Source organism: Rhodococcus sp. MH15 (assembly GCF_019266045.1).
GTDB lineage: Bacteria > Actinomycetota > Actinomycetes > Mycobacteriales > Mycobacteriaceae > Rhodococcus_F > Rhodococcus_F qingshengii.
Genome location: NZ_LPNP01000061.1, coordinates 115,344 through 346,029 on the forward strand (window position 1 = coordinate 115,344; position 230,686 = coordinate 346,029).

A 230,686-nucleotide genomic window follows, 5' to 3' on the forward strand; every position below is an offset into this window, starting at 1 on the left:
GACGACAACGGCACGTACGAGGTCAGCCGCCCGAGCTGACGCCCTTATTGGTCGGAACGGCCTGCCGCCGCAGCCTCGAGCGCGGCGGCAAGCCGGCCGGCCGAGCGCTCGATGTTGAGCGAGGCCGCCACTTCCTCGAGGCGTGCGGGATCGACGGGGGTCGCCGGGAGTCGGTCGTCCTTCGAGAACTGAACGTCCGCGTCGCGAACCACTCGTACGACCGGCAACGCAGCATCAAGGTAAGCCATTGCCTCAGGTGAGGTCAGTTTTGCGCGAATCCCCTTGGCCATATCCGATTCAGGATCAGCTGCGGCCGCCCGAAGTCCGGCCAACGAGCCGTAACGGAGCATCAGTGTCGACGCAGTCTTCTCACCGACACCTTTGATGCCGGGTAGACCGTCGGAGGCGTCTCCGCGCAGTACCGCGAGTTCGGCGTAAGCCTCGCCCGCACGGTCACCGGGTACTCCGTACTTCTCCGCAACCTCGACCGGTCCGAAGAGTTCCGCCTTGGACAGGCCACGGCCCACGTACAGGACACGGACGGGCACGTACTCGTCGGTGACGACCTGCAGTAGGTCTCGGTCACCACTGACGACGACGGTGAGATCTTCGCGCTCGGTGGCGGCAAGCGTTCCCAGTACGTCGTCGGCTTCGAGTCCGACGGCTCCCGCTGTCGCGATTCCTGCTGCTGCGAGCACGTCCATGATCATGTCGACCTGAGGCGTCAACGTGTCCGGAACTTCTTCGGACGCACCGTCAGAGCCTTCCTCGACGCGATGTGCTTTGTACGTCGGGACTGCATCGACGCGGAACTGCGGTCGCCAGTCCAAGTCCAGGCACACGGCGAGACGACTCGGCTGGTGTTTGGTGATCAGGGAAGCAACCATGTCGGTGAAACCGCGCACCGCGTTGACAGGTCTGCCGTCGGGGTCGACGAATGACTCGGGCAGCGCGTAGAACGCACGAAACCACAGGCTGGCACCGTCGAGGAGAAGCAATGGCCCACTCATGGTCACCATCCTGCCAGTCGGCACTAACCTGTAAGCCATGACGTCTCCAGCCGAACAGGATTCCCGATTCTCCAGCGCCGTATACGGCGCACGTATCGCTCGCGCCGCGGAGTTGGCTCGATCAGCAGGACTCGACGGTCTGGTGGTGACTCCAGGTCCGGATCTTCGGTACCTGACAGGTTCTCGGGCTGACTCGTTCGAGCGCTTGACCGCGTTGGTCATCGCCGCAGACACGGCGAAGGCGTCCGTCGTACTTCCTCGGTTGGAGTTGGCGTCGCTGAAGGAATCGGCAGTGGGCGATCTCGGGTTGACCGTCCTCGACTGGGTCGACGGTGTCGACCCGTATGCGATTGTGGCGGCGCAACTCCCGACCGGCGCGAAGGTTGCGGTGACGGATGCGATGCCTGCGCTGCATCTGATCCCGCTCGCAGACACCTTGGGCGCGTTGCCGATTCTCGCCACCGGCGTCTTGCGCGAATTGCGGATGGTCAAGGACGGCGCCGAGATCGAGGCGTTGCGGCGAGCCGGTGCGGCCATCGACCGTGTTCACGCCCGCATGGCCGAGTTCTTGGTCGTCGGACGTACGGAAGCTGAAGTAGGCGAAGCGATTTCGGCGGCGATTCTCGAAGAGGGGCACACCGAGGCCGCGTTCGTGATTGTCGGTTCGGGCCCGCACGGCGCCGATCCGCATCACGAGGTTTCGGACCGGGTGATCGAGAGCGGCGATATCGTGGTCATCGACATCGGCGGACCGGTCGAGCCCGGATACAACTCGGACTCCACTCGCACGTACAGCATGGGGCAGCCGTCCGCGGAGGTTGCCGCACAGTTCGCGGTACTCGAGGCGGCGCAGCAGGCTGCGGTCGATTCGGTGCGGCCAGGAATCTCCGCAGAATCCGTGGACGTTGCAGCTCGCGAAGTGCTTGCCGCACAAGGGCTTGCAGAGGTATTCGTTCACCGCACCGGTCACGGTATCGGGCTGTCCGTACACGAGGAGCCGTACATCGTCGAGGGCAACGCCATCGAACTCGTCGAAGGTATGGCCTTCAGCATCGAACCGGGAATCTACTTCCGCGGCAGTTGGGGTGCCCGTATCGAGGACATCGTCGTCGTGACCGCCGACGGTTGCGAGTCGTTCAACAACCGTCCGCACGGCCTGACTGTCCTCGCCTGATCAGCTTTCCTTGAACGCAGCGGACCCGAGTATGCGTGTGACGTCGATTTCGATGACCACGCGCGCGGGATTGACCCGTGGCTGGCGGTACCGCTCGGCATAGCGCCGAACGGCGTCGGCCACGGAGTCCGCGTCGGTGAGCACGCGTGCCGGCCCCTCGAGCGTGAGCCAACGGCCACCGTCGACCGAACTGACGGCGGCGTATCCGCCACGCGCTGCGTTGATCGCCTTCTGTGAGCCACCGCTGGTGATCACGCGCGCCTTTCCGGCTTCCTGGTCCCAGGTGAACCCGACGGCAACGACGTGTGGGGTGCCGTTCGGACGCAACGTCGTGAGTGTCGCGAGGTGGTATTCACCGACGAACTTCAGCCCGTCTTCGGTGAGAGTCTGCTGTGACGATGGCGTGGTGGAGGGGGTGAGCGTCATGCCACGACGGTAATCCAGGACACTGGAGCGGTGACTGCGGGTGCGAACGTGAATGACATCGAGACGGTACTGCTCCTCGGCGGACGAAGTGAGATCGGCCTCGAGATCGCGGTCAGGCTCGCGCCGGGCCGCAACATCGTTCTGGCTGCCAGACGCAGCGGAGAGCTGTCGGAGCAGGAGCAGATGCTCAAAAACGCCGGCGCTGTCGACGTCTCCACCGTCGAGTTCGACGCCGACGCCGTGGACACTCACGGAGAGCTCCTGGGCGCCGTCGTCGCCGAGCACGGTCGGATTTCGGTTGCAGTGCTGGCCTTCGGAATTCTCGGCGATCAGGCGCGTGCCGAAACCGACTCGGCGCACGCGGTCGCGGTGGTGCACACCGACTACGTGGCACAGGTCAGCATCCTCACCCACCTCGCAGAGATCATGCGCCGACAGGGAACCGGAAAGATCGTGGTGTTCTCGTCCGTCGCCGGCGTCCGGGTTCGCCGCGCCAACTACGTCTACGGGAGCGCAAAGGCCGGCTTGGACGGTTTTGCCAGCGGTCTCGGCGACGCGCTGCACGGTTCGGGCGTCCAGTTGATGCTGGTACGGCCAGGGTTCGTCATCGGGAAGATGACCGAGGGAATGTCGCCTGCCCCGATGTCGAGCACTCCGTCGCAGGTCGCCGACGCCGTCGTACGGGGACTGAAATCCGGGGCGACGCGTGTGTGGGTTCCGCGAATTCTGCAGCCGGTGTTCTTCGTCATGCGGCTTCTGCCTCAGACGATCTGGCGCCGGATGCCGCGATGACCACACACCCGGTGGTGATCGTCGGCATCGGCGCCGACGGCTGGGACGGGCTGTCCGAGAGCGCAAAGGGCGCAATCCTCGGTGCGGAGGTCCTGATGGGGTCGCCGCGCCAATTGGACTTGGTCCCGGCGACACATCTCGGGGCACGGCGTGCGCCCACCAGGCTCACCTGGCCGTCTCCGATGATTCCGGCGTTGCCGTCGATGTTCGCCGAGAACGCGGACCGCAGAGTATGCGTGCTCGCCAGCGGTGACCCGATGTTCCACGGTCTCGGTGTCACATTGGTCAGGCTGCTCGGCGCGGACAACGTGCGAGTGATCTCCCACCCGTCGTCGGCGGCGTTGGCGAGCGCGCGAATGGGATGGGCATCGGCCGAGATCGACGTCGTGAGCCTGGTCAACCGAGACTCGGCGACAGTATTGGCTTCCGTGACTGACGGTGCGCGACTGCTGGTGTTGAGCAACGGGCGCTCGACACCGGGGGAGGTGGCACGTCTGTTGTCCGGCGCGGGCTTCGGTCGATCGATCGTGACCGTGCTGGCCCAGCTGGGCGGGGCCGGGGAATCGCGGACCGTCATGGTCGCAGACGAGTGGGATCACGCGGACGAGGACGTGGACGCGTTGAACGTTCTGGCCGTCGAGTGCATCGCGGCCGATCCTCTCTTGCGGCTGACTCGAATCCCGGGGCTACCGGATGCTGCTTTTGTCGGCGACGGTCAGATGACGAAGCAGGAGATCCGTGCGTTGACGTTGTGCGCGCTTGCCCCGGCGCCGGGAGAACACCTCTGGGACGTGGGCGGTGGGTCGGGAACCGTCGCCATCGAGTGGATGCGAACTCACCCACGTTGCACTGCAACAACATTCGAGAAGGTGGCGAGCCGCGTGTCGCAGATCGGTGCCAATGCACTCAATCTCGGCGTGCCCGCGTTGAACGTGAAAGGGGCCGCGCCGGAGGCGTTTGCGGACGAAACTCGACGTCCCGATGCGGTGTTCGTCGGCGGCGGCGTCACGCAACCGGGAATGCTCGAAGCGTGCTGGGAGCAGTTGAGCGTGGGTGGTCGTCTGGTCGCGAACGCCGTGACCGCCGAGTCCGAATCGTTGCTGCTCGGCTGGATGAGTCGCCATGGTGGGACGCTTCGACGCTTTCAGGTGCAGCGCGCCGAGTCGTTGGGAACGTTCAACGTTTGGCGACCGCAACTTCCGGTGGTCCAATGGTCCGTCACAAAACGTCAGCCGTCTGCAGGCGCAGACACAGATACGCCGGAGGAATCCACACAATGACCGTTCATTTCATCGGTGCGGGTCCCGGTGCGGCAGATTTGATCACTGTCCGCGCGCAACGGATCATCGCTGCGAGCCCTGTGTGCTTGTACGCAGGCAGCCTTGTTCCAGCGGAGTTGCTCGAGTGGTGCCCGGTCGGAGCTCAGGTCGTGGACACTGCTCGGCTGAGCCTGGACGAGATCACCGCGATTCTTGTCGAAGCGGATTCCGCTGGGCTGGACGTCGCGCGTTTGCATTCCGGTGATCCGTCGATCTTCAGTGCAGTGGCAGAGCAAGCTCGTCGCCTGGACGCCGCAGGAGTCGATTTCGACATGATTCCCGGTGTTCCTGCATTTACCGCGGCTGCAGCCGCGCTGGGGCGCGAGCTGACTGTCCCAGGCGTCTCGCAGACCATTGTTCTCACCCGAGTCTCCACCTTGTCGACGGCGATGCCGGAGGGCGAGGATCTGCGGTCCCTCGGCCGCAGCGGCGCGACGATGGTGATTCACCTCGGCGCTCATCGCATCGAACAGATCGCATCCGAGTTGGCCGACAATTACGGCGAGGACTGCCCGGTCGCGGTGGTCGCCTTCGCCTCACGGCCCGAGGAGATCGTTGTTCGAGGCACTTTGAAGACGATCGTCGAACTTGTTCATGCGGCCGGCATCACGAAGACGGCCGTCGTGATCGTCGGCCGAGTGTTGACTGCGGAGGGGTTTCCGGACAGCTACCTCTACTCGGCAGCGCGCGAGAGAAGCACACACTGACCTCGACAGGTACTCGTCGCCGCGTACTCCTGCTCGGCGGCACAGGCGAAGGTCGAGTGATCGCTTCTCGCTTGGCCGGTTCAGCCGACCTCGAGGTTGTCACATCGCTGGCCGGCCGGGTTCGTGATCCTCGATGGCCGGAGGGGGAAGTGCGTATCGGCGGGTTCGGGGGAGCCGAAGGGCTGTCGGAGTGGTTGTCGGCCAATGATATTCGTGCAGTGCTCGACGCCACGCATCCGTTTGCCGCTCGCATCACCCAGAATGCGTTCGAAGCGTGCCTTGCGAATTCCGTGCCGTACGCCATGTACCGACGCCCGCCCTGGCGCGAGCAACTCGGTGACACTTGGCTTCCGGCACACGATCTCGATCACGCCGCAGAGTTGGTGCCGACGGTCGGCTCACGCGCTTTTCTGACGATCGGGAGGCAAGGAGTTTCGGCGTTCGACCGCGTGAAGAGCGTCTCGTTTCTCGTGCGCTCGATCGATCCGCCTTCGGGGACATTGCCGCCTCACTCGCAATTGCTGCTCGCACGTGGTCCATTCGACATCGAAGCGGAGGTCGATCTGATGCGAACTCACAGCATCGACGTCGTGATCACCAAGAACAGTGGCGGCGAGCAGACGTACGCAAAGATCGCCGCAGCCAGGCAATTGTCGATCCCGGTGATCGTCGTCGAACGACCACCGATCCCGGCGACCGTCCCGGCATTCGATACCGAAGCCGAGGCGATGGACTGGCTCACGGCTTTCGGTCGTGGAACGGCGCTGTGAGGCCGACATCGCGTTCGCTTCAGGTTCGTCTAAGGTTCCGTGACCATACTGGAGGGATGTTGGGATTTTTCGACGCCGCACTGCGGGACCGCGCATGAGAGTGTCGGTTCCCGGAATGAGCCGTCGAAAACCATCGGGAATTCACGTGCGGACGCTCCATGCTCGCGTGAAATTGCTGACTGCAGGCCTGGTGGCGATCGCGGTGATCGTGTCGGCGTCGGCGGTGTACATAGTGTTCAACGCGTATTTGCAAGGCAACGTCGATCGACAACTCGAGCGCACGAGTGACGCGATCACCGACACCGTCAATTTCGGCGGTGTCACACCGGTTCTGGGATTGACGGCCGGCGCGGATACAGCGGTCATCCAGGCGGTGGGGCTTCTTACTGCCGACGGCGCCTTGGTGACGGCGACTCCCGGTCTGCCGCCGTTCAGCACGAGCGCAGACGCCATCAGGTCGATCGCAGACGGCAATTCGTCGCAGACAATCGCGACGGTTGATGCGTATCGAATTCTTGTCGAGCCCTCGGTTGCGGGCCAGACTTTGGTTGTCGCGCAATCCCTGGGGCCGACGCGTTCGGTACTCAAGCGACTGGCAGTGGTGTTGGCGGCACTCGGGGCGGCCGGAATCGCCCTAGCTTACGCGGCCGGAGATGCTGTGGCACGCACAGGATTACGGCCGATTGCGCGACTTACTGCGGCGACGCGGCGGGTCGCCGAAACGGATGATCTTGCGCCGATCCCGGTGACCGGTGACGACGAGTTGGCGTCGTTGACAGTCAGTTTCAATCGGATGCTCGGGACGTTGTCGGAATCGCGGGCACGCCAGAGAAGTCTGATCACCGAAGCGGGCCAGGACCTTCTGGCTCCTTTGACTGCACTTCGCACCAATATCGAGTTGTTGATGTCTTTCGATACCAAGTCCGGCGCGATTTCCGAGGCGGATGCAACGCAGCTGCGTGAGGAAATCACCGACCAGATGATGGAGTTGACGCTCCTCGTCGGAGAGTTGGTGGACCGTGCGCGGGTTGACGAAAGCACGTTGGGGAGAGGAGATTCCCTCTAAATCGGACGTCTGACCAGCGACTTTGTTGCATTCGTAATTGAAGCAATGGAAGGAGCGCTGGTAATGTGGGGCAATTGTGAAGTTTTTGGGTATAGCTGGAATGTGGCGCGAACCGTGGGGTTTGCTGGGCGGGGGCCTTTGGAGGACGAGAGGGATTCAGTGGTCAAGCAAGCACGCGCCGAGCTGACTCGGCAGCAAATCGTTGCCGGCGCGGCCGCGCAGTTCGAGAAGACTGGTTACGGCAGCACCAGCATGGCCGACATAGTCTCGGGGGCCGGTACTACCAAGGGCGCGTTGTATTTCCATTTCGCGTCGAAGGACGAGCTCGCGCAATTCATCATTGCCGAACAGCATCGGCTCTCGATCGAGTCGGTGCAGGCGATTTCCGCGACGGGCAAGGACCCGTTGGAACAGATGATCATGCTCACGCACGAAATGGCACGCCAGATTGTCGACGAGCCGATCGTTCGCGCGGGCATTCGGCTCACGCTGGAACTGAGCACGTACGAGGGGCCGGTGGAACCGTACGCCGAATGGATCTCGGCAATCACCGATCTCACCGCCAGGGCTCAGGCGGAAGGTGAAATCCGAAAATCGGTCAGCGCAGAATCGTTCGGCAGGTTCATGCCCTCGGCATTCACGGGGGTACAGCTGGTTTCGAATGTTCTCACCCGACGCTCGGATCTTCCGGATCGTGTCGACGAGATGTGGCAGATCCTGCTTCCGGGGATCGTCAGCGACGAACTTTCCGGTGACATCGAGCGCCTCGTCAAGTCGCGGTGGACTCCGGCGGCGGCGTAACCTGCGGACATGGCCGTCACGCGGATAGTTTCGGATCTGTCGAGTAGTTCGCTCGAGGCCGCGCAGCGCTTCTACACCGAAGTGCTGGGCCTCGAAGTTGTCATGGATCACGGGTGGATCGTGACGTTGGCTTCGCCGACGGATCCGTCATTGCAGATCAGCGTCATGACGCACGACGCTCATGCGCCCGTAGTACCGGACGTCTCCGTCGAGGTGGATGATCTCGACGCGGCGTACGAGGCCGCGGTGCAGCGCGGCGACACCATCGTCTATCCCGTCACCGAGGAGCCGTGGGGGGTCCGCAGGTTCTTCGCTGCCGACCCCGACGGCCACGTGATCAACATCCTCAGCCACCGACGCGAGCAATGATGGCGTCCCGCCCGGGCGGGCTGACGTACCTCGAGGTGGGCGCAACGTCAGGCGTTCTCCCCGCCGGCTATCACCACGTTCACGAGAGCGCGACGGTCGGATCCGGACGGGAGGATTTCGAGGTTGCCGCTCGAACCGTCGCGAATTGGGGAATGCACCGCGGAGCCGGACTGGCCGTACGGACGGCAGCCCCGACCGCCGTGGCAGGTCAGGATGCGACCTTCGGACTCGGTCCGGTAACTATCCCCGTTCGGATCGTCTATGTCGTAGACGAACCCACTCGCAAGGGCTTCGCGTACGGAACCCGCGCGGGCCACCCCGAATGCGGGGAGGAATTGTTTGTCGTCCAGTTCGACGAGAGCAGCAATGAGGTTCGCATCGAGATCGTGGCGTTCTCCAAGCCCGGAACGTGGTGGGTGCGTCTCGGTGCTCCGATCGGACGTCGAGTACAGGCGTTTGTCACGCGCCGCTACATCCGTGCCGTCCGCCAGAGCGTCGCCCGATCGCGGGTATGACCGCTGCCGGGCGCGCTGGAAAAATGATTGGACGAGCTTCGGTTCGGGTTGATAGCTTGTGCGAGACCGTGACAACACGCCAGGAGGTGAGACCCATGAACGCTGTAACCATGTGGGTGCTCCCACTCGTGTTCACGGATCGGCGATTGACGTAGGTGTCGCCGGGAGCGCCTCGAGTAGGCAATCCCGAAAGGTAACACCATGCAATCCAATTCTCAGACCATCGAATTCACCTCCGAGACAACGTCGAACGGTGCCATCGAACGCCATTTCGTTGTAGACGACATCACCGGCGTGCTCTGGTCACCGCCATCCGGATCCGTCGGATCACCACTTCTGCTGTCCGGGCACTCCGGCGGCATGCACAAGAAGGCGCCGGGACTGGTTGCCAGCGCACTCCACAGTGTGAGCTCCCACGGGTTCGCAGTCGCCGCGATCGACGCGCCCGGACATGGCGATCGGCCGCGGAACACACAGGACGAACAGTGGGTCGAGGCGATCCACCAGGCTAGGGCGGCCCACGAGTCGATCGCTCCGATCGTCGTCGAGTACAACCGATCGCTGGCGGAGCGTGCAGTGCCGGAATGGCAGCGGACAATCGACGCTCTGCAAACGCTGCCCGACGTCGACGCCGACGCTCCGATCGGCTTTGGCGGCGTGTCGCTAGGGGTCGTGACCGGGCTGATGTTGGCCCCGGTCGAATCCAGGATCGCTGCCGTGAGCTTCGGTGGAGTTTTTGTGGACGACTCCCTCATCGAAGCGGCACGAAAGCTCACGGTCCCAGCCGAGTACCGGATCCCATGGGACGACAAGGATTACGACCGCACGTCAGGGGTAGCGTTGTTCGATGCCTTCGGCTCGACGGAGAAGACGCTGCACGCCTACTCGGGCAGGCACTATCCGGTGCCCGACTACGAGCGCGACAGTTCGGCTCAGTTCTTCGTCCGCCACCTCGGCGGGAGCGGTGGCGCTCCTGTGAGCTGACGTGAACACGTATCGGCGTCCGGCCTGTGTCGGACGCCGATACGATTTTGATCCTTCGCTCGCTAGTAGCCGTCCAGCTTGGCCATTTTTGTTGAGGCGCGCGAGGGCGCGCGCAAGCATGGCCCTCGACCGGGGGTGCTTACAGCTCGAGGTGCAGTGCCCGTGGAATAGGGGGCCAGAGTGTTCGATAGCGACGAGTGGTCCTTACGGTCCGCCGGGCGGAACGAACTTGTTCGTGATCCAGTTCGATGCTTCGATCTCGTTGAGGATTGTCCGGAGAACTTCGGTGGCTAATGCTCGTGCTGTGCCGAGTGTCCGGTCAATACCGAACATCGAGCATGACTGGAAACTCTTCTCGCGTCCGAGTTGAGGCGACGACATGTCTTTCAACCGCGCATGTCCAGCCATGCGTCGACTAACCGTCCGATACCTGACCTGGGGGCGGTACTTGAGTGGGCCGATATCGCACGGCGACTGCACCCGACTGGAACTCGTGGCGATCGACGAGTTCGAGTTGGATGCGCTTGCGCAGACCGGCGAGCAACGTCGGTCCCTGTCCGGCGAGGACCGGTTGCACAACGAACTCGTACTCGTCGATCAGTCCCAGGTCTGCCAATGCCAGGGGGAGTGTTACGCCGCCAACCCACAGGCCTTCGCCGGGCTGCTCCTTGAGCCGTAGAATCACTGGCCCCAAGTCGCCTTGCACGAGTTCGGCATTCCAATCGACCCCGCTCAGCGTGTTCGACACGACGTACTTCTTCGCCCGGTCCATGGCCTGGGCGAACGGGATCTCCCACTCGTCCATCCAGTCAGGCCATGTGCCCGTTGCGGGCCGCCGCCACGCCGACTCCATCATCTCGTAGGTCACCCGGCCGAACAGCAAGGCATCGGCTCGTTCCATCTGAGCGGTCCAGTAGCGCATCGACTCCTCGTCGGGTGGGAGCCCCGCCTCGTGATGGCAGCAGCCGTCGAGTGTGACGTTGATCGAGTATCGAAGTGGTCTCATCTCGTTGTTCTCCCCTGATAGGCGCAGAGTGACAGCACCGGACCGTACTCAGACTACTGCCGGGCCGTCGGTGTAGATCAGGTTCGGGACCTGGAGTCACGCGGGGGTCGACCGAACAGTAACCAGACGAGCGCACCGAGTACAGGCACCGCGATCACCAGTGCCGACCACCAGAATTTGCCGCCCGAGCGTTCGAAGTCGGTGCGCACGATCGCCACGAGCGCGCTAATCGTGATGAAGATCCAGGCAAGAACGAAGACGGTGAAGGTGATGTCCATCCAAAGCGGAATGGTGGGGTTGGGGGTCGATTCGTTCACGCTTCCAGACCACTTTCGACGACTGTGCCTTGATGAAACAACACGCTCCATCGATTCTCGGTGAACCGCCAGATGGATGATCGCTCGGTAACTCGTTGCGCTTGCGCCAGCCGGTACGTCACCAGATACGTGTCAGGTGCAATCCGGCTCAGCGCTGGCCGGTCAGCCGTCCACCCGAGTTCGGCGGCGTCGTTCACCTCGCCGCGGAGGCGTCGGCGCTCAACTACCGACTGCACGTAGTCGCGGGTGTATCGAGCGCCGGAGGCTCCGATCTCCCGGAACTGCGGGTCGACGACCGCATCGAACTCGTCTCGTGACATCGCTACTCGAGTTCGGTGAAACAGAGGTTCGAACTCCATCAACTCGTCGAGGATCGGGCGAAACTCGTGTGGGGTCGTCACGACTGCTCCGAGAACTGCGCCCTCATCTCGATCCCTATCTCCGCGTGTCGCAGGAGGAAGGCCTTCTCGTCATACCCCTTGCGCCGCAACCAGAGAGTGACCTCGCTGTTGCATTTGCTTGCATTGCACGAGCGGCACGCCGGTGCGATGTTGTCGAGTGGGTAGCGCCCACCGCGGGAGATCGCCAGCACGCAGTCACGCTGCGGCGACTCGTCCGGCTCGCCGCAGTACGCGCAGCCACCCCAGGCCGCTTTGAGCGCGGACCACTGCTCGACGGACAGGTCGTGCTCCATCAGATCCATTCGGCGTTTGCGCCTACGCGCGTATCTGGCTTTCCGGGTCCGGTTGACGGGCATGAGGCCATGCTATCGCTGTGCGATGTTCACTCCGGGTAGCGCCGCGGGGTGAACACCTGACGGCCCGAACCGGTTTCGACGACCGTCGTCATCGAGGAGCCGACGATCAGCAGAGTTCGCATGTCGATCTCGGAAGGCTCGAGCTCGCCGAGGGTCACGACGCGAACTGATTCCTCGGCACCGGCAACATCGCGGCCGATGACGACGGGAGTCTCGGGGGAGCGGTGCTCGAGCACGAGGTCCTTCATGGCTTGGACCTGCCACGTCCGGGACTTCGACGCCGGGTTGTAGACCGCAAATGCCATGTCTGCGGCTGCAACTGCCGAGATACGGCGCGCGACGACATCCCACGGCTTGAGGCGATCAGACAACGAGAGCACCGCGTAGTCGTGCCCGAGGGGAGCGCCGACGCGACTGGCGACAGCGTTTGCCGCCGTCATGCCGGGAAGGATGCGGACCGGCACCCCGCGCCACTGGTCTTCGGCGGCAACTTCGAGAACTGCTGCAGCCATGGCGAATACGCCGGGATCACCCGAGGAGACGACAGCTACACGGGCGCCGTTCTTCGCCAGGTCCAACGCCATCGCGGCGCGTTCCGCTTCGACGCGGTTGTCGCTGGAATGGCGACGCTGGCCCGGACGCGTCGGCACGCGATCGACGTACGGGCCGTAGCCGACGAGGTCGGTTGCCAACGAAAGCTCATGCGCCACTTCGGGTGTGGTCCAGGCGGTGTCGCCCGGCCCGAGTCCGACCACGACCACCTCGCCGCGAGACTCGGTCGCAGGTCGAGGGTTGTTCGACGGGCTCGGAACGATGGCGATCGAGAAGTACGGAACTCCGTCCGGGTCGACCTCCGCAGCGGATTCGACGCGTTGACGTGTGGTGCTCGCGCGCTCGACGTAGTGGGCCTCGCCGAGGCGACCGGAATCCTCGAGCGATTGGAGGACCGGTGGGAAGGTACGTCCGAGCTTGAGGATGGCCGCGGCGTCGGTTTCCTTGAGCCGCCTGGTCAGCTCGGCCTGCGGCAACGTTCCGGGCAGGATCGTGAGGATCTCTTCACCCTCGACCAGCGGCTTTCCGAGTGCAGCAGATGCCGCGCTGACGGAGGTGACGCCGGGAATCACTTCGGCGTCGAAGCGATCGGCCAGTCTCTTGTGCATGTGCATGTAGGAGCTGTAGAAGAGCGGATCGCCGGCGGCGAGCAACGCGACGGTTCGACCGGCCGCGAGGTGAACTGCCAGCCGTTCGGCAGCTGCTTCGTAGAACTCGTCCATCGCGCCCTGGTATCCGCCGGGATGATCAACGGTCTCGGTGGTCACGGGGTAGACGAGGTGTTCTTCGATCTGTCCTTCGCGCATGTACGGCGCTGCAACTCCGCGGGAGATGCTCTTGCCGTGCCGCGCGGAGTGGAACGCAACCACATCGGCCTCGCCGATGACGCGGGCAGCCTTGACGGTCACCAATTCGGGATCGCCGGGGCCGATACCGACACCCCAGAGCTTGCCTGCACTCATTCGACTTCGCTCGCAATCGCATTGACGACGGCGGCGGTGATCGCGCTGCCGCCGCGTCGGCCGCGGAGAACGAGATGATCGATCCCGCTGGCGTGTTCGATGAGGGCTTCCTTCGACTCGGCAGCGCCGATGAAGCCGACCGGACCTCCGACGATGGCGGCCGGACGGGGTGCGCCGGCTTCGATGAGGTTCAGGAGATGGAACAGTGCGGTGGGTGCGTTTCCGATCGCGACAACAGCGCCCTCGAGCTTGGCTCCCCACAGTTCGAGAGCAGCCGCCGAGCGAGTGTTGTCGATGGTCGACGCCAGCACGGGAACCCGCGGATCGCCGAGGGTGCAGATGACGTCGTTGCCGGCGGGCAGACGCTTGCGCGTGATGCCGGCAGCCACCATCTGGGCGTCGCAGAAAATCGGCGCGCCGTCGCGCAGAGCTGCGCGCGCAGCCGAGACGACACCGGGTGTGAAGGCGACGTCGTCGACGAGATCGACCTGGCCACTTGCATGAATCATGCGCACTACAGCTTGCGAGACATCCGCCGGGAAACGGCTCAGGTCGGCTTCGGCCCGAATGGTGGCAAAGGACTGGCGATAGATTTCCGCGCCGTCACGGATGTACTCGATCATGTGCCACACGATAGAGGCATCACCGATCGGGCGGATTCACCCGGTAACCGTCACCCGTCGCGATCACATCCGCTACGTCCCCGCGGGGACGTCCACAACTGCGGTCGCACCCGGCCCAGTGCTGGCGCCCGACAACGGGAAGTTCTGCCTGCTCGACGGCGGTGATCGCGTCGGCGCGCACATCGGCGAGCGACTTCTCGCATCCCGGACTTCCGGTGCAGGCGGTGACCTCGAGCCACGGTGAGTTCTCGTCGAAGATCAACCCCATGGGTGCCAGCACCCGGACTACCTGCTCGGCTGCCCATTCGTCGAGGTCGAAGATATGCACCGATCGCCACGGCGTCACGACGACGGGCTTGTCGACGGCGGCGAGGAACTCGGCCAGCCGAGCGTCGAGCAGCCCGAATCGCAGGCCGCCGCCCAGAGCTACGGTCCCGTCGCGCTGCTCGAGCCAGCCGATAGTGGGCCGTGCATCCGGCGTGAGGTCCGCCGCAACGGTGGACTCGGCGCTCAGACCCAGCTGCTCGAGGGTGCGTTCGATTCCGTCCGGAACCTCGGCCAGGCGCCAGTGCTTGTCGCGGACGTCGAGGAATGATCGGGCCGCCTCGAGGAGCAATTCGACGGCGTCGTCCGCCTGGACGAGATGAGTGGTGTGGTGACCGGCGAGCACCAGTGAATGCTCGGTGGCGCTGCGCGCATGGAGTCCGAAATCGCCCCGTAGCCCGGTGATGTCTCCGCGCCCGTCGTCGAGGGTGAACAGGGTTCGCCCTGGCAGATCCGCCAATGCTTGATCTGATTGGATCGCCGAATCGAGACGGTGGACCAGTTCACGAATGTCGGCTACGCCCCCGATACGGCCGGACAGTGGGGACGCGAGGATGTTGCGCACTCGCTCGTGCGTCGCGGACGGCAGCAGGCCGGCCGACGCGATTCGCGCTGCGAAGGCTTCGGGATCCGAGACCGAGCGCAGTTGTACGTTGCCCCTCGAGGTGAGTTCCATCTGCCCGTTGCCGAGATCGCGCGCCGCGTCGGCGAGCGTCTGCAACTGGGTGGGGGTGAGGAGTCCGCCGGGTAGGCGCACGCGTGCCAATGCGCCGTCGGCGGCGTGGTGAACTTGCAGTGCACCCGGGCACGCGTCTGGCTGTGAACGGTCCGTGGGCATGGCTCCAGGGTACGACCTGTCATGAGTGCCTTCTGCGGACCGGTAGCATCACCACCACCAGTGACGGCAGTTGAGGAAACCGGTGAAAGTCCGGTGCGGTCGCGCCACTGTGAGTGTTGCTCGAGCGGGACGTGTTTCCGCTCGGAAACACGAGTCAGACCCTCAACCGCCGTCGATGACAGATCTGTGCCACGGGGCGCGAAACCCCAGGAAGGCTTCACCCGTGATTCTTCTGCTCTCCACGTCCGACACCGATCTGCTGAGCGCCCGCGCCAGCCAGGAAGCCGGCGACGGAGTTTCCTACCGCTGGGCCAACCCCTCACGCTTGCTGGTCTCGGAGGACTTGCCGCCCTTGCTCGACGGCGTCGACCTCGTGATCGTTCGTATCCTCGGCAGCCGTCGCAGCTGGGAAGACGGCCTGGACATGGTCCTCGCCTCCGGACTCCCCGTAGTCGTTCTCGGCGGCGAGCACGCGCCGGACGCCGACCTCATGGAGTGCTCGACGGTTTCCGCCGGTGTTGCTGCCGAGGCGCACAACTACCTGGCCGAGGGTGGCGCACAGAATCTGGCACAGCTGCACCACTTCCTGTCCGACACCGTCCTGCTCACCGGCCACGGGTTCGAACCGCCGGCCCACCTGCCTTCCTGGGGCATCGCTGATTTCGCGCCCGATCTCGACTCGGCGAGCGGTCCGGTCATCGCAGTTCTGTACTACCGCGCCCAGCATTTGGCCGGAAACACCCGGTACATCCAGGCGTTGTGCGACGCGGTCGCCGAGGCCGGTGGCACCGCGCTGCCGATCTACTGCGCATCTCTGCGAACCGCAGAAGCCGAACTTCTGAGCACGCTCCGCCGCGCCGACGCCATGGTCGTGACAGTTCTTGCTGCCGGTGGCACGAAGCCCGCGACCGCGTCCGCCGGTGGCGACGACGAAGCCTGGGATGTCGCCGCACTGGCTGCGCTCGACGTCCCCATCCTGCAGGGCCTGTGCCTGACCAGTAGCCGCGCCACCTGGGACGAGAACGACGACGGACTGTCGCCTCTCGACGTCGCGACCCAGGTCGCGGTGCCGGAATTCGACGGCCGCATCATTACCGTCCCGTTCTCCTTCAAGGAAATCGACTCCGACGGACTGTCCACGTACGTCCCCGACGTCGAGCGCGCTGCCCGTGTCGCCGGGATCGCGGTCCGTCACGGCAAGCTGCGCCACATTCCCACCACCGAGCGTCGCGTTGCTCTGATGCTCTCGGCGTACCCGACCAAGCACGCCCGCATCGGCAACGCCGTCGGTCTCGATACTCCGGCGAGCGCAATCGACCTGCTCACCGAAATGCGTTCTGCCGGTTACGATCTCGGTCCGGTCGACGGTCCGGACGCAGTTCCCGGCCTGGCGGCGAAGGACGGCGACGCGCTGATCCATGCCCTGATCGCGGCCGGCGGACAGGATCCCGACTGGCTCACTGCCGAGCAGCTCGAGGGCAATCCGATCCGCATCTCGGCAGCGAAGTACCGCGAATGGTTCGCCACCCTGCCCGAGGAACTGCGCAGCGGTGTCGAAGAGCACTGGGGCGCAGCGCCCGGAGAGCTGTACGTCGACCGCTCGCAGGATCCCGACGGCGAAATCGTCATCGCGGCACTGCGATTCAACAACATCGTCCTCATGGTCCAGCCGCCGCGGGGATTCGGTGAAAAGCCCGTCGCGATCTACCACGACCCGGATCTGCCGCCGAGCCACCACTACCTCGCGGCCTACCGCTGGATCGCTGCAACACCGGACAACGGCGGATTCGGCGCCGACGCCGTTGTGCACCTCGGCAAGCACGGCAACCTCGAATGGTTGCCCGGCAAGACACTCGGCATGTCGAGCAACTGTGGCACCGACGCAGCCCTCGGCGACCTGCCGCTGATCTACCCGTTCCTCGTCAACGACCCGGGTGAAGGAACACAGGCAAAGCGTCGCGCCCACGCGACACTCGTCGATCACCTGATCCCACCGATGGCCCGCGCCGAAAGCTACGGCGACATCTCCCGCCTCGAGCAACTGCTCGACGAGCACTCCAACATCTCCGCACTCGACCCGTCCAAGCTGCCGGCCATTCGCCAGCAGATCTGGACGCTGATGCGGGCAGCCAAGATGGACCACGACCTCGGCCTCGCGGAGCGTCCCGAAGAAGACGTGTTCGACGACATGCTCCTGCACGTCGACGGTTGGCTGTGTGAGATCAAGGACGTCCAGATCCGCGACGGCCTGCACATTCTCGGCCGCGCACCCGAGGGCGACGCCGAAATCGAACTGGTCCTGGCCATGCTCCGTGCCCGTCAGATGTGGGGCGGCGAACAGAGCGTCCCTGGTCTGCGCGAAGCTCTCGGGCTCAGCGAAGACGGCGACGAGTCCCGCAACCGAGTCGACGACGTCGAGGAAAAGGCGCACGCTCTGGTTCGCGGCATGTACGACGCCGACTGGAACCCCGCTGCGGCAGAACAACTCAGCGACGACGAGACCGTCGTGAAGATCCTTCAGTTCGCGGCCACCGAAGTGGTTCCACGCCTCCGACAGACGAACAACGAGATCAAGCAGGTCCTGCACGCGCTCGACGGCGGCTTCATCGCCGCCGGACCGAGCGGGTCACCGCTGCGCGGCCTGATCAACGTGCTTCCCACCGGTCGTAACTTCTACTCCGTCGATCCCAAGGCAGTTCCCTCACGACTGGCGTGGGAGACCGGTCAGGCGATGGCCGAGTCGCTCGCCGCTCGATATCTCGCCGATCACGGCGAGTACCCGCGCTCGGTGGGTCTGTCCGTGTGGGGTACCGCCGCCATGCGTACCTCCGGCGACGACATCGCCGAAGTGTTCGCGCTCCTCGGTGTTCGCCCTGTCTGGGACGAAGCAAGCCGACGCGTGGTCAACCTCGAGGTCATCGATCTCGAAGAGCTCGGCCGCCCGCGCATCGACGTCACCGTCCGCATCTCCGGATTCTTCCGTGATGCGTTCCCGCACGTGCTCGCACTGCTCGACGACGCCGTTCAGTTGGTCGCCGCATTGGACGAGACGGACGAGCAGAACTACGTGCGCGCCCACGCGCAGGCCGACCTTGCCGAGCACGGCGATGCCAGGCGTGCGACCACTCGCATCTTCGGTTCGAAGCCCGGAACCTACGGCGCCGGCCTGCTGCAACTCATCGACTCCAAGACCTGGCGCGGTGACGACGACCTCGCCGAGGTGTACACCAACTGGGGCGGCTTCGCGTACGGCCGTGGGCTCGACGGAATCCCGGCAGCCGACGACATGCGCAGTGCATACCGTCGAATCAACGTGGCGGCCAAGAACACCGACACGCGTGAGCACGACATCGCCGATTCGGACGACTACTTCCAGTACCACGGCGGCATGGTTGCCACCGTGCGCGCGCTGACCGGAAAGTCGCCCGAGGCATATATCGGCGACAGCACTCGACCGGAATCGGTTCGCACACGCACACTTTCGGAAGAGACCGCACGTGTCTTCCGGGCGCGCGTGGTCAATCCCCGCTGGCTCGACGCGATGCGCCGTCACGGGTACAAGGGTGCGTTCGAGATGGCGGCCACGGTCGACTACCTCTTCGGGTACGACGCCACCACAAACGTGGTCGCGGACTGGATGTACGAAAAGCTCGCCGAGACCTACGTTCTGGACGAGCAGAACCAGAAGTTCATGACGCAGTCCAACCCGTGGGCCTTGCACGGAATCGCCGAGCGGCTCCTCGAAGCCGCCGAGCGCAACATGTGGGAGCACCCCGAGCAGAAGACACTCGACGGCTTGCGTCAGGTGTACCTCGAAACCGAAGGCGAACTCGAGGGGGAGTAAACCTCGAGAATCACCGGCAGGTCCGGGCGCTGAAGTGTGTCAGCGTCCGGACTTGATGATCTGAGCGATGTTCCGCTCCGCCAGAGCAGTGATGGTCAGTGACGGATTGACGGTGCCGGTGCTGCCCGGAATGGCAGCGCCGTCCATCACGTACAGGCCGTCGTAGCCCTTGACTCGCCCGTAACCGTCGGTGGCCTTGCCCAGAACCGCACCGCCGAGGGGATGCGCGGTGAACGAGGAATTGACGTCCTTCGCGAACGGCAATGCCGACGGCAGCGTGGTGCCGGCGAAGGCCATCTTGTTCTGGACGGCGCGTAGTGCCTCGACGGTGGCGTCGTTGCCGTTCTTCGGCCAGTTCAGCACCACCCGATCGGAGCCGCCGTCGTAGGCGAAGTCGGCGCGCTGCGAGTCGAGGGTCATCCCCAAGGTTCCGAGCATGCCGATGTTGACGGGTAGGCCGGGGACGTACCAATTTTCCAGGGAGAGTGGCATTCCCGACTCGTCGACGATGCGTGATGCCGACGGTGCGGCTTGCGCAGTGCCGTCACTGAAGCCGAACGAGCGCACCATCCCGGCGTCGCCGTTCGTTCCCCAGCCCTTACCGACGTGTTCGTTGAGGTTGGGCAGCGCGCCCGTCGCCTGGGCGCGTACCAGCAGTTCGGAGGTGCCGATCGAGCCGGCGCCGAGGAACAGACGGTCACAGGTAAGAGTCTTCCGGGCCAGAACGCCACCCGTCGGATCCGTCGATTCGACGTCGACGACGTAGCGTCCATCACGTTCGCGACTGATCGCGAGCACCTGATGTCCGTAACAGACGGTGGCTCGTCCGGTGGCTTCGGCGGCGGGAATGTAGTTCTGTGTGAGGTCGAACTTCGCGCCGTTGGAGTTACCCATGTTGCTGTCACCGACAGTGGCCGAGGCTCGGGTTCGGCCGTCGAGTTCTGAGCGCACCACGTCCCAGTTCCAGATCCCGTCGATCCGCTGCGGATCGAATCCGGCACGACGAGCGTCCTGATCCCAACGACGCGAGTGACCGAAGTTCGGGGTTTGGTAAATGTCTTCGGGCAACGGGCTCAGACGCAGCATCTGGCGCACTTTGGGGTACCAGGTGGACGCCATCTCGTCGTAGTCGAGGGAGTTGCCGAAGACTGCGTCGAAGAATCGGCGCTCGGGCGCGATCATCACGCCGGTGAAGATGATGGAACCACCGCCGACTGCAGCGCCGCGCCAGACCGAGATGTGTTGGTAGTCGGTGGCATCGAGGACGCCGCTGAAGTAGTCGCACGCCACGGGGAGTCCGGTGAGGTTGGTGAACGATGTTCGCCGGAAGACTCCGCGGCCGTCGGCCAGCATGTCGGAGGTGTGAATCTCCCGTTGCGGATCATGCGGCCACCGAAGTCCGCGTTCGAGGATGGTGATCTGGGTGCCGCTCTGCGCCAACCGGAGGGCGGTGGCGCTTGCGCCGAATCCGGACCCGATGACGATGGCTTCGGAATGCTCCGGGGGAGTAGGAGATGGTGCGAACAACTCGGGGACGAGCGCGCGGTAGTGATCAGCACCCATCGGGAGCGCCCGCAGTGGTGCGGGGGTGGCGTGGCTGGTCGACGTCGACATGAGCGGCGCCGCGGCTGCAACTGCCGCCCCCGCCCCGGCGGCTTTGAAAAAGTCACGACGCTGCATGTCACGGCGCTGCATGTGTAAATTCGACTCCCCAGTTCGACGGTTTGCCTCAGAATAACTCGAGATGGAGTTCGGGGACGAAACGGCGTGTCTGACGTCAAGAAGAACCGGATAAAACGTGCATAAGTGGCACTTCCTGGGTGGTACTGATCGGTCACCAGATAGTCGCGGAATCTTGTCGGTGTTCAGCGAGAGGCGCTCGCACCTATCCTCGAGGAGTGAACCCCGACTTCAAGCGCGTCTCCGAGGCCAAGTACGTCCTACTCACGACCTTCCGCAAGGATGGAACTCCGGTGGCGACTCCACTCTGGGCCGCGCCGGACGGCGACAAGCTCCTGATGTGGACCGTCACCGATTCCTACAAGGTCAAGCGCATCAGGCGAAACCCGTCGGTCACCGTCGCTGCGTGTGACGCTCGGGGAAATCCCAAGGGTGAACCGGTGGCCGCCGTCGCCGAGATCCTCGACGGACCGGGCACCGATCATGCTCGAGACGCGATAGCACGTCGGTACGGAATCCTCGGCTGGATCACCATGAAAGGCAGTCTCCTGCGCCGCGGCAAGACCGGAACGATCGGACTTGCCATCACTGCAGCCTGACCGCGCGTCAGTTGCCGAGCAGATCGTCCAACGCTGAATCGAACCGCGGATACGTGAAGGGGAAGCCTTTGTCCGCCAACACTTTCGATACGGCATGACGACCCGTCAGGCCCAGGGCAGCGTCGCTGCGAAGAAGGAACGCGCCGAATCTGACCATGAAAGCGGGCGTCGGCGGCGCAGGTGGCCGGTGAAGGTGCTTGCGCAGCCCGGCCATCAGCTCTGAGTTTCGGACGGGATCCGGAGCCGTCGCGATGACCACCCCCGAGGCAGCCGAAACGGGTTCGAGTGCCCAACGAACGATCGACAGCCAGTCCTCGATGTGAATCCAACTGGTCCACTGCCTACCCGAGGCGACGCGTCCGCCCAGTCCGAGACGCACGAGCAACAGCAATCGCTCGAGCGCCGGTGTGCCCTTCTCCAACACGACACTGGTTCGCAGGATCACCACTCGTGACGCGTTTGCACCCTCGACCGCTGCCTCCCAGTCCTTTGCGACGTCGGTCATCTGAGGTGGCCCGTCAGCGAGGGGAGAATCCTCGTCCAATCGTGCCTCACCCGCATCGCCGTAGATCGCGAGCGTGCTCGCCTGGATCCACACCGGAACAGGGTTCGCCAGTAGTTTCGACGCTTCGACCAGCGCGCGGGTCGGATCGACCCGGGAGTTGGTGAGTAGTGCGATGTTTGCCGGGGTGGGTCGGCGATCGACCAACTCGCCGGCCAGATTGATCATCGCGGCGCCGCCGAGTTCTCCCGCCCAGTCGCCCACCGTGACACCGTCCCACTGAACCTGCCTGTGCCTGCCAGGTTTCGGTGAGCGAGTCAGGACCACGACGTCATACCCACGGTCCGCGAGATCGTCGCTGATCCGGCGGCCGAGAGCGCCGGTGCCGCCGGCGATCACGACCTTCGTCATCACTGCGCCTGGCTGACCGAGGACATGTGGAAGTCGGGAATCCGCATGGGCGGCATGGCCGTGCGGGTGAACCAGTCTTTCCACTCCCGGGGAAGCGTGATCTCGGTACGTCCAGCCTCGGTGACCCGCCGCAGGAGATCGAGAGGGCTCTCGTTGAAACGGAAGTTGTTGACGGCGCCGACGATCTTGCCGTCCTCGATCAAATACACCCCGTCACGGGTGAGTCCGGTCAACAGCAGCGTCGTCGGATCCACCTCACGGATGTACCAGAGGGTTGTGAGCAGTAGACCCTTCTCGGTACCTGCGATCATGTCCTCGATCGAGGTGTCGTCACCACCGGTCAGGATGAGATTGTCGCCGGGAACTGCGACAGGTCGACCGAATTCTCGTGCAGCGTGGCGCGGGTACGCCAGCGCATTGACGACGCCGTCTCGGACCCAGTCGACGGGTTCGATCTCCATACCGTTGTCGAACAGTGAGACGGATTCACTCGACGACGTCGTGATCACGAACGGCGCGGATTGCAAGCCCTCGGCGCCGGGGTCGGAGGTGAGTGTCAGTGGCAATCCGAGCTTCTCGCCGATCCGGGTACCACCGGTGGTGGACAGTGCGGTGTGGCCCTCTTCGGCGCCGCGACCCTCCATGGTCCACATCAGATAGATCATCAGGTCCGCCACAGCCGACGGCGGAAGAATTGTCTCGTAGCGGCCGGCAGGCAGACTGACGGAGTTACCCGCCCAGTCGAGTCGAGTGGTCAACTGCGACAAGAGCTTCGGTATCGAGATATCGCTGAAATCGACAGTTCCGGATCCGACCCAGGCGCTGGCGTCGCCGCGCTTGCCGTTGATTTCCACGGAGCCGGTGGCCTGAGCCGTTCTACGTCGCACGCCCGTCGAGGTGCCGAGCCAGGTGGTGTGCAACTGGTGGTGAGCGAAGCCGAACAACTGGTCGCCGCCGTCGAAGCCCTTCGCCAGGTCGGCAGCCAACTGAGCAAAGACACCGATGTCGGTCAGGGCGGCCGGCAGGTCCCAGTCGGTCTCTGCCGCCGACTGCGTGATCAGGTCGGACGCGTCGTCAGCCGGACTGGCTGTGCGCGCAGCTTCTTCGCTTGCCTGTACGAGTACGGAAATCTGCTCCGGATCGACACTGCTGGAACTGACAGTGCCCACCTTCGCGATGTCACCCTCGCGCACGATCGAGATCACCGTCCACGTCCGGGACAGCGAAACTCCGTTGGTGGTCATCGAATTGTTGGCCCACCGCAGCGACGCCTCACTCGCATCGGTCACGATCACCAACGATTCGTCTACCGTCCTCGCGGCCAATGCACGCTCGACGACCTGCTGCGGATCGATCACTGCTGAGCCTCCGAACGAGTATTGAGGATGTTGACTCCGCGGAACAGAGCGGACGGGCAGCCGTGGCTGACCGCCGCAACCTGACCGGGTTGCGCCTTGCCGCAGTTGAACGCCCCCTGCAGGCGCCAGGTCGACTCACCGCCAACGGCTTCCATCGAGCCCCAGAAATCCGTCGTCGTCGCCTGATACGCCACGTCGCGCACCTGACCGTCGAGCTTTCCGTCACGGATCTTGAAGAACCGCTGACCGGTGAACTGAAAGTTGTAGCGCTGCATGTCGATCGACCAGGACTTGTCACCGACGACGTAGATGCCGTTCTCGACTCGCGAGATCAGGTCTGCAGTCGAGGTGTCCGTAGAAGGGTCGGGGGAGAGCGAGACGTTGGCCATTCGCTGGATGGGAACGTGATGTGCGGAGTCGGCGTACGAGCAACCGTTGGAACGCGTCAGCCCCAGCCTCGGCGCGAACACGCGGTCTAGTTGATACCCGACCAGTGTTCCCTCTGCCACCAGATCCCACCGTTGAGAGGCGACGCCGTCGTCGTCGAATCCGACGCTGGCCAGGCCGTGCTCTTCGTTTCGGTCGGCGGTCACGTGCATGAGTGGCGTTCCGTATTTCAGCGTTCCCAGCTTGTCCGGCGTCGCGAACGACGTACCGGCGTAGGCCGCTTCGTAGCCGATCGCGCGGTCGTATTCGGTGGCGTGTCCGATGGATTCGTGGATCGTGAGCCACAGATTGGTCGGATCGATCACGAGGTCGGTCGGACCCGCTTCGACGGTCGGTGCCTTGGTCTTCTCGGCCAGCCACTCCGGGATCTGCGCGAGCTCATCGCCCCAGTTCCATGTGCTCTCCGCCCCGAGGTACTCCCATCCGCGGCCTACCGGCGGCGCCAAGGTGCGCATCGATTCGAAGCTGCCGGCCGACTTGTCGACGGCGGTCGCCTCGAACTCGGGGTGCAGACGCACCCGTTGCTGGGTGATCGACGAACCGGCCAGATCCGCGTAGAAGGTCTGCTCCTTGACCTGGAGGACACTCGCCGTGACGTGATCCACGCCGTCGGCGGCTTGAAGCCGTCCGGAGTAGTCGACCAGCAGGCCTACCTTCTCGGCCGTCGGTGTCGCGAAGGGATCTTCGAGGTACGGCGACACCCACGTCGCGTCGGCGTAGACGGGCTCGTCGGCGAGGGTGACCGGATCCCGATTGAGCGAGCGCAATGCCTTCGCGACCTCGACCGCTTGGCGTGCCAGCGCAGCAGCGACATCGGGGGACACCTCGGCGTGCGAGGCGAATCCCCACGTGCCGTCGACGATCACACGGACGGCGACCCCGATCTCGTCTCCGTCGGACACCGCCTGAACTACGCCGTCGCGCAAGCGGATCGACTGTGTGATCACGCGGTGGACACGAACATCGGCGTGCTGGGCGCCGGCCGTTCTCGCTGCCGACAGCGCCGCATCAGCGACAGCTCGCAGCGGGAGGGCGAGGAAATCTGCATCGACATCTCGGGTGACGGTCACGCACACGACGCTAGCCGACGACCGCCGATCTCAGCCGAACTGCTGCCATCCGAGGCGAATCACCATGGCGATCACGACCACCAACAGCGTGATCCGCACGAATCCGGATCCCTTGCTCAGCGCCATCCGCGAACCGATCACCGAGCCGAGAATGTTGCACACCGCCATCGCCAAACCCAAACTCCACCAGACATGCCCGGTGACGGCGAAGTAGGCGAGCGCGCCGAAATTGGAACCGAGATTGATCACCTTCGCCATCGCTGCGCTCCGAACGAATTCGGTTCCGAGGAAGGTCGCGAAGCTGATGATGAGGAAGGTGCCGGTGCCGGGTCCGAGCAGACCGTCGTAGAGGCCGATGAGTCCGGCGGAGAGCAGCAGGACGAGGACGGTCTTGCGCTGCGTCGGACGATGGGTCGCGATCGTGGTGCCCAGCGTCGGACGCATGGTCACGAAGACGGCGACGGCGACGAGGACGACCATCACGATCGGAATGAAGTACTTCTTGTCGATCAGCGAAACGGCCGCCGCCCCGCACGCGGCCGTCACCGCAGCCAACGCGGCTGCCGGCGCCATCTGCCGCCACTCCATCGGGATTCGACGGGAGAACGTGTACACCGCAGCACTCGTCCCGGTGAATGCCGTCAATTTATTGGTGGCCAGTGCCGCCTGTGGGGTCAATTGCGGGGCGACCAGAAAGAGCGCCGGCAACAGAATCAATCCACCGCCGCCGACCACGGCGTCGACCCAACCCGCCGCCGTCGCTGCCGTCATCAGCAGTCCCCAATCAGCAATATCCACGGCGGTGACTCTTTCACAGCTGTGACACTCTTGAGCACATGCGGAGGTTCAGCCTGTGGCTGCGAGGAAAGCCGATGATCGCGGACAGCGCGCTGGCGCTCGTGTTCTTCGCGCTCGAGGTAGTCACATTCGTCAGTTCGCCGCGTGAGGAGCGGTGGCCTCAGCTCGTCGTCGGATTTCTGATCTGCCTTCCCGTCGTGTGGCGTCGCAAATATCCGCGTGTGTCCGCTGCGTCCATTTTGTCGTTGTCGTACTTCGCAACCTTGATGATGTGGGCGACAGGGGATCCGGCTGCGGAACATCCAGGCCTGTTGGCGCTCGGGGTCTCGCTCTACACACTCGTCGCCTACGTCGATCGACGCACCGGGGCGATTTTCGCGTGCTTCCTTGCCCTGGACATGACACTCTCGTTGCTCGTCATCCGCGAAGACGTGATCCTCACGATCATCATTGCGACCCTGCTCTATGCACTGGCCTGGATCACCGCCGAGTTCTTGAGCGCCCGCCGCGCCTACGACGAGGAAGTGGCCGCCAGACTCGAAGTGGCCGAATACGAACGGGATCGGCGGGCCGAGGATGCGGTGGCCACGGAAAGAACCCGAATCGCCCGCGAACTCCACGATGTCGTCGCCCACGCGGTCAGCGTGATGATCGTCCAGGCGGACGGCGCGTCGTATGCGGTCGATTCCAATCCCGCGTTGGCCAAGAAGGCGCTCGGCAACATCTCCAGCACCGGACGCGACGCCCTTGCCGAGCTTCGCCGGACCGTCTCGCTGCTGCGCACCGAGGTCAGTAGTGATGCGATGCCGCAACACGGAACTGCCGGCATCGCCAAGGTCGTCGAGATGATGCGGGCCGCTGGTCTCGGCGTGCGCCTCGAGCTGACCGGCGAGCTCGACGACGTCAGTCCTTCAGTCAGCCTGGGAATTCATCGCCTCGTTCAGGAATCACTGACCAATGTCCTCCGCCACGCCGGCGCAAACCCGAAGGCCCGAGTCACCGTGCGCCGCACCGACACCGCGGTACTACTCGAGGTCGTCGACAACGGAACGTCGAGTTCGACCTTCTCCCACGGTTCGGGGAATGGACTGGTCGGCATGCGTGAGCGGGTGGCGGTACTGCACGGGACACTCGAGACCGGACGACGCCCCGACGGCAGTTGGCGTGTGTACGCAGAGCTGCCGCTCGAGATCCACGATTGATACCGGCTCGCCGCAATCGCATTGGCACCGACGTCTCAGGCCCGATAGGTTTACGCCGTGCCCATCACCGTGCTGCTAGTCGACGACCAGGAACTCATGCGGATGGGCCTGAACATGGTGCTCGAAGCACATGAAGACATCTCGGTTATCGGTGAGGCCGGTGACGGAGCCGCGGCGGTCGCAGCGGCGGTGGCGCTGAAGCCTGACGTCGTGTTGATGGATGTGCGGATGCCGATTGTCGACGGGGTGAAAGCGACGGAGCAGATTCTTGCGTCCGGGATCGAATCCAGGGTCCTGGTGATGACGACGTTCGACCTGGACGAACACGCGCTCGGCGCCCTGCGTGCCGGAGCGAGTGGTTTTCTTCTCAAAGACACCCCGCCCGAGGACCTCGTGTCGGCTATCCGCAGCGTGGCAGCCGGTGACGCGGTTGTCTCCCCGAAGGTGACACGTCGTCTGCTGTCGAGGTTCATCGTGGACGGTCCGGCGCCCCGGCGCGATCCGGTGGTTCTCGACGTCCTGACCGAACGCGAACGCGAAGTCCTCGGGCACGTGGCCACGGGACTGTCGAACATCGAGATCGCACAGCAGCTGTACCTGTCCGAATCGACGATCAAGTCGCACGTCGGACGCATTCTCACCAAACTCGATCTGCGTGATCGTGTGCAGGCTGTGGTGCTGGCCTACGAGACCGGACTGGTGACTCCGGGCGCGTAGGCCAGCCGCCTGTCAGGGATCGAGCGTTTCGCTCTGCTCAAGCATCAAAAGCGCCCACGGTTGGCAGCACGATGCAGGTCTTCCCGTCTGCGTAATCGACATTGCCGAACAGAGCGGCAAACACCTTGCCGTCACCGGTGTCGACGACCTTCGAGAGCAACGGCGTATCGAGTACGGGCAACTTCTCGTCCAACGGGACGATGCCGCCCTTGAACGTGCCGACGTTGATCCAGGCAACACTCAACCCTGAGGTCTTGGGTATGCCGACGTAACCCGGGATTGCCTGGAACCGGAGATGGTCGGCCTCGACCCACGGCGGCAACGGGAAGTTCGGACCGGCCTGTGCGGAGCTGAGGGTGACGGTGACGGGTTCACCAGCCACGCCACACCCGACCGTCGGTGCGGGGTACATGAACGACTGCGGCTTGGTGACGCCGATGTCCGGGAGATCGAGAGCGGTCGTGATCTGATCAGCGCCTGCCGTGCCGATCAACTGCTGAACAGCAGTAGAGGCTTCGGGGGAGATGGCTGCGGCCTGCGCGATCAGTGCGGCAATCCCTTCGGGTACCACCGGTTCTGCGGCCGCGGTTCCCGCGCTGATCATCGCGCTGCCGGCGGTGAGTGCCACGACGGCGGCAGTGCCGGCGATGGCAGCGGGAATGCGTCGGGCGAGTGTCTTGCCGGGGAGTCGGCTCATGTCGGGCTCCTTCATTTCATGAGGCCGGGAAATGCGGCCCGAAGTGACTTGACCATGCGCAGAGTCTCAACGTCAACTTGAGGTTTAGAATCGTTAGCGGAGCGTTAGTTAACGCCAGGCAAGTCGCACGTGCGTGAGAGAAGGCCCGTGTGACTCACGGCACCCACCTGTTTTGCACCTCTGCGTCGTTGTCGGGAGAAAAACCGGCCCCTCGAGCGTTGAACGAATAGACCGTCTGAAAGGGGACGTCATGATCGCCGCCGTATTTCTCCTCTACGTGATCGTCGAGATCGCAGCCTTGGTCATCGTGGGCAACGCCATCGGTGTCGCCTGGACAGTGCTGCTGTTTCTCGCCGGATCGCTTGTCGGATTGATCCTCATGCGCTCGCAGTGGCGACGGGTCATGGACGGGTTCCGTAAGGCCACGCGGGGTGAGGGATCGCCGTCACTGGCGGTCGCCGACGGCGCCTTGGTCGCGGCGGGCTCCGCGTTGATGTTCGTACCCGGACTCGTGACTTCGGTTCTGGGCCTGCTGCTTCTGATTCCGCCGACCCGCTGGGCGCTGCGCCCGCTTGCAGTGCTCCTGGCAGGTAAGCGCGCAGCAGCATTTGCCGCCGGTGGTGACGCCTTCGCCGGAACCGTCGGCTACGCGGCGCGGATGCGCGGAAACGGCGAGGTGATCGACGGCGAGATCGTCGTCGAGACACCCGAAACCACCGAGTACGTCGCCAGCAACGGCAAGGAACTGGTGCTCGAGGGTGAGATTCTGGACACGGATACACCCACCCGTTCGCGGGGGCCGCAGTACTAACAGGCAGACTGGGTGCTCGTGACTACTCGTCTGCTGGTCAACGGCCGGATCTACAGTTCATTTGCACCTGACGCGACCTCGATCGCCATCACCGACGGCACCGTCGTGTGGGTCGGCGACGAGCGCGCCGGACGGGCGTTGCACCCCGCCGCGGAGATCGAAGACCTGGGTGGTGCGTTCGTCACTCCCGGGTTCGTCGACACCCACGTCCACATCACCGCACTGGGACTCAATCTCGTCGGCCTCGATCTCGTGGGCGCGAACTCTCTGGACGAATGTCTCGCGCGAGTACGAACATTCGCAGCCGCGAACCCCGAAACTGCCCATCCCGACGCAGTCATCTGGGGACACGGTTGGGACGACACCGAGTGGGCCGAACAGACCCCGCCGTCGACCGCAGATCTCGACGCGGCCGCCCCTGGCCGCAAGGTGTATCTCTCGCGGATCGACGTTCACTCGGCCGCGTGCTCGAGCGCACTGCGCGACGGGATCTCCGGCCTCGCCGACACCGCTGGATACTCAGCCGAAGGCCCGTTGACGTTCGACGCACACCACCTGGCGCGCAATGCCGCTCGGAATCTGCTGACGGAAACTCAGCGCGCTTCTGCTCGTACCGCTGCGCTCGATCTCTGCGCCTCACGCGGAATCGTGGCCGTTCACGAGTGCGGGGGACCGGACATCTCGGGATTGACCGATTTCCAGGAACTGTTGGCCCACGATCACGGCGTGGAGGTTCGGGGCTACTGGGGTGAGCGTGTCGACAGCGAAGAGGATGCTCGCGCGCTCCTCGACAAAACCGGAGCAGACGGACTCGGCGGGGATCTCTTCATCGACGGCTCGCTCGGTTCGCATACCGCGTGGTTGCTCGAACCCTATGCAGACCAACCTGATTCGACGGGCAATGCCTACCTCGACGTCGACGCGATCGCCGCACACATCCGGGCCTGTACCCTCGCGGGCGTCCAGGCCGGGTTCCATGCCATCGGTGACGGCGCCGTCTCGTCGGCAGCTGCCGCGTTCCGCAGGGTCGCCGACGAACTGGGTGGCCCCAAGGTCGCCGCGTTGGGTCACCGCCTCGAGCACGCGGAAATGATGTCCATGGCCGACGCGGAAACCTTTGCCGCCTTGGGTGTCATCGCTAGCGTCCAACCGGTGTTCGACGCACTGTGGGGTGGCACCGACGGTCTTTACGCCACGCGCCTGGGAGTCGAGCGCGCAGCAGCGTTGAATCCGTTTGCACCTGCTGCCGGTAAGGGTGTCTCGCTCGCATTCAGCTCCGACGCCCCGGTCACCCCCATCGAGCCGTGGGCGATGCTGCGCGCCGCTGTCCAGCACCGCACCGACGGAAGTGGAATCTCGCCGCGTGCGGCCTTCTCCGCGGCAACTCGCGGCGCCTGGCGCGCGGGCGGAGTGCGGGACGGCGCCGCGGGAACCCTCAATCCGGGCGCACCGGCCTCCTACGTGTTGTGGGAGGCAGGCGAACTCGAAGTGAGCGCACCCGCCGACTCGGTTCAGCGATGGTCTACCGATCCGCGCTCGCGCGTACCCGCTCTGCCGAGGCTGGCGGAAGATGCGCCGATTCCGGTCTGCATCAAGTCGGTGCATCGCGGACGCGTCGTCTATCAGCGCGGCTCGTCGAGTGAGTGAGGCCGGCGCAGAGGCGTCTGTCGGTGATCGCTCCCGTGTGAGCGCTGTGCTCACCGGTTCCGCATGGCTACGTTCGCTGTACGCGGCCGCTGGTGGATTCCTGATCTTCGCAGGGTTCCCACCCCGCCCGCTGTGGTTCTTGGCGCCCGTCGGGATCGCTCTTCTGACGTGTGTGTTGACGAACTTCGGGCGCGGCGGACTGCGCCTTCGTGCCGGCTTCGGTTACGGATACTTGGCCGGTCTCGGATTTCTGGTGCCGTTGCTTCCGTGGATCGGTGTGTTCGTAGGTGCGGTCCCGTGGATCGCGTTGGCCGCGGTGGAGTCGTTGTTCATCGGACTGTTCGGGCTGCTTGCGGTTCTGGTGGCGAGGTTGCCATGGGCACCCTTGTGGATTGCCGCGACCTGGACGCTCACCGAGTGGCTTCGTTCCAGCGTTCCTTTCGGCGGATTTCCTTGGGGCAGGCTCGCATTCGGTCAATCCGAAGGGTGGCTCCTCCCACTTGCGAGTGTCGGCGGTGCGCCGCTGCTCAGCTTCGCGGTGGCCCTGACCGGTACCGGCTTGGCAGCAGTTGCAGTCGCTGTCGCGGCCAAACGATGGGACCGAGGATTCTTCGGAGCTGTTGCCGCTGCCCTCGTGCCCGTGATCATTGCTCTCGTGGTGTCGCCGTTCTTGTCCACCATGGATTCCGGTGATCGAACGATCACCGTCGCCGCCATTCAGGGAAGCGTTCCGAGGTTGGGCTTGGACTTCAACTCGCAACGCAAGCAGGTCCTCGACAACCATGTCGCCGAAACCGTGAAACTTGCTGCCGAGGTGGACGCGGGCCGCGTCGATCAGCCTGACGTCGTGATCTGGCCGGAGAACGCCTCGGACATCGACCCCCTGCGAAACGCCGATGCCGCTGCCGACATCACCCGGGCCTCCGAAGCGATCGGAGCGCCGATTCTTGTCGGCACCGTACTCGTGAACGCCGATCGTACGACCACCAATTCGGTGATCGTGTGGGACGGCGCCAACGGTCCTCAGGAACAGCACGACAAGAAGATCATTCAGCCGTTCGGCGAATACCTGCCCTACCGAAGCTTCTTCCGGAACTTCTCCTCGTACGCCGATCGCGCGGGCAATTTCGTTCCCGGCGAGGGCAACGGCGTTGTCCATGCAGCGGGGGTACCCATCGGTGTCGCGACTTGTTACGAGGTGGCGTTCGACCGGGCGTTCCAGGAATCGGTGCGCAACGGTGCACAGTTGCTGGCGGTACCGACCAACAACGCCACTTTCGGGGACACCGAGATGACCTATCAGCAGCTGGCAATGTCGCGTGTGCGGGCAGTCGAGCACGGCCGCGCCGTCGTTGTCGCCGCAACCAGTGGTGTCAGCGCCATCATCGCTCCCGACGGTGCGGTGACTTCGCAAACCGACCTGTTCGTGCCGGCGGCCCTGGTGGCGAAGGTGCCGCTCTCGACCAGCTCCACCCTTGCCAGCCGAGTAGGTCCGGTGCCGGAGATCGTGCTCAGCATCATCGCGGTCGGCGCGATTGCCATGGCAGTGCTGGCCCGGCGCCGAGATCAGGCTGAGCACTCACCCGAGGAGACTGCGGCAATCTGAGCCGAGCATCGGATATTAGGGCTGCCGATGTTCCGAGGAGCGCCTACGCGGGTACTCGCTGTGCCACCCGTTCCTGCGTAAGGCGGCTTCTTGTGACCGAGCCTGAGAAAACCGAGCCAGACAAGTCCGAGACCCGGGATGCAGTTCACAAAACCAGTGTCGTCGACGCGGTTCTGCAGTCACCGCTCGCCGGCCTGTCGCCGTGGATCTTGCTGTCCTTGCTCTCCGGGCCGGGAAGGTTCGAGGAATCCGCGGCCGCAGCCCTCGGGTTGTCGCTGCTGATCTTGGCGGCCAGTCACCGGCGCGGCGGCACCGTGAAGCTGTTGGAGGTCTTCGACGTCGTGTTCTTCGGCGTTCTGGCGGCCATCGGCCTCCTCGCGTCGGCGAACACGATTCGGTGGTTCGAACTCTGGGGAGGCGAACTGACCAACATCGCGCTGGTGGTCTTTGCCTTCGGATCGATCCTGCTCCGCAATCCTTTCACTTTGCAGTACGCGAAAGAGTCGACGCCTGAAGAGTATTGGACGACGCCACTGTTTCTGCGCATCAACTACGTCATTACGGCGGTGTGGGCTCTCGCCTTCACCTGGTCGGCCGTAGTGGGCCTGTTCGGAGACGCACTGCTGCACGACGGTGACAACTTCTGGACCGGATGGATTCTGCAGTTGCTCGGAACCTTCTTCGCGATCTCCTTCACCGAGTGGTACCCCGAGTATGCGCCGAACAAGGCCGCTCAGGCTCAGGGCCTCGAAACCGAACCACCGCAGTCGATTTTCAGGCTGTTCGACTTTTTGCCGGTGTTCGTAGCCGTGACCGGCATCGCGGGGTTGGTGACCGACTCCGTTTCCGTGACCGCAGGCGTCACGTTGATTCTGGTCGGCGTGTTCGGACATCTGGCGATGCGACGGTTCACCGTCGACTAGGAGCTCTCGGTGATCTCGCGCCTACGGGAACTTGGTGCACGATCGTCTCGATGACCGGCAGGTGCCGGCTGATGCACGGAATTTGTCCGTTTCTGCGATAGTCAGTGCGCCTGCCGTGCAATGGAAACGAGGGAAATTGAGCGTTATTTCGAGTACTGCACACAAGCACGAGCCCCTACACGGAAGACGTCCACCAGCGGATCACCGCTTCCTCGGATTCGACACACGAGTCTTTCCACACGCCCTCGCGATCTTGGCGGTGTGGATGCTCTGGACCGTGATCGTGCCCGCCATCGATTCCGCTGTCTCCTCCGAAGATCCAACCGGCGCCGGAGACCGGATGGCCGTGACCGAAACGGTCTCCTTCGCCGCACCTGCGGGCTGGAATGTCGACAGTGGTTTCCGAACCGACCAACATGGCGCGTCCGATTCGCTCCCACGTGTGACGTTGACCGATGGCACCGTCACCGTGAGCGTCGACGCCGACACATTCAGTGGAACTGCCGACGAACTCCTCTCCCAAACAGATGCCGTGAGTCTTGCGACGAACGGCAGTTCCGTGCTTGCGGTCTCCGGTGCGCGCCAGCCGATCAGCACCGCCGGGGGTCTGAGCGGCGTCCAGGTCAGCTTTGACACTCCGCGGTCCGCCGGATCGGTGACCACATTCGTCGTCGACGGCAAGGGAATTCGGGTACAGGTAGTCGGCCCACCCGATCAGATCGCCGCCCGCAGTCGAGAAATCACCGACATGATCGCCTCTATCGGCACACACGAGGGAGACACCAAGTGAGCACCGATCTCCTCGAAACCTGCTCCCGCGCATTCGATACGACGGCCTGGGGCGAGAAATTTCACTTCTTCCAGCCACGCAACGTCGTGTTCTGGATATACCTGTGGATGTGCGGATTCGGCCTCGTCAAAGGCTGGCAGATGTTTGCTCCCTTCGCCGGATACTTCGGGCGCGCACTCCTCGTTGCCGGCATCGTCGGCGTCATCAGCGCCGCGGTCTGGACATGGTGGTTCCGGCACATCGACCGCTACGAACGCCAACCCGTAGGACTAGTGGTCACCGGCTTCATCTGGGGCGCCACCGCAGCAACGTTCACTATCGCAGTACCCGCGAACGGAGCAGTCGGTTCGCTCTACTCGAAGATTTTCGGGCAGGTATGGGCTCAGGACTGGCATGCGGGCCTCTCTGCACCCTTCGTGGAGGAAACCGCCAAAGGCATCGGCATCGTAGTCCTCCTCGCGCTTGCACCACGCCTGGTGCGCACCGCAACCGACGGCCTGCTCCTCGGTGCTTTCATCGGCTTGGGATTTCAGACCAGCGAAGACTTTCTGTACTCGATTGCCGGCGCAACACAGGGCTTCGGCGCCCACCAAACCGACGGCCTGCTCGGTTCCATCGCCACCCGCACCTACTCCGACATCGTCTCTCATCCCCTGTTCACCGCCCTTTTCTGCGCCGGCGTGATCTATCTGATCGGCACCCCGGCCCAGCCCCGGCGGATCGGACGCGGATTGGCGTTGATCGTGGCACCCATCCTGATCCACGGCGTGTGGGATTCCATGCTCGCGATCGCCGGCGGCAGCAGTTCGCTCGTGTTTGTCATCATGATCGGCGACATCGTCTTCGCGTTCACTGCCTTGTGGATCGCGTTCGTCTGGGCGCACCCACGTGAATCCCACTTCGTCCGTGACATTCTCGCCCCGGAAATCGAGTCCGGCGTCCTGACCGACGCCGAGGTGACAGCCGCCGGCGGATGGCGACAACAACGCACTTACGCGAAAGCCGCAGCCACTCGCGCCGAACGTCGCCAACGACGACATATCGTTCGTGCCGCGCTGGATCTGTGCAGCGACCTAGCTGTCAGCAAGGGCGACGACAGCCCCCAGGTCGTCGAATCACGCAACGAAATCACCCGCCTCCGCCAAGGAACCGCGGCACAGAGCATCACTCGGTGACAGGGAAGTAGCGGAAGAACCGTTCAGCACCGCAAAACATTCACCCACACCCCAGTCGGCCGGGTTGCTTGCCATCGTCACTTGGCAAGCAACCCGGCCGAGTGACTGGGCTACCAGTTCACTCCGTATCGAAGTTTGGTGTACCGAAGTTTGGTGTGCCGCGGGGTGGGGGATACAGCTCACACTGGTGCACGAAGCAGTGCCGATGGTTCTCCAGCGCAAGTCCAGGATTTGCGCACTGTCGGCCCGCGAGTGCGCCTGGATGCTGAATGACGTTGCCCTGAAGTGTCTTTGAGGACCGCGAAGCATCCTGAAGTTGCCACGTCGAAGAAGGGCCGAAGTATGACGTCGACTTGTGAACGATCACTCCCCGAAGAACGAGAAAGACCGCCCGGTGTAGAACCGGACGGTCTTGATCGAAGTGCTAGTTCATGCGCCGCGACGCTTGGCCTTCAGCAAATCGAGACGCTCTTTGAGGAGCTCTTCGAGTTCCTCGACCGAGCGACGCTCGAGCAGCATGTCCCAGTGGGTGCGGGGAGGCTTGACCTTCTTGGCTTCGGGAGCAGTCCCCTCCATGAGGGTGCCTTCGAGGCCGTTTCGGCACAACCAGGTGCCGGGGATCTCGGCTTCGTCCGCGAACGGGATGTCGAAGATCTCGCCGTTCTCGCACTTGTACTTGGCCATACGACGGGGCGCGAGGTCATGGTCACGGTCGGTCTCGTAGCTCACAGCTCCGAGTCGGCTACCTCGAAGTACGCGATCTGCCATGGTGGTGTCCTCTCTTCGTTCGTCACCGCTGGTGGGCGCCCTGACTTGGGGAGTAGACGCTCACACTCATCTACAACGCCACGAGCACCCGATTGGTTCCCGTGTGGCGAGAAGACGCAACCTCTCCATCTTACCGGGTACCGTGCGCGTTCATCGAAGGCGTCCGAATCTCGAGTACAGTGTCGATTCATGGCTGAGAGCACACGCGTCGGATCACCGCAGTCTGCGCGTTCGGGAAACCCGTGTGTGTGGTGTGGTCGAGAGGTCGCGGTGACCGGTGTCGGTCGTCGACGCCGGTACTGCAGCCAGTCTTGTCGACAGCGTGCGTACGAGCAGCGCAATGCCGTCAAGGGCACGTCGATCCCGGCTGACGCCGTCATCTTGACCGCAGTCGAAGCGGTCGAACTCGTGGATCGGATGTTCGAGGTCCGATGCGCTGCCGAAGATGTGGCGACAGCAGTTGCCGAGGGCGCAGAGAGTTCAGAGCTCACACAGTTGTGTGAACGGTTGACCGAGCTTGCCCGCGAAGCCGAACGTTTCCGGTAGAGCAGGTGTGGGCAACCGGTTTCTAGCCTTGCGTCGAGCACTGCAACACTGCGGTGCTCCTGACGCCTGACGACGACAAATTTTGATCCTGAGTTCGGACCTTCGGGGAGGTTCGGACTTCGAAGCGACCCTTCGTCGAGGTCGATGACCTTCGGCTGCGCTCTCGCAGGATCGCCACATGGTTTCCACTCGATATCGAGGCGGTGCGATGTTTCTCTTCAATCCCCGAGCCACACTTCCCGGCGCTGATCGTGACAACGCTGATCGTCACAACGCTCTGTGGGGGTGGTCGTGATGGATACCGACAAGAGGATCGACCCGCTCACCGGATCGCGAAGCCTGCCGGCAGGAGCGTTCCCCCTGTCTGCGGTGCAGCGCAGCATGTGGTTTGCGCAGCAACTTCACCCGACGGTCCCGTACTTCATCGCGCAGTACATCGAGTTCCACGGCGATTTGGACATGCAACTGCTCAGTCGCGCCGCGGTGGAGGCTGCCCACGAGTTCGAATCACCGTTTCTACGGTTGATGTACCCGGATGGGGAGCCCTGCCAGATCGTGGACTTCACAATCGACCCGGGCATCGACTACTTCGACTTCCGCGAGCGTGAGAACCCTCGGCAGGCTGCCTCGGAGTGGATGGACAACGATTACGCGACGACGCTCGATCTGACTCGCGATCGTCTCGTCGAGATGACAATTCTTCAAACTGGTGATCGGGATTACCTGTGGTACACCAGGATTCATCACGTCGCTCTCGACGGATACAGCGGTATGACGATCGTCAATCGGATTGCGGCGATCTACACCGCAGCCGTCGAAGGTCGAGAGCCTGCGGTGAACAAGGCGCTCGACGTCACGACGCTGTCCGAGCTCGACCAGAAGTACCGCGAATCGAGCCGATTCGAAGCCGACCGCGAGTACTGGGCCCAGCGTGTGTCGGGCGTCGAACACGGTTCGACGTTGGCCACCCGTGAGGGACCCCCGACTGCACGCAGTGAACTCGTCAGTGCCGCGATGTCGGCGAACAGCCTTGCTGCCTTGGACGAGTGGAATTCACGTTCCGGTGCAACTCCGGCCGCAGTGTTGATTTCGGCACTGGCGTGCTACCTGTCCCGCAGTACCGGCTACGACGACGTGCTGATCAACCTGCCGGTTTCCGCGAGGACGACGGCACCGCTGCAGCGGTCCGGCGGAATGCTGGTCAACGTCGCGCCGCTACACATCCACGTAAACCCGGACGAAAGTGTCGACGATCTGGTCGGGCGCGTGCAACTCGAACTTCTCGGTGCGCTTCGTCATCAGCGATGCAGCCTCGAGGACATCCGGCGTGATGCCGGTCTGACCGTCGGCGACGCGCGTCTGTCCGGCCCGATGATGAATGTGATGCTCTTCCGGCAGGAGATAACCCTCGGGCCACTGACCGGTGAGTATCACATCGTCACGTCGGGTCCGGTCGAGGATCTGCTGGTCAACGTGTACCAGAGCGGCGATCCGGCGCAGACGTTGATCGACTTTCGCGGAAACCCCAATCGCTACGGCCACGACGAACTGGCCGAGCACCACCGGGCGTTCACCGAGTTGGTCGCAGAACTGACAGCAGCACCGGCCGGTACGCCGATGAACCGGATTCATCCGGCAAGTGCCGAGGCAGGGGCGCGCAGTGCACAGCGCAGGGAACTCGAGCGGTTCTGGGCGAGATACCTGGGGGACTCCGACGAGGGCTCCACACTGGGCCTCGAGCGAATCGACGCCGAATCGGAGCCCACCGGTACGAATCGGCTGAGCGTCCCACTCGATCCCGCGGTCGCCGAACTTGCGCGCACGGAAGGCGTCTCCCTCTTTGCCGTTGTCCATGCCGCATTTGCTTCGTTGCTGTCGAGATCGACCGAGCGCCGGGACGTGCTGATCGGAACGAGGACCGAGTGGGGAACTTTGCCCCTGCGCTGCGAGGTCGATCCGGCGGCGCCGTTCGACGAGTTCGTGAGTTCTCTTGCTCGAGAACGCGATACGTTGTCGATTCGATCGGCGGCAGGTGTCCCCGCACTGCCCGAGTTGCACGTCCACCTCAACGACGGCTCGCAGGAGACCACGATTGCCGGCCTCGACGTGGCGATCGACGTCCACGCAGATACCGGCGCCCTCGAGGTTGCGTACTCCACGCAGCACTACGCCGAATCCACGGTCCGAGCCTTCCTCTCGCGACTGGTGCGGATCCTTGCAGGCGCAGCAGCAGCCCCGCGAACGCCGGTCGGAGACCTCGATCTCCTCGACGACTTCGAGCGTGAGTCCCTGGTACCGGCGCGGGGAGCGACCGCGTCCTCCCCGTTGACCCTCCCCGATATTCTCCGCCGGGCCTCGGCTGTGAACCCCGATGCCCCAGCGCTCGTTTTCGGTGATCGTGAGGTGAGCTACCGGGATCTCGACGCCGAGTCGAACACACTCGCCCGTGAACTGATCAACAGGGGAGTCGGCCCCGGCACCTATGTCGCCCTTGCGCTGTCGAGGTCTCTCGAATCGGTGACCGCGACGTGGGCGGTGGCCAAGACCGGCGGTGCCTTCCTCCCGATCGATCCGCACTACCCCGAGGATCGTATTCGGCACATGCTCACCGATTCGGGAGCTGTAGTCGGAATCAGTGTGGGGGAGCACCACGGCGGGCTCGCCGATTCGGTGGATTGGCTGCTCCTCGACGAACTGGACACCTCGCACCATTCCGATGCACCGGTCGACGACGCCGAGCGGCGTACGCGCCTGAGCTACGACGATCCGGCATACCTCATCTACACGTCCGGCTCCACTGGTGTCCCCAAAGGCGTCGTGGTCAGTCACCGCGGGCTGAGCAGCTTCGCCGACGAAGAACGAGTCAGGTTCGGAGTCGAACCTGGAGACCGCACCCTGCATTTCTCTTCGCCGAGCTTCGACGCTTCGGTCCTCGAACTCCTCCTTGCCTTCGGGGGCGCGGCAACGATGGTGATCGCGCCGCCCACCGTGTACGGCGGCGACGAACTGGCACAGGTGATGCGTATCGGACGGGTCACCCACGCTTTCGTCACCCCGGCCGCGCTGGCAACAGTCGATCCCGCCGGCCTACCGGATCTACGAGTGGTCGTGACCGGCGGCGACGCATGCTCACCCGCGCTGGTGGATCAGTGGTCACACGGACGCTCGATGTTCAACGCGTACGGACCGACCGAAACCACCGTCGTCGCCACTCTGACCGGACCGCTGAGCAGCGATGTTCCCGTCACCATCGGGAAGCCGATGCGCGGAGCCGCAACCGTCCTCCTGGACTCGCGGCTTCAACCGGTGCCGATCGGTGTCGCCGGCGAGCTCTATGTGAGCGGTGTCGGTTTGGCGCGCGGGTACCACGCGCGTGCCACGATTACGGCCGAACGATTTGTTGCCGACCCCAACGGTGTTGCGGGAGAGCGCATGTACCGCACGGGTGACCTCGCGCGGTGGAACGGCGAGGGTGAGCTGGAGTACCTCGGCCGGAGCGACTTCCAGATCAAGATCCGCGGTTTCCGCGTCGAGCTCGGCGAGATCGACGACGTGCTGCGCCGCCACCCGAGCGTCGCACAGGCAGTCACCGCCGGAGTTGCGGGCCCGAGTGGGGAAACACTGTTGGCGGCGTACGTCACGGCGGCTGCGGGCACAAACATCGACAACTCCGAGCTGGTCGCCCACGCGAGATCTTCGTTGGCAGCCCACATGGTTCCGGCGCGGATCGTCGTCCTCGACTCCATTCCGTTGACTCCGGCAGGAAAGATCGACAGGAAAGCGTTACCGGACATCGATTCTGTGGGCGGGTCGGCTGAATACCGTGCCCCCGAGACCTCGACCGAGAAGCGAATTTCGGCGGTGTTCTGCGATCTGCTCGGTATCACCCGGGCGGGAGCAGACGACAGTTTCTTCGACCTCGGCGGTGACTCGTTGATCGCGACCCGCGTCGTGTCGCGGGTCAACGGAGCTCTCGGAACGACGCTGAGCGTTCTCGACCTCTTCGAGGCGCCGACCGTCTCCGCTCTGGCAGCACGCGCCGACCTCGCGGACTCGCGGAACACACGTGCCCCGGCACTGACGCGTATCGATCGCCCTGACCGGATACCGGTATCTCTGGCGCAGCAACGAATGTGGCTGACCAATCAACTCGATCCGAGTTCGCCGGCGTACAACATTCCGATCGCGGTTTCGATGACCGGCGATCTCGACGTCGATGCACTGTTCACCGCGCTGCGGGACGTCATCGTTCGACACGAGATCTTGCGGACCGTTTTCCCCGAGAGTGCGCGTGGCCCCGTCCAGCACGTTCTCGGTGTGGACGAGATGTTCGATCATCTCGAGGTGGAAACGGTACCTGCCGCAGCGACCTCGGCGCGGGCGAGTGAGCTCGCGCGAGAGGGATTCGACGTCAGCGAATCGGTGCCGATCCGCGCGACTCTGCTCGAGGTGAACGAACGCGAGCACACCTTGGTCCTCGTCGTGCACCACATTGCAGCAGACGGCCTGTCGATGGCGCCGCTGGCTCGTGACGTGATGGTGGCGTACGCCTCGCGGGCGAGCGGACGCGTGCCGGCGTGGCTGCCACTCGAAGTGCAGTACGGCGATTTCAGCGAGTGGCAACGCGGAGCGCTCGGTGAAGCGTCCGACCCGGATTCGATTCTTGCCGAGCAGTTGCGGTTCTGGTCGCACACGCTCACCGAACGCGGTGAGCTCGCGGAACTGCCGATGGATCATCCGCGCCCTGCGGGTGTCTCGCTGCGCGGTGACGATCTCGATTTCCGGATCGACTCCGCGACGTACCGCCGGGTCGGCGAGATCGCGGCGCGCAGCGATGTCAGCGTGTTCATGGTGATCCACGCCGCGCTGGCCGTCCTGCTCAGCCGAGAATCCGGAGCGAACGACATCACGATCGGCACTCCGGTGGCCGGGCGGAGCGAGCGCGCTCTCGACGACGTCGTCGGAATGTTCGTCAACACGGTGGTGCTGAGGACGGTTCTCGAGGGGGGACTCACCTTCGGTGAAGTTCTCACCCGCGTCCGCGACGTCGACGTGGCGGCCTTGCAGCACACCGAAGTGCCGTACGACGTACTCGTCGAATCCCTCGCAGACAACCAGGCGCCGCTGTTCCAGGTGATGCTGGTGATGCAGGGCGCCGCTCCCACCGAGGTCACTTTGCCCGAGCTCGAGGTCACGGTCGACGAACTGTCGACGGGCGCGGCAAAGTTCGATCTTCAGGTCATTCTCACCGACCGCGGCGACCATATCGACGGCCAGTTGAACTACGCCAGCCAGCTTTTCGACTCGGACACCATGTCCGGCCTCGCTGATCGCTTCACGATGCTCCTCGACGCGGTAGCTGCCTACCCGGAATCCGTCGTCGGCGACGTCGATCTCACAGCTCCGGGCGAGGCGGAACTGGTCCTCGAGCGTTGGAATGCCACCGAACACGCCGTACCGATCACCACCCTCTCGGACCTGGTGGCGGAGCAGGCAGCCCGGACACCCGAGGGGGCCGCGCTGGTCTTCGGCGAGCGGACACTGACCTATGCGGAGTTCGACGCGAGGGTCGGTGAACTTGCCAGAACCCTCATTGCCCGCGGGGTCGGCCCGGACATGCGCGTCGCGGTGTCGATTCGACGGTCACCGGAACTACTCGTCGCGGTCCACGCCGTGATCCGTGCCGGTGCGGCATACGTCCCGGTGGATCCCGATCATCCCGCCGAGCGCATCGCGTACGTCTTCGACATCGCGGAACCGATCTGCGTGCTGAGCCGGCCCCAGGACCACGGCGCTTTTCCCGCGCGAGTCCCGATCGTGGACGTCGATCTCGATCGTCAGGTGTCCACGACGGCGCCGATCACCGACGCTGATCGGCTCGGACCCCTGCGCCCGGACAATGCTGCTTACGTGATCTTCACGTCCGGATCGACGGGTCGACCGAAAGGTGTTGCAGTATCACACCGTTCGATCGTCAATCGCCTGCTGTGGATGCAGGACACGTACCCCCTTCACGCGTCGGACGTGGTGCTGCACAAGACCCCGGTGACCTTCGACGTCTCGGTGTGGGAACTGTTCTGGCCCCTGCAGACCGGCGCGCAGTTGGTGATCGCGGAACCGGACGGGCACCGTGATCCCGGGTACCTGTCGGCGTTGATTGCCGACAGAGGCGTCACGACGGCGCACTTCGTTCCGTCGATGCTCGCGGAATTCGTCGCTGCCGCGACTGCCGGGCAGTGTGCGAGCCTGCGTCAGGTGTTCTGCAGCGGTGAAGCCCTCGCGCCTACCACTGCGGAGGCGTTCACCCGTCTGAGTTCTGCGGGACTGTTCAACCTGTACGGACCCACAGAGGCTGCCGTCGACGTCAGCGCCGCCGAATTCACCCCCGACATGACCGTCACCGTTCCCATCGGTGCGCCCGTGTGGAACACCCAGCTCTATGTCCTCGACGGGCGGCTGCATCCGGTTCCGGTCGGCGTTCACGGCGAGCTGTATCTGGCGGGAGTGCAACTGGCGCGTGGATACCTCGGGCGCAGCGATCTCACCGCCGACAGGTTCGTGGCCGACCCGTACGGCCCGTCTGGCACCCGGATGTACCGAACCGGTGATGTCGTCCGGTGGCGCGCCGACGGGCTGCTCGACTATGTCGGTCGACGCGATTTCCAGGTCAAGATCCGCGGCCAGCGCATCGAACTCGCCGAGGTCGAAGCAGCATTGCTCAGGCTGCCCGGTGTCGCGCAAGCTGCTGCTCTCGTCCATCACGACGACGTGGTCGGTGACAGTTTGGTCGGCTACGTCATCGCCGACACCGGCACTTCGATCGACACGGACGGCCTACGCACCGAGTTGAGAGGTCTCCTTCCGGCCTACATGGTTCCCGCTGTGGTCATCGCCCTCGACGTGTTCCCTCTCGGTTCGACCGGCAAGCTTGATCGGAAGGCTCTGCCCGCGCCCAGCTTCGACAGTTCGCAGACGTATCTGGCGCCGCGAACACCGCTCGAAGCGCAGTTGGCGGCGATCTTCGAGGAGCTTCTGGAATCCGGGGCAGTCGGTGTTCACGACAACTTCTTCGAGATCGGCGGAAACAGCCTCGTCGCTGCACGCGCTGTGGCGCGCGTGAACGATTCGCTGTCGTTGAACTTGTCGATCAGAGAGTTGTTCGACGCGCCGACCGTTGCGCAGTTGGCGGTCGAGTGCGCCACGGCACGAGGGGGACCGGCAGTCCTTCCGCTCGAGGCATTGCCGCGGCCACAGACGATCCCGCTGTCGCTGGCACAAAAGCGCATGTGGTTCGTCAATCAATTCGACGTCACGTCCGCGGCGTACAACGTCGCCATAGCGATCAGGCTGAGAGGCCGGTTGGAAGTTGCCGTGTTGGCGGGCGCGATCACCGACGTGCTTACTCGCCACGAATCGCTGCGCACGCTGTTTCCCATGGTCGAGGGAGTGCCGGCGCAGGTGATCGTCGAACCCGGTGAAGCGTTGGGCGCGCTGCCGGTTGTCGCCGCGAACGCCGAAGCGGTACTCGGGCAGATCGAACGTCTCACCTCGAGGGGCTTCGACGTCACGCAGGCTCCACCGATCAGGGCGGAACTGATCGAGGTCGACGAAGAAGATCACGTCCTGACCGTGGTCGTCCATCACATCTGCGCCGACGGATTCTCGATGGCACCGTTGGCGTTCGACGTGATGAGCGCGTACTCGGCAAGGCATCGAGGTGAGGCGCCCGACTGGTCTCCTCTTCCGGTCCAGTACGCGGACTTCGCCATCTGGCAGGAAAGGGCTCTCGGTCGGATCGACGAAGCGGACAGCACTCTTGCCGGTCAGCTCGAGTACTGGACACGTCAACTGGCGAGTGTTCCCGAACTTCTTGCGCTCCCCGCAGATCGACCGCGTCCGCGTGTGCAGGATCTCTCGGGCGGCGTCGTTCGATTCGACATCGATGCCGGCATCCACCGTCGTCTGAGCGAAACCGCGATCGAACACCGAAGCAGTATGTTCATGGCGGTACACGCCGCATACGCAGTGCTCGTGGCGAGATTGTCCGGCATGGAAGACATCACGATCGGCTCACCGATCGCCGGGCGCGGAAATGCCCTGCTGGATCCGATGGTCGGTATGTTCGTCGGCACGTTGGTCCTGCGCGCCGACGTCGACCCCGCCGCCTCGTTCACCGATCTGTTGGCCAGAGTTCGCAGCACCGACCTCGACGCCTTCGCTCACGCAGACGTCCCCTTCGAGCGCGTCGTCGATGCGCTGGCTCCGGAGCGGTCGACGTCGCATTCACCGTTGTTCCAGGTGATGCTGGAGTTCAAGAACACCACTCGGCCAGCAGTTAGTCTGACGGATTTGGACGTCGAGGTCCTCGAACTCGAATCCGCCGTCTCGAATTTCGATCTGCAACTCACGCTTGCCGAGACCTTCGACGACGACGGCCGGCCGGCCGGAATCGAGGCCGGGTTCACCTACGCCAGCGCCCTGTTCGACGAGTCGACCGTCGAAGGTTTCGCTCGATACCTGGTTCGGATTCTCGGTGCTGTCACCGAATCACCGCACACGCCGGTCGGCGACATCGATCTCGTGAGTGATCTCGACACGATTCGCGCCGTCGCACCGGAACTTCCCGAGCAGGTTCACTTCTCGACGTTGCTCGAGCGCAAGTACGTCGACGAACCGCAGAGGACTGCACTGATTTTCGGCGACCGCCATCTGACCTACTCCGATCTGGACCACCGCGCCAACCGGCTTGCACGACTGTTGATCAGCCGCGGGGTCGGTCCGGAATCCGTTGTCGCCCTGGCATTACCACGCTCACTGGAATCCGTGGTCGCGATCTGGGCGGTTGCCCGGTCCGGCGCTGCATTCGTACCCGTCGACCCGGCGTATCCCGTCGACCGCGTGCACCACATGATCAACGACTCGGGAGCGGGCGTCGTTCTCACCACCGCCGAGCATGTGGGTGTCGTCCCCGACGAGGCAGACGCCGTTCTGCTCGATCAGGCAAAGACACTCGCAACCCTCGAACAGATCGGTGATCAGCGGATAGGTGCCTCGGAGCTGCTGGCTGCGGTGTCCCTGGACAACCCGGCCTATGTCATCTACACCTCCGGTTCCACCGGCGTCCCCAAAGGCGTCATGGTCACTCACCGTGGGCTTTCGGCACTCGCCGAGCAGGAACGCAGTCGCTTCCGCGTCGAGTCGACCTCGCGCACGCTGCATTTCAGCTCACCGAGCTTCGACGCCTCGATTCTCGAACTCCTGATGGCTGTTGGTGCCGGGGCCACGATGGTCATCGCCCCACCGAGCATCATCGGCGGAACCGAACTGACGAGTCTGATCGCCGACCAGCACGTCACGCACGCCTTCATCACACCAGCCGCTCTGGCCACGGTCGATCCGAGCGGACTGAACGAGCTGGTGTGCATCGGAACCGGCGGCGACGTCTGCCCACCCGACCTCGTCGCCGCCTGGGTCAGCGATCACCGGATCATGATCAATGCCTACGGACCAACCGAATCGACGGTCGTCGCCAGCATCACCGAGCCGATGTCCCCGACCGATCGAGTGACGATCGGTCGCCCGTCGACAGGCATCAGCGCGTGGGTCCTCGACAATCGCCTGCACCGCGTCCCGGTCGGAGTGACGGGAGAGCTGTACGTCAGCGGCGACGGACTCGCCCGCGGTTACCGAAACCGCGCCGGCACGACCGCCGAACGATTCGTGCCCAATCCCGCGGGCAGTGCGGGCACACGGATGTACCGAACCGGTGACCTCGCCAGGTGGAACAAGAACGGCGAACTCGAGTACCAGGGTCGAGGCGATTTCCAGGTCAAGATTCGCGGATTCCGCATCGAACTCGGCGAGATCGAGGCAGTTCTGGCTCGCTATCCCGGCGTTGCACATTCCGTGGTGACCACGCTCGAACGTGACGGAGGCGCCGCACGGATCGTCGGATACGTCGTGCCTGCCAACGACGCTCAGACTGTGGATCCCGAGGCCGTCATCGCGTTCGCGGGCTCGGCTCTGGCCCCGTACATGGTTCCTGCGGTCGTGGTCGTTCTCGACGAACTGCCGATGACTGCCAACGGAAAGCTCGACCGCCGAGCCCTGCCGGTTCCCGACTTGCGAGCAACCCAGGCACGCTCGCGGGCCGCCGAATCCGATACCGAACGCACGCTGGCCGCCTTGTTCGTCGATGTCCTCGGTGTCGAATCGGTGGGCGTCGACGACTCGTTCTTCTCGATGGGCGGCGATTCGATCATGTCGATTCAGCTCGTCGCCCGTGCCCGCGATGCCGGGCTCGTCTTCACCCCGCGTGACGTCTTCGAGGTGAAATCGGTCGCCGGTCTTGCGGTTTTGCTGGCATCGACCAAGGACGACGAACCCGAGGTGCTCGAGGAACTTCCCGGAGACGGCGTGGGCCACGTGCCGTTGATGCCGGTGGCTCAGTGGTGGCTCGACCGGCTCGGCTCCGATCTCCGAGGTCTCGATTCGTTCTCCCAAGCGACTCTTCTCAACGCGCCGCACGGGCTTCACAGTGTGGAGCAGTTGACCGCGGCTCTTCAAGTTGTTCTCGATCGTCACGACATCCTTCGCGCACGCCTCGAGCTCGACGGCGAGCGCAGGCTTGTTGTCGGCGAGCCGGGATCTGTTGCAGCCGAGAATATTTGCCGGGTGATCGAGGTAGAGGCCGAGCCGGGCACCGCGGTGTTCGACGCGGCGATCGTCGACGCACTGGGCGGTGCGCGTCGAGAACTCGACCCCGGCCGGGGCGTGATGGTGCGGGTCGTCTGGTTGTCCGGCGTGCGCAACACCGGCCGGCTGCTCCTGGTGATCCACCACCTCGCCGTCGACGGTGTCTCCTGGCGCGTCCTCGTGCCGGAACTTGCGTCGGCTTTCCACCGCATCGATGCAGGCGAGGAACCGGAGCCGTCGTACTCGGGCACGTCGGTTCGTCGTTGGTCGCATGCGCTCCGCGACATCGCGCCCGATCGAAGAGTCGAATTGCCCCGGTGGCGTTCGATACTCGAAGGTGCCGACCCGCTGATCGGAACCCGGCCGCTGGACCCGCGGCTCGACACGTTCGATTCGGTCGGCCGAGTTGTCGCCGACGTACCCGTCGAACTGTCCGACACAGTCCTGACCACGCTTCCGGCGCTTTTCGGTGGATCAGTCAACGACGGTCTCGTTGCTGCTCTCGCACTGGCACTGACGCAGTGGAGGCAGGCACAGGGCATACGAACCGACAACGTGCTCATCTCGATGGAGGGCCACGGACGCGAAGCTCACGTGGTGCCCGGTGCGGACGTCCTGCACACGGTCGGCTGGTTCACCAGCGTCTTCCCGATGCGGATCGACCTGGCCGGCATCGACATCGCGGAAGTGATGAGCAGCGCCCCAGAGGCAGCGGTGGTGCTCAAGCGTGTCAAGGAAGAACTCTTGGGTGTTCCGGACAGCGGCATCGGCTACGGAGTTCTGCGTTACCTCGACGAGGTGGGTCGAGCGGAACTCGAAGACCTCCGCCAACCGCAGATCTCGTTCAACTATCTGGGCCGTTTCTCCGGCACCGAAGCAGGAGAGTCACTGGGGGACTGGGCACTGGCCCGGGACGTCGATCTGGAAGCGGCAGCGCGGTCCGAGATGCCAGTGGGTTCGGTCCTGGACGTCAACGTCGTCACCACCGAGATCTCGGGCGCACCGCACATCGGTGCCACTATCGCCTATCCCACCGGCGTGCTGGCAGAGCGCGATGCTCGCGCCATCGCCGACCTCTGGGTGCAGGCGTTGCGCGCGCTGGCCACCTATGCCGAACACAGCGAACGCGGGGGACTCACCCCGTCCGACATCGACCTGATCGACCTCGACCAGGATTCCATCGACCACCTCGAGCGCGAGTTCCCGACACTGACCGACGTCTGGTCCCTCTCACCGCTGCAATCCGGACTGCTCTTCCACGCCCGCTACGCCGAACACACAGTCGACGCGTACACCGTCCAACTCGCACTCGAACTCGACGGCGTCGACGCGTCCCGGTTGCACCGTGCCGCACAGGCACTGCTCGACAGACACGAGAACCTACGCGCGGCGTTCACGACCGATACCGGTGGACGATCGGTGCAGGTGATCAACGCAGACGTTGACGTGCCGTGGACCGAGATCGACATCTCTCCGTTGGCCCCCACCGAACAGGCGACCGAGATACGCGAGCTTCTCCATGCGGATCGGGTCCGCGGCTTCGACATGGCCACTCCGCCCCTGCTGCGGTTCCTGCTTCTGCGAACCGGTGACGACGCGTATCGGTTGATCCTGACCAACCACCACATCCTCCTCGACGGATGGTCGATGCCGCTGCTGGTCCGCGACCTACTGACGCTCTACGCGACAGACAGTGATCACAGTGCCATCCCACGCGTACACCCCTACCGGGACTATCTGAGCTGGATCAGCACTCGCGACGACAGCGTGTCGATCGAGGCCTGGGGCGAAGCACTCCGCGGACTCGACGACCCGACGCTGCTCACCGGAACTCACGCCGTCGACGAGGACGGCGCTACCTCACGCTCGACGACCACAGCGCTCGGAGAAGGTGAGACGGAACTTCTGCGTGGATTCGTCCGCTCCCGTGGCCTGACGACAGCCTCCTTGATCCAGGTGGCCTGGGGAATCGTGCTCGCCGAACTCCTCGGCCGCGACGACGTCGTCTTCGGTGGAACCGTCTCCGGCCGACCACCCCAGGTGTCCGGCGTCGAGTCGATGGTGGGTTTGTTCATCAACACCGTCCCCGTCCGAGTTCGCCTCGATCCGCGAGAGTCCCTGGCGGCGCTGTGCGTTCGCGTCCAAGCGGAACAGGCGCGGTTGTCCGATCACCATCATGTCGGGCTTTCGCATATCACTTCGGCTGTGGGGTCCGCTGCATCGTTCGACACGCTGACTGTGTTCGAGTCGTATCCCGTCGACCGCGGTGGACTCTCCTCCGGTACCGACATAGCCGGAATGCACGTTCTCGACGTCCACGACGCCGAGGATGCCGCGCACTATCCACTCGCGATCGTCGCCTCTGCGGCAGACGGGCGACTGCGGCTCAAATTCGAGTATTTCCCGGGAGTCCTGGGCGATCACGACATCGACGCGATCGCCGACCGGCTGCTCCGCACCCTCGAGCTGATCACCGCGCAACCGGATCTCCCGCTGGCGAAACTGCGCCTGATGCCGGATTCGCAAGTGCAGCAATTGGTTCCCGCGCGCGGCCGGCAGGGCCGCTCGGTCAGGACACTCGATCGCATCTTTTCGGACACCGCGAGCAGATTCCCCGAACGGGTCGCACTGTCCTGTGGTGAGAGAAAGATGACCTATCGAGAGCTGGACGAGGCGTCGAACCAGTGGGCGCGCGTGCTCATCTCGGAAGGCGCCGGCCCGGACTCACGGGTGGCGATCTGTGTGGAACGCTCCTTCGAATCCGTCGCAGCGGTCTGGGCGATCACCAAGACCGGCGCCGCCTTCGTGCCGATCGATCCTCGCTACCCGAGTGACCGGATCTCGTTCATGCTCGAGGACTCGGCATCCTCGCTCGGATTGACCACGGCTGCCCACAGACCCGGCGACGGCGGTGTGACGAAGTGGCTCGAACTCGACGACCCGACGAGCATCGCTCGGCTCTCCGGAGTATCCGCGGCGCCGCTACGCGAGGACGAGCGCCGGGGAACCCCGCGGTTGGAGAACACCGCCTACCTCATCTACACCTCGGGCTCGACCGGCCGACCCAAGGGCGTCGTCGTCACGCACACCGGTCTCGAGAACTTCGCCGACGAACAGCGTCATCGCTACGGTCTCACCGAGAATTCACGCGCACTGCATTTCGCCTCTCCGAGCTTCGACGCCTCCGTTCTCGAGTACCTGCTCGCCTTCGCCGTCGGCGGCGAACTGGTCGTAGCTCCCACCACCGTCTACGGAGGAACCGAACTGGCCGACGTTCTCCGCGAGGGACATGTCACCCACGCGTTCATCACGCCTGCAGCGCTGACGTCGGTGGATCCCGAGGGAATCGACGAACTGACCACCATCACGGTGGGCGGCGAGGCGCCCTCGGCGGACCTGGTGCGCACCTGGGCGCCGGGAAGATCGTTCGTCAACGTCTACGGACCCACCGAAACCACCATCTCCTGCAACCTCAGCGACCCCATCCCGGCCGGCGAGAAGGTCTATCTCGGACCGCCGAACCGCGGATTCAGCGAGGTCGTCCTCGATCGCAGACTTCAACCGGTGTCCGTCGGAGTTCCCGGCGAACTGTATGTCGCCGGAGTCGGACTCGCGCGCGGCTATCACGGGCGCTCACCACTGACGAGCGAACGATTTGTCGCCAACCCGTACGGCGAGCCGGGGGAGCGGATGTACCGCACGGGCGACGTGGTGCGCTGGCGCAGCGACCGCACCATCGAGTACCTCGGACGCAGCGACTTCCAGGTCAAGATCCGCGGCTTCCGTATCGAACTCGGCGAGGTCGACACGGCGTTGGGTCAGCTGCCCGGCGTGGAGTACGCGGTCACGTTGGCGGTGCGCGGACCCTCCGACGAGCAGGCCTTGGCGGCATATGTCGTCTGCGACGACGAACGCCGGGTGAGCGCCGAGGACATCCGGGCGGCGGCACGGGAGCTACTGCCGGCACACATGGTGCCCGCAAGCGTCGTCGTGCTCGACGAACTACCGCTGACCGGCGTCGGCAAGGTCGATCGGGCTGCTCTTCCGGCGCCTCGTTTCGACACCGATGCCGAGACACTCACTGGACCGGCCACCGAGTTGGAACGGCTGGTGGTGGGCGTTTTCGAGGACGTGCTCGGAGTGTCTCCGATCGGTATCGACACTCACTTCTTCGACGTCGGCGGAAACTCACTGACCGCGACCCGCGTCATCGCCCGCGTCAACGCACTTCTCGGCACCGACATCGGCGTTCGAGGACTGTTCGAGTCTCCGACAGTTCGGCAGCTCTCGCGTCTGGCGGAGAGCGTCGGCCGCGGAGAGAACCCCAGACCACCGTTGACTCGGCGATCCCGCCCGGACCCACTGCCCGTGTCACTGGCACAGAAGCGGATGTGGTTCCTCAACCAGTTCGACGTGACGTCCCCCGCCTACAACGTTCCCCTGGCAGTGCGCCTCGACGGCGATCTGGACTTCGCCGCATTGCAGGCCGCGGTAGCGGACGTACTGGGGCGCCACGAGAGCTTGCGGACGAAGTTCCCCTCGATCGACGGACAGCCGGTTCAGCAGGTGATGTCCAGCGACGAGGTCATGCCGATCCTGGAGCCGGAAATCGTCACTGCTGCCAGAGTGTCCGATCGAATCCTCGAGCTGGCCTCGGCAGGCTTCGACGCCTCGGCCGAAGTTCCGATCCGCTGCGCGGTCCTGCGCGTCGACGGGGACGAGCGCAGGCACGTACTCGTGATCGTCGTCCACCACATCGTCGCCGACGGGTTCTCGATGAACCCCCTCGCAGCGGACGTGGCAGCGGCTTACGCGGCCCGCAGTGCCGGCAGTGCGCCGAACTGGTCGGAACTGGCCGTGCAGTACGGCGACTTCGCTGTGTGGCAGCACGAAGTGCTCGGCTCCGAGGAAGATCCGGACTCGGCTCTGACCCGTCAGCTCGATTACTGGAAGGACCGACTCGCGGGACTGGGCGAGCCGATCGCGTTGCCGACGTCGTTCCCACGTCCGGCAAAGCCGTCCATGGTCGGTTCGGTCCACCGGTTCGCGGTATCGCCGCAGACCCATCGGGCGCTGACCGACCTGGCACGTGAGCACGGCACCACCATGTTCATGCTCATGCACGCAGCACTGGCGGTACTTGCGGCGCGCCTGGCCGGTACCGAGGACATCGCCATCGGAACACCCGTCGCCGGCCGCGGCGAGGCCGAACTCGATCACCTAGTCGGTATGTTCGTCAACACTCTCGTGCTGCGAACACAGATCACGCCCGACGCGTCGTTCGAGGACGTCCTCGCCCAGGTTCGCGAAGGCGACCTCGGCGCGTTCCAGCACACCGATTTGCCCTTCGAAAGGTTGGTCGACGCACTCGACCCGGAACGCTCGACTTCGCACACTCCGTTGTTCCAGATCCTCATCGAGTTCCGCAACAATGCACTCCCACAACTCGAATTGCCGGGGCTGTCGGTCTCGGGAGTCGAGTTCGACCTACCCGTCGCCAAGTTCGATCTGCAACTCTCGGTCACCGAGCGTTACGACGCGGATGGCGGAACGGATGGCATCGACGCCGAATTCATCTACGCCACAGACCTGTTCGACGGTGACTTGATCGATTCGTTCTCGCGCAGACTGCTCACCATCCTCGAGGCGGTCTCGCGAGAGCCGTCGACTCCTACCGGTGACATCGACGTCGTGGGCGCCGACGAGCGTCGACAGATGCTGACCGAGTGGAACACTCACGCCGAACCGGCTCCAGCGGACAACATCGCGGACCGATTCTTCGAGGCTGTTGCAGCACATCCGTCGTCGACCGCGGTCAACGACAGCGACGGCGCCATGACGTACGCCGAACTGGACGGGCGCGCTAACCGCCTGGCGCGGCTCCTGATCGGCCGCGGTATCGGTCCGGAATCCGTGGTGGCTGTTGCAATGCCCAGAACCACCGATCTCGTGCTGGCCCTCGTCGCCGTCATCAAAACCGGAGCGGCATACCTGCCGGTCGACATCACCTACCCGGCCGAGCGCATGCGGTTCCTCTTCGACGACGCGCGGCCGGTATGCCTGGTCACGACCGGAGACTTCCGAAGCGACCTACCTTCGGAGATCATCGAATCCGGCATAGACGTCGTCGAACTCGGATCGCCGGAGATCGCGGTACGCCTCGATCACTCCGCGCCCCATCGCATCACCGACGCGGACCGGACGACACCACTTCTGCCCGACGCGATCGCGTACATCATCTACACCTCCGGATCCACAGGGCGCCCCAAAGGTGTCCAGGTCAGCCACCGCAACGTGCTGACTCTGATGGACAACACCGCCCCGACGTTCGGGTTCGACGACACGGACGTGTGGACCATGTTCCACTCGTACGCATTCGACTTCTCCGTCTGGGAGCTGTGGGGGCCGCTGCTGCACGGGGGCCGGCTGGTCGTCGTCGACTACTACACGACCAGATCACCGGACATGTTCCACGAACTGCTCCGCAGGGAGCGAGTGACGGTGCTGAACCAAACACCCACCGCCTTCTACCAACTCGCCGAAGCCGACCGTGCGTACTCACCGAACGGCACGGATCCCGACCTTGCACTGCGCTACGTCGTCTTCGGTGGCGAAGCGCTCGACCTCGGGCAGTTACGCAAGTGGTACGACAGGCGGGCCGACACGGCTCCGACGTTGGTCAACATGTACGGGATCACCGAGACGACAGTGCACGTCAGTCGAATCGCACTCGACCGCAACGACAGCGAGCACGCGTCGGCGAGCATCATCGGGCGAGCAGTACCGGGATTGTCCGTCTACGTACTCGATCGGCGACTGAACTTGGTACCACCAGGTGTCGTCGGCGAAATGTACGTCGCCGGTGATCAGGTGACTCGGGGATACCTCGGGAAACCCGCATTGACTTCGGTGCGGTTCCTTCCCGATCCATTCGGTAGTTCGGGGGATCGAATGTATCGGAGCGGGGACCTGGCGAGGTGGAACGACGCGGGGCAGTTGGAGTACGTGGGCCGCAGTGATTTCCAGGTGAAGGTGCGTGGTTTCCGCATCGAACTCGGCGAGATCGAAGCCGCAATGCTCCGCTGCCCCGGCGTCGCTGCCTCGGTAGCACTTGTTCGAACGGAGGGAGCGTCACCGCGGATCGTCGGGTACGTGGTCGCCGAAACAGGCAGTACCGTCGATTCAGCGACGGTGACCGACTTCGTCGCCGCCGAACTCGCGGAGTACATGGTGCCCACCGCCATCGTCGTCCTCGAATCGCTTCCACTGACGGTCAACGGAAAGCTCGACCGACGCAGCCTCCCGGCTCCGGACTTCACCGTCACGGGAACAACCGAGGCGACGCGGGCGCCGGCCACCGCTACCGAAGCGGTCCTCGCGGACCTCTTCGCGGAGGTGCTGGGTCGGGGCAGTATCGGAGTGGACGATTCCTTCTTCGGTCTCGGCGGCGATTCGATCATGTCGATCCAACTCGTCTCACGGGCGAAGTCCGCAGGCCTCGTCTTCACTCCGCGGGACGTCTTCGAAGCGAAGACCGTGGCCGGCCTCACCAAAGTGCTCCTCATCGAATCATCGGAAACGGCACCGGTTCTCACGGAGCTACCCGGCGGGGGAGCCGGCCCGCTACCGCTCACGCCGATCATGGAGTGGCTCGTCGAACGCAGTCGCGGTGACCTGAGCACGATCCGCAGTTACAGCCAGAGCGCGCTGATCGCACTGCCCGCGGATGTCTCCGGCCCCGCGCTGGAACGAGCATTGCAAACGATCCTCGATCGTCACGACGTGCTGCGGGCGCGCCTGGACGCCGCGACTCACCAACTCGAGATCCGCGAGCCAGGGAGCATCACCGCCCCCGACATCCTGCGCCGAACCTCCATCGTGTCCACCAGCGGCGAAGAATTCGTCGCCGCTGCGGAAACCGCGATGCAGGACGCATCCAGCCGCCTCGATCCCGAACACGGGAAGATGATCAGCGCAGTCTGGTTGGATCCCGTCAGCTCGAACGGCAACCGGGCCGAAGCCGGACGGTTGCTCCTGGTCCTTCATCACCTCGCGGTCGACGGTGTGTCCTGGCGCATGCTCGTCCCGGGCCTGGTCACTGCTTATGCCTCGGCGTTCGACGGAGAAACACCCATACTTCCGCCGGGCGGAACGTCGATACGTCGCTGGGCGACAGCGCTCGCCGAGACCGCTGCGCAGCGACGCGACGAGATCGACCTGTGGTCGAGAATGCGGACCGACGAGCCATTGCTCGGGGCACGCGGGCTCGACCCAGCCGTCGATGTCGGAGCCACCGTCGACCGCGTCAGCGTCGACGTTCCGACCTCCGTGACCGAGAACGTCATCTCGACGGTGCCTCAGCATTTCGGAGGCTCGGTGAACGACGGACTGCTCGCTGCTCTCGCGATTGCCGTCACCGCCTGGCGTCGATCGCGCGGACAGCGCAGCGGGGACGTGCTCGTCAACCTCGAAGGGCACGGCCGCGAGGAGAACGCCGTACCGGGCGCCGACCTCTCGCGCACGGTCGGCTGGTTCACCACCTTGTTCCCCGTCCGGATCGATCTCACCGGACTCGATGTCGTCGATGCACTGGCCGGGGGATCAACCGCCGCCTCCGCCGTGAAACTCGTCAAGGAAACGCTGCTCGGCCTGCCCGACAACGGAATCGGGTTCGGCATCCTGAAGTACCTCGATCGAAACGAGGAACTTCGTGAGCTGCCCACGCCGCAGATCTCGTTCAACTACCTCGGACGATTTGCCGGCTCGGATCCCGAGCACGGCGAAGTGCCGTGGCTGCCGATCTCGGAAGTGACCCTCGACGAAGCGCACAGCGGCGAATTGGCCGCCGCGTCGGTGCTCGACATCAACGCCGTCACGACCGATACCGCACACGGTCCGATTCTGCGCGCTACGTGGTCCTTCCCCCGCGGCATTCTCAGCGAGGCCGAAGTCACCGAACTGGCGGAGCTCTGGACCCGAGCACTGGGCGCACTGAGTGAATACGTGGAGGAACACTCCGAGCGCGAGCTCACGCCCACCGATCTCGATCTCGTCACCGCGGATCAACAGAGCATCGAACAGCTCGAGCGCAGATTCCCCGACCTGACCGACATCTGGTCACTGTCACCTCTGCAGTCGGGCATGCTCTTCCACGCCCAGTTCGACGAAACCGAAATCGACCCGTACATGGTGCAACTGACCCTCGAGCTCGGGGGTCGGGTGGAGGCGCCGCGCCTGCGCCGCGCCGCGCAGGCCTTGGTTGATCGTCATCCGAGCCTGCGCGCGGGATTTGTCTCCGCACCGGGAGGGCGGGCACTGCAGGTGATCCGTTCCGGTGCCGACATCGGCTGGGCCGAGATCGACCTGTCCGGGGCCGAAGACAGTGAAGTCGCGTTCGGTCAACTGCTCGAACGCGATCGCGCTCATCGTTTCGACATGGAAACAGCCCCGCTGATCCGCTTCATGCTCGTGCGAATCGGACCGGACAAAGCACGCCTCGTCGTGACGAACCACCACATCCTGCTCGACGGCTGGTCCACCCCGCTGTTGCTTCGAGACCTGCTCACTCTCTACGCAACCGACGGTGACCCCGAGATTCTGCCCCGAGTTCAGTCGTATCGCGACTATCTCTCCTGGATCTCGAAGCAAGAACCCGAGACTTCGCTACGGGCGTGGCAAGAAGCGCTACGGGGCGTCGACACGTCCACCCACCTCTCGAGGGCAGACACCGCCGCCGAAACCGTGGCAAGTGAAATCCACTCGTACTCGCTGCCGACCGAACGAGCCGAGACTCTTCGGGCGTTCGCGCGAAGCCGCGGCCTGACCATGGCGACCCTGGTACAGGTGGCATGGGGAATCGTGCTCGCCGAACTTCTCGGACGCGACGACGTCGTCTTCGGCGGAACGGTCTCAGGACGCCCTCCACAGGTGCCCGGCGTGGAATCGATAGTCGGCCTGTTCATCAACACGGTGCCTGTCCGAGTCCGCCTCGACGCCCGAGAAACCCTCGCCGAAATGGCCATTCGCGTCCAATCCGAGCAAGCGTCATTGCTCGACCACCACCACATCGGACTGTCGGACATCGCCGGAGCAGTCGGCGCCGCCGGTTCCTTCGACACCCTGACGGTATTCGAGTCGTATCCCGTCGACGAGACAGCCCTGACCGCCGAAACCGACATCGCGGGAATGCACGTTCTCGGCATCGACGGACGCGACTCGGCGCACTATCCGATTGCCGTGGTGGCGTCCGAAAGTGACACGCTGAATCTGAAGATGGAGTACTTGCCGACGCACTTCTCCGCCCGCGAAGTCGCCAAGATCACCGAGCGCGTGGGCATCGTCCTCGGGCAACTCGCCTCGGCACCGGATCAGCCGCTGGCCCGTCTGCAGGTTCTCACGGAGTTCGAGAGCCGTGATCTTGCGCCGGTCTTCGGCTCCCCGGGGCGCTCCGCGCGAACGCTCCCAGAGATTCTCGCCGACGTCTCTGCCACCTATCCCGACCGCATCGCGCTCTCGGCCGGCAGCCGTTCCATGACCTACGCCGAACTGGACCGGCGCTCGAACCAGTTGGCCAGAGCCATGATTCGCCGCGGCGCCGGGCCCGAGACGTCGGTTGCCATCGGCATCGAAAGGTCCGTCGAATCCGTACTCGCGGTGTGGGCGGTGGCCAAGACCGGCGCAGCGTTCGTCCCCGTCGACCCCACCTATCCGGCTGACCGAATCGAACACATGCTCAGCGACTCCGAGGTGCTGTTCGGGTTGACCGTCGTCGACGCCATCGACACACTTCCACCCATCGTGTCCTGGTTGGTGCTCGGAGAAGAGGCATTCGACGACGACGTCGCCACCAGTTGCACGCTGCCGATCACCCAGGACGAACGGCGTGCACCGGTGGTCATGGACAACGCCGCCTACGTGGTCTACACCTCGGGATCCACCGGCCGACCCAAGGGAGTTGTCGTCACCCACACCGGACTCGACAGCTTCGCACTCGACCAGCAGCGTCGATTCCACGCAGATCACCACTCTCGAACCCTGCACTTCGCCACCCCCAGCTTCGACGGAGCCGTCTTCGAGTACCTGCAGGCATTCGGTGTCGGAGCCACCATGGTGATCGTCCCGACCGACATCTACGGCGGCGCCGAACTGGCAAGTCTCATCCGCCGCGAACACGTCACTCACGCGTTCGTCACCACGGCAGCGCTCGCCACCGTCGACCCGGCCGGCCTGGACGAGTTCCGGCACGTCGTCGTCGGGGGAGAGACACTACCGCCGCATCTCGTCGGCCTCTGGGCTCCCGGACGAGAATTCGTCAACGCCTACGGCCCGACCGAGACAACCGTCATGGCAGACATCAGCGAACCCATGACAGTGGGCGCACCCATCACGATCGGTGGACCGATCCGCGGCGTGCACGAGATGATCCTCGATTCGCGCCTGCAACCCGTACCCGTCGGAGCTCCCGGTGAGCTGTACATCGCCGGCATCGGCCTGGCTCGCGGATACCACCGGCGTCCCGGCCTGACCAGCGAGCGATTTGTCGCCGACCCCTTCGGCAAGCCAGGCGACCGGATGTACCGCACGGGCGACATCGTCTCCTGGCGAAGCGATCACACCATCGAATACGTCGGGCGTAGCGACTTCCAGGTCAAGATTCGCGGATTCCGCATCGAGCTCGGCGAGGTCGACGCCCAGATCACCGCAATGGCGAGTGTCACGAATTGCGTGACACTCGGCGTCGACGGACCGGCCGGCGCCACAGTTTTAGCGTCCTACCTCACCGTCGAGGAAGGATCGACGCTGACCGGGGCAGAGATCACCGCGCACCTCGCCGGACGTGTTCCCTCGCACATGGTTCCGGCCAGCATCATGATCGTCGACGAGCTACCGCGCACCGCGGTCGGCAAGCTCGATCGAAAAGCGTTGCCGACGCCGGAGTTCACCGGAACCGGTGTGGAATTCCGGGCGCCCGGCACCAGCCTCGAACGTCGGATCGCCGATGCGTTCATCGACGTACTCGGCGTCGAACGGGTCGGCGTCGACGACAATTTCTTCGAGCTCGGCGGCAACTCGCTGATCGCCACTCGCGTGGTCTCGCGGCTCAACTCCGCACTGAACATCGACGTCGGGGTGCGCGTGCTGTTCGAGGCACCGACGACGGCTCAGCTCGCCGAACGGCTCTCCAGCGCTGTCACTGCCGTCGGCGCTGTGCCGCTCACTCCCATGGAGCGCAGTGGCAGCGTCCCGCTCTCGTTGGCGCAGAAGCGCATGTGGTTCCTGAACCAATTCGACACACGCTCAGCCGCGTACAACATCCCACTAGCTGTTCGCCTTACCGGTGACCTCGACGTCACGGCCATGCAACAGGCCATCGCCGACGTCGTCGAGCGGCACGAAACACTGCGGACGGTGTTCCCCGCCGTCGGCGGCGATCCGATTCAGCAAGTGCTCACCGTCGACGAGGCAGTACCGCCGGTCCGTGAAATGACGTTGGGGGAGGACGAGCTCGCGGAGCGCATGCAACGACTCGCCACGACCGGCTTCGACGTGTCGGTGGACCTGCCGCTGCGCGTGGCACTGTTCCGACTCGACACCGCTGAACCCGTTCACATTCTGTTTGTCGTGGTCCATCACATCTGCGCCGACGGATCGTCGATGGCGCCGCTCGCACGCGACGTGATGACGGCCTACCTGGCGCGTACGGCAGGGACCGAGCCCACGTGGGCGCCACTCGAGGTGCAGTACGCAGACTTCACGTTGTGGCAGCATCGCGTCCTCGGATCGGAAGACGACCCGGAATCCGTCATCAGTCGCCAATTGCACTACTGGAGTGAGCAACTCGCCGGACTCGACGACGTCATCGCACTGCCCGCCGACCACCCGCGACCCGTGCAACAGACCTTCCACGGTGACCGATTCACCTTCGACATCGACGCGAACACCCACCGCGCCCTCGCGGACCTCACCAGGGCAAACGGTGTCACGATGTTCATGGCGCTGCACGGCGCGCTCGCAGTGCTGATGTCCAAGTTGTCGGGCGCCGACGAAGTCACCATCGGCACACCGATCGCCGGCCGAGGTCAGGCAGCGCTCGACCATCTCGTCGGAATGTTCGTCAACACACTGGTCCTGCGAACCAGCGTCGATCCCGACATCACGTTTGCCGACCTGTTGGAGCACGTCCGGGAAATCGACCTGGCCGCATTCCAGAACTCGGACCTGCCATTCGAACGGCTCGTCGACGTCATCAACCCAACCAGATCCACGTCGTACTCACCGTTGTTCCAGGTCGCCCTCGAACTTCAGAACAACGAACCCGCACATTTCCACCTACCCGGCCTCGACATCGACGGACTGACCGTGGAAACCAAATTCGCGAAGGAGGACCTGGAGCTGATCGTCGACGAGAAGTTCGACGAGTTCGGCATCCCGGCTGGGATGTCCGCAGCCTTCGACTTCGCAACCGATCTCTTCGAACCCGCCACCATTCGTCGGTTTGCCGACCGACTGCGCCTGATCCTGGACGCTGTCAGACGCGAACCCGCAACACGTATCGCCGACATCGGCATCCTCGGCGCCGACGAAACAGCTGCCCTGGTGCCGGCATCCGGTGCCGCCGCGACTCGAGCGCGGGTGTGGCCGGAGATCCTCGCCGAAGCAGTCGCCTCGAACCCGGATGCCCCAGCCCTCTCGAGTCGCGAGAGGTCGATGACCTACCGCGAGCTCGACGAGGAATCGACGAAGCTGGCGCGCGCGCTGTGTCGGCGCGGCGTCGGTCCCGAAGATTTTGTGGCGCTGGGTCTGCCGCGGTCCACCGCGGAGATCGTCGCGATCTGGGCGGTCACGAAAACCGGTGCAGCATTCTTGCCGGTCGACCCGAACTATCCCGACGATCGCATCAACCACATGCTCGACGATTCGCGGGCCGTACTCGGCATCACCGACGACGCTCACCGCAGTCAACTTCCCGACACGGTCGAGTGGATGGTCCTCGATGAAGCCGAGACCGTCGACGAGATCGACGCCCAGAGCGCAGCCGCGATCACCGATCGCGACCGCACGATCCCCTTGCATCACGGGCATCCCGCGTACCTGATCTACACCTCGGGTTCAACCGGGAAGCCGAAGGGCGTCATCGTCACCCACCTCGGGTTGTCAAACCTCAATGCCGAGGAACATCAGAGATTCAACGTCCAGCCCTATTCGCGGATCTCTCACCTGGCATCACCGAGCTTCGACGCCTCGGTCTTCGAACTCATGATGGCGTTCGGCAGCGGAGCGTGCCTGGTCGTCATCCCACCGACGGTCTTCGGCGGATCCGAGTTGGCCGAAATCTTTGCCGACGAACACGTCTCACACGCGTTCATCACTCCGACCGCGCTCAGCTCGATCGAAAGCTCCGCGCTACCCGAACTCCGCGTACTCGCAGTCGGCGGCGAAGCCTGCCCACCCGAACTCGTGGACATCTGGGGCCGCGACCGTCGCATGTTCAACGGATACGGACCCACCGAATCCACCATCCAGGCCAGCGTCAGTGAACCCATGCGGCCGGGCAAGGACATCAACATCGGACGACCGGCCATCGGCTTCGCCGGACTGGTCCTCGACGGGCACCTCAAGCCCGTGCCGGTGGGAGTCATCGGGGAGCTGTACGTGACCGGCCCCGGACTCGCCCGCGGATACCACAATCGTCCCGACCTCACCGCCGACCGATTTGTCGCCGATCCGTTCGGCGAACCAGGCCAGCGGATGTACCGCACGGGCGACCTGGTGCGCTGGCGCTCCGACAGCACCCTCGAATACCTGGGCCGCAGCGACTTCCAGATCAAAGTCCGCGGATTCCGCATCGAGCTCGGCGAAATCGACTCTGTCCTGATGGCACACCCATCCGTCTACTTCGCCGCCACACTCGGGCACGAAGCGCCGTCGGGGGAGACGATGATCGCCTCCTACATCCAGCCCGTGGAAGGACAGACCGTCGACGACTGGGAGCTTCGCCGCCATCTGTCTTCTCGCCTGCCCGCGCACATGGTTCCCGGCGCGATCGTCGTCGTCGACCGCATTCCGGTGACACCGGTCGGCAAGCTGGACCGCAAGGCACTGCCGACCCCGAGCTTCGAGCGACGCACGGTCCCGTACGCACCGCCGACAAACAACACCGAACGAACGGTCGTCGACATCTTCGAGACCGTGCTCGGGCACGAGCACATCGGCGTCGACGACGACTTCTTCGAACTGGGCGGAACGTCGATCGTGGCCACTCGCATCACCATCGAACTCGAGAAGCGTCTCGGGATGCGAGTGCCGTTGCAATCGCTTTTCCTGGATCCGACACCTGCCGGAGTCGCCCGGGCTGCCGACGGAATGGACGCACACTCGCCGGACGATTCGTCGGATCTTCTCGCCCCGATGATCACGCTGCGCGCCGGATCCGATCGTGCACCACTGTTCTTCGTCCATCCGGGTATCGGATTGTCCTGGGGTTACGCAGAATTCGTCAAGCATCTCGAGCTGGATCAACCCGTCTACGGTCTTCAGCTACCGTCCCTGAGCGGCGGGCCCAGCTTCGACTCGCTGACCGAACTCGCCGACGACTACGCGAATCGCATTGCAGCCGTGGCATCGACCGGCCCGATCCATCTGGCCGGCTGGTCGCTCGGCGGCGTGATCGCACACGCCGTGGCACACAGCCTCACTCGGAGCGGACGTGACGTGACTCTGTCGATACTCGACAGCTATCCGTCGTCGGATTCCGATCAGCCCGCAGAACTCTCGGTCTCCGAACTACTGGCCGGGCTCGCGATGCCGGCGGGATCCAAGACGGTCGAGACCTTCGAAGAAGCGGCGGAATTGCTGGAGCAGACCCTGGGTGCCGGAATCGGAATCGAAGCGGAGCATCTGGCGGGGATCAGTCGCGGTTACTCCCACTCCGTCGAATTGACGAATCGGCACCAACCGCCTGTCCACGTTGGAGCCATCGAGTTCTTCGTAGCCGGAAGATCTACGGAGAACGGACACGATGTCGCCGAATGGCGAAGGTTTGTGGAAGGGGACATCCGAGTCACCGTAGTCGATTGCGAACACAACCAGATGATCGAACCGGGTCCGGCGGCAACCATAGCTGTACGATTGCGAGAAGTTATCGCTCAGTGGGGTGTCTGAACCAGGTTCGACATGGGTATGAGTGAAACACACAGGGTGATGGACCCCGGGTGGGTCCGGACGAGGGGAAAACGTTGAAACTGCGAACCACACGCGTGTTTACCGGATCGATGCTGACTGCCGCTGCACTGACTGCCGCATTGCTCTCCGGGGGGACTGCACAGGCCGATCCCGCATATCCGGCACCGGACCCGGACCCGTTCTATTCGCAAGCAGCGGCCGAGGGGACCGCCGGCACGCCGATCTCCGTGCGCCGGGCCCCTGACCTGATGACCTTTCCCGGCGTCGCGATCTGGCAGGTCAGTTACAGGTCCACGAACTCCGAGAACAAGCCTATTGCCGCGGTCAGCACGATCCTGGTCCCGCCGAATCAAGCACAAGACGGCCCGTTGCTCTCGTATCAGCACATCGTCAATGCACTCGGTACGGGATGTGCGCCGTCTCGCGCGCTTTACGCATCGGATCCCAACATCGTCATCCGTGAAGCGCCCATCCTCAACGTCGCGCTGCAACGTGGATGGACCATTGCCCTTCCCGACCATCTCGGACCCAACAGTGCGTACGGCGCCGCGCGCCTGGGCGGACAGATCACGCTCGACGGTATCCGCGCCGTTCAGAAAGTCCCCGAATTGCGTAGTGGCGCCAGCCCTGTCGGTATTGCCGGCTACTCCGGCGGCGGCATGGCCACCGCGTGGGCGGCCGCACTGGCCCCGAGCTACGCACCCGAGGTCAACCTTGTCGGTGTAGCCGAGGGCGGCGTCCCGATGAATCTGTCCAAGATGGCAAACGGCCTCGGACAGGATCCGCACCCGGCATTCGGCCTCGCCTTCGCCGCAGCCATGGGCCTCGAACGCGAGTATCCCGACCTACTGCCGCTGAGCAACCAACTCAACGACCTCGGACGGTCGATGCGGGCCGAACTCACCAACGCGTGCACCAACGACATCCTCAGGGTCGGTGCCGGGCGCAGTGCCTCTCAGGTGTCGACGTCGACATCCTTGCTGTCCAGCCCTGAAGTGCGAAAGGTGATGGACGACAACAGCGTCGAACTCTATCCGGGTGTGCCGACTGCCCCGGTGTTCGAATGGCACACGCCCGACGACGTTCTAATCCCCATCGATTCGGTGGTCAACACGATTTCGCGGTACTGCGCCGCCGGAGCCACGATTCAATCCCAACTGTTCCCCAGCCCGGACCACCTCACCACTGCGGTCCTCGGTCTGCCCACCGCATTCGAGTACCTACAGGACCGATTCGACGGAGTGCCGGCCCCGCGTTCGTGCTGAATGTCTCCGGAGTGACGTATCGAGCAGGCGCGGCACATGGCCAACTCGGTGTGCCCGTGGCATCGTTGATCGTATGAGCGACACGGATGACACCGGCGCGGCCGGCAATGGCGATTACAGTCTCGATCCCGACGACCAGCTTCAACCTGAAGACACTCTGATCGATCGAGGCGTCGACGACATTCTCGACGAGGGAATCTCACCACCGGAACGCCCACTGGGACTTGATGCCCACGGGTTGACCGGCAGCGAGGAATCAGCGGGGGAGACCCTCGACGAGCGCCTGGCCGAAGAAGAACCCGATCCGTACGCGTCGCTCGGAGATCCTTTGAAGGATCCCGCCGATGCCGACGAATTCGAACGGGAAGAAGAATTCCCGAACGGTGACGAAGTGGGTAACCGTCGGGTCGGGCGTCTCGTTGCCGAAGACGAGGGCAGATACGAGGACGAGGAAAGTGAACTCATTGCCGGAGACGTCGGAATCGACGGCGGCGCAGCGTCGGCAGAGGAAGCCGCGATGCATCTGATCGACGATTCAGAGGACTGAACGACCGCCTGACTGTTGTGGCTGTTGTAGCTGTTGATCGGTGAGAACGATGGAGTGGACGTGATTTCCACCCATTCTCTTGCTTTCGTACATCGCCGAATCGGCGAGGCGATGTAGATCGTGAACGCCACTTTCTGCTGCTTGTACGTCCGGCCAGGCGCCGTTGTGGATGGCTATGCCGATGCTTGTCGTCGAGATTGGTTCGCCTGTAGGGGAGTTCATGATGGGCGCGATCCGGGCCAGTAGATCGCCGACGTACGGCAACGGCATCATCTGAACGACGACGAACTCGTCACCGCCGATGCGCGCTATCGCCGCGTCCGATCTGGCCCAGTCGTGTAGTCGATAGGCCGTGCGCAGTATGACTCGGTCGCCGACGTCGTGACCGTAGGTGTCGTTGAAGTGTTTGAAATTGTCGATGTCGATCACCACCACCAGCAAAGACTGGTTGAGGCTGGATTTCGCTTGCAGTAGTTCGGAAGTCCGCCGTGCGAGTCCGCGCCGATTCAGCAGGTCCGTCAACGGATCGAGTTCTGAGCTTTGAGCGTCGTTGCTCAGTAGCGCCAGAGCAATCTGCGTGACCACCGGTATGACAGTGATGACAGGAATGGCAAAGGCAATGCGCCCCAGGACGTCTGGAAGGCCAGAAGGTACATCGGTGAACACGCCGATGCTGGCAACAACGATGACCGCCCCGGAAAACAGCAGGTGCCACAGCTGAGTTCGAAGATTGTGAAAGAAGGCTATGTACGAGCCGACGAGCCCGAAGACGAGACATCCGAGCAATCTCTGATCCGGATTCGCCTCAGCCAGCACGATCACCGCAACGGCGAAGTCCCCGGCAACGACGAAGAAATACGACCTTTCACGGGTGGTCGCTACGACAGGCAGGGCAATTCCGCCGATCATCACAAGCACTGCGACGACGACGTCCAACGGAAATCCGATGGTCTGTACCGAATGAGTGCCCAGTCGCTTCAGCAGAATCGTGATACCCAGGAGGAAAACCAATACGCCGATGCCTATCCGAGTCGGCATCAGAATTCCGTTGTCGCGCAAGAATCGCGTGAATCGGTCAAACTGGTCTGGCACTGCGAGCCAGCGATGCACGACCTTGGGTGTGTCGCTCATCGCGGCCACTGACCATGAGAAGCGGCCGGTCGAATACAACACATGCGGCGATAGTAGTCCGTGGCGATGACAATGGAACTGAACTCGCCTCCAGCCTGTCGACCATAATACGTCACAGTGACGAATTGAGGTGGGGTAGCCGGAAGTCGGTGAGACGTGTTTATCGGCATCAATCCACATCAGAGCACTTATTGGTCGTTCCTGACGTCCAGGTCGCGCGGCGTAGCCGCAGTCGCCGGCGAGGCCAGGCGGTGATCGGTACCAATTCAGCCGGCGACCGCGGAGTCGCAATGGTCGAGTCGTGCAAGCCGGTCGCAGATCTAGGACGGAAACGCAGGAAAGCCGGCAAATGTACCGGCAGACAGACATAGGTGGGCGGAAACAAGGAAGGTTGCACGAACCAGGCGTGAGCCGGATATCGCCAGGTCGAGAATTTGCCGATAATCTACATTATGTCAAGTAAAGGATATTCGAACGTCCCCCGTCAGCTTGTCCGCTAGCTTTACCCACATGGATTCCGTTGCACTCGTCCTCGGTTCACCACGTGGCCGTCGCTTCTGTGCGAACGTCGGTTACGCATGCCAGCAGAAATGTCCGAGCTCGAGATTCTGCACTGTCTTGCGTATGCCGTAGATTTTGCACGCTACTGGGAGCCGCCGGACGAAGAAGACCTGATCTTCGTCCGGCCGGATGTCGCAGCGGCGCTGCGACCGGTTGCCGAAGCACTACTCGACTCCCCACACACTGCCTGGTGGACCGAGCCGATCGACCGTCTGAACCAGAATCTGGTTGAAAAGCGAAACCCTATTTACGGCTGGTCGGACCTACCCTTGCGGATTTACCGTGCAGAGGACGGCCTCGAACAGTGGCGTGCTGAGGCACTCGACAACGAACGTCAGTTTCTGGAATACCAGATCGAAGATCCGGACCGTCACATCGGAGGCGAATGGTGGTCTATCCCGTTTGCCAACGGTACAACCGAAACAACCAGGGCCCGCGACGGTATCGGGGCGCTCGGGGTGTTTCTCGAAGAAGACAGCTCCTCGAACGAGGCGCGGGTGCAGCCGGTAAGGATCTACGGCGCGCCCCGGATCTACGAGATCACCGGTCCGCAGGACTGGGCGAATCTGGTCGATACCTATCCCCTGCCAGTGCCCGCTTCACGTCGCTCCGTGTGGTACGACACGACCGGTGAATACCGTGACTGGTTCATTCCGGACTGGGTTTCGGTCGCTGCAGATTACGACGCCGTGCACCTGACCATGATGGCTTATCTGACCACGCCAGGCATCGCGATCCCGTTGTCGGCCAACGCGGGGGCCACCGTGCTCGCCGGGTGGGATCCGGACGCCACCTTCTGGCTACGTAGCAACAACATCACCGTTGACGACGACCCGACGGGCTGACGTTCGGCTACACCGAGTTGAGCAGGTGCGGCCGCACTGCCAGCCACCGCGCGGTGTCCTCGATCCCCTGTTCCAGGGTGAATGTCGGAACCCACCCGAGTAGTCGCAACGCACGATCGTTCGACGCATAAGCGCCGGCAGTGTCACCGGTGCGTCGGCCGGCAGCGACCACGTCGATATCTTCGCCGAGCACGTTCTCGAATGTGTGTACCAGCTCCCACACCGTCGTCCCCCGCCCGCTGCCCAGATTGACCACAGTCATGCGTGATGAATCAGCGGTGACCCGGTCGAACCTTTCGAGTGCTCGAACATGAGCGTCTGCAAGGTCCCAGACATGAACGTAATCACGCACTCCGGATCCGTCGCGCGTCGGCCAATCCGTTCCCGTAACCCTGAAAGGCGTTCCTGTCGAATATGATTCGAACAGCTTTCCGAGTGCGTGGGTCGGGCGTGCCGATGGTGTACCACTTCGCAGATCCGGATCTGCCCCGACCGGGTTGAAGTAGCGTAGAGATATCGCCGATAATTCAGTGGCCGCCGCAATGTCGTCGAGCATCGTTTCGAACTGAGCCTTGCTGTGCGCATAGGGACTCTGCGGTGCGATCCCCCAACGTTCGTCGACACACCCACCGTCGCTCGGCGCATACACCGCCGCAGAGGAACTGAACAAGAAGCGCTCACACCCGTTCCGAAGGACACTCGATACCAGCGTCAGCGACTTGGATACGTTGTTCTCGTAGTACCGCGCCGGGCTACTCACGGAATCTCCGACCACGATCAAGGCCGCACAGTGAACTGTCGCATCGATATCGGAATGATCTGCGAATACCTTGTCGAGCAGTTTCTCGTCCGCGATGTCGCCGCAGTAGAACGGGAATCTGTGCGCAAATTCGGCGCGGCCGGTCAGCAGGTTGTCGAGAATCACGACATCGATCCCGGCGTCGACGCACTTCGACGCTACGGTGCTTCCGATGAATCCCGCTCCGCCCGTGATCAGTACTTTCACGCCGCTCCCCCGGCATCTTCGACGGCAGTCCTCGCACGACGGACGAAGTGGGACACGCGTGAGCGCGCCAAGTCCCATCCACGTAGGTCGCGCCCGTCCCGGATGGAAAGCCGATCACGGTCGAGAAAGAGCGGCACCATGACCAGATCGCGGTAGAGCGAGTGCAGGCGTGGGCGATCCGCCAACCACAGCGTCCATCGCCACCACCAATGCGCCGGGAAGGTCGTCATTCCGGTACTGACGCCGAAGATCGATTCCACCGCCGCCCAGTGGACGTTCACCGCCCGACGGACATCGCGTGGCAACTGGCGTCTGGAGAGCGTCACAGCGAGTTCCGGTTCGGAAGTGAGCAGGTACCCCACGTCGAAGACACTGTTCAACGACAAATCGGCTCGAATCAAGGCCCGATCGGCAAGCCGCGCGTGAGCGATGACGTGCAGCGTCACGTCGGCCATCGCAAGGCGGGATCCTTCCGCCTCCGAGCTGATTCCTCGGACCGCGGCCTCCCGGGTCAGCGCGTGACGGGCGAACCTCGGAAGTAAGTGCGAATGGATTTCGACGGAGCCATGACGGTCGTCGCGAAGGAGTGCCGGTTCCTGGTGATCGTCGTGATCGATGGAGTCGGAGTCCACTTCGTCGGGGCGGACCATTCGGTAGCCGAAATCGAGGATCGCGTCGTTGGCCGGAACGGCATGTGCAGGGTCGACGACCAAAAGGTCGATGTCCGTCATCCGTCGAGCTGCCGGGTTCGGCCAGATTCTTCGCTCGAGAAGGGCGGCACCCTTCAGTGCAACCGTCGGAAAGCCGTTGCTGTGTAACAACTCTTGCAGTTCCACTCGTTGCGCGTCGAGGTCCGAGATCCTTATGGTGTTTCGGTGATGGACAAGGCTCAGCGTCAATTCCGGACTCGATGCGGTGGCCGAGGATTCCGACAGCATTTCCGCGAAGCTCGCAGGTAGGACCGATGCGAAGCCGGCCTCGACCGCTCGGGAGGCGAGCAATGGCAATACCTTGTGCCTTACAGCGGCGTCGATGACTCTGGGCCAATCCTGCTGCGAACACAAGCGGATGACGTCGGCCCCACACTCGGGTTTCAACATGGAAATCAGGTACCGGGTGTCACGCATGACGCCACCAGTTCCTCCACGGTGTCGGCGCCGGTATCGCCGTGATGTCGAATCAGTCTGTAGCACGGGGCATTCGAGAGTAGAGCAGCGATGTTTCTCAGGGTCACTCCGTGATTGTCGGACCACAGTGCGGATTGCCCGGCCAGCGACTGTATCGCTTGGGATACGGGCATCGGAGCGAGTCGAGTCGGCGCCTCGTCCCATCCATCGAGGATCAGCACCAGATCGATTCCGCGAACCGCCGAGCTGACGTTTCGTTCAGCAGGCAAGGTTGACGGGTCCAACGCCCACACCGGCGGGGCGTACGGAAGATACAGCGAATCGTGCGCTTTGATCTCCGGGAGGACGTCGAACGTACCGGCTTTGAGGTGAACCCGCCGTGGTAAGCCCACAGCTTCGGTACCACGAATGAAGACGCCTTCGTCAGCACGCAGTTGTGCACCCCGCAGGGCAAGGGCGAGCGCCAAGGTGGTCTTGCCCGCCCCGGAATGCCCGGCGATCGCCACTCTCACACCGTTGCAGTCGACCAGAGCGGCGTGCAGGCGTGTCCACTGTCGGGCGTGCGCGGCCGTCATGACATCCCGGTGCACCGTGCGGTACACGCTCTCCGCGAGCTGGAGACCGTCCAGACCGATCAGCGTTTCAAGGCTGCCGCCGATGGTCGATTCGATGGTGACGTCCCAGCGACCGAATGTCGCTCGATTCCGCTGAATCCGAACTTCGACGTTGTTGTCCGCAGGCCACGGGCTGGCAATCCGATGCTCGACGACACCGACCTCGGGTATGCGGAAACCGCGCACAATCGCGTCAACCCAAAGGTAGTGCGCCCGGAATTGTGGTACGTGGTTGCCTGTCACGGAATTCTCACACCAGCAGACGAGAGGTGCTCAGCTGTCCGTACGTCTCGTTGACTACCGACTTCGCCTCGTCGTCAGGGATCTCGAGCACTTCTGCCACGGCCTGGACAATTTCGCTGACGGTCCGGCCGTCACACAGTTCCCACACCAACGTCGCGACCGGGTTGAGGTGATGGGCAACCTCGCTGGAGCTGTCGTACAGCACAACACCGTCGGTGAGATCGTTGCTCTCCACCGTCTGAGAGCGTTGCGGTCTCACACCTTCGAGTAGTTCGGTCAAGATATCTCCTTGATTCAGCGAATCCGATTTCGTTTCGGTGGTGGTCTCACAGTGCGAAGCGTCGTGAGTATTCGGATTCGATTGCGCCCGAACGAATCAGGCTGCGTGTGGAGGCGATGCCGGGCGACAGCGTCAGGCACGTGAGCGCTCCCCCGGCACTCGCATCCACCAGGTAGTCGCCCAGAGTTCGGTAGTGACCCGCCCATTGTCCGAATGCTTCGGGATCTGACTCCGGATCCGCAATCTCGTCGAGAATTCGCTCGAAGGCGCGCGAATGTACGAGAACGGCGTGGACTCCACGGTTCTCAGGACTGGTGCGCAAGAGTGCCGAACCGTCGAGCAGAGCTCCGTCCCTCGATTTCGGGTCGTGTCCGAGGTGGACGACATCCCAATCGCCGTGATCCAACTCTTCGCGGGCATGGCCAAGGATCGATGCGGCGGCATCCAGCAAACTGACGTCGTCAGCAGCGATGAGGACCGAATCCCAGCCCTTCTCAGTCGCCCGAGCGAGCGCACGACGCCACGAGACGGCAAAGGCCGCGTCCTGATTCATCGCGTCCTCGAAAGCCGACACTCTTTCCACCGCTGTTACGCGCGGTAAGCGAATGAATCTATGCCAGGATGCTTTCCATCTGTCGATGTCAAGATCGAGATTCACGACGGCAACACCGAGGTCCGACTCAGAATCCTCGACAACGGGGTTGGGTTCTCCCCCTACGCGGACAGGCGACAGTGGGCGATCGAGCACAACGTCGACTGCGCCTCGCTCGAGCAGATAAGCCGCCAGTGAGAAGTCGGACGGCACGGGTCCGTTGATCCTTCGTGAGAGTTCGTCTCGCAAAGTTCCGTATGTCGCCGCGCGAACAATCAGTGCAACTCCGACCAGATCTTCGCCGTGTGCGTGGATGACAGCCGTATCGGCCTCGGCCGGGAGGTCGTCGACGATGTTCCGTAGCTTGTACATAACCGCGGGTTCGATCACGCGAGCCTCGTCCAGAAAAACTACCGATTTCCAGGCCAACAGAATGGCCTTGTCGATTCCGGCGACGAACGCAGACGCAGTCCTCCACACATCCGGAGCGTCGTCCTGCGACGGAATGGCACGGTGAACGGTCAGTTCGATCGACTCGGCCTCCGCCAGGCATGAACGCCACGGAGCGACTCGGCCGTCGTCGCCGAGAACGATCACTCCACCAAAGGCCAACTCGGGTTTCTGGACGCTCAGCTCCGCACGGAGACGGATCTCGGGATACGAATCACCGAGGTATTCGGAGAACTGACGATGGAGTGAATCGATGTCCCAACCGACCTCAGTCCAACCGAGCAGGTAGTTGTGAACACGATCTTCCCAGTTTATTCGATATGGGACGCCTGCCGGGCGCTCGAACCGATGGTGCCAGCCGAAAGCCGGAAGGCAGACGACCTTGCCGCCGTTGATCCGGAACTTCTCGTGGATGTACCCCTCTTCACCTCCGAATCCGGTGAAGTGCGAGTTCAATCCCGGCCACGCCTCACGCCTGCAGGCAAATGAGCCGAGGCCCTGCATGACGATCTCGAAAGGCACGTCCGGGTGTTGCTTCGCTCGCGGATCAACTCCCCACGAGCCGAACATCCCGTTGCGCCACTTGGGGTCCATGTGGGTGGCCGCGATGTGCGAGGAATCCTGGGAGAGCATCGGTCCCTGGATCAAATCGTCGGTTTCCGGGTCCGCATCGAAATACGCCAGCAACGCCGACAACGATCCCGGTGCCAAGATCACGTGAGAGTCGAGGACAAGGACATACTTTCCGGTGGCCTTGCGGAACAGGACGTCCCGCACCGCAGTCGATCGAACGTCGGTGAACGGGATGTAGCGGAACCGATCGATGTAACCGGCAAACGATTCGAGCATCGGCGCCGGCAACCCCTCGGGGTTGTTGTCCAACAAGACGAATTCGACTCTGTCCAGAACCTCGCGATGATGGACCAAGATCGAGTGGATCGTGAAGTACGCGCCGTCGAAATCGTCGTAGGTCGCGATCGCGACAGTCAGATCGGCCGGTTCTCCGTGTGGCGGAGTCTCCTTCACCTGAACTGACCCCGCGCTCTGAAACTTCTTCAGCGCGCGGTGTAGCGCGACGTCGAACTCTGTCATCGTCGGTGTTCCCCCTCGGAACCAGTCGCGTCGTGTCGGCTACGTAGGTTCCGTGGGATTTGTCGGCTGGGTCGGAGGGGTCGGGAAGGTCGGCTCGGTGCGAGTGGTCGGCACCGTCGGTACGGTTGGCACAGTCGGGACGGTCGGCTCCGTCGGCGCTGTCGGCCCGGTGGGTTTGGCGGTCGTCGTTCCACCCGAACCTGACGAGCTACCGGTTGATCCGGAACCTGTGGAACTTCCGGACGGTCCCGAACTCCCGGAACTACCCGAACTTCCTGACGATCCCGAACTTCCCGATGATCCGGGATTGCCCGGCTCGTTTCCGCCCGGCTGATTCCCTCCCGGAGTATTACCACCGGGTTGATTCCCGCCTGGTTGCTCGCCGCCTGGTTGATTCGGATTCTGCTGGCCACGACTTGGCGCTCCGGAAAGATTCGGCGTGTCACCGGCTGCGAAGGCCGGCGCCGCACCACCGAGGCTGATCGACGTCACGACTGGCACAGTTACCGCCGAGGCCGCTAGAACTGTCTTGACGAACTTGCGTCGATCAACTGGAACATTCTGAAAAGCGTCGCCGCCCATAGCGTTTCTCCCATGCGTCCGAGACGAGGTCGTCCTCACTCGATGTCGGGCAAAACGCTAGCATCCTTCTGGCAACTTTACAGACTGAACGCGCCGATATTTGACGGTTATGCGAATTTGAGTCCGGACTGGGCCGACTGTTCGGACAAACGTACGGCGATCTCCTCCTGTTCAGGGGACTCGTTTGTCCCGGTCGACAACCGTCAACCGACCGGCATCTCCCACGGCGCCACCGGAAGAGTGCTTCCGGTTTCGAGGTAGGACTTCAGGTTCGACAACACCGCCGACCATCCACCGGCCACCTCCATGCGAGCCGATTCGTCCGCCAAATCGGTGTGCTTGACGGTCAGTCGCACGATCGCGCCGAAGGCTTCGATGTCGAAACTCACCCGAGAGATGTCGACGCCCGGTTCGCCGTTCGGATCAGCCCAGGTGGTGACCAACCTCGACGGAGGGTTGCTCTCGACTACGGTGCCGACTACATCGGCAATGTTCGAACCGTCGATCCGGCGGTGCTCCCAGGTCGATCCCGGCTGCCAGTCGGAGACGTTGCTGTGTCCCCAATACTCTGCGGTGGCCTGTGCGTCGGTGAGCGCTTTCCAGACGTTGTCCGCCGTGCTCGCAATGTAGGTGACGTACACAAAACTGGGCTTGTCGGTCATGGCTTCCTCCGCGATTTTTTTGACGGTACTGAGCGCACGAAGGCGCGGTACCTCGAACTTGTTGATCCACCGCTCTCGAATCTCCTCGAGCGCAACGGGATTGAGATAGTGAAGCTTCGCCCTCCCCTGTCGGACCGTGCTGATCAGATTGGCGTCCTCGAGCATGGTGAGGTGTTGAGTGACAGCTTGCCGACTCATGTCGAGGCTGTCGCACAGCTCGCCGAGCGACTGACCGTTGGCTACGAACAAGCGGTCCAGGAGAAGCCTTCGTGTGGGATCGGCCAGTGCTTTGAAGGCTGCATTCATCCGGTCGTTCACAACTTCACAATATGCAAGCATTTACTTGCATGTCAACGGTTGGGCGTGCCGGGTTTCGAAAGTTGGGACAGATGAGGTGTGATGTCTCTAGGCAGATGTGATCTGAATCCCGGATTACACCGTAAGAGAGGTTGGGCACATGGACTGGGCAGCAATTGGAGTGGGTGTCGGGTATGCCTCGGTGGCCCTGTCGATCCTGGTTTTCGTCGGCGGGTGCATCGCACTGTTCATCTTGTCCGTCCGCCAGTAGCTGACACCTCGACAAAGTGGTGATCACCCCGGGGTCCGGCCAAGCCGATCACCTCGGGAGTGATCACCCTCGAGGCCGCTTGATCGATTCGGACACACCGGCGCGCGTCGGACTGCTCGCAGAGAAGCTCGGCCGCGGTGGGACTACCGTAGGACTGTCGCCTAAAACTCGAGGAGTACGGAATGAGCATCCAGTCGGTTGAACCGCACCGCCACCGCGTAGTGGTGATCGGTTCCGGCTTCGGAGGATTGTTCGGCACTCAGGCTCTCAAAAAAGCCGATGCCGACATCACGATGATCGCGCGTACAACCCACCATCTGTTTCAGCCGCTCCTCTATCAGGTTGCGACCGGCATCCTCTCGGTCGGTGACATCGCTCCCGCCACGAGACTGGTGCTGCGCAAGCAGAAGAACGCACAGGTACTGCTCGGTGAGGTCGAGACCATTGATCTCGAGAATCAGACCGTGACCTCGCGCCTGCTCGAACGCGTCACTGTTACGCCGTTCGACAGTCTGATCGTGGCAGCCGGTGCCGGTCAGTCGTACTTCGGCAACGACCAGTTCGCGGAGTTCGCCCCCGGAATGAAAACGATCGACGACGCCCTCGAACTGCGCGGACGAATCCTTGGGGCCTTCGAACAGGCCGAACTGTCGGACGATCCCGCCGAGCGTGCGCGCTTGCTCACCTTCGTCGTTGTCGGCGCCGGCCCCACCGGCGTGGAGTTGGCCGGGCAGATCGCCGAGCTTTCCCGTCGAACGCTGGACGGCGCGTTCCGCAAGATCGATCCTCGTGAAGCACGCGTCGTGCTCCTCGACGGCGCCCCTGCCGTGTTGCCCGTGTACGGCGGGAAGCTCAGCCGCAAGGCTGCCGAGACGCTCGAGAAGCTCGGCGTCGAGATCCAGCTCGACGCGATGGTCACCGACGTGGACAACGACGGTCTGATCATCAAGGAGAAGGACGGCACGCTTCGCCGTATCGAGTCGCAGTGCAAGGTGTGGTCCGCCGGCGTGCAGGCCAGCCCCCTCGGCAAGCAGCTCGCAGAACAGAGCGGCGGAGAAACCGACCGCGCCGGCCGCGTCATGGTCAATCCCGACTTGTCTCTGCCCGGGCACCCCAACGTCTTTGTCATCGGCGACATGATGTCGCTCGACAAGCTGCCCGGATTGGCTCAGGTTGCCATGCAGGGTGGCAAGTACGCGGCCAAGCAGATCAAAGCGTCACTGGACGGCAAGTCCCCGTCGGAACGAGTTCCGTTCAAGTACTTCGACAAGGGCAGTATGGCAACGATCTCGCGCTTCAGCGCGGTAGCCAAGGTGGGCAAGCTCGAGATCAGCGGCTTCATCGGGTGGGTTGCCTGGCTGGCAATTCACCTCCTCTACCTCGTCGGATTCCGTTCCCGTGCCTCGACGCTGTTGTCATGGGCGGTGACGTTCTTCGGGCGTGGCCGTGCTCAGATGGCGTCCACCGAGCAGCAGGTCTTCGCGCGAAACGCGATGGGCGAGTTGGAGAAGAAGAACAAGGAAGCGACGGAGTCCGGCAGCGCTTCGAATGGCGAAGCCAAGAAGGCTGCCGACAAGCAGCAGAAGGCCGCCGGCTGATCAACACCTGAGTGACCGGCGGAGGGCGGCTGTGGAGTTCAACTCCGCAGCCGCCCTCCGTCATTCGATCGACTGCCGCGTGGTCAGTTTCCGATCTTCGCCACCTCGGTGATGTTCGCGAGGCGAACCTGTCCCTTGGAAACGAGTCGGTCGTTCTCGTCGGTGATGCGAACTTCCCAGAGTTGCTGGGTGCGTCCGCGATGAATCGGGGTGGCTTCAGCGGTGAGAGTGCCCTCCCGCGTTGCGCGCAGGAAGTCGGTGTTGTTGTTGACTCCGACCACGTGTCCTCGCTCGCCCAGCCACACGGTGCCACCGACGCTGGCGAGAGACTCCACCACCGAGCAGTACACACCCCCGTGCTGTATCCCGGCGGGCTGGTGCAGCGTGGGCTTGACGGTCCATTGCGCCCGCACGCGATCTGGGCTCAGTTCGGTGTATTCCAGGCCGATGGTGGCGTCGAAGCCCGTTCCGAGCCGTTTCATCATCTCTGCGGTCTCAGCAGTGTCGACCATGCCATCTCCATCTGTGATTCTCTGGCGCCGGTGTGGCTGCCACTCCCTACCTGATTACACGAGAGGTAACTCGAGCTTGGAATCAGGTCTGGAAAAAGAACCGGCGGGTTTCACATCATTCGATGTGAAACCCGCCGTGGGAAGGACCGGGAGTCTCTGCAGCCCTCAGGACTCCGGCGCGGTCCGGCAGTTTCGTCACTCTCGCGGGGTGTAACTCTCCGCGTGGTGTTCCACAATCATAGGCAAGGCTGACCTAATTTAGCAAGCCCTTCGTCGAACTGGTTCCAACGAGGACGCAGCGAGACCTTGCGGCGTGCACGCACGGGCAGCCCTGCGGCGACAAAAGCGTCCAGCAGCCCCTGCCCGCGGCGCTGAGCGGCTGATTCGCCCCCGCCGGCCAAGATGGGGACATATGCCGCTGCGCCCAGGATCGACTCCCCTACCAAGCCCCAGAATCTGAACTGGTCGACGGGCGCACACCTGGAGACGGCGTCGTAAATCGCCCGTAGCGAGGTCAGGCAACGGTGCGCGGTCCAGACGAGGAGCGCTTCTTCGCACGGCATGTCGACGACGCCGTCACTGCCGGACTCCCGTCCGTTCGGCGCAACTCGCAGAGTTTCGTCGATCACCCCGGCCCAGTCGATACCGCCGTCGCTGTCCATGTGGATGAACAGGTTCTCGAGGCCTGGATCCCAAGCGGCACCTTCGGAGACGATCGATGCGGCAACCCTGCCGACCACAGCGTGAATCAGTGATGTTGCGACCTGTATCGCCGCAGCTTCGGCACTGTCGAGATCCTGGAGCGAGCGGGCGAACATCTGATGCACCCGATCCCCGCACAAGCCTTCACTCAACTGCCACCAACGCCGTTTGCCTTCACCTGACATGGCGGCAACCGCGTAGACGCGCGGGTAGTCAGGGTTGAGTGCTCGTAGGCGAACGCTGGTGCGGCTCAATGCGTTCGACCGGAGTTCGAATTCACGAACATCCGCATGCTGGGTGGTCAAGGTGATTGTCACCGTGCACTCCAATCGGCCGAAGTTGTCTTGTGGTTCTTAATGTAGGTTAGCCTCACCATAATTCAAGAGTAAAGAACTGTGACGCTGGGCACCGCATATTCACAGGAACTTGCCCCGCAGGGAGCACACCCACATAGGGTTCCGTAACCTAAGATGCGAATTCCCTGCGCACAAAGACCAGGAGCTCGAACCGCCAGTGACGATGATCAAACCGCTCGGGAACGGACATCCCCGAGGACCCAGCGAGACGTACGGACGGCGCATAGTGCCGCGCGGCCCGGCTCCTGTCCGAATGCGTGTTCTAGCTGGGATTTTCGACGCGGGGGTGTTCCTGCTTCCGTTGCTCGTCGGCTGGTACGTCGTTCAGTCGCTCCGAGACGAGAACGGTGGCGGCGAAGCCGACCGCGCAGTGTTCGGTGGGACGGCAATAGCCATTGCCGTTGGTCTCCTCGTGTGGAACCTGGGATTCCGCGAAGGTGCCACAGGCCGGACCTCGGGAAAGGGATGGGTAGGTCTGGTCACGCGTGACGCGAAGACAAAGCAGCCCATCGGTGTTCGCCGGGCTCTGCGCAGGCCGTTCGATCGAACCGGTATCGAGGTGGTCCGTGAAAGCACGGCGCGCGAAGAAGGGTTCGAGGAACTCGCGCGCGACAACAGCGTCGGGGCAACTCGTCGACGCCGGCTGATCGGTCTCGCGGTGCTCACGGTTCTTCTCGCGCTCGTCATGCTCGCGAGCATCGCGGTGGGCGCACGTCCGCTGACGTTTGCCGAGATCTTCCACGCCATCTTCAGTTCGGACGGCACCCAGACGGACATCATCGTGCGAACATTGCGCGCTCCGCGGACCATCCTGGGTCTTGTCGTCGGCATCGCACTCGGTATCGCCGGCGCCCTGATTCAGGGACACACGCGTAACCCGTTGGCAGATGCCGGACTACTCGGCCTCAACGCCGGCGCGGCTTTCTTCGTAGTCATGGCGATCTATCTCTTCGGCTTCACCGCCCCGAGTCAGTACCTCTGGTTCGCGTTTGCAGGATCGTTCGTCGCCAGCATCGTCGTCTTCGGCTTGTCCTCCATCGGAAACGGCGGCGCGAGTCCTCTGAGTTTGGCTCTGGCGGGCGCAGCCGTCGCGTTCTTCCTGCAAGCCATGACCAATGCCGTGATCATCCTCGACCAGACCAGTCTGGACGCCTACCGTTTCTGGGTAGTCGGGTCGGTGTCCGGTCGCGGGTTCGACGTTCTCTGGCAGGTCCTCCCCTTCCTGATACTCGGTTTGGTCATCGCCCTGGCGAGTACGCCTGGTCTCAATGTCCTCAGCCTGGGTGAAGACGTCGCAAAAGCGTTGGGAACGAACATCGCGTTCAGTCGCACACTCGGCATCATCGCGATCACCCTGCTGACCGGCGCCGCGACCGCAGCGTGTGGACCTATCGCGTTCATCGGATTGGTGGTCCCCCACGTGGCCCGGGCCATCACCGGACCCGACTACCGCTGGCTGGTCCCGTACGCGGGCTTGCTCGGTGCGGTCATGCTGATCACCGCGGACATCATCGGCCGCGTAGTCGTGCGCCCCGGCGAGTTGCAGGTCGGAATCATCCTGGCCCTGTTCGGCGCCCCGTTCTTCATCGCTCTCGTACGCCGCAGGAAGTTGGCAAGTCTGTGACGCTCAAGCAAGAACTCCGGGTACTCCCCCGGACCGTCCCCTCACGTAAGTCGATTCGTATCGGTGGATTCTCGCTGGTCTACCGTCCACTCGCGGTGTCGGTGTGCATTGCGCTCGCGGTCGCACTCTTCCTTCTGCTCTGCATCAACATCGGACGGGGCGACTATCCGATCTCGATCCCCGATGTCATTTCGGTCCTGCTCGGCAATGGCAGCAAGACACAGAACCTGATCGTCTTCGACCTTCGACTTCCTCGGTCGCTCACCGCGCTCTTCATCGGTATGGCACTCGGCATTGCCGGTGCGGTCACCCAGACGATCGCTCGCAACGCCCTCGCCAGCCCCGACATCCTCGGAATCACGGCTGGATCGAGTGCCGCCGCAGTGGCACTCATCGTACTCGGCGGGGGTGGCTCGTTCGTGGGACTGCTTGCCACACTGGGGATTCCGTTGGCTGCACTCTGCGGCGGCCTACTGACAGCAGTGGTGATCTACGCCTTGGCGTGGCGCAAGGGCGTCGAGGGGTTCCGCCTCATCCTGATCGGCATCGGCATCAACGCCATGCTCGTGGCAGCGACGGGATGGCTTCTCATCTCGGCGGACATCAACGATGCTTCCCGCGCACAGGTGTGGCTCAACGGTTCGCTCAACGGTGCCACCTGGAATCAGATGTGGCCGGTAGCCATCGCTGTCGCGGTAGTCGGCGGCTACGCGGTGATCGCTTCGTTCACCATGGGAGCGCTGCGGTTGGGCGACGACAACGCCACCTCTCTCGGTGTTCGCTTGCAATCATCGCAGGCCAAACTGTTGCTCTCCGCCGTGGCGCTGGCCGCCATCGCAACCGCCGCAGCAGGTCCGGTCGGCTTTGTCGCCCTGGCTGCGCCACAGGTCGCTATGCGTCTGGTGCGCTCTGCCGGCCCGCCCATCGTGGCGTCCGCGCTGACCGGTGCTGTACTGGTGGTCGGCAGCGACGTCATCGCTCGAACAATTCTGCCTGTGGAACTCCCCGTCGGAATCGTGACTTCCGCACTTGGTGGTCCGTTCCTGCTCTACCTGTTGGTTCGTAACAATCGGAAGGTCACAGCATGACCACCATCGCCCAGTCCACCGATACTCCTTCGCGTCTCGTCGCCAAGAACCTGACGCTCGGGTACGGGGACCGCATCATCGTCGACGGACTCGATCTCGAGATCCCCACCGGCGTGATCACGACGGTCATCGGCCCCAACGGTTGCGGCAAGTCGACGCTCCTGCGTGCGCTCGGTCGTCTGCTCAAGCCCAAGGGCGGATCGGTTGTCCTGGACGGCAAGGCGATCAGTTCGATGAAGACCAAGGAAGTCGCACGGGTGCTCGGAATGCTCCCCCAGACTCCGGTTGCGCCCGAAGGACTCACGGTCGCCGATCTGGTCTCACGTGGGCGCCACCCGCACCAGTCGTGGATCAGGCAGTGGTCCGCGGACGACGAGGGCGAGGTCGCCGAAGCGCTGGAGCTGACCGGTGTCTCGGATCTCGCCGATCGACCCGTCGATCAATTGTCCGGCGGTCAGCGCCAGCGAGCCTGGATCTCGATGGCTCTCGCCCAGGGAACCGACATTCTGCTTCTCGACGAACCGACTACCTATCTGGACCTCGCGCACTCGATGGAAGTCCTCGACCTGGTGGATCAACTCCACGAGGAAATGGGGCGCACCGTGGTGATGGTGCTGCACGACCTCAATCTCGCGGTCAGATACAGCGATCATCTGATCGTGATGCGCGACGGCGCCGTCGTCGCTTCTGGTGTCCCCAAGGACATCATTTCCGCGGAACTTCTGCTCGAGGTGTTCGGTCTCGAAGCTGCGGTCATCGACGATCCCGTCTCGGATCGGCCGCTGATCGTTCCGATCGGTACCCGGCACGTGTTCGGCGCCGTCGGCGGGCCGGCAAAGCCTGCGTGACGATCGCGAATCAGCGACCCAGAATCGTCCGAACAAGTTTGAATCCTTGACCGATCGTCACGGTCGGCAGGTACGCCCGTCCGACCGCGTTCCCGATGCTCGGCAACGCGGCTGGATCGGCGAAAGTCATGTGCATCGGCACGTACCGAGGCTGGAACTTCGATTTGAAGGCCAACAGCGAACGAAATCCGTACACCGGTTCCAGGGTGCGACCGAGTAGGTCGAGCACGCTGTCCATCATCGCCGAGAAAGTCGTGGCCTCCGGTTCGTTCGCATTCCTCTCGGAGTCACCGGCGATTGTTGCCAACGGTGCACCGGACAGACTGAGGAACTCGACGCCCTCCTCCTCCAATTTCAGTGCAGCGGAGGCGATGAGGAACTCCATCGCGGGACGGAATCCTTCGGAGCGTCGCCTCATGAAGTCGAGTGTCCACCCGACGACTTTGCCGTCGCGGTACACCGGTAGCCACGACGTGACACCGTGCACGGTGCGATCCTCGTCGACGGCGATCAGGCACCGCACTTGTTCGTCGTCGACCTCGTCGAGTCCGCCGAGGGTGAATCCCATCTCGGGCATCCCCTTGTCCGCCACCCATTCCTCCGAGATCGCAACTATCTGATCCTTGATCGCGAGAGGTGCATGAGGGAAGGAAATCCACTCGGCCGTGATCCCGGACTTCTTCGCCCGGTTCAGTGCTGTTCGCACATCCTGGAACCGCTTTCCTGTGAACGCGACCTGTCCGAGGTCGAGCACGGTTTCCTCGGCGACCTGCAGGCCGCTCCAGCCCATGGAATCAGTGATGCTTCGGGCGTCGTCGGTCACTGAATAGAAGCAGGGAATCCAACCGTTCGACGACGCGAACTCGGCAAACTCCTCGATCGCCGTGCGCATGCGATCTGGAGGACCGACCGGATCACCGGTTGTGAGAGCAACACCGGCGATGACGCGATACGCGACGTAACTCGAACCGTCCGCGCTGAACCAGTATGTGTTTCCCTTCCACGTCGTCATCCAGGACAACGGGCTGCCGGTACCGGCGATCAACATGGATCGCGCTCGTTCGGCGGCTTTGGGATCGGCGGTCTTGACCGGCTTGAGGAAACTCACGAACACCAACACGGCGGCGACGCCCCAGAACACGACGCCGGTCCACTCGAAGAGCAACGTCGACTCGATGTCCACGGGAAGCAGACGCGGATCGATCAACTGCAGGTACACGGGCGGTACAAGGCGCTGAGGGAAGTCCGCGAGCAACATCGTTACGGTTGGCTCGCGATCGAACCCGTGCCTGGCGAGCATTCCGCCGCCGACGTAGATCACGGCGAGGACCGCGAGCAAGGTCACGATCGCAGCACCGAGACGTCGGTATGTCTTGGCCGGGGCCGCGACGTCGAAGTATCGACGTGTCGCGATCAGCAGGATCAGTACGAAGAGCGGTGTCAGGAACGGCACCAGAGTTCGGTACACGTTCGGATCGCTGATTCCGTAGAACAAGCTGTCACTGTCGACGGCGTCGACGAACCTGATGACGAAGTTCCCGATCGAGAGGACGAGTAGGACTACCTGAGCACACACTGTCGCAATCCAGGCGAATCTGCGGCCACGACGGAGCCCGTCACTCAACACGAGAACGAAGATCGACGGCATCAGCGAGAGCAGAGTCGGGCCGATACCGGAGAGTCTGAGCTCGAGGAGTCCTCGTCGGCAGTCCGGATCCGACGAGGACTCCTCGCACAGTTCTCGAACCTCGGCGACAGTCCAGGGAACTCCGCGGAAGAGGTCACGGAGGACCGCGAGTGGGCCGACCGCCTGCGGGGACAATGCGGCGATCATCGGGCCGATCGCACTCGCCGCGACGACGATGGCGACCAGGACGCGACCCTCTCGCTGTGTCCCGGCGATGCGCTCACCGCGCGCCGATCGTCCGACGATCCACTGACCGATCACCAAACCCACCACAGCGGCAAAGAATCGGATGACGTCTTGCAGCTGACCACTGAACAAGGCCAAAGTGATCGTCAACGCCAAAGTTCCGACGCGAATGCGACGGCGCCACAGGGTGCCCATGTTCGAGCTGGCGGCCATCGCAGCGCCGACGATCCATGCACTGGCTCCGACCGCGGAGCCCACGTGGAGGCGGAATCCCCAACTGGAATCGAACACCTTCGCAAACGACGCCCAGCCGAGCCCGAGCAGGACTCCCAAGATTTGAGTGCTTGCGCCGGCGATCGCAAGCTTGATCGTTCCCATTCGGCGTTCGAGGGGTGCGGCGACTGCGATCAGGAGCACGGTCGCGCCGAGGTACCCGAGCAGGTTTCCTGCCCACAGCACGGACGTGAGCGGAGTCCAGATGCGGCCGTGCTGGATCGAGCCCATTCCGGCACCGATCGTGTGCTCGAGATCGCGGGACGGTCCGTGAACGAGGCTGCCGGTTGCGGCACCCACGATCCACATGGTGAGAAGTAGAACGACCGTCAACGGTGCGTCGCGAATGCCGAAACGGATGATGCCGGCAGCTTTCTGCGTGACTACCCGCGCCCGTGATGTCGATTCTTCGGTGCCCGGCGAACTGTCGATCGTCATCTACGTGCGGCTACTTTCTGCGGATCGACTGTTGGCTTGCAATTATCGGGCATCGTCATTGTCGGGACTTTCGTCGTCTCACACCACCGTAACCGTCACGCAGATCACTATGGCCAATACCACACCCCCACCGAGGTGGTTACTACTACCAGTAGTACGTATTTCGTCGTGGAAGTCCGTAGAATCGAAGAATGGCAGGTCTAGGTGAACTCGAACGCGCGGTGATGGATCATTTGTGGTCCACATCGGAACCGCAAACTGTGCGACAGGTGCATGAAGCACTCGCGACGCATCGCGAATTGGCGTACACGACGGTGATGACCGTTCTGCAGCGCCTGGCGAAGAAGCATCTGGTGATTCAGCAGCGTGACGATCGCGCACATCGCTATCTTCCCGTCAACAAGCGCGAAGAACTGGTCGCGAGTCTGATGGTCGACGCGCTGGCCCAGGCTCCGGAGTCCGGCGGTCGCGCTGCGGCGCTCGTCCACTTCGTGGGACAGGTCAATGCTGACGAAGCCGATGCTCTCCGCGAGGCGCTCGCTGCCCTCGAGGTGCGCGAGTCCGCGAAAAAGGCTGCGCAGCCCGGAATTTCTAGGCCGAACTGATTTCGTCGTGCATGATGTGTAGGACATGAACGCCACTACTGCACTGGTTTTCGGACTGCTTGCCTTGTTGCTGGCCGGTCCGGTTCCCGCACTCCTGAGCCGCTCCACGTGGCCTTACCGCGCTCCACGCGCGGCGTTGGTTCTGTGGCAAGCCGTCGCAATTGCTGCGGTGTTGTCGGCATTCAGCTCGGGGCTGGCCATTGCCAGCCAGCTGCTCGTTCCCGGCGCTGACGGTAGGCCGACGACGGCCCCGACCGCCGAAATCGATGCACTTGGGCTCCCGCTGTGGATTCTGTACGTGGTTGTTTTTGCCCTGACGCTCCTGATCGGCGCGAAGCTGATCTTCTCGATCATCCAGGTCGCTGTGAGAACCCGACGTCGCCGTGCACGTCACCGTGTGTTGGTGGACCTTCTCGACGACTGCGCCATGCCTGCGTCAGTGGAACGCACACCCGATCTGCGGGTACTGGACGTCGACGAACCGATCGCATACTGCCTGCCAGGTCTGCGTCAACGCGTGGTTCTCAGTCAAGGCACTCTGCAGAACCTCGATCATGCCGAGGTCAAAGCCATCCTGACGCACGAGCGTTCCCACCTGCGAGCTCGTCACGATCTGGTCCTCGAGGCTTTCACTGCCGTCAACCACGCGTTCCCCCGTTTCGTTCGTAGCAAGTCGGCCCTGGGATCGGTGCAGCTACTGGTGGAGTTGCTCGCCGACGATTCAGCCGTGCGGGCTACCGGTCCCACTCCCCTCGCGCGGGCGCTTGTCGCGTGTGCCGGATCGACGGCACCCCGCGGGGCAATGGCAGCGGGCGGGCCGTCGACGCTCATCCGAGTGCAACGCCTCTCGGCCGACGACGCAGATCCCCGCATCGCAGTTTTTGCGTATCTCGGGGCGGTCGCGATTCTCGTTGTTCCCACGGTTGCGGTGGCTGTGCCCTGGCTCACCGAACTTCGACTGCTTTTCAACGCATACTGAGTCTTGACCTGCGTAACCCCGTGTAGTAGTGCAGGTCACAGGCGGGGCTACCTGACTTCGGTGTCCCCGGTGGCGTAGAGTGGATCACGGCCACCATCGTGGTCCGTCAACATATAACGGCACACAGCCCAATTCCCCGCAGTATGCGTTCGGATTGCCAGGTGACATGTGCCCTGGCTCGTCCCTTTGCGAACTGTGTCGTGTATTTCAGCATGGCTTCTTCCGCTCCGCGACGTGCCCGTAGTCCGGAGAGGTTTCCGCGTGACCAACGCTGTCCAAATGTCGTCTTCCGAGAACATCGAAGACCCCACCGTCAACACCCCCGCTGCCGAAGAAGCAGTCGCCACCGAGCCGGGTATCACCTTCGCCGAGATCGGCCTGCCCGAGCAGCTTGTTGCCGCATTGGCGCGCAACTCCATCACCGTCCCGTCCCCCATCCAGGCGCAGTCCATCCCGGACGCGCTCGCCGGAACCAACGTTCTCGGCCGCGCACAGACCGGATCGGGCAAGACCCTCGCCTTCGGCCTGCCGATGCTGACCCGCCTCTCACGCCACGAAGATCGCCCGGCCGCCAAGCGTCCCCGCGCACTCGTGCTCGTCCCCACCCGTGAGCTTGCTTTCCAGGTGGTCGACTCCCTCAACTCCTACGCCGGAGCACTCGGACTCACGGTTCGCCCCGCTGTCGGTGGAACGCCGTTCGCCAAGCAGGTCGATCAGCTTCGCCGCGGCGTAGACGTCCTCGTCGCAACGCCGGGTCGTCTCGGCGACCACCTGCGTCAGGGCACCTGCATCCTCGACTCGGTGGAAATCACCGCACTCGACGAAGCCGATCAGATGGCGGACATGGGCTTTCTGCCCGAGGTTCGCTCGATCCTCGGTGAGACCCCCGCAGACGGACAGCGTCTGCTGTTCTCGGCAACCCTCGACCGTGAGGTCCAGTCGCTGGTTCGTCAGTTCCTGGCCAACCACGTCACCCACTCCACCGAAGACGGCCGCGCAAGCGTCGACACGATGGAGCACTACGTTCTCCTCGTCGATCGTGGACAGAAGGATTCCGTTCTCGCCGAGATCGGTGCCCGCGACGGACGCACCATCATGTTCGCCCGCACCAAGCTCGGTTGCGAGGGAATCACCGACCGCCTCCGCGCAGTCGGCATCGCTGCCGAGTCGCTTCACGGCGGCAAGGCACAGAACCAGCGCACCCGCGTCCTCGAGCGTTTCAAGAACGGCCGCACCCCGGTCCTCGTCGCAACGGACGTCGCAGCACGCGGCATCCACGTCGACGGCATCGACCTCGTCGTTCACGTCGATCCCCCGGCCGACCACAAGGACTACCTGCACCGCGCTGGTCGTACCGCTCGCGCCGGCGAGAAGGGCACCGTTGTCGCCATCGTGCTGCCCAACCAGAAGCGTCAGTTCAAGCGTCTGACCGGTATGGCCGGCGTCAATGCCGCAGCCGTTGCCGTCACCCCGGGTTCTGCTGAACTTGCTCGCATCACCGGCGCCAAGAAGCCGACCGGAGAACCGTTGCGCGAGAGCTCTTCTCGTGGCGAGCGTTCCTTCGGTGATCGTGGTGGAAGCCGTGGCGGCTACCAGGGCAACCGCTCGTCCGGTGGATACCAGGGCAATCGTTCTTCGGGTGGATACCAGGGTGATCGCTCCAGCGGTGGTTACCAGGGCAACCGCGACGGCGAGAGCCGCGGCGGATACCAGGGTGATCGCTCCAGTGGTGGTTACCAGGGCAACCGCGACAGCCGCCCCTCGACCGGATACCAAGGAAACCGCTCCTCGGGTGGCTACCAGGGCAACCGCGACGGCGAGAGCCGCGGCGGATACCAGGGCAACCGCTCGTCCGGTGGTGGATACCAGGGTGATCGCTCCAGCGGTGGTTACCAGGGCAACCGTGACAGCCGTCCGTCCTACGGAGACCGCGACAGCCGCCCGTCGACGGGTTACCAGGGCAACCGCTCTTCGGGCGGATACCAGGGAAGCCGCGACGGCGAGAGCCGCGGCGGATACCAGGGCAACCGCTCGTCCGGTGGTGGATACCAGGGCAACCGCGACAACAACCGCTCGTACGGCGATCGCGACAGCCGCCCCTCGACCGGCTACCAGGGCAACCGCTCCTCCGGTGGATACCAGGGAAACCGCGAAGGCGGCGACAACCGTGCAGCCTCGACCAGCGGTGGCGGCTTCCGCAGCCGCACCGACCGTCGTAGCTATGACGGATTCGACGGCCCGAAGCGCGATCAGCGGTAATACCTGCGCTGAGCTGCGGCTCGACAACTGAACACTGAGAACCTTCCGGCTGTGCCGGAAGCTGTATCGAGACGGATGCAGGTCACTGCAATTAAAGTGATCTGCATCCGTGTTTTGTATGCACGGTCTGATGTTCACGCGCGTCGCGGCCGCACCGTTTTCGGCTGCGCACAGCGCAGGATTTCACAGCCGCGGACCGAGAGGGAAAGCTGTAAGCATGTCAACCACTAGCACCGAATCACCCCGAGCTCAGATCGGCGTCACCGGCCTGGCCGTCATGGGTTCGAATATTGCCCGCAATTTCGCCCGCCACGGTCACACCGTTGCCCTGCACAACCGCAGCATCGCGAAGACCGATGCCCTGATCGCCGAGCATGGTTCCGAGGGCGATTTCGTGCGCACCGAGACCGTCGAGGAGTTTGTTGCCGCACTTCAGAAGCCGCGACGCGTCCTGATCATGGTCAAGGCCGGCGCCCCGACCGATGCTGTCATCGAAGAGCTCGCAAACGCCATGGAGCCCGGCGACATCATCATCGACGGTGGCAACTCGCTCTACACCGACACGATCCGTCGTGAAGCGGCGATCCGCGCCCGCGGACTGCACTTCGTCGGCGCCGGTATCTCCGGTGGCGAAGAAGGCGCACTCAACGGTCCGTCGATCATGCCGGGCGGCCCGAAGGAGTCCTACGAGGCTCTCGGCCCGCTTCTCGAGTCCATCTCCGCTCACGTCGACGGCACCCCGTGCTGCACGCACATCGGCCCCGACGGCAGCGGTCACTTCGTCAAGATGGTGCACAACGGCATCGAGTACGCCGACATGCAGCTCATCGGCGAGGCGTACAACCTCTTCCGCGACGCTCTGGGCTACGACGCCGGTCAGGTTGCCGACGTCTTCACCGAGTGGAACAAGGGCACCCTCGAGTCCTACCTGATCGAGATCACCGCCGAGGTGCTCCGCCAGGTCGACGCCGAGACCGGCAAGCCTTTGGTCGACGTCATCGTCGACGCTGCCGAGCAGAAGGGCACGGGCCGCTGGACGGTCAAGTCCGCTCTGGATCTGGGCGTGCCGGTCACCGGCATCGCCGAGGCCGTGTTTGCTCGCGCACTGTCCGGTAGCCGCAATCAGCGCGCCGCAGCTCAGGCGCAGGGTCTGGCTGCCGGCTCTCTCGGCGACAAGCCTGCTGACGCCGAGCAGTTTGCCGCCGACATCCAGGCCGCGCTGTACGCGTCGAAGATCGTGGCGTACGCGCAGGGCTTCGATCAGATCGCTGCCGGCAGCGCCGAGTACGACTGGAACCTCAAGCCTGCCGACCTGGCGACGATCTGGCGCGGTGGCTGCATCATCCGTGCGCAGTTCCTCAACCGCATCAAGGACGCGTTCGACGCCGATCCGAGCCTGCCGAGTTTGATTCTGGCGCCGTACTTCCGCGAGGCCATCGAGGCAGGCATCGACAGCTGGCGCCGCGTGGTCGCCACCGCGACGATGCTCGGCATTCCGGTACCTGCGTTCGCGTCCTCGCTGTCGTACTACGACGGTCTCCGCGCGGAGCGTCTGCCGGCCGCCCTGACTCAGGGTCAGCGCGACTTCTTCGGCGCGCACACCTACGAGCGCATCGACAAGCCGGGCAAGTTCCACACACTGTGGAGCGGTGACCGCAGCGAAATCGAGGCCTGATTCACAGCGGGTATCGGTAGATGCGGTCATCTGCGTCTACCGATACCCGGTAGCCTGGACAAATGCAGGAATCGACGATCGACTCGCCCACCTCGACCGAAGGGCGTTCGTTCGTCGACCTCGGAATCCCCGCCGTGATGGTGCACGCGTTGCGCCGAAGCGGCATCGATGCCCCCTTCCCCATTCAGTCGGCAACCATCCCCGATGTTCTTGCCGGTCGGGATGTACTCGGGCGCGGTGCGACGGGTTCCGGAAAGACTCTGGCCTTCGGGCTTCCGATGCTGGTGCGCCTCAAGGGTGGGGCGAGCAAGCGGAATCGTCCGCGCGGTTTGGTGCTCGCTCCCACCCGTGAGCTGGCGATCCAGATCCACAAGGCACTCGACGACGCCGCTACCGAGATCGGTTTGCGTGTGGCAAATGCGGTCGGGGGCGTTCCGATCAAGCGTCAGGCCGACATCCTTGCCCGCGGCGTCGATCTGCTGATCGCGACCCCCGGGCGCCTACTCGACCTACTCGACCAGAAGTCGGTGATTCTCGACGACGTCGTGATCACGACCATCGACGAAGCCGACCACATGGCAGACATGGGTTTCATCGACGAGGTTGCGAAGATTCTCGACACGACTCCGAAAGACGGTCAGCGTCTTCTCTTTTCGGCGACACTCGACGGCAAGGTCGACGATCTGGTCGCGGGTTACCTGCGCAATCCGGCGTCGCACTCGACTGCTCCCCCGGTTGCGACCGTCTCGACCATGGAGCATCACCTGCTTTTCGTCGACCACGACGACAAGAGATCCGTTGTCGCACATATCGCTTCGCGCGCGGGGCGGACCATCATGTTCGTCAAGACCAAGCACGGTGTGGATCGTCTTGCGCAGCAACTGCATTTGATCGGCGTCTCGGCCGGGGCTCTGCACGGCGGCAAGACGCAGAACAATCGGACCAAGACCCTCGCGTCGTTCTCCGACGGGACAACACCGGTCCTGGTCGCCACCGATGTCGCCGCGCGCGGAATCCATGTCGACGACGTGACGCTCGTCGTTCACGTCGATCCCCCGGCCGAGGCGAAGGACTACCTGCACCGGGCCGGCCGGACGGCACGCGCCGGGGAATCAGGCGTCGTCGTCACCATCGTCACCGACGAAGAACGTGATTCGGTCGAGAAGTTGACCAAGCAGGCAGGCATCAAGGTTCACGGTGTGCGGGTTCGTCCTGACGATCTTGAACTCACGCGCATCACCGGTGCGATGGAGCCGACGGGAATTCCGGTCGAGGCTCCCGATACGACGGTTGCCGTCAAGCACACCGCCAAGCGTGGCCGTCAGGAACACGACACTGCAGGCCGGACCGCTGCCGGAGGCCGGATGAAGAAGGACGGCGACAAGCGCGCCGCCTCCTCGCGGCGCGTCACCGATCCGAAGAGTGTGAAGAAGATCCGTGCGGACGGCACTCCGGTCCCGACCCGTTCGGAGCGTCTGGCGTCCAAGGGCTTGACCCCGCGTCACGGCGCACCCGGCGCAGGAAAGCCGTCTGCCGGAAATCGGGCGGGCAAGCGCGCACACTGAGGGAATGGGTGATCTTCCACTGATCTCGGTTCTCTGCGCACTTCTCGCTGCACTGCTCTTCGCGTGCGCTTCGGTCGCTCAGCAACGGGCGGCGTCCGCGGTTCCTGAGGGCGAGGCGTTGGTGGCGTCGTTGATTCGCAGTCCTCGGTGGTGGGCCGGGCTGATCGGTGACGGCGGCGGGTACGTCATGCAGGCCGTTGCACTGTCGTTGGGTTCGGTGTTGGTGGTGCAGCCGCTGATCGTGACCTCGTTGCTGTTCGCGCTGCCTCTCTCGGCCAAATTCTCGGGAATCCGCATCACCCGTTCCGCGTGGTCACTGGCGATCATGCTCGCGATTTCCTTGGCGATCTTCCTCGTCGTCGGCGATCCCACCGAGGGAGACAGCAATGCTCCATGGTCGGATTGGGCTGTGCCCCTGACGATTACGGTCGCAGTGGCCGTGGCCGCAACTGTCGGCGGCTTGTCCAAACTCGACGGCGGCTGGCGCGCACTGCTTCTCGGCTCTGCGGCAGGCATCTTCTACGGCGTCGCCGTCGCATTCACCAAGTACGTCACCGACCTACTCGGCCACGGCGTCATCGGGGTGATTTCGGCATGGCAGACGTGGGCGCTGATCGCCTCGGGCGCAATCGGGGTCTACCTGCAACAGCGCGCGTTCCAGGTCGGGCCGCTGTCGGCGTCGCTACCCGCCCTGACGATCGGCGAGCCGATCGCGGCCATCTTCCTGGGGATGACAGTGCTCGACGAACGCCTCCGCGTCGACGGTCCCGGAATTGCTCTCATCGGGTGCGCCGTCGCCGTCATGATCATGACCACGATCGCCCTCTCCCGCTCACAAGCGCGCGATACCGAGGGCGCTACGGCGGAATCGACGGTAGGCTCGTGAAACGTGCAGTTCCTCGAAGGGCAACGCCCCCCATACGACCTGACCTACGACGACGTCTTCCTTGTCCCTAACCGGACCGAGGTCACCTCTCGGTTCGACGTCGATCTCAATTCTTCCGACGGATCCGGAACGACCATTCCCGTCGTGGTCGCCAATATGACCGCAGTCGCCGGCCGCCGCATGGCGGAGACTGTCGCCCGCCGCGGCGGACTGGTCATCATTCCGCAGGACGTCCCCACCGAAGCTGTCGCCGAGACCGTGGCGTTCGTCAAGAGCCGCCACCTCGTCGCCGATACGCCGGTCACGCTGAGTCCGGACGACGCCGTCTCCGATGCGCTGGCGCTGCTTCCCAAGCGCGCTCACGGCGCGGTCGTGGTGGTCGAGGACGGTAAGCCTCTCGGTGTCGTCACCGAGGCTGCCTGCGCGGATGTCGATCGGTTCACTCGCCTCCGTACCGTCGCGATCACCGACTTCGTCACGGCCCCGGTCACCGCCACACCGCGTGAGGTCTTCGAACTGCTCGAAACCAAGCACGATCCGCTGGCGGTCATCGTCAACGAAGACGGGACTCTTGCCGGCGTCCTCACCCGCACCGGCGCGATTCGTGCCGGCATCTACGACCCCGCAGTCGACGAGCGCGGCGCACTCCGGGTCGCTGCGGCGGTCGGTGTGAACGGTGACGTGGGCGCCAAGGCCAAGGCACTCGTCGACGCCGGTGCCGACGTAATCGTCGTGGACACGGCTCACGGTCACCAGCAGAGAATGATCGATGCGCTCACCACCCTCAAGGCGCTCGATCTCGGCGTCCCGTTGGTCGCAGGCAACGTGGTCTCCGCACAGGGAACCCGTGATCTGATCGCCGCAGGCGCGGACATCGTCAAGGTCGGCGTCGGACCCGGAGCCATGTGCACGACTCGCATGATGACCGGCGTCGGACGCCCGCAGTTCTCGGCCGTCGCGGAATGTGCTGCAGCGGCACGTGAGCTCGGCAAGCACGTCTGGGCCGACGGCGGCGTTCGACACCCCCGCGACGTTGCACTCGCCCTCGCGGCGGGCGCGTCGAACGTCATGATCGGCTCGTGGTTCGCCGGCACATACGAGTCCCCCGGCGATCTCAAAGTCGATCAGGCGGGCAACGCGTACAAGGAGAGCTTCGGTATGGCCTCCAAGCGCGCTGTTGCCGCTCGCACAGCCACCGAAACGGCTTTCGATCGCGCCCGTAAGGGATTGTTCGAGGAAGGCATCTCCAGTTCGCGGATGCGTCTCGATCCCGAGCGCCCTGGAGTCGAGGACCTGATCGATCAGATCTGTTCCGGCGTGCGCAGTACCTGCACGTACGCTGGTGCGCGCTCTCTCGAGGAGCTGCACGAGAAGGCCGTTCTGGGCGTGCAGTCCGCCGCCGGATTTGCCGAAGGACGGCCGCTTCCGTCTGGTTGGTGAACCACGTTCTGTGACTGTCGGCGGGTGCTCGGGTCCCTACTCCCGGGCACCCGCCGGTATCATTGGATCCGTAAACAGAAAACAAAACTCGGTCGGGTGCCCTTCGGCGACCCGACCGAGCCCGCTACAGCCGAGAACTACTCGGCTCTGACGAAAGGAACCCGGTGCCCGAGGCACCCACACACTTACCCGGCGCTACACCCGTCGTTTTATCCGAGGAATCTTCTGATTCCGCCGGTTCGGAGGGCTCCTCTAGCGAGCCGGGAGACAAACCCGGCGGCCCCCGTGCACATCTCAGGTGGCGATGACACATGGACATCGTTTTCACCATTCTCAGCCTGGTCGGCTTCATCGCGCTGACTGCAGGCACCGCCCTCTTCGTGGCGGCCGAATTCTCACTGACCGCGCTCGAACGCAGCACCGTCGACGAAGCTGCTCGTGGCGGCGACCGACGCTCGCGGCAGGTTCAACACGCGCACAAGACTCTTTCGTTCCAGCTCTCCGGCGCTCAGCTGGGCATCACGATCACAACCCTGATCACCGGTTACCTGGCCGAGCCGGTCCTGGCACGGTTCATCACACCGGTCACGAAGGCCGTCGGGCTCAGTGAATCCGCTGCCTCGACAACGTCTTTGATCCTGGCGCTCGTGATCGCGACCTCGTTCTCCATGATCTTCGGTGAGCTCGTACCGAAGAACCTCGCAATCTCCAAGCCGATGCCCACCGCCCGCGCGACTGCGGGCCTGCAAGCAGGGTTCTCGCTGATCTTCCGGTGGGCCATCAACGGCCTCAACGGAACCGCCAACTGGATCGTGCGACGCCTGGGCATCGAACCCGCGGAGGAATTGCGCTCCGCGCGATCACCGCAGGAACTCGGGTCCCTCGTGCGGACGTCCGCGCAGCGCGGGTCCATCGACAAGGGCACGGCGATGCTCGTCGACCGTTCACTGCAGTTCGGTGACCGCACGGCAGAAGAGCTGATGACTCCGCGAGTGAAGATCGAATCGCTGGAACTCTCGGACACCGTCGCAGACCTGATCGTGACGGCGTCGCGGACCGGCTATTCGCGCTTCCCGGTCGTTCGCGGCGATCTCGACGACACGGTCGGCGTCGTACACATCAAGCACGCGTTCACCGTTCCGGCCGAACGTCGGCGCACGACGCGCGTCGACAGTCTGGCTCAACGTGTTCCCGTCGTGCCGTCGAGCCTGGACGGAGACACCGTCATGGAGCGAATCCGCTCGGACGGTATGCAGGTTGCGCTCGTCGTCGACGAGTACGGCGGAACTGCCGGCATCGTCACGATGGAAGACCTCATCGAGGAAATCGTCGGCGATGTGCGCGACGAACACGACGAACCCGAACTCGACGTGCAGCGCGTCGGCGACGGATGGTCGTGCTCCGGTCTCCTGCGCATCGACGAGGTCACTTCGGCTACCGGGTACACCGCTCCCGAAGGCGACTACGACACGCTCGGTGGGTTGGTGCTCACCGAACTGGGCCGCATCCCCGACGAGGGTGACGAGGTGGAATTGCCCGACGTCGACTCGTCCGGTGATTCGCGCGGAAAGTGGATTGCACGAGTGACCGGCATGGACGGCCGCCGTATCGACCGGGTGACCATCACGCCGGTCCCCGCTTACGTCGAACCCGAATCCGCAGACGACAGCAAGAAGGAGTCCGACGATGAATAACCTCTTCGGTGTACTCCTCACCGTCGTGCTGCTCGCCGGCAATGCATTCTTCGTCGGTGCGGAGTTCGCACTGATCTCCGCACGACGTGACCGCCTCGAAGCACTGGTCGCGCAAGGCAAGAAGCGGGCGCTCACAGTCATCAAGGCCGGTGAGAACCTCTCGCTCATGCTTGCGGCGGCTCAGCTGGGCATCACGATCTGCTCGATCCTCCTCGGTAAGGTCGCCGAGCCCGCCATTGCGCACCTCCTCGAGGTGCCGATGGAAGCCGTCGGTCTGCCCGACGGATTGCTGCACCCGATCTCGTTTGCCATCGCGCTGTCGCTCGTCGTCGTGCTGCACATCCTGCTCGGCGAGATGGTGCCCAAGAACATCGCGTTGGCCGGCCCCGAGAAGACGGCCATGCTGCTCGTTCCCGTGCATCTGGCGTTCATCAAGATCGCTCGCCCGATCATCGCGTTCTACAACCTGTGCGCGAACGGAGTGCTCAAGCTCCTGCGCGTCGAACCCAAGGACGAACTCGACGTCACGGTCTCGGCGGTGGAGTTGTCCGCGATGATCGGTGAATCGCGATCCGAAGGTCTGATCGACGCCGAAGAACACCGGCGGTTGAAGCAGGCACTCGAATCGACCGATCGGACCGTCTCCGAGGTCCTGATCACTCTCGACAAGGTGCGGACCATTCCCCTCACACCGTCGGGAACAACACTGGGTGAGATCGAGCGTGCGGTCATCGAGACCGGATACTCGCGTTACCCGGTGCGAGCGAGCGACGGATCGCTGGCTGGGTACGTGCACCTCAAGGACGTGCTCGACGAGGTGCTCGACGAGGCCGCTGGACCGGACACCGTCGTTCCGACGTCGGATATCCGGCCGCTGCCCATCGTTCCGCTCAGCACACCGCTGGCCGAAGCGTTGGCCGGCCTTCGTCGGGCCAGCTCGCACCTCGGCGCTGTCACGGACGCTGACGGAGTGGTGATCGGTATCGTCGCGCTCGAGGATCTCCTCGAGGAGTACGTCGGAACGGTCCGCGACGGCACGCACCGCGGCACGGATGCTGTTCCCGGACAAAGAAACAGCTGATCGATGACACGTTCGGTGCATTCACTCGCACTCGCGCAGAGCGAGTGGACGGCTCGGCGGGCGCTTCACCTCGAGGAGGTGGAGAAGCTCGTCGAGCCGCACCGAGCGCGTCGTAGCGCCGGTATCTCTCACCCGGTGCACGACTTCCTCTTCACGTACTACAACTTCAAACCCGCTCAACTGCGCCGCTGGCACCCCGGGTACGGAGTCGCGCTCGAGAACGCCGCCGAATACGCAGCCTTCTCCGGCTACCGCGTCGACGATTCGGGTACCGCGACGGTCGAGGCCTCAGTGCTGGAGCGTCGGCGTCACACAGTCGAATTCGTGTGGAATCTGTTGAATCAGACGTCTGCGCGGCCCGCTGTGCTGGGTTGCTTCGGCCTCCACGAATGGGCGATGGTCTATCGCGGCGGCGAGGACGCAATCCGTCACCAGTCGGTGCCGCTGCGACTCGGGTTCGCCGGTACCGACGCGGTCGTCGAATCCCTGCCACTCAAATGCACGCACTACGACGCGTTCCGGTTCTTCACACCGGACGCGGCCCCCAAGAACTCGCTCCCGCTTGCACGCGAAACTCAGATCGATCACGAACAGCCGGGCTGCCTGCACGCCGGTATGGATCTGTACAAGTGGAGCTTCAAGTTGTTGCCACTCGTCGATTCCGACCTGGTGATGCGGTGCTTCGAACACGCGCTCCTGGCCCGTGAACTCGACATGCGCGCGAGCCCATACGACCTTGCCGAGTACGGGTACTCCCCCATTCGTATCGAAACTCCCGCGGGCCGCGCCGAATACGTGCGTCAGCAACAACAGTTGGCGGATCGTGCTGCGCCGCTCCGCGATACGCTGGCAGAGAAGTGCCGGGAGCTTCTCGGCCACTGAACTGCCGAAAGGCGTCGCATGGATCACGGGTACGGGTTCTATCTCGACGAATACCAGCGTGGCGTCGGGGTGCACACCGACGACCGACGCGGGCACATCGAATGCCCGGACTCGGCGGGTTTCCTTGCGGCGCACTTGCCGGTGTTCGACCTCGCTGCGGGCTCGGTAGCGGCGTTCGCCTCGGCGATTCATCGGTCAACCGGCCCGGGCGACGGACACTGGACCCTCGATCCCGAGCGCATCGCCGCGTCCTTCTCGAGCGATCGACTGTTCCGGATCGGCGGCGAGCCGATCAACGGGTTCTCCGAGCACTCGGGGTTCTTTGCCGCCCGCGACGGTTGGGTCCGCACGCACGGCAACTATCCGCACCATCGCGACCGCCTGCTCGCCGTCCTCGAGCTCGATCACGGATCACCCAAAGATGCAGTGGCGCAACGGATATCCGAACTCAGCGCCATCGAGATCGAGCAGCAGGCCGCCGAGATCGGAGCCATCGCGGTCCGTGTTCGTACCGAGACCGAGTGGCGCCTGAGTGAGCAGTGCGCAGCTGCGAGGTCTGCGCCTCTGGTATCCATCCGAGCACGCGACGAGGGAAAACCCCGCACGCATCCGACGCGCCCACGCGTTCTCGACCTGACCCGCGTCATCGCCGGTCCGGTCGCGACGCGCGCCCTGGCGTTGGTCGGCGCTGACGTTCTGCGGATCGATCCCCCGGCGATCCCTGAGATCGGATGGCAGCACCTCGACAGTGGACAGGGCAAGCGGTCGGCGCTTCTCGACCTGAAGTCCTCGGCGGGAGCGACAGCGTTCCGAGAACTCCTCGAAACCGCAGACGTACTGGTCACCGGCTACCGGCCGGGTGCACTCGAAGCGCTCATCGGGCAGGATCTTCCCGCCCACCTGATTCACGGGCGCGTCAGCGCATGGGGATGGGAAGGTCCGTGGGCGAATCGCCGTGGCTTCGACAGCATCGTGCAGGCCGCGTCCGGCATTTCGTTTCTCGAGGGCGGTGAGAACCCTGGTGCACTTCCGGCGCAGGCACTCGACCACTCGACCGGATACTTCCTGGCAGCGGGGATCCTCGACGCGTTGACACTGCGCTCGCACGACGGCCGTGGCCGCGACGTCGACGTGTCGCTGGCAAGCACAGGCGCTCGTCTTCTCGACGCACCCGGCCGAACCGCCCATCCCGGTCTACCGACCGCTCCCGGCCTGAATGTTGTTGTCAACCATGCCGACGTGACCACCGCACGACCCGCGCTGGCAGAGTTCGAGGACTACCCCGAACCGGCGCATCCGTGGGGATCGGATCGCGCGGAGTGGGCACACTGAGGGACCGGCACATTCAGGGCAAGATGGACCTGTGAAGTCACATACCTACACACTCGACCTTCAGTGGACGGGCGATCTGGGAACCGGAACGTCCAGCACGCAGGGATATTCGCGCAATCATGCAATATCCGCGGTCGGAAAGCCGGAACTTCTCGGCAGCTCCGATCCCTCGTTCCGCGGCGACGCGCAGCGATGGAACCCCGAGGAACTGCTCGTTGCCTCCCTCGCCCAGTGCCACATGCTCTGGTACCTCGGGCTGGCAGCTGCCGCTGGGGTCGTCGTTCTCGACTACAGCGATCAGCCGGTCGGCAGCATGATCGAGGAATCCGATGGCGGCGGCCAGTTCATCGAAGTGACGTTGAATCCGACGGTGTTGGTCGCGGAGGCGTCGATGGTCGAGAAGGCCCAGGAGCTTCACGGCCCCGCACACACGAAGTGCTTCATCGCTCGGTCGGTGAACTTCCCCGTCCTGCATTCCCCGACGATCCTGGTGGCCACCGATGAGTGACATCAACAAGCTCATCGTCGACGTCGACACCGGTATCGACGACTCGTTGGCGCTTCTCTATCTCCTTGCCAGCCCCGAAGCCGAGATACTGGGGATTGCGAGCACCGCCGGCAACGTTCCGGTGGAACAGGTCGCGGCCAACAACTTGAACTGGCTTGCGCTCTGCGGCGCCCCGGACATCGAGGTTGCACTCGGCGCCCGCGAGCCATTGGTCATACCGTTGCGCACCACCGAGGAGACTCACGGTCCGCAAGGAATCGGCCATGCGGTCCTCCCCGATTCGGGTCGCAAGCGCTCGGTCCGAACCGCCACCGACCTCTGGGTGGATCTCGTCCGGGAGTACCCCGGACAACTCACCGGGCTGGTGACGGGGCCGCTCACCAACCTGGCCTTGGCGATCAGACGTGAACCCGATCTGCCGTCTCTGCTGAAGCGACTGGTAGTGATGGGTGGGTCGTTCAACTATCCGGGCAACACGACGCCGACCGCGGAGTGGAACGTCTCGGTGGATCCGCACGCCGCCAAGGAGGTGTTCGACGCGTTCTCCGTCGTACCCGCGCACCGGCGCCCGATCATCTGCGGCCTCAACGTCACCGAATCCATCGAGATGTTCCCCGAACATGTGCGTCGGCTCGCCGAAGCTGCCGGGAGCACCCCGGAAGAGATCATCTCGCCTGACGACGGTCCCGACGTCCGCAGTTCCGCGTCCAACAGCGTGATCAGGCATATGTCCGACGCAATCCGGTTCTACATGGAATTCCACCGTGAATACGACCAGGGATTTCTTGCTCACATGCATGATCCCTTCGCTGCTGCCGTCGCGCTCGATCCGAGCCTGGCGACGCTGAAACCGGCAACGGTAGATGTCGAAACCGAGAGTCCACTGCTGATCGGAACGACGGTCGCGGACTGGGTCGGGCACTGGCAGCGTGAGCCCAACGCGGATATCGCGGTCAGAACCGATCCGGCGGAATTCTTCGATCGACTTGTCCACCGAGTGGGAAATTACGCCCGCGTCGTGGGTTGACCGAGCCGGTCACCGGCTATGCTCGCATGGACAGAACACCAACGAACGAGAACAAAGGACCTGACGTGCAGATTTCCAGCCACGATGCCTCCCCGGCATTTGCGCTCGGATTGATGGCGTTCTGGCCCACTCGTCGTAGCGCATGCTTCGATCAGGCGTGTTGCTGAGCGGCGATTTCTCGCTGCCTGCACCCCTGACTTTGTCGCTTCTTCGCTCGGAGTCTGTCTTCTCATGTTCAACCTTCTTTTGTTCACCCTTGTCGGCGTCGGCGCCCAGCTCGTCGACGGCGCCCTCGGTATGGCCTTCGGTGTCACCGCAACCACTCTGTTGATGATCGGTGGCCTCGGTCCGGCTCAGGCCAGCGCCGCTGTTCACCTGGCCGAGGTCGGCACCACCCTCGCTTCGGGTGTGTCGCATTGGAAGTTCAAGAACATCGACTGGAAGCTCGTCGCCAAGCTCGGTGTGCCCGGCGCAGTCGGTGCATTCATCGGCGCAACTGTGCTCTCGGGTCTGTCCACCGAAGCGGCAGTCCCCATCACGGCGACGATCCTGCTGGCCATCGGTATCTATGTGGCACTACGCTTTTCGGTCCGCCCACCGGCCGTCGCGGACGCTCGTACCACCCCGCACACTGCACGTTTCCTGTCCCCACTCGGCCTGTTCGGTGGTTTCATCGATGCATCCGGCGGTGGTGGTTGGGGTCCGATCACCACCAGCACGCTGCTCTCACGAGGAAAGACCGCGCCGCGCACCGTGATCGGCTCGGTCAGCGCCTCGGAGTTTCTGGTCGCGTCAGCCGCGTCGCTGGGATTCCTTGTCGGATTGGGACGTGAGTCGGCGGGAAACCTCCTCGTTGTCGCCGGTCTCGCGCTCGGCGGTGTCATCGCAGCTCCGTTCGCGGCGTGGCTGGTCAGCCGCGTACCTGCAACCTTGCTCGGAACGGCGGTGGGCGGCGTCATCGTGTTGACCAACGCACAGAAGCTGTTCAAATCTTTCGACATCACCGGGGCGGTCACAGTGGCCGGTTACCTGACCATTCTCGGCGCGTGGGCAGCGCTGCTGTTCTACGCGTGGAAGCGGTCCACGCTCACCCCGGCCGAGGCAGAAGGCGATTTCACGGGAGTCGAACTCGCTGTCGAGACCGAACTCACCGAGCCTGCAGTCAAACGCGAACGATAGCTCGTCACAGAAGAAATCCCGGGTATCCGCGCTCGGATACCCGGGATTTCGTTCTTTCCGCGCTAGTTGCTTCCGTCGAACGCGTCGAGAATTCGCCCCGCCGCCAACGCTGCCGTCAGCGAACCGTCACGCACGCTCTGCTCGACGTCGGCCCGGATCGCACGCACCCGATCGTTGCTCGAGAGCCTGCGTAGCAGCTGATCGTTGACCATCGTCCAGGTCCAATCGACCTGTTGCTTGCGACGCTTCTCCTCGAACTGTCCTGCTTCGGTGAGCACCTCACGGTGTTTGGTGACAGTTCCCCAGAACTCGTCCAGCCCGACACCTTCGAGACCGCTCATCGTGATGACGGGCGGCTTCCAGATGGCGTCGTGCGGGTAGATCAGGCGAAGCGCACCCGCCAATTCGCGGGCAGCGCCCTTTGCCTCGCGCTCATGCTTGCCATCGGCCTTGTTGACCGCCACCAGATCTGCGAGCTCGAGGACACCCTTCTTGATGCCCTGGAGCTGATCACCGGTACGAGCGAGGGTCAGGAACGTGAAGCAGTCCACCATGTTGGCAACAGTGACTTCGGACTGGCCGACACCCACCGTCTCCACCAGGATGACGTCGAAACCGGCAGCTTCGAGAAGCACGATGGTCTCGCGGGTTGCCTTGGCTACACCACCGAGCGTGCCGGACGTCGGTGACGGCCGGATGTACGCATTCGGTTCGACGGTGAGCCGAGCCATGCGTGTCTTGTCGCCGAGAATCGAGCCGCCGGTGCGGGTGGACGACGGATCGACCGCCAACACCGCAACCCGATGTCCCTTGCCCAGCAAGTACATTCCGAGCGCGTCGATGAAGGTCGACTTGCCGACGCCGGGAACGCCGGTGATGCCGATCCGGTGCGCTCCCCCGGCCTCCGGCAGCAACTTCAGTAGAAGTTGCTGCGCGAGGGCCCGGTGGTCGTCGCGAGTGGACTCGACGAGGGTGATCGCCCGAGCGAGGCCGGCACGCTGATTTCCGCGCACCGCCTCGGCGAGGGAATCAATGTCGATGGGCTGACGTGCCATCTTCAGTGACCCCCTTCTCAGCTGTTGTCGTGACCCAGTTGGGCGGAGAGCTTCTCCAACAATCCGCTGGCAGCGTCGGCGATGACGGTGCCGGGCGGGAAGATGGCAGCAGCGCCGGCCTCGTAGAGTTCGTCGAAGTCACCGGGCGGAATGACGCCGCCGACGACGATCATGATGTCGGGACGACCGGCCGCAGCCAGAGCCTCCCGCAGCGCCGGCACCAAGGTCAGGTGACCGGCGGCCAACGACGACACACCGACTACGTGGACGTCGTTGTCGGCCGCCTGATTGGCGACCTCTTCGGGGGTCTGGAACAGCGGTCCGACGTCGACGTCGAATCCGATGTCCGCGAAGGCGGTGGAGATGACCTTCTGGCCACGGTCGTGACCGTCCTGGCCCATCTTCGCGACGAGGATGCGGGGACGACGTCCCTCGTCCTCGGCGAACTTCTCGACCAGTTCCATCGCCTTGCTGATGTTGCTCACCGTTCCTGCCTCGTCGCGGTACACACCACTGATGGTGCGGATCTCGGCCTGGTGGCGTCCGTACACCTTTTCGAGGGCGTCGGAAATTTCGCCGACGGTAGCCATCGCGCGGGCGGCGACGACAGCGAGGGCGAGGAGGTTGTTCTCCATGCCGCCTTCGGTGGATGCGGCAGCGCGAGTGAGGTTCGCCAGTGCGGCCTCGACGGCTTCCGGATCACGTTCCGCGCGAAGGCGAACCAACTTCTCGAGCTGTTCCTTGCGGACCTTGGAGTTCTCGACCTTGAGAACTTCGATGGTGTCGACCTCGTCGGGAACGTACTTGTTGACGCCGACGAGCGGCTGCCGACCGGAGTCGATGCGTGCCTGGGTGCGGGCGGCAGCTTCCTCGATGCGCAGCTTCGGGATGCCTTCGTTGATGGCCTGAGCCATTCCGCCGGCTTCCTCGACCTCTTCGATGTGCTTACGAGCCCGGTTGGCGAGTTCGTTGGTGAGCCACTCGACGTAGTACGAGCCACCCCACGGGTCGATGGGACGCACGGTGCCGGATTCCTGCTGCAGCAGCAACTGGGTGTTACGGGCGATGCGGGCGGAGAAGTCCGTCGGCAATGCGATCGCTTCGTCGAGTGCGTTGGTGTGCAAGGACTGAGTGTGGCCCTGGGTGGCAGCCATGGCTTCGACGCAGGTACGCGGAACGTTGTTGAAGACGTCCTGCGCGGTCAGGGACCAGCCGGAGGTCTGCGAGTGGGTACGCAGCGAGAGAGACTTCGCGCTCTTGGGATCGAACTTGGCGACAAGCTCGGCCCACAGGAGGCGTCCGGCGCGGAGCTTGGCGACCTCCATGAAGAAGTTCATGCCGATGGCCCAGAAGAAGGACAGGCGAGGTGCGAACTTGTCGATGTCCATACCGGCATCGAGGCCGGCGCGGATGTACTCGACGCCGTCGGCGAGGGTGTACGCCAGTTCCAGATCGGCCGTCGCTCCGGCTTCCTGGATGTGGTAGCCCGAGATCGAGATGGAGTTGTACTTCGGCATTTCCGCGCTGGAGTACGCGAAGATGTCCGAGATGATCCGCATCGAGGGCTTCGGCGGATAGATGTAGGTGTTACGAACCATGAACTCTTTGAGGATGTCGTTCTGGATCGTTCCGGCCAGCTTGTCCGGAGTGACACCTTGCTCGCCTGCCGCAGCGACGTACAGCGCGAGAATCGGCAGCACGGCGCCGTTCATCGTCATCGAGACCGACACCTGCGAGAGGTCGATTCCGTCGAAGAGCTGACGCATGTCGAGGATGGAATCGATTGCGACACCGGCCATTCCGACGTCACCGGCAACGCGAGGATGATCGGAGTCGTAGCCGCGGTGTGTGGCGAGGTCGAAGGCGACCGAGAGGCCCTTCTGACCGGCCGCCAGGTTACGACGGTAGAACGCATTCGACTCCGCGGCAGTGGAGAATCCGGCGTACTGGCGAATGGTCCACGGCTGGTTCACGTACATGGTCGGGTACGGACCACGCAGGAACGGCGCTGCGCCCGGGAAGCTGTCGAGCGGGTAACCCGACTCGGCGGCGGCCGTGCGGTCCGCACCGGTGTACACCGGCTTGACGTCGATGCCTTCGGGGGTGGACCAGACAACCTGCTCGGCGGCGTAGTTGTTGGCGTTGGCGCCCTCTTCGATGAGCGCCTGGGCCTGCTCGACCGACGGCGGTGTGGGTGCCGGAGACTGCGGGTCCTCGAGTGGGACCTCGGCGAAACTGCCGATCACGTGCTTGACCTCTCGTGTCGTCACTTGGAGCTTCCCGTCTCGATGAAGTCGAGCAGTTCGGTCAGAGCCGACACTGCGTCGATGCGGGCGGTGAGGAATCCGTCCGGGCGAGAATCGCCGGTCGCGTCGGCGACTGCCTTTTCCGGTCCTGCGAGCAGCACCTTGGTGATGCCGGCGGCGCGAAGTTCGGCGACGGCCGCTGCGGCGCTCTCGCCGTAGCGCTTGTCCGTGCCGCACAGCACGGCGACGGTGGCACCGGAAGCCTTGACTGCAGCGGAGATGGCTTCGGCGCCCACCTCGAGCGGGCCGGGGTTGACTGCGTCGATACCACCCGAAGCGAGCAGGTTGGACGCAAACGTGGTGCGCACGTTGTGTTCTGCAACCGAGCCCAGCGGCGCGAGAAGCGCAGTGGGACGGGCGCCGCCGGCGGCGAGGAACGCGTCCGAACGGTCACGAAGCGCTTCGAATGCAGCTGCGTAGCGGGCGACGGACTGGCCGGGCTCGACGGCTTCGGCGGACAGCGGCGTTTCGCCGAGGTTCGGGAACTCGTTGACACCGGTGACCGTGGTCTTGCGGTGTGCGATGTCGGAGTCGCGCTTGGCCTTGGTAGCGGCGATGCGACCGGAGACGATTCCCGCTTCGAGTGCCGCCAGATATCCGCCGGGTGCTTCGATTTCCTGGAAGAACTCCCACGCGGTGGCGGCGATCTGCTGTGTCAGGTCCTCGACGTACCAAGACCCGGCCGACGGATCGAGGACACGGCCCAGGTGCGACTCCTCGAGCAGGAGCAGCTGTGTGTTGCGCGCGATGCGCGAGGAGAAGGACTTGCTGACACCGAGGGTGCCGTCGGCCAGGGCGACGTCGAACGGAAGAACAGTCACTGCATCTGCTCCGCCGACGCCGGCGCCGAATGCAGCGAGGGTCGTGCGCAGCATGTTCACCCAGGGATCACGCTGAGCCATCATCGCGGCGGAGGTGACTGCGTGCTGCGGCGCTCCACCAAAATCGGAAGCTCCGCAGACCTGGGCGATGCGTGCCCATACGAGACGTGCGGCGCGGAACTTCGCGATGGTCTGGAACTGATCGTCGGTTGCCGCGTAGCGGAAAGCCAACTGCGACAACGCAGCACCGATGGTCAGGCCGCTCTGGGCGGTGAGTGCACGGAGGTACTCGAGGCCGGCGGCGATTGCGGCTCCGAGTTCTTCGGCGTCGCCGGCACCCGCGTTGTGAAAGGCCGTGCCGTCCACGGTGATCGCGTGCACGGTTTCCGCACGAGCGGCGGCGAGGGCGGCCAACTCGACTGCGCCTGCAAATTCGACGTCGGCTGCGCCGGAGAACGAACTGGTCAGCGGTGCTGCACCGAGGTGAACTCGGATACTGCTGCGATCGCTGACACCGTCGCCGGCTTCGCTGCGTGCATCGAGGAGTGAGAAGAGTGCTCGGGCTGCATCGTTTGTCGCTGCGCCTGCATCGAGCGTGAGCGGTGCGAGGTCGAGAAGCACGCCCTCGAGCGCAGCGGCGAGGTCGGTGACCGGAACGCCGTCGGCGCCCACCTTCAACCAGAGTGCGCTGACTCCGTTTTCGAGGGCGTCCAGGATGGCGCGATTGGTCTCGGCCGCCGAGGCGGTTCCGAATGCAGCGGAAACCAACCAACCGGCATTGACATCACGGTGAGCGTCGACGCCACGCACGTACGGAAACGTGCCCGGCAAGCTCTGCTCGGGACGCTCGTCACGTGGGCTGTAGAGCGGTGCGACAGTGACACCGTCGTAGGTGACGGTTTCGAGCAGTTTCTGTGGCTCGGGGCCCAGTTCTGCCGCATCGACTCTGCGGGACTTGGCGAGCACACCGGCTACGGAGCGCTGCCACTCCGCGTACGCCTGCTCGACAGCCTCGGCTTCTGAAGCTAATGACACTGTGTCCGCTCCCTCTCATTTTTTGCGTGAGCGCTTTACCGATAATCGGATTTGTTCGTTAGTTCTGTGATGCTAACCCGCGGTTGAGCCCAGATATCGTGAGGATCACGTCATGTTCTTCACAGGGCTGTTCGTGGCCACTTTCCGACCGGCCGGGCGACGTGCGGATTCGGTCGTTCGTGCACGTGTAACCGGCCCTTACCTAGCGATTGTTCAGCATGTTTGCGGGTTACCCGCGAGTTCGTTTCACTGGCCGGGACTGCAGGTGAAGGCCACTCCGAAAGCCTAGTGGTTTTCGTCACAGCGCCGTTTCATTGTCGCCTGGAGCACGTCGCTTTCCCGCCCCCGTGGCGATGTTCGACTCACGATTGCGGGTCGGCAGTCGGCCCGGTTCACCGTTCGCAGGTAGCCTTGTGACCTGTGATGGGACGCCTGCTGGACCGAAGATTGATCGCAATAGTCCTGGTAGTGCTCGCTTTGTTCCTCGCAGCCCTCCTCGCCCCACATCCCACGGTGTCCCAGGTGCGAGAGTGGGCGGACTCGGTTGGCCCGGCGTTTCCCCTCGTGTTCTTCCTGGTTCATTCGATAGTCACCGTCGCGCCGTTCCCGCGCACCGTCTTCACGCTCAGCGCGGGGGTTCTTTTCGGCTCGGTGACCGGCATCGCTCTTACCGTGGCGGCAACGACTGTGAGCGCCGTTCTGGCCCTCTACCTGGTCCGCGCCATCGGCCGCGACGTCGTGTGGCAACGGATTTCGAGTCCGACGATCCGGCGGGTGGACGAGCGGATCGAAAAGCGGGGGTGGCTGGCCGTCGGCTCTCTGCGCTTGATCGCGTTTGTCCCCTTCTCGGTGGTGAACTACTGCTGCGGCATTTCGTCGATCCGGATCGTGCCCTACATCCTTGCCACCGTCGTCGGCATCTTGCCCGGCACTGTTGGGATTGTCGTTCTGGGCGATGCGCTCTCCGGCGAAGCCGATCCTCGTCTCCTGATTCTGTCCGGGATCTGCATTGCGATCGGCGTCGCCGGTCTGGTGTTCGACGCTCGCCGTCAGCCTTCACCGGGCGAAACCATCGTTGACAACGGTCAACCCCAAGAGGTTGATTTGGTTGAGTCAACCCAAAACGATTGACTATTGAAAGTCAACTATCTAGCATTGACTAATGTTTGTACTGACGGTGGATCAGCGAGGTAGCCGACGGGATGTCGACCGCGTCGGGGACATCATCGACGACATGGCCGATTGCAGGCTCCTGCGGCCGTTCGAGCGCACAGCGGGCGACGAGATTCAAGCGGTGACCGACGATCCGGCGCTACTCGTCCTCGTCGCACTCGAGCTGATTCGGCGCGAGCACTGGAGTGTCGGGATCGGGATCGGTCCCGTCGAGCAGCCTCTCCCACGGCAGACCCGGGCCGGACGCGGACCGGCATTCGAAGCTGCTCGGATCGCCGTCGAGCGAGCCAAGCGAGCTCCGGCCAGAATTGCCGTCGAACAGGCGCCGGCGGATAGCTCACGCGACGAACTCGCCGCAGATGTCGATGCCGCGTTCACCTTGCTCGGAACGATCGTCACGAGACAGACGAAGGACGGACGCGAAGCCATCGCCCTGATGGACAGCGGACTCACTCAGGTCAGCGCAGCGGCCCACCTCGGAATCACCAAACAGGCCATGTCCAAGCGACTCCTGACAGCCGGGTGGCACGCAGAACTCGCCGGGCGCAGACTCGCAGAACGACTTTTGGTCAGACTCCAGCCCTAGACTGCTCACGCTCGCACCGGTACAAACTCGTCGACACAGCAGGGGGCTCGAATACATGGTCGTTCTGGCGTTGATCGCGCTCGCCGTCGCCGCCGCGGCACCAGCAGTTGCAGCGGCACTGGGACCGCTCAGTCGTGGTCGACTGGAAGTCCCCGAATGGGCGTCGTCCGTGGTGGCTCTTCCGGCGCTGGGTGTTGCCGCACTGGCATCGACCCGAACGACCCCGGTCACCGGTTTCGCTCTCGGGGCGACGCTTGTCCTGTGCGTACTTGCCGCCGCCACGGCCGGTGCACCGTTGGTACTTGCCACCTTCAAGATCGCTCGTCGCCAACCGGACGGGAGCCCGGCACCGGACGCCGGACCTCTTCGGGGCGGACGTGTGATCGGCATCCTCGAACGGCTCGCGGTGGCGGCGTCGATTCTCGCAACCTGGCCGGAGGGGATCGCGATCGTCTTGGCAGTCAAGGGGCTCGCACGGTACCCGGAACTTCGTGAACCGCACGCGTCCGAGCAGTTCATCATGGGAACCTTCGTCAGTGTCCTCTGGGCGATCGCCGTATGCGGAACGGGACGGGCACTCATCACGTAGGTGATGAGTGCCCGTCCCGATCAACGTTCGCTACGAGAGGCGCCTACCGGCGCTGGCCGCCCTCCGGCGGCTGATCCTGGTAGGGGTACTTCTGCTGGAATTCTTCGCGTTCGGACGGCAGCGGTAGCTGACCGGGCCAAGGATTTTCACTCTGCTGCGGCAGCGCGGGATCTACGAATCCGGGCTGCTCGGGCGCACTTTCACGGAGGTGCCTGACCGCAGCTGCCGGATCTTCGACGGGAGTACGTGCAGCAACTTCAGCAGCACGGACTGCTTCTGCGATAGCCGGATCGGATTTGGTCTCGAACCACTCCGCCACCTCGGCTGAATCGTCCTCAGGGTTGGGAAGATTCTCTTCGGCGGCCGGCGGCTCGTACCGGAAGACACCGTCCTGCCCCTGCGCGCCAAGCGTTTTCGCAAATCCCTTCAGTGCGTCACCGAAGTCGCTGGGCACGAGCCACACCTTGTTCGCATCGCCTTGCGCCATCTGCGGCAACGTCTGAAGATACTGGTATGCAAGCAATTCCGGAGTCGGCTTACCGGACTTGATGGCAGCAAAAACCTTCTCGATGGCCTTGGCCTCGCCTTGGGCCTGCAAGTACTTGGCCGCGCGGTCACCTTGAGCACGAAGGATCTGGGACTGACGCTCACCCTCGGCGTTGAGGATCGAGGCCTGCTTGTTGCCCTCGGCGGAAAGAATCTGGCTCTGCTTGGCGCCCTCGGCTGTCTTGATAGCGGATTCGCGGTGGCCTTCAGCCGTCAGAATCATCGCGCGCTTCTCGCGGTCCGCCTTCATCTGCTTTTCCATCGACTCCTGGATGGAGGGCGGAGGATCGATGCTCTTGAGTTCGACGCGGGCCACTCGCAGGCCCCAGCGGCCGGTCGCCTCGTCGAGGACACCACGAAGCTGACCATTGATGGAATCACGCGAGGTCAGCGTCTCTTCGAGGGTCATTCCGCCGACGACGTTTCGCAGCGTCGTGGTTGTCAACTGCTCGACGGCAGCGATGTAGTTGCTGATCTCGTACACCGCAGCTTGCGGATTGGTGACCTGGAAGTACACCACCGTGTCGATGGACAGTGTCAGGTTGTCCTGGGTGATCACCGGCTGCGGTGGGAAGGAGACCACCCGCTCACGAAGATCCACCTTGGCGCGCACACGATCGGCGAACGGGATCAAGAACGTGAGCTGCCCGGACACCGTCTTCGAATACCTACCGAGCCGCTCGATCACCGCGGCTTCTGCCTGCGGTACCAGTGCTACCGACTTCGCGACCACCAAGATCACGAATAGCACCAACACACCGAGCACTATGAGTGCTGCCATTAAGGTCCCCTCCAGACGACTGCTGTTGCGCCGTTGATTTCCATCACCGTCACCTTGGTGCCCGGCGGGTACACCTCGGTGGTGTCGTACGGCCTGGCAGTCCACACCTCGCCGTCCAACTTGACCTGCCCGGAATGCTCGCCCACTTCTTCCAGAACCAGAGCGTGCTTACCTTCGAGTGCCTGTATTCCGGTCGGGGTCGGCGGCGGACTACCGAAGCGACGCAACATGATCGGTCGCACGCCCAGGACGAGGGCGGCGGAGAACACTCCGAACATGACGGCGTCGACCCACACCGGGAAGTCGGTGACAGCACTGACACCGGCAGTAGCGAGCGCCCCACCGGCGAGCATCAGCAGGAAGAAATCCCCCACCAGCGCTTCGGCCCCGGCGAGCACCAGTGCTCCGATCAGCCAAATAAGTGCAGCCACAACACCATCTAACCAGAATGTGTGACCCAGGCCGCCGCTACGTCAGTTCGGCTCGGTAACGAAATCGACAAGTTGTTCGACTGCACCGATCAAAGGAGCTTCCAGATCGCGGAAGCTCTCGACCGAGTTGTAGACCCGCCGCCAGCCCTCCTGAGGTGTCCCCCAGCCCAGTTCGCGGCAGATTCCCGTCTTCCAATCCTCGCCGCGTGGAATCTTCGGCCAGGAGGCGATTCCGACAGATTTGGGACGAACGGCCTCCCACACGTCGATGTACGGGTGCCCGGTCACCAACACGTCCGGGCCGAGGCCCTGAGTCAGTTGGGTTTCCTTGGAACCGGTGACCAGGTGGTCGACCAGGACCCCGACGCGGCGGCCGGGACCAGGCCCGAATTCGGCAAGCCGCTCCCCCAGATTGTCGAGTCCTTCGAGATGTTCGACGACAACACCTTCGACGCGAAGATCGTGACCCCACACCCGCTCGACGAGGGCAGCATCGTGTACTCCCTCCACCCAGATCCGGCTGGGCAGTGCCGTGCGGGCGCGTAAGCCTTCGACTCGCGTCGAACCCGAAGCCGACCGTGCGGGTTTGGTGGACGCGGGCTTGGGGGCCGGGCGTACGAGGGTGACCGGTGAGCCGTCGATGAGGAAGGCCGCCTCGCGCATCGCGAACAACCGCGTCCGGGAACGACCGTCCTCGAGCCGCACGAAATCGCCGTCGTACGTGCGCTCGAAACCGACTACCGCACCGCAGAATCCCGTCGCCGCATCCTCGACGACAAGATCACGCTCGGCCGCCACTTCAGGCGTCACGCGCTTCTGTTTGCGGGTATGACCCGCAAAAATGTCACCGTATCCGTTGCCACCGCTCACGCCGGATCACGCTAGGTCACAACGCCGGGGCCGCGCATGTCGCCACGCCGAACTAAACTTCACGGTCATGAGTTCTCCCAGCGCAACCCTCACCGTGTGGGCAGCGTCATGGCTCGCCGGCGACGCTGCGCCGGACGACGTCATCGACGCCCTTGCCGCGTGGGCACCGATGCACCTGATCGGCGCCGCCGATGCGGAAACCGCGGTCCGCCACGATCTCGAATGGCCGGGAGTCACGGCTTCCGGTGTGCCCACCCTGCTCAGAATCGCACGCTCGGAGGCTGCCGAGGTCCGCCTGGTCCTTCCTACGGCCGGTGATGTACGTGGTCTGCCCACCGGGACCGAGTTCGCGCGCGCTGCGATCGCAACGGGTGAAGGGTTACAGATCGGCGCCGTCGGCAAGCCGGGAGTCGGACTCGTGCCGTCGAAGGAAGGCCCGGACGTCCTGCGATGGACGGTCTTCTCCATTCCCACTGTGGCGGGCAGCGCCGAATCGATCGGACTCCGCGAAGCCGAATACGAGCTGCGCCAAGCTGTTCGGGACGCAGCCGAGGTGCTCGGCGGGCTTCCGACCGTAGCCACCGGAATGCCTGGAAACGACGCTCGTACGCTGGTCGCCGAAGCCCTGCAGGCACAGGCCGGACACCGCTGGCCGTCGACACTGTCACCTCGGCATTTGCAGGTGATCGACACCGCCGACAACGTGGCAGCCATTCTCACCGTGGCTGCGTCGATATCGACCAATCAGGCCCCGAGCGTGTCCACTGCGCAGAGGCGTGACGACCTGCTGCGACGACTGTGGGACGTTGTTCGCACTGCCCGTGTCGCGTCGGCGAACAGCGTGTCGATCAGAGCTTGAGCACGAAGTTCCGGCGTTTCTCGGCAAACCCGTTGCGGTCACCGAACATGTCGATCTTCATCTCTTCGAGCTCACGCTCCTCGTAGGGCTCCACCGGATCACGTTCCAGTCGAAGACGTTTGCGCTCCAGCATCGATTCCAGCCGATCTCCTTCGAGCAAGTCGGTGGCGACCTCGCGCAACCACGCCTCGAACAGATCCGGCCGCCTGGGGCCGATCGCGTCGACAAGTCCGATCTCCAAGGCTCGACGGATGCCGATCGCACTGCACTCGGCCAGCAGACTGCGGGCCTGCTCCTCGCCGACCCGAGCCGGAAGTGTGTACGTGTGCAGTTCCGAGCCGAACAGGCCCATCGTGGCGTAATGAGGATTGAGAACCACACCGTCCCTGGCCACGACTACGTCGGCTCCAAGCGGGAGCATGACCCCGCCGGCACCGGCGTTGCCTGTGAATGCCGCCACCACAACCTGTTCCGTACAGGTGACGATCGCTTTCGCGATCTCGTTGATGGCCTTGATGTTGGCCCACGCTTCCCCGGCTTGATCCGACGCGGCCTCGATGACGTTGAGGTGGATACCGTTGCTGAATCTGTCGTAGTCACCCGTCAGGACAAGGATCTTGGTGTCCTGCGTGGTCGCCCAGCGGAGCCTGGAGGCCAGTCGCGCGCATTGCTTCGTACTCATCGCACCGTTGTAGAAGCGGAACGAGAGATATCCGATTTCGCCGTCGCGGTGATAGTCGGTCTCGGGGTAACGACTCTCCCAGACCTGTGGAACGAACACGTCCGGACGTACGACCGCGGTCGACGGAAGTTTGACATTGCCGGCGCCGACGAGCCGCGCATGTCCGATCCATACGGAGCCCGCACCGGTGGCAACACGTATTGCCTGGTGGAAGTACTCGACGATGGTGCCGGGCGCTGCATCGACGTGGGTATCGAGGTGAGCGTCGTAGACGTAGACCCGGTCGAGCCCCAACTGAACGGCGACGCCGGGAAACCCGTCGGCGGCGTTGACGGCGCGGACGATGCTCGACGCGTCTTCCTCCCAGCTGAAAACGCGATCGGCCTGTTTCATGCTGGGCCTCGATCGGGCCGAAGCCACGGGCCGCGCAACTCGGTCCGATGGGATCGCCTGGAAGTCAGGAGTACGGAAATGTTCGACGACCTCCGTAATGCACTCCATCGCCGCGTCGGTGACTTCCTCGTTGTATACCGAGGATTTGGTTGCCCCGTTCCGGAGTTCGAACGTCCGCCAGGCCCACACCGGCCCGGCGTCGAGTTCCTCAGCGGCCTGCAATGCCGTGACACCCCAGATCGGTTCGCCATCCGTTATCGCCCAGTCCAGCGACGACGGCCCGCGATCTCCGGGCGGGCCGGGATGGATGATGATCGTTGTCCACCGCTGCCAAACAGATTCCGGGACATAGGCTTTCAAAAACGGGCAGATGACGAGGTCAAAATCTCCCGAAGAAGTCGCGGCCAGCACTGCGTCCGCGTCGGCGACGACGGCTGTACGGACTTGGTGTCCCGCCTCGCGAAGAACAAGACCGGCCCGCTGCGAGAGACCGTTGTCGGAGGTGACGAGAAGAAGCACGCTCAACGGTGGCGCGAAGGTCATACGTGGGCGTGAGCGCCGGAACAGCGCCGCCGTCGCCGCTCGCAGACGGCCCCTGCCCGATACACCTTCACGTAGCTTCGCCGTTGCTCCATCGCTGGAAATAGCCACAGAAGTCGTGAGCGCGGCCGATTTGGGCATCGGTCGTACTTCGGGGGTCGAAACCATGAATTCCTGCTCGCATGCTCGGGTATCTGCAGCGCAGACCAGACTCCCCCCAGAGCAGGACCGACGCACCGATAGATTGATTGAGGTATTTAGGGACTTTATACCTACCGTCGGTTTGTTTCAATAGCTATTTTCAAGCAAACCTTTTGATCGATCAACCCACAGTCTTGTGATTGATCGCGATATGGCGGTCGATGCGAATATGTTCATCCAGCGTCGGGTAGCGCAAACCGGTGTCCTGGCTGTACCCCTGACGGCGCAACCAATCCAGGACGTCGCCCCAGAACCAGATCCCCCCGGCAACCGAGTTGTACGGAATCGGGAAAGGCGTAGCCGCCTGCCGGACCCCTCGCACCCACTGCCCGACAGCTTGCCGCGTCACCCCCGCACGGTCGGCAATGTCCTGACGTGACACCAGATCGGGATGTGTCCGCTGGGGACGCACGCCTGCAGCCACCAACTGGTCCACCACTGTGATAGCCGTTGTCGCCGCTCGCATACCTTCCGAGGTGAGCGTCAGCAGCTGCAGCCCGCGTCGGTCCTCGACCCTTCCGCCCAAGCTCTCTTCGATCGCCTGCTCTTGCGAGACTGTCAGCATCTGAACGATGAATGTGAATTCGTAACGGTGATAGAGGTCTTCGGCCACGCAATGAACATAGCCGTAAGCTGCACTGTTTCCACATGGACACACCCGGATCCCGCCCCCGCACGCACAATGGGCAAATGATCGACGTGGACGACAGCCAGTTCGAAGACATGGTCAAGCGGGCGCTCGACAGCCTGCCACCGAAATTGGGTGCGGAGATGGCCAATGTCGCAGTGACCGTTCAACTCGAAGGTGGACGACCGGGGCTACTCGGGCTGTATCAGGGCATCCCACTGACCAAGAGAACCACCACGTACGCCGGCGTCCTTCCCGACCGCATCACGATCTACCGCAGGGCCATCTGTGCGATCTGCAGCACCGAAGACGAGGTGATCGAGCAAGTTCGCCGAACAGTGATCCACGAAATCGGCCACCACTTCGGGATCGGAGATCCCCGGTTGCGTGAACTCGGATGGTGACAACCGACTCATCTACAAGTCGGAAATCAGCTAGAGGTTGATAATCGGCGAATTGTCATGTCAGCTGTACCAAACCCGCAACAATTGAACACTTACAGGAGTTCGCATGGTCAATTTGATCCAGATCGCCCCGAAGAATGCCCCGACGTTCGCGATGAGCCGACAGAAGGCCGCAGAACTGCTGGGCATCTCGGTCGACAGCGTCGCGTTTCTCCTCAAGTCTCGCTATCTCCCGGATCTGGACGCCGGTCGGTTGATCTCGATGGCCAACCAGCCCTGGTTGTACTCGGACGGCGACTTTCCCGTCCTTCAGCAGGGCGCATCCGAACTTGCACCCAAGAAGATGCTGCCCGCACGTAAGTACATCGGCGAGAGCGCAATTCACTCCGACGCCGAATGCGTGGAGGCCAACCAGGGGCAGTGGGCGGGATTCAACGTCGACCATGTGCTCGGCGCCCGCTTCCTGCCTGTGACGCTGCGCAAGTTTCCGGTGTCGGTGCTGCAGATCCACGACGTCAACGACGACGACGAAGAACGCGTCTCGTTTGTCGCGACCCTCGCCGGGCGAGTCCGCGAACTGGGCGCGCCCGAACTCAACTACATAGACCCGTCACTGAGCCCCGAGGATCGACAGATCGTCGAGACGCTCCTCACCTCGCGCAGCACGTCCACCGTTCCCGGGCCCTGCGGAAAGCTCAAGCATCCGAACACCTGAGCACCGGACCGTCAGCGGGGACGCTGAACGGCCGCGCAGCAATTGACCGCACACGAGAGACCGTTGGTGGTCGAGCCGAGCAGCGGCTCGACCCCCAGTCGCAGTGGCTGCTCGGCCTCGGCCAGTTCCCGAACGAGCGTGGGCACCAGCTGCGCGAAACGCTGATCGCGGCCGGGCGTTGCTGCCCGAACGAAATCCATCCCGAGTTCGGCTGCCTTGTCCTTGGCCTCGGTGTCCAGGTCCCACACCACTTCGAGGTGATCGGAGACGAAACCGACGGGGCATACGATCACGGCGCGAACATCCTTGGCGGACAACGTATCCAGGTGATCACAGATGTCGGGGTCCAGCCACGGAACCTGCGGCGGGCCTGATCGCGACTGCCACACCAGATCGAAATCCTCGGCGCCGACGGCCTCGGCAACCAACTTCGCGGCCTCGGCGACCTGTCGACTGTAGAGGTTTCCGCCCTCTGCCGGAGGCCCTGCATTGCGGTCTGCGGCACTCGGTACCGAATGCGCGGTGAACACCAGGCGCGCAGTATCGCGAGTCGCTTCGGGCAACTCTGCGCGGGCCGCGCGCACACCGTCGGCGAACGCGCCGACGACCAGCGGATGGTCGTAGTACTGGCGAAGTTTTGTCAGCGTCGGTGCGCCGTCACCGACCGCCTCACGGGCACGGGCGATGTCCTCGTGGTACTGCCGACATCCGGAGTAACCACCCCACGCCGACGTGGCGAACACGGCGGCGTTGCGGACACCGTCCTCGCGCATCTTGGCAACGGTGTCTTCGACCATCGGGTGCCAGTTGCGGTTGCCGAAGTACACGGGCAAATCCACGCCGGCTGCTGCCAGCTCACCTTCGACCCGTTCGATCAGGTCTCGGTTGAGCGCGTTGATGGGCGAAACTCCACCGAAATGCATGTAGTGCTCGACAACGGCGTCGAGCCGCTCCGGTGGCACTCCCCTACCGCGCGTGACGTTTTCGAGGAACGGCCGTACGTCTTCGGGTTTTTCGGGACCGCCGAACGACAAAACGAGAAGAGCATCGAACTGCATGTCCATACTTACGGTCATGAGTTCAATCTTGCGCGATGCCGTTCGGCGGGAGTCACCCGGGTACTCACCTGCGTAGTAGAAGGGGTGCTACTAGCCGACCATCGCGTGGAAGCCGCCGTCGACGTAGATGATCGACGCGGTCGTGCCGGGCAACCAATCCGAGAGAACGGTGCAGACCGTTTTGGCGACCGGCTCGCGATCGTCGACGTCCCAGCCGATGGGCGCAGCACCGTCCCATGCGGTGTTCAGCTTGTCCAACTCCGCGCCCGGACCGGTGCTGTCACCGGCAATGGCTTTGGCGGCCAAGGTCTTGATCGGGCCGGAGGACACCAGGTTCGAGCGGATGCCGCGGACGCCGACCTCTTTGGCCACGTACCGATTGACGGCCTCGAGGGTCGCCTTGGAGACACCCATCCAGTTGTAGAACGGCATCGCGCGCGCCGGATCGAAGTCCATACCGACGATGGACGCGTTGTCGTTGAGCACCGGCAGCAAGGCCTTGGCCAGTGCGCTGTACGAGTATGCGGACACCTCGAGTGCGACCGCCACGTCTTCCCACGGCGCGTCCATGAACGGGCTTCCCAGGCAGGAGCGGGGAGCGAAGCCGATCGAGTGGACGACGCCGTCGATACCCTCGGGAGCCAGCTCGCGCACACGCTCGGCGAGAGAGGCGAGATCCTCCGAGCTCTGGACGTTGAGCGAGATTGCCGGCGGCACGGGCTGCGGCAGTCGCTGGGCGATGCGATCGATGAGGCGCAGACGATCGAATCCGGTGATCAGTACCTTCGCGCCCTGCTCCTGCGCGACCTTGGCCACGTGGAACGCGATCGACGAATCGGTGATGATGCCGGTGACAAGAATGGTCTTACCCTCGAGCAAGCCGCCCATGAGATGTCCTCCTGATTTCAGACGTACGAGAAAGGTGTGTGTACGAAAAGCGGGTCAGTGCCCCATGCCGAGTCCACCGTCGACGGGGATGACCGCACCCGAGACGTAGGCCGAATCGTCGGAGGCGAGGAAACTGACAACTGCTGCAACATCTTCCGGCTTTCCGGTCCGCTGCAACGGGATGAACTCGGTGGCCTTGTCCTTGACGTCGTCGCCCAGTGCTGCCGTCATGTCGGTCTCGATGAACCCTGGTGCGACGACGTTGGCGGTGATCGAACGTGAGCCGAGTTCCCTTGTCAGGGAACGAGCGATACCGACGATGCCTGCTTTGGACGCGGCGTAGTTGACCTGGCCGGCTTGTCCTGCCAGACCCACCACAGAGCCGAGGAAGATGAACCGTCCGAAACGCGCGCGCAGCATCGAACGGGTCGCACGCTTCGAGAGGCGGAACGTACCGGTGAGGTTCGCGTCGACGACGCTCGTGAACTGCTCTTCGCTCATTCGCATGATCAGTGTGTCGTCGGTGACGCCGGCATTGGCGACGATGACCTCGACCGGCCCCTGGTGCGCTTCGACCTCTTTGAACGCACGGTCGATCGACTCGGTGTCGGTGACGTCGCACACGACGCCGAACAACCCTTCGGGGACACCGGAACCGCGGTGCGTGACGGCTACCTTGTGGCCGTCTGCGGCGAGCCGCTGAGCGACGGCCAAGCCGATTCCGCGGTTACCGCCGGTGACGAGCACCGAGCGAGGTGTGGTGACGGTCCGTTCGGAAACCACTGTCGTGGGAGGGGTAGACATGGCGATCAACCTATCAATTCTCTGCGGGCCGCGTACCAGCGGTATTTGGACAATTCGGAACTGCTCTCGATCAGGGCAGACGCTGCCTGCGTACCAGGGCAATCGTCAGACCAGCGGTCGCGAACACGACGCCGAGGACCAACCACGGTCGACTCGCGTCTCCTCGTGTCGTCTCGAAACCGATCTGCTCTTCGAGCGTGTCGTACACCTGGCGCAGTTCTTCGAGGCTCGATGCCGTGAAGAAACTTCCGCCGGAAAGGTTGGCGATCTCCTTCAATGACGCGTCGTCGACCGGGACGGGGATTCGGTCTCCTTCGATCTCGACTCGCCCGTATGTCGTTCCGAAGGAAATGGTCGAGATCGGAACGCCCTTGTCCTTGGCCTGACGGGCAGCGGTGAATCCGCCCCGCGGATCGTCCGAGTTCTCGGGAACGGTCTGCTTACCGTCGGACAGCAACACGATGCGCGCCGGTGGCGCCTGGTCGCTGCCGCCGAGAACAGCCGACAGCGTGTCGATCGACTGCAACGAGGTGAAGATCGCTTCGCCCGTCGCCGTTCGCTCACTGAGCTTGAGGTTGTCGATGGCGACCTTCGTCGCGTCACGATTCGTGGTGGGCGACACCAGAACCGAAGCCGTTCCGGCAAATGCGACCAACCCGAGGTTGATGCCGGGAGTCAGACCGTCGGCGAACGACTTCGCAGCTTCCTGCGCTGCTGCCAATCGCGTCGGCTCGACGTCGGTGGCCTGCATCGACAGCGACACGTCGATCACGAGGATCACCGTGGCACGGTTTCGCGGGACCTTCTTGTCTGCCGTCGGACCGGCAAGGGCGACGGTGAAGAACACCAATGCGATGACCATCAGAATCGCCGGAATGTGACGCCACCGCCCGGGCCGCGAAGGCGCGACCTTCTCCAACAGTGCGAAGTTCGTGAACCGAAGTGTGTGCTTGGCTCGCTGCTTCTGCACGAGTACGTAACCGACCACCAACGCGGCGATGACAGCGAGGAACAGCAGCCACCACGGTGCGGTGAATTGAGAAAGACTCACGAACGAACGCCCCCAGTTCCGGCGCCGGCACCATAACTGTGTCGGCGTGCCGAGATGAATCTCACGACGTCGGCGATCCAGTCCCGATCGGTGTGCAGGGACATGAGCGGTGCGCCGCAACGACGTAGAGCTTGCCTGACCTCGACGCGGTGCTCGGCGGCGACTCTGGCGAAGTCGGCGCGCAGTTGCGGCGTCGTGGTGAATTCTCTGGTCCGGCCGGACTCGGGATCGTGGAGCACCACGTCGCCCACGTCGGGCAGTTCGAGGTCTCGCGGATCGACCACTTCGACACCGAGCACGTCGTGCCGTCCTGAAATGGCGCGCAGCGAGCGTTCCCAGTCGATCGGTCCGAGGAAGTCACTGATGACCACCGCCAGTCCGCGCCGACGCTGTGGGCGTCTGAGCGCTTCGATCGCGCCGACCAGATCACCGCGTACCCCGTCCGGCGCGTGCGGAGTCGTCGCGATCTTGCGGAGCATCGCCTGTGCGTGAATTCGCCCACCGCGGGCCGGAATTCGAGTTGTCTGTGCGCCGGTCGAGATGATGGCGCCGACGCGGTTACCGCCCGAACTGGTCAGGTGAGTGATCGCCGCGGCTGCGGCGACGACCAGGTCGCGCTTCTCGCATCCGGCGGTCCCGAAGTCGAGACTTGCGGACAAGTCGATGACGAGCCACGTCTCGAGCTCACGATCTGCGACCGACTGACGCACGTGTGGGTGCGTCGTCCGTGCGGTGACGGACCAGTCCATCTGCCGCACGTCGTCGCCCGGCTGGTACTCGCGGGCATCTCCCGGCTCCGAACCCGGACCGGGAATCAGGCCGAGATGATCGCCGTGCAGCACACCGTCGAGGCGGCGGCGAACCGTCAGCTCGAGGGTGCGCAGCGCAGCGGTGAGTTTGGGGTCGCTGAGCTCGCCGGATCGGAACGACGGCGGAGAACCGGTGGATCCGGCGGGTGTCGCCTGGCCACCGTCGCGGCCTTCGGTCACTGCGGGCGACTCATCGTCTCAGCGGTCGCGATCGGCGCGCCGTTGCCCTGCGGATTAGCTGTGCCCTGTGGGTTAGCTGTGCCCGGTGCGTTGAACTGCGGTGCTTGTGGTGCGGCCTGCTGGGGCGGACCGGGAACGGTGGGGACCGGCCGCGCGGCGATCTGCGGCAGTCCGACGGTCTGCAGCACCCGGGCGATGACGGCGTCGGGAGTCACCTCGTCGGCCATGGCGTCGTAGGAAAGAACGAGACGGTGACGCAACACGTCCGGGATCACCTCGATGACGTCCTGCGGCACTACGTAGTCGCGCCCGCGGACGAGAGCGAGAGCTCGCGACGCGGCGATGATGCCGAGCGTCGCGCGGGGTGAGGCGCCGTACGCGATCCAGCCGGCGACGTCCTCGAGTCCGACCTCACGCGGCGTACGCGTGGCGGCGATGACCCGGACAACGTAATCGACGAGCGCGTGGTGAACGAAGACGTTGCTGGCGACGCGTTGGAGCCTGACCAACTCCTCCGGACCGAGGATCTGGTGCGGCTCCGGGGCCGCGACGCCCATCCGATAGACGATTTCGCGTTCTTCCTCCACTGTCGGGTAATCGACGAGGATCTTGAACAGGAAGCGGTCGCGCTGCGCTTCGGGGAGCGGGTAGACGCCCTCGTTCTCGATGGGGTTCTGCGTCGCCATCACCAGGAACGGATCGGGCATGTGGTACCGCTTGCCACCGATCGAGACGTGGCGTTCTGCCATCACCTCGAGGAGCGCGGACTGCACCTTGGCCGGGGCACGGTTGATCTCGTCGGCCAACACGAAGTTGGCGACGACGGGTCCGAGTTCGGTGTCGAACTCCTCGCGGCCCTGACGGTAGATGCGCGTGCCGATCAGGTCGGTGGGCACCAGGTCCGGGGTGAACTGGACGCGGGAGAACGAACCGCCGACGACCTTCGCGAAAGTCTCGACGGCCAGCGTCTTGGCGACACCGGGTACGCCTTCGAGGAGGACGTGCCCCTTGGCGAGAAGTCCGACGAGAATGCGCTCGACAAGCCGGTCCTGCCCGACGATGACTCGCTTGACCTCGTAAATCGCTCGTTCCAAGGTCTGAACGTCGGCTGCCAGGGAAGGTGCTGCTCCGTCCGCACTTCCACTCGCCTTGCTTACGTCGACCGTTCCGACCGAATCTTCACGTGAGGTCACCAAGAATCCATCGCTTTCACCTAGAAAAGTACCGACAGTAACGTGTTCCCCGTCAACTATTCCAGGTAGTTGCGCTCGATGCCGTAACACCACGTCGGGAACTTGATACTTCCCTGACAATGCGGGTGTCAGCGGCATTTCCTCTGACGGTCAGGACACCAGTCGGACGGCGTACGGCGTCATTCCACCCCACCGAACCGGTGAGACCATGACACTCGAACCGGATTGTGGTGCCTCGAGCATCTGACCGTTACCGAGGTAGAGCGCCACGTGTTGGCTGGCGTTGGGGCCGTAGAAGATCATGTCGCCGCGCTTCATCTCCGAAGACGGAACCTGAGTGCCTGCGGTGTACTGATAGCCGGTGTAGTGCGGCAGCGAGATCCCGATGCCGGCAAAGGCATAAATCATCAAGCCGGAGCAGTCGAACCCGACCTTGTTGAAGTCGCCGTAACTGTCAGCGACGCCGCCGTCACGGATGCCTCGCGTCGGACCGTTCTCGTCGCCGCCGCCCCAGGCATACTGCACGCCTAGCTGAGACATTCCGCGGTCGATGACGGATTCGATTGCAGCGCTTCCGGTAACGGAAGGCTTCGGAGTGGTGGGTTTCGGCGTCGTCGGCTTCGGGGTGGTGGGCTTGGGCGTCGTGACCGTTTCCTCGTCGGTGCCGGTCTCTTCGTCCGTGCCTGTTTCCTCGTCGGTGCCGGTCTCTTCGTCCGTGCCTGTTTCCTCGTCGGTCCCTGTTTCTTCGTCAGTCCAGGTGTCGTCGTCGTCCGGGATGACGGTCGGAGTCGGGTCTTCGACCGCGGTGTGCGGACGCTGGGCCGCTGCCAGTGCGGCAGCTCGATCCTTGGCTGCCTGGTCGGCTGCGGCACGGGCGGCGGCCTGAGCGGCCGCTTCCTTGGCAGCGGCTTCGAGAGCCTTCTGATGCGCTTCCTCGGCACGGCGCTGTTCGTCCCAGGTCGCGTATGCCTGGCGTTGACCCTGCAAGCCGGCGACGGCGTTGCGGGCGGCGTCGAGCTGAGCCTGGGCAGAGTTGCGCTCGGCTTCGATCGCGGCCTTCTTGGCTACCTGCTGATCGAGAGCGTTGCGCGCGATCTGAATCGCTTGCTCCGCCAGATCCTTCAGCTGCGCGGCGACCTCGGCGGCGGCATCGGCCTGCTGCTTGGCCTGGCGGGTCGCGGAATCCTTGTTCGCCTGCTCGGTACGTGCTCGCTGGAGACCGTCGAGCACTGCACTCTGCGTATTGGCGAGAAGCTTGAGGACCTGCGCGCGGTCGAGAACGTCGCCAGGACCCTTGGCGTCGAGGAACGACGAGATCGACGCAGTGTTGGTGCCCTTGACGTAGCTCGAGCGTGCGTACTTGTCGAAGTCCGTCTGAGCGACCTCGATCTGCGCCGACGCGTCCTTCAGAGCTTGTTTCGTGACTCCGACGGCCTGCGCTGCGGAGTCTGCGGCGCCGCGAGCGTTCTGCAGATCCACGAGCGTCTTGTTGACGTCTTCACGCTTGATCGCAACTTCGTTGTCGAGTGCCGACAACTGTTCGTTTGCCGATGCGACTTGATTGATGAGCGCGCTGACGGTGCCGACGCTCGACGAGACCTGCGAATCTGCCGCGGCGATATCCGAGTCACTCGGATTCGGCGGCGGTGGCGGTACGGCCGAGGACATGGCCGGCGTCCCGACGATCAGGGATCCGACGACGCCAAATCCGATGACCAGTTGCGCCAGGCGCATCGATTTACGGGAAGGACCACGACGGGACTCGCCGCCACGTGTTACTTGCCTCACAAATAACTCTCCCTCGCGTGTAACGCCACGGCCCGCTGGGTCGCCGATCCGTGCGGGGAGGGAATGCGCAGACCAAGCACCGGTCGCCCACAGCCCGAGAGCTGCTCGTCGACCTGGACGTGCCGTACGAACGCCACCGTCGACACCTCGAGAACGAGGCAACCGACAAGTACGCGTCGAACAACATCAGCCTGTCTGCGACACTTCTTCCCCAAAAAGTGCCAGTTGTACCGTACGACACTCAAGCGTTCTTTGGAAACTTTAGCCACAAATAACACAAACGGTATTTGAGCTGGTCGAATGGCATGCAGGCACCAAAAAGGGCAGGTACTCACCGCAAACAGCAGTGAGTACCTGTTTTCGACGAGTTACTGAAAATCTCGCAAAAGGACCAAGGTCAGACGGAATCGGCCCGGTGGTCGGATGGTGCTGGTGTTTCCGAAGTCGAGGCGATATGTCTGGTTTGCGCGTTTTCTGGCTCTCGCCGCCACTTGACGGCAAAGGTAATTCCGGCAATAACCGCCACCACTGCGATGACAAGGACCGTGTAAAGCGTCCACGGCGGACCTGGCGCCACGATCTCGTGCGAGAAGCGGTCCGCGGTCACGCTTGCGCTTTCGCCGAAAGATCGGTCCTGTGCAGTTTCGAGCTGCACTCGACTGATCGAATCGCTGTAGCTACCCATCCAGTCAGGGCTCAGAACGAGAACCGTTCCGCCTTCTGTTTTGCCGACCGTCGTGGCCAGGTCTCGAAGATCGGACGGCCGGCCCGGATTTGCGTCGACTACTACGACGCTCAAGTCGACACCACGTTCACGAGCGTCGGTCACCACCGCGGTCAGCCCCGCAACATCATCCGCGGGGGCGGAGACGCCGTCCGTCGAAATGTCCGCGAGCACGTCGTCGAGATCGACGTCCGACGGAACAGCGACGTGCAACGGGGACTTCACGTGCACAGGCGCAAAAGCGTGATTTGTAGGAGCAGACATCTCTCATCCGGGTGCTGTTCGGATTCCGTCCACCGCTGAGATGCGGGGAGTTCTTCCGAGGTCGTTTTTCGGCGGCCGACCCGCGACGGGCCTGCATGCACCCTACTTCAGGTCGACTGCCACCAGGCGTCACACACAACCGCCGCGCGTGCCGCCCGAGCGGTAGCTGTGGGTGCGGTCACCCAGCCAAGCCTGCGTTGCGCAGGCCCGCAGTCTGCATGAAGATTGTTTCGGTCAACTTGCCCTGAATTCTCACAGGACAAGCGTACTGTTAGACTTGGACCAAGAGGTACCACCGGTCAGGACAGGTTCTACTGCAGCTCCGATGTTCGGACAGTTCTCACGCGAACTGTGCGATTGGCGTGAGCTACGGAGGATCTTCCCGGCCGAAGTACCTCGCTTCAGCTGCCGACACAGCCCCGTCGGTAGCGACCCTCATAGACGAGTGGAGCAGACGTGAGCACCAGTATCGATTCATTCGGAGCCAAGGGAACCCTCGAGGTCGGTGAGAACTCTTACGAGATCTTCCGCCTCTCGGCCGTCCCCGGCACCGAGAAATTGCCCTATTCCTTGAAGGTTCTCGCCGAGAACCTTCTCCGCACCGAAGACGGCGCCAACATCACCGCGGATCACATCCGCGCAATCGCAAGCTGGGATCCCTCAGCCGAGCCGAGCATCGAAATCCAGTTCACGCCTGCCCGCGTGATCATGCAGGACTTCACCGGCGTTCCTTGCATCGTCGACCTCGCCACCATGCGTGAGGCCGTCACCACCCTCGGTGGCGACCCGAACAAGGTCAACCCGCTCTCCCCCGCCGACATGGTCATCGACCACTCGGTCATCCTCGACGTCTTCGGCCAGGCCGACGCACTCGAGCGCAACGTCGACCTCGAATACGAGCGCAACGGCGAGCGTTACCAGTTCCTCCGTTGGGGCCAGGGCGCATTCGACGACTTCAAGGTCGTCCCCCCGGGAATGGGCATCGTTCACCAGGTCAACATCGAGTACCTGGCACCCACCGTCATGTCGCGTAACGGACAGGCATACCCCGACACCTGTGTCGGCACCGACTCGCACACCACGATGGTCAACGGCCTCGGCGTGCTCGGCTGGGGCGTCGGCGGCATCGAGGCCGAGGCAGCAATGCTCGGCCAGCCCGTCTCCATGCTGATCCCCCGCGTCGTCGGATTCAAGCTCTCCGGTGAGATCAAGCCCGGCGTCACCGCAACCGACGTCGTGCTCACCGCCACCGAGATGCTCCGTAAGCACGGCGTCGTCGGCAAGTTCGTCGAGTTCTACGGCAACGGTGTTGCCGAGGTTCCGCTCGCGAACCGCGCGACGCTGGGCAACATGAGCCCCGAATTCGGTTCCACCGCAGCGATCTTCCCGATCGATGCCGAGACCATCGAATACCTGCGCCTCACCGGCCGCAGCGACGAGCAGCTCGCTCTCGTCGAGGCGTACGCCAAGGAACAGGGCCTGTGGCACAACCCCGACAAGGAACCCGTCTTCTCGGAGTACATCGAGCTGGATCTGGGAACCGTTGTTCCCTCGATCGCCGGCCCGAAGCGCCCGCAGGACCGAATCCTGTTGTCGGAGTCCAAGACTGCGTTCCGCAAGGACATCCACAACTACGTGGAAGAGAACCACCCGACCGAGCACACCCAGCTCGACGAGGCCGTCGAAGAGTCCTTCCCGGCTTCCGATCCCGCGGTTCTGTCGTTTGCCGACGACGGAGCGGTCGACGTTCTCTCTGCTGCCAACGGTGCAGAAGGCCGTCCGAGCAAGCCGGTCGTCGTCAAGTCCGACGCCGGTGAGTTCGTTCTCGACCACGGCGCCGTCGTCGTTGCAGGTATCACCTCCTGCACCAACACGTCCAACCCGTCGGTCATGCTCGGTGCTGCACTGCTCGCACGCAACGCCGTCGAGAAGGGCCTCGCCACCAAGCCGTGGGTCAAGACCAACATGGCTCCCGGTTCGCAGGTCGTCACCGATTACTACGAGAAGGCCGGCCTGTGGCCGTACCTCGAGAAGCTCGGTTACTACCTCGGCGGTTACGGCTGCACCACGTGCATCGGTAACACCGGACCGCTGCCCGAGGCAGTCTCGAAGGCCATCAACGACAACGACCTCTCGGTCACCGCGGTGCTCTCGGGTAACCGTAACTTCGAGGGACGTATCTCCCCCGACGTCAAGATGAACTACCTGGCTTCCCCGCCGCTCGTGATTGCCTACGGCCTCGCCGGAACCATGGACTTCGACTTCGAGACCGATTCGCTCGGTAACGACACCGACGGAAACCCCGTCTACCTCAAGGACATCTGGCCGTCCACGCAGGAAATCGAAGAGACCATCAAGTCCTCGATCGACCAGGACATGTTCCGCAAGTCGTACGCCACCATCTTTGCGGGCGACAGCCGCTGGCAGAACCTCGAAACCCCGAAGGGTGACACCTTCGAGTGGGACGAGAACTCCACCTACGTGCGGAAGCCACCTTACTTCGACGGCATGACGATGGATCCGGCTCCGGTCAAGGACATCAAGGGCGCTCGCGTCCTCGCACTGCTCGGCGACTCGGTCACCACCGACCACATCAGCCCGGCAGGTCCGATCAAGGTCGGCACCCCCGCTGCGCAGTACCTCGACTCCCATGGCGTCGAGCGTGCGGATTACAACTCGCTCGGCTCGCGTCGCGGTAACCACGAGGTCATGATTCGCGGAACGTTCGCGAACATCCGTCTGCGCAACCAGCTCCTCGACGACGTCTCGGGTGGTTACACCCGCGACTTCACGCAGGAAGGCGCACCGCAGGCATTCATCTACGACGCGTCGCAGAACTACCAGGCAGCCGGCATCCCGCTGGTCGTCCTGGGCGGCAAGGAGTACGGCTCCGGATCCTCGCGTGACTGGGCAGCCAAGGGCACGAGCCTGCTCGGCGTCAAGGCCGTCATCACCGAGTCGTTCGAGCGCATCCACCGCTCCAACCTGATCGGCATGGGCGTTGTCCCGCTGCAGTTCCCGGTCGGCGAGTCCGCAGGTTCGCTCAAGCTCGACGGCACCGAGACCTTCGACATCGAAGGTGTCGAGAAGCTCAACGAGGGCGTCACCCCGAAGACCATGAAGGTCACGGCGACGCGCGAGAACGGCGAGAAGGTCGTGTTCGACGCAGTCGTACGCATCGATACCCCCGGCGAAGCGGATTACTACCGCAACGGTGGCATCCTGCAGTACGTGCTTCGCAACATGATCCGGGGCTAGTAGGCACTACGTGCCTGTGAGCACTTTCGGCCCCTGACGGGTCACAAAGCGCTCACGACCACTTTCGCCGGAAGGCGAACCAGGTTTCATCGGTGGTCGTGAGCGCTTTGTGCACTGAGTCGACATTCAGCGCCTACGGCCGAAAGTGCTCACAGGCAACCCGACAAAGGAGGGATGCCCGTGCCCAAGGTCAGTGAAGACCATCTCGCGGCACGGCGCAGTCAGATCCTTGACGGCGCCCGCCGCTGCTTTGCGGAATACGGCTACGACGGCGCCACAGTTCGCCGTCTCGAAGAAGTCACCGGTTTGTCCCGCGGAGCGATCTTCCATCACTTCAAGGACAAGGACGGCCTGTTCCTCGCTCTCGCAAGCGAGGATGCGAGCCGGATGGCAGATGTCGTCGCCGAAGAGGGCCTCGTCCAGGTCATGCGGGACATGCTCGCGCAGCCCGACCAATTCGATTGGCTGGGAACGCGACTGGAGATAGCGCGTCGACTGCGCAACGACGCCGATTTCCGCGAGAAGTGGTCACAGCGCTCCGTAGAACTGACGGAAGCGACCAGTGCGCGCCTCGCCAGACAGAAATCGGCAGGCAGACTCCGTGACGACGTCCCCACCGAAATTCTGATCGGGTATCTGGATCTGGTGATGGACGGCCTGGTCGCGAGAATCGCCTCCGGCCACGGCGTCGACAACCTGTCAGCGGTTCTCGATCTGGTCGAGGAATCGGTGCGGCGGAGAGATTGAGGGGCTTCGCCCCTGTGCGCCTTTTTGGTAGTTCCCACTACCAAAAAGGCGCACAGGGGGTTAGGCGAGCTGGATCAGCTCGAGGTATTCCTGCGACCAGTGGTCCTCGTTGCCGTCGGGCAGGAGAATGACCCGCTCGGGGTTGAGTGCCTCGGCAGCGCCCGGATCGTGGGTGACCAGGACGACGGCACCGGTGTAGCTGCGGAGCGCGTCGAGCACCTGCTCGCGTGAGATCGGGTCCAGGTTGTTGGTGGGCTCGTCGAGAAGCAGAACGTTGGCAGCCGAAGACACCAGACCGGCCAGAGCCAGACGCGTCTTCTCACCACCCGAGAGCGTTCCGGCCGGCTGTTCGAGCTGCGGGCCGGTGAACATGAAGGCACCGAGCAGCGAACGCAGTTCCTGCTCCCCTGTGTCCGGCGCGGCGTGGCGGATGTTCTCCCACACGGACGCGTCGTCGTCGAGGGTGTCGTGCTCCTGAGCGAAGTAGCCGACCTTGAGTCCGTGACCGGCGATCAGCTCACCCGCGTCCGCCTTCTCCGCGCCCGCGAGGATGCGGAGCAGCGTGGTCTTACCTGCACCGTTGAGTCCGAGGATAACCACACGAGACCCACGATCGATCGCGAGATCGACACCGGTGAAGATCTCGAGCGAGCCGTACACCTTGGTGAGGTTCTTGCCCATCAGCGGAGTCTTGCCACAAGCGGCGGGTTCGGGGAAACGAATCCGCGCAACCTTGTCCGAGACACGTTCGGCATCGAGGTTCGCCATCAACTTGTCGGCTCGCTTGGCCATGTTCTGAGCCGCGACGGCCTTGGTTGCCTTTGCGCCCATCTTCGCGGCCTGAATCCGCAGCGCACCGGCCTTCTTCTCGGCATTGGCGCGCTCACGGCGACGACGCTGCTCGTCCGTGGCACGAGCGTCGAGGTACTTCTTCCAGTTCATGTTGTAGACGTCGGCCTCACCGCGGACGGCATCGAGGAACCACACGCGGTTGACGACGTCGTTGAGCAGGTCGACGTCGTGGCTGATGACCACCAGTCCACCCTCGTGGTTCTGGAGGAAGCCACGCAGCCAGGTGATGGAGTCGGCGTCGAGGTGGTTGGTGGGCTCGTCGAGCAGCAGAGTCGTGTCCGAGCGGGCACCGCTGCCGTCGGAGGCGGCGAAGAGGATGCGCGCCAATTCGACGCGACGACGCTGACCGCCGGACAGCGTGCTGAGCGGCTGCCCGAGAATGCGGTCTTCGAGTCCGAGGCTGCTGGTGATGCGTGCAGCTTCACTCTCGGCTTCGTATCCGCCGAGGGCCGAGAACCGATCCTCGAGCTGACCGTACTTCTTGACCGCGCGGTCCTGCGATTCCTGATCGAGCACCTCGCCCATCAGAATCTGCTGCTTCTCCATCTCGCGGAGCATCGTGTCGAGGCCACGTGCGGAGAGAACCCGGTTCTTGGCGAGGACGCTCAGGTCGCCCTCTTTGGGGTCCTGCGGGAGGTATCCGAGTTCACCGGTACGTACGACGCTTCCGGCATATGCCTCACCTTCGCCGGCGAGGATGCGCAGTGTGGTCGTCTTTCCGGCTCCGTTACGTCCGACGAGTCCGATCCGGTCGCCCGGCTGGATGCGCAACGAAGGCCCGGGAGCCGTGAGAAGGGTGCGGACACCGGCACGAACTTCGAGGTCAGTGGCGGTAATCAAGCAAACTCCTCAGGAAAACGACGAATACGGGTAAACAATGCCTGACTACAGACACAAGAACTATCGATTTTACCGTGACCTGACGGTCGTTCCGACCAGCAGCGTGTGAGTCCGCTAACGTTCGGGACATGACTAGCGAAAACAGCACTCGTCCTCGCGACCTCGAAGGCCGTGCCGCCATCGTCACCGGCGCAAGTCGCGGAATCGGCAAAGCTGTCGCCGCCGAACTCCTCGCTCGCGGTGCCGACGTCTTGATCACAGCCCGCAAGCCGGAGCCCCTCGATGCCGCCGCATCCGAGCTGTCCGCTCTGGGGCACGGCGGAAAGGTCGTCGCATTCGCGGGCAACGCAGCCGATGCCGAAGCCCGCTCCGGTGCCGTCGACCGCGCCGTGTCCGAATTCGGTTCACTCGACATTCTGGTCAACAACACCGGAATCAACCCCGTCTTCGGTTCGCTCATGGAAGCGGACCTCGACGCCGTGCGCAAGATCTTCGACGTGAATGTGGTTGCCGCCCTCGGGTACGTCCAACAAGCACATCGGGCATGGATGGGCGAACACGGTGGAGCCGTCGTGAACCTGGCAAGTGTGGCCGGGATCCGGTCGACGGGCGTCATCGCCGCGTACGGCGCGTCGAAGGCTGCGCTCATCCGCCTGACGGAAGAACTGGCCTGGCAACTGGGACCGAAGATTCGTGTCAACGCCGTAGCTCCCGGGATCGTCAAGACGCAGTTCGCGGCAGCCCTGGTCGCTGCCGGCGAGGACAAGGCGTCGGCGGGCTACCCGATGAAGCGGCTCGGCACCCCCGAGGACGTTGCCGGCTTGGTCGGCTTCCTCGTCTCCGACGCGGCGGCGTGGATCACGGGCGAAACGGTCCGGGTCGACGGCGGTCTGCTCGCAACGGGATCGATGTAGTGCGCCAGTCGTGAGCACAGACAACTCCTCCGCCGACGTGGTGATCGTCGGTGGCGGCCCGGCCGGGCGGGCACTCGCCACCCGCTGTATCGCCCGGCAACTCACCGTCGTCGTTGTCGATCCGCATCCCCATCGGGTGTGGACGCCGACCTATTCGGCGTGGGCTGACGAGCTGCCGTCGTGGCTGCCGGTCGATGTGATCGCAAGCCGGATCGAACGCCCGAGCGTGTGGACCCGCAGACAGAAGACGCTTGATCGCACATATTGCGTATTGAATACATCTTTACTGCAATCATTTCTCTCGGGCACATCCGTACAGTTCAGAGCCTTGCGTGCTCAAACACTGTCACCTACCGCCGTCCTGTGCGTGGACGGATCGCAGCTGACAGGTTCCGTCGTCATCGACGCCCGGGGTACCGAACTGACGGTGACAACCGCCCAGCAGACCGCCTTCGGAGTGATCGTCGACCGCGCGCTGGCCGATCCGATTCTGGGTGGTGGCGAAGCCTGGTTCATGGACTGGCGAACAGACAACGGCGCCTCCGACGCCGACACTCCGTCGTTTCTCTATGCGGTCCCACTCGATGACGAGCGAGTTCTCCTCGAGGAGACCTGCCTCGTCGGCCGGCCGGCGTTGGGGCTCCGCGAACTCGAAGCGCGTCTGCGCACCCGGCTTCGCAATCGGGGCTGCGAAGTCCCCGACGACGCACCGGTCGAGCGAGTCCGTTTTGCAGTCGAAGGCCCGAAGGAATCGTTCCCCGACGGTGTCCTCCGTTTCGGCGGGCGAGGCGGTCTGATGCATCCGGGAACCGGATACAGCGTTGCCTCGTCACTCGCCGAGGCAGACGCTGTCGCCAAAGCAATCGCCGACGGTGGAGATCCCAACGCGGCGCTCTGGCCGCGGTCGGCCAAGGCGGTGTCTGTCCTTCGCCGCGTTGGCCTGAACGCACTTCTCACCCTCGGCTCGAGAGAGGTCGCGACATTCTTCGACACGTTCTTCGATCTACCGGTCGAGGCTCAGCGGTCCTACCTGTCCGATCGGCGGGACGCGTCCGCGACGGCGAAGGTGATGGCAACCCTGTTCCGATCGTCACCGTGGCACGTCCGAAAGACGTTGATGCGCGCGCCGTTTCTGAGGTGAGCACTCCGGACCGACTACTGCGCTCCCATCGAGCCGGCGATCATCGGCCAGGAATTGTGTAGGTCGTCCTGCCAGTAGCCCCACGAGTGGGTTCCGGTCGGCTTGAAGTCGAAGGTCGCGGGGATGCCCAGTGCGTTCAGTCGGTCCGCCAAGCCGTGCGTGCACCCGTTGACCGCGGATTCGATGATGCCGCCGACGACGATCTGATTAAGGAGGGCTCCGGGATTTCCGTTCACATCGGGTGCCTGAAGGTTGTCGTGCGGACCTGGCAGCCCGGATCCGGTGGAAACGTACAGTGCGGTCCCCCGCAACTTCTCCGCGTTCACGACCGGATCGTTCTCGCGCCACCCCGGACCGTCGAACGGTCCCCACATGTTTGTCGGATCAGCGCCACCCCGCGCGCCGACCACCAACCGCACATAGTCCTGACCCGGCTGGGTGGAAGTCTCCGCGCACCCGCTGTAGGCCCCGACACTCCGATAAAGCCCTGGTGCCGAGATCGCGAGATTGAGTACCGACGTCGCCGTCATCGAAATCGCCGCGATGGAGTTGACCCCGTTGGTACCGAACTGCGCATCGATGACGGGCGGCAGTTCGCGAGTGAGGAACGTCTGCCACTTGTTGCGCCCGAGTACGGGATCGTCTTTCTGCCAGTCGGTGTAGTAGCTGAACGCTCCTTCCAGCGGCGTCACGACGTTGACGTTCTTGTCGGCGAAGAAGTCCAGGACATCGGTCCGTCCTTCCCACGTTGCACTGTCCTCGCCACCACCGGCGCCGTTGAGCAGATACAACGTGGGCCGTGGGGCGCTCGTGTCGGCGGGGAGGATCACCTCGAGTGGAATGTCGCGGCCCATCGCATCGGAGTGGACGCTGATGGTTACGGTGCGTGCCGGATCTGCGTTCGCGGGCCAAGGCGCAAACAGCAGTGGAACCAGTGAAATCGCCAGCGCCGCGGTGACGCGTCGACGGTAGGTTCGGATTCTCATCGGAGCGTCTCCCCAGGTGTGCGAGTCGGGTTCTCGAAGCGGATACCCGCTCGATACGCCCCGAACCGACCCATCCACACGCAACGGTTCGGGATCAACCGTGATCGTTTGCCTCGCGCAAACGGCCGGCGGCGACCATCATGGGAGGCATGCGCTCGATTTGGAAAGGCTCGATAGCCTTCGGTCTGGTCAACGTCCCGGTCAAGGTGTACTCGGCGACCGAGGACCACGACATCCGATTTCACCAGGTCCATGCAAAAGACGGTGGCCGCATCAAGTACAACCGTGTGTGTTCCGAGTGCGGAAACACGGTTCAGTTCGCGGACATCGACAAGGCGTACGACTCGGAAGACGGATCGCGCGTCATCTTGAACGACGAGGACTTCAACAAACTCCCGGCTGCGGAGAAGCACGAGATTCCGGTGCTGGAATTCGTGCCGAACGATCAGATCGATCCGATCTTGTTCGAGAAGAGTTACTTCCTCGAGCCCGATTCGGCGTCGCCGAAGGCGTACGTCCTGCTTTCGACTGTGCTCACCGAGAGTGATCGAACGGCACTGGTGCATTTCACGCTGCGACAGAAGACGCGCCTGGCCGCGATGCGCGCTCGCGATGGTGTTCTGGTGATCCAGACCTTGCTGTGGCCCGACGAAGTTCGTGCAGCAGAGTTCCCTTCCCTCGACGACGTGGAGAAGCCGAAGGCGAAGGAACTGAAGATGGCGCAGACGCTCGTCGAGAGCATGGCGGGCGATTTCGATCCGACCGAGTTCACCGACGACTATCAGCTCCAACTGAGGCAGTTGCTCGACGAGATGATCGAGAACGGCGGCAAGAAGGTCATCCCGGCCGCCGAGGTCGACCAAGAGGGCACCGACGCAGAGGTGGTGGACCTGGTTGCCGCACTGCAGCGCAGTGTGGACGAAGCGAAGTCGAACGCCTCCAAGGCCGGCTCGTCGAAGTCGACTACACCGAGGAAGAAACGAGCCTGAGTCAGCCGCGCACGTCTTGGATCTCGATCAGAGCGTCCAACTCTGCGTCGACGTCCGGAGCCGCGTGACGACCCGTTCCGACCGCAAGGTTGATCACGGGTCCGATCGCCTCCAGACCTGCCTCGGTGAACATTTCGGCGTGTGACGTGGGCACCGGACGGTCGATGATCACCCCGGAGACGAACGGTCGCCACGCCGACGCGGTTCGCAGCGGGTCGAAGGTGTCGGCGTGTGCCGAGAAGAACAGCAGATCGCCCACGAACTTGCCCGGGCGGTATCGGTGAGCCAGTTCGGCGCCGGCGGAGTATTCCTCGAACAGTCGCTCGATCCGATCGCTCGAGACCAAGGGGTGATCGCCGATGGTTTCACGCAAGAGTGCTTCGGCGTCCTCGGATGTCAGATCACGCTCGCCGGTGTCCGGGACCGAGATCCCCAACCCGCCGATCAGTTCGGCGAGAGAAGGCTGCGCGCCTGCCATCGTCGGGTCTTCGAGAACGAAGCTGTCGAGCAGAATCAGGTCGGCGACGCTCTCACCCGCGGCTTGCAACTGCACCGCCGCCGCGTGAGCGATCAATCCGCCGATCGACCACCCCAGCAGGTGATACGGACCGTGCGGCTGAACTCCTCGAATTTCCTCGACGTACCGCGCCGCGAAGTCCTCGATCAGCTCCGCCCGAAATTCGGAGTCCGTCAGGACCGGCGACTGCAGGCCGTAGAGCGGCCGGCTGGAGTCGACGTAGCGATCGAGCGCTCCGTAGCACCAGGCCAATCCGATGGCCGGATGGATGCAGAACAGTGGCTCGGCGCGGCCTTCCGGACGTAGTGGCAGGACTACCGCAAGTGCGGAGGTATCCGCGTCACCTGTCACAACTGTTGCCTCGAGTTCGAAGAGTCTGCGCGCCAATGCCTCCGGAGTCGGGTCGGAGAATATCCACGCGACGGGGACGGTCATGCTGGTGCGTTCTTTGATGGCAGCGACCAAACGCGTTGCCATGAGTGAGTTGCCGCCGAGTTCGAAGAAACTCGAATCGGCGTACGTGTCTACGTCGGCCAGATCGAGTACCTCTGCGAAAGCAGCGCAGATCGCGATCTCGTCGCTGCCTTCCGGACTGCGTCCACTCGGCGACTCCCAGTTGGGAGCAGGCAGAGCGCTGCGATCGAGCTTGCCCGCCGGTGTGGTCGGGACTGCGCCGATCACGACAACAGCGGACGGGTTCATGTGCGCAGGCAGCGATATACCTGCGTGACGGCGCAGCGCGGCGGCGTCGAAGTCCGCATGTGCCGGGACGACGTACGCGACGATCCGAGCGTCGACGCCCTCCCCGACGACGACGCTGACAGCCGAATGCACGGACGCTTCCGCTGCCAGCACCGCGTCGATTTCTCCGAGTTCGATTCGGAACCCTCGGATCTTGACCTGGTGGTCTGCGCGTCCGAGGTAGATCAGTGCCCCTGAGCGATCTTCGCGCACAAGATCCCCGGTGCGGTACATGCGAGCGCCTTCGGGTCCATGCGGGTCGGCGACGAAGCGCGCGGCTGTGAGTGCGGGGTTGCCGAGGTACCCGCGGGCGAGACCGTCGCCGCTGACGTAGAGCTCACCGACGACCTGGCCGGGAACCGAGTGCAGTCGGGAATCGAGAATCATCGCGTCCACGCCGCGGATCGGGCCGCCGATCGTCACGGGCTCCCCCGCGACCAGCGAATCACTGATGGTGACGGCGACGGTGGCCTCGGTCGGGCCGTACGCGTTGAACATTCGGCGCCCCGGTGCCCACCGAGATACGAGGTCGGCGGAACAGGCGTCGCCGCCGACGACGACGGCTTCGAGATGGTCGAGCCCGGCGGGATCGACAGTCGCCAAGGCGGCTGGAGTCACGAAAGCATGGGTGATCGTCTGCTCGTCGAGCAGTTCGTGCAATTCGACACCGCCGAGAACTGTCGGCGGCGCTATCACCATCGTTGCGCCGGCGCCGAGAGCCAGAAGGAGCTCGAGAACCGACGCGTCGAAGCTCGTCGAGGCGAAGCTCAGAGCACGAGAGTGCGCGGTGACGCCGAAACGCTCCCGCTGTTCGTCGGCAAACGCTGCCAGTCCCGCGTGAGTGACCAACACGCCCTTGGGTTTTCCTGTCGAGCCCGAGGTGTAGATCAAGTAGGCCGGGTTGTCGAACTCGAGTGGCGCGTCCGGCAGTGTCTCGGAATGGACTGCCTCGATTTCGGTGGTGAATTCGATCGCATCCAACTCGATCCACGATGTGACGCCAGGAAGGTCGGCCGCATACTCGCCCCTGGTGATACCGAGTACCGCTCCACTGTCGGTGAGCATGTGCTCGATCCGCTCGGCGGGGTACGCCGGATCCACGGGAAGAAACACTCCGCCGGCTTTCGCTACGGCCCAGAGCGCGATCACATAGTCGGCCGACCTCGGAAGCGCCAGTGCCACCATCATTTCCGGCGCTATTCCGCGAGCGATCAACGCAAACGCCATAGCGTCGGAGCGTCGGTCGAGTTCGCCGTACGTGAGCGTGACGGATGTGGCGACGTCGACGATTGCCGGAGCGTGCGGATCGGCAGCGCCGCGAAGCAGCAACTCCGGCAAGGTCAAAGCATCGCCGGCCGGACGTCCGGGCAACGCACGCAGGCGACGTCCCGCAAGATCCACGTCACCGACGACGGCGGAGGGCTGGGCAGTCAGTGTCTCGACGATCGTTTCCAGCATCACTGCAAACGACGCCGCCGTATCGGTGTCGAAGAGATCCTTCGCGTAGGTGAGGGAGGCCTCGTAGCCGCCGCCTTCCTCCGCGGTCTGTTCGACAACGGTGAACTGCAGGTCGTACTTGGCGATGTCCGGTGTGATCTCGTGGGCACGAACGGCAAGTCCAGGCAGGTCCCACGTCGTCGGGTGGGCGCCGTGGAACGAGATCATCGTCTGGAACACCGGATGACGGTCGGTGCTCCGGGTCGGCGCCACCACGTCCACGACCTGCTCGAACGGAATGTCCGCGTGGGCGAAGGCGTCGAGATCGACGGAGCGGACAGTACGCAGAACGTCGACGAACGTCGACCCGGGGTCGACCGTCGTGCGCAGTCCGACCGTGCCCACGAACATTCCCACGAGGTCGTCGAGAACTCGGTGTCCTCGCCCGGCGACCGGAGATCCGATCACGATGTCGGTGCTTCGACTCAGCCTGGACAGCAGGACGGCATAGGCAGCGTGCAGCACCATGAACGGCGTCGCCGCATTGGCTCCGGCAACCGCCTCGACCGCGATCCGGGTGTGCGCCGGAAGCGAGACCGCGGTGTGGGCACCGCTCAACGACTGGGTGAGCGGACGCGCTCGATCGCTCGGAAGGTCGATCAATTCAGGTGCGCCCCGCAACGTCTCCCGCCAGTACGACGCCTGTGCCCCGAGCACGCTCTCGGATTCGTTCACCGAGCCCAGCGCTTCCCGCTGCCAGATGGCGAAGTCCGCGTAGTGCACTTCGAGCGGGGTGAACTCGGGAGCGTGTCCCGAACTTCTCGCGACGTAGGCGGTGAGCACGTCCTTCATCAACGGCGCGATCGACCATCCGTCCGCCGCGATGTGGTGGATCACGATGACAAGTGTGTGGTGCTGCGGCGTCGATTCGAGCAGGAGCGCGCGAACGGGAGCTTGGGTCGTGATGTCGAATCCACGCGACGCGAATTCTCTGGCGAGCTCTGCCGGTTCACGGGTGTCCGCATTTCCGTACTCGAGCGAGGTGAATGCATCCTGGATCACCTGGTGTGGACCGGTGCCGGAGTCGGGGAACACCGTGCGCAGGATTTCGTGCCTTTCGATCACGTCGAGGACCGCAGCTTCGAGGGCCGGCACGTCGAGTGCACCGTCGAGGGAGATCGCAGCAGGGACGTTGTACGCGGGTGAGCCGGGATCCATCTGGTTGAGGAACCAGATGCGTGCTTGCGCGTAGGACAGCGGAATTCGCTCGGGGCGGTCTACGGCGGTGATCGGTGGAAGCGCCTTCGCCCCGGCGGATGTGTCGAGCGCGGTGGCAAGTTCCCGAATTTCGGGGTGCTCGAACAGCATTCGGACAGGCACCTGCCTGCCCAACGACTCGCCGAGTCGCTGGGCCAGTCTGGTGGCGAGCAGTGAGTTGCCACCGAGTTCGAAGAAACTGTCCGACGCACTGATCTGTTCGATACCCAGCAGTTCCGCCACGACGCCGGCAACCTGGAGTTCGGTCGCGGTCGTCAGCGGCTCGACACTTCGCTCGGACGAACGCAGTGTCGGCGCCGGCAATGCCGATCGGTCGAGCTTCCCGACGGGGGTCAGCGGTACGTGATCGATCGGGGTGATCGCCGACGGCACCATGAAGGCGGGCAGTGAGCGGCGCGCATGGTTCAGCAACTCGTCCATCTCGACCGCATCGGCACCGAGCACTACGTACGACGCCAACATCGTCTCACCGGAAGCTGCGTCGACGCCCACGGTGACCGCGAACTCGACGCCGGGGTAAGTGCTGAGGACGGAGTCGATCTCGCCCAGTTCGATGCGGAATCCGCGCACTTTCACCTGGTGATCGGAGCGTCCAACGTATTCGATCGTCTCGAGCGGCGTCCACCGAACCAAGTCACCGGTCCGGTACATGCGGGTGCCGGCCGGGCCGAACGGCGCTGCCACGAATCGCGTCGCCGTCAAGGCGGGTTGGTCGAGGTAGCCGCGGGCAAGTCCCAGGCCGGCGATGTAGAGCTCACCGGTGACCCCGACGGGTACCGGCTGAGCCGAGCCGTCGAGAATTACCGCGGACACGCCGCGGACGGGCCCGCCGATGGTCACGGTCTCCCCCACGCTCAAGGCATCACTGATGCAGACCATGACGGTGGTTTCCGTCGGCCCGTAGCCGTTGAACAATCGGCGACCCGGTGCCCACTTGCGGACCAGTTCGGGTGGGCATGCCTCGCCGCCGACAACGATCGACTGCAGGACGTCCAGCCCGGTGGGATCGACCGAGGCCAGCGCTGCCGGTGTGATGAACGCGTGGGTCACCTGGTGATCGGTGACCAATTCGGCTAGGTCCTGGCCGCCGTAGACGTCGGGAGAGGCGATCACCATCGTCGCGCCTTCACCGACTGCGAGCAGCAGTTCGAGGATGGACGCGTCGAAGCTCGGTGAGGAGAAGTGCAGCGTCCGCGACTGCGCCGAGATGCCGTAACGCGCCGTCTGCTCGGCCGCCAATGCGCTCAGGCCACGATGAGTGACGCTGACGCCCTTGGGCTTTCCCGTCGATCCGGAGGTGTAGATGATGTAGGCGAGGTTGTCGATTCGGATCGGCGCGGCCGGAACCGGCTGCCCGACACCGTCGCCGTAGATGTCGTCCATCGTCATCCACGGAACCGGGCGGGGCAGTGATTCGATCACCGCTTCTGTGGTCACTCCGCGCGTGGCTCCGGAGTCGGTGAGCATGTGCAGAATGCGATCGGCGGGGTATCGCGGATCGACCGGAACAAACGCGGCGCCAGTCAAGGAAACGCCCCACAAGGCGACGATCGAGTCGATCGAGCGCGGAATCGCGATCGCCACAATGTCTTCGGCACCGATCCCTTCCGTGGTCAGACGGCGGGCAAGCGCCGATGCACGGGCGAAGAGATCTCGGTAGAGCACGGTGGTGTCACCGGATCGAAGGGCCACCGAATCGCCTGAAAGGTTGGCGGTCCGCGTCAAAATTTCGGCCAAGGTACGCGAGGCCGTCCACGCCGGACCTCGAACCGGCATCAGCGACGCCCGCTCGAGGGTGCTGAGGAATTCGATGTCGTCGATCGCCGTGTCCGGTTCGGCGGCGACGGCGCGGGCCACCGACTCCACACGAGCGGCGATCGATTCTGCGGTGGAAATGTCGAAGAGCGCCTCGGCAAACCTGAGCGACCCGGTGATCTCCGTGTTCTCGGAATCGCCGGCCAGCAGGGTGAACTCGAGGTCGAATTTCGCGACGGACGGTTCGAGTGGCTGCGCCTCGAGATGCGCGTCGTGGACCGTGACCTGCGGCGAGACCATATTCTGGTGGAACGACAGCATGACCTGAAACAGTGGGTGGCGCGTGGTGGACCGGTCGAGGTCGAGGGCGTCGACCAGCACCTCGAAGGGCAGCTCGGGGTGCGCGAAGGCGGCAAGGTCGCGTTCACGGACGACCTCGAGCAAAGAGGTGAAGGGCGCTCGGTGATCGACCGGTGTGCGAAGCGGTACCGAATTGACGAACATCCCGATCAGGGAATCCAGTTCGGGTCGCCCGCGGCCCGCTACCGGAGTCCCGATCACCACGTCGTCGGTTGCACCGAGACGGGCGAGAACAACCGCCAAGATCGCGTGTACGACCATGAATTGCGTCATGCCACTGCGCCGCGCCAGGGCGCCGAGTCGCTCCGCCGTCGCCGCGTCGATGACGATCGGCACCGATCCGACGGCGGTCGTGGTGACAGATCCGCGTGGGCGATCCACCGGTAGCAGTACCTCGTCCGGGGCGCCAGCCATGGCAGCTGTCCAGAACGTCAGCTCGCGGGCAACCAGAGACTCCGGATCGTTGATCTGTCCGAGCGAGTCTTGCTGCCACAGCGCGTAATCGGCGTACTGCACGTCGAGCGGCGTGAAAACCGGTGCATCTCCGACAGAGCGCGCCGAGTACGCCGCGATGAAATCTGCGGCAAAAGGAGTCAGCGACCAGCCGTCGAAGGCAATGTGGTGGATGACGACGACCAGTACGTGAGCGTCGGCGTCCACGCGCACGAGCAGTGCCCGAATCGGCAGATCCGAACCAAGATCGAACCCCCGCGCCGCAAACTCCCTCGTCGCCGCGTCGATACCTTCGGAGCCGCAGTAGCGCTCGACGGAGAACTGCATGTCGGAAAGCGCTCGGATGACCTGGCTCGGCCCGTCCGCGCTGTCGACGTAGATCGTTCGAAGTACCTCGTGGCGTGCGATGACGTCCGCAAGCGCCTCCTCGAGTGCATCGCCGTGGAGGTCGCCGGTGATGCGGATCGCGAACGGAATGTTGTAGACCGAGGACTGCGGATCGAAGCGATTGACGAACCACAGGCGCTGTTGCGCTGCGGAGAGCGGTAGGCGGTCAGGGCGAGCACCGGCGCTCAGGGCAGGTCGATCGTCTGACTCTTCGGCGCTCGCCGCCAGACGCGCAGCGAGAGCTTCGACGGTCGGTGATTCGAAGATCGAGCGAACGTCCACCGTGAGTCCCGTCGCTGCGCTCAACCGCGCGGACACCTGCGTCGCGACGAGCGAGTTGCCCCCGAGATCGAAGAAGCTGTCTCCGGCCCGGACCTCGGGCACGTCGAGCAGTGAAGCGAACACGTCGGCAACGGTTCGTTCGAGTCCGGCCTCGGGTTCACGGCCCGTTCCGAGGATTTCGCGCGGTATCGGCGTCGGCAACGCTCTGCGATCGAGTTTGCCGACCGGAGTCAACGGAATGGCGTCGATCGGGGTGATCGACGACGGAATCATGTACCGCGGTAGCGTGTCGGCGAGTCCCACGAACAGCGACTCGATATCAGCGTCGCCGCTCAGCAACACGTACGACGCCAGAGTGGTACCCGCGGCGGATTCGACGGGAATCGTCGTGGCGAACTGGACGAGAGGGGAATCCATCAGAGCAGCGTCGATCTCGCCGAGTTCGATGCGGAACCCGCGGATCTTGAGCTGATGATCGCTGCGGCCCACGTAGCGAAGGGTCAGGTCCTTGGTCCAGCGGACCAGGTCACCGGTTCGGTACATCCGGGCACCGGGCGTCGAGTACGGATGCGCGACAAACCGATCCGACGTCAGCGCGGGACGAAGGTGGTAACCACGTGCAAGGCCCGGCCCACCGATGTACAGCTCGCCGACGCCGCCGATCGGGACCGGTTGCAGCCGAGAGTCGAGCACCACGGCGTCGATTCCGCGGATGGGACCGCCGATGGTGATCGGCTCCCCCGGTGAGAGTGGGTCACTGATGGCAACCATGACAGTGGTTTCGGTCGGACCGTATCCGTTGTGCAGTCTGCGCCCGTTGCCCCAGCTCGAGACCAATTCCGGCGTGCACACGTCGCCGCCGACGACTACGCATTCCAGTGACGTCACGCCCGCCGGATCGACGGTCGCCAGCGCAGCCGGAGTGATGAAGGCATGAGTGACCTCGCGGCTTCGGAGGAACTCGCTCAACGCCTCCCCTCCGTAGATGTCGGGAGGGGCGATCACCATCGTCGCGCCGGTCGAACCGGCGAGCAGTAGCTCGAGTACGGCGCCGTCGAAGCTCGGTGACGCAAAATGCAGAGTTCGCGACCCGGCGGTGATCCGGTACCGATCCTGTTGTTCGCGAGCAAGATTGGCCAAACCCGCGTGAGTGACGACGGTGCCCTTCGGCACTCCGGTCGAGCCGGACGTGTAGATGACGTACGCAGCCGACGCCGCAGTGATCGACGCTGTTCTGTCAGCGTCGTCGATGGCAGCGTCGGAGTAGGCGGCACATTCTGCAACCGTGTCCGCGTCGCCGAGGTCGATCCAGACTGCGACGTTCCCACCGACTGCCGGACCAGCCGCAACCTCGGCGGACCGAATTCCGATCCGCACACCCGAATCCTCGAGCATGTGCGCAACTCGATCTGCGGGATAACGGGGATCGACCGGGACGAAAACGCCACCGGCTTTGGTGACCGACCAGACTGCGAGCACGGAGTCGACCGATCGGGCGACGGCCAGTGCGACCGGTGTCTCGGGGCCGACTCCCAGGTCCATGAGGTATCGAGCGATCCGATTCGATCGACGCTCCAGCTCCCCGTACGAGAGTGAGCGCTCGGAGTCTTCGAGGGCGATCGCGTCGGGATACGTCCTCGCGGTATCCCCGAGGATCTGCGCCAGCGTCGATTCGCCCACCGAAGCCACGCCGCGCCGCGGCAATATCGTGGCACTCTCCCGGGATCCGAGTACACGAAGATCACCAACCGGTGCAGTCGGTTCCGACACTGCCGATTCCACGAGGGTCACGAAGTTTCGCGCCAAGGATTCGACGGTCGCGTTGTCGAACAGGTCGGTGGAATAGGTGAACGTGGCATCGATTCCAGCTGCGGTCCCGGACTCGTGACGTTCGGTGACGGTGAGCTCGAGGTCGAACTTGGTCAGCCCCGTCTCGACTGCCCGCGCCGTCATCGACACCCCGGCCAGTTCGGCAGTGTGGGTGGTGGCTATCCGCGAGGTGATGGCCGCTTGAAAGACCGGGTGGTGCGCAGGCGAGCGGTCCAGTTCGAGCGCGTCCACGACGACGTCGAAAGGCACGTCCGCATTGTCGAAGGCATCCACGTCGACGGCCCTGACCTGTGACAGGTGTGCGGCAAACGTTACGTCCCGATCGACGACGGTCCGCAGGGCAAGAGTGTTGACGAACATGCCGACGAGCAGATCGAGAGATCTGTCCCCTCGCCCGGCCACCGGTGTTCCGATGACGATGTCGTCCGTGCCGCTGTACCTGGCCAGAAGCAGGGCGAAGCACGCGTGCAGGGCGATGAACGGCGTGGCGTCGTGATCGGCGGCAAGTACAACGAGCTTCTGATGCGTGGAAGCGCCGATTCTGATGTCGACTCCGGCTCCGCGCATGGTCGGGTCGAGTGCGCGCGGACGGTCCGTCGGCAGGTGGAGTTGCTCGGGTGCTCCTGCCAGCTGCCGCTTCCAGAACGTGATCTGTGAGTGGGCAAGCGATTCGGTGGATGCCGTGTCCCCGAGGTGTTCTCGGTGCCAGAGCGTGTAGTCGGCGTACTGCACTGGAAGCGGTGCCCACTGCGGGCTGTTGCCGCCGACGCGAGCGGCGTAAGCGCCGGTGAGATCAGCAGCCAACGGGGCGAGTGACCAACCGTCGGCCACCATGTGATGCAGAACCACTACGAGGACAGCTTCCTCCTCATCGCCTTCCTTCTCGGCGGCGACAGTGATCAGCAGGTAGCGCACCGGACGTTCGCGGACCAGATCGAAACCGGCCGAAGAGAATTCGAAGATCACTCTCTCGAGGCTTCCGCGTTCCACGTCGATCGACTCGAGCCCTGCGATCCCCTCGCCCAGGCCCAGAACCTTCTGCGTCGCGTTGTCACCGACCTGAGGAAACACGGTGCGTAGTGACTCGTGACGTGTCACGACGTCCACGATCGCGGCACTGAGTGCGTCGGGATCGACGGCGCCGCGCAACGACACCGCCAGTGGAATGTTGTACGCACCTGATTCCGGTGCCACGCGGTTCAGGAACCACAGTCGCTGCTGCGCGGGAGCGAGAGGCAGTACAGCCGGCCGGGCCACGACCTGAATACCGTCGGCGTCCGGGGTCTGTGCCGCACGCTCGATCGTCGCCGCGATCCCAGACACCGTGGGATGGTCGAAGAGTGCACGCAGCGGCATTTTAACCCCGGTGGCTTCGGTCAAGCGCGCTACCGCCGTCGTCGCTACCAGCGAGTTTCCGCCCAGATGGAAGAAATTATCGTCGAGTCCGAGCGGTCCACTACTCAGGATGTCAGCCAGAACCGCCGCAACCTTGCCCTCGGTCGGGGTCGTCGGGGGTCGGAAGACCTTGGTGGAGGCCAGGATAGGCGAAGGCAGCGCACGCCGGTCCAGTTTTCCGTTGGTGGTCAACGGAATCGAATCGAGGACCATGAAGGCATCGGGAACCATGTAGGTCGGGAGGGCTTCGGCGGCGTGAGCTCGGAGGGCTTCGGCGTCCACGACGTCGGAAGCGGTCACATAGGTCACGAGAGCGCCGCCCGCCGGCGTCGGAGCCACGACGGTCACGGCATCGTCGATTCCCGGCGCGCTGAGGATGACGGAGTCGATTTCGCCGAGTTCGATCCGGAATCCGCGGATCTTGACCTGCGCGTCGCCGCGTCCGAGGTACTCGAGTTGTCCGGGCGCAATCCATCGTGCGCGGTCGCCGGACCGGTACAACCGTCGTCCGCCGGCATTGAACGGATCGGCGACGAACCGGCCCGCGGTGAGGTCTGGACGGCCCAGATAGCCACGGGCGAGTTGACCGCCCGCGACATAGATCTCCCCCGCGATCCCCACCGGGACCGGGGAGAGATGCTCGTCGAGCAGGTACACACGAAGTCCGTCGATCGCGTCACCGATCCGGCTGCCGGTCAGCGCACTCGCGCTCGCCCGGTCGAGTTCGAGATGGGTGACGTGCACCGTCGTCTCGGTGATGCCGTACATGTTGACGAGTGCAGGCGCGGATTCCGTGTGACTTTCGTACCCCGGGTGATTGTCGTACCAGCGCCCGAGTCGACGCAGGTCCAAGGCTTCGCCACCGAAGATCACGTACCGGAGCCGGGTCTCCGAATCGGCCCGAAGGTCGGCTTCGATGTACTGGTAGAAGGCCGAGGGCGTCTGATTGAGCACGGTGACGCCTTCTGCGGCGACCAGCGCCCGGAAGGCGTCAGGGTCGCGTGATACCTCGTGATCGACCAGGACCAGCGTTCCGCCGTGGAGCAGCGCGCCCCACAGTTCCCAGACCGAGAAGTCGAAGGCGAACGAGTGGAACATCGTCCACACGTCGTTGCCGTCGAATCCGAATTCGACGTGCGTGTTCTCGAACAATCGCACCACAGTGGCGTGGGTGACGGAGACACCTTTGGGTCGGCCCGTCGACCCCGAGGTGTAGATCACGTACGCCAGATTGTCGGCTCCGTGTCCGCGCGGGCGCTCATCGGTTTCCAGACTCTCACCGGAGTATTCGTCGGATTCGACGCCGACGACCACCACGTCAGAGTTCGGGAAGGCGGAGTTCGGGAAAGTGGAATCGGAGATGACGCACACCGGTTGCGCATCCTCGACCACGTATGCCAAACGCTCGGCGGGGTGTGCACGATCGAGTGGGAGGTATCCGCCGCCGGCCTTCACTACCGCGACAGCGGCAACGATCATGTCCACGGATTTCGGCAGCATGATTCCGACCAACGACTCGGATTGCACGCCATGATCGACGAGCTTGCGCGCCAACTGATTCGATCGTCGATCGAGTTCGCGGTACGACACGCGCTCGCTGCCCGCGACAACGGCGATCGCTTCCGGGGTCGCCCGAATGCGGTCGGAAAGGATCTCGGAGAGCGTTCGGACCGGGGTAATCGGCAGAACGGGCGGCACCAGCGCCTGGCGCGCCTCCGGGCGCAGTAGATCCACTGAGCCGAGCGCCGAGTGCGGAGTACCGACCATCGCGGTCAAGATTCGTAGATAACGGTCGGCGAGGTCCTCGGCTTGCTTCTTCGTGCCGAGCCAATCCAGAACACCGGAGATCGGCTGATCGAAATCGGCATGCTCACCAGTCGGAATCGCCAGGGAGACAAACAGTTCCGGCACGGTGGCCAGATCCGATCCGATAGGCGCACCGACCATGAGCCCCGGAAATCTCGGGTGAGCATCCAGCGGCTCCTCGAAACAGACCATCGCCCGGAACAACGGGCCCGTCTCGACCCAGCGGCCGTCACCGAGTGCGGCGGTCACCGAAGACAGAAGAATGTCTGCGTGTTCGAGAGCTTCGATTGCGACGGTGTCCACCGCACCGACCAGGTCGGTGAGCGTCATGGTGTTCGACACCGTCGAGCGAAGCACCAACTGGTTGGCGAACATCGAGACGAAATCGTCCGGATTGGAGGCGCCGTACCCTCGGACCGAGACGCCGATCGACACCTCGTCGGCCGAACCGACGCGGCGCAGCAGTCCGGCCATCGCAGACTGGAACAGCACGAACAGACTCGTGTTCATCGTCGTCGCCATCGTCTCGAGGCTCCGGCAGAGGCCTGCCTCGATCTCGAGGGGCGTGGACGTTCGACCGGATCCGGCGACGACCGGCAAACCCAGTTCCTCGGCGGGGTTCGACAAGGTCGCAGACCAGTACTCGACGTTGCGGGCGTGTTGAACTTCGGCGATCCATTTACCCGCGGCGTCGGGGTCGATATCCATCAATCGAGTTCCCGATTCCGCAGCGCAGAACAAGTCGAGGAACTCGAGGAAACGCCGGTGGTGACGCGAGATGTCCTCGTTGGTGTACAGGTCTGGATTCGCGGCGAAGTCGATCTGGATCTCTTCGGCTGCGGAAGTCTGATAGACGTTGACGGAGAGGTCTTCGATCGGCCCGGTCGAGATCACGTTCAGTTCGCCGTGCGCGTCCCCGAGAGTGATTCCGGAATGGAACAGCATGAGGTTGATCAACGGCCCGTGGAAGCCTCGTCCGTCGGCGATGCTGTGATCACCGGCGTTGAGGTCGCGTCGTAGGTCCTCGTGGCGGTATTTCTGATGACGCAGTGCGCCGGTGAGTTCGATCTTCACCTCGTGCAGCAAGTCCCCGACCGCGAAATGCGGATCGACGCTCGCACGTATCGGGACGACGTTCGACATCATTCCGCCGGACCTGCGAGCAGCTTTTGTCGTCCGCCCCGAGACCGGCAGGCTGAGGACCACGTCGCGGGTCCCGGTGGCCCGGGCGAGGTAAGCCGCCAGAGCACCGATCACCACTGACGACGTCGTCACATCGTGGGCGGCGGCCAGCCGTTCGAGGGAGCTCCGCAGTTCCGTAGGTACCGTCGCCGACCGTAGGCGAGACCATGCCTGCGACGGAGCAGTCGAGGACGCGAGCGAGGTTCCGCCCGGTTTGTCGGCCATCTTGGTGTTCCAGTAGTCGCGATCGCGCTCCCACCGCGTGGAGCCCAGATAGTCGGCCTCTGCCTTCACCAACGATTGGAGGGGGGCAGTTACCGCTGGGGGAACTGGCAGATCGCGCACCACAGCGGTGTAGATCTCGGCTGTGCGGTTCATCATCGACATCGCGCCGAAACCGTCGAGCGCCACATGATGAATACGGCTGTACCAGTAGTAATGGTCGTCGCGAAGCACCAGGACTGCCAGCCTGACCAGGCGATCGGTGAACGGATCGATGGCAGCAGTGTGCTCTCTGCGCATCCATTCCTGCGCTGCAGATTCCGGATCCGATTCGGCGCGAAGATCGACCACGTCGAGGGAGTCGTCCATGTCGAGATCGAGCCACTGACGCGCAACCCCGTCCACCTCGACCAGGCGCAGATATCCGGAGCCGATCTCACGGCCGGTCTGTTTGCTGGCAGCGGTCAGCAGCTCGATGTCGAGTGGGCCGTCCACGTCCACGTACTGAGCGATGCTGACGGGAATCTCGGGTCGAAGCTGTTGTGCGACAAGCAGGGAAAGTTGCGCGGCAGAAAGAGGGAAGGTGAGTTCGTCGTCCGGACGAGCTGCGGAAACGATTCCTCGGTCGGGACTGCCATCCACACGAATCTCCCTCTTACAACTTGATCATGATGCAAACAGGTATATGCGTCCGCTGGACGCTTCGAACTGATCGGGGCACTTCGAAAATGAGACGAATACTTTGGAAAGCTCGGGTGGAAACTGGCAAATCGCCCGCCGGAGATCACATCGTGACAATCAGCTGCGATGTTACCGATCAGTCAGCTTCCAGCAAATATTCATCAAACAACCATTTGGGACTATTGTCCTGAATATCATGGCTAAAACGGCCCTATATAACAAACCGAAGCGCCGGTACCCGACGAACGGGCACCGACGCTCCGGTGAAATGTATTCAGTTGATCGTGCCGAGGTTGCTTGTCAGACCGTGAAGCCGAGTGCGCGAAGTTGCTCGCGTCCGTCTTCGGTGATCTTGTCCGGTCCCCACGGCGGCAACCACACCCAGTTGATCTTCATGTCGGTACACAGATCGCTACGCACAAGTGCGCCGCGTGCCTGGTCCTCGATCACGTCGGTCAACGGGCACGCCGCCGACGTCAAAGTCATGTCGATCGTGACGACACCGTCGTCTTCGAAGAGTCCGTAGACCAAGCCGAGATCGACGACGTTGATTCCCAGTTCGGGGTCGACGACGTCGCGCATCGCTTCTTCGAGTTCGTCGAGTCGCTCAGGCGACGGGACAGTGCCACTGCCCTGTGCGCCACCGAATTCCGCAGTGGAATCGGGATTCGGATTCACCGGAGCGCCGACCTCGGCGTCCTGCACTGGTTGTGTCTCGGTCATGATCCCTGTCCTTCAGTAGTGTCGACCAATTCACTGCTGCTGTCCGCCGTCGTCACAGCACTGCCGTCGACAATCTGGACTACAGCATCCTTGAATGCCATCCATCCGAGCAAGGCGCACTTCACGCGTGCCGGATACTTCGAGACACCGACGAACGCGATGCCGTCGCCGAGAACGTCCTCGTCCCCCTCGACGGTGCCCCGACTGCTCACCATCTCGTTGAACGCCGTCACCGTCTTCAGTGCGTCGGTGACCTGCATCCCGATGACGAGGTCGTTGAGCACCGACGTCGACGCCTGGCTGATCGAACAACCCTGACCGTCGTACGAGACGTCGGAGACCGTTCCGTCCTCGGAGATCTGGACGCGCAACGTCACCTCGTCGCCACACGTCGGGTTGACGTGGTGCACCTCGGCGCCGAACGGCTCACGGAGTCCGCGGCCGTGCGGATGTTTGTAGTGATCGAGGATCACTTCCTGATACATCTGCTCCATGCGCATGATTCAGTTCAACTCCCCTGCGACACCGAAAAATTCCTGCGCACGCTTGATCGCGGCAACGAGAACATCGATTTCCGCGGTGGTGTTGTAGAGCGCAAACGACGCACGGGCCGTCGCAGCGACACCGAACTTACGATGCAGCGGCCACGCACAATGGTGTCCGACGCGAATCGCGACGCCCTCGTCGTCGAGGATCTGTCCGAGGTCGTGGGCGTGAATACCGTCCACGACAAAGGAAATCGCTCCGCCGCGGTTCTCGGACGTCTGCGGTCCGATGATGCGCAGACCTTCGATCGCCGACAACTTTTCGAGAGCAGCCTCCACCAACACGTGCTCGTGCGCGGCGACTGCGTCCATCCCGAAGGTGTTCAGGTAATCCACGGCAGCGCCCAACCCGACCACCTGTGAGGTCATCGGTACGCCGGCTTCGAAACGCTGAGGCGGTGGCGCGTAGGTGCTGACCTCCATGGTGACCGTCTCGATCATCGAGCCACCGGTGATGAACGGAGGCATCGCTGCCAGCAGTTCACGACGGCCGTAGAGAACTCCGACCCCCGAAGGGCCGAGCATCTTGTGACCGGAGAACGCCGCGTAGTCCACTCCCAGTTCGTGGAAGTCGACCGCCATGTGAGGCACCGACTGGCACGCGTCGAGCACGACGAGCGCACCGACGGCGCGTGCTCGTCGCACCAATTCCTCGACGGGCGCGATCGCGCCGGTCACGTTGGACTGGTGGGTGAACGAAACGACCTTCACCGCGTCCGTCAGCTCCAGCGAATCGAGATCGATCCGGCCGTCGTCGGTGACGCCGTACCACTTGAGCGTCGCACCGGTTCGGCGCGCAAGTTCCTGCCAGGGAACGAGGTTGGCGTGGTGTTCGAGTTCGGTGATGACGATTTCGTCGCCAGGACCGACATGGCGGTCGAAGCGATCGTCACCGAGAACGTAGGTCACCAGATTGAGAGCCTCGGTGGCGTTCTTGGTGAACACCAACTCGTCCGAATCCGCACCCACGAAAGAAGCGATGGTGGCGCGAGCATTCTCGTACGCGTCCGTCGCCTCTTCTGCGAGCTGATGAGCACCCCGGTGTACTGCCGCGTTACACGTGGTCAGGAAGTCCCGTTCGGCATCGAGAACCTGGACCGGACGCTGTGAGGTAGCGCCGGAATCCAAGTACACCAAAGGTTTTCCGTCGCGCACGGTTCGCGCCAGGATCGGGAAGTCGGCCCGAACCGCTGTGACGTCGAGCTCGCGCACCGAGGTGGTCATCGTGATTACGCTCCCTGGGTAGCTGCGGTGTCCGCGGTGAAACGAACGTAGCCGTTGGTCTCGAGCTCGTCGGCCAGCTCCGGTCCACCGGACTCGACGATGCGGCCACCGACGAACACGTGAACGAAGTCGGGGTTGATGTAGCGCAGAATGCGCGTGTAGTGCGTGATCAGCAGAACGCCGCCGTTCTCGCGCTCCTTGTAGCGGTTGACGCCTTCCGAGACGGTGCGCAGAGCGTCGACGTCGAGGCCGGAGTCGGTCTCGTCGAGGATCGCGATCTTCGGCTTGAGCATGCCCAACTGCAGGATCTCGTGGCGCTTCTTCTCGCCACCGGAGAAGCCTTCGTTGACCGAGCGCTCGATGAACGAGGGATCGATCTCGAGCTCGCTGAGGGCTTCCTTGACTTCCTTGACCCAGTGGCGCAGCTTGGGAGCCTCGCCTCGCACGGCCGTAGCGGCGGTGCGCAGGAAGTTGGACATGGAAACGCCGGGAACCTCGACGGGGTACTGCATGGCCAGGAAGAGCCCGGCACGTGCACGCTCGTCGACGCTCATTGCGAGGACGTCTTCACCGTTGAGGGTGATGGAGCCGGACGTGACCTGGTACTTGGGGTGACCGGCGATGGCGTACGACAGAGTCGACTTGCCGGAGCCGTTGGGGCCCATGATCGCGTGGGTCTCCCCCGAGCGGACCGTCAGGTCGACGCCCTTGAGGATCTGGATGGGCTCGGCGTTGGCATCGGAGTTGGCGACCTCGACGTGCAGGTCACGAACCTCGAGGACCGAGGTGGTGGTGTTGTCACTGGTAGACATGAAATTCCTTCAAGATGAGGCGGGCGAGCGTAGCGACGGGGTGGTGTCGCAGGCGGGGCGGTCAGGAGCCGACGGCTGCGAGTTCGGCTTCGACTGCGGCTTCGAGGCGATCGCGCACCTCGGGAACAGCGATCTTGTTGATGATTTCGTGGAAGAACCCACGTACGACCAGACGACGAGCCTGATCCTCCGGGATACCACGAGCACGCAGGTAGAACAGCTGCTCGTCGTCGAAACGTCCCGTTGCACTTGCGTGGCCGGCCCCGACGATCTCACCGGTTTCGATTTCGAGGTTCGGAACCGAGTCGGCGCGGGCGCCGTCGGTCAGCACCAGGTTGCGGTTGAGCTCGAACGTGTCGGTGCCCTCCGCTGCGGCGCGGATGAGAACGTCGCCGATCCACACGGTGTGCGCGTCGGGCTTGCCGGATCCGGGATCTCCCTGAAGCGCACCCTTGTAGACCACGTTGGACTTGCAGTTGGGCTGCGAATGGTCCACCAGCAGACGCTGTTCCAGATGCTGGCCGGCGTCGGCGAAGTACAGGCCGAGCAGTTCGGCGTCGCCGCCCGGTCCGTCGTACTTGACGGTGGCGGACAGGCGAACCAGATCGCCGCCCAGGCTGATCGAGGTGTATCGAAGCACTGCGTCGCGGTTCAGGCGAGCGTGGTGTGACGTCACGTGAACCGCGTCGTCCGCCCAGTCCTGGATGGCCACCACGGTCAGCTGCGAACTGTCACCGAGAACGAATTCGATGTTCTCCGCGAAGGTTCCGCTGCCGCGCTGGTCGATCACGAACGTCGCCTTGGCGAACTGCGCCAGCCGAATCTGGGTGTGTCCGTAGGCGACGTTGTCGACTCCGGGGCCGGTCATGGTGACCACAACGGGCTTCTCGACCTCGACCTCGGCACCAACCGAGATGACCGTTGCCGTCTCGAAGCTCGAATACGCCTGCGCTGCAACGCGATCAGCGGGAACGCCGGCTTTGCCCAGACGTGCGTCGTCACGCCCGACGGTCTCGACGGTGATGTCGCTTCCGCCGTCGACCTCGACGGTGACCTGTCCGTTGGCGACGGCGCTGCCGTCGTGCAATCCCCGGAGGCGACGCAGCGGGGTGAACCGCCAGATCTCGTCACGTCCGCCGGGAACCTCGAAAGCATTGACGTCGAACGAGGAGAACTGCTCACCCTTGTTCGTGATGGGTGAGCCGGTGGCTGCACCCTTTACAGGAGCGGTCGGGTTCTCCCCGGCAACAGCTCCGATGACTCCGGTCTCTGGCGTGGTCACTAACCCACAGCCCCTTCCATCTGAAGTTCGATAAGGCGGTTGAGCTCGAGCGCGTACTCCATCGGGAGTTCCTTCGCGATGGGCTCGACGAATCCACGCACGATGGTGGCCATCGCCTCGTCCTCGGTCAGTCCGCGGCTCATCAGGTAGAAGAGCTGATCGTCACTGACCTTCGAAACGGTGGCCTCGTGACCCATGGTGACGTCGTCCTCGCGGATGTCGACGTACGGGTAGGTGTCGCTTCGGCTGATCTGGTCGACCAGCAGAGCGTCACACTTGACGGTCGACTTGGAGCCGTGGGCACCCTTGTTGACCTGCACCAGACCGCGGTACGACGCACGTCCACCACCACGGGCGACAGACTTGCTGATGATGGTCGAGGACGTGTGCGGCGCGAGGTGGAGCATCTTGGCGCCGGTGTCCTGGTGCTGGCCCTCGCCGGAGAACGCAACGGAGAGAACCTCACCGCGGGCGTACTCGCCCATCAGCCACACGGCCGGGTACTTCATGGTGACCTTGGAGCCGATGTTGCCGTCGACCCACTCCATGGATCCGCCTGCCTCGACCTTGGTGCGCTTGGTCACCAGGTTGTAGACGTTGTTGGACCAGTTCTGGATGGTCGTGTAGCGGCAGTGGCCGCCCTTCTTCACGATGATCTCGACGACGGCCGAGTGCAGTGAATCGGACTTGTAGATCGGCGCGGTGCAACCCTCGACGTAGTGCACGGAGGCATCTTCGTCGACGATGATCAGGGTGCGCTCGAACTGACCCATGTTCTCGGTGTTGATGCGGAAGTACGCCTGCAACGGGATGTCCACGTGGACTCCCGGCGGAACGTAGATGAACGAGCCACCGGACCACACGGCGGTGTTCAGCGCGGAGAACTTGTTGTCGCCGGCCGGGATGACCGATCCGAAGTACTCCTTGAACAGCTCCGGGTGCTGCTTGAGACCGGTGTCCGTGTCGAGGAAGATGACGCCCTGCTCCTCGAGGTCCTCACGGATCGAGTGGTAGACGACCTCGGACTCGTACTGAGCTGCGACGCCGGCAACGAGGCGCTGCTTCTCCGCCTCGGGGATGCCGAGCTTGTCGTACGTGTTCTTGATGTCCTCGGGCAGGTCTTCCCACGACTCGGCCTGCTTCTCGCTGGACCGGACGAAGTACTTGATGTTGTCGAAGTGAATACCTTCGAGGTCGCTGCCCCAGTTCGGCATCGGCTTCTTGTCGAAGGTGCGCAGCGCCTTGAGGCGGATGTCGAGCATCCACTCGGGCTCGCTCTTCTTGGCGGAGATGTCCCGCACGACAGCCTCGGACAACCCGCGCTGCGCGCTGGCTCCGGCTTCGTCGGAATCGGACCAGCCGTAGCCGTAATGACCGAGGGACGCGATGGTCTCTTCCTGCGTGAGCGGCTCGGTGCCTGCTGCCGCAGTGGTAGTCGCCTGGTCTGATGTGACGGTCATGCGAGCTCCTTCCGGAGTCTTGTTTCTTGACGGCTGCTCGGGCTCAGCGAGGGCTGGTCGCTGTGGTCGAGCAGTTCTGACTTTGAAGAACTAGCTGAAAAATCTCTATTCGAACGCTGCACGGTGGCAACGCTCTGTAGAACACTCTGGTCCGGTCATCTACTCCCGGTGGACACGAGGGGCACGTGCGTCGTGCAGGCGCAGTCACCGTTGGCGATGGTCGCCAGACGCTGAACATGAGTCCCGAGCAATTGCCGGAATGCTTGCTGCTCTGCCTCGCACAGTTCCGGAAACTCTTCTGCCACATGGGAAACCGGGCAATGGTGTTGGCAGATCTGCACGCCGTTGCCGACCGGCCGGGTCGACGCCGCGAACCCCACCGCGTTGAAGGCTTCGGCGATTGCGTCCGCTGTCGCCTCGACGTTGTCGACATCTGTCGGATCAGCCGGTTCGACGTCTCCGACGATCGCCTGAACCCGACGCTTGGCGAACTCCTCGATTGCCGCGTCTCCGCCGATTTCACGGAGTTGCCGCATCGCGGCTCCCGCCAGATCGTCGTAGGTGTGGCCGAGGCGGCCGCGACCGGTCGCGGTGATCTGGAACTGCTTGGCGGGACGACCTCGTCCACGCTGACGCAGCGACGACGCCGAAGCAGTTCGGGCTTCGCCGGACTCGATCAACGCATCCAAGTGACGTCGGACACCTGCGGCACTCAAACCGAGGCGCGTGCCGATTTCGGAGGCGGTAATGGGGCCTTCTTCGAGTAGCAGCTTGACCACTGCCGCCCGCGTCTGACCTTCGACGCTCACTGTCACCGGATTTGCGGCAGCACTCGGCGAGGCCGCTACAGTGGGCTGACCTGCAACTTCCTTGCTTCGTGGGTCTGACGCATTTCTTTTCACAACACAAGTGTGACGGAATTCTTTTCGCAGGTCTACTAAGGGCAACCTGCATTACATTCGGGAATATCCGGACAACGTACGTTGTTTGTGCTTGTCTGTCCGGCTGGATGGAGCCGCTACGCTGCCTGGTGTGCCGCAGACCCCCGAGAAGACGACGACCGCCCGATCGGCGCGCGCGATCCTGCTGGAAAAACCCAAGGCACTCGCGCTTTCCACAATCGGCGTTCGACCTTTCGGATCCGCTCCCCGGCAGAGTATGGCCGCGGTGCTGCACGGCGACGAGGACGAGCGCCCTGGCCTGAACGCGAAGGAAACCGCACAACTGCGAGGGATTCGCCGATTCGGCGCAACCGGCGCGGTCTTGATGGCAGTCGGAGCGCTCGGCGCCGGCGCACAACCCGTCCTGCAGAATCCGACCGCAGGACTTCGAGTCCTCAGCCTTCCCGGACGTATGCCGACGGTCTCACTCACCATGACGATGACCGGAACCGTGCTCGTCGTTCTGGCCTGGCTGATGATGGGCCGATTTGCAGTCGGGGACATACGCAGCCGTTCCGGCGCACCGCGGCGCATGACCCGTTCCCAGTTGGACCGCACACTCCTGCTGTGGATCCTGCCGCTCTCGGTCGCACCGCCGATGTTCAGCCGCGACGTCTACTCGTATCTGGCTCAAAGCGAAATCGCGGCCCGTGGACTCGATCCGTACGCCATCGGCCCCAAGGCGGCACTGGGCGTCGACCACGTTCTCACCCGCACGGTTCCGACGATCTGGCGCGACACCCCGGCTCCGTACGGTCCGTTCTTCCTGTGGCTGGGACGCGGGATCAGCTCACTGACCGGCGACAACATCGTGGCCGGAATCTTCTTGCACCGCTTGCTCGCATTGGCCGGCGTCGCGCTCATCGTGTGGGCGATACCGCGACTGGCCAAGCGATGCGGTGTCTCTGCCGTCAGTTCGCTCTGGCTCGGTGCCGCGAACCCGCTGTTGCTCTTCCACTTGGTGGCCGGCATCCACAACGAAGCACTCATGCTCGGGTTGATGCTCGCCGGAATCGAGATCGCTCTTCGCGCAGTCGAAGGGTCCGGGCCCATCCGTGGGCGAGCGCTGTTCTATCTCGTTGCGGGATCAGGTTTGATCGCATTGTCGTCGACCGTCAAAATTCCGTCCTTGCTTGCACTGGGATTTGTCGGCATGGCCTTGGCCCGGCGTTGGGGTGGAACCTGGAAAGCCCTGGCGGGAGCCGCGATTCTCCTGGGCATCGTTGCCGCTGTCGTCACGTTTGTCATCAGCGTGGCCAGTGGGCTCGGTATGGGTTGGATCAACACCCTCGACACCGCCACGGCAGTCCGGAGTTGGATGTCCATCCCGACGCTCCTGGGCGTCGGCACGGGATTGGCAGGCGTACTGCTCGGACTCGGCGATCACACGACGGCGATCCTCACGATCACGCGGCCCATCGCAACTCTCGTCGCCATGCTCGTCACCGCACGGATGATGATCTCGGTCTACATGGGCCGCATCCATCCGGTCGGCGGACTCGGCATCGCGCTCGGCGCGATCGTTCTCCTGTTCCCCGTCGTTCAGCCGTGGTACCTGCTGTGGGCGATCCTTCCGTTGGCGGCGTGGGCCACCGCGCCGATTTTCCGCATCCCTGCCGTCGTCTTCACCTCGATCGTCAGCGTCATGTTGATGTCCAACGGCGCCGAATACCTTCCGTTCATGATCGTGCAGGCCGTCATCGCGACCATCCTCACCGCCGGAACGCTCATCGTCTTCACCCGCAATTCACTCCCCTGGCGTAGCGACAAGCCAGTAGCGGAGATCACGAAAGGCGGACCGGTAGACGAAGACAACTCGGCGGGGGCTTACGCTGATTCCCCGTGACCTCGAGAGCCTCCAGATCGTCGACGCCGGCGGTACAGATCCAGGGTGTCGTCAAGTCCTTCGACGGTGTTCGAGCCGTCGACGGTATCGATCTCACTGTCGAGACGGCCCAGGTCGTTGCCCTGCTCGGCCCCAACGGAGCCGGTAAGACGACCACCGTCGAAATGTGCGAAGGTTTTGTCACCCCCGATGCCGGCACGGTTCGAGTGCTCGGTCTCGACCCCATCGCCGACTCCGGTGAAGTCCGCTCGCGAATCGGCGTCATGCTGCAGGGCGGCGGCGCGTACCCCGGGTCCAAGGCCGGGGAAATGCTCGACCTCGTGGCCGCATACTCGGCCGACCCGCTCGATCCCGCCTGGCTCCTTTCCAAACTCGGCCTCACCGATGCGCGCAAGACCCCGTACCGCCGCCTCTCCGGAGGCCAGCAGCAACGACTGTCACTGGCGTGCGCGCTGGTCGGCCGTCCCGAATTGGTATTTCTGGACGAACCCACCGCCGGCCTCGACGCTCAGGCACGTCTACTCGTGTGGGAACTCATCGACGCTCTGCGACGCGACGGCGTGAGCGTCCTGCTCACCACACACCTCATGGACGAGGCCGAAGCGCTCGCCGACGAACTGGTCATCATCGACCACGGCAAGATCGTCGCGTCGGGAACGCCGGCGGAGGTCACCAGCAAGGGCGCCGAAGGACAACTCCGTCTGACGACGGTTCCCGGTTTGAGCCTCGATTCGCTGGCCGGTTCACTCGCCGGGTTCCGCATCGAGGAATCCAACCCCGGCACCTACGTCGTCGAAGGTGCAATCGATCCGGCAACCGTGGCGACTGTCGCAACGTGGTGTGCCGATCAGGACGTGCTGATCAACGACATTCGCGTCGATCAACGGAGTCTGGAAGACGTCTTCCTCGAATTGACGGGCCGGGAACTGAGGGGATGACGGAGATCAAGGTCATGAACGAAACAGCGTCGAACGGCCAGAGCAGTCCCATCAGCGTTGCCAGAGACCGACGGCTCGCCGAGAACCGCTTCGAGCCAGGCACCTTCTCGCCGGATCCCCGCCCCAATTCGGCGGCCAAGATGCTGGCGGCGCAGACCAAACTGGAGCTGACTCTTCTGCTCCGCAACGGTGAGCAATTGCTGCTCACCATGTTCATCCCGATCACCCTGCTCATCGGACTGTGTCTACTTCCGATCGGCGATTTGGGCGATTCTCGGGTCGATACCGTGCTCCCTGGTGTCATGATGGTTGCCGTGATGTCGACGGCGTTCACCGGACAGGCCATCGCCGTCGGATTCGACCGCCGATACGGCGCGCTCAAGCGACTCGGTGCAACGCCGCTACCGCGGTGGGGAATCATCGCAGGCAAGAGCGCTGCCGTCATCATCGTCGTGGCGCTGCAGTCACTCTTGCTCGGCGCTATCGGTTTGGCGTTGGGATGGCGTCCGTCATTTGTCGAACTTGTACTCGGCGCAGTGGTCATTGCCATCGGTACTGTCACATTTGCAGCGCTTGGCCTACTGCTCGGCGGTACTTTGCGAGCAGAGATCGTTCTCGCTCTCGCCAACATCCTGTGGTTCATCATGGTGGGCATCGGCAGTGTGGTCTTCGCTAGTGGTGAACTCCCGACCGCCGTTCATACGCTGGTACGCATTGTTCCGTCCGGCGCTCTCGCACACGCACTCGAAGCGGCCCTCGACACCTCGATGGACTGGTTCTCGATTCTCGTACTTCTCATCTGGGCCGCAGTGGCCGGAGTCTGCGCAGCAAGGTGGTTCAAGTTCACGTGAGTACACGACGGACAGCTCAGATCGTCGGCTGTGTGGCCGCAACAGTCATGTTGTGTGCCGGACCCGCAACGGCGACCCCTTCGGTGTCCGGTCCACTCGCACCTGCAAATCCGTACCTCGGTCCCGTCGGTACTTCCACCATGCACGGTGACGCGGGCTCGTCCGACGTCACGCCGCTGCCTGGTCCAGGAACCGGCCCACACGAGGTGACAGCTTTCCCGATGATGGCCGCCTGCCCGACAGTCCTCCAGGGTTCCGACGGCATGATCGTCTCGCTCTGCACGACGATGATCGGCCAGATCCCGACCATCCATTTGATCGATCCGAAGGCCGACGCCACGCCGTTGGGTAGATCCGTAGCACAACTGCCGCTCGCGAAGGGCAGTCTGCTCGGCGGCGTCTACGCCTACCTCGACAACGAGAACCGTCTCGTAGCCGTCGACGGAAACCGTCAACTGGTCCGCATTTCCCATGCGCAGAATCCGGACGGCAGTTGGCGGCTGGAACTCGCGGATGTAGTCGATCTCAGTGGTGCGGTTGCCGCCGACGACAACGTCACCGGCCTCGCTCCGGACTGGGAAGGCAATGTCTGGTTCGCCACCGGGCACGGCACCGTCGGGTATGTCGGCGCGGATCGAATCGCGCACAGCATTGCACTCCCCGAAGGTGAACAGGTGCAGAACAGCATCTCCACCTCCCCGACGGGCACTGCCGTCGCAACGACCCACGCGCTCTACCAACTGAAGCGAAATGGCGACGAGGTCGTCATCGACTGGCGTCAGCCGTACGACCGCGGGCCGGCCCGTAATCCGGGTCAGCTCAGCTGGGGAACCGGATCGACGCCGACATACTTCGGCCCGTCGACGGGCAGCGATTTCTTGACCATCGTCGACAACGCCCACCCGACAGTGAGCTTGCATGTCTATCGCGCTGACACGGGCGCCGAGGTGTGCACGCAGCCGGTGTTGTCCGCTGCCAGCCAGGACGGCTCACCGAGCGGCAGCGAGAACTCCCCCGTCGGCATCGGTCATTCCGTCTACGTCGCCGGCACTTACGGATACCCGTACCCCACGACTCCTGAAGGTGCCGGTCCAGCGGTCCCCGCCACGGCACCCTTCAACGGCGGAATGACCCGCGTCGACATCGATCCGGTCGGCTGCCATGTCGTGTGGGACAACACGATTCGCAGCTCCGCGGTACCCCACCTCTCGACGGCTGACGGCTCGATTTACACGGTGACACGGGACGGTGCTCCGAACACCTCTCCGCTGGACGGTTACTCCTTCGCGGTGATCGACTCGAAGGACGGGTCGCAGATCGGTTCGACTCCCCTGCCGTCGACGATCCTCAACGACACCCTTCAGATGTCTGCACTCATCACCGAGTCGGGCGAGTACTTCCAGGGAACGATCTCGGGAATCGTGCGAGTTCGCGCGAACTGACGCGAGCTGGCCCCACGGCTGCGCAGTTCTGGTCTCGTCGAGTCGGGGCAGGCGCGGAGCGAGCTGGCCCCAACGACGCGGGGCAGGCGCGGAGCGAGCTGGCCCCAACGACACTGTGTAGTTGATGGGGAACTACGATCGTTGGCGTGGTGAATCGTGTGTATGCCGGATTTTTACGCTTGGTGGATCGACTACCTCTCCCCTCGCTGAAAACGCAGAAAATCATCGCGTTCATCGTGATCCTGACGCAGGGCGGCATCGCTGTCACCGGCGCGGTGGTGCGCGTGACGGACTCGGGACTCGGTTGCCCGACGTGGCCGCAGTGCTTCCCCGGTAGCTTCGTCCCGGTCGGCCACGGACAGGTCGCGGTGATTCACCAAGCCGTCGAGTTCGGCAACCGCCTGCTGACCTTCCTGGTCGTCATCGTCGCCGCTGCGATCGTGCTTGCGGTGACTCGCGCTCGCCGACGCAAAGAGGTGCTTGTCTACGCCTGGATGATGCCGCTCGGCACTGTCGTTCAGGCAGTGATCGGCGGTATCACCGTCCTCACAGGCTTGCTGTGGTGGACGGTCGCCATTCACCTGGTTGCGTCGATGCTGATGGTCTGGGTTGCCACGGTGATGTACGCGAAGATCGCGGAACCCGACGAAGCAACAACTCTGGTCGTGATGCCGAAGCCGTTGCGCTGGCTTACCGCGCTGTCAGGTGTCGCGCTCGCCGGCGTTTTGGTCGCTGGAACTCTCGTAACGGGCGCAGGCCCGCACGCCGGCGACAAGGGACTGGACCGGACGGTGCCTCGCCTGGAGATCGAGATCGTGACGCTCGTCCATCTGCACTCACAGCTTCTGGTCGGATATCTCGCGCTGGTCGTGGGTCTGACCTTCGGCCTGTATGCGGTCGGGACATCCGCAGCCGTGAAGATCCGTCTGAAGGTCCTGCTGGGATTGATCCTCGCGCAGTCGCTCATCGGTGTCGTGCAGTACTTCACCGATGTGCCGGAAGTTCTGGTGATCATGCACGTCGCCGGTGCAGGACTGTGCACGGCTGCGACCGCAGCAGTTTGGGCTGCGGGTAAGACCCGCCAGTACACGCCGACCAATTCGCCGATACCAGCTGTCTGACGCTTCAAGACACGTGTGGGGCGTAGGAACACCAAAAGGTGTTCCTACGCCCCACACGTCATTTCAGGATTCGTTGCGAGCTTTCGGGAACCGAGTCTGGTTTGCGACCCAACCGGCCATCTTCTTGAAATGGCCTTCCTGCGGGGTGACGATGCTCGTCAGTTCGCGCTCCCACTCGGCGACGGTGACGTTGTCGAAGGACGCGACGACCGCGTTTGCCGTGGCGAGGTCCTCGACGACCTGATCACCGAGGATGCCGTCGGCACCTACGAGGGTGATGCGAACGCCGGCCAGGCCGACCGGCTGGATGACGGCGCTGGCGGAGCCGCCGTGCTCGGCGACGAACTTGGTGATGGCGTTCACCGTGGACTTCGGCAGTTCCGGCGCGGACGGGGTGGCGTCCGACTTCTCGGTATCGGTGCTCATGACTCGACAATACTGGTCGGTAGCCCGGAAGCGACACCAGGCATGGACTGAGCGTCGGCCGCCTCGGGTGTAGAACAGAAACCATGCGAGCCATCTACGTGACCGAGACCGGCGGACCAGACGTTCTGACTCTGACCGAACAACCCGAACCGACACCCGGCCCAGGCGATCTACTCGTCAAGACCGAAGCGATCGGCATCAATTTCATCGACACGTACTTCCGAATGGGCCAGTACAAGCGTCCGCTCCCCTACATTCCCGGCGACGAGGGCAGCGGTGTCGTCGAAGCTGTCGGCTCCGACGTCTCCGAATTCTCCGTGGGCGACCGGGTCGCGTGGGCCGCTGCCACTGGCAGCTATGCCGAGAAGGTGGCTGTTCCCGCCGCAGTCGCAGTGAAAGTGCCTGACGGTGTCCCGGCATCGGCCGCAGCGTCGGCGCTCCTGCAGGGGATGACGGCGCACTACCTCGCGAAGTCGACGTATCCGATCCAGAGCGGCGACACCGTGCTCGTGCACGCAGGCGCGGGCGGCGTCGGGTTGATCCTGACGCAGATGGCCGTCAGCCTCGGGGCGAAGGTCATCACGACTGTGTCATCGGATGCAAAGGAAGAACTCTCGCGTGGCGCGGGCGCCGCGGAGGTCCTGCGGTACGACGAGGACATCGCAGCGCGAGTCCGGGAGTTGACCGGCGGCGAAGGAGTAGCGGCGGCATACGACGGCGTCGGTGCGACAACTTTTGATTCGAGCTTGGCTTCCGTGCGCATCCGCGGCACGGTCGCTTTGTTCGGTGCGGCCAGTGGACCGGTTCCGCCTGTCGACCCGCAGCGGCTCAATTCGTCGGGTTCACTGTTCCTGACGCGTCCGACGCTCGCGCATCACATTCGCACTCGAGAGGAACTGACCTGGCGTGCCGGCGATGTCTTCGACGCCATTGCAGCCGGGAAACTCGATATTCGCGTCGGCGCCGAGTATCCCCTCGCCGACGCGGCAACAGCCCATCGGGATCTGGAAGGTAGAGCAACGACCGGGTCGATCGTTCTGATTCCCTAGCGAAGTGCTGTGCGCCTTTATTAACCGCCCGCGGTTAATAAAGGCGCACAGCAGAATCAGCTGAGCATGTCGCTGATCGTCTGGAGTCCGAGAACCGAGTCGACGGCGAGGCCGACGAACACGATCGCAAGATAGTTGTTGGACTGCAGGAACAGGCGTAGCGGTTTGACCTGAGCACCACCGCGAACGCTGCGGTACAGCTGATGTGCCATGAGCAGGAACCACGCACCGGCAACGATGGTGATGGCGGCGTAGATGACTCCCGATGCGGGCACGAGGACAAGCGTCGTGACGACCATTGCCCAGCTGTAGAACAGGATCTGCTTGGTGACGTGCTCTTCGGTGGCGATCACCGGAAGCATGGGAACACCGGCAGCTTTGTAGTCCTCTTTGTATCGCATCGCCAGCGCCCAGGTGTGCGGCGGCGTCCAGAAGAAGATGATCAGGAACAGCACGACGGGCTGCCAGCTCAGTGAACCGGTGACAGCGGCCCAGCCCACGAGGACGGGCATACATCCGGCTGCGCCACCCCAGATGACGTTCTGCCAGGTACGACGCTTGAGAACCATCGTGTAGATGAGGACGTAGAACGCGATCGTGATCACGACGAGGATGCCGGCCAGGAGGTTGGCTCGCCACCACAGCCACAGGAACGACGCGAGTCCGAGAAGAAGTCCGAAGACGAGTGCGTTACGGGTCGGCACCGCCTCGCGGGCCAACGGACGCTTCGCGGTGCGCTTCATGACCTTGTCGATGTCGGCGTCGACGACGCAGTTGAGCGAGTTCGCACTCGCCGCGCCCATCCAGCCACCGAAGAGGGTGCTGAGGATCAGAACGATGTCGACCGTTCCGCGATCTGCCAGCAGCATTGCCGGAATGGTTGCCACCAACAGCAATTCGATAACTCGCGGCTTCGTGAGCGCGATATAAGCCAGAACCTTGCCCGTTGCGCGACCCCACACCGTATCGGTATTGGTCGCCCGCGGGGCGGCACCTGGGCTGCCGAAGCCATGTCCGCTCGGCTGTTGCCCTGTCCGCACGTTCTCTCCTTGCACCACGCGTTACCGCACTAACTGTTCACGACACACTGCTGACACTGTCCTCTACTACGAACGATGGTAGACCGCAGCCATTGAGGAACCGAATCGACCCGGACAGCCAGGACCATTAGGCTGGGTTACGCAGTGGAGGGACACCCCACCCTCGCAATCCACGTACACCATGTCAGGAGACATCTGCCAGTGTCGATCACAGACGAGATCCACGTCCTCACGCAACCCGTCCACCCCTCGGACTGGACCGACCTGGACACCAAGGCTGTCGATACCGCCCGCGTGCTCGCCGCCGACGCGGTTCAGAAGGTCGGCAACGGCCATCCCGGAACTGCAATGAGCTTGGCGCCGTTGGCATACACCCTCTTTCAGCGCATCATGCGCCACGATCCTTCGGATGCAGAATGGGTCGGCCGTGACCGCTTCGTTCTTTCCTGTGGCCATTCGTCCTTGACGCTGTACACCCAGCTCTACCTCTCGGGGTACGGTCTCGAGCTTGCTGACCTCGAAGCTCTCCGCACATGGGGCGCACTGACCCCCGGTCACCCCGAGGTAGGCCACACCGTCGGCGTCGAGATGACCACCGGTCCGCTCGGCCAGGGCCTTGCGTCCGCAGTCGGCATGGCCATGGCTGCGCGTCGTGAGCGCGGGCTGTTCGATCCGGAGACCCCGGTCGGCTCCTCCCCCTTCGACCATCACATCTACGTGATCGCGTCCGACGGTGACATCGAGGAAGGCGTCACCTCCGAGGCGTCGTCTCTCGCGGGTGTCCAGGAACTGGGCAACCTGATCGTCTTCTACGACGACAACAAGATCTCCATCGAGCACGACACCGCCATCGCTCTCGGCGAAGATGTCGGAAAGCGCTACGAGGCGTACGGCTGGCACGTTCAGCACGTCGAGGGCGGCGAGAACGTCTCCGGCATCCTCGACGCGGTTGCCGCAGCCAAGGCCGTCGTCGATCGTCCGTCCATCATCTTGCTCCGCACCATCATCGGTTTCCCGGCGCCGAAGAAGATGAACACCGGCGACGTTCACGGCTCCGCACTCGGTGCCGACGAAGTCGCCGCGGTCAAGGAAGCCCTCGGGTTCGATCCGAGCAAGTCCTTCGACGTCGACGCCGACGCTCTGGCTCACGCCCGTGAGGTCGTCTCGCGCGGAGCCGACGCACACAAGGCATGGCAGGTCGAGTTCGACGCGTGGGCCGCACGTGAGTCCGAGCGCAAGGAACTCTTCGACCGCCTGTTCGCCGGTGAGTTCCCCGCCGGCTGGGCCGACGCTCTCCCGACCTACGAAGCCGACGCCAAGGGCGTTGCGACTCGCAAGGCCTCCGGTTCGGCACTCAACGCGCTCGGACCGATCCTGCCCGAACTGTGGGGCGGTTCCGCCGACCTCGCCGGCAGCAACAACACCACCATCAAGGGCGCAGATTCGTTCGGCCCCTTCTCCATCTCCACCAGCGACTGGACTGCGCAGCCTTACGGCCGCACGCTCCACTTCGGTATCCGTGAGCACGCGATGGGCTCGATCCTCAACGGCATCGCGCTGCACGGGCCCACCCGTCCGTACGGCGGAACCTTCATGGTCTTCTCCGACTACATGCGTCCGGCGGTTCGCCTGGCCGCACTGATGAAGACTGCCGTCACCTACGTCTGGACCCACGACTCCATCGGTCTCGGCGAAGACGGCCCGACTCACCAGCCGGTCGAGCACCTCGCTGCTCTTCGTGCGATCCCGAACCTCGCCGTCGTCCGCCCGGGTGACGCCAACGAGACCTCGTTCGCATGGCAGGCAGCACTCGAGAACAAGACGGGCCCGACGGCTCTGGCGCTCACCCGCCAGGACATCCCGGTTCTCGAAGGCACCAAGGAGAAGGCTGCCGAAGGCGTCAAGCGCGGCGCTTACGTCCTCGTCGACGCTGCCAACGGTTCGCCCGAGGTCATCTTGCTTGCGACCGGTTCCGAACTGCATCTGGCCACCGAGGCTCGCGAGACCCTCGAAGCTCAGGGCGTCGCAACCCGCGTCGTTTCCGTGCCGTGCCTCGACTGGTTCCTCGAGCAGGATCAGGCGTACCGCGACGAGGTCATTCCGCCCGCCGTCCGCGCACGCGTGTCCGTCGAAGCCGGTATCGCAATGCCGTGGTGGCGCATCCTCGGCGACGCCGGTCAGGCCGTCTCGCTCGAGCACTACGGCGCTTCCGCCGATTACAAGACCTTGTTCCGGGAGTTCGGCATCACTGCCGACGCGACTGTCGAAGCCGCGCAGCGCTCCCTCGCAGCTGTGAAGGGATGATCGCGATGACACAGAACGTGAATACCGAAAAGCTCTCCTCTGCAGGCGTTTCCATCTGGCTCGACGACCTCTCGCGGGATCGCATCCAGTCCGGCAACCTGCAGAACCTCATCGACACGAAGTCGATCGTGGGTGTCACGACCAACCCGTCGATCTTCCAGGCGGCACTGTCCAAGGGATCGGCGTACGACGCTCAGGTCCGTGAGCTCGCACAGCGCGGCGCCGATGTCGACGCCACCATCACCGCGGTGACCACCGACGACGTGCGTGCTGCGTGCGACATCCTGGCTCCGCAGTTCGAGGCGTCGAACGGCGTCGACGGCCGCGTGTCCATCGAAGTCGATCCTCGCCTGGCACACGACACCGACGCCACCGTCGCGCAGGCGATCGAGCTGCACAAGATCGTCGATCGTCCGAACGTCCTGATCAAGATCCCCGCGACGCTGGCAGGCATTCCCGCCATCGCCAAGGTGATCGGTGAGGGCATCAGCGTCAACGTCACCTTGATCTTCTCGGTCGAGCGCTACGAGGCAGTCATGGGCGCATACCTGGAAGGTCTGGACACCGCCAAGGCTGCCGGCCGCGACATCTCGTCCATCGAGTCGGTCGCCTCGTTCTTCGTCTCCCGCGTGGATTCCGAGATCGACAACCGCCTCACGGCAATCGGCACGCCGGAAGCCCTCGAGCTTCGTGGCAAGGCTGCACTCGCAAACGCGCGTCTGGCGTACAACGCGTACCAGCAGATCTTCGAGGTGCAGCCGCGCTTCCAGGCTCTTCTGTCCGACGGCGCCAAGGCTCAGCGTCCGCTGTGGGCGTCGACCGGCGTGAAGAACCCGGATTACCCCGACACTCTCTACGTCACCGAGTTGGTTGCGCCGAACACGGTCAACACCATGCCGGAGAAGACGCTCGACGCTCTCGCCGACCACGGCGAGATCACCGGCGACACGATCTCGGGCACCGCTCAGGAGTCACAGGCGGTCTTCGATCAGCTCGCTGCAGTCGGCATCGATCTTGCGGACGTGTTCAAGGTCCTCGAGACAGAGGGCGTCGACAAGTTCGAGGTGTCCTGGAACGAGTTGCTCGACGCAACCGCCGAGCAGCTCCGCGCAGCAACCCAGAAGAGCTGAGCCTGTGAGCGATTCCGCGGCGGCATCAGATTGGGTGAATCCCCTTCGGGACAGCACCGACAAACGGCTTCCGCACATTGCGGGGCCCTGCGCCCTGGTGATTTTCGGTGTTACCGGCGACCTTGCCAGGCGCAAGCTCATGCCCGCCATCTACGACCTCGCCAACCGTGGACTGTTGCCGCCCGGATTCGCTCTGGTCGGGTTCGCCCGGCGTGACTGGACGGACGAGGACTTCACGAACGTCGTCCTCGAAGCAGTCAAGGACGGCGCTCGCACCAAGTTCCGTCAGGACGTCTGGGAGAGGCTCGCCGAAGGTATCCGGTTCGTGGAGGGCAGTTTCGACGAGGCCGAGGCCTTCCAGAACCTGTCCGACACGTTGGCCACGCTCGACAACGAACGTGGTATCGGCGGCAATCACGGTTTCTACCTTGCGATTCCGCCCAACGCGTTTCCTCAGGTGCTCGAGCAACTGTCGGCGTCGGGCCTCGCGCAGGCCGAGGACGGTCAGTGGCGACGAGTCGTCATCGAGAAGCCGTTCGGCCACGACCTCGAGAGCGCTCGCGAACTGAACGCCGTCGTCAACAAGGTGTTCCCCGAGGACACGGTCTTCCGTATCGACCACTACCTCGGTAAGGAAACCGTCCAGAACATTCTGGCTCTGCGCTTCGCGAACCAGTTGTTCGATCCGATCTGGAACGCGCACTACGTCGACCACGTTCAGATCACGATGGCCGAGGACATCGGCCTCGGTGGACGCGCGGGGTACTACGACGGCATCGGCGCGGCCCGTGACGTGATCCAGAACCACCTGCTGCAGTTGCTCGCGTTCACGGCGATGGAAGAACCCATCAGCTTCGAGCCGCTCAATCTGCAGGCGGAGAAGATCAAGGTCCTCTCGGCCACTCGCCTTGCCGAGCCCCTCGACGAGACCACCGCACGCGGCCAGTACGCGGGCGGCTGGCAGGGTGGGCTGCCGGTGGTCGGACTCCTCGAAGAAGACGGCTTCGCAGCGGACTCCATCACGGAGACCTTTGCCGCCATCACCCTAGAGGTCGACACCCGCCGCTGGGCGGGTGTGCCGTTCTACCTGCGCACGGGCAAACGACTCGGACGCCGTGTCACCGAGATCGCGGTGGTGTTCAAACGTGCACCGCACCTACCGTTCGACAAGACGATGACCGAAGACCTCGGCCAGAACGCTCTGGTCATCCGCGTGCAGCCCGACGAGGGCGTCACCATGCGGTTCGGTTCGAAGGTTCCCGGATCGAGCATGGAAGTCCGTGACGTCAACATGGACTTCTCGTACGGCCAGGCTTTCACCGAGTCGTCACCGGAGGCGTACGAGCGACTCATTCTCGACGTGTTGCTCGGTGAGCCGTCCCTCTTCCCGGTCAACGCCGAAGTCGAATTGTCTTGGGAAATCCTCGATCCCGTCCTCGAACACTGGGCAGCCGGCGGCAAGCCGGAACCCTACGAGGCTGGAACGTGGGGACCACCGTCTGCGGACGAAATGATGCAACGCACCGGACGCGAATGGAGGCGACCCTAGTGATTCTCGATTTGCCCTCCACCACCACGGTCCAGGTCAGCAAGAAACTGGTCGAGGTGCGTAAGACCGGCGGCGCTGTCACCTTGGGGCGAGTGCTGACGCTCGTCGTCTGCACCAGGGACACCGGGAATGCCGAGGAAGCCATCGAGGCCGCCAACGAAGCCAGCCGCGAGCACCCTTGCCGCGTCATCGTGCTCCTGCGTGGCGACGAGCAGAGTGAGCCCAGGCTCGATGCTCAGATCCGTGTCGGCGGGGACGCCGGCGCCTCGGAGGTTGTCGTGCTGCGTCTCTACGGTCCCCTGGCGGACCACGAGAGCAGCGTCGTCATCCCGTTCCTGCTCCCCGATACACCGGTAGTCGCGTGGTGGCCCCTCGAGGCACCCGAGATTCCAGCCAAGGATCCCGTCGGGAAGCTCGCGATACGGCGCATCACCGATGCCACCGGCGCCCCCGATCCGACCGCCACCATCAAGGGGCGACTCGCGTCGTACACCGCCGGCGATACCGATCTCGCCTGGAGTCGCGTCACCTACTGGCGCGCGCTCCTCGCGTCGGCTCTCGATCAGCCGCCGCACGAGAAGATCACCTCAGCGGTGGTCTCCGGTCTCAAAACCGAACCGGCACTGGATATTCTCGCCGGTTGGTTGGCGGCCAAGATCGACGGTCCGGTCATTCGACGTACGGGTGAGCTGACGGTCGAGTTGAAGCTCGAGACCCGCAGTATCTCCATCAGTCGTCCGCAGGAGGGCACGACCGCAACGTTGATCCGCACCGGTCAGCCTGACGCGCTGGTTTCTCTGGGTCGTCGAGAGACACGCGATTGCCTCGCCGAGGAATTGCGTCGGCTCGATCCGGACGAGATCTACGAAGAAGCTCTGGCCGGATTGGAGAAGGTGACCTATGAGTGATGTTGTCGTGGAGAAGTTTTCCGACGCCGGCCAACTTGTCGACGCTGCCGCCGCACGCCTGGTCACGACCATCGTCGATGCCCAGAAGGCTCGCGGGTTTGCGTCCATCGTGCTGACTGGCGGTGGAACCGGCATCGCACTTCTCGAGAAGTTGCGTGAAGCTCCCGGCGACATCGACTGGTCGCAGATCGATCTGTACTGGGGCGACGAACGGTTCCTGCCGTCCGGCGATCCCGAGCGAAACGAAGTGCAAGCACGTGAGGCGCTTATCGATCATGTGCCGGTCGATCCCGACAGGGTACATGCGATGGCCGCATCCGACGGTATCTACGACGGTGATCCACACGGGGCGGCGACGGCGTACGAACAACTGCTGGGCGCTCAGGCACACGGGAATCAGGTTCCGACGTTCGACGTGCACCTGCTCGGTATGGGCGGCGAAGGACACGTCAACTCGTTGTTCCCGCACACCGACGCTGTTCGCGAAGAAGCGCGTTTCGTAGTCGCGGTGACGGACTCCCCCAAGCCGCCACCGGTGCGGATCACCCTCACGTTGCCTGCTGTTCGGCGAGCCAAAGAGGTCTGGCTGCTCGTCTCGGGTGCTGCAAAGGCCGAGGCCGTTGCCAAAGCCGTCGGAGGTGCTTCGGCCGACGACTGGCCGTCCGCCGGCGCCACCGGTTTGGTTGCGACACGTTGGTTCCTCGATACGGACGCTGCCTCGCAGCTTCCCTGATCTGATTTCACAGATCTGATTTCACACCGGTCGGGAATCGTCTTCGGGCGATTCCCGGCTTGGTGGTACGTCGACGACTTTCTCACCGTGGCGACTTTCGACTACCCGCCGAGTCCGGATCCGATGCGAATTTCCTTTTGACGGAACGGAACTCAATCCCGAGATCCCGTTTCTCCAACCGGCACTGCGCCCCACACAACGATTCATCTCTCCCCCTGCCTCCTTCATCCGAGTGATTACTACCTTGGACGCCGCGAAGTAAGGTTCGGTTCCGCAGATCGCTTTCACTCTTGAACGAATCAATCCAGGCGAGAACAATCGAACAATGTCGTGGACACCGAATCCGGACGCACTTCGCGGGCGAGTGGCTGTAGTTGCCGGGGCGACGAGGGGCGCCGGACGCGGAATCGCCGCGGCCTTGGGCGAGGCCGGTGCAACCGTCATCTGCACTGGCCGGAGCACATCTGCCGGAATTCTTCAGTCGGACTATCCGCGCGGAGAGACCATCGAAGAGACGGCAGAGTTGGTCACTGAGCTGGGCGGCGTCGGCGTGCCGATTGCCGTCGATCATCTCAAGAGCAAACAAGTGGCTGATCTCGCCGAACGCTTGCGAATCGACTATCACCATATCGACATCTTGGTCAACGACATCTGGGGCGCGGAATTACTCAAGGGTGGGCCGGCGGAGTGGAACATGCCGGTATGGGAACACGATCTGGACAAGGGGTTTCACATCTTGCGTCTGGCGATCGACACCCACATCACCACGTCGCACCACCTCCTGCCGCTCATGACCGATCGGCCAGGCGGACTGGTCGCCGAAATAACCGATGGCACTACCGAATACAACGCATCGAACTATCGCATCTCGGTGTTCTACGACTTGGCCAAGGTGTCCGTGAACAGGCTCGCATTTTCGCAAGGCCACGAACTTGCCCCGTTCGGCTGTACTGCCGTCGCCATCACTCCCGGGTTCCTGCGATCGGAGATGATGCTCGAGAATTTTGGTGTCGGCGAATCGAATTGGCGTGACGCTTTGTTGCCGGAGCGGGATGGTCCGACTGCGCCCGCGGATTTCGCACGCTCCGAGTCACCAAGATTCATCGGACGTGCGATCGCGGCCATCGCTGCCGATCCGAATCGACAGCGATGGAATCAGCGATCGGTCAGTTCAGGCGAACTCGGAACGGAATACGGGTTCACCGACGCGGACGGCAGCCGCCCCGATTTCTGGCATTACCAACGCTGAACGTGACTAGTCAACGATCTTCCGACGAGCCGTCTACCTCGCGGTAAGACCACCCCCACAGAAAGCGCCTTGCGTTGGTCAGGTAGGCGCGCAGATGCGTGAGCATGCCGGCGAACTCCCAAGGTTCCAGATTTTTCATACCTAATGGTCTCATTTGTCCCCCAAGTCGCCGCAATTGGGAGTCGGAGCGCGATTATGATCCGCGCATGGCCGAATTCGCGACGATCAACGAATACATCGCTTCGTTTCCCACCGACGTGCAACCAGCCCTCGAGAGTATCCGCGAGACGATTCACAACACGGTTCCAGGCCTCGATGAGACCATCAGCTATCAGATGCCGACCATGACGGTGAACGGAAAGAACCTGATTCACTTCGCGGGCTGGAAAAACCACATCTCGATGTACCCGCTCCCGGCGAGTGATGCAGAGTTCGAGAAGTCCGTCGACCCGTACCGGGCTGCGAAATCAACGGTGAAGTTCCCGCTGAACAAACCGATCCCTCTCGACCTCGTGGCCCGAATCGTCGAATTGCTCGCGCAGCGCCACTAGCTCCAGTTTCCCGTCGGAGCCCTGTGAGAGCGTATGGCCGTGCAGAGACAACCCATCCGACGCATCAAGACCGGGACATCGTCAGGCGCTGACGTAGGCAGCTGGCCGATGACGGTACCCGCTGTTGCGCAGATCGTTCAGGACGGTCTCGAACTTCCACCGGGTGTCACCATTCTGGTCGGCGAAAACGGAGCGGGAAAGTCGACCGTCATCGAAATTCTTGCCGCCGTTCTCGGTCTCAATGCCGAAGGCGGGTCGACCAATACGCGGCATCAGACTCGATCGAGTGAACCGGGCGGCCTCGACCTTGTGGTCGAGCGGAGTCCCGGAGCATCGAAGTGGGCGTACTACCTCCGAGACGAAACCCTGCACGGTTTGTACACGTACTTGGAGGACAACCCCAATCCCAAGCGACCTGAACCGCTTTACCATCACCTCTCCCACGGTGAGGCGCTGCTCGAGATCCTGTCGTCGAGGACCGCCGACGGCGGCTTCTATCTCATCGACGAACCCGATGCCGCACTCTCCTTCCAAGGGACCCTGACACTGGCCGCGCTGCTCGGCGAGCTGGTGGAATCCGGCGCGCAGGCGGTGATCGCGACGCACTCGCCGATCATCGCGGCGCTGCCGAACGCCAACCTGCTCGAGATCGGAGAATGGGGAATCCGAGCCTCGAGCTGGGAGGACCTCGATCTGGTGTCGAACTGGCAGCGGTTCCTTCACGACCCGCACACGTACCTGCGCCATCTGATCTAACCTGGAACTCCACCCCAGGAGGCCTCCATGGCATACGACAAAGCGCTGGCTGAGCGTATCCGCGATGCGCTCTCGGGCGAGGACGACGTCGAGGAAGTAAAGATGTTCGGTGGGCTGAGCTTCATGGTGAACGGGAAGCTGGCCGCCAGTGCGAACTCACACGGCAACATCATGGTTCGGTGTGACCCCGATCGAGTCGACGAGCTTCTGACGCACAAGGGTGCAAGCTGGCCCGAGATGCGGGGTAAGCCGATGAGCAAGGGATGGATCGTCGTCGACCGAACCGGGACGAGTTCGAACGTCGAATTCAACGCGTGGATCAAGGAAGCTCTGGACTTCGTTCACTGACAGCTGGGGTGCGTTGCCGAAGATATCTGACGAGACTGGTGTGGCCGCGGGCTCTCGCGTCGGTGAGAGACTAAACCGTGCCCGATCGACCTGAGATTGTCTGTATCTGCGGCTCTGCGCGATTCGCTGAAGAGATGCGGGAGGCGAACCGCGACCTGACGTTCGCGGGCGTGATCGTCGTCGCGCCGGTTGAAGCAGACGAGGCGGTCTCTGTCGAGCAGAAGAACCTGCTCGACGCGCTCCATCTGCGCAAGATCGACCTCGCCGATCGGGTTCTGGTCGTCAACCCTCGCGGATACATCGGTGAGTCCACGCGCCGAGAGATCGCGTACGCGCGCGCCGCCGGCAAACCAGTGTCGTTCACGACGCCGTTTGAACAGTAAGCGCCTCGTCGGTGCGGGCTGCAACGAATATTCTCACGCCGAGTTGCTCGAGCCCTAGCGCCGGTTCGATCAATTTCGCTCGATTCGGCAAAAGTGAACTGGGCGGCCCTTAGACTCCGGAAAAGCATTGGATTGGGCGGCTCGACGCCGCGGAGGAAAGGTGGTCCGTCCCGTGACGTTCACACCCAATCAGCCGGATCACCAACGCGCCTTCGGGTTTCAGCTGCCGTCGACCCGCGCAATTCCCTCCCTCATGCCCGACCGTTTCGGACCTAGCCTCATCGGATCGCTCTGGGCGTGCGCCGGGATCGTCGCCGGAAGCCTCGGCCCGTGGACGTCATCCTCCGCGCTGGACCACAGTGGTATCGACGAATGCGGAGTGATCACTCTCGTCCTCGCTCTCTGCGCGGTGACCGCGCTGATCACCCTCGTGGTTCGAGACGTCACGCCCGAGATCAAGAATCACTGCACCGGCCCTTTGGTCGGAATCGCGGTCTTGATCGTTGCCGTCGGAAACGCCGCGTCCATCGTGCGACGTAGTACCGAGTTCGCAGGGCACACTGCCGGACCGTCCATCGGGTGGGGACTGTGGGTGGTCATCGCGTCCGCAGTGATCCTGTGCATCACGTCGTCGACCGTCGCGCACATGATCAGGTTTCAGGCAGCAATGATCACAAGGTCTTGATCAGACCGCCGTCGATCACGAAATCCGCGCCTGTCACGTTCCCCGCACGATCGCTGGCGAGGAACAACACCAGGTCGGCAACCTCTTCGGGGAAGGTGAACCGCCCAGTCTCGGCTCCGGCCGCGGCGCTTTCGACGATGTCGTCGGCGGCTGATCCACTCGCCTTCGCCAGCGTCGAGGCCACTCCGTGCTTGCCGAGCCACAACTCCGTTTGCACCGGGCCAGGGCTGACGGTATTGACGCGGATCCCCTGCCCGCCCAGTTCTTTCGACAACGACTTCGAGAAGTTGGTCAACGCCGCTTTGGCGGCGCTGTAGTCGATCACCGTGGGGTCAGGTAAGAATGCGTTGACCGAACTGATCGTCACGATGCTCCCGCCACCTCGGCGGATCAACTCCGGCAGCGCAGCGCGAACAGTGCGTACAGCCGACAAGAACGTCAGATTGAACGACGCCGCCCACTCTTCGTCTGTGATTGCCGCGAAACCGCTCGTTCTCGGGGTGACGGCGCCGACGTTGTTGACCAGGATGTCGACGCCGCCCCTCACTGCTGCAACCGCGAGCAGTCGGGTTGATCCTTCGACACTCGCGAGGTCGACGCCGACAAAGGTGACGGCGCCGCCGGACTGCAGCGATTCGAGTTCCGGCGAGAGCGTCCGCGAGCCCGCGACGACGTGGACTCCCTCGGCCACCAAGGCCCGAGTGATCGCCAACCCGATACCTTTTCCCGCGCCGGTAACGACGGCAGTTCGTCCGTCCAATTGCAGATCCACTGCGGTCCCCGTTCGGTCCGGTGCGCAGCGTTGGGTGTGCGTGCGACAGCTCTAGAGTCGCCGCACGCACACCCTGGTAAACCTGCAGAACCAGCCGCTGTTACCTAGCCACTGTTACGAAGCGCAGTGGCCAGGCCGTTCATCGTCAGCTGGATACCCCGACGCACCTGATCGCTCTCGTCGCCGGAACGGTACCGACGGATCAGCTCGACCTGTAGATGGTTGAGAGGTTCGAGGTACGGGAACCGGTTGTGGACCGAACGCTCGAGGCCCGAGTTGTCGGCAAAGAGGTTCTCGTTGCCCGTGATTGCCTTGTACATGCGAATTGTGCGTTCGTGCTCGTCGGTGATCATTCCGAAGACTCGATCGCGCAGTTCGGCGTCGGGCACGAGGTCCGCGTACCGGGCCGCCAAACCGAGATCCGACTTCGACATCACCATGGCCATGTTCGAGAGCACGGTTCGGAAGAACGGCCACTTCTCGTACAGGGCCGTCAACGTGGCAAGCCGAGTATCGTCTCCGTCTATCCATCTTTCGAACGCGGCGCCGGTTCCGTACCAACCCGGAAGCATCACGCGAGACTGACTCCACGAGAGCACCCAGGGAATCGCTCGCAGGTCGGAGATCGCCTTGGTCTGCTTGCGAGAGGCCGGACGAGAGCCGATGTTGAGTGCCCCGATCTCGGCGACCGGTGTCGACGCTTCGAAGTACTGCACGAATCCTGGTGTGTCGTGCACCAATTCGCTGTACGCGGTGCGGGCGAGGGCCGCGAGCTCGTCCAGTACCGCGTAGGCAGCGTCGGCATCGCTGCCGAGTCCTTCGACGTCGAGCAACGTCGACTCGATAGTCGCGGCGATGAGTGTTTCGAGGTTGCGATGTGCCAGACGCGGTTCAGCGTACTTGGCCGCAATCACCTCACCCTGCTCGGTGATTCGCAGAGAACCAGCGACTGCACCGGGAGGCTGAGCCAGAATCGCTTCGTAACTCGGTCCGCCGCCACGTCCGACGGTTCCGCCGCGGCCGTGGAAGAGCCTCAACCTGATTCCGCTCTTACACGCGGCATCGACGAGGTCGAGTTCGGCACGGTACAGCGCCCAGTTGGCTGCCAGGTACCCGCCGTCCTTGTTCGAGTCGGAGTACCCGAGCATCACTTCTTGACTGTCACCACGGGAACGGACGATCGCACGATAGATCGGGATGTCGAGCGTCGCCAGCAATGTGTCGGCGCCGCCCTGCAGATCCTCGATCGTCTCGAACAACGGCACGATGCCGATCGGGCACGAGGGCTCGCTACCGACGCCCGGATCGAGCACCCCGACCTCTTTGAGCAGCACTGCAGCCTCGAGCATGTCACTGACCGAGGTACACATGCTGATGATGTAGTTGGGTACCGCACCCGCTCCGAGAACCCGCACTGCCTTGGCACCGGCCGCCATGATGGCCAGTTCCTTGGTGGTCAATTCGCTGAACTCGGCGTCCGACGAAGTCAGTGGTCGCCGCGTCGTCAACTCGGCCGACAGCAATTCGACTCGATCGGCTTCCGGCAAGGACGCATAGTCCGGGTGAACTCCGGCCCACGCCAGAAGTTCTGCGACGACGCTTTCGTGTACCTCGGAGTTCTGCCGCATGTCCAGACCGGACAGGTGAAAGCCGAACACCTCCACCGCTTCTCGGAGCCGATCGAGTCGATCGTCGGCGATGGTCTCGTCACCGAAACGACGCAACGAGGTGTCGATGATTCCGAGATCCCGCTGCAACTGTGCCGGGTCGGTGTACGCCTCGAGTCCGTCGTCGGACCCGTGGGCGGGCAACTCCCCCAGTACCGTCAGTGCTGTGGCGCTCAAGCGCCCGCGGATACCGCGAATCGCGCGACGGTACGGCTCGTCGGCCCTGAAGGCAGAGTCGTCGCCGGAGGTAGACGCCAGCAGATCGAGTTCGGGCGTGACGGAAACCAGCCGCGCCGACATCGACAGTTCACGCTCGAGATGTTCGAGTTCCTCGAGGTGATGCTCGAGAGCAGTCGCCGCAGCGCGCGACGTGGCGCGCTGGACAATTTCGCCGGTCACGTACGGATTGCCGTCTCGGTCACCGCCGATCCACGAACCCGGCCTCAGGATCGGTTCCGGCAGAAGCCCGGCGTCCGGCCAACGCGTGCGCAGAGCTTTGCGAACCTCGGCGTTGATCTTCGGAATCACCTCGAACAACGCTGCGTCGTAATAGCGCAGGCCTACCTCGATTTCATCCTGGATGCGGAGGCGGCTGAGCCGGATCAGAGCCGTCTGCCACAGGGTCAGGATCTGACGGCGCAATTGCAGATCGACATCAGCGGTTTCTGCGACGCTCAGCGCCGTGCGCTCGCGGTATCGCATCAACTCGGTGATCCGACTCTGCGTCTCGAACACCGTACGGCGTCGAGTCTCCGTCGGGTGAGCGGTGATGACGGGTGAGACCAGGGCGCCCCGCAGCGCTTCTTCGACGGTGGCCGAATCGATATCGGCTGCATCAAGTTTGGTGTACGTGGCCGCGAGAGTGCTGTCGCGGGGCGGTTCCCCCGCATTGACGTGGATGGCCCGTCGACGCTCGCGATGGATGTCCTCGGCCAGGTTGGCGAGCAGTGCGAAGTGACTGAACGCCCGGATGACGGGAATGGCGTCGTCCGTACTGATTTCGGCGAACAGCGACACCAGTTCGGCGCGATCGATCTCCGAACGACGGACTCGGAACGACTCGACACGGGCTCGCTCGACCAGATCGAACACATTGTCGCCGGCTTGCTCTCGCACTATTTGTCCGAGTATTCCGCCGAGAAGCCGGATGTCTTCGCGCAGCGGCTCGGTGGCCTCTCGCGGTGTTTCTCGATGCGACGCGGTTTCAGTCATCACACAATTATCGACCGAAACAAAGAACCCCGCTCGATAGGCGGGGTTCCGTGTCTGAAATTCGTGTGTGAAAAACTACCGGCTGTAAGTCATGAGCCGAGAATCAGGCGAACTTGATCTCCAAGCCGATGCCGACGATCGAAATGAGCCAGATCAACGCGGTGAAGACCGTCAACCGGTCGAGGTTCTTCTCGACAACAGTCGATCCGGACAGGCTGGACTGGACACCGCCACCGAACAGACTCGACAAACCGCCGCCCTTACCGCGATGCAGGAGCACCAAGGCGATGAGGAGCAAGCTGGTGATGACCAGCAGGATATCCAGGAACAGTTTCATGTCTGTCTACGTCCACCAATCCAATAGGGACAACTACAACCGATAACACCATACAGGCGCGCGCAGATAGCCTGACCACATACCCGCCTCGCACATGACTTTGCACCCGGCCAGGCACGATTCTTGGTCAGTGGCATCGATCACACTGTCGAGATACCGATTCAGTAGTTTTTCAGTTGACGCGACTCTACCTCCGAAAGGCCGGCTCCATGCTTTCCGACACTGCCCTGCCCAACACTGCCCTGCCCGACACACCCCTGCCTGAAACACCGCGTCTGGCTTCGATTCACAACTTCCGCGACGTGGCCGGCCCCGGGTACGTCACGACCAGCGGACAGGCGATGAGCCGCGGAGTCTTCTACCGTGCAAACGTACTGACGCCCTCGCCCGAGGATCTTGCAATCGTGGAATCGCTGGGGCTGACCGCCGTCTATGACGTGCGCTCCGAAACCGAGGCGAACGAAACTCCCGACATCGTGCCGGCGCCGGCGATGTACGCCCACATTCCCATCCTGTCCGGAAACATCCACGCCGAAGCGATGGCTCTCCGAACAGCGGACGCTGCAACAGCTTTCATGCAGAACATCAATCGCAGCTTTGTCGCAGACCCCGTCACTCGGAACGGATTTTCGCAGTTGTTCGCCGCCCTGGCGACCACCGAGGGGCCGCAACTCTTCCACTGCACGGCGGGAAAGGACAGAACAGGTTGGGCGGCAGCACTACTGCAGACACTCGCTGGTGTACCGCGCGAAACGATCACGGCGGACTACCTGCTCACGAACACGTACTCGGCCGAGTACATCGAGGCAACAGTCGCGAAGATCGCCGCTGCCACAGATGCAGACAAGGGCGAGGTGATCCGGTTGCTGCTTTCCGTCGACGCGAGTTACCTGGGCGCTGCCTTCGAGCAGGTCGAGCACCACTACGGAACCGTTGAGAACTATCTGACCGCCGGGTTGGAGCTTGCTCCCGAACTCGTCGGCGCTCTGGAAACCAAACTGGTGAGCTGACTCGCGAACAAAAAACTGCGGGCGTGTAACCTAGTCGGTCACACACCCGCAGTCTTAGTCTCGAGCAGTTTCAGCTCACTACCCGATCATCACGGGAGTGGACCGCCTGCAGCGATCGCAGACAGTGTCGCGAACTCGTCAGCCTTGAGTGACGCGCCGCCGACAAGAGCGCCGTCGACGTCGGCCTGGCCGACGATCTCTCCGACGTTCTTGGAGCTGACGCTACCGCCGTACAGAACGCGAACACCGGCCGCGACCTCGGCGTCGGCAAGTTCGGCCACTGTTGCTCGTACCGCAGCACACACTTCCTGTGCATCGGCGGCAGAAGCGACACGGCCGGTGCCGATGGCCCAGACAGGTTCGTACGCGATGACGATCTTGGAGATCTCCTCCGCGCTCAGGCCCGCCAACGAACCCTTGAGCTGGTCGACGTTGTAGGCGACATGCTCGCCCGCTTCGCGGATCTCGAGGCCTTCGCCGATGCACACGATCGGCGTGAGGCCGTTCTTGAGAGCAGCCTTCGTCTTCGCGAGGACGGTCTCGTTGGTCTCACCGTGAAGGGTGCGACGCTCGGAGTGACCGACCACGACGAAGGTGCAACCGAGCTTGGCCAGCATGGAGCCGCTGATCTCGCCCGTGAACGCACCCGAGTCATGAGCCGAGACATCTTGCGCGCCGTACGTGAGGAGGAGCTTGTCGCCCTCGATCAGCGTCTGGACGCTTCGGATGTCGGTGAACGGCGGGATGACCGTGACGTCCACTTTGTCGAAGTACTTCGCAGGCAAGGAGAAAGCGATCTTCTGCACCAGGGCGATAGCCTCGAGGTGGTTCAGATTCATCTTCCAGTTGCCGGCGATCAACGGCTTACGTGCCATGTCGGATCAGCCTTCCAGTACTGCGATGCCAGGCAGCTCTTTGCCCTCGAGGTACTCGAGGGAAGCGCCACCACCGGTGGAAATGTGCGAGAAGCCCTCGTCCGGGATACCGAGCTGACGAACGGCTGCTGCGGAGTCGCCGCCGCCGACGACGCTGAAGGCGCCCTTCTCGGTTGCCTCCACGATTGCCTCGGCGACACCGCGGGTGCCTGCCTCGAACTTCGGGAACTCGAACACGCCCATCGGGCCGTTCCAGAACACCGTCTTGGCGCCGGTCAGGATCGCGGCAAAGCGCTTGACCGACTCCGGTCCGATGTCCAGACCCATCCAGCCGTCGGGAATCTTGTCGAACGGAACGATCTTCGACTCGGCATCGGCCGAGAAGGAGTCCGCGACGACAACATCCTGAGGGATGTGGATGACGTCGGCGTACCGGTCGAGGAGATCCTTGCAGGTCTCGATCATGGACTCTTCACACAGCGAATTGCCCACGGACACACCCTGAGCCGCGAGGAACGTGTAGAACATTCCGCCGCCGATCACCAGGGTGTCGACCTTCGGCGCCAGTGCCTCGATGACGGCCAGCTTGTCCGAGACCTTGGAGCCACCGAGCACCACCGCGTACGGACGCGCTGCGTCCTGCGTGAGCTTGGCGAGCACCTCGACCTCGGCGCCGACCAGGTATCCGGCGTAATGCGGGAGCAGCTTCGCGACGTCGAAGACCGACGCCTGCTTACGGTGAACAACACCGAATCCGTCGGAGACGAATGCGCCGTCGTCACCGACCAGCTCGACGAGAGCCTTGGCGAGCTTGACCCGCTCGGCTTCGTCCTTGCTGGTCTCGCGAGGGTCGAAACGGATGTTCTCGAGCATCAGGACGTCACCGTCGGTGAGTCCTTCGGAACGAGCCAGCGCGTCCTGTCCCACGACGTCACCGGCGAGTTGCACGTTGCGACCGAGGATTTCGGCCAACTTCGCGGCAACCGGTGCGAGGGAGAACTTGGGATTGGGCTGACCGTCGGGGCGCCCGAGGTGCGCGGTCACGATGACCTTCGCTCCACCCTCGGCGAGTGCCCGCAGGGTGGGAGCGGACGCGACGATGCGGCCCGGGTCCGTGATTTCTCCGCCATCCAACGGGACGTTGAGGTCGGAACGCACCAGTACGGTGCGCCCCTCGACTCCAGCGTCCAGCAGATCCTTCAGCGTCTGAACTGCCACTGTTATCGAAACTCCGCTCAGAGAGACTTGGCGACGAGGCCGATGAGGTCGGCGAGGCGGTTGGAGTAGCCCCACTCGTTGTCGTACCAGGAGACGATCTTGACCTGGTCGTCGATGACCTTCGTCAGACCCGAGTCGAAGATCGACGAGTGCGGGTCGGTGACGATGTCCGAGGAGACGATCGGTGCGTCGGTGTACTTCAGGATGCCCTTGAGGGGTCCTTCGGCAGCAGCCTTCATCGCAGCGTTGATCTCGTCGGCGGTGGCCGACTTCTTCAGGTTCGCGGTGAGGTCGGTGACCGAGCCCGTGGGGATCGGCACGCGCAGTGCGTAGCCGTCGAGCTTGCCGAGCAGCTGCGGGAGAACCAGGCCGATTGCCTTGGCTGCACCGGTACCGGTGGGAACGATGTTGAGGGCAGCTGCGCGGGCGCGACGGAGGTCTGCGTGCGGAGCGTCCTGCAGGTTCTGATCCTGGGTGTACGCGTGGATCGTGGTCATCAGACCCTTGACGATGCCGAACTCGTCGTCGAGAACCTTGGCGATGGGGCCGAGGCAGTTGGTGGTGCACGACGCGTTGGAGATGATGTTCTGGCTGCCGTCGTACTTGTCGTCGTTGACGCCCATCACGATGGTGATGTCTTCACCCTTGGCCGGAGCCGAGATGATGACCTTCTTGGCGCCGGCTTCGAGGTGTCCCTTGGCCTTTGCGGCGTCGGTGAAGATGCCGGTGGACTCGACGACGACGTCGACGCCCAGCTCGCCCCAGGGAAGTTCGTTCAACGGGCCACGGTGTGCGAGGGCCTTGATGCGCTGATCGCCGACGACGATCGTGTCGTCACCGTCGAGCGACACGTCGTACGGCAAACGGCCGAGGATGGAGTCGTACTTCAGCAGGTGAGCGAGCGTCGCGTTGTCAGTCAGGTCGTTGACTGCCACGATCTCGATATCGGTGGTTCCGAGCGCCTTCTGCGCATCCACCGCCCTGAAGAAGTTACGTCCGATACGGCCGAAACCGTTTACGCCAACCCGGACAGTCACAATTCGCTCCTTTGACCATGATTCTGGTGTGCAACTTGACCCACGCATACTCCGAATCCGTGTGTGCACGACGCGGACGTGGGGTTCATCGGTCGATGTGACTCATACCCTAATGCGCGTGGCCCGAACGTGCGCAGCCCACCCTGACGGAGGGCAGGTCACCCCTCTTCGAGTAGCTCCACATTCACTGCGGATTCGGTGTCGGGTATGCCCGTTTCCTTGGCCTTGCGATCAGCCATGGACAGCAGGCGACGGATACGTCCGGCAACGGCGTCCTTGGTCATCGGCGGGTCGGCCAACTGGCCGAGTTCTTCGAGGGACGCCTGCCGATGCTCGACGCGCAGTGCACCCGCCGCCGCGAGGTGATCGGGCACGTCCTCACCGAGGATCTCCAACGCACGCTCGACGCGCGCAGCAGCCGCAACGGCAGCGCGAGCAGAGCGTCGCAGGTTTGCGTCGTCGAAATTGGCGAGACGATTGGCGGTGGCGCGGACCTCGCGTCGCATCCGCCTCTCCTCCCACACCAGGCGTGTGTCCTGGGCTCCCATTCGGGTCAGGAGATCGCCGATGGCCTCACCGTCTCGGATCACCACACGATCCGTTCCGCGAACCTCACGTGCCTTCGCCGAGATCCCCAGACGCCGCGCAGCTCCAACCAGAGCAAGTGCGGCTTCCGGGCCCGGGCAGCTCACTTCGAGCGCCGACGAACGGCCGGGTTCGGTCAGGGAACCGTGCGCGAGGAACGCACCGCGCCACGCTGCTTCGGCGTCGCCGACACTTCCGCCGACGACCTGCGCAGGCAAGCCGCGAACCGGGCGCCCGCGAAGATCGAGCAGTCCCGTCTGGCGCGCGAGGGCCTCACCCTCCTTCGCTACACGCACGATGTAACGAGCGGACTTTCGAAGCCCGCCCGCACTGAGTACGTGCACGTCGGCACTGTAGGTGAACAGGTCGAATATCTCCCGGCGCAGACGTCGCGCCGTGGAGCCCAGATCCACCTCTGCTTCGACGACCACCCGGCCGCCGACGATGTGGAGCCCACCGGCAAAGCGCAGCAACGCGGAGACCTCTGCCTTGCGGCAGCTGACCTGAGTCACCACTAACCGGCTCAGTTCGTCCTTGACCTCCGCTGTCATTGCCACGAAGCGTTCTCCCTCTGTTCTTCGGATTGCTGTTCTTGCAGGGAAGACTGTGTCGAATCCCCTACTGCCGCACTGCTCGACAGTTCAGCCAGTACATCGGCCAGTTTTGCCGGATCGTGTACATGCGCTGCGCCCGATGAGGTGTCCGCGACATCCGCGTACCTGACTTCGGCTGAAAATTGATCCGCCGCACGCTGCAGATGTTCACGTTCACGCCCGGCCGGTACCGACGCCGAGTCGACCACCACGTAGTCGACCCGGAAATCGGGCACGTGTTGGGAGAGTACGTGCAGGTGACGCTCTGCGGAGAATCCGGCGGTCTCCCCCGGCTCGGGTGCGAGATTGAGCACCAGCACCTTTCGAGCGTTCGTCGACGACAGTGATTCGACGAGTTCGGGTACCAGGACGTGTGGGATCACGCTCGAGAACCACGATCCCGGGCCGAGAACCACGAGATCGGCACGATCGATCGCAGTCACGGCATCGGGGCACGCGGGCGGATTGGACGGGAGCAGTCTCACACGCCGAACCTTGCCCGGGGTGGTCGCGACGGCAACCTGTCCACGAATGCAGCGGCTGACGCGGGGGTCCTCTTCGAGTCCCTGAACGTCGGCTTCGATCTCGAGCGCGATCGGCGACATCGGCAGCACACGGCCACGGATTCGCAGCAGTCGCGCCATCTCGTCGAGCGCGACGACCGGATCGCCGAGCACCTCGGTCAGTCCGGCCAGGATGAGATTGCCCACCGAGTGCCCGGCAAGTGCGCCGACACCGCCGAAGCGATGCTGAATGGTCCGAGTCCAGTCGACTATCTCGGGTTCGTCCGACGCGAGAGCTGCCAGCGCCATCCGGAGGTCTCCAGGCGGGATGACGCCGAGTTCGGCGCGTAGCCGGCCCGACGAACCACCGTCGTCGGCGACCGTGACCACGGCGGTGACGTCGACCGTCAAGCGTCTGACGGCCTGGAGCGTGGCGAACAATCCGTGCCCGCCGCCGAGCGCGACGATGGCCGGCCCTTCGGGTGTCTCCCGCGAGCGATGTGTCGGTTCACTCATTCGCGCCCCAGATCCCGGTGCACGATGCTGACCGAGATGTCGTCCTCGGAACCCAAACGCCTCGCGAGAGCTTCGGACATGGCCACGCTTCGGTGCTTACCGCCGGTGCATCCGACCGCAATTGTCATGTAGCGCTTTCCTTCTCGTCGATATCCGGCGATCGTCAAATCCACCAGATGTCGGTAGGTGTCGAGATAGTCTTCCGCGCCCTCGCGGGACAACACGTAGTCGCGAACGTCGGCATCCTGACCGGTGTGCGGGCGAAGTTCAGGGATCCAGTGGGGATTGGGCAGGAAACGAACGTCACAGACGAGATCGGCGTCCATCGGCAGGCCGTACTTGAATCCGAACGACTGGACCGTCACCTTCATCGTTCGGTTGGCATCGTTCCCGAACGCCGTTTCGATCTTCTGACGCAGCTGATGCGCCTTCAGTGCCGACGTGTCGATGACCAGATCGGCGGCCGCCTTCACCACGGCCAACTGCCGACGCTCGGCTGCGATCCCTTCGGACAACGTGCCGTCGATGCCGTCGTTCTGCAACGGATGACTGCGGCGCACCTGTTCGAACCGTCGGATCAACACGTCGTCCGACGCTTCGAGGTACAGCACCCGAGTGTGGATCGGTTCCGCCTCGAGTTCGGTGAGCACCCACCCGAGATCGCCGGTGAAGAGTCGACTCCGCACGTCGATCACGACGGCGAGACGATCGACCGGCGGATCGGAGGTCAAGCTCAGACCGACCATTCGGGAAATGAGCTCAGGTGGCAAATTGTCCGCGACATACCAGCCGAGGTCTTCGAGCACCTTGGCAGCAGTACTCAAACCTGCTCCGGACAATCCCGTCACCAGCAGGAAATCCATCGTTCGACTGTCTTTGGCGCTGTCGGTAGTCACTGTGCACTCGGCCCCGTCGTCGGCATGGACAATTCTCGCGACTCGGAGCCCTCGTCATCGCTACCGGATTCGGCGCTGGGCGCGTCAGCAGACGTAACAGACGATTCGGATTCCGTGTCCAGCTCATCATCCCCTACCGCGGCTGGCAGCGCTCGAGCTTCAGCGCCCGCGTCGGCTGCAGCCGAATCCGTGCCGAGTGCGGCCAGAACTGCTGTGGCGGTGGTCTCACCGATACCGGGGACCTGCATGATCTCCTCGACCGTTGCCGTTTTCAGCTTCGCCACGGAACCGAAGTGAGCCACCAGAGCGGTTCGACGAGTTTCACCGAGCCCCTTGACCGAATCCAGAGCCGAAGCCGTCATCCGCCTCGAGCGTTTGCTGCGATGGAACGTGATCGCGAAGCGGTGGGCTTCGTCTCGGATGCGCTGCAGTAGGTACAACGACTCGCTCGTCCGAGGGAGGATGACCGGATCTTCTTCCCCCGGCACCCATACCTCTTCGAGTCTTTTGGCCAACCCGACTACCGCGACGTCAGTGACCCCCAGCTCGTCGAGGACCGCCGCTGCCGCCGTGACCTGAGGGGCGCCGCCGTCCACGACGAACAGATTGGGCGGATAGGCGAACCGCCGAGGCCGGCCCGTCGCCGGGTCGATCGCCGCTTCGGGAGCCAGATCCCCACCGTCCGAGTCCATGGTCGACGCCGACGCCGCGAGGACGCCCAGGTCGCGGTTGTGGCGCAGGAACCGCCGACGCGTGATCTCCGCGATACTCGCGACGTCGTCGGAATGACCGTCGCCGGCAGCTTCCTTGATCGCGTAATGGCGGTAGTCCGACTTACGCGGGAGCCCGTCCTCGAACACGACCAGTGACGCCACGACGTCGGTTCCCTGGACGTGACTGATGTCGATGCATTCGATTCGTAGCGGAGCCGAGTCCAGGTCCAGTGCTTCCTGGATGCCCTGCAGCGCCGCGGAACGCGAAGTGAAATCGCCGGCGCGCTTGAGCTTGTGCTGCGCCAGAGCCTCTTTCGCGTTTCGCTGGACTGTTTCGGCGAGGTCTTTCTTGTCGCCGCGTTGCGGAACCCGCAGTTGCACTTGCGATCCCCGAAGCTTGCTCAGCCACGCCTGGATCTCGGTCGCGTTTGCCGGCAGAACCGGCACCAGAACTTCCTTGGGAACTGCGCTGATCCCGGCCTCGGAACCCGCTCCCGGGTCGAGGGCCGCCTGCTCACCGTAGAACTGGGTGAGGAACTGCTCGACCAGGATCGGCAGGTCGGACTCGGCGTCGAGTGCGGCCCAGTCGATGGCGTCGCCTGCCTTCTCCACGACCCATCCACGCTGACCCCGCACGCGTCCGCCCCGCACGTGGAACACCTGAACGGCGGCTTCGAGATCATCGGTGGCAAAGGCGACGAGATCGGCGTCGGTGCCGTCACCGAGTACGACGGCCTGCTTCTCGAGCGCCTTGCGCAAAGCCCCGATATCGTCACGCAGACGGGCTGCGGTCTCGAAGTCGAGATCCTCGGAAGCCTGCTGCATGCGCTTTTCGAGATCTTTGACCAACTTGTCCGTGCGGCCGGCGAGGAAGTCGCAGAAATCTTCGACGATCTGACGATGCTCCTCGGCGCTGACTCGCCCGACGCAGGGCGCCGAGCACTTGTCGATGTAGCCGAGCAGACACGGACGACCGATCTGGTTGTGCCGTTTGAAGACTCCGGACGAGCACGTTCGTGCGGGAAAGACTCGTAGCAGCAGATCGAGAGTTTCGCGGATCGCCCAGGCATGGGAGTAGGGACCGAAGTACCGGACACCCTTGCGCCGCGGACCGCGGTAGACGAACAAGCGCGGGAACTCTTCGTTGAGCGTCACCGCGAGAACCGGATACGTCTTGTCGTCGCGGTACCGGACGTTGAACCGCGGATCGAATTCCTTGATCCAGTTGTACTCGAGCTGAAGCGCTTCGACTTCGGTACTGACGACGGTCCACTCGACGCTGCCGGCGGTGGTCACCATCTGCCGAGTACGGGGATGAAGTGTCGTGACGTCCGCGAAGTACGAGTTCAAACGTGAACGGAGGCTTTTCGCCTTTCCGACGTAAATGACCCGACCATGCGGATCGCGAAATTTGTAGACGCCCGGCGCAGCCGGAATGGTTCCGGTAGCGGGGCGGTAAGTCGAGGGATCCGGCACGGTTTCAGGTTAGTCGCCGCCACCGACCGACTCGGAAACGCGCAGGATGCGGGCACCGAACCGGTCGGAAGACGTCAGTTGCTCTTGTGCGCGACCGGTGCGTAGCGGTCGGCCAGTTCGCGGAACTTACCGACCGTGTCGACGGCGTACTCGCGGTCGTTGGACTGGATCGCCATCACTGCCATGTACTCGTCGTCGGGCAATTCGATGCGTGCCCAGGCGGCACCGTCGGGGAACGAGAGTCCCTCGAACAGATCCCAGTCGACGATCTTCTCGCCCAGGATGTTTCGTACGGCAATACCCTGCTTGCCCACCTTGACCCGGGGCCGCGTCAACATCAGCACACCGAGAGCCAGAATGGTGCCGATGCCTGCCATCGCGATCTGGTCCGCGGCACGGAAGTACACGCCGGTGGACCCCTGGCGAAGCAGGAGCGCCAGTGTGACGTGAACGATCACCAGAAGGACAGCAACTCCGATCGCGTATCGCGTCGACTTACGCGGTGACGCAATCAGTTCCCAGTTCTCGTTGTCGCCGGGTGTACTCATCGAAACGAATCCTCGGTCCATGGTGCTCGGAGATGGCGCAGGGTCACTGCGGTGTCCAGTGCGGCGGCGCAGGCCTGTGCGCCCTTGTCCTCGACGCTACCCGGCAGACCCGAACGGTCAAGAGCCTGCTGCTCGGTGTCGGTGGTCAGGACACCGTTCCCCACGGGAGTGCTTTCGTCGAGCGAGACGCGTGTAAGGCCCGCGGTGACCGCGTCGCACACGTACTCGAAGTGCGGCGTGCCGCCGCGGATGACAACACCGAGTGCGACGACGGCGTCGTGCGTGCGCGCCAATGCCTGCGCAACGACCGGCAGTTCGATCGCGCCGGCGACACGGACCAGTGTCACGTCCTTGATCTGCGCCTCCTGCGCGACGCGCTGCGCGCCGGCGATCAGAGCCTCGGAGATCGTCGCGTGCCACTGCCCGGCAACGATCGCCAGCTTCAGATCCTTGGCCTCGGCGATCGCGAGCTGCGGCTGACCTTCGCCGCTCACAGTGCGGTTCCCGGCTGTGCGGTGTTCTGGTTCGCCTCGTACTCGTCCAGTCCGATCAGATCGTGACCCATCCGATCGCGCTTGGTGCGCAGGTAGGTGAGGTTCTCCGCATTCGCGCGCAGCGGCATCGGAACACGATCGGTGATCTGCAGGCCGTAGCCGTCCAGACCCACACGCTTGGCCGGGTTGTTGGTCAGCAGACGCATCGACGAGATCCCCAGATCGACGAGGATCTGCGCACCGATGCCGTAGTCGCGGGCGTCCGCCGGTAGGCCGAGTTCGAGATTGGCGTCGACGGTGTCGGAACCGGCGTCCTGGAGCTGGTAGGCCTGCAGCTTGTGCATGAGACCGATGCCACGACCCTCGTGCCCGCGCATGTACAGAACAACGCCGCGGCCCTCCTGGGCGACCATGTCCAGTGCGGCGTCGAGCTGCGGGCCGCAATCGCACCGCAGCGAACCGAAGACGTCGCCGGTGAGGCACTCGGAGTGAACGCGGACGAGTACGTCGCTACCGTCGCCGTCGGGGCCTGCGATGTCGCCGCGCACCAGCGCAACGTGCTCGACCTCGTCGTAGATGCTCGTGTAGCCGACAGCGGTGAACTCACCGTGGCGGGTGGGGATGCGGGCCTCGGCGATGCGCAGCACGTGCTTCTCGTGCTTGCGACGCCACGCGATGAGGTCGGCGATCGAGATCAGAGCAAGGTTGTGTTCGTCGGCGAAGACTCGCAACTCGTCGGTCTGAGCCATCGCGCCTTCGTCCTTCTGGCTGACGATTTCGCAGATGACGCCGGCAGGACGCAGGTCCGCCATGCGGGCGAGGTCGACTGCAGCTTCCGTGTGGCCAGGACGACGCAGTACTCCGCCTTCCTTCGCGCGGAGCGGAACGACGTGACCGGGGCGAGTGAAATCGTTGGCACCGGATTCGGGGTTGGCGAGCAGACGCATCGTCGCAGCGCGGTCCGACGCCGAGATGCCGGTACCGATTCCCTCACGGGCGTCGACGGTGACGGTGTACGCCGTGCCGTGCTTGTCCTGGTTGGTGGCGTACATCGGGGGCAGGCCCAGCCGATCGCAATCGTCACCGTCGAGCGGCACGCACAGGTAGCCGGAGGTGTACCGGACCATGAACGCCACCAGTTCCGGGGTGGCTTTCTCGGCGGCGAAGATGAGGTCGCCCTCGTTCTCGCGATCCTCGTCGTCCACGACGACAACAGCTTTACCTGCAGCGATATCTGCTACTGCGCGCTCGATACTGTCGAACCTGGTCACGTGCTCGCACTCCAAAGTCTTGACTTTTCACATCATCGAATACAACAAGCGCATCCGACGGATGCACTGACAACCCTACGACCAATCGGACGGGTCCGATCAGCCTGGTCCTACCGACCGGCAGAGTGAAGCCGCTCGACGTACTTCGCGATCACGTCCACCTCGAGGTTGACCGGCGTACCGACCACAGCGGTTCCGAGCGTCGTCAACTCGAGCGTTGTCGGGATCAGCGAGATCTCGAAGTACTCGAACCCGCGGTCTCCGCCCAGCGCGGAGACCGTCAGCGAGACTCCGTCGACGGTGATCGAACCCTTCTCCACGACGTAACGGGAAATGGAGTCGGGCAGTGCGATCCGCACTACCTCCCAGTTCTCGGACGGCGAGCGGGAAATGACGTGGCCTGTTCCATCGACATGCCCTTGAACCAGGTGGCCGCCGAGTCGGCTGTTCAGCGCCGCGGCACGCTCGAGGTTGACGCGAGAGCCGACATCCAATTTCGCCAGGCTCGAGCGGTTCAGGGTTTCCTGCATGACATCTGCGGTGAACGAACCGTCGGCAAGCACGTCGACCACCGTCAGGCACACTCCGTTGACCGCGATTGAATCACCGTGGCCGGCGTCGGAGGTGACCAGTGGCCCGCGCACCGTGAAACGTGCAGCATCGACCAGTTCTTCCTTGGCGACAATTTCGCCGAGTTCTTCCACAATTCCTGTGAACACGCGCCCTACTCCTCGTTCCCCGGAGCAGAACTCTCCGGAACCAGACTCAACAAAATATCGGGGCCGATCGTTACCGCGGACTCCAAACGGAATCGGTGGGCGTCGGTGATGGTGTGCACTCCGGCATCGACGAGCGCGGAGGCGCCCGCGCCGAGCAGGATCGGAGCGATGTATGCCTCTATGACGTCGACATATCCGGCGGCAAGGAATGCTCCGGCCAGACGGGGCCCACCCTCGAGAAGTACGTCCGTGTACTCCCCCAACGCCTCGACTACTTCGTCGATGTTGTCGGTGTTGAGCACCAGAGTCGGTGCGGTGTCGTCGAGAATGCTTGCCGTCGAGGGTATTTCACGCTTTCCGACGACGACGCGTACGGGCTGGTGCGCCGCGAGCTCACCGGTGGGCTGACGTGCGGTCAGCCACGGATCGTCGGCGAACACGGTGCCGGTACCGACCACGATCGCATCGATCTGCGCTCGCTGCGCATGCACGCGCGCCCTCGCCTGCGGACCGGTGATCCACTGACTCGTTCCGTCCTCGGCGGCGCTGCGTCCGTCCAGACTGGCCGCGTACTTCCACGTGATGTGCGGGCGACCGGTGCGCTGTTTGTGCAGCCAGGCCCGCAGTGGACCAGCTTCCACCTCGGGTGCTCGCAGTCCGGCCGTGACGCTGATTCCAGCGCGCGTGAGGGTCGCTGCGCCGCCGGAAGCCTCCGGATTGGGATCACCGACGGCGTAGACAACCGCCGAGACTCCGGCGTCGATCAATGCCTGCGAGCAAGGGCCGGTTCGTCCCTGGTGATTGCACGGTTCCAGTGTCACCACTGCCGTACCGCCACGTGCCGCATCGCCGGCCTCGTCGAGAGCTACAACCTCGGCGTGCGGTCCACCGGGCGGTTGCGTCATACCGACGCCCGCGATGGTTCCGTCGGCAGCGAGGATGACCGCGCCGACCGGTGGGTTGGGGCTGGTGAATCCGCGCGCGGAATCAGCTGCGGCCAGCGCGATCTGCATCGCGGCGTCGAGATCAGCCGTCGACGCCTGTCCACCCTTTGCCATCGAGCGGCTCAGACCGACAGCGTCAGGTGCGGCGACGCCGAGGCGGCCTGCGCGCGCAGCTTGCGCACCGCCTCACCGGGATCACTCGCTCCGTACACCGCCGAACCGGCGACGAAGCAGTCGATCCCTGCTTCAGCGGCCTGCTCGATCGTGGAAGCGTTGATGCCGCCGTCGATTTCGACAAGGAGCGTCAGCTCACCCGAGTCGACGAGCTTTCGAACTGCGCGTGCCTTGTCGAGCACCTGAGGCATGAAGGACTGACCACCGAATCCGGGTTCGACGCTCATGATCAAGAGGGTGTCGAAGTCCTTGAGGATTTCCAGGTAGTCGTCGATCGGGGTTCCAGGCTTGATGCTCAGCCCCGCCTTGGCACCAGCTGCACGAATATCGCGGGCAACCGAACGCGGATCGTCGGTGGCCTCGGCGTGAAACGTGACGTTGTACGCACCGGCCTCGGCGTACGGCGGCGCCCAGCGCTCCGGATTCTCGATCATGAGATGGCAGTCGAGCGGAATATCCGTTGCCTTCAGCAGACTCTCGACCACCGGCAGACCCAGCGTGAGATTGGGAACGAAATGCGCGTCCATCACGTCGACGTGAAGCCAGTCGGAGCCGGACACGGCAGTCGCTTCATCAGCGAGTCGAGCAAAATCTGCGGACAGAATGGACGGTGCAATCATCGGGGAAGCCACGACGCCGAGTTTAGCTGTGTCTCATTGCCGACCGTGCATGCACATCGGAGCCGGTGCAATCAGATCAGTTCTTGACGACGGTGTGGAGCTTTCGCACCTTGGCCGGTGCCTTGATCCGCCACGCGTCTTCGAGCATCTCACCCAACTGCACCTCGTCGATCAGTTCGAGGTGCACGAGGATCGAGCCGTGCCCGTGATAGTGATCGGTGGTGAAGAAAGCCGCCTCGCCACTGGCGAGTAGCGCCTCCTTCTCGTCCAGACCGCACATCACGACCAAAGCGCCCTCCGCTTCGGTGCGGAGCCGCGCAAAAGTCTTACCTGCCACCTTGAGTGCCGGGGTGTTGTACGAGGTCGACTCTTCCACGGAGGGAAGAGCCGAACCGAGTACTACAACCTGTTCCCACGTAACCATGTAGGCACCATACGACTACCGATGCCCAGAAGTCATCCGATCAGGCCAGCGGCTTGCGCAAAGCGGCCATGAACATCGCATCGGTCCCGTGTCGGTGCGGCCACAACTGAACCGACGATCCGTCGCCGACGTCCGGGACACCTGGCACCAATTCCTTGGTGTCGAGTTCCACGACGCCGTGACGTCGCACTGCATCGGCGACCACTGCCAGCGTTTCCGACAAGTGCGGCGAGCACGTGGAGTACAGCACCACTCCGCCGGGGCGAACCAGTTCGATTGCGGCAGCAAGCAATTCACGCTGCAACTTCACGAGCGGGGCCACATCGGACGGCTGCCGACGCCAACGTGCCTCTGGGCGCCGACGCAGCGCACCCAACCCGGTGCAGGGAGCGTCGACGAGGATGCGGTCGTATCCGGGTTCGAGCCCGGATTCGCGGCCGTCCGCCACGTGTACGTCCACGGGAAGCTCGCGAGTGGTCTTGCGGATCAGTTCGGCGCGATGTTCGACGGGCTCGACGGCGTCGAGTCGCCCGCCTTCGATACCGGCGAGAGCGCCGAGAAGCGCTGCCTTACCGCCCGGACCTGCGCAGAGATCGAGCCAGCGTCCGGAGTCTTCACCTTCGAGAGGAGCAATGCTGAGGGCGCGGGCCACCAGCTGACTGCCCTCGTCCTGCACGCCCGCCAAGCCTTGGCGGACCGCCTCGAGCTGTCCGGGGTCACCGCCGTCGAGATGCACGGCGTACGGCGAGTACGGCCCGATCTCGCCGCCGGTCACCAGTGCAAGCTCCTCGGCGGAGATCTCGCCGGGGCGGGCGACGAGGTGTACGGCAGGGCGGGCGTCGTCGGCGATCAGGACGTCTTCGAGTTCACCGGCAGCAGCGCCGAGCGAGTCGGCAAATACCTGCGCGATCCACAGGGGGTGAGCGTGCTCGAAGGCGAGCCGGCCGACCGGGTCCTTCGGGGCCAGCAGCTCGACCCACTCCTCCTGGGTGCGTTCGGAAACACGGCGCAGGACCGCATTGACGAATCCTGCTCGGCCCTGGCCGTTTTCGGCGCGGACCAGATCGACCGAAGTTGCGACGGCAGCGTGCGGTGCGACACGAGTGCGCAGCAATTGGTACGAGCCGAGTCGGAGAACATCGAGCAGCGTTCCGTCGATCTCTTCGATCGGCCGACCCGCTGCATGCGCGATCACCGCATCCAGCAGCCCCTGAGCACGTGCCGCGCCGTACGCCAGTTCGGTTGCCAGCGCCGCGTCGCGTGCGTCGAGTTTGCGGTCACGCAGGAGCCCTGGCAGAACCAGGTTCGCGTACGCGTCACGCTCACGGACCGCGCGCAGGACGTCACGCGCCGCCAGACGCGGTTGATCGAGCCCGGCGGTTGCCGGATCAGGCCGCTTGGCCTGCTTCGGCTTGGTGTTCTTGGCGCCGCCGCCGGTCTTGGCTCCGGGACCCTGTGTCCGCCGTGCCGGTCGTCGTGATTCGGTCACTGTGCTCGTACCTCCGCGTCGAGTCGGGCACCGCGTGCCCAGTCCCCTGCCGACATCAATTTCTTGCCCGGGGGCTGAATCTGCCCGAGTCGCACCGCGGTGGTCGCGGTACCGATGTACAGACCATCCTTGCGTACCGAGATCTCACCGACTGCCAGGGTCTCGTCCGTGACTGTGATCGGGCCGACCTTGACTCGAAGATCACCGATCATCGTCCATGCCCCGGGTGCGGGTGTGACGGCTCGGATATGCCGGTCCACTGTGCGAGCGGGCAGTTCCCACCGCACGCGGGCCGCGTCCACCGTCACCTTGGGGGCATACGAGACGCCGTCGGCAGACTGCGGAACCGCGTTGATCTCGCCGGCCTCGAGTCCGTCGAGTACCGATTCGAGGAGGGCAGCGCCGTTTTCCGCGAGACGTCCGAGCAGGTCGCCCGCCGTATCGGTGTCGCGAATCCGCTCGGTCATCACTCCGTACACGGGACCGGTATCCATCCCGGCTTCCAAACGGAACGCGCTGGCGCCCGTCACCTCGTCACCGGCACTGATCGCGGCCTGCACCGGCGCGGCGCCGCGCCACGCGGGAAGCAACGAGAAATGCAGATTGACCCAACCGTATTTCGGAATGTCGAGGACGTTCTGCGGCAACAGGTTTCCGTAGGCGACGACGGGTGCACAGTCCGGTTCGAGGCGGGCGAGTTCGGCCGCGAAGTCGGGATCGGACGCCTTGGCCGGCGTCAGCACCGGGATGCCGTGCTCGTCGGCAAGCAGACCGATCGGCGATCGGGTGACTTTTCGACCGCGGCCCGCCACAGCGTCCGGACGCGTGACGACGGCTACCACTTCGTGGTTGGCGGACTCGATGAGCCGACGCAGTGAAGGAACCGCGGGTTCGGGTGTTCCGGCGAACACGACGCGCATGTCAGCTCTCCCGTTTCGTTGGGCTCTTCGGACTCTGATCAGCCGATCGGCCTGTCGAACGCGGTGGACTGCAACTCACGAAAATGCTCCCGGATGTGTCGGTGGGTGGAACTGTCAGTCTAAGGACTGCGAGAGCTACGACCTACCTCGCGCCACACCGAACCACTTTCTCAGCAATTTCTTTGATCAGAACCCTGCACATTCACCGGTCCTCGGTATTGACTGTTTCTGTCGTCGCCACTCGGCGGAGGCTGATACGGGATACACCGATCACACGGAGGAACTTAGATGGCAGGCATCGACAGTAAGTTCGACAAGGCCTACGCAGGAAAGTCCGTCGAAGAATTGGCGGACGCCCCGGTCGCGGCACTCAACGGCGTAAGCGATTCGGACGCAGAACATTTGAAGGCAGCGTTCAACATCAAGACCGTCCGCGACCTCGGAACGAACAAGTTCTTCCTGTGGGCGCAGGCCACTGCCAAGCTCGCCGAGTAAACATCCCGACCCACGTGATCTCGGTGCTCACGAGTTAGCAGCTCACGAATTTGCAGCTCACGAATTTGCGTCGATGACCACTTGCGGAATATCCGTGCCGAGCGGCACCACGCTGCACGAAGCGTGCCGCTCGGCATCGGGGTCGAGGACCGTCCGGATGACGTCGATCACGTAGGGGTCGTACGGCATGCGGAAGTGGCCGGTCAGGTTAGACGGGCACAGATCCTGGAGGACGATGTTTTCTGCACCGGCACCGCGGAGCGCGATGTTCGAGGACGGCTGGATCATCTCGTCGACAGTGGACCCGATGGTCGTGTAGCGCACTCCGGGTACGGTGTCACCGCCGGCGTTGAGGGTGTTCAACATATCCGACCCTTGCATCTGCTCGCGGACAGCTCGCGAAAAGACGTCTTCGACAAAGTCTTCTCCGCCGGGGATCGCACGGACAATGGGAACCAACCCGAACATCACCCCACCGTAGGTCGGCGAAGCCAAACCGACCCAATGATCGACGTAGGCGTCGCCGCCCATCTTGTTGACGTAGTACCGCGTCACCGTCGCGCCTTGGGAATAGCCGATCACGTCGACCTTGTCCGCTCCGGTCGCGGTCAGCACCTGATCGACGAAAGAACCGAACGCGGTGGCACTACCGACTATGTCGCCGACGCCGTAGGTCTCGTGTGCGACGTCCCCGTCTTCTTCTTTGATCGCACCGCCGTAATTGAGAGCGAAGACGCAGTAGCCGTCAGCTGCCAGTGCCGGCGACAGGGCCGCCCAATCCGCGTACGCCTCGGTGTCGGTTCCGTGGGCGAGTACAACCGGTCGGGGATGCGTGGCGGAAGGCTCACAGCCGAAATCGTTCGATCCGGCAGGTGCGGATCCTGGATGAGCATGAGCGAATGCGGTGGCTACCGAACGCGACACCTGGCCTGGGCCGATGACGAGGGGAACATCCATCGCGTCGGCACTCGCAGACGGGAGCGTCGGTGCGGCAGCCGATATCGCCGGCGGTGCTCCGATCAGCAGCGCCACTGCTACCGAAAATGTCAGTCCCACAGACCGTTTGACGCCAGACATTGTTCCTGCTCCTGCTCTGATCCTACGAGGGAGCTGACCGTAACACCAGAAACTTCGAGGCGCATACCCTACCGAACAGTAGGTATCCGACGTCTCAATTGCCGCCTTCATCGGAGTCATCACCGGCAAGCACTCGGTAGAGCGATTTGCGCGCCTCGACAAGCACGTCGGCTGCGGCCTTGACCTGCGCTGGTGTGCCTACAGCAGCCACTTGACCGGCCGCGCCCATCAGCTGGCCGATCAGTTCTCGAAGGTCCTGCTCCGGCTCCCCTACGCTGAGACGAACGTCATCCCACGGCGCCCCGAGATCGGCGCGATGTTCCTCGACGTACGCGACGCCTTCTTCTGTCAGCTTGGCGGTTTTGCGGCCGGCAACCTTTTCGATGATCACCAGTCCTTCGTCCTCGAGTTGGGACAGCGCGGGATAAATGGAGCCCGGACTCGGCTTCCAGACGCCGCCGCTGCGCTCGACGATCTGCTGAATCAATTCGTAGCCGTGCATCGGCTCTTCCGCGATCAACAGCAGAATCGCAGCGCGCACATCTCCTCGACGACCTCGTCCGCCACGTCCTCGCCCGCGACCGAACTGAGCGCCCGGACCGAAGCCGGGGCCGGGTCCGCCGTCTGGACCGAAACGCCCCCGCCGATGGCCTCTGCGTGGCATGTCACCGAAGCCCGGCCGCTCGTGCGGTCGACCGCGTCGACCACCGTCTCGATCGCCGGGACCATCGCCCGACGCGCCGTCGTCCGTCGGCACCCACATCACAAATGGTGGCCGTTGCTCACGGCCGAAACCGCCGAAGAAACCGCGCCGGCCGAACATCCCCTCGTTCGGGAAACTTGCATCCATCGTCGAACCTCCATCACTATCGTTGATAGTTCGACGATATATCGTCATATCGGGTAGCGCAAGGATTCCTCCGACAACTCGAAACTCAGCCGATGCGGCGTGGGTCGATCTGAATGCGGACCGGACCCGAAGACTTCCGCGCACTGCGCGCGGCCCTCGCATGTGCCAGAGCGTCCGCAAGGCCGCGACCGTCCTTGCGTGGAACGCGGACCAGCATTCGCTCCGGCGCGACACCGCTCTCGTCCTCACCGGAATACGGAAGCCTCTCCCCCGCAGGCAATTCCACTGGTCCGAGCAGCACAGCACTTGCCGGCAGATCAGCTGAATCCACCAACTCCGCAATTGCCGCGGATCCACCGTCGATCGCAGCCATGTGAACGGCCGGAGGAAAGCCGACCTCGTCCCGCTCCTCGAATTGAGACTGTGCGTGCCCCACCGGATCCCATCGGACCAACGCCTGCACCGTCGGGATACCCGAGTCTGCGACAACCACAACTTCACCGCCTTCGGACAGCGGAATCACCATGGCAGCAGCCGACATCCAGCGTCTGAGTGTTTCCTCGGCGGCGCGAAGATCGGGCCGGCCGAGCAGTGCCCAGCCGTCGAGCAAGAGCGCGGCGCCGTAGCCGCCGGTCATCACCGGCTCCGCACCCACTGTCGAGACCACCAACGCGGGCCCATGTGGCAGTTCCTTGACCACATCACTGCCCCCGGACAGAACAACTTTCACACCGGGAAACGCCCGCCCGAGTTCTTCGGCGGTCCGGCCGGCACCGACCACCACCGCGCGCAACGCTTTCGCCCCGCACGCGTGACATCGGTAGGCGGCATCGGCAACCCCGCACCAGCGGCACGCCGGTGTCCCGGCGCCGTCGGGACCTGCCGCAGCGGGAAGAGCCAGTGGGCCGTTGCACCGACGGCACCGTGCCGGGGCACGGCACTTTCCGCAGGCCAGGGTCGGTACGTACCCCCGCCGAGGCACCTGTACCAGGACTCCGTTGCCCTCACCCAGAGCGCGCCGGGCGGCCGCGAATGCAATAGCGGGCAAACGAGCCGCTCTGGCTCCCGGATCGCGGGCCAAGGCTTGATCGCTGTCGGCAAGCGCGGTGATCTTGGGTGCGTGGGCACGAACGACGTCCCGCGTAGCGACCAGATCGTGCGCCCATCCCGAGTCGACGAGTACCTGCGCTTCTGCCGTACGGGAGAACCCACCGATCACGACGGCGCACCCGGCGACGTAGCCACGCAGGACGGCAACTTCGCGGGCATGTGGATACGGCGACCGCGGCTCGGACAAGTTGTCGTCGCCGTCGTCCCAGACGACGACAAGACCGGTCTCGGGCGTCGGCGCAAAAACAGCACTCCGTGTGCCGACGACGATCCGGGCGGTCCCGCGCAGTGCAGCGAGCCACCTCCGATATCGCATGGCCGGCCCCAGGCCCGCGGACAGACCTACCACCGCATCCGCTCCGGAGAGTTCGGTACAAGCGGCGACGACGCGGTCCAGGTCGCGTTGATCGGGCACAACCAGGATCGCGGATTTACCACTTGCCGCTACGGCCCCGGCCAGTTCGGCCAGGCGCAGTGGCCAGTTTTCACCAGGCAACGCCTGCCAGACCGCACGCGGGCTTTTCGACTCGCGAATGGCGGACAGGAAGGCGTCACCGAATCTGTAGAGATGCCAACCATTTTCGATCGGTTCAGGAGCGGACGGTGACTCGGCGGGCTCCCACGGTTCCGCCTCGACCTTCGCGTGGCGCGGCGGTACCGCCAAACGGAGAACATCGGCGCGGGTTCCGGCATAACGCTCCGCCACACGATCGACGACTTGCGCGATTTCGGCCGTCAAGACCCGCTCGGACGAGATGACGCGTTCGAGCCAGCCGAACTTCCCCTGATGGTCACTGGTCGCCTCGCGCGAGACGATGAAACCGTCCACCAGACGACCAGCGAAGCGGATGCGCACCCGGACTCCGGGCTGCGCATCCGCTTCGAGTTCACGAGGAACGAGGTAGTCGAATTCACGGTCGAGGTGAGCGAGCGGGAGCATCGGCAGCACCCGGGCGACCGGATCGACTTCTGCCGCTACTCTTTCCGCGCCCACCCGCGCCCCGTCTGTACGTCAGTGATCAGAGACCAGCTGCGCTACGCAGCTTGTCGGCGCGATCGGTGCTCTCCCACGGGAGGTCGATGTCGGTGCGACCGAAGTGACCGTATGCCGCCGTCTGCGCGTAGATCGGGCGCAGCAGGTCGAGGTCGCGGATGATCGCTCCCGGACGCAGGTCGAAGATCTCGGTGATCGCCTTCTGGATCCGTGCCGGATCGGTCTTCTCGGTGCCGAAGGTTTCGACGAAGAGTCCGACCGGAGCTGCCTTGCCGATGGCGTAGGCGACCTGAACCTCGATGCGGTCGGCCAGACCTGCGGCAACAGCGTTCTTGGCCACCCAGCGCATGGCGTAGGCAGCGCTGCGGTCGACCTTTGACGGGTCCTTGCCGGAGAACGCGCCGCCACCGTGGCGAGCCATTCCGCCGTAGGTGTCGACGATGATCTTGCGGCCGGTCAAACCTGCGTCACCCATCGGGCCACCGAGGACGAACTTGCCCGTCGGGTTCACCAGCAGACGAACATCGGAGGTGTCGAGATCGGTGAGGTTGACGTCGGTCAGCACCGAGTGAAGCACCTTCTCGCGAAGATCGGGCGTCAACAGGTTGTCGAGGTCGATGTCAGCGGCATGCTGGGTGGAGATGACCACGGTGTCGAGACGGACAGCCTTGTCACCGTCGTACTCGATGGTGACCTGGGTCTTGCCGTCCGGGCGCAGGTACGGCAGCACGCCGGACTTACGGACCTCGGTCAACCGGCGAGAGAGACGATGAGCCAGCGCGATGGGTAGCGGCATCAGTTCCGGCGTGTCGGTGGTGGCGTAGCCGAACATCAGGCCCTGGTCGCCCGCACCCTGACGGTCGATCTCGTCGTCGCTGATTCCGTCGACGCGAGCCTCGTGCGAGTGATCGACACCCTGCGCGATCTCGGGCGACTGGGCGCCGATCGCGACGTTGACGCCGCAGGAGTTACCGTCGAAGCCCTTTGCGGAGCTGTCGTAGCCGATTTCGAGGACCGTGTCGCGCACGATCTTCGGAATGTCCGCGTACGCAGTGGTCGTGACCTCACCGGCTACGTGAACCTGGCCGGTGGTGACCAGTGTCTCGACGGCCACGCGGGCGCGCGGGTCCTGGGTGAGCAGCGCGTCGAGGATCGAGTCGCTGATCGCGTCACAGATCTTGTCCGGGTGCCCCTCGGTGACGGACTCGCTGGTGAATAGCCGACTGCCGGACTTGCTCACAGATCTCCCTCTCGACGACTGAGTTCTTGACTACAGCTTATTGAAGTATCCGAATCACCGTTCGGTGACCGTTTTGTCATGCTTTGTTAGCTGGGGGCTGAGCCGACGATAACGGTTGGACCGCCTGCGCAACACCCTTGTACTCACCCGATTATCGTGGGGTAACTCTCACCACCGGGCGCGTGTCGCTACTCGGGAAAGAGCTTGACCAGGGCGTCGAGTACTCGACTGGCCATCAAAGCCTTGGATCCGTGTTCGAGAGCGGACTCCGAGCCGTCGGAACCGAGCAACCAACCGTCGTTGTGATCGACCTCGAACGCCTTGCCCTCGCCGACCGCATTGACCACGAGGAGATCGCAACCTTTGCGGGCAAGCTTGGAGCGGGCATAGGTGAGAACGTCACCATGGGCGTCACCGGTCTCAGCGGCGAATCCGACGATCACCGTTCGAGCATCCAAGTCGCCGTCACGACGCGCTTCGACGAGACCGGCGAGGATGTCGGCATTTCTGGTGAGGCTGATCGAGTCGGGTTCGTTTGCGCCCTTCTTGATCTTGCTGCCTTCGACGGTGGTGGGGCGGAAGTCCGCGACAGCCGCAGCCATGACGACTCCGTCGTGTCCCGGTGCGTGCTTTTCCACTGCCAACCGGAGATCTTCGGCCGTCTTGATGTGCACGACGTCGACAGCGGCGGGGTCGGCGAGATCAGCCGTGTACCCGGCGATCAGTGTCACGTGCGCGCCGCGTTGCGCGGCAAGACGGGCAAGCGCGTAGCCCTGCTTGCCCGAGCTGCGATTACCGAGAAAGCGCACGGGATCGAGCGGCTCGCGAGTACCGCCGGCGGTGACCAGAATGCGGCGACCCTCCAGGTCGCGCGGCAACGCGTCCGAGCGCTCGAGGAGCAACGATGCCAACCCGACGATCTCGTCGGGTTCGGGAAGTCGACCGGCTCCGGTGTCTTTCCCGGTCAAACGCCCGGAGGCAGGTTCGATCACGTGGACGCCGCGCGAACGCAGTGTCGCCACGTTCGAGACCGTTGCGGGGTGCTCCCACATCTCGGTGTGCATTGCTGGGGCGAAGACGACCGGACAGCGCGCGGTCAACAAAGTGGCCGTCAACAGGTCGTCTGCGCGACCCATGACCGCTCGCGCCATCAGATCAGCGGTTGCCGGCGCGATGACGACCAGATCGGCTTCCTGTCCGAGACGGACATGCGGAACCTGCGGGACGTCGTTGAAGACGCCGGTGTGAACCGGGTTGCCGGAGAGTGCTTCGAACGTCGCGCGCCCGACGAACTCCAGAGCGGATTCAGTCGGAATCACGCGGACGTGATGACCGCTCTCGGTGAAGCTGCGGATGATCGAGCACGCCTTGTACGCGGCGATACCCCCACCGACACCGACGACAATGCGCTTACGTATCGATGTGGGCGCGTCGGACACTCCCCCGACACCCGAACGAGGTTCGGGTGCGGCAGATGTGGTGCTCACTCGCCTTCGGTGTGCTCGAGGAGATCAGCGTGGATTTCACGCAACGCGATGGACAGCGGCTTTTCCTGCAGACCGGGCTCGACCAGAGGTCCGACGTATTCGAGGATGCCGTCACCGAGCTGGTTGTAGTAGTCGTTGATCTGGCGCGCGCGCTTGGCCGAGTAGATGACCAGGGCGTACTTGGAAGAGGTGCGTTCGAGCAACTCGTCGATCGGCGGGTTGGTGATGCCGAGCGGGGTGTCGTAGGCAGGCAGAGCGCCCTGACCTGCTGCGGACGCGGCTGAAGTGCTGCTCACTCTTGTGTCTCCTGAATTAGATCTTCATTGAAGAACTAGTTTTATCGATCCGGATATCTGAGAAACGGGGTGGAAATCGGTTCCCGAAGGGTGCGGAATCAGTTCCCAACCAACAAGGATACCAACTCATCGCAAGCACGGCTTACATCCTCGTTCACGATGACCGTGTCGAACTCGTCCTGTGCGGCCAATTCCACTCGGGCCGTCTCGAGTCGGCGCGCCACGACGTCTTCCGTTTCGGTTCCACGTCCGGTCAGCCGTTGCACCAGAACGTCCCAGCTCGGTGGAGCCATGAACACCAACAGAGCCTCGGGCATCGCCTTGCGGACAGCTCGTGCTCCGGCGAGATCGACCTCGACGAGAACGGGCTTTCCAGCTTCGAGCGCTTCTTCGACCGGAGCTGCGGGGGTGCCGGAGCGCTGCAGGCCGCCGTGGATTTCCGCCCATTCGAGAAGTTCACCGGAGTCGATCATCCGTTGAAATTCTTCACGGGAGGTGAATCGGTAGTCCTTGCCGTCCACTTCACCTGGACGGGGATCGCGAGTGGTCGCCGAAACACTGAAAACGAGTTCAGGCAACCGAGTTCTCAGCTCGCGAACGACGCTGGACTTACCGACAGCCGAAGGGCCGGCCAGTACAACCAGCCGACCCCTCCGCACTGCGGTCTTGCTCTCTGACACTGTTGCGTCAGCAATCATCAGACACTGCCGCGTCAGCAATCATCACTTGTCGGCTCAGGCCTCGAAGTCAAACTTGGTGAGCAGAGCCTTGCGCTGCCGATCACCGAGGCCACGAAGGCGACGGGTCGGTGCAATCTCCAGCTCGGTCATGATCTCCTGAGCCTTGACCTTGCCCACCTTGGGCAGCGCCTCGAGCAGTGCCGAAACCTTCATCTTGCCCAAGATTTCGTTGTCTTCGGCGTCCTTGAGGACCTGCTTGAGGTCGGTGCCGCCACGCTTCAGGCGCTCCTTGAGCTCAGCCCTGGCCTTGCGGGCAGCAGCTGCCTTCTCCAAAGCAGCAGCGCGCTGCTCATCAGTCAACTGGGGAAGGGCCACGGTTCCTCCGTCTCGTCGTGTGCAAATTTTGTCTATTCCGCTGATAACCAGCAGCGATAGCGACCGTACTCACGCCTGGCGCGAATTGCTAACCCACCCCCCGCGGTCCGATGCAGATCGCGGTGGGTTATGCGCGTCGAATCGATGTCACGGATCGTCACCGTTTTCGGCTGGATCGAGACGAATTCGACGCCACACGAACGTGCGTACAGTACCGAAATAGACTGTAACACAATGTATTTCGACCCATAGCGTGCGACACCCCCGTGCGAGTGTGCGAAATCGTTACCTGCGGGAATGAACGTGGTCGCCGACACATCCAAAATTTTCGAGCATTTTCGGCGCCTATGCGCGTGTCGCGGCCCGTTTTCAGGTCTGCAGCGACGATTTCGGATCGCCGGCGTCGACCGTCTCGGGTTCGATGCGACTCACGCCGGGGACGGCCAGAGCGAGCACTACCGCGAGGCTCGCCCAGAGCAATGAATTCTCCAGCACGAAGCCGACTACCGGGATATCCATGTCCGCGCCGACTCGCGGAAGCCGAAACAGCACTACGACAGCGGTGAGACCGATCGCGATCCAGGACCACACAGGGACCGATCGAGTGCCCTCCCCCACGCCCGACTTGATCGGAACGAGGAGTACACCCACCGCCGGCACCAACCACACGAAGTGGTGCGTCCAGGCAATGGGAGTCACGATTGCCGCCAGCAGAGCCACCACCGTGAAACCGGCGAGATCGCCCCGCAGGCGCTGAGCGCGCCGCGTCGCGACAATTCCGAGGACACCCAACACCGCACAGGCGACGAGCCAGGCCGGACCCACCAGGCCCTCGGGAAGTAGCCGCAAGGCCATTCCACGCACGGACTGGTTACCGAACACGGACGGGTCACCGACGGCGACGCGCCCCGAGAGTGAGGCGATGTCGCCGAAGTAGTCGATCGTCTGGCGTGGGAGAACCGCAAAGCCCAGAGCCGTGGCGCCGAGGAAGCCGGCGAGGCCGCCCGCAACTGCTTTCCAGCGCCCGGTGATCACGTAGTAACCGATGTAGACGAGTGGCACCAGTTTGACCGCGCCGGCGATCCCCACCAGCACGCCCTCGGGAATCCACCGTGGTCGAGCCAGCACGTCGATCAAGCACAGGAGAGTCAGAAACAACCCGACCTGGCCGTACCCGAGGTGATCGGAGATCGGCGATGCCGCCGTCCACAGGACCAGGAAACCCACGTAGACGACGACTGGCCGCTTACGTGTGAACGGGACTTCGCGATAGCTGAGCACGATGATCGCGGCCAGCATCAGGAGGCTGACGAAACTCCATCCCCACTGGACCGCACCCCAGGAACCCAGGGCGACGGGAACGGCGACGAGCGCAGCGAAGGGCGGATACGTGAACGGCAATCTCGCGTTGAACGACTCGTCGTACAGGTTCGAGCCGTCGAGGACGGCCTGACCCGCTGTCCGGTACACGGCAAGATCGTCGCCGTGTACGCCGGTGACGGATTGGAACCCGGTGGCCAGCAGCGCGCACGCCGCGACGAGAAGTCCGATCTGCCACCAACGATTCACCGACGGACGGTACCACCGGGTTCCACCGCTCGAACGAGCCTCGAGGTCACTCACGGATCAGTTCGCCAATGCGGCTTCGATCTCGTCTCGGTCACGCATTGCTGCCTCCCGAAGTGCCGATACCGAAGGACCATTCTTGAGCACCCCGCGGGAAGTGTTCGGCAGCAGGAGCTCGGTCGATCCCGCGAAGATGTCTGCGAGATCCGCTGCCGTCGCACCCTGCGCGCCGAGTCCCGGAGCGAGAATCGGGCCGTTGAACTGCGACAGGTCCAGACCGTGGTCCCGAGTTGCACCGACCACCAGTCCGACGGTGTCACGGCCGTCGACGTTCGCATCGACCGCAGCGTCGACGATCGACTGAGCCACGCTCACACCGTCAGCCGACGACTGTTGAAGTACGCCGCCTTCCGGATTGGAGGTTCGTGCCAGGACGAAGATCCCGCGTGCGTTCTGCCGTGCCAGTTCGAGTGTCGGAGTCAGCGCCCCGAATCCCAGGTACGGCGAAACGGTGACCGAGTCGGAGGCCAACGGCGAATCACCCAACCAGGCTTGCGCGTACGCGTCCATCGTCGAACCGATGTCACCGCGCTTGGCATCCGCGACGACCAGCGTTCCCGCATCGCGAAGAACCGAGATGGTCCGCTCCAACACGGCGAAGCCGGCGCTGCCGTAAGCCTCGAAGAACGCAACCTGCGGTTTGACCAGTCCGACCTCACCGGTGAACGCCTCGACGCAGATCTCGGCGAAAGTCTCGAGACCTTCGGCCGTACGCGGCAGTCCCCACGCGTCGAGAAGCGCGGGATGCGGGTCGATACCGACGCACAGCCGCCCCCGGTCCGCGATCGCGGACCGGAGACGCTGCCCCCAACTGTGACTCACGACTGCTGTGCCGGCTGACGAAGACCTGCGTGCAATTCCTGCAGGGAGTGAACTCCGATGTCGCCGCGAATGGCTGCTTCGATGCCCTGCACGGCAGCCGAGGCGCCCTGCACCGTCGTGATGCACGGGATGTTCGACGCAACCGCTGCGCTTCGGATCTCGTAGCCGTCGACACGCGGGCCGTTGTTGCCGTACGGCGTGTTGATGACCATGGCGACCTCGCCGCTGCGGATCTGGTCGACGATGGTCTCGGCACCGGCCGGAACATCTTCACCCGACTGCTTGTACACCTGCTTGCACTCGATACCGTTGCGCCGCAAAACATCTGCGGTTCCTTCGGTGGCAAGAATGGTGAATCCGAGGTCTGCCAGGCGCTTGACCGGGAAGATCAGCGAACGCTTGTCCTTGTTGGCGACCGAGACGAACACCGCGCCCGTGGTGGGCAACGAACCGTAGGCGGCAGTCTGCGACTTGGCAAAAGCCGTACCGAAGTCGAAGTCGATTCCCATGACTTCACCGGTGGACTTCATTTCCGGGCTGAGCAAGGTATCCACGCCGGTACCGTCGGCGCGGCGGAAGCGGTTGAACGGCAACACAGCTTCCTTGACCGCGATCGGTGCACCGGCCGGGGTGTTTCCGCCGTCGCCCTTCGCCGGCAGAATGCCGCTCGCACGCAGTTCCGCGATGGATTCGCCGAGCATGACGCGGGCGCATGCCTTGGCCAGCTGGACGGCCGTCGCCTTGGACACGAACGGAACCGTGCGGCTGGCGCGGGGATTTGCTTCCAGCACGTAGAGGATGTCGTCCTTGAGGGCGTACTGGACGTTGAGCAGGCCCTTGACGCCGATGCCCTTTGCGAGAGCCTCGGTGGAGCGGCGGACGTTCTCGAGATCCGCCCGGCCCAGAGTGATGGGCGGGAGCGCACACGCCGAGTCACCGGAGTGAATGCCGGCTTCCTCGATGTGCTCCATGACGCCGCCGAGGTACACCTCGGTGCCGTCGCACAGAGCGTCGACGTCGATCTCGACTGCGTCTTCGAGGAAGCGGTCGACCAGGACCGGACGATCGTCGGAGATCTCCGTGGCGCGCGAGATGTAGTCGGCGAGGGAAGCCTCGTCGTAGACGATCTCCATGCCGCGGCCACCGAGCACGTACGACGGACGCACCAGCACCGGGTAGCCGATGCCTGCTGCGATCTCGCGGGCGCCGTCGAACGTGGTGGCGGTACCGAACTTCGGTGCGGGCAGACCGGCTTCGGTGAGCACGCGGCCGAATTCGCCGCGGTCCTCCGCCAGGTCGATGGCTGCGGGGCTGGTTCCCACGATGGGGACGCCGGCAGCTTCGAGACGCTTCGCCAGTCCGAGCGGGGTCTGGCCGCCGAGCTGGACGATGACGCCGGCAACGGTGCCCGACTGCGCCTCCGCGCGGTAGACCTCGAAGACGTCCTCGAACGTCAGCGGCTCGAAGTACAGGCGATCAGCGGTGTCGTAGTCCGTGGAGACGGTCTCGGGGTTGCAGTTGACCATGACGGTCTCGTACCCGGCCTCGGACAGCGTCTGCGCCGCGTGGACACACGAGTAGTCGAACTCGATGCCCTGACCGATGCGGTTGGGGCCGGATCCGAGGATCAGAACCTTGGGTCGCTCGGTCTGCGGAGCAACTTCGGACTCGGCCTCGGGATCGAGCTCGTAGGTCGAGTAGTGGTACGGCGTCTTAGCCTCGAACTCTGCGGCGCAGGTGTCGACGGTCTTGTAGACGGGGCGCACGCCCAGCTGATCACGCAGAGCGCGAACGGCGTCCTCACCTGCGTGCGTGTCACCACCGAGCTCGGGGCGCAGAGCCGCGATCTGGCGGTCCGAGATGCCGTGGTACTTGGCCTGACGCAGGGAAGCCTCGTCGAAAGACTCTGCAGCGCGCAGCTTTTCACCGAGCTCGTGAATCTGCTGGAACTGGTCGAGGAACCACGGATCGATCTTGGTGGCGTCGAAGAGCTGCTCGACAGTTGCGCCGAGCGCGAATGCCTTCTCGATGCCGTACATGCGGCCGTCCTGCGGAACGCTCAGATCGGCGAGCAGTGCATCCAGGCTCTCCGTCTCGATGTCGGCGCCGGTCCAGTAACCCGCACGCTTGGTCTCGAGCGAACGCATGACCTTGCCGAAAGCCTCGGTGAAGTTGCGGCCGATGCTCATGGCCTCGCCCACCGACTTCATCGTGGTGGTCAGAGTTCCGTCGGCACCGGGGAACTTCTCGAAAGCGAACCGCGGAGCCTTGACGACGACGTAGTCGAGCGTCGGCTCGAAGCAAGCCGGGGTTTCCTTGGTGATGTCGTTGACGATCTCGTCGAGCGTGTAGCCGATGGCAAGCTTGGCCGCCATCTTCGCGATCGGGTAACCGGTCGCCTTCGACGCCAGAGCCGACGAGCGGGAGACACGCGGGTTCATCTCGATGACGACCAGGCGGCCGTCCTTCGGGTCCATCGCGAACTGGATGTTGCAGCCGCCGGTGTCGACGCCCACCTCACGCAGAATGTCGATGGAAAGGTCGCGCATCGCCTGGTACTCGCGGTCGGTCAGCGTCATCGCCGGGGCGACGGTGACCGAGTCTCCGGTGTGGACACCGACCGGGTCGACGTTCTCGATGGAGCAGACGATCACGACGTTGTCGCGACTGTCACGCATGAGCTCGAGTTCGTATTCCTTCCAACCGAGGATGGATTCCTCGATCAGGACGTTCGCCGTCGGCGACGCGGCCAGACCGCCACCGGCGATGCGGTTGAGATCGTCGACGTCGTACGCCATGCCGGAACCGAGGCCGCCCATGGTGAAGGACGGACGCACGACAACCGGGTAACCGAGTTCGGCGACCGTGGCGTGTACTTCGTCCATCGTGTAGCAAACTGCGGACTTCGCGGATTCGCCACCGACCTTGGCGACGATGTCCTTGAACTTCTGGCGATCCTCGCCGCGCTGGATGGCGTCGAAGTCGGCGCCGATCAGTTCGACGTCGTACTTCTCGAGGATGCCCTGCTCGTGCAGCGCCACTGCGGCGTTGAGCGCAGTCTGACCGCCGAGCGTCGCGAGGACGGCGTCGATCTTGTTGCCCTGCAAGGCTTCCTTGGCGATGACCTTCTCGAGGAACTCGGCCGTGATCGGCTCGACGTACGTGGCGTCGGCGAACTCGGGGTCCGTCATGATGGTGGCCGGGTTGGAGTTGACCAGGCTGACGCGCAGGCCCTCCTCCTGGAGGACGCGGCAGGCCTGGGTGCCCGAGTAGTCGAACTCGCAGGCCTGACCGATGACGATCGGACCGGAGCCGATTACCAGGATGTGCTTGAGATCTGTACGGCGTGGCATTAGTTCTTGACTCCGGTTTCTTTCCGTGCGGAGAGCAGGCTGGTGAAGCGGTCGAAGAGGTACGCGGCGTCGTGCGGGCCGGCTGCCGCCTCGGGGTGGTACTGCACCGAGAAGGCCGAATCGTCCAGCAGGCGAACACCTTCGACGGCTCCGTCGTTGGCGCAGGTGTGGCTGACCACCGCGCGGCCGAACGGGGTGTCGAATTCCTGACCGGCTTCGCCTTCGAGCGCGAAGCCGTGGTTCTGAGCGGTGATCGCGATGCGACCGGTCTGATGCTCGATCACCGGGATGTTGATTCCGCGGTGGCCGAACTTCATCTTGTAGGTGCTCAGGCCCAGGGCGCGGCCCAGGATCTGGTTGCCGAAGCAGATACCGAACAGCGGCAAGCCCTGTCCGATGACCTCTTTCGTGAGGTGGACTGCGCCGTCGGCGGTGGCTGGGTCACCGGGACCGTTGGAGAGGAACACTCCGTCGGCCTTCAGGTCGAGGATCTGTTCGAGACTCGCGTTGGACGGCAACACGTGGACGCGAATACCGCGCTCGGCGAACATGCGCGGGGTGTTGGTCTTGATACCGAGGTCGATGGCGGCAACCGTGTACAGCGCCTCCCCGCCCTTCGGCTCGACGACGTAGCCGCTGGTGGTGCTGACCTCACCGGCAAGATCGGCGCCGAGCATGGTCGGCTGATCCTGAACCCGTCGGACCAGTTCGTCATCGGCGGCGATGGCTTCACCGGAAAAAATTCCGGCCTTCATCGAACCGCGAGTACGCAGGTGGCGAACCAGGGCGCGGGTGTCGATCCCGGCGATTCCGACGATGCCCTGTTCTTCGAGCTTGGCCTGCAGCGAACCAGTTGCACGCCAGCTCGAGGTGACGCGCGAGGGGTCACGAACGACGTACCCGGCAACCCAGATCTTGGCGCCGGCACGCTCGCCGGTCGGTCCGACCGACTCGTCGTCTTCGTCGTTCCAGCCGGTGTTGCCGATCTGCGGTGCGGTGGAGACGACGATCTGGCGGTGGTAGCTGGGATCGGTGAGCGTTTCCTGGTAGCCGGTCATTCCGGTGCTGAACACCGCTTCGCCCAGGGTATGTCCAACCGCACCGAAGGTGGTTCCGCGGAACACCCGTCCGTCTTCGAGGACCAGTACTGCGGGGCTGTTGTCAAAGCCGCTCATGCGTTCTTTCCGTTCTGCTCGATGTCGCCAGAGCTTGCGTCTTCGTTGTCATTCGTCTTGTTCGAAGCGGTCTTGTTCGAAGCAGTCACCGGCTTGACCCAGTCCGGATAAACCGTCTTGTCGTCACCGCGCACGCCCGTGTCGATCTCGGTTCCGCTCGGCAATTCCCAGCGAATCACCAGGACGCCGTCCTTGCTCATGACCTTGCCGGCAAGACCGTTCTCCGTGCGGATCGCGCGGATCGACTTCTCCGGAATCCAGATCGCCGACGCGCCGTCACGCTCGACCAGAATTCCGCCGCTGTAGCGGCTGATCTCGCAGGTGGCGCGGAAACCGAGGTCGCCGACGGCGATACGGTCCTGCCAACTGGGTGCGATGGTGCTGCCGACGTACAGGCCGGTGGTCGGCAGGACGAGCAGTTCACCCAGGGTTGCCGGTACCGTCGGCAGTTCGCCGATCTTGTCTTTCTGGCGTCGAGCGCGTCCACGCCAGCCGACGTACATCAGGCCGATCATCGCGACCCAGAAGATCGCCAGACCGATGATCCACAGTGCTCTGTCCATGACGCGCTACTCCTCGCTACTCCGCAGCCGCACATTCCCGTCGTGTGCGGTGATGCGGCCACGTAACAGTGTGGTCGTGACCCGAGCGGGCAATGTCATCGACTCGTACGGAGTGTTATGCGCGACACTCGCCAGGTCGGGACCGTGGACCGTCCACTCGGCCGACGGATCGACCAATGTCAGGTTCGCGGGCTCCCCCACCTCGATGGGACGGCCCTGATCGTCGAGGCCCACGATTGCCGCGGGGCGCTCGCTCATGACCCGGGCAACACCGCGCCAGTCCAACAGGCCGGGCTGGACCATCGTCTGCACGATGATCGAGAGTGCGGTCTCGAGGCCGAGCATTCCAGGGCGAGCGGCTGCGAACTCGCAGCACTTGTCCTGCTCGGCGTGCGGAGCATGGTCGGTCGCGACGCAGTCGATGATTCCCTCGGCCAGACCCTTGCGCAGCGCGGCAACATCACTGGCCTCACGCAAGGGCGGGTTGACCTTGTTGATCGCGTCGTACGTCTCGAGCCGTGAATCGTCGAGGAGCAGGTGATGCGGGGTGACCTCGGCGGTGATCGAAATCCCTTGGCTGCGAGCCCACTTCACGAGTTCGACGGTTCCGGCGGTGGAGGCGTGGCAGATGTGAACGCGGGCGCCGGCGTCACGCGCGAGCAGTGCGTCGCGGGCCACGATCGATTCTTCGGCTGCGCGCGGCCATCCGGCCAGGCCGAGACGCGCGGCCGTGGGGCCCTCGTGGGCGACCGCACCGACGGTCAAGCGCGGCTCTTCCGCGTGCTGGGCGATCAGGACGCCCAGTGAGCTGGAGTATTCGAGCGCGCGACGCATGATCAGTGGGTCGTAGACGCAGTGGCCGTCGTCGGAGAACATCTTGACCTTGCCGACGCCTGCGGCCATGGTCGCCATCTCGGCGAGTTGCTTGCCTTCCAGGCCTGCTGTGACTGCGCCGACGGGGTGGACGTCGACGAGGCCGACTTCCTGCCCGCGTCGCCAGACGTGATCGGTGATGACCACCGAATCGGCGACGGGACTCGTGTTGGCCATCGCGAAGACCGCGGTGTATCCACCCAGAGCCGCTGCCGAGCTTCCGGTTTCGATGGTCTCGGTGTCTTCGCGGCCGGGCTCACGCAGATGTGTGTGCAGGTCCACGAAGCCGGGAAGCAGGATCTGCCCGCCGGCATCGATCACCTCGGATGCCGTGGCCGGATCGAGGTCCACGCCGATCTCGAGGATCGTGCCGTCGCCGACGAGTACGTCGGTGGGCTCACCTTCTCCGTAGATCAGGACTCCGCGGAGCAGGACACTCACGGGTGATTCTCCGTTCTCGTTTCTGGTCACAGCGCACCGTCCTCCGACCCGACCAGCAGTCGGAACAAGACAGCCATGCGCATGTGTACGCCGTTGGTAACCTGTTGCAGTACAGCAGTTTTGGAGGAATCGGCAACGGCGGATGCAATCTCCATGCCGCGCAGCATCGGGCCGGGGTGCAGGACCACCGCGTGATCGGCCAGCATCGCCAGCCGCTTCTCGGACAGGCCGTAGTTGATCGAGTACTCGCGCTGCGACGGGAAGAAGCCACCGTTCATGCGTTCGGCCTGAACACGCAGCATCAGCACCGCGTCGAGTCCGGGCAGTTCCGCGTCGAGCGAATGCGAGACCGTGACCGGCCACGTGTGCGCACCGACCGGCAGCAGTGTCGGCGGCGCAACAAGAACAACCTCGGCACCGAGCATCGAGAGCAGCAGTGCGTTGGAGCGGGCGACACGGCTGTGCAGGATGTCGCCGACGATGGCGATCCGCTTGCCCTCGATGTCGCCGAGACGCTGGCGAAGGGTCAAAGCGTCGAGAAGCGCCTGAGTGGGGTGCTCGTGCGTGCCGTCACCTGCGTTGATGACTGCCGGGCCACCGTCGTCGGCCGCTCCGGTCCACTTTGCGATCTGGTGGGCGGCGCCCGAAGCCGGGTGGCGCACGATGAGTGCGTCGGCACCGGCCGCGCGCAGGGTCATCGCGGTATCGCGCAGGGATTCACCTTTGGACACCGAGGAACTGGATGCGCTGACATTGATGACGTCGGCACTCATCCATTTGCCTGCCACCTCGAAAGACACCCGGGTGCGCGTCGAGTTCTCGAAGAACACCGTCATGACCGTGCGTCCGCGCAGCGTCGGGAGCTTGCGTACCTCTCGTCCCAGAAGTGCCTGCTCGAACCGTTCTGCCTCGTCGAGAAGTTCTACCGCGGACTCACGATCGAGGTCCGCGATGGAAAGTAGGTGCTTCACGCGCTCTTACCCCCGGAGATGACTACCGCTTCCCTGCCGTCGTGCTCCTGGAGGAGAACCTTGACGTCCTCGGACCTCGCGGTCGGGACGTTCTTGCCGACGTAGTCGGCGCGCAGCGGGAGTTCGCGGTGACCACGATCCACGAGCACTGCGAGTTGGACCGCGCGGGGGCGGCCCAGATCGCGCAACGCGTCAAGTGCCGAGCGCACGGTGCGACCGGAGAAGAGGACGTCGTCCACGAGAACGACCAGCGCATTGTCGACGCCACCTTCGGGGACGGACGTGCGCTCGAGCGGGCGGTGCGGCTTGTTCCGGAGATCGTCGCGGTAGAGGGTGATGTCGAGAGATCCGATGGGAAGTCGCACACCGGAGAATTCTTCGATCTTGGCGCGCAGTCGCGTGGCGAGGGTGGTTCCACGCGTCGGGATCCCGATCAGGACCACACGAGGGGCAGTTCCCTCGGGTCCGTCGAGTGCGGTCTTCTCGATGATCTCGTGAGCGATCCGCGCGATGGTCCGGCCCACATCCTGGGCGGACAACAATTCGCGGGTTTCGCTACCTGCCTCGGCACCGACCGGCGCCTTCGAGTTACCTGGACCTGCAAGATCGGATGGGCGAGACCCTTCGGGCACGCTCATGCAGCGACCTCCTTCTCCGCCTCACTGGACGGATCGTTAAAGGATGTCTGACGGTCCCCACCCTATCAGCCGACAGACCTGATCCCGCCGTGCGAGCAGCGACTCCGACCGGTTGTGTGCAGACACACAACGCGCTCGGTGACACTCGCACGGCGGTGGTGGAACAAAACTTGCTACTCGGTACCCGAATCCGATTCCTGCGCGCGCTGGGAGGTCGCGGCCGCAGCCGATCGAACCTGCGGCGCAACGAGAACGACCTGGCCGAGGATTCCGTTGACGAATCCCGGAGAGTCGTCCGTCGAGAGCTGCTTCGCGAGTTCAACGGCCTCGTCCACGGCGACAACCGGCGGAACGTCCGTCGCGTGGAAGAGCTCCCACACGGCGATACGCAGAATCGCACGGTCGACGGCGGGCAGACGCTCGAGCGTCCAGTCCTGCAGATGCGAGGAGATGACCTGATCGATCCGGTCCAGATTCTCCGCAACGCCGGACACCAACGTGACGGTGTAGGCCGCGACGGGTGCTACCGCGTCGTCCTTGACGGACAGATCGGAACGCTCCGACGCCAGTGCGACCGGATCGAGGTCACGTGCCTCGGCTTCGAAGAGGAAGTCGACGGCACGCTTGCGCGCCTTGTGGCGTGCACCGAGTTTCTTATGTGTGCCGGACACTCAGGAATTCACACGCCCGAGGTAGTTGCCGTCACGGGAATCGACCTTGAGCTTGTCACCGGTGTTGATGAAGAGCGGGACGTTGATCTCGGCACCGGTCTCGAGGGTGGCAGGCTTGGTGCCGCCGGTGGAGCGGTCGCCCTGCAGGCCCGGATCGGTGTGCTTGACGACGAGCTCGACGGTGACCGGAAGCTCGACGAAGAGGGGAACGTCTTCGTGGGTCGCGACCTGGACTGCCATGTTCTCGAGCAGGAAACGCGACTGGTCGCCGACGGTGGATTCGCTGATCGACACCTGGTCGTAGGTGTCGCCGTCCATGAAGATGTAGTCGCTGCCGTCGTGGTACAGGTACGTCATGTCACGACGGTCGACCGTGGCGGTCTCGACCTTCACACCGGCGTTGAACGTCTTGTCCACTACCTTGCCCGAGAGCACGTTCTTGAGCTTGGTGCGCACGAAGGCAGGGCCCTTGCCGGGCTTGACGTGCTGGAACTCGATGATCGTCCACAGCTGGCCTTCGATCTGCAGAACCAGACCATTCTTGAAATCACTGGTGGAAGCCACTTGCTTCGCGTCTCCTAGGGGTCGGGAAACCGTCTCAGACGACGGTAAGGTCTTTTGCGGTCAGTGTGAGCAGCTCTGGCCCCTGCTCACGAACAACGAGCGTGTCCTCGATCCGTACACCTCCGCGCCCGGAGAAGTACACGCCCGGCTCGACGGTCACCGCCGCGCCGGAAAGAAGTGTACCGGTGCCGAGCTTGCCGATCCCCGGTGCTTCGTGGATTTCGAGCCCCACACCGTGGCCGAGGCCGTGCAGGAACAACTCGCCGTAGCCTGCATCGTCGATCACCGCACGGGCGACGGCGTCGACTGCCGCACATTCGACACCCGGCGCGAGCGCGTCGCAACCGGCAGCTTGCGAACGCGCGACGAGCTCGTAAATCTCCCGTTGCCAATCGGAAACGGACTCGAGCACGTAGGTCCGTGTCATGTCTGAGTGGTACCCACCGACCTGGGCGCCGAAGTCGAGTTTGACGAAGTCACCCGACGCCAGGATCGCGTCGGTCGGTCGGTGATGCGGAATCGCCGAGTTGGCGCCGGCCGCCACGATCGTCTCGAAGGAAATACCGTCCGCCCCGTTGTCGAGCATCAGATTCTCCAGCTCGCGGCCGACCTCTCGTTCCGTTCGGCCAGGTCGCAGGCCACCGCGAGCGATCAACTGCGCCAACGCGACATCGGCTGCGGTGCACGCGGCTCGCAACAACTCCACCTCGTACTCGTCCTTGACCATGCGCAATTGTTCGACGAGTCCGCTCACCGGTTCGAACCGGATCTTCGGCGCTGCTTCGGTCCAAGCCCGATGTTCGGCGAACGTCGCCACATGTGACTCGAACGCGAGAACGGGCGCCGTGGACTTCTCGATTAAGTGCGCAGCACTCGAACGGGCGATTTCGGCCCGAAGGTCCGGCACCTGCTCTGACACCTGCGTCACGTAGCGGCCGTCGGTGCAGATCACCGTCTCACGCTCGTCGGACGCTGAATCCGATGCACTGACGACGAGCGCCGCATTGGAACCGGTGAAACCGGTGAGGTATCTGATGTTGAGGAGATCTGTGACGAGAATCGCGTCGAGTTCGCGCTCCGAGAGGAGGCGTCTGAGGGATTCACGGCGTGTTCTGAAGTCGACCGGCATCCCTCGAACCTACCGCCCGCGCAGACCTGCCGATCAACTCGAAACTCGCGGTTACAGCAATAACTGTGGGTTAGGCCACAAGGTGTAATGGGTTCTAGTTAGGCTGTACCCATGAATGCGTGGTTGGTACGTGGCCTCGGCATGGCCCTGATACATGTTGTGTTTCGTGCGTTGCTCGGTGCAGCGATCGCACAGTGGCCACTTCAGGGGTCCACCCTGCGCTGGCTGTCCCTGTTGATCGTCATCGTCTTCGCCGCGATCTGGGGTGGTATCGACGGCATTCGTGACCGCCGGAACTTCCCCGAACCAGAGGACGGCGCCGATCTGACCATGCTGTGGCTCAAGGCCGCATTGGTCGGCGGGTTCGTCGCCGGCGCTGCAAGCTGGGCACTCAGCCTCGTCCCCTCCCTCGAACTGACCCAGCAGGGCTTGTTCTTCGAGGTGACCTCCGGTGCGGCGTTCACGATCCTTCTCATCTTCGTCCCCGCCATGATCGCCATCACCGTCGGACGCTTCTTCGTCAGCCGTGAACAGCGCAAGAACGGAACAGCTCCGCAGACCCCGTCCCACGAGCGTCACCACGAACCGGTGCCCGTCAGCGAGGGCTACGACTCCCCCACCGAGCAGCACGCATACAGCGGAGCCGCGATGTCCGTCGAGGAATCCGACGCCGATACAGCGGTCTTCCCGGCGATCGATCTGGGCAAGCGCGAGCAGTAACGCCCACCGTCCACACAACCGAATGCGGCCCCGAGGATATTCTCCTCGGGGCCGCATTCGTGTGACTGTTTTTTCGACTTGCCTCGTTCAGCCTCGCTCGGCGAGGAACCTGATCGCCAGCGGATACGCGGCGACGCCGAGTCCGACGATCACTCCGGTCGCAATCGGACTCAGGTAGGAGTGGTGCCGAAACTCTTCTCGCGCATGAACGTTCGAGATGTGTACCTCGACGAGACCTGCGGTCAGTTCGGCGCATGCATCTCGCAGGACCACCGACGTGTGCGTCAAGCCACCGGCATTGAGGATCACCGGTTCCCCCGCGTCCGCCGCGTCGTGGATCCAACCGAGCAGATCGCCTTCGTGATCGCTCTGACGGACGATCACCTCGACACCGAGCTCCTTGCCTGCCGCGACGCACAATTCGATCAGATCGTCGTGTGTGGTCGCGCCGTAGACCTCGGGCTGACGCTTACCCAGACGCCCCAGATTGGGTCCGTTGACGACGTTGATCCTCACAGCAGGACCGTTCCGCCGGCCGGCCGCGCATCGCGGGCAATCGCGGAGTACGCCGCAACCAGCAGACTCGGATCCGGCCCCTCGAGGCGACCCGGCTTGGCCAGTCCGTCGAGGACCACGAAACGCAGCAGTCCGGCACGGTTCTTCTTGTCGGTCTGCATTCCCTTCATCAGATCGCCGAACGCATCACCGTCGTACGACGTCGGCAGCCCGACGAGATCGAGGATCGACTTGTGACGATCCGCGGTGGCGTCGTCGAGTCGGCCCGCGAGCCGTCCGAGTTCGGCAGCGAAGACCAGGCCGACGGAGACAGCGGCACCGTGGCGCCACTTGTAGCGCTCACGACGTTCGATCGCGTGGCCGAGGGTGTGGCCGTAGTTGAGGATTTCGCGCAGATCCGACTCGCGCAGATCCGCGGCCACGACCTTGGCCTTGACCTCTACGGAGCGCCGAATCAACTCGGGCAGAACAGTTCCCGACGGATCGAGAGCTGCCTTGGGATCGGCTTCGATGAGATCCAGGATCACCGGGTCGGCGATGAATCCGGTCTTGATGACCTCGGCCATGCCGGCAACGATCTCGTTGTGCGGCACAGTCTCGAGCGTCGCGAGATCGATGAACACCGCTCCCGGCTCGTGGAACGAACCGACGAGGTTCTTGCCCGCTTCGGTGTTGATACCGGTCTTGCCGCCCACTGCTGCGTCGACCATCGCGAGCAAGGTGGTGGGGACGTGAACTACCTTGACACCGCGCATCCACGTAGCCGCGACGAAGCCGGTGAGGTCGGTCGCCGCTCCCCCGCCCAAACTCATGATCGCGTCGCTGCGAGTCAGGCCGATCCGGCCGAGCACGTCCCAGCAGAAGCCCGCCACAGCAAGATCCTTGCCGTCCTCGGCATCGGGGATCTCGATACGGTGGGCGTCGATTCCCTTCTCCGCCAACGCAGCCCGTACGGCCTCCGCGGTCTCTGCCAGCGGCGGCTGATGGAAGATCGCGACAGTGCGCGCGCCGTCGAACTCGGCAACGAGATCACCGAGCAGGCCGCGGCCGATCACGACCGGGTAAGGACTTGCGGTCTTCACCTCTACACGTACGGGTTCGGTCACTGCTCCACTACTCCGCTCCGGTTGTTCATTTGTCTTGAAGTTTCGACACCAGTTGCCCGACGACACGCGCCGGACTTCGGCCGTCGGTCCGAATCCGAATCGTGGCCGAACGCCGGTACAGCGGACGACGACGCCTCATCAACTCCTGGTACTTGACCTTGGGATCTCCGCCGGCCAGCAGCGGGCGATGATTGTTCGCCCCCGTGCGGCGAAGCCCTTCGGCGACACTGATCTCGAGGTAGATGACCGTGTGCCCCTGGAGCAGTTCGCGCGTGCGATCGGAGAGGATCGCACCACCGCCGAGCGAGACGATTCCGTCGGTGGCCTGCAACGCTTCGCGAACCACCGATTCCTCGATCTCACGAAACCGAGGCTCTCCGTCATGGGTGAAGATCTCCGGGATCGTCCTACCCGTGGTCCGTTCGATCTCGGCGTCGGTATCGACCAATTCGAGTTCGAGTGCCTGCGCGAGACGTCGACCGATGGTCGATTTGCCGGCACCGGGCGGACCGATGAGTACAGCCTTCGGCTTCATCGATACGTGAGTCCTATCGAGGCGGTCGGGCTGCGATGCCCTCGGCGTAACGACGGTAGTTGGCAGTGGTTTCAGCAATGGAATCACCACCGAACTTTTCGAGTGCGGCCTGAGCCACGACGAGCGCGACCATCGACTCGGCGACGACGCCGGCGGCCGGAACCGCGCACACGTCGCTGCGCTGGTGGATGGCAACCGCTTCCTCGCCGCTCTCCATGTCGACCGTCGCCAGAGCGCGCGGAACCGTCGAGATCGGCTTCATCGCGGCGCGAACTCGAAGAGCCTCACCATTGGTCATGCCACCTTCGATTCCGCCTGCGCGGTTCGTGGAGCGCACGATGCCGTCCGGGCCCGGGCGGATTTCGTCGTGAGCTTCGCTGCCACGACGGCGCGCGGTCTCGAAGCCGTCGCCGACCTCGACACCCTTGATGGCCTGAATTCCCATGAGAGCAGCAGCAAGTCGTGAATCGAGACGCTCGGCGCCGCTGACGAAAGTGCCGAGTCCGACCGGCAGGCCGTGGATGACGACCTCCACGACGCCACCGAGGGTGTCGCCGTCCTTCTTCGCCGATTCGATTTCGGCGATCATCGACTCTTCTGCAGCCTTGTCGAATGCGCGGACCGGGCTCGCGTCGATCGCGTCGAGATCCTTGCCCTCCGGCACGGGTCCGACGTACGGCTCGGAAGCACCGATGGAAATAACGTGTGAAACGACCTCGGCACCGAATACCTGACGCAGGAAGGACCGTGCGACGGTTCCAGCGGCCACGCGGGCTGCGGTCTCGCGAGCGCTGGCGCGCTCGAGGACGGGACGCGCGTCGTTGAAGCCGTACTTGAGCATGCCGCTGTAATCGGCGTGTCCGGGACGCGGGCGCGTCAACGGGGCATTGCGAGCCTGATCGGCGAGCAGGTCCGGGTCGACCGGGTCGGCGGACATGATGGTTTCCCACTTGGGCCACTCGGTGTTGCCGATCTCGATGGCCACGGGGCCACCGAGCGTAAATCCGTGGCGGACACCGCCGATGATGGTGACCTTGTCGGCCTCGAACTTCATCCGTGCGCCACGGCCGTAACCGAGTCGACGACGGGCAAGTTCGGACGAGATGGCCTCAGAGGTCACTTCGACCCCCGCGACCATGCCCTCGAGCATCGCGACGAGGGCGGGACCATGGGATTCTCCGGCAGTTATCCAACGCAGCACGCCGACCATCTTTCCACGTCGCAGACCTCAGTTGTCACAGTGGTCCTCCCGGTGAACACAGATGGCCCACACGCACGAGGCGTGTGGGCCATCTCAGAGGTACCTGTGGGTCTAGAACAGGCGGAATCCTCCACCGATTGCGTTGATGTCAGCCAAACCGATGTTGATGTCCGCCGAGTTGTCGGGAGCGTGGAACGGCGGCGGAAGCGGCTCGAAGCAGTACGGCGGGTAGCCGTTGCTGATCAAGCCCACCAGGCGGTCACCGACGACGAGCGGTCCACCGGAATCACCGGGAATCGAGCACGTGTGCTCGACGATCTCACCGTAGACGGAGTCGTAACCCCAGGTGATACCGCACGTGTTGCCGGTCGAACGGCCTTCCTTGCACACGATCGTGCCCGGTGCCGGCGGGGCGCCGATTCCGTTGATCGTCGTGCCGCCGACGGTACGCAGCGGAGCTACCTTGGCGTCGTCGAGATCGATCACGGCGATGTCCGAGACCGGACTCGAGTAAGAGAACCGACCGATGGGTCCGGCCTCGGGCAGGTACTCGGCGAACACCCGGTCCCCGACAACTCCGCAGTGTCCGGCGGTGAGTGCCACGAGAGAACCGGCGTTGTCGTAGCCGACCGCGGTCAACGTGCATGCTGCAACTCGGTCAGGATCGGAGTGATCCACGTCCGGCAGCAGGATTCCTGAGCCCCCGCCCAGTGCCACCGATGAAGGTGCAGGCGCGGCGCCGGCGACGCCCGCTCCTGCAGCCACAGCCGCCAAACAGGCTGCCGCAGCGACGAAAAGCCTTGTGCGCATAGGTTCCCCCGATAATCGAGTGCGAAACGAGATTCGTTTTGTCCCATTTCCGAAACCTCAGTGAACGTCAGGGTGTGGACATTCGGCAAGTCCGACTCGCCGCATACTGGGACCGCGCGCTGGCAATACCCGCATTTATGAAACCGACGGTTACGTCTTTCCTGCACTTCACCGTCCGTCGTTGAACGGTCAATAACGCCAGACTTCTCGCGGATGTTGCACTCGTCACGTCAGCCAGGCAAACGCAATCGAACCGCAGGCTGCCAGGCACATCGAGGGTCCGTGCGCAATGGGCGAATTGTGGGCTACCGGCCCTCGTCTTCGCAGTTCCAGCGCGGTGCCCAGCGTTGCGGTGAGCACCGACGCAGACACCAACGACCACAGCCAGGCGTCCGCTCCCACCAATCCGGTCACGGCGCCCAGAGGAAGCGAGAGCTTCACATCGCCGACACCCATGGAACCAGGCGACATCACGTGCGCCAGGAGGTGGATTCCGGCGAGCAGTGCCGACCCCACCGCCGCCACCCACACCGTTCCCGACACCGTCGCGTAGACCATCACGACGGCGTAGCCCTGCAGCGTGAAACTGTTGGGCAGCCGACGCACAGCCAGGTCGACAGTCGAGATCGCGACGCACCACCACACCACGGCGAGACCGGAAAGTAACTGCACCACCGAGGTATTCAGCGCACCGACGACAACCCAGCCTGTTGCGACGGCGCACTGCGGCACACAACAGAAAGTCACGACTGGTCGATAACCGTGTCGCCGCAACCAATTGTCGACGATCGCCCGAGCACCGAAACCAGCGATTACCCCAGCGCCTGCCAAGACCACCAACATCCACATGGTTTCGAGCTTGGCGTCTGGCGTTCACCAGCGGCAGACTACGAATCGCCTTGTGGACTACCTCGACACTGTGAACAGAGCTAGGCGATAGCGGCTGCCATCGCCTCTCGCGGAGCGGGCTTGCCCGTGAACTGCTCTACCTGCCCGAAGGCCTGATTGAGCAACATCTCGAGGCCGCCGATCACCGTGCCACCAGCCGCCTCGACAACCGAAGCGAGTGGCGTCGGCCAGGGGTTGTATATCGCGTCGAGGACAAATCGCGCCTTCCCCAATTGCTGGGCAAAGGGCGCTGCCGCTTCCGCGGGAACGGTACTGACCAAGACCGAGGATTCGGCGCAGATCCCGCCTAGCCGTGCGTCGTCGAAGGCGACCAAATCAATGTCCAACCCGACAGCACCGCCGCATTCGATGGCACCGGATGCGCGCCCCGGATCACGCGCGACCACGGTGACTGTCCGAACTCCCATGTCGGCCAACGCGACCAATGCCGGCCGCGCGGTGCCGCCCGCGCCGACAACTACCGCCGAAGTGCCGCTGAGATCGCCGACACCGCCGGCGATCAACGCACCGCTGACTCCGTCGACGTCCGTGCAGTCGGCACGCCAACCGCCGTCGATGCGAACCAGGGTGTTGGCCGAGCCGATGGTCACCGCTCGCGGTGTGCGTTCGGTGGCATATTCGAGTGCTGCGATCTTGCCCGGCATCGTCACCGAGAGGCCGATCCACTCGGGGCCGAGTGAGTCGACGAGGGCAGGCAACTGCTCGCCGGTGCATTCGATCCGCTCGTAGGTCCAATCACTCAGCCCCAAAGCCGCGTACGCCGCAAGATGCAGCAACGGGGACTTCGAGTGAGCGATCGGGCTTCCGAGAACTGCCGCCTTACGTGGCGTCGCGAGCGAAGTCGCGGTACTACCGTCCACTGTCGAGAATCCCACTTTGCTGTGCCAGTTCGATGTTGGCCAAATGCTCCTCGTAGCTCTTGGTGAAGAGCGTCTGGCCTTCCTTGTTGATCGTGACGAAGTACAACCAGTCACCGGCCGCCGGCGATTCCACGGCCTTCAGCGCGTCGATGCTCGGCGAAGCGATGGGCGTTGCAGGCAGACCCGGCATTGCGTACGTGTTCCACGGCGTGACGCGCTCACGGTCGGCATCCGTGGTTGCGACCTCGGTGGTGTCGAGTGAGTAGTTGACCGTGGAGTCGAACTGCAGAGGCTGATCGACTGCGAGTCGGTTGACGATCACCCGCGCGACCTTGGCCATGTCTGCGGGCAACGCCTCACGCTCGACCAGCGACGCTGCCACCAACAACTGGTACGGAGACATTCCGACCCCGCTGCCGGCTGTCAGAATTCCCGTGGCCTCGTACTTGGCGGCGCTACCCTCGACCAACGACCGCAGGATCTCGGTGGGCGTCGCAGTGGGATCGAAATCCCAACTGCTGGCGGCGATCAGGCCTTCGAGCTGACGGTCCTTGTCCGGCACGCTCTTGACCGACGACATCGCCCATTCGGGCACGCCGAGCGAAGCCAGATCGGAAGATGCTCCCGCAGTGTTCAATTCGTCTGTCGAGACACATTTCTGAGCGGAAACCGGGCCGACACAACTCGCCTCGGAAATGAGGTTGTAGATGCCCTTCTTGAGCGAGCCGGTCTGCGCGTCCGAACTGTCGTGCAGCTGACGCCCTTCGGCGATGACAACACTGCCGACTCGGGAGTCCGGGGCAACCAAGGTGTCGAGTGCGCTCGCGGCGCTACTCTGCACCGGCACCTGGTAGAAGCCGGGTTGCACCTTCTGGATCTCCGACGGATTGGCGATCGCCGCGTTGTAGAAAGCAGCGGAACTCGCGACGACGTTTTTCGCCTCGAGCGTCGCACCGATCTCCGATGCAGTTTCTCCACTGTTGATCTGGATGACCACGGGTGCGCCGCCGGGGCCGGCAAAATCCTCCGCGGTCTTGTTGCGATCCATGTACCAGAGAGCGCCGTATGCACCGACACCGAGGACTGCGATCACCAACACCAGCAGGGCGAGAACGCCGACCTTCTTGCCACGCTTGGCGCGCTTGTTGCGCGCTTCGCGTTGCTTGCGTGCCTCGGCTCGCGACATATGCGGCGGATCGATGTTCTGCGGCAGTGCACGCATGACCATGGTCTCGTCGTTGTCGAAGTCGAACGAACTGGTGGGCCGGCTTCCGCCGCCCTCATCCCACCGCGCGTTCACAGATCGCCCTCCAGTGCAGCGTCCTTCGACGACTCCCCTGGTTTCACAGCTCTACTCCGCTCGTCCAGCCAGCCTTGCAGGATTTCCACCGCCGCAGCCTGATCGATCATCGGTCGCTGGCCGCGTGCCTTGACTCCACTTTCGCGGAGATTGCGCGCAGCCGTGACGGTCGTCAGTCGTTCGTCGGACAGTCTCACCGGAATCGGTTCGACGGCCCGCTGCAGTCGTTTGGCGAATGCAGTCGCGATACCGGCGGCTTTACCTTGCTCACCGCGCAGCGTCTGTGGCAGTCCGACGATAACCTCAACGGCCTCGTATTCGGACACGATGGCGATAATGCGCCGGATATCCGGCGCGTCGGGCCCACGCTCCTTCGAGCGTGGAACCGTTTCCACCGGTGTCGCGAGGATGCCGTCGGGGTCGCTGGACGCGACGCCGATGCGAACACTGCCCACGTCGATGGCGATGCGCCGCCCGCGACCAGGGTCGTCGATGCCGGGGCGATCGGGACCCTGCTGCGTAGCCACCACCGTCAGCTGCCGCCCGCCAGCTCTCCGACTCTGTCCCGGATCGCATCGAGCGCCGCCGGGATTCCTGCGGAGTCCGAACCCGAACCCTGGGCCATGTCGGGCTTTCCGCCGCCGCGGCCACCGATCTTGGGACCGAACGACGCGACCAGCTCACCGGCCTTCACACCGAGACCTTGAGCTGCCTTGCTCGAGGCGACCACGAACGGAACCTTGCCGTCGACATCACCGAGCAGAGCTACGACGGCAGGTTCGGAGCCGAGGCGACCCTTGATGTCCGTGACGAGGCTGCGCAGGTCGTTTCCGCCGACTCCGGCGGGAGCAGGCTCGGCGATGACGAGGACACTGCCGATGCGCTTGGCCTTGGCGACGTACTCGCCTGCCGACGCCAGCACAGCCTTGGCCTTGGTCTGCTCGAGTTCCTTCTCGGCCACCTTGAGTCGCTCGACGAGCGCCTCGACGCGGGCGGGCACCTCTTCCGAAGGAACCTTCAGCGAGGAGGAGAGTCCGGCCAGGAGCGCGCGTTCCTTGGCGAGGTAGCGGTAGGAGTCCAAACCGACGTACGCCTCGACGCGTCGGATTCCGGAGCCGACCGACTGCTCACCGAGCAGCGTTACCTGACCGATCTGTGCGGAGCTTCCGACGTGAGTGCCACCGCACAGTTCCATCGAGAACGGGCCGCCGATTTCGACGACACGAACCTCGTCGCCGTAGTTCTCACCGAAGAGTGCCATCGCACCCATCGCCTTGGCCTTGTCGAGATCCGTGACAAATGTGTTGACCGCGTAGTTCGACGCCACGGCTTCGTTGGTGAGTGCCTCGATGTCCTGCTTCTGGGAGTCGGACAGCGCGCCCTGCCAGGAGAAGTCGAAGCGGAGGTAACCCGGCTTGTTGAGTGAGCCCGCCTGAACGGCGTTGGGGCCGAGCACCTGACGTAGCGCCGCGTGCACCATGTGGGTACCGGAGTGCCCCTGGGTTGCACCCTTGCGCCACTCGGCGTCGACGTGCGCGAGCACGACGTCGCCCTCGGTGATCTCACCCTTCTGCACCGTCACCTTGTGCGTCCAGACCTTCTTGGCGATCTTCTGCACATCGTTGACCTTGGCTTCGAGGCCCGGAGCGGTGAGCGAACCGATGTCGGCGATCTGTCCACCGGACTCTGCGTAGAGCGGGCTTCGGTCGAGGATGACCTCGACGTCCTGACCGGCCCTCGCTACCGGGACACGGACGCCGTCGACGATCAGTGCGAGGACGTGAGCCTCGGAGACGAGCTCGTCGAAACCGGTGAACTCGGTGGCGCCTCGGTCGAGCAGTTCCTTGTAGACCGTGAGGTCGGCGTGGGCGTGCTTACGAGCCTGAGCGTCGTCCTTGGCGCGCTTGCGCTGCTCGGCCATGAGCGTGCGGAAGCCGTCCTCGTCCACGGTGAGACCGGCCTCGGACGCCATCTCGAGCGTGAGGTCGATCGGGAAGCCGTAGGTGTCGTGCAGTGCAAACGCCTGATCGCCGGCGATGACCGACTTTCCGGACGACTTGACCGTCTCGGCAGCATTCTCGAACAGAGCAGAACCCGAAGCCAGCGTCTTGAGGAACGCGGTCTCCTCGCCGACGGCAACGTTCTCGATGCGCGTGAAGTCGGTTTCCAGAACCGGGTACGACGGCGCCATCGTGTCGCGGACGACGATCATGAACTCGCGCATGGTGGGCTGCTCGCTGCCGAGCAGTTTGGCCGAACGCACGATGCGACGCAGCAACCGGCGCAGGACGTAGCCGCGGCCGTAGTTGCCGGGGTTCACACCGTCGGCGATCAACATCGCTGCGGTGCGTGCGTGGTCGGCGATGACGCGGAAACGGACGTCTGAAGTGTGGTCGGTCCCGTAGACACTGCCGGTAAGTTCGGCGGCCTTGTCGATGACGGGGCGGAGAAGATCTGTCTCGTAGACGTTTTCGACGCCCTGCAGGAGGAACGCAACGCGCTCGACGCCCATGCCGGTGTCGATGTTCTTCTTCGGCAACGGTCCGAGGATCGGGTAGTCGCCCTTGTTGGTGCCCTCGCCGCGCTCGTTCTGCATGAACACGAGGTTCCAGATCTCGATGTAGCGATCCTCGTCGGCTTCGGGGCCACCCTCGACGCCGTATTCGGCGCCGCGGTCGTAGAAGATCTCCGAGCAGGGGCCGCACGGCCCGGGAATGCCCATGGACCAGTAGTTGTCCTTCATGCCGCGGCGCTGGATGCGCTCTTCGGGCACTCCGACCTCGTCGCGCCAGATCGAGAATGCTTCGTCGTCGTCGAGGTAGACGGTGGCCCACAGGCGCGTGGGATCGATGCCGTACCCGCCGTCCTCGACCGAACCTGTCAGCAACTGCCAGGCGTGGGAGATGGCTTCCTTCTTGAAGTAGTCACCGAAGGAGAAGTTGCCCGCCATCTGGAAGAAGGTGTTGTGGCGGGTGGTGATGCCGACCTCTTCGATGTCCAGGGTGCGGACGCACTTCTGCACGGACGTCGCCCGTGAGTAGGACGGCGTCTGCTGCCCGAGGAAGAACGGCACGAACGGAACCATGCCCGCGTTGACGAACAGAAGGTTCGGGTCGTCGAGAATCAGCGAGGCGCTGGGCACCTCGGTGTGGCCGGCCTTGACGAAGTGGTCGAGGAATCGCCTGCGGATCTCGTGGGTTTGCACTAACCGGTCCTTACCTTCAAGAGCGTCGAGCTATGGGTGTCCAGACTAACGCGTCGGCCGGTGGAACCTGGCAGGCGTCAGCCACGAACTATTCGGCGAAGTTTGCTCACCCGATCGGCGATCTCCCGCTCGTTGCCGTGCGCGGTGGGCTGGTAATAGTCGACACCCACCAGATCGTCCGGTGGATACTGTTGCCGCAGAACACCATCACGTGTGTCGTGCGGGTACTTGTATCCGACTGCGTTGCCCAATTGCTCGGCACCCTTGTAGTGCCCGTCACGCAGGTGCGGCGGTACCAGTCCGGATTTTCCGGCGGCCACGTCGGCCATGGCCGCGCCGAGTGCGGCGATGACCGCACCCGATTTGGGAGCCGTCGCCAGATGAATGGTGGCCTGTGCCAGCGCCAGACGAGCCTCCGGCATACCGATCAGCTGCACTGCCTGCGCCGCGGCAGTGGCAGTTTGCAGCGCCATCGGATCAGCCATGCCGATGTCTTCGCTGGCGTGAACCACCAGACGCCGTGCGATGAAGCGAGGGTCCTCGCCCGCGGTCAGCATCCGTGCGAGGTAGTGCAGGGCGGCGTCGACGTCTGATCCACGAATGCTCTTGATGAATGCACTGATGACGTCGTAGTGCTGATCTCCGGCACGGTCGTACCGAACCGCGGCCTTGTCGACACTGGCCTCGACGGTCGCGAGGTCGAGCACCACCGGGCCCGGAGCGTCACCTGCGGTGTCCAGTGCAGCTCCGGCGGCAGCCTCGAGTGCCGTCAGGGCTCGGCGGGCGTCGCCGGCCGCCAGACGAACGAGGTGTTCCATCGCGTCGTCGTCGATCGTGATCGCTCCGCCGAACCCGCGTTCGTCGGCGACAGCGCGCTCGAGCAGTTCCTGGACATCCGCAGCGGTGAGCGATTGCAGTTGCAGGACCAACGAGCGCGACAACAGAGCGGAGACGACCGAGAACGACGGGTTCTCGGTGGTCGCGCCGACCAAGAGCACGATGCGGTTCTCGACCGCGGCGAGCAAGGCGTCCTGCTGGGTCTTGGAGAAGCGATGAACTTCGTCGATGAACAAGACGGTTTGTTCGCCGTTCAGCAGGCGGCGGCGCGCGAGTTCGATGACACCGCGGACTTCTTTGACTCCGGCGGACAGAGCCGACAGAGCCTCGAACCGGCGGCCGGTAGCACCCGAGATCAACGATGCGAGCGTGGTCTTGCCGGTGCCGGGAGGTCCGTACAGAAGTACCGATGCGGCGCCGGACCCCTCGACCATTCTGCGGAGTGGCGCGCCGGGCCCGAGTAAGTGCTGTTGACCGACCACTTCACCAAGAGTGAGCGGACGCATGCGGACAGCCAGAGGAGCACCGGGCGGCACCGAGGACAGGGCGCGCTCGGCTACAGACACGACATCTGGTTCGTCGACGATCGCGGATTCCTCCGGAGTTGCCTCGAACAGGCCGTCTTCCGCCACCACGCCGTCTTTCGCCCCCACACTGTCTTCCGCCTGCCAATCGCTCACGAATCGACGCTACTAGAGACCACCGACGCCCGACACAATCCGCTGTTCCGCCAGCCCTCACCCAGTCGTGAA

The 230,686-nt window shown here is 63.8% G+C and carries 180 protein-coding genes and 1 riboswitch (1 of these 181 running past the window's edge); of the genes, 76 read left to right on the forward strand and 104 right to left on the reverse strand.

Going from position 1 to position 230,686, the window contains the following annotated elements:
- On the forward strand, nt 1-39 hold the end of the coding sequence (locus ATN37_RS08615; protein ID WP_218695009.1) for a DUF4333 domain-containing protein. Its footprint begins 774 nt before the window's first position; 39 of the gene's 813 nt are visible here — the last part of the coding sequence; its start codon lies beyond the left edge, outside the window; its stop codon occupies nt 37-39.
- A 5-nt stretch (nt 40-44) separates the two neighbouring features.
- Here ATN37_RS08615 and ATN37_RS08620 read toward each other — a convergent pair whose 3' ends face one another.
- Nucleotides 45-1,010 (reverse strand): 5'-3' exonuclease, encoded by a 966-nt coding sequence (locus ATN37_RS08620; RefSeq protein ID WP_003944862.1) that lies wholly within the window; start codon nt 1,008-1,010, stop codon nt 45-47.
- Nucleotides 1,011-1,047: 37 nt separating this feature from the next.
- On the opposite strand from ATN37_RS08620, the gene ATN37_RS08625 reads away from it, so the two are divergent.
- Nucleotides 1,048-2,184, forward strand: a complete 1,137-nt coding sequence (locus tag ATN37_RS08625) for a Xaa-Pro peptidase family protein (RefSeq protein ID WP_099698321.1) — start codon at nt 1,048-1,050, stop codon at nt 2,182-2,184.
- Here the strand turns inward: ATN37_RS08625 and ATN37_RS08630 are convergent, their stop codons facing one another.
- Nucleotides 2,185-2,610, reverse strand: coding sequence for a PPOX class F420-dependent oxidoreductase (locus ATN37_RS08630; protein ID WP_030536346.1), 426 nt, complete (start codon nt 2,608-2,610; stop codon nt 2,185-2,187).
- A 30-nt stretch (nt 2,611-2,640) separates the two neighbouring features.
- Between ATN37_RS08630 and ATN37_RS08635 the strand changes: the two genes are divergently transcribed.
- The 9 genes from ATN37_RS08635 (at nt 2,641) to ATN37_RS08675 (ending at nt 9,933) form a co-directional block, all read left to right on the forward strand.
- Nucleotides 2,641-3,402, forward strand: coding sequence for an SDR family NAD(P)-dependent oxidoreductase (locus tag ATN37_RS08635; protein ID WP_007729858.1), 762 nt, complete (start codon nt 2,641-2,643; stop codon nt 3,400-3,402).
- Nucleotides 3,399-4,682 carry a precorrin-6y C5,15-methyltransferase (decarboxylating) subunit CbiE gene (gene cbiE, locus ATN37_RS08640; protein WP_218695010.1) on the forward strand — a complete coding sequence of 428 codons (1,284 nt, stop codon included), beginning with the start codon at nt 3,399-3,401 and terminating at the stop codon, nt 4,680-4,682. The genes ATN37_RS08635 and cbiE overlap by 4 nt, the downstream gene beginning before the upstream one ends.
- On the forward strand, nt 4,679-5,428 hold the full coding sequence (cobM, locus tag ATN37_RS08645) for a precorrin-4 C(11)-methyltransferase (RefSeq protein WP_003944967.1): 750 nt from the start codon (nt 4,679-4,681) through the stop codon (nt 5,426-5,428). Before cbiE ends, cobM begins: the two co-directional genes overlap by 4 nt.
- Nucleotides 5,425-6,198, forward strand: coding sequence for a cobalt-precorrin-6A reductase (locus ATN37_RS08650; protein WP_037126390.1), 774 nt, complete (start codon nt 5,425-5,427; stop codon nt 6,196-6,198). Before cobM ends, ATN37_RS08650 begins: the two co-directional genes overlap by 4 nt.
- A 145-nt stretch (nt 6,199-6,343) precedes the next feature.
- Complete coding sequence (locus ATN37_RS08655) at nt 6,344-7,264, forward strand: HAMP domain-containing protein (RefSeq protein WP_007729850.1); 921 nt, start codon at nt 6,344-6,346, stop codon at nt 7,262-7,264.
- A gap of 159 nt (nt 7,265-7,423) precedes the next feature.
- Complete coding sequence (locus tag ATN37_RS08660) at nt 7,424-8,065, forward strand: ScbR family autoregulator-binding transcription factor (protein WP_019748499.1); 642 nt, start codon at nt 7,424-7,426, stop codon at nt 8,063-8,065.
- A gap of 9 nt (nt 8,066-8,074) precedes the next feature.
- On the forward strand, nt 8,075-8,434 hold the full coding sequence (locus ATN37_RS08665) for a VOC family protein (RefSeq protein WP_019748498.1): 360 nt from the start codon (nt 8,075-8,077) through the stop codon (nt 8,432-8,434).
- Complete coding sequence (locus ATN37_RS08670; protein ID WP_082893229.1) at nt 8,434-8,949, forward strand: DUF1990 family protein; 516 nt, start codon at nt 8,434-8,436, stop codon at nt 8,947-8,949. The genes ATN37_RS08665 and ATN37_RS08670 overlap by 1 nt, the downstream gene beginning before the upstream one ends.
- Before the next feature lie 201 nt (nt 8,950-9,150).
- Nucleotides 9,151-9,933, forward strand: coding sequence for an alpha/beta hydrolase (locus tag ATN37_RS08675; protein ID WP_064074793.1), 783 nt, complete (start codon nt 9,151-9,153; stop codon nt 9,931-9,933).
- A 415-nt stretch (nt 9,934-10,348) separates the two neighbouring features.
- Here ATN37_RS08675 and ATN37_RS08680 read toward each other — a convergent pair whose 3' ends face one another.
- The 7 genes from ATN37_RS08680 to cobG form a co-directional block, all read right to left on the reverse strand.
- Nucleotides 10,349-10,939, reverse strand: coding sequence for a dihydrofolate reductase family protein (locus ATN37_RS08680; RefSeq protein WP_064074792.1), 591 nt, complete (start codon nt 10,937-10,939; stop codon nt 10,349-10,351).
- A 77-nt stretch (nt 10,940-11,016) separates the two neighbouring features.
- Nucleotides 11,017-11,256 (reverse strand): PLDc N-terminal domain-containing protein, encoded by a 240-nt coding sequence (locus tag ATN37_RS08685; protein ID WP_218695011.1) that lies wholly within the window; start codon nt 11,254-11,256, stop codon nt 11,017-11,019.
- A complete protein-coding gene (locus ATN37_RS08690; RefSeq protein WP_007729842.1) occupies nt 11,253-11,657 on the reverse strand; it encodes a hypothetical protein in 405 nt (134 codons plus the stop codon). The genes ATN37_RS08685 and ATN37_RS08690 overlap by 4 nt, the downstream gene beginning before the upstream one ends.
- Nucleotides 11,654-12,013: an HNH endonuclease gene (locus ATN37_RS08695; RefSeq protein WP_218695012.1), complete on the reverse strand. Its 360-nt coding sequence runs from the start codon at nt 12,011-12,013 to the stop codon at nt 11,654-11,656. Before ATN37_RS08695 ends, ATN37_RS08690 begins: the two co-directional genes overlap by 4 nt.
- A gap of 26 nt (nt 12,014-12,039) precedes the next feature.
- A complete protein-coding gene (cobJ, locus tag ATN37_RS08700; protein WP_030536355.1) occupies nt 12,040-13,527 on the reverse strand; it encodes a precorrin-3B C(17)-methyltransferase in 1,488 nt (495 codons plus the stop codon).
- Nucleotides 13,524-14,150 (reverse strand): precorrin-8X methylmutase, encoded by a 627-nt coding sequence (locus ATN37_RS08705; RefSeq protein WP_007729839.1) that lies wholly within the window; start codon nt 14,148-14,150, stop codon nt 13,524-13,526. Before ATN37_RS08705 ends, cobJ begins: the two co-directional genes overlap by 4 nt.
- A gap of 19 nt (nt 14,151-14,169) precedes the next feature.
- The gene (gene cobG, locus ATN37_RS08710; RefSeq protein ID WP_218695013.1) at nt 14,170-15,312 is read right to left on the reverse strand and encodes a precorrin-3B synthase; all 1,143 of its coding nucleotides are present in this window, start codon (nt 15,310-15,312) and stop codon (nt 14,170-14,172) included.
- A gap of 74 nt (nt 15,313-15,386) precedes the next feature.
- Nucleotides 15,387-15,472: riboswitch (cobalamin riboswitch) on the forward strand.
- A 63-nt stretch (nt 15,473-15,535) separates the two neighbouring features.
- Here cobG and ATN37_RS08715 point away from each other — a divergent pair.
- Nucleotides 15,536-19,156, forward strand: a complete 3,621-nt coding sequence (locus ATN37_RS08715; RefSeq protein WP_042919753.1) for a cobaltochelatase subunit CobN — start codon at nt 15,536-15,538, stop codon at nt 19,154-19,156.
- A 39-nt stretch (nt 19,157-19,195) separates the two neighbouring features.
- On the opposite strand, the gene ATN37_RS08720 is transcribed toward ATN37_RS08715, so the two are convergent.
- Complete coding sequence (locus ATN37_RS08720) at nt 19,196-20,851, reverse strand: GMC oxidoreductase (RefSeq protein WP_082845784.1); 1,656 nt, start codon at nt 20,849-20,851, stop codon at nt 19,196-19,198.
- A gap of 203 nt (nt 20,852-21,054) precedes the next feature.
- Between ATN37_RS08720 and ATN37_RS08725 the strand changes: the two genes are divergently transcribed.
- Nucleotides 21,055-21,435, forward strand: coding sequence for a PPOX class F420-dependent oxidoreductase (locus tag ATN37_RS08725; protein WP_054188250.1), 381 nt, complete (start codon nt 21,055-21,057; stop codon nt 21,433-21,435).
- 7 nt (nt 21,436-21,442) lie between these two features.
- On the opposite strand, the gene ATN37_RS08730 is transcribed toward ATN37_RS08725, so the two are convergent.
- From ATN37_RS08730 to ATN37_RS08745, 4 genes are read right to left on the reverse strand one after another with little or no spacing between them, the layout of a single operon-like run.
- On the reverse strand, nt 21,443-22,348 hold the full coding sequence (locus ATN37_RS08730; protein ID WP_063316392.1) for a TIGR01777 family oxidoreductase: 906 nt from the start codon (nt 22,346-22,348) through the stop codon (nt 21,443-21,445).
- Complete coding sequence (locus ATN37_RS08735; protein WP_209908682.1) at nt 22,348-23,706, reverse strand: metallopeptidase TldD-related protein; 1,359 nt, start codon at nt 23,704-23,706, stop codon at nt 22,348-22,350. Before ATN37_RS08735 ends, ATN37_RS08730 begins: the two co-directional genes overlap by 1 nt.
- Nucleotides 23,703-25,223, reverse strand: coding sequence for a TldD/PmbA family protein (locus ATN37_RS08740; RefSeq protein WP_218695014.1), 1,521 nt, complete (start codon nt 25,221-25,223; stop codon nt 23,703-23,705). Before ATN37_RS08740 ends, ATN37_RS08735 begins: the two co-directional genes overlap by 4 nt.
- Nucleotides 25,224-25,253: 30 nt before the next feature.
- On the reverse strand, nt 25,254-26,021 hold the full coding sequence (locus ATN37_RS08745; RefSeq protein ID WP_218695016.1) for a TSUP family transporter: 768 nt from the start codon (nt 26,019-26,021) through the stop codon (nt 25,254-25,256).
- Between the two features lie 38 nt (nt 26,022-26,059).
- On the opposite strand from ATN37_RS08745, the gene ATN37_RS08750 reads away from it, so the two are divergent.
- The gene (locus ATN37_RS08750) at nt 26,060-27,223 is read left to right on the forward strand and encodes a sensor histidine kinase (protein WP_064074782.1); all 1,164 of its coding nucleotides are present in this window, start codon (nt 26,060-26,062) and stop codon (nt 27,221-27,223) included.
- Between the two features lie 57 nt (nt 27,224-27,280).
- Nucleotides 27,281-27,940 (forward strand): response regulator transcription factor, encoded by a 660-nt coding sequence (locus tag ATN37_RS08755; protein ID WP_003945024.1) that lies wholly within the window; start codon nt 27,281-27,283, stop codon nt 27,938-27,940.
- 37 nt (nt 27,941-27,977) lie between these two features.
- Here the strand turns inward: ATN37_RS08755 and ATN37_RS08760 are convergent, their stop codons facing one another.
- Complete coding sequence (locus ATN37_RS08760) at nt 27,978-28,637, reverse strand: hypothetical protein (RefSeq protein WP_218695018.1); 660 nt, start codon at nt 28,635-28,637, stop codon at nt 27,978-27,980.
- 250 nt (nt 28,638-28,887) lie between these two features.
- Here ATN37_RS08760 and ATN37_RS08765 point away from each other — a divergent pair, with 250 nt between their 5' ends.
- The 6 genes from ATN37_RS08765 to ATN37_RS08790 all read left to right on the forward strand — a co-directional run bounded on the left by ATN37_RS08765 (nt 28,888) and on the right by ATN37_RS08790 (nt 35,589).
- Complete coding sequence (locus ATN37_RS08765) at nt 28,888-29,448, forward strand: FxsA family protein (RefSeq protein ID WP_064074781.1); 561 nt, start codon at nt 28,888-28,890, stop codon at nt 29,446-29,448.
- A 12-nt stretch (nt 29,449-29,460) separates the two neighbouring features.
- Nucleotides 29,461-31,095, forward strand: a complete 1,635-nt coding sequence (locus ATN37_RS08770; protein WP_218695019.1) for an amidohydrolase — start codon at nt 29,461-29,463, stop codon at nt 31,093-31,095.
- Between the two features lie 37 nt (nt 31,096-31,132).
- Nucleotides 31,133-32,701, forward strand: a complete 1,569-nt coding sequence (gene lnt, locus ATN37_RS08775) for an apolipoprotein N-acyltransferase (RefSeq protein WP_003944845.1) — start codon at nt 31,133-31,135, stop codon at nt 32,699-32,701.
- A 92-nt stretch (nt 32,702-32,793) separates the two neighbouring features.
- A complete protein-coding gene (locus tag ATN37_RS08780; protein ID WP_064074779.1) occupies nt 32,794-33,624 on the forward strand; it encodes a hypothetical protein in 831 nt (276 codons plus the stop codon).
- Between the two features lie 265 nt (nt 33,625-33,889).
- The gene (locus ATN37_RS08785) at nt 33,890-34,414 is read left to right on the forward strand and encodes a hypothetical protein (RefSeq protein WP_007729814.1); all 525 of its coding nucleotides are present in this window, start codon (nt 33,890-33,892) and stop codon (nt 34,412-34,414) included.
- Complete coding sequence (locus ATN37_RS08790; protein WP_218695020.1) at nt 34,411-35,589, forward strand: PrsW family intramembrane metalloprotease; 1,179 nt, start codon at nt 34,411-34,413, stop codon at nt 35,587-35,589. The genes ATN37_RS08785 and ATN37_RS08790 overlap by 4 nt, the downstream gene beginning before the upstream one ends.
- Before the next feature lie 429 nt (nt 35,590-36,018).
- Here the strand turns inward: ATN37_RS08790 and ATN37_RS08795 are convergent, their stop codons facing one another.
- Nucleotides 36,019-36,357, reverse strand: a complete 339-nt coding sequence (locus ATN37_RS08795) for an RNA polymerase-binding protein RbpA (RefSeq protein ID WP_003944971.1) — start codon at nt 36,355-36,357, stop codon at nt 36,019-36,021.
- Between the two features lie 189 nt (nt 36,358-36,546).
- Between ATN37_RS08795 and ATN37_RS08800 the strand changes: the two genes are divergently transcribed.
- From ATN37_RS08800 to ATN37_RS08815, 4 genes are all read left to right on the forward strand, one after another.
- A complete protein-coding gene (locus ATN37_RS08800) occupies nt 36,547-36,903 on the forward strand; it encodes a hypothetical protein (RefSeq protein ID WP_042450945.1) in 357 nt (118 codons plus the stop codon).
- 294 nt (nt 36,904-37,197) lie between these two features.
- Nucleotides 37,198-63,759 carry a non-ribosomal peptide synthase/polyketide synthase gene (locus ATN37_RS08805; protein WP_218695021.1) on the forward strand — a complete coding sequence of 8,854 codons (26,562 nt, stop codon included), beginning with the start codon at nt 37,198-37,200 and terminating at the stop codon, nt 63,757-63,759.
- A gap of 110 nt (nt 63,760-63,869) precedes the next feature.
- A complete protein-coding gene (locus ATN37_RS08810; RefSeq protein WP_054827626.1) occupies nt 63,870-65,045 on the forward strand; it encodes a lipase family protein in 1,176 nt (391 codons plus the stop codon).
- A gap of 73 nt (nt 65,046-65,118) precedes the next feature.
- Nucleotides 65,119-65,592: a DUF5709 domain-containing protein gene (locus ATN37_RS08815; protein WP_003945009.1), complete on the forward strand. Its 474-nt coding sequence runs from the start codon at nt 65,119-65,121 to the stop codon at nt 65,590-65,592.
- Here ATN37_RS08815 and ATN37_RS08820 read toward each other — a convergent pair.
- The gene (locus ATN37_RS08820) at nt 65,581-66,630 is read right to left on the reverse strand and encodes a diguanylate cyclase (protein WP_256933197.1); all 1,050 of its coding nucleotides are present in this window, start codon (nt 66,628-66,630) and stop codon (nt 65,581-65,583) included. The two genes, ATN37_RS08815 and ATN37_RS08820, sit on opposite strands and share 12 nt — an antisense overlap.
- Nucleotides 66,631-67,301: 671 nt before the next feature.
- Here ATN37_RS08820 and ATN37_RS08825 point away from each other — a divergent pair.
- Nucleotides 67,302-68,129: a hypothetical protein gene (locus ATN37_RS08825; protein WP_256933198.1), complete on the forward strand. Its 828-nt coding sequence runs from the start codon at nt 67,302-67,304 to the stop codon at nt 68,127-68,129.
- Nucleotides 68,130-68,136: 7 nt separating this feature from the next.
- Here ATN37_RS08825 and galE read toward each other — a convergent pair whose 3' ends face one another.
- From galE to ATN37_RS08850, 5 genes are read right to left on the reverse strand one after another with little or no spacing between them, the layout of a single operon-like run.
- Nucleotides 68,137-69,135, reverse strand: coding sequence for a UDP-glucose 4-epimerase GalE (gene galE, locus ATN37_RS08830; RefSeq protein ID WP_054781624.1), 999 nt, complete (start codon nt 69,133-69,135; stop codon nt 68,137-68,139).
- On the reverse strand, nt 69,132-70,262 hold the full coding sequence (locus ATN37_RS08835; protein ID WP_054781625.1) for a nucleotidyltransferase family protein: 1,131 nt from the start codon (nt 70,260-70,262) through the stop codon (nt 69,132-69,134). The genes galE and ATN37_RS08835 overlap by 4 nt, the downstream gene beginning before the upstream one ends.
- On the reverse strand, nt 70,241-71,119 hold the full coding sequence (locus ATN37_RS08840) for a hypothetical protein (RefSeq protein ID WP_230359874.1): 879 nt from the start codon (nt 71,117-71,119) through the stop codon (nt 70,241-70,243). The genes ATN37_RS08835 and ATN37_RS08840 overlap by 22 nt, the downstream gene beginning before the upstream one ends.
- Before the next feature lie 7 nt (nt 71,120-71,126).
- Nucleotides 71,127-71,399 carry a PqqD family protein gene (locus ATN37_RS08845; RefSeq protein ID WP_007732082.1) on the reverse strand — a complete coding sequence of 91 codons (273 nt, stop codon included), beginning with the start codon at nt 71,397-71,399 and terminating at the stop codon, nt 71,127-71,129.
- 46 nt (nt 71,400-71,445) lie between these two features.
- Nucleotides 71,446-73,533 (reverse strand): glycosyltransferase, encoded by a 2,088-nt coding sequence (locus tag ATN37_RS08850; protein WP_165639265.1) that lies wholly within the window; start codon nt 73,531-73,533, stop codon nt 71,446-71,448.
- Nucleotides 73,534-73,585: 52 nt separating this feature from the next.
- Here ATN37_RS08850 and ATN37_RS08855 point away from each other — a divergent pair, with 52 nt between their 5' ends.
- Nucleotides 73,586-73,867, forward strand: coding sequence for a hypothetical protein (locus ATN37_RS08855; RefSeq protein WP_042450929.1), 282 nt, complete (start codon nt 73,586-73,588; stop codon nt 73,865-73,867).
- Nucleotides 73,868-74,318: 451 nt separating this feature from the next.
- Here ATN37_RS08855 and ATN37_RS08860 read toward each other — a convergent pair whose 3' ends face one another.
- The gene (locus ATN37_RS08860) at nt 74,319-75,116 is read right to left on the reverse strand and encodes a metalloregulator ArsR/SmtB family transcription factor (protein ID WP_080726673.1); all 798 of its coding nucleotides are present in this window, start codon (nt 75,114-75,116) and stop codon (nt 74,319-74,321) included.
- Between the two features lie 411 nt (nt 75,117-75,527).
- Between ATN37_RS08860 and ATN37_RS08865 the strand changes: the two genes are divergently transcribed.
- Nucleotides 75,528-76,943, forward strand: a complete 1,416-nt coding sequence (locus ATN37_RS08865) for an NAD(P)/FAD-dependent oxidoreductase (RefSeq protein WP_165639264.1) — start codon at nt 75,528-75,530, stop codon at nt 76,941-76,943.
- Between the two features lie 83 nt (nt 76,944-77,026).
- Here the strand turns inward: ATN37_RS08865 and ATN37_RS08870 are convergent, their stop codons facing one another.
- Nucleotides 77,027-77,455 (reverse strand): PaaI family thioesterase, encoded by a 429-nt coding sequence (locus ATN37_RS08870; protein WP_003945020.1) that lies wholly within the window; start codon nt 77,453-77,455, stop codon nt 77,027-77,029.
- A 236-nt stretch (nt 77,456-77,691) separates the two neighbouring features.
- Complete coding sequence (locus tag ATN37_RS08875; RefSeq protein ID WP_003944809.1) at nt 77,692-78,474, reverse strand: hypothetical protein; 783 nt, start codon at nt 78,472-78,474, stop codon at nt 77,692-77,694.
- A 202-nt stretch (nt 78,475-78,676) separates the two neighbouring features.
- Here ATN37_RS08875 and ATN37_RS08880 point away from each other — a divergent pair, with 202 nt between their 5' ends.
- Genes ATN37_RS08880 through ATN37_RS08890 form a run of 3 tightly spaced genes read left to right on the forward strand, consistent with a single transcriptional unit; the run spans nt 78,677 to nt 82,073 of the window.
- Entirely contained in the window at nt 78,677-80,137 is a 1,461-nt protein-coding gene (locus tag ATN37_RS08880; protein ID WP_073512408.1) for an iron ABC transporter permease, read from the forward strand.
- Nucleotides 80,134-81,225 carry an iron chelate uptake ABC transporter family permease subunit gene (locus tag ATN37_RS08885; protein ID WP_003944960.1) on the forward strand — a complete coding sequence of 364 codons (1,092 nt, stop codon included), beginning with the start codon at nt 80,134-80,136 and terminating at the stop codon, nt 81,223-81,225. The genes ATN37_RS08880 and ATN37_RS08885 overlap by 4 nt, the downstream gene beginning before the upstream one ends.
- The gene (locus ATN37_RS08890; RefSeq protein WP_003945031.1) at nt 81,222-82,073 is read left to right on the forward strand and encodes an ABC transporter ATP-binding protein; all 852 of its coding nucleotides are present in this window, start codon (nt 81,222-81,224) and stop codon (nt 82,071-82,073) included. The genes ATN37_RS08885 and ATN37_RS08890 overlap by 4 nt, the downstream gene beginning before the upstream one ends.
- Nucleotides 82,074-82,083: 10 nt before the next feature.
- On the opposite strand, the gene ATN37_RS08895 is transcribed toward ATN37_RS08890, so the two are convergent.
- Nucleotides 82,084-84,657, reverse strand: a complete 2,574-nt coding sequence (locus ATN37_RS08895) for a bifunctional lysylphosphatidylglycerol flippase/synthetase MprF (protein ID WP_042450926.1) — start codon at nt 84,655-84,657, stop codon at nt 82,084-82,086.
- A 191-nt stretch (nt 84,658-84,848) separates the two neighbouring features.
- Here ATN37_RS08895 and ATN37_RS08900 point away from each other — a divergent pair, with 191 nt between their 5' ends.
- From ATN37_RS08900 to ATN37_RS08965, 14 genes are all read left to right on the forward strand, one after another.
- Nucleotides 84,849-85,262 carry a BlaI/MecI/CopY family transcriptional regulator gene (locus ATN37_RS08900; protein WP_003944876.1) on the forward strand — a complete coding sequence of 138 codons (414 nt, stop codon included), beginning with the start codon at nt 84,849-84,851 and terminating at the stop codon, nt 85,260-85,262.
- A gap of 25 nt (nt 85,263-85,287) precedes the next feature.
- Nucleotides 85,288-86,241 (forward strand): M56 family metallopeptidase, encoded by a 954-nt coding sequence (locus tag ATN37_RS08905; RefSeq protein ID WP_003944922.1) that lies wholly within the window; start codon nt 85,288-85,290, stop codon nt 86,239-86,241.
- A gap of 261 nt (nt 86,242-86,502) precedes the next feature.
- A complete protein-coding gene (locus ATN37_RS08910; RefSeq protein ID WP_218695023.1) occupies nt 86,503-88,500 on the forward strand; it encodes a DEAD/DEAH box helicase in 1,998 nt (665 codons plus the stop codon).
- A gap of 217 nt (nt 88,501-88,717) precedes the next feature.
- Nucleotides 88,718-90,175 carry an NADP-dependent phosphogluconate dehydrogenase gene (gndA, locus tag ATN37_RS08915; protein ID WP_007730904.1) on the forward strand — a complete coding sequence of 486 codons (1,458 nt, stop codon included), beginning with the start codon at nt 88,718-88,720 and terminating at the stop codon, nt 90,173-90,175.
- 62 nt (nt 90,176-90,237) lie between these two features.
- Nucleotides 90,238-91,740: a DEAD/DEAH box helicase gene (locus tag ATN37_RS08920; RefSeq protein WP_217018854.1), complete on the forward strand. Its 1,503-nt coding sequence runs from the start codon at nt 90,238-90,240 to the stop codon at nt 91,738-91,740.
- Between the two features lie 4 nt (nt 91,741-91,744).
- The gene (locus ATN37_RS08925; RefSeq protein WP_042919783.1) at nt 91,745-92,626 is read left to right on the forward strand and encodes a DMT family transporter; all 882 of its coding nucleotides are present in this window, start codon (nt 91,745-91,747) and stop codon (nt 92,624-92,626) included.
- 3 nt (nt 92,627-92,629) lie between these two features.
- Entirely contained in the window at nt 92,630-94,066 is a 1,437-nt protein-coding gene (locus ATN37_RS08930) for a GuaB1 family IMP dehydrogenase-related protein (protein ID WP_020969620.1), read from the forward strand.
- Between the two features lie 311 nt (nt 94,067-94,377).
- Nucleotides 94,378-95,760, forward strand: a complete 1,383-nt coding sequence (locus ATN37_RS08935; RefSeq protein ID WP_003944847.1) for a hemolysin family protein — start codon at nt 94,378-94,380, stop codon at nt 95,758-95,760.
- Nucleotides 95,753-96,841 (forward strand): hemolysin family protein, encoded by a 1,089-nt coding sequence (locus ATN37_RS08940; protein ID WP_003944826.1) that lies wholly within the window; start codon nt 95,753-95,755, stop codon nt 96,839-96,841. Before ATN37_RS08935 ends, ATN37_RS08940 begins: the two co-directional genes overlap by 8 nt.
- A gap of 3 nt (nt 96,842-96,844) precedes the next feature.
- A complete protein-coding gene (locus ATN37_RS08945; protein ID WP_064075308.1) occupies nt 96,845-97,723 on the forward strand; it encodes a hypothetical protein in 879 nt (292 codons plus the stop codon).
- 18 nt (nt 97,724-97,741) lie between these two features.
- On the forward strand, nt 97,742-99,055 hold the full coding sequence (locus tag ATN37_RS08950; protein ID WP_218695024.1) for a CoA transferase: 1,314 nt from the start codon (nt 97,742-97,744) through the stop codon (nt 99,053-99,055).
- 31 nt (nt 99,056-99,086) lie between these two features.
- Nucleotides 99,087-99,563 (forward strand): OsmC family protein, encoded by a 477-nt coding sequence (locus ATN37_RS08955; RefSeq protein WP_007727816.1) that lies wholly within the window; start codon nt 99,087-99,089, stop codon nt 99,561-99,563.
- Nucleotides 99,556-100,590, forward strand: a complete 1,035-nt coding sequence (locus tag ATN37_RS08960; RefSeq protein ID WP_218695025.1) for a nucleoside hydrolase — start codon at nt 99,556-99,558, stop codon at nt 100,588-100,590. Before ATN37_RS08955 ends, ATN37_RS08960 begins: the two co-directional genes overlap by 8 nt.
- Nucleotides 100,591-100,821: 231 nt before the next feature.
- Nucleotides 100,822-101,769 (forward strand): sulfite exporter TauE/SafE family protein, encoded by a 948-nt coding sequence (locus tag ATN37_RS08965; protein WP_007727818.1) that lies wholly within the window; start codon nt 100,822-100,824, stop codon nt 101,767-101,769.
- Nucleotides 101,770-101,831: 62 nt separating this feature from the next.
- On the opposite strand, the gene meaB is transcribed toward ATN37_RS08965, so the two are convergent.
- From meaB to mutA, 3 genes are read right to left on the reverse strand one after another with little or no spacing between them, the layout of a single operon-like run.
- A complete protein-coding gene (gene meaB, locus ATN37_RS08970; protein WP_003945003.1) occupies nt 101,832-102,824 on the reverse strand; it encodes a methylmalonyl Co-A mutase-associated GTPase MeaB in 993 nt (330 codons plus the stop codon).
- Nucleotides 102,825-102,841: 17 nt separating this feature from the next.
- Nucleotides 102,842-105,094, reverse strand: a complete 2,253-nt coding sequence (gene scpA, locus ATN37_RS08975) for a methylmalonyl-CoA mutase (protein WP_003944912.1) — start codon at nt 105,092-105,094, stop codon at nt 102,842-102,844.
- Nucleotides 105,091-106,986: a methylmalonyl-CoA mutase small subunit gene (gene mutA, locus ATN37_RS08980; RefSeq protein WP_218695026.1), complete on the reverse strand. Its 1,896-nt coding sequence runs from the start codon at nt 106,984-106,986 to the stop codon at nt 105,091-105,093. The genes scpA and mutA overlap by 4 nt, the downstream gene beginning before the upstream one ends.
- A gap of 423 nt (nt 106,987-107,409) precedes the next feature.
- Between mutA and ATN37_RS08985 the strand changes: the two genes are divergently transcribed.
- Genes ATN37_RS08985 through ATN37_RS08995 form a run of 3 tightly spaced genes read left to right on the forward strand, consistent with a single transcriptional unit; the run spans nt 107,410 to nt 109,334 of the window.
- Nucleotides 107,410-108,117, forward strand: a complete 708-nt coding sequence (locus tag ATN37_RS08985; RefSeq protein WP_217018898.1) for a TVP38/TMEM64 family protein — start codon at nt 107,410-107,412, stop codon at nt 108,115-108,117.
- Between the two features lie 31 nt (nt 108,118-108,148).
- Nucleotides 108,149-108,745: a hypothetical protein gene (locus ATN37_RS08990; RefSeq protein ID WP_042449124.1), complete on the forward strand. Its 597-nt coding sequence runs from the start codon at nt 108,149-108,151 to the stop codon at nt 108,743-108,745.
- Between the two features lie 55 nt (nt 108,746-108,800).
- On the forward strand, nt 108,801-109,334 hold the full coding sequence (locus tag ATN37_RS08995; protein ID WP_003944797.1) for a hypothetical protein: 534 nt from the start codon (nt 108,801-108,803) through the stop codon (nt 109,332-109,334).
- Nucleotides 109,335-109,377: 43 nt separating this feature from the next.
- Here the strand turns inward: ATN37_RS08995 and ATN37_RS09000 are convergent, their stop codons facing one another.
- The 3 genes from ATN37_RS09000 to ATN37_RS09010 are packed head-to-tail and all read right to left on the reverse strand — an operon-like array spanning nt 109,378 to nt 111,962.
- On the reverse strand, nt 109,378-110,661 hold the full coding sequence (locus ATN37_RS09000) for an SPFH domain-containing protein (protein WP_003944935.1): 1,284 nt from the start codon (nt 110,659-110,661) through the stop codon (nt 109,378-109,380).
- A complete protein-coding gene (locus ATN37_RS09005) occupies nt 110,661-111,092 on the reverse strand; it encodes an NfeD family protein (protein WP_003944877.1) in 432 nt (143 codons plus the stop codon). The genes ATN37_RS09000 and ATN37_RS09005 overlap by 1 nt, the downstream gene beginning before the upstream one ends.
- 42 nt (nt 111,093-111,134) lie before the next feature.
- Nucleotides 111,135-111,962, reverse strand: a complete 828-nt coding sequence (locus ATN37_RS09010) for a DUF3097 domain-containing protein (RefSeq protein ID WP_058038784.1) — start codon at nt 111,960-111,962, stop codon at nt 111,135-111,137.
- Between the two features lie 67 nt (nt 111,963-112,029).
- Between ATN37_RS09010 and ATN37_RS09015 the strand changes: the two genes are divergently transcribed.
- Nucleotides 112,030-112,821 (forward strand): hypothetical protein, encoded by a 792-nt coding sequence (locus ATN37_RS09015; protein WP_058038783.1) that lies wholly within the window; start codon nt 112,030-112,032, stop codon nt 112,819-112,821.
- Here the strand turns inward: ATN37_RS09015 and ATN37_RS09020 are convergent.
- Both ATN37_RS09020 and ATN37_RS09025 read right to left on the reverse strand, forming a co-directional pair.
- The gene (locus ATN37_RS09020) at nt 112,811-114,604 is read right to left on the reverse strand and encodes an enoyl-CoA hydratase-related protein (RefSeq protein ID WP_218695027.1); all 1,794 of its coding nucleotides are present in this window, start codon (nt 114,602-114,604) and stop codon (nt 112,811-112,813) included. The genes ATN37_RS09015 and ATN37_RS09020 overlap by 11 nt on opposite strands.
- 154 nt (nt 114,605-114,758) lie before the next feature.
- Nucleotides 114,759-115,250 (reverse strand): hypothetical protein, encoded by a 492-nt coding sequence (locus ATN37_RS09025; protein WP_003944993.1) that lies wholly within the window; start codon nt 115,248-115,250, stop codon nt 114,759-114,761.
- Between the two features lie 77 nt (nt 115,251-115,327).
- Here ATN37_RS09025 and ATN37_RS09030 point away from each other — a divergent pair, with 77 nt between their 5' ends.
- Entirely contained in the window at nt 115,328-115,669 is a 342-nt protein-coding gene (locus tag ATN37_RS09030; RefSeq protein WP_003944783.1) for a metallopeptidase family protein, read from the forward strand.
- Nucleotides 115,670-115,775: 106 nt separating this feature from the next.
- Nucleotides 115,776-116,384, forward strand: coding sequence for a hypothetical protein (locus tag ATN37_RS09035; RefSeq protein WP_003945014.1), 609 nt, complete (start codon nt 115,776-115,778; stop codon nt 116,382-116,384).
- A gap of 11 nt (nt 116,385-116,395) precedes the next feature.
- On the opposite strand, the gene ATN37_RS09040 is transcribed toward ATN37_RS09035, so the two are convergent.
- From ATN37_RS09040 to ATN37_RS09075, 8 genes are all read right to left on the reverse strand, one after another.
- The gene (locus tag ATN37_RS09040) at nt 116,396-117,448 is read right to left on the reverse strand and encodes a ferrochelatase (RefSeq protein ID WP_047270404.1); all 1,053 of its coding nucleotides are present in this window, start codon (nt 117,446-117,448) and stop codon (nt 116,396-116,398) included.
- Between the two features lie 84 nt (nt 117,449-117,532).
- A complete protein-coding gene (gene inhA / locus ATN37_RS09045) occupies nt 117,533-118,330 on the reverse strand; it encodes an NADH-dependent enoyl-ACP reductase InhA (protein WP_003944803.1) in 798 nt (265 codons plus the stop codon).
- 54 nt (nt 118,331-118,384) lie between these two features.
- Complete coding sequence (gene fabG1, locus ATN37_RS09050) at nt 118,385-119,134, reverse strand: 3-oxoacyl-ACP reductase FabG1 (protein WP_007727875.1); 750 nt, start codon at nt 119,132-119,134, stop codon at nt 118,385-118,387.
- A gap of 70 nt (nt 119,135-119,204) precedes the next feature.
- Complete coding sequence (locus tag ATN37_RS09055) at nt 119,205-120,185, reverse strand: VWA domain-containing protein (RefSeq protein ID WP_003944878.1); 981 nt, start codon at nt 120,183-120,185, stop codon at nt 119,205-119,207.
- Nucleotides 120,182-121,174 (reverse strand): DUF58 domain-containing protein, encoded by a 993-nt coding sequence (locus ATN37_RS09060; protein WP_003944991.1) that lies wholly within the window; start codon nt 121,172-121,174, stop codon nt 120,182-120,184. The genes ATN37_RS09055 and ATN37_RS09060 overlap by 4 nt, the downstream gene beginning before the upstream one ends.
- Nucleotides 121,171-122,367: a MoxR family ATPase gene (locus tag ATN37_RS09065; protein WP_063316407.1), complete on the reverse strand. Its 1,197-nt coding sequence runs from the start codon at nt 122,365-122,367 to the stop codon at nt 121,171-121,173. The genes ATN37_RS09060 and ATN37_RS09065 overlap by 4 nt, the downstream gene beginning before the upstream one ends.
- A 150-nt stretch (nt 122,368-122,517) precedes the next feature.
- Entirely contained in the window at nt 122,518-124,101 is a 1,584-nt protein-coding gene (locus ATN37_RS09070; protein WP_218695028.1) for an NlpC/P60 family protein, read from the reverse strand.
- Between the two features lie 451 nt (nt 124,102-124,552).
- Nucleotides 124,553-125,143, reverse strand: coding sequence for a DUF6676 family protein (locus tag ATN37_RS09075; protein ID WP_021332993.1), 591 nt, complete (start codon nt 125,141-125,143; stop codon nt 124,553-124,555).
- A gap of 456 nt (nt 125,144-125,599) precedes the next feature.
- Between ATN37_RS09075 and acnA the strand changes: the two genes are divergently transcribed.
- Both acnA and ATN37_RS09085 read left to right on the forward strand, forming a co-directional pair.
- Nucleotides 125,600-128,401 (forward strand): aconitate hydratase AcnA, encoded by a 2,802-nt coding sequence (gene acnA, locus ATN37_RS09080; RefSeq protein ID WP_007727883.1) that lies wholly within the window; start codon nt 125,600-125,602, stop codon nt 128,399-128,401.
- A gap of 180 nt (nt 128,402-128,581) precedes the next feature.
- Nucleotides 128,582-129,148 carry a TetR/AcrR family transcriptional regulator gene (locus tag ATN37_RS09085; RefSeq protein ID WP_003944970.1) on the forward strand — a complete coding sequence of 189 codons (567 nt, stop codon included), beginning with the start codon at nt 128,582-128,584 and terminating at the stop codon, nt 129,146-129,148.
- A 60-nt stretch (nt 129,149-129,208) separates the two neighbouring features.
- Here the strand turns inward: ATN37_RS09085 and ATN37_RS09090 are convergent, their stop codons facing one another.
- A complete protein-coding gene (locus ATN37_RS09090) occupies nt 129,209-130,840 on the reverse strand; it encodes an ABC-F family ATP-binding cassette domain-containing protein (protein ID WP_218695029.1) in 1,632 nt (543 codons plus the stop codon).
- Between the two features lie 128 nt (nt 130,841-130,968).
- On the opposite strand from ATN37_RS09090, the gene ATN37_RS09095 reads away from it, so the two are divergent.
- On the forward strand, nt 130,969-131,754 hold the full coding sequence (locus ATN37_RS09095) for an SDR family oxidoreductase (RefSeq protein WP_218695031.1): 786 nt from the start codon (nt 130,969-130,971) through the stop codon (nt 131,752-131,754).
- A gap of 10 nt (nt 131,755-131,764) precedes the next feature.
- Nucleotides 131,765-132,895 (forward strand): lycopene cyclase family protein, encoded by a 1,131-nt coding sequence (locus ATN37_RS09100; protein ID WP_218695033.1) that lies wholly within the window; start codon nt 131,765-131,767, stop codon nt 132,893-132,895.
- A gap of 14 nt (nt 132,896-132,909) precedes the next feature.
- On the opposite strand, the gene ATN37_RS09105 is transcribed toward ATN37_RS09100, so the two are convergent.
- Nucleotides 132,910-133,881 (reverse strand): alpha/beta hydrolase family protein, encoded by a 972-nt coding sequence (locus ATN37_RS09105; RefSeq protein WP_003944869.1) that lies wholly within the window; start codon nt 133,879-133,881, stop codon nt 132,910-132,912.
- A 140-nt stretch (nt 133,882-134,021) separates the two neighbouring features.
- Here ATN37_RS09105 and ATN37_RS09110 point away from each other — a divergent pair, with 140 nt between their 5' ends.
- A complete protein-coding gene (locus ATN37_RS09110; RefSeq protein WP_058226742.1) occupies nt 134,022-134,870 on the forward strand; it encodes a Ku protein in 849 nt (282 codons plus the stop codon).
- Nucleotide 134,871: 1 nt separating this feature from the next.
- On the opposite strand, the gene ATN37_RS09115 is transcribed toward ATN37_RS09110, so the two are convergent.
- The 8 genes from ATN37_RS09115 to ATN37_RS09150 all read right to left on the reverse strand — a co-directional run bounded on the left by ATN37_RS09115 (nt 134,872) and on the right by ATN37_RS09150 (nt 156,144).
- Nucleotides 134,872-149,157 (reverse strand): non-ribosomal peptide synthetase, encoded by a 14,286-nt coding sequence (locus tag ATN37_RS09115; protein ID WP_218695035.1) that lies wholly within the window; start codon nt 149,155-149,157, stop codon nt 134,872-134,874.
- A 339-nt stretch (nt 149,158-149,496) separates the two neighbouring features.
- Entirely contained in the window at nt 149,497-149,919 is a 423-nt protein-coding gene (locus tag ATN37_RS09120) for a metal-sulfur cluster assembly factor (RefSeq protein ID WP_003944963.1), read from the reverse strand.
- Entirely contained in the window at nt 149,916-150,419 is a 504-nt protein-coding gene (gene sufU, locus ATN37_RS09125; RefSeq protein ID WP_003944894.1) for a Fe-S cluster assembly sulfur transfer protein SufU, read from the reverse strand. Before sufU ends, ATN37_RS09120 begins: the two co-directional genes overlap by 4 nt.
- A 3-nt stretch (nt 150,420-150,422) precedes the next feature.
- Nucleotides 150,423-151,688 carry a cysteine desulfurase gene (locus tag ATN37_RS09130; protein ID WP_003944865.1) on the reverse strand — a complete coding sequence of 422 codons (1,266 nt, stop codon included), beginning with the start codon at nt 151,686-151,688 and terminating at the stop codon, nt 150,423-150,425.
- A 5-nt stretch (nt 151,689-151,693) separates the two neighbouring features.
- On the reverse strand, nt 151,694-152,500 hold the full coding sequence (gene sufC, locus ATN37_RS09135) for a Fe-S cluster assembly ATPase SufC (protein ID WP_003944795.1): 807 nt from the start codon (nt 152,498-152,500) through the stop codon (nt 151,694-151,696).
- A 61-nt stretch (nt 152,501-152,561) separates the two neighbouring features.
- The gene (gene sufD, locus ATN37_RS09140; RefSeq protein WP_081557858.1) at nt 152,562-153,782 is read right to left on the reverse strand and encodes a Fe-S cluster assembly protein SufD; all 1,221 of its coding nucleotides are present in this window, start codon (nt 153,780-153,782) and stop codon (nt 152,562-152,564) included.
- Nucleotides 153,782-155,242 carry a Fe-S cluster assembly protein SufB gene (gene sufB, locus ATN37_RS09145; RefSeq protein WP_003944799.1) on the reverse strand — a complete coding sequence of 487 codons (1,461 nt, stop codon included), beginning with the start codon at nt 155,240-155,242 and terminating at the stop codon, nt 153,782-153,784. The genes sufD and sufB overlap by 1 nt, the downstream gene beginning before the upstream one ends.
- A 155-nt stretch (nt 155,243-155,397) precedes the next feature.
- The gene (locus ATN37_RS09150; RefSeq protein WP_269455348.1) at nt 155,398-156,144 is read right to left on the reverse strand and encodes a metalloregulator ArsR/SmtB family transcription factor; all 747 of its coding nucleotides are present in this window, start codon (nt 156,142-156,144) and stop codon (nt 155,398-155,400) included.
- 130 nt (nt 156,145-156,274) lie between these two features.
- On the opposite strand from ATN37_RS09150, the gene mptB reads away from it, so the two are divergent.
- From mptB to ATN37_RS09175, 5 genes are all read left to right on the forward strand, one after another.
- Entirely contained in the window at nt 156,275-158,029 is a 1,755-nt protein-coding gene (gene mptB / locus ATN37_RS09155; protein WP_003944776.1) for a polyprenol phosphomannose-dependent alpha 1,6 mannosyltransferase MptB, read from the forward strand.
- Nucleotides 158,026-158,967, forward strand: coding sequence for an ABC transporter ATP-binding protein (locus tag ATN37_RS09160; protein WP_007727917.1), 942 nt, complete (start codon nt 158,026-158,028; stop codon nt 158,965-158,967). The genes mptB and ATN37_RS09160 overlap by 4 nt, the downstream gene beginning before the upstream one ends.
- A gap of 14 nt (nt 158,968-158,981) precedes the next feature.
- Entirely contained in the window at nt 158,982-159,818 is an 837-nt protein-coding gene (locus ATN37_RS09165; RefSeq protein ID WP_371684328.1) for an ABC transporter permease, read from the forward strand.
- Between the two features lie 47 nt (nt 159,819-159,865).
- The gene (locus ATN37_RS09170) at nt 159,866-161,260 is read left to right on the forward strand and encodes a hypothetical protein (RefSeq protein WP_256933229.1); all 1,395 of its coding nucleotides are present in this window, start codon (nt 159,866-159,868) and stop codon (nt 161,258-161,260) included.
- A gap of 146 nt (nt 161,261-161,406) precedes the next feature.
- Complete coding sequence (locus tag ATN37_RS09175; RefSeq protein WP_021332987.1) at nt 161,407-162,381, forward strand: heme A synthase; 975 nt, start codon at nt 161,407-161,409, stop codon at nt 162,379-162,381.
- 63 nt (nt 162,382-162,444) lie between these two features.
- Here ATN37_RS09175 and ATN37_RS09180 read toward each other — a convergent pair whose 3' ends face one another.
- Nucleotides 162,445-162,807, reverse strand: coding sequence for a hypothetical protein (locus tag ATN37_RS09180; protein WP_003945032.1), 363 nt, complete (start codon nt 162,805-162,807; stop codon nt 162,445-162,447).
- A gap of 83 nt (nt 162,808-162,890) precedes the next feature.
- Here ATN37_RS09180 and ATN37_RS09185 point away from each other — a divergent pair, with 83 nt between their 5' ends.
- Nucleotides 162,891-163,856 (forward strand): quinone oxidoreductase, encoded by a 966-nt coding sequence (locus ATN37_RS09185; RefSeq protein ID WP_042445639.1) that lies wholly within the window; start codon nt 162,891-162,893, stop codon nt 163,854-163,856.
- Nucleotides 163,857-163,912: 56 nt separating this feature from the next.
- Here the strand turns inward: ATN37_RS09185 and ATN37_RS09190 are convergent, their stop codons facing one another.
- A complete protein-coding gene (locus tag ATN37_RS09190) occupies nt 163,913-164,896 on the reverse strand; it encodes a heme o synthase (RefSeq protein WP_003944994.1) in 984 nt (327 codons plus the stop codon).
- 201 nt (nt 164,897-165,097) lie between these two features.
- Between ATN37_RS09190 and tkt the strand changes: the two genes are divergently transcribed.
- The 6 genes from tkt (at nt 165,098) to ATN37_RS09220 (ending at nt 172,769) form a co-directional block, all read left to right on the forward strand.
- Nucleotides 165,098-167,200: a transketolase gene (gene tkt, locus ATN37_RS09195; RefSeq protein WP_218695039.1), complete on the forward strand. Its 2,103-nt coding sequence runs from the start codon at nt 165,098-165,100 to the stop codon at nt 167,198-167,200.
- A gap of 5 nt (nt 167,201-167,205) precedes the next feature.
- A complete protein-coding gene (tal, locus tag ATN37_RS09200) occupies nt 167,206-168,330 on the forward strand; it encodes a transaldolase (RefSeq protein WP_218695041.1) in 1,125 nt (374 codons plus the stop codon).
- A 4-nt stretch (nt 168,331-168,334) separates the two neighbouring features.
- Nucleotides 168,335-169,879: a glucose-6-phosphate dehydrogenase gene (zwf, locus tag ATN37_RS09205; RefSeq protein WP_030536404.1), complete on the forward strand. Its 1,545-nt coding sequence runs from the start codon at nt 168,335-168,337 to the stop codon at nt 169,877-169,879.
- Nucleotides 169,879-170,787 carry a glucose-6-phosphate dehydrogenase assembly protein OpcA gene (gene opcA / locus ATN37_RS09210; RefSeq protein WP_003944921.1) on the forward strand — a complete coding sequence of 303 codons (909 nt, stop codon included), beginning with the start codon at nt 169,879-169,881 and terminating at the stop codon, nt 170,785-170,787. The genes zwf and opcA overlap by 1 nt, the downstream gene beginning before the upstream one ends.
- Nucleotides 170,780-171,520, forward strand: a complete 741-nt coding sequence (gene pgl / locus ATN37_RS09215; protein WP_218695043.1) for a 6-phosphogluconolactonase — start codon at nt 170,780-170,782, stop codon at nt 171,518-171,520. Before opcA ends, pgl begins: the two co-directional genes overlap by 8 nt.
- A 325-nt stretch (nt 171,521-171,845) precedes the next feature.
- The gene (locus tag ATN37_RS09220; protein ID WP_204855812.1) at nt 171,846-172,769 is read left to right on the forward strand and encodes an SDR family oxidoreductase; all 924 of its coding nucleotides are present in this window, start codon (nt 171,846-171,848) and stop codon (nt 172,767-172,769) included.
- A 10-nt stretch (nt 172,770-172,779) separates the two neighbouring features.
- On the opposite strand, the gene ATN37_RS32480 is transcribed toward ATN37_RS09220, so the two are convergent.
- Nucleotides 172,780-172,908 carry a hypothetical protein gene (locus ATN37_RS32480; protein WP_256932255.1) on the reverse strand — a complete coding sequence of 43 codons (129 nt, stop codon included), beginning with the start codon at nt 172,906-172,908 and terminating at the stop codon, nt 172,780-172,782.
- Between the two features lie 67 nt (nt 172,909-172,975).
- Between ATN37_RS32480 and ATN37_RS09225 the strand changes: the two genes are divergently transcribed.
- The 5 genes from ATN37_RS09225 (at nt 172,976) to ATN37_RS09245 (ending at nt 175,492) form a co-directional block, all read left to right on the forward strand.
- Nucleotides 172,976-173,320 carry an iron chaperone gene (locus ATN37_RS09225; protein WP_218695045.1) on the forward strand — a complete coding sequence of 115 codons (345 nt, stop codon included), beginning with the start codon at nt 172,976-172,978 and terminating at the stop codon, nt 173,318-173,320.
- Between the two features lie 33 nt (nt 173,321-173,353).
- On the forward strand, nt 173,354-174,076 hold the full coding sequence (locus ATN37_RS09230) for an AAA family ATPase (protein WP_075833137.1): 723 nt from the start codon (nt 173,354-173,356) through the stop codon (nt 174,074-174,076).
- A gap of 27 nt (nt 174,077-174,103) precedes the next feature.
- Nucleotides 174,104-174,424: a TfoX/Sxy family protein gene (locus ATN37_RS09235; RefSeq protein ID WP_003944891.1), complete on the forward strand. Its 321-nt coding sequence runs from the start codon at nt 174,104-174,106 to the stop codon at nt 174,422-174,424.
- 134 nt (nt 174,425-174,558) lie between these two features.
- Nucleotides 174,559-174,807, forward strand: coding sequence for a hypothetical protein (locus ATN37_RS09240; RefSeq protein ID WP_230359854.1), 249 nt, complete (start codon nt 174,559-174,561; stop codon nt 174,805-174,807).
- Between the two features lie 172 nt (nt 174,808-174,979).
- Nucleotides 174,980-175,492, forward strand: coding sequence for a hypothetical protein (locus tag ATN37_RS09245; protein ID WP_233405700.1), 513 nt, complete (start codon nt 174,980-174,982; stop codon nt 175,490-175,492).
- Here the strand turns inward: ATN37_RS09245 and ATN37_RS09250 are convergent.
- From ATN37_RS09250 to secG, 3 genes are all read right to left on the reverse strand, one after another.
- Nucleotides 175,479-176,264, reverse strand: coding sequence for an oxidoreductase (locus ATN37_RS09250; protein ID WP_209448677.1), 786 nt, complete (start codon nt 176,262-176,264; stop codon nt 175,479-175,481). The two genes, ATN37_RS09245 and ATN37_RS09250, sit on opposite strands and share 14 nt — an antisense overlap.
- A 104-nt stretch (nt 176,265-176,368) precedes the next feature.
- Nucleotides 176,369-179,143 carry a phosphoenolpyruvate carboxylase gene (ppc, locus tag ATN37_RS09255; RefSeq protein WP_218695047.1) on the reverse strand — a complete coding sequence of 925 codons (2,775 nt, stop codon included), beginning with the start codon at nt 179,141-179,143 and terminating at the stop codon, nt 176,369-176,371.
- Between the two features lie 103 nt (nt 179,144-179,246).
- Nucleotides 179,247-179,480, reverse strand: coding sequence for a preprotein translocase subunit SecG (gene secG / locus ATN37_RS09260; protein ID WP_003944946.1), 234 nt, complete (start codon nt 179,478-179,480; stop codon nt 179,247-179,249).
- 209 nt (nt 179,481-179,689) lie between these two features.
- Between secG and ATN37_RS09265 the strand changes: the two genes are divergently transcribed.
- On the forward strand, nt 179,690-180,490 hold the full coding sequence (locus ATN37_RS09265) for a tyrosine-protein phosphatase (protein ID WP_161120759.1): 801 nt from the start codon (nt 179,690-179,692) through the stop codon (nt 180,488-180,490).
- An 89-nt stretch (nt 180,491-180,579) separates the two neighbouring features.
- Here the strand turns inward: ATN37_RS09265 and tpiA are convergent, their stop codons facing one another.
- From tpiA to fmt, 16 genes are all read right to left on the reverse strand, one after another.
- Nucleotides 180,580-181,365, reverse strand: a complete 786-nt coding sequence (gene tpiA / locus ATN37_RS09270) for a triose-phosphate isomerase (RefSeq protein ID WP_030536413.1) — start codon at nt 181,363-181,365, stop codon at nt 180,580-180,582.
- A gap of 6 nt (nt 181,366-181,371) precedes the next feature.
- Nucleotides 181,372-182,583: a phosphoglycerate kinase gene (pgk, locus tag ATN37_RS09275; protein WP_218695049.1), complete on the reverse strand. Its 1,212-nt coding sequence runs from the start codon at nt 182,581-182,583 to the stop codon at nt 181,372-181,374.
- A gap of 17 nt (nt 182,584-182,600) precedes the next feature.
- Entirely contained in the window at nt 182,601-183,620 is a 1,020-nt protein-coding gene (gap, locus tag ATN37_RS09280) for a type I glyceraldehyde-3-phosphate dehydrogenase (RefSeq protein ID WP_003944851.1), read from the reverse strand.
- A 158-nt stretch (nt 183,621-183,778) separates the two neighbouring features.
- Complete coding sequence (gene whiA, locus ATN37_RS09285) at nt 183,779-184,756, reverse strand: DNA-binding protein WhiA (protein WP_021344225.1); 978 nt, start codon at nt 184,754-184,756, stop codon at nt 183,779-183,781.
- Nucleotides 184,753-185,817: a uridine diphosphate-N-acetylglucosamine-binding protein YvcK gene (yvcK, locus tag ATN37_RS09290; protein WP_218695051.1), complete on the reverse strand. Its 1,065-nt coding sequence runs from the start codon at nt 185,815-185,817 to the stop codon at nt 184,753-184,755. The genes whiA and yvcK overlap by 4 nt, the downstream gene beginning before the upstream one ends.
- Nucleotides 185,814-186,713 carry an RNase adapter RapZ gene (rapZ, locus tag ATN37_RS09295; RefSeq protein WP_003944872.1) on the reverse strand — a complete coding sequence of 300 codons (900 nt, stop codon included), beginning with the start codon at nt 186,711-186,713 and terminating at the stop codon, nt 185,814-185,816. The genes yvcK and rapZ overlap by 4 nt, the downstream gene beginning before the upstream one ends.
- Nucleotides 186,710-188,902: an excinuclease ABC subunit UvrC gene (gene uvrC, locus ATN37_RS09300; RefSeq protein ID WP_007727980.1), complete on the reverse strand. Its 2,193-nt coding sequence runs from the start codon at nt 188,900-188,902 to the stop codon at nt 186,710-186,712. The genes rapZ and uvrC overlap by 4 nt, the downstream gene beginning before the upstream one ends.
- 74 nt (nt 188,903-188,976) lie before the next feature.
- Entirely contained in the window at nt 188,977-189,450 is a 474-nt protein-coding gene (locus ATN37_RS09305; RefSeq protein ID WP_003944987.1) for a PH domain-containing protein, read from the reverse strand.
- Complete coding sequence (ribH, locus tag ATN37_RS09310) at nt 189,447-189,944, reverse strand: 6,7-dimethyl-8-ribityllumazine synthase (protein WP_003944999.1); 498 nt, start codon at nt 189,942-189,944, stop codon at nt 189,447-189,449. Before ribH ends, ATN37_RS09305 begins: the two co-directional genes overlap by 4 nt.
- Nucleotides 189,941-191,215: a bifunctional 3,4-dihydroxy-2-butanone-4-phosphate synthase/GTP cyclohydrolase II gene (locus ATN37_RS09315; protein ID WP_003944833.1), complete on the reverse strand. Its 1,275-nt coding sequence runs from the start codon at nt 191,213-191,215 to the stop codon at nt 189,941-189,943. Before ATN37_RS09315 ends, ribH begins: the two co-directional genes overlap by 4 nt.
- Before the next feature lie 110 nt (nt 191,216-191,325).
- On the reverse strand, nt 191,326-191,934 hold the full coding sequence (locus tag ATN37_RS09320) for a riboflavin synthase (RefSeq protein ID WP_003944892.1): 609 nt from the start codon (nt 191,932-191,934) through the stop codon (nt 191,326-191,328).
- Between the two features lie 5 nt (nt 191,935-191,939).
- A complete protein-coding gene (gene ribD, locus ATN37_RS09325; protein ID WP_218695053.1) occupies nt 191,940-192,992 on the reverse strand; it encodes a bifunctional diaminohydroxyphosphoribosylaminopyrimidine deaminase/5-amino-6-(5-phosphoribosylamino)uracil reductase RibD in 1,053 nt (350 codons plus the stop codon).
- 8 nt (nt 192,993-193,000) lie between these two features.
- On the reverse strand, nt 193,001-193,684 hold the full coding sequence (gene rpe / locus ATN37_RS09330) for a ribulose-phosphate 3-epimerase (RefSeq protein WP_019748384.1): 684 nt from the start codon (nt 193,682-193,684) through the stop codon (nt 193,001-193,003).
- A 64-nt stretch (nt 193,685-193,748) separates the two neighbouring features.
- Complete coding sequence (locus ATN37_RS09335) at nt 193,749-194,096, reverse strand: MmcQ/YjbR family DNA-binding protein (protein ID WP_003944924.1); 348 nt, start codon at nt 194,094-194,096, stop codon at nt 193,749-193,751.
- 40 nt (nt 194,097-194,136) lie between these two features.
- The gene (locus tag ATN37_RS09340; protein ID WP_042445671.1) at nt 194,137-195,585 is read right to left on the reverse strand and encodes an RsmB/NOP family class I SAM-dependent RNA methyltransferase; all 1,449 of its coding nucleotides are present in this window, start codon (nt 195,583-195,585) and stop codon (nt 194,137-194,139) included.
- Nucleotides 195,582-196,505 (reverse strand): methionyl-tRNA formyltransferase, encoded by a 924-nt coding sequence (gene fmt, locus ATN37_RS09345; protein ID WP_007727991.1) that lies wholly within the window; start codon nt 196,503-196,505, stop codon nt 195,582-195,584. The genes ATN37_RS09340 and fmt overlap by 4 nt, the downstream gene beginning before the upstream one ends.
- Nucleotides 196,506-196,793: 288 nt before the next feature.
- Here fmt and ATN37_RS09350 point away from each other — a divergent pair, with 288 nt between their 5' ends.
- Nucleotides 196,794-197,000, forward strand: coding sequence for a hypothetical protein (locus ATN37_RS09350; protein WP_003944900.1), 207 nt, complete (start codon nt 196,794-196,796; stop codon nt 196,998-197,000).
- A gap of 57 nt (nt 197,001-197,057) precedes the next feature.
- Here ATN37_RS09350 and ATN37_RS09355 read toward each other — a convergent pair whose 3' ends face one another.
- From ATN37_RS09355 to ATN37_RS09445, 19 genes are all read right to left on the reverse strand, one after another.
- Nucleotides 197,058-198,077, reverse strand: a complete 1,020-nt coding sequence (locus tag ATN37_RS09355; protein WP_042445675.1) for a triacylglycerol lipase — start codon at nt 198,075-198,077, stop codon at nt 197,058-197,060.
- A 94-nt stretch (nt 198,078-198,171) separates the two neighbouring features.
- Nucleotides 198,172-198,840: a PadR family transcriptional regulator gene (locus ATN37_RS09360; RefSeq protein ID WP_370333985.1), complete on the reverse strand. Its 669-nt coding sequence runs from the start codon at nt 198,838-198,840 to the stop codon at nt 198,172-198,174.
- Between the two features lie 172 nt (nt 198,841-199,012).
- Nucleotides 199,013-201,031, reverse strand: coding sequence for a primosomal protein N' (locus ATN37_RS09365; protein ID WP_080726519.1), 2,019 nt, complete (start codon nt 201,029-201,031; stop codon nt 199,013-199,015).
- Nucleotides 201,032-201,056: 25 nt separating this feature from the next.
- Nucleotides 201,057-202,271: a methionine adenosyltransferase gene (gene metK, locus ATN37_RS09370; protein ID WP_003944827.1), complete on the reverse strand. Its 1,215-nt coding sequence runs from the start codon at nt 202,269-202,271 to the stop codon at nt 201,057-201,059.
- 188 nt (nt 202,272-202,459) lie between these two features.
- On the reverse strand, nt 202,460-203,758 hold the full coding sequence (gene coaBC, locus ATN37_RS09375) for a bifunctional phosphopantothenoylcysteine decarboxylase/phosphopantothenate--cysteine ligase CoaBC (protein ID WP_003944888.1): 1,299 nt from the start codon (nt 203,756-203,758) through the stop codon (nt 202,460-202,462).
- The gene (rpoZ, locus tag ATN37_RS09380) at nt 203,755-204,054 is read right to left on the reverse strand and encodes a DNA-directed RNA polymerase subunit omega (protein ID WP_003944996.1); all 300 of its coding nucleotides are present in this window, start codon (nt 204,052-204,054) and stop codon (nt 203,755-203,757) included. Before rpoZ ends, coaBC begins: the two co-directional genes overlap by 4 nt.
- Before the next feature lie 98 nt (nt 204,055-204,152).
- Nucleotides 204,153-204,752: a guanylate kinase gene (gmk, locus tag ATN37_RS09385; RefSeq protein WP_003944801.1), complete on the reverse strand. Its 600-nt coding sequence runs from the start codon at nt 204,750-204,752 to the stop codon at nt 204,153-204,155.
- 36 nt (nt 204,753-204,788) lie between these two features.
- Nucleotides 204,789-205,109 (reverse strand): integration host factor, actinobacterial type, encoded by a 321-nt coding sequence (gene mihF, locus ATN37_RS09390; protein ID WP_003944825.1) that lies wholly within the window; start codon nt 205,107-205,109, stop codon nt 204,789-204,791.
- Between the two features lie 369 nt (nt 205,110-205,478).
- The gene (locus tag ATN37_RS09395) at nt 205,479-206,678 is read right to left on the reverse strand and encodes a glycosyltransferase 87 family protein (RefSeq protein ID WP_308125199.1); all 1,200 of its coding nucleotides are present in this window, start codon (nt 206,676-206,678) and stop codon (nt 205,479-205,481) included.
- 57 nt (nt 206,679-206,735) lie between these two features.
- Entirely contained in the window at nt 206,736-207,557 is an 822-nt protein-coding gene (gene pyrF, locus ATN37_RS09400) for an orotidine-5'-phosphate decarboxylase (protein WP_218695056.1), read from the reverse strand.
- Nucleotides 207,554-210,910, reverse strand: a complete 3,357-nt coding sequence (gene carB, locus ATN37_RS09405) for a carbamoyl-phosphate synthase large subunit (protein WP_003945010.1) — start codon at nt 210,908-210,910, stop codon at nt 207,554-207,556. The genes pyrF and carB overlap by 4 nt, the downstream gene beginning before the upstream one ends.
- The gene (gene carA / locus ATN37_RS09410) at nt 210,910-212,085 is read right to left on the reverse strand and encodes a glutamine-hydrolyzing carbamoyl-phosphate synthase small subunit (RefSeq protein ID WP_218695058.1); all 1,176 of its coding nucleotides are present in this window, start codon (nt 212,083-212,085) and stop codon (nt 210,910-210,912) included. The genes carB and carA overlap by 1 nt, the downstream gene beginning before the upstream one ends.
- Nucleotides 212,082-212,648, reverse strand: coding sequence for a transporter (locus ATN37_RS09415; RefSeq protein ID WP_003944773.1), 567 nt, complete (start codon nt 212,646-212,648; stop codon nt 212,082-212,084). Before ATN37_RS09415 ends, carA begins: the two co-directional genes overlap by 4 nt.
- 6 nt (nt 212,649-212,654) lie before the next feature.
- Nucleotides 212,655-213,962 (reverse strand): dihydroorotase, encoded by a 1,308-nt coding sequence (locus ATN37_RS09420; protein WP_003944990.1) that lies wholly within the window; start codon nt 213,960-213,962, stop codon nt 212,655-212,657.
- A 26-nt stretch (nt 213,963-213,988) separates the two neighbouring features.
- The gene (locus ATN37_RS09425; RefSeq protein ID WP_003944883.1) at nt 213,989-214,933 is read right to left on the reverse strand and encodes an aspartate carbamoyltransferase catalytic subunit; all 945 of its coding nucleotides are present in this window, start codon (nt 214,931-214,933) and stop codon (nt 213,989-213,991) included.
- Nucleotides 214,930-215,571 (reverse strand): bifunctional pyr operon transcriptional regulator/uracil phosphoribosyltransferase PyrR, encoded by a 642-nt coding sequence (gene pyrR / locus ATN37_RS09430; RefSeq protein WP_003944977.1) that lies wholly within the window; start codon nt 215,569-215,571, stop codon nt 214,930-214,932. Before pyrR ends, ATN37_RS09425 begins: the two co-directional genes overlap by 4 nt.
- 173 nt (nt 215,572-215,744) lie before the next feature.
- On the reverse strand, nt 215,745-216,242 hold the full coding sequence (nusB, locus tag ATN37_RS09435) for a transcription antitermination factor NusB (protein ID WP_007728014.1): 498 nt from the start codon (nt 216,240-216,242) through the stop codon (nt 215,745-215,747).
- On the reverse strand, nt 216,243-216,806 hold the full coding sequence (gene efp, locus ATN37_RS09440; RefSeq protein WP_003944958.1) for an elongation factor P: 564 nt from the start codon (nt 216,804-216,806) through the stop codon (nt 216,243-216,245). It abuts the gene before it with no gap.
- A gap of 34 nt (nt 216,807-216,840) precedes the next feature.
- On the reverse strand, nt 216,841-217,935 hold the full coding sequence (locus ATN37_RS09445) for a Xaa-Pro peptidase family protein (RefSeq protein ID WP_003944812.1): 1,095 nt from the start codon (nt 217,933-217,935) through the stop codon (nt 216,841-216,843).
- Between the two features lie 111 nt (nt 217,936-218,046).
- On the opposite strand from ATN37_RS09445, the gene ATN37_RS09450 reads away from it, so the two are divergent.
- Nucleotides 218,047-218,655 (forward strand): B-4DMT family transporter, encoded by a 609-nt coding sequence (locus ATN37_RS09450; RefSeq protein ID WP_019748369.1) that lies wholly within the window; start codon nt 218,047-218,049, stop codon nt 218,653-218,655.
- 87 nt (nt 218,656-218,742) lie between these two features.
- Here the strand turns inward: ATN37_RS09450 and aroQ are convergent, their stop codons facing one another.
- From aroQ to ATN37_RS09505, 11 genes are all read right to left on the reverse strand, one after another.
- Nucleotides 218,743-219,171: a type II 3-dehydroquinate dehydratase gene (aroQ, locus tag ATN37_RS09455; RefSeq protein WP_003944916.1), complete on the reverse strand. Its 429-nt coding sequence runs from the start codon at nt 219,169-219,171 to the stop codon at nt 218,743-218,745.
- The gene (gene aroB, locus ATN37_RS09460; RefSeq protein ID WP_003944873.1) at nt 219,168-220,277 is read right to left on the reverse strand and encodes a 3-dehydroquinate synthase; all 1,110 of its coding nucleotides are present in this window, start codon (nt 220,275-220,277) and stop codon (nt 219,168-219,170) included. The genes aroQ and aroB overlap by 4 nt, the downstream gene beginning before the upstream one ends.
- Nucleotides 220,278-220,302: 25 nt before the next feature.
- Nucleotides 220,303-220,812, reverse strand: coding sequence for a shikimate kinase (locus ATN37_RS09465; protein WP_030536425.1), 510 nt, complete (start codon nt 220,810-220,812; stop codon nt 220,303-220,305).
- A gap of 13 nt (nt 220,813-220,825) precedes the next feature.
- Nucleotides 220,826-222,013, reverse strand: coding sequence for a chorismate synthase (aroC, locus tag ATN37_RS09470; protein ID WP_003944974.1), 1,188 nt, complete (start codon nt 222,011-222,013; stop codon nt 220,826-220,828).
- Between the two features lie 111 nt (nt 222,014-222,124).
- Nucleotides 222,125-222,823 carry a S1 family peptidase gene (locus ATN37_RS09475; RefSeq protein WP_064688263.1) on the reverse strand — a complete coding sequence of 233 codons (699 nt, stop codon included), beginning with the start codon at nt 222,821-222,823 and terminating at the stop codon, nt 222,125-222,127.
- 225 nt (nt 222,824-223,048) lie between these two features.
- Nucleotides 223,049-223,672: an A24 family peptidase gene (locus ATN37_RS09480; protein WP_064688264.1), complete on the reverse strand. Its 624-nt coding sequence runs from the start codon at nt 223,670-223,672 to the stop codon at nt 223,049-223,051.
- Nucleotides 223,673-223,752: 80 nt separating this feature from the next.
- Nucleotides 223,753-224,592 (reverse strand): shikimate dehydrogenase, encoded by an 840-nt coding sequence (locus ATN37_RS09485; RefSeq protein ID WP_047270380.1) that lies wholly within the window; start codon nt 224,590-224,592, stop codon nt 223,753-223,755.
- Complete coding sequence (gene mltG, locus ATN37_RS09490; protein WP_042445689.1) at nt 224,582-225,892, reverse strand: endolytic transglycosylase MltG; 1,311 nt, start codon at nt 225,890-225,892, stop codon at nt 224,582-224,584. The genes ATN37_RS09485 and mltG overlap by 11 nt, the downstream gene beginning before the upstream one ends.
- Nucleotides 225,889-226,422 (reverse strand): Holliday junction resolvase RuvX, encoded by a 534-nt coding sequence (ruvX, locus tag ATN37_RS09495; RefSeq protein WP_003944838.1) that lies wholly within the window; start codon nt 226,420-226,422, stop codon nt 225,889-225,891. Before ruvX ends, mltG begins: the two co-directional genes overlap by 4 nt.
- Before the next feature lie 2 nt (nt 226,423-226,424).
- A complete protein-coding gene (gene alaS, locus ATN37_RS09500) occupies nt 226,425-229,097 on the reverse strand; it encodes an alanine--tRNA ligase (protein WP_064688265.1) in 2,673 nt (890 codons plus the stop codon).
- Nucleotides 229,098-229,174: 77 nt separating this feature from the next.
- Entirely contained in the window at nt 229,175-230,614 is a 1,440-nt protein-coding gene (locus ATN37_RS09505) for a replication-associated recombination protein A (RefSeq protein WP_374103511.1), read from the reverse strand.
- Nucleotides 230,615-230,686: the final 72 nt, after the last annotated feature.

Bases quoted from the DNA above. Each gene is read 5' to 3' on its own strand.
- secG (WP_003944946.1), bottom strand. From the start codon at position 179,480: ATGAAACTGTTCCTGGATATCCTGCTGGTCATCACCAGCTTGCTCCTC.
- ATN37_RS09040 (WP_047270404.1), bottom strand. From the start codon at position 117,448: ATGGACATGCAGTTCGATGCTCTTCTCGTTTTGTCGTTCGGCGGTCCC.
- ATN37_RS08905 (WP_003944922.1), top strand. From the start codon at position 85,288: ATGAACGCCACTACTGCACTGGTTTTCGGACTGCTTGCCTTGTTGCTG.
- ATN37_RS08620 (WP_003944862.1), bottom strand. From the start codon at position 1,010: ATGAGTGGGCCATTGCTTCTCCTCGACGGTGCCAGCCTGTGGTTTCGT.
- ATN37_RS08925 (WP_042919783.1), top strand. From the start codon at position 91,745: ATGGGTGATCTTCCACTGATCTCGGTTCTCTGCGCACTTCTCGCTGCA.
- ATN37_RS09185 (WP_042445639.1), top strand. From the start codon at position 162,891: ATGCGAGCCATCTACGTGACCGAGACCGGCGGACCAGACGTTCTGACT.
- ATN37_RS09165 (WP_371684328.1), top strand. From the start codon at position 158,982: ATGAACGAAACAGCGTCGAACGGCCAGAGCAGTCCCATCAGCGTTGCC.
- ATN37_RS08880 (WP_073512408.1), top strand. From the start codon at position 78,677: ATGATCAAACCGCTCGGGAACGGACATCCCCGAGGACCCAGCGAGACG.
- ATN37_RS08810 (WP_054827626.1), top strand. From the start codon at position 63,870: ATGCTGACTGCCGCTGCACTGACTGCCGCATTGCTCTCCGGGGGGACT.
- pyrR (WP_003944977.1), bottom strand. From the start codon at position 215,571: ATGAGCGTGCCCGAAGGGTCTCGCCCATCCGATCTTGCAGGTCCAGGT.
- ATN37_RS08960 (WP_218695025.1), top strand. From the start codon at position 99,556: ATGAGTGACATCAACAAGCTCATCGTCGACGTCGACACCGGTATCGAC.
- ATN37_RS09020 (WP_218695027.1), bottom strand. From the start codon at position 114,604: ATGGTTTCGACCCCCGAAGTACGACCGATGCCCAAATCGGCCGCGCTC.
- sufC (WP_003944795.1), bottom strand. From the start codon at position 152,500: ATGTCTACCAGTGACAACACCACCACCTCGGTCCTCGAGGTTCGTGAC.
- ATN37_RS32480 (WP_256932255.1), bottom strand. From the start codon at position 172,908: ATGAAAAATCTGGAACCTTGGGAGTTCGCCGGCATGCTCACGCATCTG.
- ATN37_RS09305 (WP_003944987.1), bottom strand. From the start codon at position 189,450: ATGAGTACACCCGGCGACAACGAGAACTGGGAACTGATTGCGTCACCG.
- ATN37_RS09265 (WP_161120759.1), top strand. From the start codon at position 179,690: ATGCTTTCCGACACTGCCCTGCCCAACACTGCCCTGCCCGACACACCC.
- ATN37_RS08805 (WP_218695021.1), top strand. From the start codon at position 37,198: ATGGATACCGACAAGAGGATCGACCCGCTCACCGGATCGCGAAGCCTG.
- ATN37_RS08680 (WP_064074792.1), bottom strand. From the start codon at position 10,939: ATGAGACCACTTCGATACTCGATCAACGTCACACTCGACGGCTGCTGC.
- ATN37_RS08820 (WP_256933197.1), bottom strand. From the start codon at position 66,630: ATGCCGACTCGGATAGGCATCGGCGTATTGGTTTTCCTCCTGGGTATC.
- ATN37_RS08870 (WP_003945020.1), bottom strand. From the start codon at position 77,455: ATGGTCGACACTGCTGAGACCGCAGAGATGATGAAACGGCTCGGAACG.
- ATN37_RS08950 (WP_218695024.1), top strand. From the start codon at position 97,742: ATGGATCACGGGTACGGGTTCTATCTCGACGAATACCAGCGTGGCGTC.
- ATN37_RS08630 (WP_030536346.1), bottom strand. From the start codon at position 2,610: ATGACGCTCACCCCCTCCACCACGCCATCGTCACAGCAGACTCTCACC.
- ATN37_RS08860 (WP_080726673.1), bottom strand. From the start codon at position 75,116: ATGCTTGCATATTGTGAAGTTGTGAACGACCGGATGAATGCAGCCTTC.
- ATN37_RS09015 (WP_058038783.1), top strand. From the start codon at position 112,030: ATGAGTTCTCCCAGCGCAACCCTCACCGTGTGGGCAGCGTCATGGCTC.
- ATN37_RS09070 (WP_218695028.1), bottom strand. From the start codon at position 124,101: ATGCGCCTGGCGCAACTGGTCATCGGATTTGGCGTCGTCGGATCCCTG.
- ATN37_RS08990 (WP_042449124.1), top strand. From the start codon at position 108,149: ATGTTTGTACTGACGGTGGATCAGCGAGGTAGCCGACGGGATGTCGAC.
- ATN37_RS08835 (WP_054781625.1), bottom strand. From the start codon at position 70,262: ATGCGTGACACCCGGTACCTGATTTCCATGTTGAAACCCGAGTGTGGG.
- inhA (WP_003944803.1), bottom strand. From the start codon at position 118,330: ATGGGCGGCTTGCTCGAGGGTAAGACCATTCTTGTCACCGGCATCATC.
- ATN37_RS09170 (WP_256933229.1), top strand. From the start codon at position 159,866: ATGTTGTGTGCCGGACCCGCAACGGCGACCCCTTCGGTGTCCGGTCCA.
- ATN37_RS08900 (WP_003944876.1), top strand. From the start codon at position 84,849: ATGGCAGGTCTAGGTGAACTCGAACGCGCGGTGATGGATCATTTGTGG.
- pgl (WP_218695043.1), top strand. From the start codon at position 170,780: ATGAGTGATGTTGTCGTGGAGAAGTTTTCCGACGCCGGCCAACTTGTC.
- ATN37_RS08920 (WP_217018854.1), top strand. From the start codon at position 90,238: ATGCAGGAATCGACGATCGACTCGCCCACCTCGACCGAAGGGCGTTCG.
- ATN37_RS09105 (WP_003944869.1), bottom strand. From the start codon at position 133,881: ATGAGAATCCGAACCTACCGTCGACGCGTCACCGCGGCGCTGGCGATT.
- ATN37_RS08940 (WP_003944826.1), top strand. From the start codon at position 95,753: ATGAATAACCTCTTCGGTGTACTCCTCACCGTCGTGCTGCTCGCCGGC.
- ATN37_RS08815 (WP_003945009.1), top strand. From the start codon at position 65,119: ATGAGCGACACGGATGACACCGGCGCGGCCGGCAATGGCGATTACAGT.
- ATN37_RS08935 (WP_003944847.1), top strand. From the start codon at position 94,378: ATGGACATCGTTTTCACCATTCTCAGCCTGGTCGGCTTCATCGCGCTG.
- ATN37_RS08670 (WP_082893229.1), top strand. From the start codon at position 8,434: ATGGCGTCCCGCCCGGGCGGGCTGACGTACCTCGAGGTGGGCGCAACG.
- cobM (WP_003944967.1), top strand. From the start codon at position 4,679: ATGACCGTTCATTTCATCGGTGCGGGTCCCGGTGCGGCAGATTTGATC.
- ATN37_RS09000 (WP_003944935.1), bottom strand. From the start codon at position 110,661: ATGGCAGCACTCATAGTGCTCGGTGTGTTGGTGCTATTCGTGATCTTG.
- ATN37_RS08750 (WP_064074782.1), top strand. From the start codon at position 26,060: ATGCGGAGGTTCAGCCTGTGGCTGCGAGGAAAGCCGATGATCGCGGAC.
- tpiA (WP_030536413.1), bottom strand. From the start codon at position 181,365: ATGGCACGTAAGCCGTTGATCGCCGGCAACTGGAAGATGAATCTGAAC.
- ATN37_RS09220 (WP_204855812.1), top strand. From the start codon at position 171,846: ATGTCGTGGACACCGAATCCGGACGCACTTCGCGGGCGAGTGGCTGTA.
- gmk (WP_003944801.1), bottom strand. From the start codon at position 204,752: ATGATTGCTGACGCAACAGTGTCAGAGAGCAAGACCGCAGTGCGGAGG.
- fmt (WP_007727991.1), bottom strand. From the start codon at position 196,505: ATGCGCGTCGTGTTCGCCGGAACACCCGAACCCGCGGTTCCTTCACTG.
- ATN37_RS09225 (WP_218695045.1), top strand. From the start codon at position 172,976: ATGGCCGAATTCGCGACGATCAACGAATACATCGCTTCGTTTCCCACC.
- ATN37_RS08705 (WP_007729839.1), bottom strand. From the start codon at position 14,150: ATGATCGAGTACATCCGTGACGGCGCGGAAATCTATCGCCAGTCCTTT.
- ATN37_RS09235 (WP_003944891.1), top strand. From the start codon at position 174,104: ATGGCATACGACAAAGCGCTGGCTGAGCGTATCCGCGATGCGCTCTCG.
- carB (WP_003945010.1), bottom strand. From the start codon at position 210,910: ATGCCACGCCGTACAGATCTCAAGCACATCCTGGTAATCGGCTCCGGT.
- ATN37_RS09110 (WP_058226742.1), top strand. From the start codon at position 134,022: ATGGGAGGCATGCGCTCGATTTGGAAAGGCTCGATAGCCTTCGGTCTG.
- ATN37_RS09360 (WP_370333985.1), bottom strand. From the start codon at position 198,840: ATGTGGGTGCCGACGGACGACGGCGCGTCGGGCGATGGTCCCGGCGAT.
- yvcK (WP_218695051.1), bottom strand. From the start codon at position 185,817: ATGAGTGAACCGACACATCGCTCGCGGGAGACACCCGAAGGGCCGGCC.
- ATN37_RS09120 (WP_003944963.1), bottom strand. From the start codon at position 149,919: ATGACCGAGACACAACCAGTGCAGGACGCCGAGGTCGGCGCTCCGGTG.
- ATN37_RS09445 (WP_003944812.1), bottom strand. From the start codon at position 217,935: ATGCCGGTCGACTTCAGAACACGCCGTGAATCCCTCAGACGCCTCCTC.
- carA (WP_218695058.1), bottom strand. From the start codon at position 212,085: ATGAGCGGCTTTGACAACAGCCCCGCAGTACTGGTCCTCGAAGACGGA.
- ATN37_RS09350 (WP_003944900.1), top strand. From the start codon at position 196,794: ATGGCAGGCATCGACAGTAAGTTCGACAAGGCCTACGCAGGAAAGTCC.
- gndA (WP_007730904.1), top strand. From the start codon at position 88,718: ATGTCAACCACTAGCACCGAATCACCCCGAGCTCAGATCGGCGTCACC.
- ATN37_RS09480 (WP_064688264.1), bottom strand. From the start codon at position 223,672: ATGTGGATGTTGGTGGTCTTGGCAGGCGCTGGGGTAATCGCTGGTTTC.
- ATN37_RS09230 (WP_075833137.1), top strand. From the start codon at position 173,354: ATGGCCGTGCAGAGACAACCCATCCGACGCATCAAGACCGGGACATCG.
- ATN37_RS08695 (WP_218695012.1), bottom strand. From the start codon at position 12,013: ATGCCCGTCAACCGGACCCGGAAAGCCAGATACGCGCGTAGGCGCAAA.
- ribD (WP_218695053.1), bottom strand. From the start codon at position 192,992: ATGGCAAAGGGTGGACAGGCGTCGACGGCTGATCTCGACGCCGCGATG.
- ATN37_RS08675 (WP_064074793.1), top strand. From the start codon at position 9,151: ATGCAATCCAATTCTCAGACCATCGAATTCACCTCCGAGACAACGTCG.
- fabG1 (WP_007727875.1), bottom strand. From the start codon at position 119,134: ATGTCTACCCCTCCCACGACAGTGGTTTCCGAACGGACCGTCACCACA.
- ATN37_RS09475 (WP_064688263.1), bottom strand. From the start codon at position 222,823: ATGCGCACAAGGCTTTTCGTCGCTGCGGCAGCCTGTTTGGCGGCTGTG.
- ATN37_RS08890 (WP_003945031.1), top strand. From the start codon at position 81,222: ATGACCACCATCGCCCAGTCCACCGATACTCCTTCGCGTCTCGTCGCC.
- ATN37_RS08765 (WP_064074781.1), top strand. From the start codon at position 28,888: ATGATCGCCGCCGTATTTCTCCTCTACGTGATCGTCGAGATCGCAGCC.
- ATN37_RS08730 (WP_063316392.1), bottom strand. From the start codon at position 22,348: ATGACGAAGGTCGTGATCGCCGGCGGCACCGGCGCTCTCGGCCGCCGG.
- ATN37_RS08825 (WP_256933198.1), top strand. From the start codon at position 67,302: ATGCCAGCAGAAATGTCCGAGCTCGAGATTCTGCACTGTCTTGCGTAT.
- ATN37_RS09030 (WP_003944783.1), top strand. From the start codon at position 115,328: ATGATCGACGTGGACGACAGCCAGTTCGAAGACATGGTCAAGCGGGCG.
- ATN37_RS08795 (WP_003944971.1), bottom strand. From the start codon at position 36,357: ATGGCAGATCGCGTACTTCGAGGTAGCCGACTCGGAGCTGTGAGCTAC.
- ATN37_RS08785 (WP_007729814.1), top strand. From the start codon at position 33,890: ATGCTCTGGACCGTGATCGTGCCCGCCATCGATTCCGCTGTCTCCTCC.
- ATN37_RS08995 (WP_003944797.1), top strand. From the start codon at position 108,801: ATGGTCGTTCTGGCGTTGATCGCGCTCGCCGTCGCCGCCGCGGCACCA.
- ATN37_RS09450 (WP_019748369.1), top strand. From the start codon at position 218,047: ATGAATGCGTGGTTGGTACGTGGCCTCGGCATGGCCCTGATACATGTT.
- ATN37_RS08985 (WP_217018898.1), top strand. From the start codon at position 107,410: ATGGGACGCCTGCTGGACCGAAGATTGATCGCAATAGTCCTGGTAGTG.
- ATN37_RS08760 (WP_218695018.1), bottom strand. From the start codon at position 28,637: ATGAGCCGACTCCCCGGCAAGACACTCGCCCGACGCATTCCCGCTGCC.
- ATN37_RS09335 (WP_003944924.1), bottom strand. From the start codon at position 194,096: ATGGTTACGTGGGAACAGGTTGTAGTACTCGGTTCGGCTCTTCCCTCC.
- ATN37_RS09355 (WP_042445675.1), bottom strand. From the start codon at position 198,077: ATGTCTGGCGTCAAACGGTCTGTGGGACTGACATTTTCGGTAGCAGTG.
- ATN37_RS08895 (WP_042450926.1), bottom strand. From the start codon at position 84,657: ATGACGATCGACAGTTCGCCGGGCACCGAAGAATCGACATCACGGGCG.
- ATN37_RS08800 (WP_042450945.1), top strand. From the start codon at position 36,547: ATGGCTGAGAGCACACGCGTCGGATCACCGCAGTCTGCGCGTTCGGGA.
- ATN37_RS09465 (WP_030536425.1), bottom strand. From the start codon at position 220,812: ATGAAGCCGAAGGCTGTACTCATCGGTCCGCCCGGTGCCGGCAAATCG.
- sufB (WP_003944799.1), bottom strand. From the start codon at position 155,242: ATGACCGTCACATCAGACCAGGCGACTACCACTGCGGCAGCAGGCACC.
- cobJ (WP_030536355.1), bottom strand. From the start codon at position 13,527: ATGAGTGCAGGCAAGCTCTGGGGTGTCGGTATCGGCCCCGGCGATCCC.
- ATN37_RS08965 (WP_007727818.1), top strand. From the start codon at position 100,822: ATGTTCAACCTTCTTTTGTTCACCCTTGTCGGCGTCGGCGCCCAGCTC.
- tal (WP_218695041.1), top strand. From the start codon at position 167,206: ATGACACAGAACGTGAATACCGAAAAGCTCTCCTCTGCAGGCGTTTCC.
- cobG (WP_218695013.1), bottom strand. From the start codon at position 15,312: ATGCCCACGGACCGTTCACAGCCAGACGCGTGCCCGGGTGCACTGCAA.
- ATN37_RS08720 (WP_082845784.1), bottom strand. From the start codon at position 20,851: ATGCAGCGCCGTGACATGCAGCGTCGTGACTTTTTCAAAGCCGCCGGG.
- ATN37_RS08625 (WP_099698321.1), top strand. From the start codon at position 1,048: ATGACGTCTCCAGCCGAACAGGATTCCCGATTCTCCAGCGCCGTATAC.
- cbiE (WP_218695010.1), top strand. From the start codon at position 3,399: ATGACCACACACCCGGTGGTGATCGTCGGCATCGGCGCCGACGGCTGG.
- ATN37_RS09095 (WP_218695031.1), top strand. From the start codon at position 130,969: ATGACTAGCGAAAACAGCACTCGTCCTCGCGACCTCGAAGGCCGTGCC.
- ATN37_RS09075 (WP_021332993.1), bottom strand. From the start codon at position 125,143: ATGTCTGCTCCTACAAATCACGCTTTTGCGCCTGTGCACGTGAAGTCC.
- ATN37_RS09130 (WP_003944865.1), bottom strand. From the start codon at position 151,688: ATGACCACCTCGGTGCGCGAGCTCGACGTCACAGCGGTTCGGGCCGAC.
- ppc (WP_218695047.1), bottom strand. From the start codon at position 179,143: ATGACTGAAACCGCGTCGCATCGAGAAACACCGCGAGAGGCCACCGAG.
- ATN37_RS08865 (WP_165639264.1), top strand. From the start codon at position 75,528: ATGAGCATCCAGTCGGTTGAACCGCACCGCCACCGCGTAGTGGTGATC.
- ATN37_RS09415 (WP_003944773.1), bottom strand. From the start codon at position 212,648: ATGGACAGAGCACTGTGGATCATCGGTCTGGCGATCTTCTGGGTCGCG.
- ATN37_RS09035 (WP_003945014.1), top strand. From the start codon at position 115,776: ATGGTCAATTTGATCCAGATCGCCCCGAAGAATGCCCCGACGTTCGCG.
- ATN37_RS08665 (WP_019748498.1), top strand. From the start codon at position 8,075: ATGGCCGTCACGCGGATAGTTTCGGATCTGTCGAGTAGTTCGCTCGAG.
- meaB (WP_003945003.1), bottom strand. From the start codon at position 102,824: ATGGCACGTCAGCCCATCGACATTGATTCCCTCGCCGAGGCGGTGCGC.
- ATN37_RS09240 (WP_230359854.1), top strand. From the start codon at position 174,559: ATGCGGGAGGCGAACCGCGACCTGACGTTCGCGGGCGTGATCGTCGTC.
- sufU (WP_003944894.1), bottom strand. From the start codon at position 150,419: ATGCGCATGGAGCAGATGTATCAGGAAGTGATCCTCGATCACTACAAA.
- ATN37_RS08850 (WP_165639265.1), bottom strand. From the start codon at position 73,533: ATGACAGAGTTCGACGTCGCGCTACACCGCGCGCTGAAGAAGTTTCAG.
- ATN37_RS08945 (WP_064075308.1), top strand. From the start codon at position 96,845: ATGACACGTTCGGTGCATTCACTCGCACTCGCGCAGAGCGAGTGGACG.
- ATN37_RS09180 (WP_003945032.1), bottom strand. From the start codon at position 162,807: ATGAGCACCGATACCGAGAAGTCGGACGCCACCCCGTCCGCGCCGGAA.
- whiA (WP_021344225.1), bottom strand. From the start codon at position 184,756: ATGACAGCGGAGGTCAAGGACGAACTGAGCCGGTTAGTGGTGACTCAG.